The 230,686-nt window shown below is 38.8% G+C and carries 186 protein-coding genes, 6 tRNA genes and 1 pseudogene (2 of these 193 only partly in view); 136 read left to right on the forward strand and 57 right to left on the reverse strand.

The annotated features are described in order from the left end of the window. The 7 genes from L0668_RS00280 to L0668_RS00310 form a co-directional block, all read right to left on the reverse strand. Positions 1-290 carry the 5' portion of a YiiD C-terminal domain-containing protein gene (locus L0668_RS00280; RefSeq protein WP_235310062.1) on the reverse strand. Its footprint begins 157 nt before the window's first position, so only the first 290 of its 447 coding nucleotides appear in the window; its start codon is at positions 288-290; the stop codon falls past the left edge of the window. Beyond that, positions 287-673 carry a phosphoribosyltransferase gene (locus L0668_RS00285; protein ID WP_235310063.1) on the reverse strand — a complete coding sequence of 129 codons (387 nt, stop codon included), beginning with the start codon at positions 671-673 and terminating at the stop codon, positions 287-289. Before L0668_RS00285 ends, L0668_RS00280 begins: the two co-directional genes overlap by 4 nt. 231 nt (positions 674-904) lie before the next feature. Next, complete coding sequence (locus L0668_RS00290; protein WP_235310064.1) at positions 905-4,051, reverse strand: error-prone DNA polymerase; 3,147 nt, start codon at positions 4,049-4,051, stop codon at positions 905-907. After that, positions 4,051-5,481 carry a Y-family DNA polymerase gene (locus tag L0668_RS00295; RefSeq protein WP_235310065.1) on the reverse strand — a complete coding sequence of 477 codons (1,431 nt, stop codon included), beginning with the start codon at positions 5,479-5,481 and terminating at the stop codon, positions 4,051-4,053. Before L0668_RS00295 ends, L0668_RS00290 begins: the two co-directional genes overlap by 1 nt. A gap of 43 nt (positions 5,482-5,524) precedes the next feature. Continuing rightward, positions 5,525-6,322 carry a translesion DNA synthesis-associated protein ImuA gene (gene imuA, locus L0668_RS00300; RefSeq protein WP_235310066.1) on the reverse strand — a complete coding sequence of 266 codons (798 nt, stop codon included), beginning with the start codon at positions 6,320-6,322 and terminating at the stop codon, positions 5,525-5,527. A gap of 59 nt (positions 6,323-6,381) precedes the next feature. Further along, positions 6,382-6,930, reverse strand: coding sequence for a hypothetical protein (locus tag L0668_RS00305; protein WP_235310067.1), 549 nt, complete (start codon positions 6,928-6,930; stop codon positions 6,382-6,384). A 13-nt stretch (positions 6,931-6,943) separates the two neighbouring features. Continuing rightward, the gene (locus L0668_RS00310; protein ID WP_235310068.1) at positions 6,944-12,331 is read right to left on the reverse strand and encodes an Ig-like domain-containing protein; all 5,388 of its coding nucleotides are present in this window, start codon (positions 12,329-12,331) and stop codon (positions 6,944-6,946) included. Positions 12,332-12,998: 667 nt separating this feature from the next. On the opposite strand from L0668_RS00310, the gene L0668_RS00315 reads away from it, so the two are divergent. Continuing rightward, the gene (locus tag L0668_RS00315) at positions 12,999-14,132 is read left to right on the forward strand and encodes a helix-turn-helix transcriptional regulator (RefSeq protein WP_235310069.1); all 1,134 of its coding nucleotides are present in this window, start codon (positions 12,999-13,001) and stop codon (positions 14,130-14,132) included. Between the two features lie 215 nt (positions 14,133-14,347). Here L0668_RS00315 and L0668_RS00320 read toward each other — a convergent pair whose 3' ends face one another. Beyond that, entirely contained in the window at positions 14,348-14,833 is a 486-nt protein-coding gene (locus tag L0668_RS00320) for an FKBP-type peptidyl-prolyl cis-trans isomerase (protein WP_235310070.1), read from the reverse strand. Between the two features lie 75 nt (positions 14,834-14,908). Beyond that, the gene (ygfZ, locus tag L0668_RS00325) at positions 14,909-15,844 is read right to left on the reverse strand and encodes a tRNA-modifying protein YgfZ (protein WP_235310071.1); all 936 of its coding nucleotides are present in this window, start codon (positions 15,842-15,844) and stop codon (positions 14,909-14,911) included. 193 nt (positions 15,845-16,037) lie between these two features. Here ygfZ and L0668_RS00330 point away from each other — a divergent pair, with 193 nt between their 5' ends. The 3 genes from L0668_RS00330 to L0668_RS00340 are packed head-to-tail and all read left to right on the forward strand — an operon-like array spanning position 16,038 to position 17,634. Beyond that, positions 16,038-16,289 (forward strand): FAD assembly factor SdhE, encoded by a 252-nt coding sequence (locus L0668_RS00330; protein ID WP_235310072.1) that lies wholly within the window; start codon positions 16,038-16,040, stop codon positions 16,287-16,289. Next, complete coding sequence (locus L0668_RS00335) at positions 16,276-16,716, forward strand: protein YgfX (RefSeq protein ID WP_235310073.1); 441 nt, start codon at positions 16,276-16,278, stop codon at positions 16,714-16,716. Before L0668_RS00330 ends, L0668_RS00335 begins: the two co-directional genes overlap by 14 nt. A gap of 6 nt (positions 16,717-16,722) precedes the next feature. After that, positions 16,723-17,634, forward strand: a complete 912-nt coding sequence (locus L0668_RS00340) for a MaoC family dehydratase (RefSeq protein ID WP_235310074.1) — start codon at positions 16,723-16,725, stop codon at positions 17,632-17,634. Between the two features lie 21 nt (positions 17,635-17,655). Here the strand turns inward: L0668_RS00340 and nadB are convergent, their stop codons facing one another. After that, positions 17,656-19,266 carry an L-aspartate oxidase gene (gene nadB / locus L0668_RS00345; protein ID WP_235310672.1) on the reverse strand — a complete coding sequence of 537 codons (1,611 nt, stop codon included), beginning with the start codon at positions 19,264-19,266 and terminating at the stop codon, positions 17,656-17,658. Positions 19,267-19,505: 239 nt separating this feature from the next. Between nadB and rpoE the strand changes: the two genes are divergently transcribed. From rpoE to L0668_RS00395, 10 genes are all read left to right on the forward strand, one after another. Continuing rightward, entirely contained in the window at positions 19,506-20,087 is a 582-nt protein-coding gene (rpoE, locus tag L0668_RS00350) for an RNA polymerase sigma factor RpoE (RefSeq protein WP_235310075.1), read from the forward strand. A 79-nt stretch (positions 20,088-20,166) separates the two neighbouring features. Further along, entirely contained in the window at positions 20,167-20,790 is a 624-nt protein-coding gene (locus L0668_RS00355) for a sigma-E factor negative regulatory protein (RefSeq protein WP_235310076.1), read from the forward strand. Further along, a complete protein-coding gene (locus L0668_RS00360) occupies positions 20,768-21,799 on the forward strand; it encodes a MucB/RseB C-terminal domain-containing protein (RefSeq protein ID WP_235310077.1) in 1,032 nt (343 codons plus the stop codon). Before L0668_RS00355 ends, L0668_RS00360 begins: the two co-directional genes overlap by 23 nt. A 7-nt stretch (positions 21,800-21,806) precedes the next feature. Beyond that, a complete protein-coding gene (locus L0668_RS00365; protein ID WP_235310078.1) occupies positions 21,807-22,295 on the forward strand; it encodes a SoxR reducing system RseC family protein in 489 nt (162 codons plus the stop codon). 162 nt (positions 22,296-22,457) lie between these two features. Further along, positions 22,458-24,254, forward strand: coding sequence for a translation elongation factor 4 (lepA, locus tag L0668_RS00370; RefSeq protein WP_235310079.1), 1,797 nt, complete (start codon positions 22,458-22,460; stop codon positions 24,252-24,254). After that, positions 24,254-25,162 (forward strand): signal peptidase I, encoded by a 909-nt coding sequence (gene lepB, locus L0668_RS00375; RefSeq protein ID WP_235310080.1) that lies wholly within the window; start codon positions 24,254-24,256, stop codon positions 25,160-25,162. The genes lepA and lepB overlap by 1 nt, the downstream gene beginning before the upstream one ends. Beyond that, on the forward strand, positions 25,163-25,849 hold the full coding sequence (gene rnc / locus L0668_RS00380; RefSeq protein ID WP_235310081.1) for a ribonuclease III: 687 nt from the start codon (positions 25,163-25,165) through the stop codon (positions 25,847-25,849). After that, complete coding sequence (gene era, locus L0668_RS00385) at positions 25,839-26,744, forward strand: GTPase Era (protein ID WP_235310082.1); 906 nt, start codon at positions 25,839-25,841, stop codon at positions 26,742-26,744. The genes rnc and era overlap by 11 nt, the downstream gene beginning before the upstream one ends. A gap of 3 nt (positions 26,745-26,747) precedes the next feature. Next, entirely contained in the window at positions 26,748-27,389 is a 642-nt protein-coding gene (gene pdxH / locus L0668_RS00390; RefSeq protein ID WP_235310083.1) for a pyridoxamine 5'-phosphate oxidase, read from the forward strand. Between the two features lie 18 nt (positions 27,390-27,407). Continuing rightward, positions 27,408-28,223 carry a TatD family hydrolase gene (locus L0668_RS00395; RefSeq protein ID WP_235310084.1) on the forward strand — a complete coding sequence of 272 codons (816 nt, stop codon included), beginning with the start codon at positions 27,408-27,410 and terminating at the stop codon, positions 28,221-28,223. A gap of 6 nt (positions 28,224-28,229) precedes the next feature. On the opposite strand, the gene L0668_RS00400 is transcribed toward L0668_RS00395, so the two are convergent. Then, a complete protein-coding gene (locus L0668_RS00400) occupies positions 28,230-28,850 on the reverse strand; it encodes an AhpA/YtjB family protein (protein WP_235310085.1) in 621 nt (206 codons plus the stop codon). 388 nt (positions 28,851-29,238) lie between these two features. On the opposite strand from L0668_RS00400, the gene L0668_RS00405 reads away from it, so the two are divergent. The 4 genes from L0668_RS00405 to L0668_RS00420 are packed head-to-tail and all read left to right on the forward strand — an operon-like array spanning position 29,239 to position 33,834. Beyond that, positions 29,239-30,162, forward strand: coding sequence for an ABC transporter ATP-binding protein (locus L0668_RS00405; protein WP_235310086.1), 924 nt, complete (start codon positions 29,239-29,241; stop codon positions 30,160-30,162). Then, complete coding sequence (locus L0668_RS00410) at positions 30,162-30,896, forward strand: ABC transporter permease (protein WP_235310087.1); 735 nt, start codon at positions 30,162-30,164, stop codon at positions 30,894-30,896. The genes L0668_RS00405 and L0668_RS00410 overlap by 1 nt, the downstream gene beginning before the upstream one ends. Positions 30,897-30,910: 14 nt before the next feature. Next, positions 30,911-32,812 (forward strand): GldG family protein, encoded by a 1,902-nt coding sequence (locus tag L0668_RS00415; RefSeq protein WP_235310673.1) that lies wholly within the window; start codon positions 30,911-30,913, stop codon positions 32,810-32,812. A 2-nt stretch (positions 32,813-32,814) separates the two neighbouring features. Then, complete coding sequence (locus tag L0668_RS00420) at positions 32,815-33,834, forward strand: DUF4340 domain-containing protein (protein ID WP_235310088.1); 1,020 nt, start codon at positions 32,815-32,817, stop codon at positions 33,832-33,834. A gap of 71 nt (positions 33,835-33,905) precedes the next feature. Here the strand turns inward: L0668_RS00420 and L0668_RS00425 are convergent, their stop codons facing one another. Both L0668_RS00425 and folD read right to left on the reverse strand, forming a co-directional pair. Further along, positions 33,906-34,457, reverse strand: a complete 552-nt coding sequence (locus tag L0668_RS00425; RefSeq protein WP_235310089.1) for a DUF1415 domain-containing protein — start codon at positions 34,455-34,457, stop codon at positions 33,906-33,908. A 76-nt stretch (positions 34,458-34,533) separates the two neighbouring features. After that, positions 34,534-35,400: a bifunctional methylenetetrahydrofolate dehydrogenase/methenyltetrahydrofolate cyclohydrolase FolD gene (gene folD / locus L0668_RS00430; RefSeq protein ID WP_235310090.1), complete on the reverse strand. Its 867-nt coding sequence runs from the start codon at positions 35,398-35,400 to the stop codon at positions 34,534-34,536. A 460-nt stretch (positions 35,401-35,860) separates the two neighbouring features. Between folD and L0668_RS00435 the strand changes: the two genes are divergently transcribed. The 5 genes from L0668_RS00435 to L0668_RS00455 all read left to right on the forward strand — a co-directional run bounded on the left by L0668_RS00435 (position 35,861) and on the right by L0668_RS00455 (position 36,696). Then, positions 35,861-36,121, forward strand: coding sequence for a DUF5062 family protein (locus L0668_RS00435; protein WP_235310091.1), 261 nt, complete (start codon positions 35,861-35,863; stop codon positions 36,119-36,121). A 170-nt stretch (positions 36,122-36,291) separates the two neighbouring features. Further along, positions 36,292-36,368: transfer RNA gene (locus L0668_RS00440), tRNA-Pro, on the forward strand. Between the two features lie 20 nt (positions 36,369-36,388). Beyond that, positions 36,389-36,465, forward strand: a tRNA-Arg gene (locus tag L0668_RS00445). A gap of 67 nt (positions 36,466-36,532) precedes the next feature. After that, a tRNA-His gene (locus L0668_RS00450) sits at positions 36,533-36,608 on the forward strand. Positions 36,609-36,611: 3 nt separating this feature from the next. Further along, a tRNA-Leu gene (locus L0668_RS00455) sits at positions 36,612-36,696 on the forward strand. Between the two features lie 820 nt (positions 36,697-37,516). Here L0668_RS00455 and L0668_RS00460 read toward each other — a convergent pair. Continuing rightward, positions 37,517-37,906 carry a hypothetical protein gene (locus tag L0668_RS00460; protein WP_235310092.1) on the reverse strand — a complete coding sequence of 130 codons (390 nt, stop codon included), beginning with the start codon at positions 37,904-37,906 and terminating at the stop codon, positions 37,517-37,519. Between the two features lie 374 nt (positions 37,907-38,280). Between L0668_RS00460 and L0668_RS00465 the strand changes: the two genes are divergently transcribed. The 20 genes from L0668_RS00465 to L0668_RS00560 all read left to right on the forward strand — a co-directional run bounded on the left by L0668_RS00465 (position 38,281) and on the right by L0668_RS00560 (position 62,879). Next, on the forward strand, positions 38,281-38,445 hold the full coding sequence (locus tag L0668_RS00465) for a hypothetical protein (protein WP_235310093.1): 165 nt from the start codon (positions 38,281-38,283) through the stop codon (positions 38,443-38,445). Positions 38,446-38,817: 372 nt separating this feature from the next. Continuing rightward, a complete protein-coding gene (tig, locus tag L0668_RS00470; protein WP_235310094.1) occupies positions 38,818-40,128 on the forward strand; it encodes a trigger factor in 1,311 nt (436 codons plus the stop codon). A 90-nt stretch (positions 40,129-40,218) separates the two neighbouring features. Beyond that, entirely contained in the window at positions 40,219-40,848 is a 630-nt protein-coding gene (gene clpP / locus L0668_RS00475) for an ATP-dependent Clp endopeptidase proteolytic subunit ClpP (RefSeq protein ID WP_235310095.1), read from the forward strand. 80 nt (positions 40,849-40,928) lie between these two features. Beyond that, a complete protein-coding gene (gene clpX, locus L0668_RS00480; RefSeq protein WP_235310096.1) occupies positions 40,929-42,206 on the forward strand; it encodes an ATP-dependent protease ATP-binding subunit ClpX in 1,278 nt (425 codons plus the stop codon). A 212-nt stretch (positions 42,207-42,418) separates the two neighbouring features. Beyond that, positions 42,419-44,785, forward strand: coding sequence for an endopeptidase La (gene lon / locus L0668_RS00485; RefSeq protein ID WP_235310097.1), 2,367 nt, complete (start codon positions 42,419-42,421; stop codon positions 44,783-44,785). Between the two features lie 235 nt (positions 44,786-45,020). Further along, positions 45,021-45,293 (forward strand): non-specific DNA-binding protein Hbs, encoded by a 273-nt coding sequence (gene hbs, locus L0668_RS00490; RefSeq protein ID WP_235310098.1) that lies wholly within the window; start codon positions 45,021-45,023, stop codon positions 45,291-45,293. 242 nt (positions 45,294-45,535) lie between these two features. After that, complete coding sequence (locus tag L0668_RS00495; RefSeq protein ID WP_235310099.1) at positions 45,536-47,413, forward strand: SurA N-terminal domain-containing protein; 1,878 nt, start codon at positions 45,536-45,538, stop codon at positions 47,411-47,413. 447 nt (positions 47,414-47,860) lie between these two features. Continuing rightward, positions 47,861-50,401 (forward strand): esterase-like activity of phytase family protein, encoded by a 2,541-nt coding sequence (locus tag L0668_RS00500; RefSeq protein WP_235310100.1) that lies wholly within the window; start codon positions 47,861-47,863, stop codon positions 50,399-50,401. Positions 50,402-50,603: 202 nt separating this feature from the next. Continuing rightward, entirely contained in the window at positions 50,604-51,035 is a 432-nt protein-coding gene (ndk, locus tag L0668_RS00505) for a nucleoside-diphosphate kinase (RefSeq protein ID WP_235310101.1), read from the forward strand. Positions 51,036-51,179: 144 nt separating this feature from the next. Continuing rightward, entirely contained in the window at positions 51,180-52,325 is a 1,146-nt protein-coding gene (gene rlmN, locus L0668_RS00510; protein WP_235310102.1) for a dual-specificity RNA methyltransferase RlmN, read from the forward strand. A 28-nt stretch (positions 52,326-52,353) separates the two neighbouring features. After that, entirely contained in the window at positions 52,354-53,556 is a 1,203-nt protein-coding gene (pilW, locus tag L0668_RS00515; RefSeq protein ID WP_235310103.1) for a type IV pilus biogenesis/stability protein PilW, read from the forward strand. A gap of 9 nt (positions 53,557-53,565) precedes the next feature. Next, positions 53,566-54,585 carry a RodZ domain-containing protein gene (locus L0668_RS00520; RefSeq protein WP_235310104.1) on the forward strand — a complete coding sequence of 340 codons (1,020 nt, stop codon included), beginning with the start codon at positions 53,566-53,568 and terminating at the stop codon, positions 54,583-54,585. Positions 54,586-54,648: 63 nt separating this feature from the next. After that, positions 54,649-55,767, forward strand: coding sequence for a flavodoxin-dependent (E)-4-hydroxy-3-methylbut-2-enyl-diphosphate synthase (gene ispG / locus L0668_RS00525; protein ID WP_235310105.1), 1,119 nt, complete (start codon positions 54,649-54,651; stop codon positions 55,765-55,767). A 123-nt stretch (positions 55,768-55,890) separates the two neighbouring features. Next, positions 55,891-57,171 carry a histidine--tRNA ligase gene (gene hisS, locus L0668_RS00530; RefSeq protein WP_235310106.1) on the forward strand — a complete coding sequence of 427 codons (1,281 nt, stop codon included), beginning with the start codon at positions 55,891-55,893 and terminating at the stop codon, positions 57,169-57,171. Positions 57,172-57,262: 91 nt separating this feature from the next. Continuing rightward, a complete protein-coding gene (locus tag L0668_RS00535) occupies positions 57,263-57,886 on the forward strand; it encodes a YfgM family protein (protein WP_235310107.1) in 624 nt (207 codons plus the stop codon). A gap of 9 nt (positions 57,887-57,895) precedes the next feature. Next, the gene (bamB, locus tag L0668_RS00540; protein ID WP_235310108.1) at positions 57,896-59,125 is read left to right on the forward strand and encodes an outer membrane protein assembly factor BamB; all 1,230 of its coding nucleotides are present in this window, start codon (positions 57,896-57,898) and stop codon (positions 59,123-59,125) included. Positions 59,126-59,219: 94 nt separating this feature from the next. Beyond that, complete coding sequence (gene der, locus L0668_RS00545) at positions 59,220-60,671, forward strand: ribosome biogenesis GTPase Der (RefSeq protein WP_235310109.1); 1,452 nt, start codon at positions 59,220-59,222, stop codon at positions 60,669-60,671. 50 nt (positions 60,672-60,721) lie between these two features. Continuing rightward, the gene (locus L0668_RS00550) at positions 60,722-60,931 is read left to right on the forward strand and encodes a hypothetical protein (protein WP_235310110.1); all 210 of its coding nucleotides are present in this window, start codon (positions 60,722-60,724) and stop codon (positions 60,929-60,931) included. A gap of 75 nt (positions 60,932-61,006) precedes the next feature. Further along, entirely contained in the window at positions 61,007-61,669 is a 663-nt protein-coding gene (locus L0668_RS00555) for a YoaK family protein (protein ID WP_235310111.1), read from the forward strand. A 100-nt stretch (positions 61,670-61,769) separates the two neighbouring features. Continuing rightward, positions 61,770-62,879 carry an acyltransferase family protein gene (locus tag L0668_RS00560; RefSeq protein ID WP_235310112.1) on the forward strand — a complete coding sequence of 370 codons (1,110 nt, stop codon included), beginning with the start codon at positions 61,770-61,772 and terminating at the stop codon, positions 62,877-62,879. Positions 62,880-62,912: 33 nt separating this feature from the next. On the opposite strand, the gene pepE is transcribed toward L0668_RS00560, so the two are convergent. Then, the gene (pepE, locus tag L0668_RS00565; RefSeq protein ID WP_235310113.1) at positions 62,913-63,605 is read right to left on the reverse strand and encodes a dipeptidase PepE; all 693 of its coding nucleotides are present in this window, start codon (positions 63,603-63,605) and stop codon (positions 62,913-62,915) included. A 362-nt stretch (positions 63,606-63,967) separates the two neighbouring features. On the opposite strand from pepE, the gene L0668_RS00570 reads away from it, so the two are divergent. The 5 genes from L0668_RS00570 (at position 63,968) to feoB (ending at position 69,370) form a co-directional block, all read left to right on the forward strand. Continuing rightward, on the forward strand, positions 63,968-64,756 hold the full coding sequence (locus tag L0668_RS00570; protein ID WP_235310114.1) for a transporter substrate-binding domain-containing protein: 789 nt from the start codon (positions 63,968-63,970) through the stop codon (positions 64,754-64,756). 250 nt (positions 64,757-65,006) lie between these two features. Next, positions 65,007-65,483 carry a low molecular weight protein-tyrosine-phosphatase gene (locus tag L0668_RS00575; RefSeq protein WP_235310115.1) on the forward strand — a complete coding sequence of 159 codons (477 nt, stop codon included), beginning with the start codon at positions 65,007-65,009 and terminating at the stop codon, positions 65,481-65,483. A gap of 146 nt (positions 65,484-65,629) precedes the next feature. After that, a complete protein-coding gene (locus L0668_RS00580; RefSeq protein ID WP_235310116.1) occupies positions 65,630-66,973 on the forward strand; it encodes a class II 3-deoxy-7-phosphoheptulonate synthase in 1,344 nt (447 codons plus the stop codon). Between the two features lie 212 nt (positions 66,974-67,185). Beyond that, positions 67,186-67,416, forward strand: coding sequence for a FeoA family protein (locus L0668_RS00585; protein ID WP_235310117.1), 231 nt, complete (start codon positions 67,186-67,188; stop codon positions 67,414-67,416). Positions 67,417-67,555: 139 nt separating this feature from the next. Further along, entirely contained in the window at positions 67,556-69,370 is a 1,815-nt protein-coding gene (gene feoB / locus L0668_RS00590; RefSeq protein WP_235310118.1) for a ferrous iron transporter B, read from the forward strand. 67 nt (positions 69,371-69,437) lie between these two features. On the opposite strand, the gene L0668_RS00595 is transcribed toward feoB, so the two are convergent. The 4 genes from L0668_RS00595 to L0668_RS00610 all read right to left on the reverse strand — a co-directional run bounded on the left by L0668_RS00595 (position 69,438) and on the right by L0668_RS00610 (position 72,994). Continuing rightward, on the reverse strand, positions 69,438-69,911 hold the full coding sequence (locus tag L0668_RS00595) for an NYN domain-containing protein (RefSeq protein WP_235310119.1): 474 nt from the start codon (positions 69,909-69,911) through the stop codon (positions 69,438-69,440). Positions 69,912-69,940: 29 nt separating this feature from the next. Beyond that, positions 69,941-71,293 carry a DEAD/DEAH box helicase gene (locus tag L0668_RS00600; protein WP_235310120.1) on the reverse strand — a complete coding sequence of 451 codons (1,353 nt, stop codon included), beginning with the start codon at positions 71,291-71,293 and terminating at the stop codon, positions 69,941-69,943. 164 nt (positions 71,294-71,457) lie between these two features. Next, entirely contained in the window at positions 71,458-72,225 is a 768-nt protein-coding gene (locus tag L0668_RS00605) for a hypothetical protein (RefSeq protein WP_235310121.1), read from the reverse strand. A gap of 76 nt (positions 72,226-72,301) precedes the next feature. Next, positions 72,302-72,994, reverse strand: coding sequence for a sensor histidine kinase (locus tag L0668_RS00610; RefSeq protein ID WP_235310122.1), 693 nt, complete (start codon positions 72,992-72,994; stop codon positions 72,302-72,304). A 242-nt stretch (positions 72,995-73,236) separates the two neighbouring features. Between L0668_RS00610 and cysB the strand changes: the two genes are divergently transcribed. Next, positions 73,237-74,211 (forward strand): HTH-type transcriptional regulator CysB, encoded by a 975-nt coding sequence (cysB, locus tag L0668_RS00615; RefSeq protein ID WP_235310123.1) that lies wholly within the window; start codon positions 73,237-73,239, stop codon positions 74,209-74,211. Positions 74,212-74,240: 29 nt separating this feature from the next. On the opposite strand, the gene L0668_RS00620 is transcribed toward cysB, so the two are convergent. The 3 genes from L0668_RS00620 to pabB form a co-directional block, all read right to left on the reverse strand. Next, positions 74,241-75,614 carry an L-serine ammonia-lyase gene (locus tag L0668_RS00620; protein WP_235310124.1) on the reverse strand — a complete coding sequence of 458 codons (1,374 nt, stop codon included), beginning with the start codon at positions 75,612-75,614 and terminating at the stop codon, positions 74,241-74,243. A 141-nt stretch (positions 75,615-75,755) separates the two neighbouring features. Next, positions 75,756-76,331 (reverse strand): CoA pyrophosphatase, encoded by a 576-nt coding sequence (locus L0668_RS00625; protein ID WP_235310125.1) that lies wholly within the window; start codon positions 76,329-76,331, stop codon positions 75,756-75,758. 13 nt (positions 76,332-76,344) lie between these two features. Next, positions 76,345-77,790 (reverse strand): aminodeoxychorismate synthase component I, encoded by a 1,446-nt coding sequence (pabB, locus tag L0668_RS00630; protein ID WP_235310126.1) that lies wholly within the window; start codon positions 77,788-77,790, stop codon positions 76,345-76,347. 116 nt (positions 77,791-77,906) lie between these two features. Between pabB and L0668_RS00635 the strand changes: the two genes are divergently transcribed. Continuing rightward, complete coding sequence (locus L0668_RS00635; RefSeq protein WP_235310127.1) at positions 77,907-79,424, forward strand: fumarate hydratase; 1,518 nt, start codon at positions 77,907-77,909, stop codon at positions 79,422-79,424. Positions 79,425-79,525: 101 nt separating this feature from the next. Then, entirely contained in the window at positions 79,526-81,010 is a 1,485-nt protein-coding gene (gene rmuC / locus L0668_RS00640) for a DNA recombination protein RmuC (RefSeq protein ID WP_235310128.1), read from the forward strand. 80 nt (positions 81,011-81,090) lie between these two features. On the opposite strand, the gene L0668_RS00645 is transcribed toward rmuC, so the two are convergent. Then, positions 81,091-81,486: a DUF3718 domain-containing protein gene (locus L0668_RS00645; protein ID WP_235310129.1), complete on the reverse strand. Its 396-nt coding sequence runs from the start codon at positions 81,484-81,486 to the stop codon at positions 81,091-81,093. A gap of 318 nt (positions 81,487-81,804) precedes the next feature. Here L0668_RS00645 and L0668_RS00650 point away from each other — a divergent pair, with 318 nt between their 5' ends. The 7 genes from L0668_RS00650 (at position 81,805) to L0668_RS00680 (ending at position 93,381) form a co-directional block, all read left to right on the forward strand. Beyond that, positions 81,805-83,172: a DUF1800 domain-containing protein gene (locus L0668_RS00650; protein ID WP_235310130.1), complete on the forward strand. Its 1,368-nt coding sequence runs from the start codon at positions 81,805-81,807 to the stop codon at positions 83,170-83,172. Then, the gene (locus tag L0668_RS00655) at positions 83,169-84,323 is read left to right on the forward strand and encodes a DUF1501 domain-containing protein (RefSeq protein WP_235310131.1); all 1,155 of its coding nucleotides are present in this window, start codon (positions 83,169-83,171) and stop codon (positions 84,321-84,323) included. Before L0668_RS00650 ends, L0668_RS00655 begins: the two co-directional genes overlap by 4 nt. 21 nt (positions 84,324-84,344) lie before the next feature. Next, positions 84,345-85,022 (forward strand): hypothetical protein, encoded by a 678-nt coding sequence (locus L0668_RS00660; protein WP_235310132.1) that lies wholly within the window; start codon positions 84,345-84,347, stop codon positions 85,020-85,022. A gap of 47 nt (positions 85,023-85,069) precedes the next feature. After that, entirely contained in the window at positions 85,070-85,594 is a 525-nt protein-coding gene (locus tag L0668_RS00665; protein WP_235310133.1) for a DUF1993 domain-containing protein, read from the forward strand. Between the two features lie 223 nt (positions 85,595-85,817). Next, positions 85,818-87,470, forward strand: coding sequence for a sulfatase family protein (locus L0668_RS00670; RefSeq protein ID WP_235310134.1), 1,653 nt, complete (start codon positions 85,818-85,820; stop codon positions 87,468-87,470). Positions 87,471-87,749: 279 nt separating this feature from the next. Then, the gene (locus L0668_RS00675) at positions 87,750-92,753 is read left to right on the forward strand and encodes a PAS domain S-box protein (RefSeq protein ID WP_235310135.1); all 5,004 of its coding nucleotides are present in this window, start codon (positions 87,750-87,752) and stop codon (positions 92,751-92,753) included. A gap of 70 nt (positions 92,754-92,823) precedes the next feature. Next, positions 92,824-93,381 carry a YbhB/YbcL family Raf kinase inhibitor-like protein gene (locus L0668_RS00680; protein ID WP_235310136.1) on the forward strand — a complete coding sequence of 186 codons (558 nt, stop codon included), beginning with the start codon at positions 92,824-92,826 and terminating at the stop codon, positions 93,379-93,381. A 214-nt stretch (positions 93,382-93,595) separates the two neighbouring features. Here L0668_RS00680 and L0668_RS00685 read toward each other — a convergent pair whose 3' ends face one another. Then, positions 93,596-94,855 carry a DEAD/DEAH box helicase gene (locus L0668_RS00685; RefSeq protein WP_235310137.1) on the reverse strand — a complete coding sequence of 420 codons (1,260 nt, stop codon included), beginning with the start codon at positions 94,853-94,855 and terminating at the stop codon, positions 93,596-93,598. A 262-nt stretch (positions 94,856-95,117) separates the two neighbouring features. On the opposite strand from L0668_RS00685, the gene L0668_RS00690 reads away from it, so the two are divergent. The 5 genes from L0668_RS00690 to L0668_RS00710 all read left to right on the forward strand — a co-directional run bounded on the left by L0668_RS00690 (position 95,118) and on the right by L0668_RS00710 (position 101,115). Further along, positions 95,118-95,576 carry a CreA family protein gene (locus L0668_RS00690; protein WP_235310138.1) on the forward strand — a complete coding sequence of 153 codons (459 nt, stop codon included), beginning with the start codon at positions 95,118-95,120 and terminating at the stop codon, positions 95,574-95,576. 171 nt (positions 95,577-95,747) lie between these two features. Continuing rightward, positions 95,748-96,368 carry an ANTAR domain-containing response regulator gene (locus L0668_RS00695; RefSeq protein WP_235310139.1) on the forward strand — a complete coding sequence of 207 codons (621 nt, stop codon included), beginning with the start codon at positions 95,748-95,750 and terminating at the stop codon, positions 96,366-96,368. Positions 96,369-96,383: 15 nt separating this feature from the next. Then, positions 96,384-97,469 (forward strand): CmpA/NrtA family ABC transporter substrate-binding protein, encoded by a 1,086-nt coding sequence (locus tag L0668_RS00700; protein WP_235310140.1) that lies wholly within the window; start codon positions 96,384-96,386, stop codon positions 97,467-97,469. 421 nt (positions 97,470-97,890) lie between these two features. Further along, on the forward strand, positions 97,891-99,357 hold the full coding sequence (locus L0668_RS00705; RefSeq protein WP_235310674.1) for a NarK family nitrate/nitrite MFS transporter: 1,467 nt from the start codon (positions 97,891-97,893) through the stop codon (positions 99,355-99,357). A 42-nt stretch (positions 99,358-99,399) separates the two neighbouring features. Continuing rightward, entirely contained in the window at positions 99,400-101,115 is a 1,716-nt protein-coding gene (locus L0668_RS00710; protein ID WP_235310141.1) for a bifunctional protein-serine/threonine kinase/phosphatase, read from the forward strand. Between the two features lie 45 nt (positions 101,116-101,160). Here the strand turns inward: L0668_RS00710 and L0668_RS00715 are convergent, their stop codons facing one another. Next, positions 101,161-101,442: a hypothetical protein gene (locus L0668_RS00715; protein ID WP_235310142.1), complete on the reverse strand. Its 282-nt coding sequence runs from the start codon at positions 101,440-101,442 to the stop codon at positions 101,161-101,163. Between the two features lie 606 nt (positions 101,443-102,048). Here L0668_RS00715 and L0668_RS00720 point away from each other — a divergent pair. The 5 genes from L0668_RS00720 (at position 102,049) to L0668_RS00740 (ending at position 107,543) form a co-directional block, all read left to right on the forward strand. Then, complete coding sequence (locus L0668_RS00720) at positions 102,049-103,392, forward strand: CmpA/NrtA family ABC transporter substrate-binding protein (RefSeq protein WP_370659881.1); 1,344 nt, start codon at positions 102,049-102,051, stop codon at positions 103,390-103,392. A gap of 74 nt (positions 103,393-103,466) precedes the next feature. Further along, positions 103,467-104,456 (forward strand): ABC transporter permease, encoded by a 990-nt coding sequence (locus L0668_RS00725; RefSeq protein WP_235310144.1) that lies wholly within the window; start codon positions 103,467-103,469, stop codon positions 104,454-104,456. A gap of 163 nt (positions 104,457-104,619) precedes the next feature. Continuing rightward, positions 104,620-105,474: an ABC transporter ATP-binding protein gene (locus L0668_RS00730; protein WP_235310675.1), complete on the forward strand. Its 855-nt coding sequence runs from the start codon at positions 104,620-104,622 to the stop codon at positions 105,472-105,474. 77 nt (positions 105,475-105,551) lie between these two features. After that, positions 105,552-106,760 carry an alginate export family protein gene (locus L0668_RS00735; protein WP_235310145.1) on the forward strand — a complete coding sequence of 403 codons (1,209 nt, stop codon included), beginning with the start codon at positions 105,552-105,554 and terminating at the stop codon, positions 106,758-106,760. Between the two features lie 429 nt (positions 106,761-107,189). After that, positions 107,190-107,543, forward strand: a complete 354-nt coding sequence (locus tag L0668_RS00740; protein ID WP_235310146.1) for a VOC family protein — start codon at positions 107,190-107,192, stop codon at positions 107,541-107,543. A gap of 90 nt (positions 107,544-107,633) precedes the next feature. Here the strand turns inward: L0668_RS00740 and L0668_RS00745 are convergent, their stop codons facing one another. The 6 genes from L0668_RS00745 to nhaB form a co-directional block, all read right to left on the reverse strand. Further along, positions 107,634-109,211: a cryptochrome/photolyase family protein gene (locus tag L0668_RS00745; protein WP_235310147.1), complete on the reverse strand. Its 1,578-nt coding sequence runs from the start codon at positions 109,209-109,211 to the stop codon at positions 107,634-107,636. After that, the gene (locus tag L0668_RS00750; RefSeq protein ID WP_235310148.1) at positions 109,204-109,383 is read right to left on the reverse strand and encodes a DUF2256 domain-containing protein; all 180 of its coding nucleotides are present in this window, start codon (positions 109,381-109,383) and stop codon (positions 109,204-109,206) included. Before L0668_RS00750 ends, L0668_RS00745 begins: the two co-directional genes overlap by 8 nt. A gap of 32 nt (positions 109,384-109,415) precedes the next feature. Further along, positions 109,416-110,891, reverse strand: a complete 1,476-nt coding sequence (locus L0668_RS00755; protein ID WP_235310149.1) for a cryptochrome/deoxyribodipyrimidine photo-lyase family protein — start codon at positions 110,889-110,891, stop codon at positions 109,416-109,418. Beyond that, on the reverse strand, positions 110,881-112,254 hold the full coding sequence (locus L0668_RS00760; RefSeq protein WP_235310150.1) for a DASH family cryptochrome: 1,374 nt from the start codon (positions 112,252-112,254) through the stop codon (positions 110,881-110,883). The genes L0668_RS00755 and L0668_RS00760 overlap by 11 nt, the downstream gene beginning before the upstream one ends. A gap of 225 nt (positions 112,255-112,479) precedes the next feature. Further along, the gene (gene dsbB / locus L0668_RS00765) at positions 112,480-112,989 is read right to left on the reverse strand and encodes a disulfide bond formation protein DsbB (protein WP_235310151.1); all 510 of its coding nucleotides are present in this window, start codon (positions 112,987-112,989) and stop codon (positions 112,480-112,482) included. 10 nt (positions 112,990-112,999) lie between these two features. Further along, complete coding sequence (gene nhaB / locus L0668_RS00770; RefSeq protein WP_235310152.1) at positions 113,000-114,583, reverse strand: sodium/proton antiporter NhaB; 1,584 nt, start codon at positions 114,581-114,583, stop codon at positions 113,000-113,002. A 224-nt stretch (positions 114,584-114,807) separates the two neighbouring features. Here nhaB and fadR point away from each other — a divergent pair, with 224 nt between their 5' ends. The 5 genes from fadR (at position 114,808) to L0668_RS00795 (ending at position 118,890) form a co-directional block, all read left to right on the forward strand. After that, complete coding sequence (gene fadR / locus L0668_RS00775; RefSeq protein ID WP_235310153.1) at positions 114,808-115,518, forward strand: fatty acid metabolism transcriptional regulator FadR; 711 nt, start codon at positions 114,808-114,810, stop codon at positions 115,516-115,518. Between the two features lie 188 nt (positions 115,519-115,706). After that, complete coding sequence (locus L0668_RS00780) at positions 115,707-116,099, forward strand: Dabb family protein (RefSeq protein WP_235310154.1); 393 nt, start codon at positions 115,707-115,709, stop codon at positions 116,097-116,099. A gap of 13 nt (positions 116,100-116,112) precedes the next feature. Further along, on the forward strand, positions 116,113-116,499 hold the full coding sequence (locus L0668_RS00785) for a hypothetical protein (RefSeq protein WP_235310155.1): 387 nt from the start codon (positions 116,113-116,115) through the stop codon (positions 116,497-116,499). A gap of 156 nt (positions 116,500-116,655) precedes the next feature. After that, positions 116,656-118,125, forward strand: coding sequence for a hypothetical protein (locus tag L0668_RS00790; RefSeq protein ID WP_235310156.1), 1,470 nt, complete (start codon positions 116,656-116,658; stop codon positions 118,123-118,125). Positions 118,126-118,272: 147 nt separating this feature from the next. Then, positions 118,273-118,890 (forward strand): hypothetical protein, encoded by a 618-nt coding sequence (locus L0668_RS00795; RefSeq protein WP_235310157.1) that lies wholly within the window; start codon positions 118,273-118,275, stop codon positions 118,888-118,890. Between the two features lie 341 nt (positions 118,891-119,231). Here the strand turns inward: L0668_RS00795 and L0668_RS00800 are convergent, their stop codons facing one another. Further along, on the reverse strand, positions 119,232-121,385 hold the full coding sequence (locus tag L0668_RS00800) for a prolyl oligopeptidase family serine peptidase (protein ID WP_235310158.1): 2,154 nt from the start codon (positions 121,383-121,385) through the stop codon (positions 119,232-119,234). A 113-nt stretch (positions 121,386-121,498) separates the two neighbouring features. Here L0668_RS00800 and L0668_RS00805 point away from each other — a divergent pair, with 113 nt between their 5' ends. The 4 genes from L0668_RS00805 to L0668_RS00820 all read left to right on the forward strand — a co-directional run bounded on the left by L0668_RS00805 (position 121,499) and on the right by L0668_RS00820 (position 126,402). After that, the gene (locus L0668_RS00805; RefSeq protein WP_235310159.1) at positions 121,499-123,136 is read left to right on the forward strand and encodes a GMC family oxidoreductase; all 1,638 of its coding nucleotides are present in this window, start codon (positions 121,499-121,501) and stop codon (positions 123,134-123,136) included. A 12-nt stretch (positions 123,137-123,148) separates the two neighbouring features. After that, entirely contained in the window at positions 123,149-124,264 is a 1,116-nt protein-coding gene (locus L0668_RS00810) for a DNA alkylation repair protein (protein ID WP_235310160.1), read from the forward strand. A 132-nt stretch (positions 124,265-124,396) separates the two neighbouring features. Next, positions 124,397-125,335, forward strand: coding sequence for a GlxA family transcriptional regulator (locus L0668_RS00815; RefSeq protein WP_235310161.1), 939 nt, complete (start codon positions 124,397-124,399; stop codon positions 125,333-125,335). Between the two features lie 167 nt (positions 125,336-125,502). Continuing rightward, on the forward strand, positions 125,503-126,402 hold the full coding sequence (locus L0668_RS00820) for a glycosyltransferase (protein ID WP_235310162.1): 900 nt from the start codon (positions 125,503-125,505) through the stop codon (positions 126,400-126,402). 138 nt (positions 126,403-126,540) lie between these two features. Here L0668_RS00820 and L0668_RS00825 read toward each other — a convergent pair whose 3' ends face one another. Further along, positions 126,541-126,918: an iron chaperone gene (locus L0668_RS00825; protein WP_235310163.1), complete on the reverse strand. Its 378-nt coding sequence runs from the start codon at positions 126,916-126,918 to the stop codon at positions 126,541-126,543. Next, positions 126,908-127,549 carry a TetR/AcrR family transcriptional regulator gene (locus tag L0668_RS00830; RefSeq protein ID WP_235310676.1) on the reverse strand — a complete coding sequence of 214 codons (642 nt, stop codon included), beginning with the start codon at positions 127,547-127,549 and terminating at the stop codon, positions 126,908-126,910. The genes L0668_RS00825 and L0668_RS00830 overlap by 11 nt, the downstream gene beginning before the upstream one ends. Before the next feature lie 170 nt (positions 127,550-127,719). On the opposite strand from L0668_RS00830, the gene L0668_RS00835 reads away from it, so the two are divergent. The 9 genes from L0668_RS00835 to L0668_RS00875 all read left to right on the forward strand — a co-directional run bounded on the left by L0668_RS00835 (position 127,720) and on the right by L0668_RS00875 (position 140,036). After that, on the forward strand, positions 127,720-128,538 hold the full coding sequence (locus tag L0668_RS00835) for a crotonase/enoyl-CoA hydratase family protein (protein WP_268820157.1): 819 nt from the start codon (positions 127,720-127,722) through the stop codon (positions 128,536-128,538). Positions 128,539-128,557: 19 nt separating this feature from the next. Next, positions 128,558-130,609, forward strand: coding sequence for an NADPH-dependent 2,4-dienoyl-CoA reductase (locus tag L0668_RS00840; protein WP_235310165.1), 2,052 nt, complete (start codon positions 128,558-128,560; stop codon positions 130,607-130,609). Positions 130,610-130,690: 81 nt separating this feature from the next. Then, positions 130,691-131,095, forward strand: coding sequence for a VOC family protein (locus L0668_RS00845; protein WP_235310166.1), 405 nt, complete (start codon positions 130,691-130,693; stop codon positions 131,093-131,095). Positions 131,096-131,334: 239 nt separating this feature from the next. Further along, entirely contained in the window at positions 131,335-133,518 is a 2,184-nt protein-coding gene (locus L0668_RS00850) for a right-handed parallel beta-helix repeat-containing protein (RefSeq protein WP_235310167.1), read from the forward strand. Positions 133,519-134,085: 567 nt separating this feature from the next. After that, on the forward strand, positions 134,086-135,390 hold the full coding sequence (locus L0668_RS00855; RefSeq protein WP_235310168.1) for a glycoside hydrolase family 117 protein: 1,305 nt from the start codon (positions 134,086-134,088) through the stop codon (positions 135,388-135,390). Between the two features lie 25 nt (positions 135,391-135,415). After that, positions 135,416-136,930: a sugar ABC transporter ATP-binding protein gene (locus tag L0668_RS00860; protein ID WP_235310169.1), complete on the forward strand. Its 1,515-nt coding sequence runs from the start codon at positions 135,416-135,418 to the stop codon at positions 136,928-136,930. Between the two features lies 1 nt (position 136,931). Further along, positions 136,932-137,924, forward strand: coding sequence for an ABC transporter permease (locus tag L0668_RS00865; protein ID WP_235310170.1), 993 nt, complete (start codon positions 136,932-136,934; stop codon positions 137,922-137,924). Between the two features lie 103 nt (positions 137,925-138,027). Continuing rightward, a complete protein-coding gene (locus tag L0668_RS00870; protein WP_235310171.1) occupies positions 138,028-138,999 on the forward strand; it encodes a sugar ABC transporter substrate-binding protein in 972 nt (323 codons plus the stop codon). Positions 139,000-139,103: 104 nt separating this feature from the next. Further along, positions 139,104-140,036: an ABC transporter permease gene (locus tag L0668_RS00875; RefSeq protein WP_235310172.1), complete on the forward strand. Its 933-nt coding sequence runs from the start codon at positions 139,104-139,106 to the stop codon at positions 140,034-140,036. Between the two features lie 85 nt (positions 140,037-140,121). On the opposite strand, the gene L0668_RS00880 is transcribed toward L0668_RS00875, so the two are convergent. Then, a complete protein-coding gene (locus tag L0668_RS00880; RefSeq protein WP_235310173.1) occupies positions 140,122-143,016 on the reverse strand; it encodes a DUF2339 domain-containing protein in 2,895 nt (964 codons plus the stop codon). 227 nt (positions 143,017-143,243) lie between these two features. Continuing rightward, positions 143,244-144,077, reverse strand: coding sequence for an alpha/beta hydrolase (locus tag L0668_RS00885; protein WP_235310174.1), 834 nt, complete (start codon positions 144,075-144,077; stop codon positions 143,244-143,246). Between the two features lie 430 nt (positions 144,078-144,507). Between L0668_RS00885 and L0668_RS00890 the strand changes: the two genes are divergently transcribed. The 5 genes from L0668_RS00890 to L0668_RS20625 are packed head-to-tail and all read left to right on the forward strand — an operon-like array spanning position 144,508 to position 150,572. Then, positions 144,508-145,545: an alpha/beta hydrolase gene (locus tag L0668_RS00890; RefSeq protein ID WP_235310175.1), complete on the forward strand. Its 1,038-nt coding sequence runs from the start codon at positions 144,508-144,510 to the stop codon at positions 145,543-145,545. Positions 145,546-145,548: 3 nt separating this feature from the next. Further along, positions 145,549-148,035 (forward strand): glycoside hydrolase family 95 protein, encoded by a 2,487-nt coding sequence (locus tag L0668_RS00895; RefSeq protein WP_235310176.1) that lies wholly within the window; start codon positions 145,549-145,551, stop codon positions 148,033-148,035. Positions 148,036-148,081: 46 nt separating this feature from the next. Further along, the gene (locus L0668_RS00900) at positions 148,082-148,969 is read left to right on the forward strand and encodes a poly(ethylene terephthalate) hydrolase family protein (protein WP_235310177.1); all 888 of its coding nucleotides are present in this window, start codon (positions 148,082-148,084) and stop codon (positions 148,967-148,969) included. Beyond that, positions 148,966-150,453 carry a carboxylesterase/lipase family protein gene (locus tag L0668_RS00905; protein WP_235310178.1) on the forward strand — a complete coding sequence of 496 codons (1,488 nt, stop codon included), beginning with the start codon at positions 148,966-148,968 and terminating at the stop codon, positions 150,451-150,453. The genes L0668_RS00900 and L0668_RS00905 overlap by 4 nt, the downstream gene beginning before the upstream one ends. Beyond that, on the forward strand, positions 150,450-150,572 hold the full coding sequence (locus tag L0668_RS20625) for a hypothetical protein (RefSeq protein WP_268820142.1): 123 nt from the start codon (positions 150,450-150,452) through the stop codon (positions 150,570-150,572). The genes L0668_RS00905 and L0668_RS20625 overlap by 4 nt, the downstream gene beginning before the upstream one ends. A 79-nt stretch (positions 150,573-150,651) precedes the next feature. Here the strand turns inward: L0668_RS20625 and L0668_RS00910 are convergent, their stop codons facing one another. Further along, the gene (locus tag L0668_RS00910) at positions 150,652-151,404 is read right to left on the reverse strand and encodes an AraC family transcriptional regulator (RefSeq protein ID WP_235310179.1); all 753 of its coding nucleotides are present in this window, start codon (positions 151,402-151,404) and stop codon (positions 150,652-150,654) included. Positions 151,405-151,564: 160 nt separating this feature from the next. Between L0668_RS00910 and L0668_RS00915 the strand changes: the two genes are divergently transcribed. From L0668_RS00915 to pnp, 5 genes are all read left to right on the forward strand, one after another. Beyond that, a complete protein-coding gene (locus L0668_RS00915; protein ID WP_235310180.1) occupies positions 151,565-152,701 on the forward strand; it encodes a Gfo/Idh/MocA family protein in 1,137 nt (378 codons plus the stop codon). Between the two features lie 3 nt (positions 152,702-152,704). Beyond that, positions 152,705-153,547: a sugar phosphate isomerase/epimerase family protein gene (locus L0668_RS00920; protein ID WP_235310181.1), complete on the forward strand. Its 843-nt coding sequence runs from the start codon at positions 152,705-152,707 to the stop codon at positions 153,545-153,547. 44 nt (positions 153,548-153,591) lie between these two features. Beyond that, on the forward strand, positions 153,592-154,794 hold the full coding sequence (locus L0668_RS00925) for an MFS transporter (protein ID WP_235310182.1): 1,203 nt from the start codon (positions 153,592-153,594) through the stop codon (positions 154,792-154,794). 52 nt (positions 154,795-154,846) lie between these two features. After that, positions 154,847-158,380 (forward strand): PVC-type heme-binding CxxCH protein, encoded by a 3,534-nt coding sequence (locus L0668_RS00930; protein ID WP_235310183.1) that lies wholly within the window; start codon positions 154,847-154,849, stop codon positions 158,378-158,380. Between the two features lie 261 nt (positions 158,381-158,641). Next, on the forward strand, positions 158,642-160,759 hold the full coding sequence (gene pnp / locus L0668_RS00935) for a polyribonucleotide nucleotidyltransferase (RefSeq protein WP_235310184.1): 2,118 nt from the start codon (positions 158,642-158,644) through the stop codon (positions 160,757-160,759). A 104-nt stretch (positions 160,760-160,863) separates the two neighbouring features. Here pnp and L0668_RS00940 read toward each other — a convergent pair whose 3' ends face one another. Beyond that, the gene (locus tag L0668_RS00940) at positions 160,864-161,136 is read right to left on the reverse strand and encodes a TMEM165/GDT1 family protein (RefSeq protein WP_235310185.1); all 273 of its coding nucleotides are present in this window, start codon (positions 161,134-161,136) and stop codon (positions 160,864-160,866) included. Between the two features lie 561 nt (positions 161,137-161,697). Between L0668_RS00940 and L0668_RS00945 the strand changes: the two genes are divergently transcribed. Beyond that, positions 161,698-162,444 (forward strand): hypothetical protein, encoded by a 747-nt coding sequence (locus tag L0668_RS00945; protein ID WP_235310186.1) that lies wholly within the window; start codon positions 161,698-161,700, stop codon positions 162,442-162,444. 107 nt (positions 162,445-162,551) lie between these two features. On the opposite strand, the gene L0668_RS00950 is transcribed toward L0668_RS00945, so the two are convergent. Together L0668_RS00950 and gap are read right to left on the reverse strand one after the other, a co-directional pair. Beyond that, entirely contained in the window at positions 162,552-163,388 is an 837-nt protein-coding gene (locus tag L0668_RS00950) for a D-hexose-6-phosphate mutarotase (protein ID WP_235310187.1), read from the reverse strand. A 122-nt stretch (positions 163,389-163,510) separates the two neighbouring features. After that, the gene (gene gap / locus L0668_RS00955) at positions 163,511-164,506 is read right to left on the reverse strand and encodes a type I glyceraldehyde-3-phosphate dehydrogenase (RefSeq protein ID WP_235310188.1); all 996 of its coding nucleotides are present in this window, start codon (positions 164,504-164,506) and stop codon (positions 163,511-163,513) included. A 216-nt stretch (positions 164,507-164,722) separates the two neighbouring features. Here gap and malQ point away from each other — a divergent pair, with 216 nt between their 5' ends. From malQ to msrB, 4 genes are read left to right on the forward strand one after another with little or no spacing between them, the layout of a single operon-like run. Next, positions 164,723-166,918: a 4-alpha-glucanotransferase gene (malQ, locus tag L0668_RS00960; RefSeq protein ID WP_235310189.1), complete on the forward strand. Its 2,196-nt coding sequence runs from the start codon at positions 164,723-164,725 to the stop codon at positions 166,916-166,918. A 58-nt stretch (positions 166,919-166,976) separates the two neighbouring features. Further along, entirely contained in the window at positions 166,977-169,163 is a 2,187-nt protein-coding gene (gene glgB / locus L0668_RS00965; protein WP_235310190.1) for a 1,4-alpha-glucan branching protein GlgB, read from the forward strand. A 9-nt stretch (positions 169,164-169,172) separates the two neighbouring features. Further along, entirely contained in the window at positions 169,173-171,266 is a 2,094-nt protein-coding gene (gene glgX / locus L0668_RS00970) for a glycogen debranching protein GlgX (RefSeq protein WP_235310191.1), read from the forward strand. Positions 171,267-171,276: 10 nt separating this feature from the next. Further along, positions 171,277-171,660, forward strand: coding sequence for a peptide-methionine (R)-S-oxide reductase MsrB (gene msrB, locus L0668_RS00975; protein ID WP_235310192.1), 384 nt, complete (start codon positions 171,277-171,279; stop codon positions 171,658-171,660). A 16-nt stretch (positions 171,661-171,676) separates the two neighbouring features. Here the strand turns inward: msrB and glgC are convergent, their stop codons facing one another. Further along, a complete protein-coding gene (glgC, locus tag L0668_RS00980) occupies positions 171,677-173,014 on the reverse strand; it encodes a glucose-1-phosphate adenylyltransferase (RefSeq protein ID WP_235310193.1) in 1,338 nt (445 codons plus the stop codon). Positions 173,015-173,453: 439 nt separating this feature from the next. Between glgC and L0668_RS00985 the strand changes: the two genes are divergently transcribed. From L0668_RS00985 to L0668_RS01025, 9 genes and pseudogenes are all read left to right on the forward strand, one after another. Further along, complete coding sequence (locus L0668_RS00985) at positions 173,454-174,578, forward strand: M14 family metallopeptidase (RefSeq protein ID WP_235310194.1); 1,125 nt, start codon at positions 173,454-173,456, stop codon at positions 174,576-174,578. Positions 174,579-174,673: 95 nt separating this feature from the next. Beyond that, complete coding sequence (locus tag L0668_RS00990) at positions 174,674-176,344, forward strand: alanine/glycine:cation symporter family protein (RefSeq protein ID WP_235310195.1); 1,671 nt, start codon at positions 174,674-174,676, stop codon at positions 176,342-176,344. A 73-nt stretch (positions 176,345-176,417) separates the two neighbouring features. Continuing rightward, a complete protein-coding gene (locus tag L0668_RS00995; RefSeq protein WP_235310196.1) occupies positions 176,418-176,744 on the forward strand; it encodes a hypothetical protein in 327 nt (108 codons plus the stop codon). A 3-nt stretch (positions 176,745-176,747) separates the two neighbouring features. Further along, positions 176,748-177,041, forward strand: a complete 294-nt coding sequence (locus L0668_RS01000) for a YeaC family protein (RefSeq protein WP_235310197.1) — start codon at positions 176,748-176,750, stop codon at positions 177,039-177,041. Further along, positions 177,031-179,841, forward strand: a complete 2,811-nt coding sequence (locus L0668_RS01005) for a DUF349 domain-containing protein (protein WP_235310198.1) — start codon at positions 177,031-177,033, stop codon at positions 179,839-179,841. Before L0668_RS01000 ends, L0668_RS01005 begins: the two co-directional genes overlap by 11 nt. A gap of 194 nt (positions 179,842-180,035) precedes the next feature. Continuing rightward, positions 180,036-181,127 (forward strand): ABC transporter substrate-binding protein, encoded by a 1,092-nt coding sequence (locus L0668_RS01010; protein WP_235310199.1) that lies wholly within the window; start codon positions 180,036-180,038, stop codon positions 181,125-181,127. Between the two features lie 53 nt (positions 181,128-181,180). Then, a pseudogene (gene rluF / locus L0668_RS01015) lies at positions 181,181-181,921 on the forward strand (23S rRNA pseudouridine(2604) synthase RluF); the annotation flags it as partial. A 110-nt stretch (positions 181,922-182,031) separates the two neighbouring features. Next, entirely contained in the window at positions 182,032-182,436 is a 405-nt protein-coding gene (locus L0668_RS01020) for an NUDIX hydrolase (protein WP_235310200.1), read from the forward strand. A 170-nt stretch (positions 182,437-182,606) separates the two neighbouring features. After that, positions 182,607-182,798: a PLDc N-terminal domain-containing protein gene (locus L0668_RS01025; RefSeq protein ID WP_235310201.1), complete on the forward strand. Its 192-nt coding sequence runs from the start codon at positions 182,607-182,609 to the stop codon at positions 182,796-182,798. A gap of 76 nt (positions 182,799-182,874) precedes the next feature. Here the strand turns inward: L0668_RS01025 and L0668_RS01030 are convergent, their stop codons facing one another. The 8 genes from L0668_RS01030 to putP all read right to left on the reverse strand — a co-directional run bounded on the left by L0668_RS01030 (position 182,875) and on the right by putP (position 192,229). After that, positions 182,875-183,618: a class I SAM-dependent DNA methyltransferase gene (locus L0668_RS01030; protein ID WP_235310202.1), complete on the reverse strand. Its 744-nt coding sequence runs from the start codon at positions 183,616-183,618 to the stop codon at positions 182,875-182,877. 156 nt (positions 183,619-183,774) lie between these two features. Beyond that, a complete protein-coding gene (locus tag L0668_RS01035) occupies positions 183,775-185,502 on the reverse strand; it encodes an SLC13 family permease (protein ID WP_235310203.1) in 1,728 nt (575 codons plus the stop codon). 17 nt (positions 185,503-185,519) lie between these two features. Further along, a complete protein-coding gene (gene cysN / locus L0668_RS01040) occupies positions 185,520-186,929 on the reverse strand; it encodes a sulfate adenylyltransferase subunit CysN (protein WP_235310204.1) in 1,410 nt (469 codons plus the stop codon). Positions 186,930-186,931: 2 nt separating this feature from the next. Beyond that, positions 186,932-187,720 (reverse strand): 3'(2'),5'-bisphosphate nucleotidase CysQ, encoded by a 789-nt coding sequence (cysQ, locus tag L0668_RS01045; protein WP_235310205.1) that lies wholly within the window; start codon positions 187,718-187,720, stop codon positions 186,932-186,934. Continuing rightward, on the reverse strand, positions 187,720-188,316 hold the full coding sequence (gene cysC, locus L0668_RS01050; protein WP_235310206.1) for an adenylyl-sulfate kinase: 597 nt from the start codon (positions 188,314-188,316) through the stop codon (positions 187,720-187,722). The genes cysQ and cysC overlap by 1 nt, the downstream gene beginning before the upstream one ends. Then, on the reverse strand, positions 188,316-189,230 hold the full coding sequence (cysD, locus tag L0668_RS01055) for a sulfate adenylyltransferase subunit CysD (protein ID WP_235310207.1): 915 nt from the start codon (positions 189,228-189,230) through the stop codon (positions 188,316-188,318). Before cysD ends, cysC begins: the two co-directional genes overlap by 1 nt. A gap of 162 nt (positions 189,231-189,392) precedes the next feature. Continuing rightward, on the reverse strand, positions 189,393-190,613 hold the full coding sequence (locus L0668_RS01060) for an EAL and HDOD domain-containing protein (RefSeq protein WP_235310208.1): 1,221 nt from the start codon (positions 190,611-190,613) through the stop codon (positions 189,393-189,395). Positions 190,614-190,717: 104 nt separating this feature from the next. Next, entirely contained in the window at positions 190,718-192,229 is a 1,512-nt protein-coding gene (gene putP / locus L0668_RS01065; protein WP_235310209.1) for a sodium/proline symporter PutP, read from the reverse strand. A gap of 96 nt (positions 192,230-192,325) precedes the next feature. Here putP and L0668_RS01070 point away from each other — a divergent pair, with 96 nt between their 5' ends. Then, positions 192,326-192,772, forward strand: a complete 447-nt coding sequence (locus L0668_RS01070) for a GNAT family N-acetyltransferase (protein ID WP_235310210.1) — start codon at positions 192,326-192,328, stop codon at positions 192,770-192,772. Between the two features lie 10 nt (positions 192,773-192,782). On the opposite strand, the gene rnhA is transcribed toward L0668_RS01070, so the two are convergent. After that, the gene (gene rnhA, locus L0668_RS01075; RefSeq protein WP_235310211.1) at positions 192,783-193,244 is read right to left on the reverse strand and encodes a ribonuclease HI; all 462 of its coding nucleotides are present in this window, start codon (positions 193,242-193,244) and stop codon (positions 192,783-192,785) included. 159 nt (positions 193,245-193,403) lie between these two features. Here rnhA and dnaQ point away from each other — a divergent pair, with 159 nt between their 5' ends. The 7 genes from dnaQ to lolE all read left to right on the forward strand — a co-directional run bounded on the left by dnaQ (position 193,404) and on the right by lolE (position 199,284). Next, positions 193,404-194,111, forward strand: coding sequence for a DNA polymerase III subunit epsilon (gene dnaQ, locus L0668_RS01080; RefSeq protein WP_235310212.1), 708 nt, complete (start codon positions 193,404-193,406; stop codon positions 194,109-194,111). Positions 194,112-194,137: 26 nt separating this feature from the next. Next, complete coding sequence (locus tag L0668_RS01085) at positions 194,138-195,691, forward strand: TIGR03503 family protein (RefSeq protein ID WP_235310213.1); 1,554 nt, start codon at positions 194,138-194,140, stop codon at positions 195,689-195,691. Between the two features lie 211 nt (positions 195,692-195,902). Continuing rightward, positions 195,903-195,979: transfer RNA gene (locus L0668_RS01090), tRNA-Asp, on the forward strand. Positions 195,980-196,062: 83 nt separating this feature from the next. Further along, a tRNA-Asp gene (locus L0668_RS01095) sits at positions 196,063-196,139 on the forward strand. A gap of 122 nt (positions 196,140-196,261) precedes the next feature. Continuing rightward, positions 196,262-197,341: a CNNM domain-containing protein gene (locus tag L0668_RS01100; protein ID WP_235310214.1), complete on the forward strand. Its 1,080-nt coding sequence runs from the start codon at positions 196,262-196,264 to the stop codon at positions 197,339-197,341. A gap of 9 nt (positions 197,342-197,350) precedes the next feature. Then, on the forward strand, positions 197,351-198,049 hold the full coding sequence (lolD, locus tag L0668_RS01105) for a lipoprotein-releasing ABC transporter ATP-binding protein LolD (RefSeq protein ID WP_235310215.1): 699 nt from the start codon (positions 197,351-197,353) through the stop codon (positions 198,047-198,049). Further along, on the forward strand, positions 198,049-199,284 hold the full coding sequence (gene lolE / locus L0668_RS01110; protein WP_235310216.1) for a lipoprotein-releasing ABC transporter permease subunit LolE: 1,236 nt from the start codon (positions 198,049-198,051) through the stop codon (positions 199,282-199,284). The genes lolD and lolE overlap by 1 nt, the downstream gene beginning before the upstream one ends. A 165-nt stretch (positions 199,285-199,449) precedes the next feature. On the opposite strand, the gene L0668_RS01115 is transcribed toward lolE, so the two are convergent. Continuing rightward, the gene (locus L0668_RS01115; protein ID WP_235310217.1) at positions 199,450-200,808 is read right to left on the reverse strand and encodes a dicarboxylate/amino acid:cation symporter; all 1,359 of its coding nucleotides are present in this window, start codon (positions 200,806-200,808) and stop codon (positions 199,450-199,452) included. 151 nt (positions 200,809-200,959) lie between these two features. Here L0668_RS01115 and L0668_RS01120 point away from each other — a divergent pair, with 151 nt between their 5' ends. Next, a complete protein-coding gene (locus L0668_RS01120; protein ID WP_235310218.1) occupies positions 200,960-203,596 on the forward strand; it encodes an Ig-like domain-containing protein in 2,637 nt (878 codons plus the stop codon). 69 nt (positions 203,597-203,665) lie between these two features. Here the strand turns inward: L0668_RS01120 and astB are convergent, their stop codons facing one another. Further along, positions 203,666-205,006: an N-succinylarginine dihydrolase gene (gene astB / locus L0668_RS01125; protein ID WP_235310219.1), complete on the reverse strand. Its 1,341-nt coding sequence runs from the start codon at positions 205,004-205,006 to the stop codon at positions 203,666-203,668. A 302-nt stretch (positions 205,007-205,308) separates the two neighbouring features. Between astB and topA the strand changes: the two genes are divergently transcribed. The 3 genes from topA to L0668_RS01140 all read left to right on the forward strand — a co-directional run bounded on the left by topA (position 205,309) and on the right by L0668_RS01140 (position 209,075). After that, positions 205,309-207,948 carry a type I DNA topoisomerase gene (gene topA / locus L0668_RS01130; RefSeq protein ID WP_235310220.1) on the forward strand — a complete coding sequence of 880 codons (2,640 nt, stop codon included), beginning with the start codon at positions 205,309-205,311 and terminating at the stop codon, positions 207,946-207,948. A gap of 111 nt (positions 207,949-208,059) precedes the next feature. Next, a complete protein-coding gene (locus L0668_RS01135) occupies positions 208,060-208,632 on the forward strand; it encodes a DUF2058 domain-containing protein (protein WP_235310221.1) in 573 nt (190 codons plus the stop codon). A gap of 44 nt (positions 208,633-208,676) precedes the next feature. After that, complete coding sequence (locus L0668_RS01140; protein ID WP_235310222.1) at positions 208,677-209,075, forward strand: SRPBCC family protein; 399 nt, start codon at positions 208,677-208,679, stop codon at positions 209,073-209,075. A 59-nt stretch (positions 209,076-209,134) separates the two neighbouring features. On the opposite strand, the gene L0668_RS01145 is transcribed toward L0668_RS01140, so the two are convergent. Then, on the reverse strand, positions 209,135-210,922 hold the full coding sequence (locus L0668_RS01145; RefSeq protein WP_235310223.1) for a cation:proton antiporter: 1,788 nt from the start codon (positions 210,920-210,922) through the stop codon (positions 209,135-209,137). A gap of 158 nt (positions 210,923-211,080) precedes the next feature. Between L0668_RS01145 and L0668_RS01150 the strand changes: the two genes are divergently transcribed. After that, positions 211,081-211,497, forward strand: coding sequence for a putative quinol monooxygenase (locus tag L0668_RS01150; RefSeq protein ID WP_235310224.1), 417 nt, complete (start codon positions 211,081-211,083; stop codon positions 211,495-211,497). 1 nt (position 211,498) lies between these two features. Here the strand turns inward: L0668_RS01150 and fdxA are convergent, their stop codons facing one another. Then, positions 211,499-211,822, reverse strand: coding sequence for a ferredoxin FdxA (gene fdxA, locus L0668_RS01155; protein WP_235310225.1), 324 nt, complete (start codon positions 211,820-211,822; stop codon positions 211,499-211,501). A 149-nt stretch (positions 211,823-211,971) separates the two neighbouring features. On the opposite strand from fdxA, the gene L0668_RS01160 reads away from it, so the two are divergent. The 6 genes from L0668_RS01160 (at position 211,972) to L0668_RS01185 (ending at position 220,144) form a co-directional block, all read left to right on the forward strand. Further along, the gene (locus tag L0668_RS01160) at positions 211,972-213,594 is read left to right on the forward strand and encodes an NAD(P)/FAD-dependent oxidoreductase (RefSeq protein WP_235310226.1); all 1,623 of its coding nucleotides are present in this window, start codon (positions 211,972-211,974) and stop codon (positions 213,592-213,594) included. A gap of 1 nt (position 213,595) precedes the next feature. Further along, positions 213,596-214,639, forward strand: coding sequence for a 23S rRNA (adenine(1618)-N(6))-methyltransferase RlmF (gene rlmF / locus L0668_RS01165; protein WP_235310227.1), 1,044 nt, complete (start codon positions 213,596-213,598; stop codon positions 214,637-214,639). A gap of 33 nt (positions 214,640-214,672) precedes the next feature. Next, entirely contained in the window at positions 214,673-215,233 is a 561-nt protein-coding gene (locus L0668_RS01170) for a sugar O-acetyltransferase (protein WP_235310228.1), read from the forward strand. A gap of 262 nt (positions 215,234-215,495) precedes the next feature. Then, on the forward strand, positions 215,496-216,587 hold the full coding sequence (locus L0668_RS01175) for a 3-deoxy-7-phosphoheptulonate synthase (RefSeq protein WP_235310229.1): 1,092 nt from the start codon (positions 215,496-215,498) through the stop codon (positions 216,585-216,587). A gap of 11 nt (positions 216,588-216,598) precedes the next feature. Then, on the forward strand, positions 216,599-217,726 hold the full coding sequence (gene tyrA / locus L0668_RS01180) for a bifunctional chorismate mutase/prephenate dehydrogenase (RefSeq protein ID WP_235310230.1): 1,128 nt from the start codon (positions 216,599-216,601) through the stop codon (positions 217,724-217,726). A 96-nt stretch (positions 217,727-217,822) separates the two neighbouring features. Further along, entirely contained in the window at positions 217,823-220,144 is a 2,322-nt protein-coding gene (locus L0668_RS01185) for a methyl-accepting chemotaxis protein (protein ID WP_235310231.1), read from the forward strand. A gap of 83 nt (positions 220,145-220,227) precedes the next feature. On the opposite strand, the gene pheA is transcribed toward L0668_RS01185, so the two are convergent. The 3 genes from pheA to yciH form a co-directional block, all read right to left on the reverse strand. Then, positions 220,228-221,409, reverse strand: a complete 1,182-nt coding sequence (gene pheA, locus L0668_RS01190; protein WP_235310232.1) for a prephenate dehydratase — start codon at positions 221,407-221,409, stop codon at positions 220,228-220,230. 154 nt (positions 221,410-221,563) lie between these two features. Next, entirely contained in the window at positions 221,564-222,367 is an 804-nt protein-coding gene (locus tag L0668_RS01195; protein ID WP_235310233.1) for a response regulator, read from the reverse strand. Positions 222,368-222,387: 20 nt separating this feature from the next. After that, entirely contained in the window at positions 222,388-222,708 is a 321-nt protein-coding gene (gene yciH / locus L0668_RS01200; RefSeq protein WP_235310234.1) for a stress response translation initiation inhibitor YciH, read from the reverse strand. 132 nt (positions 222,709-222,840) lie between these two features. Between yciH and L0668_RS01205 the strand changes: the two genes are divergently transcribed. The 7 genes from L0668_RS01205 to L0668_RS01235 all read left to right on the forward strand — a co-directional run. Beyond that, positions 222,841-223,146 (forward strand): STAS domain-containing protein, encoded by a 306-nt coding sequence (locus L0668_RS01205; RefSeq protein WP_235310235.1) that lies wholly within the window; start codon positions 222,841-222,843, stop codon positions 223,144-223,146. Between the two features lie 27 nt (positions 223,147-223,173). Beyond that, positions 223,174-224,820 (forward strand): ATP-binding SpoIIE family protein phosphatase, encoded by a 1,647-nt coding sequence (locus tag L0668_RS01210; RefSeq protein WP_235310236.1) that lies wholly within the window; start codon positions 223,174-223,176, stop codon positions 224,818-224,820. A 114-nt stretch (positions 224,821-224,934) separates the two neighbouring features. Continuing rightward, positions 224,935-225,948 carry a Fe(3+) ABC transporter substrate-binding protein gene (locus L0668_RS01215; RefSeq protein ID WP_235310237.1) on the forward strand — a complete coding sequence of 338 codons (1,014 nt, stop codon included), beginning with the start codon at positions 224,935-224,937 and terminating at the stop codon, positions 225,946-225,948. Between the two features lie 37 nt (positions 225,949-225,985). After that, positions 225,986-227,659, forward strand: a complete 1,674-nt coding sequence (locus L0668_RS01220; RefSeq protein ID WP_235310238.1) for an ABC transporter permease — start codon at positions 225,986-225,988, stop codon at positions 227,657-227,659. Beyond that, complete coding sequence (locus L0668_RS01225; protein WP_235310239.1) at positions 227,646-228,689, forward strand: ABC transporter ATP-binding protein; 1,044 nt, start codon at positions 227,646-227,648, stop codon at positions 228,687-228,689. Before L0668_RS01220 ends, L0668_RS01225 begins: the two co-directional genes overlap by 14 nt. A gap of 280 nt (positions 228,690-228,969) precedes the next feature. After that, complete coding sequence (locus tag L0668_RS01230) at positions 228,970-229,236, forward strand: EF-hand domain-containing protein (RefSeq protein ID WP_235310240.1); 267 nt, start codon at positions 228,970-228,972, stop codon at positions 229,234-229,236. After that, positions 229,214-230,686 carry the 5' portion of a sensor histidine kinase gene (locus L0668_RS01235; protein WP_235310241.1) on the forward strand. It continues 36 nt past the right edge of the window, so the window shows 1,473 of its 1,509 coding nt (coding positions 1-1,473); the start codon lies at positions 229,214-229,216; the stop codon falls past the right edge of the window. The genes L0668_RS01230 and L0668_RS01235 overlap by 23 nt, the downstream gene beginning before the upstream one ends.

Consider the following 230,686-nt stretch of genomic DNA (forward strand, 5'->3'; position numbering starts at 1 on the left):
GCATTAAATCGACCTAATATTGGCGCGTCGTAACTCATGGTGTTTTTCTGGATCACTAAGGTGGTATTGATACCTAAACCTTTTAATTTAGAATGTAAAAAGGCCCAGGCACAGAGTATGGCAATGGAACTAGCGCTACCTCCAAATACTGAATCTCTGTGATTGATGTTTGGCTCCAGAGGTGCAGACATCATAAGCTTATCCGAAGATATTTGTTCCACTTGTGCCGCTAGCGCCACTGATTGTGGGATTTTAAGGTTAAGGTAAGTTTGTAATGCTTGTTCGTTCATTTTACTACCTTTGAAATATACGGCACATTTCTTAACTGGTTATTCCAAGGCAGGCCATAACCTACCAATAAGTCGTCGTTGGGCATCTCTAGGGCGTAGTATTGCTTAAATGGAATATCGACTCTACTAGGCTTGACAAATAGGGTGGCAATTGACAAAGATTTTATTTCGAAATTGTCAGCCAAGTATGCGGTCAATCGTTTCATTGTGCCACCCGACTCAATGGCGTCGTCTATCACAATCACATGCTGATTTTTTAAAGGGACATTCTCATGATAAACAATTGTCGAATTGTTTTGGTTATCACCCGGTGTATGCGGGCATGAGATTGTATCCATACTGATATTAAAATTCAGTTCACGCACTAGATCAGCTGTAAACAATAACCCTCCAGGTACAACGGTAATGACAATCGCGGTTCCTTGGTAAAATCTTGATTAAGTTTTGCCGCAACTTTAGATACCCCTGCTTTGATTTGTTCTTGACTGAGAACCAGTTCACCTAAGTGTTGTGTGTTCACATTGCTTCCTTACTTTTACTTTAGGGGCTAATAACTTAATCATTATATCAAGCAATTAGTTGGGGTCAGAGTTTTCATTTGTAACTGATTTTGTTTAATGAAAGTTCCTAGATTGGGTGTTTAATTCAGATAACAAATGACTTAAATCAACTAGTTTTCCGGCGATAACGTGAGTCACATCGCCGTCTCCTCGTTCTAATATACCTTTAACCTGTAAGATACTGGCTTTTAAATAAGCCTGTTTTTGCGCCCTTGAAGTGGCCAACCAAACCACCACGTTGATATTGCCGGTATCATCTTCTAGGGTGACAAAAGTTACACCTTTGGAGGTGCCAGGTCTTTGCCTACCTGTAACTAAACCCACCACGCTAATAGTGCTTTGATGTGATTTAGATAATAACTGATTAGCTTGAGTGTGAGGGGGGAGTAGGTTTTCTTTTCGTAATAATGCGATTGGATGAGTGAATAAACTTAAACTGGTGGCTTGATAATCTTCTACTAAGGTATCAATTTTACTGGGAGTAGGTATGTTTGTACTGTTTTCGCTAGGCTGATGTTTAAAAAGATCTAACTCGTTTTCAGTGTCCATGAGTTGCCAACGACTTGCATATCTATTTTGGCTTATAGTGTGAAACACATCTGCGCTGGCTAATGCCTCAAGTAGTGGCTTGGAGCGAGTTTGTTTCTTAACTTGGTTGATATCTTTAAAACCGTTAACTGGGCGCAGTTGCAGTAGGTTTTCAACTTCACTTTTATTCACCCCTTTCACCAGCCGAATGCCTAATCTTATGGCCCAGTCTTTGTCTCGGGGCTTCTTTTTATCGTGAGACTCTGTTTTAGGCTGAGGCTCAGTTTCATGCTGATACTCCATTTTATGTTGGTAATCAGAGGCATTAATACAAATAGGCAATACACTAATATTGTGACGTTTGGCATCTTGAATAAGTTGGCTAGCTGAATAAAATCCCATAGGTAAACTGTTTAATAAGCCCACATAAAATGCGGCAGGGTAGTAATACTTTAGCCAAGAAGAGACATAAGCCAATACCGCAAATGAGGCTGAATGTGATTCGGGAAAACCGTATTCGCCAAAGCCACAAATCTGTTGGTAAATGCGCTGGGCATAGCCTTCTGGATAGCCTCTTTTTAACATGCCTGAAATGAGTTTGTCTTTAAAGTGAACTAGCTCTCCTGTACGTTTCCAACTGCCCATGGCACGCCTGAGTTGGTCAGCTTCACCACCACTAAACCCTGCTGCTACCATGGCAATTTTAATCACTTGTTCTTGAAATATCGGCACTCCTGATGTGCGTGACAATACGTCTTTTAATGCTTGTGAATGATAGGTGATTAAGTTGGGATCGGCCCTGTGTTTTAAAAAAGGGTGAACCATGCCACCTTGTATGGGGCCGGGACGGACTATGGCTATTTGGATCACCAGATCATAAAAGGTAGTGGGTTTGAGCCTAGGTAACATGCTCATTTGTGCCCTAGATTCAATTTGAAATACGCCTACTGTGTCGGCTGCTTGGATCATTTTATACACTTGTGCATCGTCACCTAGGCTAGTGATGTGGGCTACACTGTATTGATGTTGATAGTACTTTTGTATCAGGCTAAATGATTTTCGAATAGCCGTTAACATGCCTAAAGCTAGTACATCTACTTTCAGTAAACCTAAACTTTCCAAATCGTTTTTATCCCATTGGATCACTGTACGATCTTGCATTGCTGCGTTTTCTATTGGCACTAAGTGATAAAGCGGTCCTTGGGATATCACAAAGCCGCCAACATGTTGGGATAAATGACGGGGAAACCCTTTGATTTCATCCACCAGTTCTACAAATAATTGGCCTTGTTTGGATTCAGGTGCAAACCCTAACTCGGCAATTTGCCCACGCCAGCCTAATCCTTTGTCTCTGTGGTTCATGTTTTTGATAAAAAAGTCCATTTGGTGCTCACTTACCCCCAATGCTTTGCCTACTTCATGAATGGCACTTTTGTGTCTGTAAGTGATCACAGTAGCGGCAATAGCAGTACGCTCTCTGCCGTACTTTTGGTAAATGTACTGAATGATTTCTTCACGTCTTTCATGTTCAAAATCGACGTCTATGTCTGGCTCTTCTTGTCGTTCTCTTGAAATAAAGCGCTCAAACAGCACTGAAATTTGCCTAGGGTCAACTGCGGTAATTTGTAAGCAGTAACATACGATTGAGTTGGCAGCTGAGCCTCTACCTTGGTACAGGATCTGTTGTTTTTGGGCGAAAAGTACAATGTCGTAAATGGTTAAAAAAAAGTACTCGTAGTTTAATTCGCTTATCAAACGGAGTTCTTTGACTATGATGCGTTTGATGGCAAAGGTCAGTCGCCCGCCTTCTGAAAAGCGTATTTGCATGCCTTGTAATACTAATTCTCGTAGGTAGGCGGTGGCAGTTTTTCCTTTGGGTACCAGTTCTTGTGGGTATTCATAACGCAAACTGGCTAAATCAAAATCGCATTGTTTGGCAATCTTCACTGACTCAGTTAACCATTGAGCTTCAAATAAGCGGGTTAATTTATGTATGGGTCTTAAGTATCGCTCATTATTTGATGTCAGTTCTCGGCCCAATAAGTGAATAGGTTTACCTTTTTGAATGGCAGTGAGCGTGTGTTGTAGAGATTGTCGTTGTGAAATATGCATAAGTACGCCACCACATGCGCTGATAGTAATTTGATGTTCTGTGCTGAGTTGTTGTAAGTGTTTTAAATAACGGTGTTCGTTGGCAATAAGGTGGCGTTGATAACCTATCCACACTCGTTCGTTGTAATGCTTTTTTAGCCAAGGGCCCCAATGTTTGTCTGGGTCTGTTTGGCCTTTAGGTAACCAAATAACCAAACAATGTTTAATGCCCCGTAAATCCCATAAATTGAGTTGGTATTCACCTTTGTTTGCTCGTTTTCTGGCATTGGTGATAGTGCGGCATAACTCGGCATAGGCTTGTCTATTTGGGCAAAGCAAAACTAAGTCTAGGCTTTGTTCAAAACAAAATAAGCTACCGACAATCAGTTTGATATTCAGGTTTTGTTCTTTTATTGCAGTGTGTGCTCTAGCGACCCCTGCTACCGAACATTCATCTGTGATGGCAATGGCTTGATAACCTAAAAAGTCAGCTTGTTTGACTAACTCTTGAGGGTGAGACGCGCCATGTAAAAAACTAAAGTTACTTTGGCAAAATAGCTCTGCATAGTGAGTGGAGGACATCAGCTGAATATCCCGTGTAAGTACCATTGATTATCAGGGGTTTTATAGATCCAATACCACTGACCTATTGAATTGTAGGCAATAAAATAGTCTCTGATCACTGTGTCTTGATCCCACCAAGCGGTATGAATACGTTCAGGTCCGTAAGCAATAGAGACCTTTTCTTGTAAAGGTGCAGGTTTGCTTAATAAAAAGCTAGGCCGCATAGGCTGTAAGTGAATAGCTTGATTTGAGGACATGTTAGTTAGCGTATTATTAAGCATAAGTTCAGGGCGAAAATCGTTGCTTAACTGCGGAGTAGTTAACGCATCATCGCCTAATTTAGCTTGTAATAATGACTGTAATTGCAAGCGACTAAAGGTACCTTGTTTACGACTAAATAGATCTTGTTTATCTGGTGAACGAACAAAGGTGTTATCTACTTTTAAGCTGATGGCATAAGCCGGCGAGGAGAGGCTGAGGTTTTCAAACTTTAATGTGATCAGTGATAACCACACATCCATTTGATATTCCCCTTGTCTAGATTCGACTTTAATATCAACTGACGGGGTATCTCTAAGATATAGCTTAATGTGTAACGTGTGGGTTAATAAATCACGACTTTTTAAAAAGCTGGCTAAGGCGGTTAATAATATTTTTAATGGCTTGAGCAAGGTTTGCAGGTTTTCTATGTCGAACAATAACTCTAGGTAACGTTCAAAAGTTTGTTTGGGATGAAAACAATGAATCGGGTGAGATATTTGATTGGTTAATTGCCCTATGTAATGAGTCACGTCTGCATCAAAACGTTTGGCCAGATCAGCAAAAGGGATCTTGAGTAAATCATGTAGGGTATGCAAACCAACCCGAGCCAGCTTTTTTACCACAGCTGATGAAAGTTCAGTATGTTGCAGTGATAAAGGTTGGATAGCTTGTTGAATCGAGCTGTGATCATCTGTGATGGTATTCCACTTTGTTGTGGCTAATAATCTAGCTGCCAGTGGCGAATGCCCAGAGGCATAATGATAGGTTATTGCATTGGGTATGTGCTGTTGGATCATTTGCCAGTATTGAGGCAATCCACCATACATAGTTAACATATTATGGGCTTGTAACAACAAACCTGTGGATCCCCAAAAACTAATGTCACTGCTGATTAAATACAGTTGATGGGCAATGTCACTGAGCATGCCTTGGCTGATTTTTTCTTGATATAAAACCACTTCAATATCATGTTTTAACATGGCCGCCGTGCCTAACCCCATGCCTACCCGTATGCCTGCCTGATACGCGGTTTGGTTTAGCTGACATATTTGATGTTTTTCTTCATGCCAAATTACCCAAGGTTTTTGCGAGTTTTCTTTGTGAAGAGACTGCTCGCTGGTGGATTGTTGTAGCAAGGAGTCAAGCTGTAATTGAGGGAAGGATAAATATAACCAAAGTTTGTTCATGATCGTTTTTCAGCCTAAGGTCTTTTTCATACAAAAAGCTGACTTAACCCACCTTATGTATGGCAGTGGGAAAGTGCAGCACTTTGGATGGCGCTAGCTGACTCAGCTCTGGCCAATAAGTATGCATATTGATGTTCACTATTTGTTTGGGTTTCAGGCCTTTACCTTTGGTTATGTATACCTGAATACCTTCTTTAGCTGGGGCTAGTGTCATACCTAAAGAAACAGGTAATGAAATATGCTCATTTTGATAAGGGCGGATAATAAAAAGTAAACATTGGCCTTTCTCTGCGGCCAGTTGAAGGCGTTTGATATGGGTGACAGAAACCAGATCATGCCAGATGATCACACTATGGCAACAACCACTTTTAATGCTTTGTTCAGCGCTCCATAAACCTAATGCTTGGGTTTTAGGTTGAACAATTAATATTTGTTTTAAATTTAAGCCAAATTCAGCCAGCATCTCACTATTGATGGACAGGGGAGGGGCAATGAAAGTGATTAACTCTGAACTAAACTCGCGTTGCCTAGTGAGTAGACTAGGTAAAAGTAAACGTAATTCCCCTATGCCAATAGGGCTACGAATATCGATTACGCCGTATTCTGGATACCCACCTTGCAAGGCATTATCTAAGCTTGTAAACCCTGTCGTTTGTTCTGATTTGATATCAGTTTGTGTATGACAAGCTTGCCATAATAGCTTTTTATTTTTGAGGTAATGAATAGTAGGGTGCATAATATAAAATAAATATACTGTATTTATGTACAGTATATTTATTATTAAAATAGACGCAAGTTTTGTTTGATCTAGCTTGATCTGAAATGTGATCTTATTAGGCATAAAAAAGCCTATCCAAATGGGATAGGCTTTGATTAATTTTTGCTGGTTTTATTTTTAGTTTAGCTTTTTTGAGTTTTACGGGTTCTGGTTAAAGCCAGTAAACCAAAGGCTAATAAAGCTAAGGCTGATGGTGCAGACACTTCGGCAGCGGCAGATATCTCATTACCAATCACATCATAGGTTTCGACATAATCTACTGTAAAGTTTGAATTGGCTAAATTTGCGCCTTGTGCAATATCAAATTGAGCAGTACCAAGTAATAAATCTGTACCCAATCGTGTTGCCCAATCTGCAAAGTATGCGAAACCGTATACTTCAAAGATACCAGGTGCAAACTCAAATCCATCGACAAAAAACTCAGTATCAATCGCCGCGTTAGCTTCAAATCCACCAAGACCAAATAGGCTATCTACTGTTAAAGCTGTTTGGTCAAATGCAAAGTCGAAAACAAAGTCATACAAGTCAGGGTTCGCATTATCTAAACGAAATTCAACAGTTAGTTTGTCTCCGCTTACGGTTTCACTAGTGATAAGCCCGGCACTTGCGGTAAACGCAAGTGCCAAAGTGAGAGCGAAAGTTAAGCTTAAAGTTGTTATTAATTTTTTCATGTTCGGTTACCTCTTAATTAGTTGAACATCTAGCACGTGTACATAATCCAGTGAAGCCACGTACATCACGAGTATCGACTGCACCATCGTTATTGAAATCGAAATTTAAATCAGTGATTTCGCCATTTCTGACACCTATTTGGAACAAGCGAACGTCTAAAGTATCTACGTCTCCGTCACCATCCAAGTCCCCTAAAATAGCTTCCACTGGTTCATTAGCGATTAATTGAGTGAAAGTGAGGGTGTCACCGAACCACATCCAGCCATTACCGCCGGCGCTTGTAGCTTCAACTCGGATGGTGTGAGTACCAGCAGTCAGGTAGATAGATTCGGTTAAGGTGAAGCTTTCAAAGACGGCTTGATTACCTGTAACAATCGCCACTTCTTCTACAAACTCACCATCTACAGATAAGGCTGCCTGAGAATTCACATTGGCACTTGATGCCACCATGTCGATGCGATAGAAACCATCAGCTGGGAAATCAAGATAATAATCTACCCAATCACCGTTTTGGTTACTATCGGTTACAGTACGTCTATCGGTTGGGATCCCGCGTTCACCAATGGTTACGCCTGAGACTCGGCCACCTGTTGCATCAAAAGACTCTGCTTCTATGGTAAAAGCGTCACCATCCACAGTTTCTTCTACAGGTGTTTCTGGCTCTGTAGGCTCTTCAACTTCAGCCGCGACTATCTTGATTGGCGCGACACCACCAATTTTGTATGTTGTACCGTCCGTTGAAGCATAAGATGCAAATAAGAAGTAGAAGTTACCGTCAGGTAAATCTGCACTTGGGGTTAAGTCAGCTAAAGAAAGATTCGCTGTAGCTGTACCTGATGATTGACCTATGGCACTTGCATCAAAAGCTAATACATCTTTCACAACGGCAGACCAGTCTGAGGTCATTTCTCGTAAGAAGAACTTCACGCCACCTTGTGCAGCCGTAACCGTATGATCTGCACCTGCATCATAGTTGGCGACAACCTCAATACTTTCACCTACAACATACTCTGTTGATAAGTATTTATTGTCATCATCTAAGGTTAATGATGGCTCGGCAGGTTCAAATGGAATGGCGGTATCTGCAATGATAATAGGTGATACATTGGCTAGCAGTTGAGTGCTACCGTCAGATGATTTAAAACGGGCCGTTAAGTTGTAATAATGACCAGCATTTAAATCTTCGCTATTTTTTAAGTCACCTTGAGTTGGATGAATTAAAGGCAAGCTAATATTCACCGTGCCATTTTGTGAACCAATTGAACTATCATCTGCAAATACAACACGTTTCACTTGAGAGCCATCAGCACGTAACTCTTGCAAAATAAACAGTAAACCACCATTAACACCACCAAATGAGCTTGATACCACTGTATTGTCAGTACCTGCGTTAAACTCTGCGGTTAAATCTAAGTTTCCGCCTTTAGCATAAACACTGTTTAGGTACTTATTAACGTGATCTAAAACGAAAGATGGCTCAGCTGGCGCTTCTGGATCAGTTGGCTCTTCAGGCTCTGTAGGGACTTCAGTTCCTTCTGCGGCAATCTTGATAGGTTGTACTCCACCAATTTTATATGTTTGTCCATCTGTTGATTGAAAAGCAGCATATAAGAAGTAGAAGTTACCACTAGGTAATTCTGCAGTTGGTAATAAACCAGTTAATGGGATTTCTGCAGAGGCAATACCAGACGTTTGGCCAATAGCCGATGCATCAAAAGCAACGGTATCTTTTACAACACTCCATGCTGATGTCATTTCTCGTAAGAAAAACTTCACCCCACCTTCAGCATTAGTAACCGTTTGGCCGGTACCAGCGGCATAATTAGCAGTAACTGGTAATGTTTCACCCACTACGTAAGTCGCTGCTAAATATTTACTCGCATCATCAAGTGTTAACGAGGCTGTTACTCCTGGCTCAGTTGGTGTTTCTGGCTCTTCAGGCTCTGGAGCCGCAACATCTGGATCAAGGGTTGGGCTAAGTGAACTAATAAAGACAAAACGCATTTTGTCGGCATTCCACTGCCACTTAGCTTCAGCACCTATGCTTTCGATACGAATAGTGTGCTGTCCCGCTGCAGGGATCAGAATGTTATTACTGATAACAGTGCTTTGCATAACATCCCAGCTACCTGTTGTAGGAATGCTCGCGCTGCCAGCTAATACACCATTAACATAAACGGCAGCACCGTTTTCTGGTGCGGTAGGTGTACCTGCATCTAGGATTAGTTGATAAACACCCGCTTCAGAAAAGTCGACGCCAAACTCAGCCCAGTCACCTGTTTGATTGGTATTAATACCTACATCACTGGTATTAAAACCTGCAAATGCTCCACCAGTGTTGTTCATGGTTTCAGCTTCTACCACAAATGAATTTGTGTCTTGTGAGGCTGAAGCTAAAACATTAACGATAATACTATCTTCATGACCGCCGTCATTAGAGGTGACTTTAATGGTTGTTGCGCCAGGCGCTACACCTGTGATTAAACCGTTTTGGTCAACAGTGGCTATAGTGTGGTTGCTTGTTAACCAGGTAACTGATTTATCGGTCGCGTTAGCAGGTAAAAAATCCACCTTAGCTTGGTAGGTACCAGGCAACACAATCACACTAGTACTTGGTAAGTCGACACCTGCTAAAGCGTAGCTATTGACATTAACATTAACCACATCGCTAGCCCCACCTACAGCAGTTGCTGTAATTACAGTGTCACCATTGCCAACAGCAGTAATTAGGCCATTGTTATCAACTGTGGCGACAGCCTCGTTACTAGACTCCCAAGTAAGCATTTTAGTGGTGACGTTAAATGGCGTGAAAATCACATCTAACTGTAAGCTTTCATCTACCACCATGGCTGCACTTTCATGACTAAGCATTATGTTACTTGCTTGGATAGTGGTGACTGTTACTTGGTGTTGGGTCGCTAAAGAACCGTCTTGCATGGTAGCGGTAATAGTGGTTGTGCCACCACCTGTACCTGTCACTAAACCATTTTGATCAACTGCGGCAATTTTTACATCAGCACTCGACCAAGCAATAACTTTATTGTCAGTATTAGCAGGTAAAACAGTTGCAGTTAAAGCAATTGATTCTTTAATGGCCACGCTTGAAGCACCAGCTAAAGATAAATCAGTAGCAGCAACACAAGGATTACAAGTTTGTGGGGCGCTTCTGTTTAAAGGTGTGTCCATTTCCCAAATAGATAAGCTAATGGCTGTAAAAACACGTGCAGAAGCTACCGTTGCTGTAACAACGTTATCTTCTTCTAACAACTCTAACGGGATCGGAATTTCAATTAAGTTTAGAGAAACACTTCCTTCATCTACCTCTGGTCCCATGTAGTCGTAATGTTCAACTTCTATACCACTTGCATTCGGATTAATTTGAGTTGGTACGGCAAGTGTATGACCATTAATAGTAAAAGTATTGTTGGTGGGTTTTGCTGCATGGAATGGATAAAACTCTGCCGCAATACGTAAGGTGGCTTCACCATTTTCAGGTATAGAAACACCATTGATATTACCTGTCATGGATGAGCCACTAATACGGTGAATTTGTCCTTTAGCAGCTTCACCTTTACCTGCGCCAGATAAACTTTCTCCGTAATATTTTTTCTCGTTAGAAAGGCTTGTTATTGCTACATCTTGATTATATTCAATATCCAAGATTATAGTAGAACCAGGCTCTAAAGTGACGGTTTCAGGAAGGTTCTCTAACATCGCCTCGGCTAAAACAGGGCGACCTAAATTAATGTCGCTTAAGCCTTCTGCTAAATATGAATGTTTCATATTGACACTCTTAACAGTGTTGCCATTAACACCCATAAAAGATAAATCAACAGGGATATCGTACCATTCAAGGTTATTAAGAATTAAATATGTGTGGTTTCCATCAACATAGGCATCGACTTGGATATCAGGATCACTTGAATGTGTATCGACTCGAGTACCTTTTACGTCAGACCATAATTCGTACCACTGAATTTTATCAGTAACATACCAATCTGCACCTTCATAGTTTTCTGAAAGGGCTTCGTCTGTTTGCATTAACGAAGCTTCATAACGAATGGCTTCGCCAGCAGGACCCGTTAATAAACCCCACTGACCTTTGATTGGAGAAAAAGGCATGGATTTTACAACTTGACTAGGACGGGTTAACAACTGCATAAACATTTGGTTAAATGTTCTTAGGTGTAACCAGTCGGCATAACGATAATCATTAGTAATGAATTCTAATTTACCGTGCTTGGAAGCTATTGCCCCGTATTCAGATACCACCCAAGGTTTCAGGTTATCTTTACCATTTACTTGTGCGTCGTACCATTCGACCATATCTAAAATAGCTTCGGTTTTCATACCACGACGAAATGTACTGCCTTGGCGTGGATTGTTGCCCATTTGTGCCCAGTCGTATAAATGGATGGAATAGAAATCCATATTCTCACCAGACGCATCCATAAACCCTTTCCAAATAGCATCCCACTGGAAGTATTTATCATCTTGAATGGCCCAAAATTCTGAACTAGTTATTTCTTGTAAATAGTCTTCTAAGGTACCTGCTTCATAGGAGTAACGACTTCTAACGGCTCTTTCTTGAGTGGGGAATCGTTCTGATAAGTCACCTTGTTCAAGATCGTGTAAACCCCATGTCATACCGCCTACAAGAGGACGTTGGTCAGGCGGCAATTTATCTTTGATTTGTTCTGCCACTAAATTATGGTATTCGAAAAGTTGTTCAAAACTAGACATCACAAATGTACGGCCAACATTTATGTCCATGTCCGGTTCGTTAATGACTTCCCAATATTTGGGCATTAATACGCCACTTGTTTCGCCATCTTTGCGCATGAAGTTATCTAGGTACTCTCCAACCCATTCTGCGCCATCTTCGATATGACGTAGTACGTATTGGCCTGTTTCATCTTCTTTACCTGCTAAATCTTTAGGCCAATATGATTGTGTAGGGAAGAGGCCATGTGGCGTAATACCCATAATCATTTCATTACTGCGAGCTTCATATGCGCGGATTGACTCTGGCAAAACGTCGTACATATTGTCTTTGTGCCATTGGCCAAAATTAGCTAGGTCCTCTAGATCTGGTTTACCTAAATTATCTGGATCTTGCGCGGTTGCTTTAAATATCCAAGTTGCCATACCATTATCCCGACCAAAATATACATCTAGGTCATTCATCAGATAATTCATCACATCGGCTTCACCTTGCCAGTCACCTTCGGTGAGGTTGGAATGAACTGTGATATGTTTTTCTCGGTTAAAATTAGAAACCCCCTTTACTTCATGTTTGACATCAAGGTTGATGTCTACTTTAACTGCTGCCGCATGAATATTATTGACGCTCAACCCAATTGCAGAAGCTATTAATAGTTTCAAATAGTTCTTTTTCATATAACACCACTTTGTATTTTTGTGTGTAAATTCAAAGTTTCGAAGCTGGTTTTTGTAACAGTGTTGACTTAGGTGCTTCTAAACTTTTCAAGTTGGCAATATGTATATTGTTAACAATATGTTGCCATACCTTTAAATTACCTGATAAAAAATACAAAGGGAATGGAGTGGGTAGACTAATATAATATCGACTTTTGAGATGTTTTTTTATTTGGTTATATTAGTTGTTTAAAAAGCTGACACTAATTTAAATTTGTTATTTAACAATGGCTTGTGGCTTATTTTTTATATTTAGGTTCGTTATTTTGAAGGTTGGGATTCATGTTTTTACAAGTGGGTGTTCGTAATTTTAAATGCCTTGTTCATTATATTTGTGCGTAATATTGTTGAATAAATGTTTTTAATTTGTAATGGGGTTGTTGTAGGTAAACTTGGTTTTTTACCAATAATTGTCTTTTGGAAATTGCCTTAATTTCTATTGTAAAACAACATCTCCTTGCCAACAAAAAAAGATGAATGTGGATTATTTTTGTAATATTCTATTGTTAATTGTTGTCAATATCGTTTTTGTAACCTTTATATTTATCTGAAAGGGGTTGTGATTGAGACTTCATTTATTCGGAAAAAGTCGCTTTATTAGAAGTTACTTAGTTAAAAGTGGTATTAAATGCTTTCAATTCCTTTAGATACCTTTTTTTATTACATTACGCCCATGATCACAGGGCCATTGATGTTATTAATATTGGTGTATTATATTTTTGTTAAACAGCAATTTACTGCTGACTTTCCTTTTTATGCCTGTTTTTTGGTGAGTTTCGCTATTTTTCTGATGGGGCGCTCTTTGCAGTTTTATTGCGGTCCTGTATTAGCTCACTTGGTTTTATATGGTCGATTTTTTATATTATTTTCCATCGGTATTCCTAGTTTATTAATCGCTAATTCAAAACGTTGTGGCATAACGCTTAGTCTTTTTAGCTTCGTCATACCCTATTTATTAGGTACTTTTAGTGCAATTATTTTTGTTGTGGTTCGGGATGGTTCGGGGCAGAACATAATTTTTGGTCCGGAATATGGAAATATTCTATTACTCTTGATCACCCAAGCTACCTATAGTGATGTGCTAATTATAGCGAGTACCGCATTATTAGTATTCCCTAATTTGTACCTGTTTTTTTATCACGTACGCCGTGAACCACAGCTGGAAACTTTGTATGTTTTAGTTAGTTCTTTATTGCTGGGGTTGTTATTTATTATTGGTGACATGACCTATCAATATTGGTTGTTTTTTCTAGGTTCATATATCACAGTGGTTTGTTGGTATTGGTTGGTTTATCAAGATATACGAACTATGAAAAATCAAGCGGCTAGTTTAAAAAATGAATTACGATCAATACATAGGACCACCCAACCCAGCAATATCAGTGATAGTGATTTAAAAGAAGTTAAGGAATTAGATTACGTAGTGACTAACCAGACATCTGCTAAAAATAGAGAGTTGGTTGATAAGACCATTGGATTTATTAAAGCAAACTTTAATAAAGATCTAGAGTTAACTGAAATAGCAAAATACACCCAGGTCAGTGATTCTTATTTAATTAGAGTATTTAAAAAAGTCACTGGAAAAACTATAAATCAATATATCACTAGTTACCGTATTCAACAGGCTAAAAAGTTATTGAGTAGGCATTCTGTTATTGAAACATCTATTGCAGTGGGATTTAAATCCCCTAGTTATTTCAGTACAGTATTTAAAAAGTCCACGGGCTTAACGCCAGTGCAGTTTAAACAACAAAATATTTAGTTAACCTGATGTGATGGTCTTCTCCCGTTTGATTGTTTGGTTCAATTCAATCATGGCACATAGCTAACGCTTAGATGCCGAATTAGGGAGGAGACCATCACATCAGGTTAGTGAGCAAGGTTATTGTTTGCTGGCTCCAGAGCAGCGAATAGAGGCCCCTTATTAAGGGCCTATGAGTTTTTAGTATACCTATATAGTGTTAGGCGAAATGTCATTTAGTGAGCGTGACCACATCCACCTTCAGTATGCGGATGGCCGTGTTCTAGTTCTGACTCTGTGGCTTCTCGTACTTCTAACACTTCTACATCGAAATTTAGGGTTAAGCCTGACAGAGGGTGATTACCATCTACTATGACTTCATCATCACTGACTTCAAGTATCATTACAGATTGTTCACCATCGTCTGTGGTAGCTCTAAATGTCATTCCTGGCGTGACTTCCATATCTTCAAACATAGTTTTAGGTACTGCTTGTACTAGCTCGTCATGACGTTTGCCATAACCAAGCTCAGGCGGAATATCGATAACAAACTTATCTCCAACAGTTTTTCCTTCAAGCTCATCTTCTAAACCTTGGATTAAAAAATGACTACCTTGTAAGAACACCATAGGTTCTGCTTCTCTAGATGAATCGATTTGTGTGCCATCAGCAGAGCAAACGGTAAAATGGATAGTGGCGACAGTTTTATTAGATATATTCATGATACTCCGAGTTTTAAATTATTTATTAAGGGCAATATATTAAGCTTTTTATAGAGGGTTTTTATAAAAAGTCAGTTAAGTTAATTCATAGGGTAAGGCTTGGGTGTTAAAAATGACATCTGGTTTGGATTTGAGTCTAAATTCAGTGCCAAGTTGAGTATCTTTAGCTAATACGGCAAAAATCCAAGTTTGTTCATCGTTTGTTGCACTTCTAAGTATTGTGCCTCCAGGCCGCCAATTCCCTTCAATTTCAAACTCAAGTGATTCACCGGTTAAGTTAGATTGAGTCGAGTTACTGGCTAAAATAAAGCCCGCTTTTTTATTACGCCCAAGATATTTGGTTCGGGCTATAACTTCTTGGCCCATATAGCAGCCTTTTTCAAAATCGATAGCATCAACACAATGTAGATTTAGCATTTGCGGTACAAATTCATTGGCAGTTGGTTCACTAATTTCACCTATACCGGCTTTTATTTCGTCCATTTCCCACAAATGGCCTTTGTCAGTGCTTTCACTGGCCAGTTTTTGCTTTGCATCAATTGGCTGTAACACCATAAAACGAGATGGTAAATGCAAAGAAGAAACTAACACTGCCAGACCATTTTCATTGGATATAACTTTCTCGTTAGTATTAGGTACAGAGCCAAATAAATCTTGAATGGCTTGCTCAAAAGTTTCGCCAACACCACCTATTATTTGCCAATTATCTGTTTGGTCAGCGATTTCTACTTTGGCAAATACACCATATTTATTTAACTCAGCTAAAGATTTAGCTAACGCTGTTTTGTGAGGTAACAGTAAAATCGAGTCTTGCCAATTTAAGGCGTAAGACACGCTCCAAGTTTTACCTTTAAAGTCACAATGACAAGTTAGTTGGAGTTTCTGCTCATCTAACTTGGCAACATCAGATGTGACTTGTCCTTGTAGGTATTTCACACGCTCTTCACCCGTAAGCTGAATAACGCCTTTATTTGTAATAGGGGTGATATATTCTTTTGTTGCCGAAGACATATTATTGATTCTCTTTATTTTTTGTCATAATTGAGCTGCCATAGTTAAGCGCTCATGTTTGCCGCTATTCTTTTGTATATGGGGTATGAGTTGAATTTCCCAAGCAAAGTGCTGAAAACAACTTATTATACCTGCTATTATACTGAAATAAGCACAGCCCTACAGGGCGAATAATAAGAGATCGAGGTTAATAATGTTTGATAAGCAAAGGTATGGACGATTGAAGTGGGCTTGTCGTCGTGGAATGTTGGAGCTAGATGTTTTATTTATGCCTTTTGCTGAAACTGGGTTTTTAGAGTTATCAGAAGAAAAGCAAGAAGCATTCGAGCGTTTGTTAACCTTTGATGATCCTGATTTATATGCGTGGTTTATGGGACATCAGGAATGTAAAGATCAAGAAATGAGTGACATGATTGAGCATATTTTGAGTCGTGTCAAAGTATAGAGTTGAGCTGCAAAAATCTCGTTTAGAAGTCACGTTTTTAATTGGCACTTTTGGGGTATTAGCTACATCTTTTTGGACTTGGAAGCCCGACATCATGCCATTTCAATGGATACTGCAATTGGTGTTGTCATGTGGAGTTCTATGCATAGGTGTGAAGAAGGTATTGGTTCAACAAACTAAGTTACCTTTAGTCATTAGTTTTACTGAAAAAGGTGAGTGGCTAGAGCTTACCAACACTTTGCAATCAAGTTGGTTGATTAACCATGATTCGCGAATTATGGGCGTGATATTATTGTTAAGAGTCACTTCTGCCTTAAATCCAAGTCTAGGAAAATGGCTGATAATTTATAAAGATCAAGTTTCCGAAGCTGACTTTAGACGTTTATGTCGTGCCATTATTTACCAGCAACAAAACCTTGGTAGTTAATTATCCATGCAAACCTCTAATATGAATTCTGTAAAACTCTCGACATTTCCAAAACTTAAATGGTTAATGATCCAAGCTCCGTTTAAAAGAGATTTAAAGCAATCTCCCCCCGTTTTGCCTCATAGTGAACTGTGGATAGAGAATGTTACGCTTGATAACGATGCTTTAGCTAGGTTTCATCAAGTGGTCAATTGGCAGGTTAAAACTTCGGTGTTACATCCATGTTTTATTCATACTATAGCTTTCCCGTTGCATTTAAAATTATTGTTAGCACCTGGCTTTCCTTTTCCCCTTTTAGGGTTAGTGCATATTGAAAATACTATTTCTCAGTTTCGCCAAATTAATCAATCTGAAACATTAAAACTGGTATGTCGATTAGGTGAATTAGAGCTACATAAAAAAGGTTGGTTATTTTCAGTCATCACTGAGTGTTTTAGTGGGGCTGAGTTAGTTTGGCAAAGCAATAGTCTTAACCTATTTCGAGCTAAACACAATTTACCCACCAAGAGCGTTAATAAAAGTGAAGATCATTTAGGCCCATTAATATCATCTAGTGAATGGTCCTTGCCCGAAGATTTAGGTCGTAGATATGCTAAAGCCTCTGGAGACTTTAATCCTATTCATTTACGAAAATGGTCGGCGAAATTATTGGGTTTTAAACAACAGATCGCCCATGGTATGTGGACAAAATCTAAGTGTGTGTCTGAAATACAAAAGATTGATCCTGAGTTACTACTGAACAATTTTAAAGTAAATTGCCGCTTTAAAAAGCCTTTATACTTGCCTAGAGAAGTTGTGATGTCGATCCAAAGTGCCAATGATAAGCAATTAGCAAGTAAATATTTATTTAAAGTAGAAACTCAATCCCCCGAAGATGAAACTATCCCGCACTTAACTGGCTGTATTATTGCGCTTTAATGTAATTTCTATCAGTTTTTATTATTCCATTTGGGACTTAGCCTTAGGCTTTAAAATAGTTGGTTGCGGGTTCTCTATTTGGTCGGGGTAATCTAAGTTAAAGTGTAATCCTCGACTTTCTTTACGTTTACGAGCGCATTTAACTATTAATTCAGCTACGGTTAGCAGATTACGTAACTCTAGTAAGTTATTACTTACTTTAAAGTGAGAATAATAGTCGTTCACTTCTTGTTTGAGTAACTCAATTCTATGATGGGCACGTTCTAAGCGCTTATTGGTGCGAACTATGCCAACATAATCCCACATGAAAAGGCGCAATTCATGCCAGTTATGTTGAATAATTACTTCTTCGTCAGAGTTGCTAACTTGGCTTTCATCCCATGCTTTTATGGGCACATTGATGACTTTGTTATTTAAGTTACCTTGAATGTATTGAGCAGCTGAGTGAGCATAAACAATACATTCTAGTAGTGAATTACTGGCCATTCTGTTAGCTCCATGCAGTCCAGTGTAAGCCACTTCACCTATGGCAAATAGATTTTGAATATCTGTTTTGGCATTAGAATCTGTCATCACACCACCACAGCTATAATGAGCCGCTGGAACTACTGGAATAGGCTGCTGGGTGATGTCTATGCCTAAAGATCGACATTTACGATAAATATTGGGAAAGTGTTTAACAATAAAGTCACTTGATTTGTGGCTGATATCTAAGTACATGCAATCCGCACCCAAACGTTTCATTTCAAAATCTATGGCACGGGCTACTATATCCCTTGGGGCCAAATCGCCCCTTTCATCAAATTTATGCATAAAAGGAGTACCATCAGGGTGACATAACTTGGCACCTTCTCCTCGTAAGGCTTCTGATATAAGAAAGTTGCGTGCTTCTGGATGATACAAACAAGTAGGGTGAAATTGGTTAAACTCCATATTCGCCACTCGACAACCTGCCCGCCAAGCCATGGCTATACCATCACCACTGGAAACATCAGGATTTGAGGTATATTGATAAACTTTACTCGCGCCACCTGTGGCTAAGGTCACAAATTGACTGCGAATAACTTCCACTCGCTCATGTTTTCTATTCCAAACATATGCGCCTAGTAGGTGATTCGTTTGAGTGTTGTTTTTAATTAAATCAATGGCGTTATATCTTTGGAAAAGATGAATGTTAGGATGCTGTTTGACCGCTTCAATAAGGGTTAATTGAACGGCCGCGCCTGTGGCATCAGCTGAATGTAAAATTCTTCTATGACTATGACCACCTTCACGAGTCAAATGGAACCTTGCTTCACCGTTACTGTTGACTTCCTGATCGAATGGCATACCAAAACTAATTAACCATTCCATACAAGCTTTAGCTTGCGATGCGGTAAATTTAACAGCTTCTTCATCACATAACCCCGCACCTGCTAATAATGTATCGGTTACGTGGTAATCTATAGAATCATTTTCATCGAACACAGCAGCAATACCACCTTGGGCGTATTTGGTCGAACCTTCTGATAGTTCACTTTTACTTAGCACAATCACCTGACAATGATCGGCAAGTTTAAGGGCGTGACTCAGACCAGCGGCACCGCTGCCAACAATTAGTACGTCACATTGGTGTTCAATAGTAGATTGCATCATGTAGACTAGTAAGGTAAATGATAATTATATTGGCAATATTAATTTACACAGGGTAAATATCAATGCTTTTAATGACCTATAGTATTCGAAACTAAATGGTATAAGAGTACTTAATTATCCAATATTTAATTATTATGAAAAAAGATCACTTTTTTGCGAACTTTTTTAAATAAGGCTAGTCAATATTAGTGCTTGCATGAGCTGTAGTATATTTTCGTAAAGGAGTAGAAGCTCGAATGAGCGAGCAGATAACAGATCAACAAATTGTTGAAAGAGTACAAAAGGGAGATAAAAACGCATACGGGCTGTTAGTTAATAAGTATCAGCATAAAGTCGCGTATTTAGTTTCTAGGTATGTAAAAAACTCGGGTGATGTGGCTGATGTCGCACAAGAAGCATTTATTAAGGCATATAAAGCTTTACCCAATTTTAGAGGTGACAGTGCGTTTTATACTTGGCTATATAGAATAGCCGTTAATAGCGCCAAAAATTATTTGGTTTCTCAAGGGAGAAAACCACCGGCAAATGATGTAGATGCCGAAGAAGCGGATTTTTATGACGGTAGTGATGCCTTAAAAGAAAATAATTCGCCAGAAAAAAGTTTAATGTCTGAGCAGATGGAAAAGTTGTTGTTTGACGCAATGGATAAGCTGCCAGAGGATTTGCGTATGGCTATCAGTTTACGTGAATTAGAAGGGATGAGCTACGAAGAGATAGCTAATGTGATGGATTGCCCAGTTGGTACAGTAAGATCTAGGATCTTCAGGGCACGAGACGCATTAGATAAAGTGATTCAACCTTTACTTATGAACGATTAAGTTTGGTTTGATTAAGTTTGGTTTATTATTCAGCCAGAATTTATTAGTATTAGAACTAAATTAGCGGGAACCATATTGTATGTCGCAAAAATTTGAAAATTTATCAGCTTTAATTGATGGAGAACAGTTGTCTTCTGATGATGTAATTGAGGCAGTTAAAGGTGATGCAGATTTAATGCAAAAGTGGAAAAGCTATCATTTAATCCGTGATGGTTTACGTAAAGAACTCCCAACTGAACTAAATTTTGATATTGCAGCTAATGTTGCACAAGCGCTAGAAAACGAGCCGGCAATATTAGCACCTAAGAAAACTTGGCGTGAATTACCTTTAGTGAGCAGTGTTATTCCGTTTGCTAAACAAGGTGGTCAGATGGCTGTTGCTGCATCCGTTGCTGTTGCTATGATATTAGGCGTACAACAAATGAATCAAACGGATGTTGAACAACCTTTTAATGCAGCACCGCCTATTTTAGGTATTAAAGGTGGATTGTCTCCAGTTAGTTTTGAACAAACTCGTACTGCGCCTAAGACAGATGCGATCGAACAGAAACGCCGCATTCAAGCTTATTTGATTGATCATAAAGAGCAAATGCGTTTTAAAACGTTTCAAGCTCCAGTTGTAGATTCAGATGTTTTACCAATAGAAGAAACACCTATAAATGAAGGAGCGGAGTCGGACATTGTTGAAAGTACTCCAGAATAAATTAAACGGCAGAGCTTTACTCGCTCTGCTATTTTTCGTAAATGTATCCACACATTTGCACGCTCAACCAGAACCCTTAAATCCACAGTTAACCCAAGAAGAAATCGAACAGTATCCAGTTGATAGTGCACAGGCATGGTTGACTAAAATGTCTCAAGCTAGCCGTTCTCTTAATTTCTCGATTACCTTTGTTTTGCTTAAACCAGGTGTTGATTCACAACCTTATCTTTGGCGTCATGGTGTTACAGCCGAAGGCATAGAGATGGAAGAGTTAAACTTGCTAAATGGCGCGGGTAAAAAGGCACTAAGGGTTGATAAAAAAGTCAGTTACTTTGAGCCCAATGTGCCACCTTATAGTTTAGTATCTACAACCATCAATGGCCCATTTCCTAGCCAATTCTTTAGATATCCAGAAAAACTATTTGTCGGTTATGACCTAGTTATGGTGGGGAAAAGTAGAGTTTCTGGAAGAGCTGCGCAGCAAATTCGGATCATCAGTAAAGATAAGTCTCGATATGGTTTAAATGTGTGGTTAGATCAAGAGACAGGTTTGTTATTAAAAATGAACATGTTTAACCTAAAAAACCAGTTATTAGAACAAATTCAAGTAACGGGTTTACAGGTGACTGAGCAACCCGATCCTTTTTTTAGTAAAATTGAAATAGGTATGTTGCCCGAAGTAGTTAATATTGAACAAAACAAAAAAATACGCTCCCCTTGGCAAATTGGTTATTTGCCCGTTGGAATGGAGTTGGTTAATCGTAAATTGCGACGTTTATCTATCACCAGTGAAGTGGTGGAGTATGTGATGTTAAGTGATGGATTGGTGGATATATCACTTTATATACAAGAGAATGTTAAATCTAAAACAACCGGTCGTTTAGTCGGAGCTAATCAGACGGACACCTTATTTACTATTCAGAATGGGCCACTAAATATTACTATAATAGGTAAAATCCCTGCTGCCACCGCTAATGCTATTGCTACCTCAATTCAGCGACAGCCATAGGCTCTTTATGCTTGAAGAAATTGGTATTGTCAGTGCTATTAACAAAGAAAGTGCAAAGCAAATAATCTGGGTTGAAACTCACATTAAATCCACTTGTGGAAGTTGTGAGGCTCAATCAAATTGTGGCACTGGTGCTATTGCTAAGTTTTTAGCCAAACGAGGTGAAAAACTGCAATTTGATTATCAAGGTGATGTAATTGTCGGCCAGAAAATTAAGCTTGGTATTCCAGAAGAAAGTATTTTGAAAGCATCGAGTTTAGTTTACATAGTGCCTCTTTTTGTGTTGATGATATCGGCTGTTTTTGCCCAGTACTTTTTACCTCACTTAGGATTAATAGCTGAGTTTTGGATTATTGTTTTTGCTTTTATCAGCGCAGGCTTGTCTTATCTGGCTATTAACCATTATCTAAAGTTTGCAAAAATAGAAGATTTTTACCCTCGGATACTGTCAGTTATTCCTCAAGACACCCAAAATATCAAAATAAAGCAGCTGTAAGCGGTACTTTCCCCAAAACATTTACTTTGTGATGTCGCAAAGTTTTTGATTACACTGTAAAATCGCGGCCTATTTAATCGATTGTTCTTACAACTAAATTTAATTTAGATATTGAATTTAGACGTAGGGAAACAAGTAAACTTGGTAATTTTCTAAAAACCTATGCAACACAAGCACATACGAAACTTTTCTATCATAGCTCATATCGATCACGGTAAATCTACTTTGTCCGATCGTCTTATCCAACATTGTGGCGGTTTAGCCGATAGAGAAATGGCTGAACAAGTTCTCGATTCTATGGACATTGAACGAGAGCGTGGTATCACTATTAAAGCACAAAGTGTGACTTTGGATTATAAAGCCAAAGATGGTGAAACTTATCAACTTAACTTTATCGATACTCCGGGCCACGTAGATTTTAGTTATGAGGTGTCTCGTTCTTTAGCAGCATGTGAAGGTGCATTATTGGTGGTGGATGCAGGTCAAGGTGTTGAAGCGCAGACTCTAGCTAATTGTTATACCGCTATCGATATGGACATGGAAGTAGTACCTATCCTAAATAAAATTGATTTACCTCAAGCTGAACCAGAACGTGTAGCTGAAGAAATTGAAGATATAGTGGGTATAGATGCTCTTGATGCCGTGCGTTGTTCAGCTAAAACGGGTATTGGTATTGAAGATGTGCTGGAAGTTATAGTCAAACAAATTCCGCCACCAGAAGGCGAAATTGAAGCACCACTAAAAGCATTAATAGTTGATTCTTGGTTTGACAATTATCAAGGTGTTGTTTCTCTCGTACGTATTATGCAAGGTGAACTACGTAAAAATGACAAGATTAAAATCATGTCAACTAACGGTGTACATCAAGCCGATAAAGTTGGTATTTTTACGCCTAAAGAAACCAGTACCGGTGTATTGAGAGCAGGTGAGGTGGGATTTGTTATTGCCGGGATCAAAGAGATACATGGTGCACCAGTTGGCGATACTATTACCTTAGCTAAAGATTCAGCTGTAGAGGCTTTGCCTGGTTTCAAAAAAGTTAAACCTCAGGTTTACGCTGGTTTATTCCCAATTAGTTCTGATGATTATGAAGACTTTAGAGATGCCTTGGCTAAGTTAAGTCTAAATGATGCGTCTTTGTTCTTCGAGCCAGAAAGTTCTTCAGCTTTAGGTTTTGGTTTCCGTATTGGTTTCTTGGGCATGTTGCACATGGAGATTATTCAAGAACGCTTAGAGCGAGAGTACGATCTCGATCTAATCACCACTGCGCCGACAGTGGTTTACGAAGTGGAAACTAAAGACGGAGAAGTCACCTATGTTGATAATCCATCTAAGCTGCCAGCAGTCAACGATATTGAAGAAATTCGTGAACCTATAGTTGAAGCTCATATTTTAGTACCTCAAGAATACTTAGGTAACGTCATTACCTTGTGTGTTGAGAAACGAGGCATGCAGACCAGTATGACGTACCACGGTAAACAAGTAGCAGTGGTTTATGAGATCCCTATGGCTGAGGTGGTGATGGACTTTTTCGACCGTTTAAAATCAACCAGTCGTGGATTTGCTTCGCTAGATTATAACTTTAAACATTTCCAAGCAGCTGAAATGTCGCGCTTAGATATTTTAATTAACGGCGAACGTGTAGATGCCTTAGCTATGATCACCCACAAAGACAATGCTGTGACCCGTGGTAGACAATTAGTTGAAAAACTAAAAGAGCTTATCCCAAGACAGATGTTTGATATCGCTATTCAAGCAGCAATTGGTAACACTATTATTGCTCGTAGCACTATCAAGCAGTTACGTAAAAACGTGACAGCAAAATGTTATGGTGGTGATATCAGCCGTAAGAAAAAATTACTACAGAAACAAAAAGAAGGTAAAAAACGTATGAAGTCAGTAGGTAACGTTGAACTTCCGCAAGAAGCCTTTTTAGCATTACTCAAGGTAGGCAGTTAATGGCAAATTATTTTTCAATTATGTTGGTGATAGTGACTGTCGCCTCTGGTCTTATTTGGTTAATCGACAGTTTGTTATTTGCCCAAAAACGTCAAGATAGAATGGCCATAGCTGGTAATGCATCCAGTGGTACTTCGGAATTAGAGCAAGACCCACAATTACCTTGGTTAGTTGATACTGCCCAACAAATCTTTCCAGTAATTGCCTTTGTTTTGGTATTACGCTCTTTTTTATACGAACCATTTCAAATCCCTTCAGGCTCAATGATGCCTACACTTTTAGTAGGAGATTTTATCTTAGTTGAAAAATTTACTTATGGTTTGAAAGATCCAGTGATGCGTAAAAAGTTCGTTGATTTAGGTCAGCCTGAACGTGGTGATGTAGTGGTGTTTAAGTATCCGGTTAACCCGTCTCTTGATTATATAAAACGTGTCGTGGGTTTACCTGGTGATACTGTGATTTATCGTGATAAACAAATTAGTATTAAACCTGCTTGTGATACCGCTGAAAACTGCGAGCCACTTAAAAAAGTGGATTTGAAGTTTGAAAGTCGCGGTGAAGTGTACCAACAGTTTGCGCCATTAGAAAAATACACTGAGCAGTTAGGTGAAGTGTCTCATCAAATATATAAAAAACCAGGTCGTACAAATCACGCTAGTCGGTATTATCAACAACCAGGTACTCAGGCTGACGAATGGATAGTACCTGAAGGTCATTACTTTGTGATGGGCGATAACCGTGATAATAGTGAAGATGGCAGATTCTGGGGCTTTGTTTCAGATGAGCATTTAGTAGGTAAGGCTGTCGCTATTTGGATTAGCTTCGAATTTGAACGTGAGCCAGATAGTGTTTTACCTGGCTGGGTGCCTACTGGTGTGCGTTTTGAAAGAGTCGGCGGCATTATTTAGATGCAGGCTGTTGACCCATATTTACCTTTATATAAATGTTTAGGGTATACCTTTAACAAGGCTGCTAATCTAGAATTGGCGCTGACTCACAGAAGTGCCAACAAAAATCACAACGAAAGGTTGGAGTTTTTAGGGGATGCAATCTTAGGTATGGTTATCGCTAAGGCATTGTTTCAACGTTTTCCTAAACAGCCTGAAGGCAAACTGACCCGCATGCGCTCCAGTTTAGTTAAAGGGGATACCTTAGCTGAAGTAGCGAGAGAGTTTGCTTTAGGTGATTTGTTGTTATTAGGCCCAGGCGAATTAAAAAGTGGTGGTTTTCGTCGAGACTCTATTTTAGCCGATGCAGTTGAAGCGATTATTGGTGCCATATATTTAGAAGCTGGCATGGATACCTGTGAGCAGTTAATTCTTAAATGGTTTGCCAAACGAATCGATAAACTTGATCCAGAAGCCGTGTCTAAAGATGATAAAACTCGTTTACAAGAATATTTGCAAGGCCAAAAAAAACCGCTACCTTTATATGAAGTAACTGATATTAAAGGTAAATCACACGATCAAACCTTTTACGTTAATTGCACTGCCACCGGTTTAGACAAACCCATTACAGGTGTCGGTAATAGCCGTCGTAAAGCAGAACAAAAGGCAGCTAGGCAAGCCTTTGAGATTTTAACCAATGGAAAATAACACTTATTGTGGAATGATCGCGATTGTGGGGCGGCCAAATGTTGGCAAGTCCACTTTATTAAATAAATTATTAGGCCAAAAGGTCAGTATTACCTCTCGTAAACCGCAAACTACTCGTCACCGTATTATGGGTATTGATTCAGAAGAAAACAAACAAGCCATTTATGTGGATACTCCTGGATTACATATCGAAGAAAAACGCGCCATCAATCGTTTTATGAACCGCGCTGCATCTAGTTCAATTGCTGACGTGGGCTTAGTATTGTTTTTGGTGGAAGGTACAAAGTGGACTGACGATGACCAAATGGTATTAAACAAGGTACAACAAGCCAATGTACCCTGCTGGTTGATAGTGAATAAGTCTGACAATGTGAAAGACAAAGAAACCATGATGCCCCATCTAAAATGGTTAGGCGAGCAGCATAATTTCGAACAAATCATGCCTATCTCTGCCAAAACCGGCAAAAATGTCGAAGAGTTACGCTCTTTAGTGATGAAGACTTTGCCCGAAAGTGATTTTTATTTTCCAGAAGATTACATCACAGATCGCTCTAGCCGATTTATGGCGGCTGAAATTATTCGGGAAAAACTTATGCGTTTTACCGGTGACGAATTACCTTATTCCATTACCGTTGAGATAGAACAGTTTTTATTAGCTGAAAATGGTGTTTATCGTATTAATGGCTTGATTTTGGTTGAACGAGATACGCAAAAAAGCATGGTGATCGGTAAAGGCGGGCAAAAACTTAAAACCATTGGAGCAGAAGCTCGAAAAGACATGGAAGCTTTATTTGATACTAAGGTCTTCTTAGAGCTTTGGGTCAAGGTGAAATCAGGCTGGGCAGACGATGAACGTGCTTTACGAAGTTTAGGTTATGGTACAGAAGGTCAATAAAAGTTGAGTGCAATTAGTGATATAAGGCGTCAGTATTCACGAGCAGGGTTAGATGTTGCTGACTTAACCCCAGAACCATTTTCGTTATTTGAAAAGTGGTTACAAAACGCTGTGGATGCTAACTTGGTTGACCCAACCGCTATGACCATTGCAACAGTTGATGAAACAGGTCAGCCATCTCAGCGCATAGTGTTATTAAAAGATTTTAGTGAAAAAGGTTTTGTTTTTTATACCAACACTGAAAGTAAAAAGGCCTCCGATTTAAAACAAAATGCCAAAATTTCTCTGCACTTTCCTTGGCACAGTTTAGAAAGACAAGTCAAAATTTGCGGCGTGGCGCTGCCATTAAGCTCAGTTGAGGTGGCTAAATATTTTATGTCACGTCCTAAACCTAGCCAACTAGCTGCTTGGGCCTCGGCGCAAAGCCGTCCGGTTAGTAGTAAGCAGGTTTTGATGGAGAAGTTTGCCCAAATGAAAGATAAGTTTTCTAAAGGTGAAGTACCTTTACCTTCTTTTTGGGGCGGTTACTTAGTTGTGCCTCACAAAATTGAGTTTTGGCAAGGTGGCGAAGATAGGTTGCATGACCGTTTTATGTATAGCAAAGGCAGTGACGGCCAGTGGCAAACTGAACGTTTAATGCCATAAATCTAGCCCAGAGAATGTATGCAAACTTCTCCTGCCTTTATAGATAGCCATTGCCATTTAGATTTTTCATGTTTTGATACTGACCGGCAGGAAATACTAAAAAGCTGTACTAAGTTAGGTATTGGAACAATAGTATTACCGGGTACTCAAGCCGCTCATTGGCAAAATCAAATTGATTTAGTTGAAAGTTTTTCACAACAAAATTTCTCGCAGCAAAAACTCCCACAACTAAAATTCGCTCTGGGCTTACACCCTTATTTTTTGAGTGGTTATCAAGACAAGCATTTAATTCGTTTAAAAAGCTTACTGCAACAGCATCAAGATAAAGTGGTAGCTTTAGGAGAAATAGGTTTGGATGCTGCAATTGAGCTTGATTGGCAAACTCAGCTTAATATTTTTATTAAACAACTGAATTTGGCTAAAGAATTGTCCTTACCCATTATTCTACATCATCGTAAAACCCATAATGAATTGATCCAAACTATTAAAAATCACGACTTTAAGTGTGGCGGCATAGTGCATGCTTTTAGTGGCAGTTTTCAACAAGCATTAACTTACATTGAATTAGGATTTAAATTGGGCGTAGGGGGAGGCATAACTTACCATAGGGCCCATAAAACAAGACAAACCATTAGCCAGTTGCCTATATCTAGTTTAGTGTTGGAAACAGATGCGCCAGATATGCCCTTAAGCGGAAAACAAGGGAGTAGAAATACTCCTCAAAACTTAGTTGAAATATTTAATTGTTTAGTAAAATTAAGAACAGAAAGCCCGGAAGAGATAAAACAGGCGATATATAAAAATACAGTTACATCATTAAAAAATATGGATTGATAATCCCTAACTATGTAACTCTGATTTTGATGTGTTACGCATTCGGTATTTAAACTTATAAAAAGCTCTGGCTACTAACATTCCAGCACCTAAAGCTAATAACATCAGTACTATGGTTTGTTGGTTAAGCTGAGTTTGATATTCATTGTGATAAGCCATCACAACTTCTTCTTTTAATAAAATGCGTAAATAACCAATTAAACGACCTTGGTGTGTAATGTTTTCTACAAAAACTAGTGGTTTATTGTCATTTAGCCTAAAAGCAGCAACCACAGATGAAGATGTTTGGTTATCCACCAACTGTCTTCCCTTGTCATCGAATAACGATGCACTTAATACATGAGGGTCGGCATTAATAAAGGCAAGTTGTTGGCCAAGGGAGTCTGAGTCTTGGGCCAAAATAGATTCAGTCAATACTTTGCCAGACAAGGCAGAAAGGCTTTCACCTAGTTGATTAGCTTGTTTCTTATGCCAATTCAGTGATTGTTTGGAACTGACTAACCATAGGTTCGTACAGATGATCACACTAACAATAACTAAGGCTAGGTTTGCCATACGTTTAAATACAGAGTATTTAGTGGGTATATCTAAGCTGGGCAGTGAGATTGAAGGTTTTAAATTTTCCATAAGCCAACCTTAAGCTAGTTCCCGGTTTTTTCCAAGAAAATAAAATGTATCTAACCTTGAGTTCTGGATAAACCGAGCCTCTAGATTACTTTTTTTTTGCGTCTAGCAGCGTTGGATTGCCGAACAATCGTCAGCTATTGCGTGCAGTAATCCGCCTTGCTATTCACGAAAAATATCGTCACCGAGTACGTTTCTAGGAAAATATTTTCGATGTATACGAATAAGTTTTCGAATTATGTATTTAAATTAAATTTTAACAACACGTATTATCCGGAATTCAGCTTAACTATTTTTGTAAACTTTAGTGGTTAAGCATTGAAAACACAGTGATAAACACCATCTAAATGTGATCAGTATTATTGTTATTTTTGGTCATTATAGGATTGTTATGATCTCAGTAAAAAATTTGTGTAAATCATTTGAAGGTTATACCGCAGTAGATAACCTTTGTTTTGATATTAAACCAGGTGAAGTCGTGGGGTTTCTTGGTCCAAATGGTGCTGGAAAATCTACCACTATGAAAATGATAACTGGTTTTTTACCGCCTAGTAGTGGTGATATTCAGGTTTGTGATCTGTCTTTTGAAAGCGCTTCTTTAAAAATAAAACAAAAAATAGGCTATTTGCCTGAAGGGGCGCCTGCTTATGGGGATATGACGCCTTTACAGTTTTTAACTTTTATCGCGCGGATTAGAGGTTTTAAAGGTGCAGAAAAAGACGCCCGAATTGACCAGGTAGTACAACAAGTTGAATTACAAGAGGTAATGGATAAACCTATTGAAAACTTGTCAAAAGGGTTTAAACGCAGAGTGGGATTAGCCCAAGCACTTATTCATGATCCAGAAATATTAATTCTAGATGAGCCAACAGATGGCTTAGACCCAAATCAAAAACATCAAGTCCGCGAATTAATTAAAAACTTAGCCAAAGATAAAATTGTGATTATTTCTACTCATATATTGGAAGAGGTGACCGCTGTATGTAACCGTGTAATGATCATAGCTAAAGGTAAATTATTGTTTGACGACACACCTAATGCTTTGCACAAGTTATCTAAATATTATGGTGCGGTCACTTTGCATTTTAGTTATCGAGCCGATGCCTCAGAGTTAGCTGAACTTGAAGGGGTAGACAGTATGGAAGAAGATTTAAAAACCGGCAGAGTGACACTATTCCCTAAGCCAGGCGAACATATTTTACACTTAGTCACAGCCCATGCGCAAAGATGCAAGTTACCCGTTGATAGTCTGTTTGTAGAGCAAGGTCGATTAGACGAAGTATTTAGGAAAATTACTCAAGAGGTGACTGAATAATGGGTAATATTAGTATTTTATTTAAACGGGAGTTTTCGAGCTTTTTTGCCTCTCCTGTGGCTTATGTATTTATTGGGATCTTTCTAATTTTATCTGCTGTGTTTAGTTTTTTTATCGGTGGATTATACGAACGAGGCCAAGCAGATTTAGTACCTTTCTTTAATTTTCACCCTTGGCTGTATTTGTTTTTAGTGCCTGCGATTGCTATGCGTAGCTGGGCAGAGGAACGAAAAAGCGGCACTATCGAATTGTTAATGACCCTACCGATAAGTGCTTGGCAAGCTATGTTGGCTAAACATCTAGCTGCTTGGGTAGTTTTAGGGCTTTCACTAGTATTAACCTTTCCATTGTGGCTCACGGTTAATTATTTAGGTGATCCAGATAATGGCATTATTTTCGCGGCTTACATTGGTAGTTGGCTGATGTCAGGCGCGTTTTTATCCATAGGTTTGTGCATGTCAGCCTTAACTAAAAATCAGGTAGTGGCTTTTATATTGTCTGTGGTGGTGTGTTTCTTATTTGTGGTCAGCGGCAGTAATATTGTATTAGATGCGTTTAAGTCTTGGGCCCCGAGCGTATTAATGGACACAGTGGCATCTTTTAGTTTTTTAACCCACTTTGAGGCTATGGCTAAAGGTGTGATTGCCTTAGATGATTTGGGCTACTTTTTGTTAGTCACAGTTTGCTGGTTATTTGCCGGTTTAGTGCTAATCGAACAAAAGAAGGCGGACTAATTATGCAAACTAGTATACAAAATAAGTTTACCTCTACTCTGAGTATCATTTTATTGGCAATTATATTTGTTGCCTTGGTATTTATTAATAACCAATTATTATCGACTGTTCGACTAGACTTAACAGAAAACCAAGTATATTCGTTGTCTGAAGGCAGTAAACAAGTGATTAAAGAAATTGATGAACCTATCAATTTATATTTTTTCTTTTCTGACAAAGCCTCTAAAAATATGACCAGTTTGCGTAATTACGCAAATCGAGTTGAAAGTTTATTAACTGAATATGAAACCCTAGCAGCGGGTAAACTAAAATTGCATGTGCTGGATCCTGAAGCCTTTTCTGAACAAGAAGATCAAGCCAGTCAGTATGGATTAACAGCTGCGACCATTGGTGCAGCGGGCGAATCTATCTATATGGGACTAGCAGCAACTAATTCGTTAGATGAACAACAAACCATAGCTTTTTTTGACCCACAAAAAGAAAGTTTCTTAGAATACGAAATAAGCAAACTTATTCATCAGTTAAGTGAGCCTGAGCCGGTTAACGTTACTGTGATAACTGACTTGCCCATTACGGGTGGACAAAATCCAATGACAGGCCAGCCAGATCCGGCTTGGACTTTTTTCAGTCAGTTAGAACAACTGTATGCAGTAGAAAACTTTGCTAATGATATCAGCGCACTGCCAGAAGAAACTGATGTGTTAGTGCTTATTCATCCTCAAAATTATTCTGAAAACTTGCTATATGAAATTGATCAATATGCATTAAATGGCGGTAAGGTACTAGTCTTTGTTGATCCTCACAATGAATCAGACCAAATGGCAATGATGGCTGGCGCAATGACAGGCGGTAATACTTCAAATCTAGAAACCTTATTTACCGCTTGGGGGGTAGAGTTCAATCATAAACAGGTGCTGTTAGATGCCATGGCTGGTCTAGATATTCGTACCCAAACTGGTGGCGTGACCCGACATTTTGGTTTTGTGGGTTTTAATACCGAACAGCTTGACCGAAAAGATATTGTGAGTGCTAATTTAGAACTCATCAATGGCGCATCATTTGGTATATTCAACAAAATTAAAACCGCTGGTTCACAGTGGAAACCTATTATTCAATCCAGTGTAAATACAGATCTTATGGATGTTGCAACCTATGCACAAACTCGCGATCCTGACGAATTGGCTGCAGCGTATCAAACAAATAATAAAAGTTACGTGTTGGCTGCCAGGTTAACCGGTAAAGCGAATAGTTCCTTTGAAGCGCCACCAGAAAACAGTGAAATACAAGGGAGTGGAATAGAAGGGCATACACAATCCACAAACAAGCTAAATGTGATGCTTGTGGGTGACACGGATATCTTAGCTGATAGATTTTGGGTTCAGCAATCAAACTTTTTTGGTGAAATAATTACTACGCCTTTTGCTAATAACGGCGACTTCTTTAACAATGCCGTTGAAAACTTGGGTGGTAGTGATGCACTCATTAGTATTCGCAGTAGAGGCACCTTTGCCCGTCCATTTACGAAAGTAGATGAACTAACGGTAGTGGCAGAGCAAAAGTTCCGAGAACAAGAGCAGTTATTAGAGCAACAGCTTGACGAAACCGAACAACAACTGATGCAATTGCAAGGTCAATCAGCACAAGACGGCTCTTTAGTGATATCCCCTGAGCAACAAACCGCTATCGACCAATTTATGCAACAGAGGATCAATATCCGTAAGTCCTTGCGTGATGTGCGTCATCAGTTAGACAAAGATATTGAAAGTTTAGGCAATAAGTTAAAGCTAGTGAATATAGCCATAGCGCCGATTGTGTTAATTCTATTGTTAGTCGTTTTAAGAGCAATATTTAGAACCAAGCCTAAAAAAGTTAAGGCTCTAAAACAGGATGTTGTCAGCAGTGAGCAAGGAGCCTAATCATGAATAAACAATTAATGGTATTGATTAGCCTAGTTGTGGTGTCTGTCGCTGCGGGTACTTGGTTATTACAAAAACCAAGTACTGATGAATTTGAGACACAATTATTGTTTCAAGATTTAAATGCAGTTGCAGAAAATATTGATACAGTAAAAATTGAAAATAGCGCTGGCAGTTTATTAAGCGCTTTTAAATCTGAAGGAGAATGGTTAGCCAAAGCAGGTTATTCAGATGAAAGTTATCCAGTTGACCAAAGCAAGTTGTCGGATTTAGTTACGACTTTGTTGCAGACAAAAATCATTGAAGCTAAAACCAAGGTTAAGCGTAAACATCATAGATTGGGGTTACAGGATATTAGTGTAGAAGACAGTGTGGCTCGACTTGTCACTATTCAAGCAGGTAGTCAGTCTTGGCAGGTATTAGTGGGTAATAGTTTTGATTTAGGTGAAGGGCATTATGTGCGTTTAGTGGATCAAGCTCAAACTTGGCGTCTAGATAAAACTATCGACCTTCCTATTGAGCCTTTTGCTTGGTTAACCCATCCAATATTACCCTTTACTGAACAAAATATTTTGGCTGTTTCAAGAGTCGATGGAAGCAGCTGGAGTATGTTCAGAGATGACTCAAATCAATCATTTTCGTTAACTGAACTGCCTAAAGATAGGGAGTTACAATACCAAGGTATTTTAGATGGTTTTGTCTCCAGTTTAATTGGCTTAGATTATGAAGAGTTAGTGGCACCTGAAAGCACTTTTGTCGATTCTCTAGAGGTCGTGACTAGGCTAGAGATGACTACTAAAAGGTTTGGTGTAATTAATGTGATTGTGAGCCAAGGGAAGGATATTCATTATGCGCACTTTGAATCTGCTGAGAATAATGAATATTGGCAAAACTGGTATTACCAAATATCGAGTTATGCAGCGCAGCAACTAAATAAATCAATAGATGATTTTTTAAGCCCGACCGAATCTAATACGGTATCAAAGCCACTAGTTGTTGAAGAAGAGGCGTCTGTAGAATAAGCCATTTCTTTAGGCTATGCTGATGGTAATTAGGCTTATGCTGGTGGTAAAAACTAATGGGTGGATTGGTATTAAGAGTTGTTTGGTTTGATTAACGCTTTTAACTTTTCCACACCCAGCTCCCGGGCCTTTTTAATATTATTTTCAGGAATGTTTTCAGGGTTGGGGTAATGTTGTAAAACCTGCTCCAAACTTGATTCTCTTAGAATATGTAAAATAGGGTAGGGAGCTCGATTAGTATAATTGGCTGGATCACCCTCTGGTTCTCCATCAAAACAATAATCTGGATGAAAGGTAGCTAGTTGATAAACTCCAGCGTAACCACCTTGTTCAATGATGCCATTGGCGTAGTCTACTAAATCAAGATAATCATCAAAGCGACTAAAACCTTGGCTAAATATGAGCAAAGCGGTTTGCAATTCAGAGTGTTGGTCTAAAAAACTAAATTGTTCTATTAACCGCTCTAAACTTTGACCGATATCTTCACTGGCACACACGCAATAATGCACGGTTTCACGCTGCATTTCCTTTTTAGCAAAGGGACAAAAGTTTAAACCAATAATGACTTTGTTGATCCAGCTTTTGACTGAATCAATTATTGGCATATCTTCTTCGCTATGCATATAACTCATAACGAAAAAGAGTTATTAAACGAAGAATAATCATCAGAAAACACGCTATAGCATAACAAAGTAAGTTTTATGAATGAAACTTGACGTAAGCTTCTAAGGTGTTTTCGATTAGACTCGCTACTGTCATTGGGCCGACACCGCCTGGCACAGGTGTAATCCAGCCAGCACGTTGAGATGCTCCGGAAAAATCTACATCGCCACTAAGTGTTCCGTCTTCATTGCGGTTAATACCTACATCGATCACGATTGCTCCTTCTTTAATCCAATCTCCTGGAATAAAGTTGGCTTTGCCTACTGCCACCACTAGTAAATCAGCTCGAGCCACATGTGCGCGTAAATCTTGTGTGAATTTATGACAACTGGTTACCGTGCATCCAGCCAGTAATAACTCCATAAACATAGGGCGACCTACAATATTAGATGCGCCAACTATCACTGCATCCATGCCTTTTATAGGTCGTTTACTAGATTCAATTAGTGTCATTATACCTTTTGGTGTACAAGGGCGTAACGAAGGTATCCGTTGGGCTAATCTACCAATGTTGTACGGGTGAAAACCATCTACATCTTTATGGGGATTAATCCGCTCTAAAATTTGTTCTTTGTCCAAACCTGCCGGTAAAGGTAGCTGCACCAATATGCCGTCAATGCTTTGATCTGAATTGAGTTGATCTATGATATCTAGCAATGCTTGTTGTGTAGTGTCTGCTGGCAAGTCAAAAGACTTTGAAATAAAGCCAACTTCTTCACAGGCTTTACGTTTTTTATTCACATATACTTGTGAAGCAGCATCACTACCCACCAAAACGACGGCTAGGCCGGGTGCTCTTTTTCCAGACGAAAGAATTGCATCAACTTGAGTGGCAACATTTTCACGTATTTGTTTGGCGACTAAAACACCATCGATTATTTGTGCAGTTGTTGATTCTGGCATGGATATCATAAATAAGATTGTTAATTACCACTATTGTCCCATATTGCACCTAGCTATCGCAATTCAGATTATATAAAAAGCTGATATACCATAATAATTCTTAAGCCAATTCATTATACCAATCTACCTTAATATGTAATTACTCAGAATGCATCCAGCGGATTTTGATTAAGGCGTCGCTGTGCAGTAATGGTTGTTCCCTTTCAAATAGCGAGAACCAGCTCTTTTTAAAAAGATAGGCGCAAAACCCGCTGGGGCATTCCTTTCAGGCGAGTTTTAAAAGAGCTTACTCTGTGTTGCATGACTTCGAAAGAGCACTAGGTGATTTTAATAAAAAGCTATCAATCATGCGCCTTGATTAAGTTCTTTTAAACTCTCGCTGAGTGACTACATATTAAGGTAGATTGGTATTACTTAATGTTATAACGTAGATAATTAAATAGTTAAGGACGAGTAATAAATGAAAAAAATACCAAATGAAACACAACTATTAAAAAAAGCCTTGGTGGTTGGCGAGGCCTATGCAAAAAACCGAGGATTTAAAACATTCTCTGCTTCAGATGCATCTAAACATAAAGTGGAATGTATCTACCGATTATTAGTGAATGATAAATTAATCACACCATTACCGGCTGATGGAGAAGATTTATTGAGCATGAAACATAAACTTGCAGTTTGGTTAAGAAATAAATTGCCAAAAGATCATGAATTGTTGAGATAGCGTTAAGTCAAAAACTGTCTTATTTTTGTGCGGTCTGGGGTAAATATGTACATTTTGTATTGATTTTGAGCAAACAGAATTTTTTTTCAAAAAAGTATTTGACGAGGTGGGGGGGCGACTGTAATATGCGCCTCCTCGAAACGAGATAGAGAAAACGTTTCGGGTTAAGTCGGTGAGTAGCGCAGCTTGGTAGCGCACTTGGTTTGGGTCCAAGGGGTCGTAGGTTCGAATCCTATCTCACCGACCATTTTCTCAACTAACACCTTAGGTTCCATAGCTCAGCTGGATAGAGCAACGCCCTTCTAAGGCGTGGGTCGAAGGTTCGAATCCTTCTGGGACCGCCATTTAGTTTAATTTACTTAAGCCATGGTGTGAACAAAGGATGAGAAAGTTAACTGCAGGTTTACTGTGGTGAGCGTAGCTCAGTTGGTAGAGCCCCGGATTGTGATTCCGGTTGTCGTGGGTTCGAGCCCCATCGTTCACCCCACTCGCGGGAGTGGTGGAATTGGTAGACACGCTGGATTTAGGTTCCAGTGCTTCACGGCGTGAGAGTTCGAGTCTCTCCTTCCGCACCATTATTTATTTTTCTTTTTTACAAGCATTCACTACGTTCACTATGCGCTGTGCTTATTTATGTGCGTTGCACACAGAGCATTCGCTTTGCTCACAAAGCTAGAAGCATTCACTTCGTTCACCGTCATCCATGACGTTTTTGATACAACATCCTTGTTGCACCAGTTACTTTTAAAAAGACTCAAAAGTAACCAAAAGGTCATTTGCTCCACAAACTTCTCTGAACTAAAAACACTTACCCTTAAATGTCGAAACGGGCATAAGTCGCTTCCATGCTATAAAAGATGCCCTTGTCCAAATGTCCCTATTTGGACATTCGACAAGGATAAGCCTTTTTAGGAGAGGTTTTAGTCGCGGGATAATCAAAAGCATGTGCTTTGCACATAGAGCATTCACTTCGTTCACCGTCATCCATGACGTTTTTTCAAACAGCATCCATGCTGCTCGATTTACTTTTTGCCAACAGCAGCCAAAAGTAAACAAAAAATGCCGCGCTCCAACAATGCTCTTTATCTAATTTAGTAATGAATTAAGCAGGCCGGCTTGAGACGTTCCCGACGTCCCAAGCCTCAATTGGCTATCCATGCCAATTGACCTACTGAATTCATAACAAAATCAGCGAACCTTGAGTTGCGGGTAAGTCAAAAGCATGTGCTACGCACACAAAACATCACTTCGCTCATAAAGAATGGTTGCGCTAAAACTAAATAATTTATCGAAGCTATATTTCGTTGTTTCAGCAGTCTTTTAGCTGGAATCCATGTTTGAAATAAACAAGGCTGATGTCCTATTAATTGATACGAAGGAGACCGGGATAATTCCCTATTCGCATATAGCGGCAAAATAATAAAGTACGAGTTTAATATTTTGTTCTTTAGAAGGATCTGCATCAATGTAAAGCTCTCCTTCATAAACATCATCACAGAAAGGATCTGCAGTTGGCACATATGTAACTGCAAAAATGGTAATGCCTCCAACTAGTCCTTCTGGTAATTCCCAACGTGTACAAACACCGTCGCACTCTAGTTTTATTCTTGTCTCTGGTTCTAAAATAGCCGAGTATGAAAAGTTTTCTACTGCAAATAACTCCCCATCTTGATTTTGAGTTGAAATAATTAAGCGATTGTTTTTTTCTTGGTCAGTATCAGATGAGCTCCCCCCAATACAAGCACTAATCAGTATCGTAATTAGCATTAATAATCCATATTTCATGTAATTTCCTTTGTACTTAGCTGTATATCGAGGTTAATACATGCTCACTTTATTTTTACATAAATCAAAAATTGAAATAGTACGGTAAGCTTATTTGGCGAAAATGGGATGCTATCAGCATAAATAACAACAAACAACTGCATTTAACGAAGGGTAATTTGGGGAACCGTTAGGGTCAGTGTTATTGATATTGTGAGTTAGAAGCTAATTAATATGTTCTGTCAGTTATATCGAGACTCCCATCTTTATTTTGTCAGCGAAGCCATGCTTTTGATTTTCTCGCGACTACAAATTCCCCATCTAATCATTGGCTTGTTGAGTGGCCGAGCAAGGACGCTCGGACAAGGCAATCTTTTATAGCTGGGAGCGGCTTATTGCCGTCTCAACATCAAAGCCAGTTATTTTATGGAACAGGGATTTGTTTATCGCACGGCTTCTTTTGCTTACTTTTCTTAGCTGTTGAAGAAAAGTCAGTTGGACGAAATGGATTTCGTTTGAAAAAAGCCATGGATGGCGTGAACGAAGTGAATTCTTGGTAGGCGAAGCCTATGCCTTTTGAGTGAACGAAGTGAATAAAAGTAAGCGCAGCGCATAAAATGACGAAGTCATGGCGTGGTTCACGAAGTGAATACTGGGTAGGTGAAGCCTATGCTTTTCCATCTATTTATAAATCAATATTACATTGATTATTTTTATATCAATATTTTCGGGGTTTGGTCTCGACTTGCGTTAGTGCTATCGCTATACTACTGCGTCTTTTTATCAGGCTAATCTGGAATAGTGTTTTTAAACATTATCATTTTCAGGTTTTTCGGTCGTATTAAAGGTTTCCAAAATATTTTGATATACGCCGTGAAGTCTACTAGTAATCATAAAATAAGCGCATGAATGCGCACAGTTGAGGTAGAAAAATGCAAGTTTCCGTTGAGACGCCTACAGGTTTAGAACGCCGTCTTACTATTACCGTTCCTGCAGCGTCGGTTGACACAGCAGTTAAGTCTCGTTTACAGCAATTAGCTAAAACTCAGAGAATCAATGGTTTCCGTCCTGGTAAAGTGCCAGTTAACGTGATCAAAAAACGTTATGGCCAAGCTGTTCGTCAGGAAATAGCTGGTGAAGTGATGCAACAGAATTTCTACCAAGCTATCACTCAAGAAAAAATTACTCCAGCGGGTATGCCTTCTTTTGAGATGAAAACTGATGAAGACGGAAAGGATTTAGAATTCGTTGCTATTTTTAACGTGTACCCAGACGTTGAAGTAAAAGATATAGAAAAAATTAAGATTGAAAAACCAGTTGTTGAAATCTCTGATAAAGATTTAAGCAACATGATGGATACTCTACGTAAGCAGCACGCTACTTATAAAGAAGTAAAACGTAAAATCAAAAAAGACGACAAAGTCACAATGGATTTTGTTGGCACCATTGATGGTGAAGAGTTTGAAGGCGGAAAAGCTGAAGATTTCGTTTTAGAAGTGGGACAAAATAAAATGATCCCTGGTTTTGAAAAGCCAATTATTGGTGCCAAAACTGGCGAAGAAGTGGTTTCTGACGTGACTTTCCCAGAAGATTATCATGCTGAAGCTCTTAAGGGTAAAGATGCTCAATTTACCATTACTATCAAAAAGACTGAGGGTTTAAACCTACCTAAAGTTGACGAAGAGTTTGCTAAATTGTTCGGTATTGAAGACGGTGACATTGAAGCCTTAAATGCTGAAGTGCGCAAAAATATGCAACGTGAACTTGATCAAACTTTGAAAGCTTCAGTAAAAGAGCAAGTCATTGCTGGTTTACTAGAAAATAATCAAATCGATTTACCAAAAGCTTTGGTTGAGCAAGAAATTAATGTTTTACGTGATCAGGCTAAACAACGCTTTGCTCAACAGCAAGGTGGTAAAGTGGATAATATGCCTGAGTTACCAGCAGATTTGTTTGAAGAAAATGCACGTAAACGCGTAAGCATTGGCTTGTTATTAGGTGAAGTAATCAAGACTAACGAATTAAAAGTGGATACTGCTAAAGTTGATGCGTTAATTGAGACTGCTGCTTCAGCTTATGAAGATCCTCAAGAAGTGATCGAATATTACAAGTCAAATGACGAATTAACCCAGCAAATGAATAATGTTGCTTTAGAAGAACAAGCAGTAGAAGTGTTGCTTGAACAAGCTAAAGTAAAAGAAGTTAAGAAGAAATTTGACGATATCATGAACAAACAGGCTTAATTTGCCTTTTGTTAATTGACTTAACTAGTCTGCAACTGCTTAAATGCTCGGTATCTACCGAGCATTTTTATTTGTGAAGAAATTATATTTATGATGAATACACCTTTCGACCCTACTAACGCCCTTGTCCCTATGGTTGTTGAACAAACTGCAAAGGGAGAGCGTTCTTACGATATTTACTCTCGTTTATTAAAAGAGAATGTCATTTTCCTTGTTGGTCAAGTGGAAGACCATATGGCCAATTTAATTGTGGCACAAATGCTTTTCTTAGAAGCTGAAAACCCCGAGAAAGATATATTTTTATATATCAACTCACCTGGTGGTTCAGTAACAGCTGGAATGGCTATTTATGACACCATGAACTTTATTAAACCAAACGTCAGTACGGTTTGTATTGGTCAAGCGGCTAGCATGGGCGCATTTTTGTTATCAGCAGGGGAAAAAGGCAAACGATACTGTTTACCAAACTCTCGTGTGATGATCCATCAACCTCTTGGTGGTTTCCAAGGACAGGCATCTGATTTTGAAATACATGCCAAAGAAATTTTGTCTATCAAAGAAAAGATGAATCGATTAATGGCACAGCACACTGGCCAAGATTATGAAAAAGTTGCGCAAGACACGGACAGAGATAATTTCTTAAGTGCCGATGAAGCAATGAAGTATGGTTTGATTGATCAAGTGTTAACTTCTAGACCTGATACAAAAAGCGATAAATGATATAGTGACTAAAGGCTAATTGAGTTTAAGTGTGATTTTGCTCAGTAAGTATTCAGTACAGAGATAGGAAAAGATCGTAAATGAGTGATGATAAAAACAGCGATGGCGATAACAAGCTTCTATATTGTTCTTTTTGTGGCAAAAGCCAACATGAAGTGCGTAAGTTAATTGCTGGGCCTTCAGTATTTATATGTGACGAATGTGTAGATTTATGTAACGACATTATCCGTGAAGAAATTAAAGAAATTTCACCACAGAAAAAAGAAGATTCGTTACCCACACCAAAAGAAATTCATGAACATTTAGATGATTATGTCATTGGCCAAGAACACGCCAAAAAAGTGTTAGCGGTTGCCGTATATAATCATTATAAACGTTTAAGAAATGGTGATGTGCATGATGGCGTAGAATTAGGTAAAAGTAATATTTTGCTAATAGGTCCAACGGGTAGTGGTAAAACACTGTTAGCTGAAACCTTAGCTCGTTTATTAGACGTACCTTTTACTATGGCAGATGCCACTACCTTAACCGAAGCCGGTTATGTGGGTGAAGACGTAGAAAACATCATTCAGAAGTTATTGCAAAAGTGTGATTACGACGTAGAAAAAGCCCAAAGGGGTATAGTCTATATTGATGAAATTGATAAAATTTCACGTAAATCAGACAACCCATCCATAACTCGTGATGTGTCTGGTGAAGGTGTTCAACAAGCTCTACTTAAATTGATTGAAGGCACCATAGCCTCTGTGCCGCCTCAAGGTGGACGTAAACACCCACAGCAAGAGTTTTTACAAGTAGATACTTCTAAAATTCTCTTTATTTGTGGTGGTGCGTTTGCTGGTTTGGACAAAGTTATTGAGCAAAGAGCACACACAGGTACAGGTATTGGGTTTGGTTCAGATATTAAAGATACCCAAAACAAAGCTAAAGAAGGTGAATTGTTCAAAAAAGTTGAGCCAGAAGATCTAGTGAAATATGGTTTGATCCCAGAGTTTATTGGACGTTTACCTGTGTTGACTAGTTTGGAAGAGTTAAGCGAAGATGCTTTAATTCAAATTTTACGCGAACCTAAAAACGCAATCACTAAGCAGTATTCAGCCTTGTTTAATATGGAAGACACTGAACTTGAGTTTCGTGATGATGCTTTACAAGCCATTGCTAAAAAAGCCATGCAGCGAAAAACCGGTGCAAGGGGATTACGCTCAATTGTTGAAGCTGTGTTGTTAGATACCATGTATGACTTACCGACTATGCAAGATGTGAGTAAAGTTGTGGTTGATGAAACGGTTATCCGTGGTGAGTCACAGCCAATTTTGATTTATGACAATAGTGCAGATAAAAAAGCAGTATCGGAATAATGCAAAAGTAATAAATATATATCGAATAAAGACTCTTTTTAAGAGTCTTTTTTTTGTCTGTTTACTTGATTGAACTCTGCCTTGGTTGTTTATTGAGCAGCTAAATTAGTTAATTTTAAATGTTTTGCTGATTTTGTTTGAACTTTACTAGCCTAGCCCCATATAGTTTAACTATAGAAAATAATATTAAATAAACGAGTACGAGATTAAGCATGACAGAAGCGAAAAAAAATCACGTTGAAATGCCCGTTTTGGCTCTACGTGATGTTGTAGTTTATCCGCATATGGTTATTCCTTTGTTTGTCGGCAGAGAGAAATCAATTCGCTGTTTAGAAGCGTCTATGGAAAAAGACAAACAAATCTTTCTAGTTGCTCAAAAAGATGCAGGTGTTGATGAACCTCAATCTGAAGATGTCTTCACGGTAGGCACCTTAGCCACTATTTTACAATTGCTTAAGTTACCTGATGGCACGGTTAAAGTGTTAGTGGAAGGTAACTTAAGAGGTGAGATCAGTGAATTTGTCAGCACTGAAGATTTCTTTATAGCTAATGTGCAAAGTTCAGTGGATGAAGAATTACCAGAAGCAGAACAAGAAATCCTTATTCGTTCTGCTATTTCTCAGTTTGAAGGTTACGTTAAACTCAATAAAAAAATCCCACCTGAGGTGCTAACCTCGCTAAATGGGATCGAAGATGCCGCCCGTTTAGCTGACACCATGGCAGCTCACATGCCATTAAAGTTAGCAGAAAAACAAAAAGTACTAGAGATGAACAGTATCACTGAACGTTTAGAGTATTTAATGGCGCTAATGGAAAGTGAAATTGATTTACTCCAAGTAGAGAAAAAAATTCGTACTCGTGTTAAAAAACAAATGGAAAAAAGCCAGCGTGAGTACTATTTGAATGAGCAAATGAAAGCTATTCAAAAAGAATTAGGCGAAGGCGAAGAATCTGTAGATGAATTCGAAGCTCTAAATCAAAAGATTATTGATGCCAAAATGCCTGAAGAGGCAAAGAAAAAAGCCACAGCTGAATTAACTAAATTGAAAATGATGTCGCCTATGTCTGCAGAGGCGACTGTCGTGCGTAGTTATATCGATTGGTTAGCGAATGTACCTTGGGTTAAGCGTAGTGCTGTTAAGAAAAACTTAGCTTTGGCGGATGAAGTGTTAAATGCTGATCATTACGGCTTAGACAAAGTAAAAGAACGTATTATCGAATATTTAGCCGTTCAGCAAAGAGTGAAAAAACTTAAAGGTCCTATCTTGTGTTTAGTTGGGCCTCCTGGTGTGGGTAAAACCTCATTAGGTCAGTCTATTGCTAAAGCAACGGGGCGTAAGTATGTTCGTATGGCGTTAGGTGGCGTGCGAGATGAAGCTGAGATACGTGGTCATAGAAGAACCTACATAGGCTCAATGCCTGGAAAAATGATCCAGAAAATGGCCAAAGTAGGGGTGAAAAATCCCCTGTTTTTGTTAGATGAAATCGATAAGATGTCATCTGATATGCGTGGTGACCCATCATCAGCTTTATTAGAAGTATTAGATCCAGAACAAAATGCAAGTTTCAGTGATCATTATTTGGAAGTAGATTATGACTTATCTGATGTGATGTTCGTAGCCACTTCAAACAGTATGAATATTCCGGGGCCGTTACTCGACCGTATGGAGGTTATTCGCTTATCTGGATACACAGAAGACGAAAAATTAAATATTGCTACTCAGCACTTGATGGAAAAACAGATATCTCGCAACGGCCTGAAAAAGGGTGAATTGGTCATTGAAGAAAGCGCAGTAATTGGCATTATTCGTCATTATACTCGCGAAGCTGGAGTGCGTAGCTTAGAGCGTGAAATTTCTAAAATTTGTCGTAAAGCTGTGAAAAACATTCTACTGGATAAATCTCTAAAACAAGTGGTAGTTAATCAAGACAACCTTAAAGAGTTTTTAGGTGTACAAAGGTTTGATTACGGCAAAGCTGATAAAGAAAATCAAATAGGCCAAGTAACCGGTTTAGCTTGGACTCAAGTAGGCGGAGAATTATTGACTATTGAAGCCACTTCGGTAGTAGGTAAAGGTAAAACGACTTTCACCGGTTCTTTAGGTGATGTGATGCAAGAGTCAATACAGACTGCATTAACGGTAGTAAGAAGCCGAGCTGAAAAATTACGTATTAATGACGATTTTCATGAAAAGCGTGATATTCATGTGCATGTCCCTGAAGGTGCTACGCCTAAAGATGGTCCAAGTGCTGGTATCGGAATGTGTACCGCGTTAATTTCTGCATTAACCGGTAACCCAGTTAAATGTGAAGTGGCCATGACAGGTGAAATTACCTTACGTGGTGAAGTGTTGCCAATTGGTGGGTTAAAAGAAAAGTTATTGGCGGCTCATAGAGGTGGAATTAAGACTGTTATTATTCCAAAAGATAACGAAAGAGACTTAGAAGAAATTCCTGATAACGTAAAACAAGACTTAAGCATCCATCCTGTGAAGTGGATTGATGAGGTTCTGGAGCTGGCGTTATCTGGACAACCAGATAAAATTTCACCAGTTAAAGCCAAAAAGGTTAAAAAGTAGACAAAAAAACGAGTTTTTTTTAATTTTTTTGGTTTTTAGGGCTTCACTATGTAAAAAGATATGGTAGCCTTTATCACAGATTCGCTTGAAGCCTTGTCGCAAAAGGGATTGAGACGACTCAGAAATGTTAAAATTTTGTAAGTGTGCTTGAAATTAATTTTCAAGCTTGATATAACAATCCGGCTTCGCATAATGCAAGTCAAAAGTAATAATAACAAATGAAGGGGTTCATATTGTGAATAAGTCAGAACTTATTGATTCAATCGCTGCAAGTGCAGATATTTCTAAAGCAGCTGCAGGTCGCGCACTAGATGCGTTAACTTCTGCAGTAACAACAGCACTTAAAGACGGTGATCAAGTTGCATTAGTTGGCTTCGGAACATTTTCGGTTCGTGAACGTGCTGCTCGTAGTGGTCGTAATCCACAAACTGGTGAAACTATTCAGATTTCAGCAGCTAAAGTTCCTTCTTTCAAAGCTGGTAAAGCACTGAAAGACGCATGTAACTAAGATTTTAGTTTATGTATAGAAAAGGCGATGATTTCATCGCCTTTTTTGTTGTTGAGACAAAATTAATTTTGTCGCCTGATTGTTTTAAAAGCTGAATAACACTCCCCATTACTAAATATCTTTCATTCACTGTTAATCATTGTTAATAATTTTGCTTGTTTAGTATATAATCTCGGCCGCTTGCAGTAGAGGTTACCTCGCCGCTTATCAGTAAATGCTCAATTTGGAGTTTGGACGTTAGTATGTTGGAAAGAATTAGAGAAGGATCACAGGGCAAATTGGCCATGGTGATTTTAGGATTAGTCATTTTAAGTTTTATGTTTGCAGGTGTCAGTAGTTACACCAACTCTTCAGGTGGAGAAGTGGCAGCAAATGTAAATGGTGAAGAGATCACACTGAATGAGTTAGAAAAAGCTTATCAAAATGATCGTGCCCGTATGGAGCAACAATATGGCGACGCATTTGCAACTTTGGCAAGTGATGCGGCATATTTACAAAACTTCAGAAAAGGCATTTTAGATAGACTTATTGCTGAGAAACTGATGGACCAAGCCGCTCAGGAGCTAGGTTTACGAGTGAGTGACGAGCAAGTTAAAAAAGCCATTGTTAACATGCGCGAATTTCAAATTGACGGAAAGTTTGATAACGAAAGGTATTTAACACTTCTGCGTCAGGTCGGATTGCAACCGAATAATTTCAGAGACACCATGCGCGTGGATATGGTTCGCAGGCAGTTATCTCAATCATTAATTGGTACTGAGTTTGCGTTAGACAATGAAGCTAAATCAACTCATAAAATGCAACAACAAACCCGTGATTTACGTTATTTGAATATCCCTGCGACTAAGTTTAATGACCAAGTTGAAGTGAGTGATGAACAAATTAACACTTATTATCAAGCTAACATTAGTCAATTTGATACAGAGCAAAAAGTGAGTTTGGCATACGTAGAGTTAACTCTAGAAGATTTGTTACCAGAAATTAGTGTAACTGACGTTGAGCTGAGAGATTTTTATTCACAAAATATTGATGATTACCGCACGCCCGAAGAGCGAAAAGCATCGCATATCTTGTTTGAAAGCGCAGAAGAAGACGACGCTATATTAGCTCAAGCTGAAGAAGTTTTAGCTAAAGCTCAAGCTGGTGAAGACTTTGCTGAATTAGCTAAACAATATTCTAGCGATACTTTTAGTGCTGAAAATGGTGGTGATTTGGGATTCTTTGGTAAAGGTATCATGGATCCTGCATTTGAAGACGCTGCCTTTGCCTTAGCTGCTAATGGTGACCTTAGTTCCGTGGTTAAAAGTGCATTTGGTTATCATATTATTAAACTTATAGACACTAAACCTGAACAAATTACAGCTTTTGAAGATGTATTAGATGAAATTACAACTCAAGTGAAAACACAAAAAGCAGAAGAAGAGTTCTATAGTATTCAACAACGTATTGCTGAAGTCGCTTTTGAAATTCCTGACAATTTAGATGAAGTAGCGGCTGTTGCAAATAAGTCTGTTATCACTACAGACTTGTTTAGCCGAACTGCGCCACCTCAAGTAGTATCTGAACCTAAGGTACTGGCAATTGCATTTAGTGATGAGTTAATTGAAGAAGCGGTTAACAGTGAAGTGATAGAGTTGGCTCAAAATCATATTATGGTTGTACGAGTAGCTCAGCATGAAGCTGAACGTACCAAGGCCTTAGATGAAGTTTCAGCACAAATTAAATTAGTTTTATCTGCTGAAGCTGCGCAACAAGCTGCCAGAGATTGGGCAGCAGAAGTACAAGCTGAATTGAATAATGACGAAGTACTGGCTGCTAAATTGCAGACTCTAGACTTAGTTTGGGAAGAAAAAGCTGCGGTGACTCGTAACGATGGGGCTGTATCTCGAACTATAGTTGAAGCTGGATTTAAACTTGCTGAAACTCAATCTGAAATTGTAGATCTGGTGACGGGTGATGTGAGTTTAGTGCAAACACTTAAAGTGAATGTCGCTGAAGAAGCAGATGCGACCCAATTAACTAATATACAAACTCAACTGGCTTCTGCTAAAACCCAAAACCTATACGGTGCTGTGGTTGAATCATTAAAAGCTCAAGCGAGTATCGAGATATATCTATAACATACGGTTATTTTGATAATAAAAAAAGAGCAGAAATGCTCTTTTTTTATGTCTGTAGATTAGGACTGACGGTAATAGGTAAAAGTTACTGAATTTTGGTTAACCATAAAATGACCGCATAAAAAGCGGCGATGACACTCGAAAATATTAATATATAAATATAACCCTGTTTGCCTTGACCTAAGGTAAAGCCTTTCATTTTTAGGTAGGCAGTCCATAAAAAGCACAATCCTAATGGCAATAAAAACAACATTTTCAACATGAATTAATCAGCCCTTTTAATCGCTTAAAGTTTTAGAGAGCTTAACAGAAAATAACATCTAAATGTTATACAAGCTTAATTTCCCCAGTCAAAGATGACACATAAGCGTCATAAATATGTCAACCCATTGTCACTTTTGTTACTCAAACTTGTTCCCTTTATTTTTACTTACAAATGGATGGAACATGAATTTTAAACTGACTAAAACTTTTTTGGCTATTGCGTTAACTTTAGGGTTAGCTGGTTGTGCTGATGACGGTGATACCGGCCCTGCTGGGGTAAATGGTGCGGATGGTGCTAACGGAGAAAATGGTATTGACGGAGCTCAAGGTTTAGCCAGTTTACTTCGTCATACCACTCTTTATAGCGGTAATGAACATTGTTTCTCCGGCGGTACCGCTATTGATTCTGGCCTAGATCTAGACTCAGATGGTGTATTGGCTGACACAGAAGTAACAAGTTCTTCAACTATTTGTGCATCAACTCAGCTAAGCCATAAAAGTTTTAATCGGATTGCGTCTTTTCCAGTTTGTTCTCAAATAGATATCAACTGTAATGACGATACTGAAACATCTGCAGAAATTGTATCAGCAAGTGAAGATGGCTTAACGTTAGTTTATACCGATAGCCCTAACGAACAACTTGGTTTCATCAATATTACAGATCCTGCCAATCCAGTCGCTGCAGGTACGTTAGCTTTAGCCGGAGAGCCTACTTCGGTTTCTGTAATTGGTAATTATGCGTTAGTGGGCATTAATAGCTCAGCAAACTATATTGATGTTGCAGGGTCTTTAGCTGTGATCAATATTGAAACCCAAGCGTTAGTCGCCACTATTGACTTAGGTGGTCAACCAGACTCTGTAGCCGTTAGCCCAGACGGTATGTACGCGGTAATTGCTATTGAAAATGAGCGGGACGAAGATTTAGGAGACGGCGTTCCTCCACAAGCTCCAGCTGGTTATTTGTCGATTGTAGAATTATCTGGAGAACCAAATACTTGGACTGCGACAAGTGTTGATTTTACCGGTATTGCTGATTTATATGCAGACGATCCAGAGCCTGAATTTGTCGACATTAACAGTGACAATATAGCTGTTGTGACCTTACAAGAAAACAACCACATTATATTGGTTGATTTAGCTGATGCTTCAATCCTGAATGAATTCTCCGCGGGCACAGTAGATTTAACTCAAGTTGATAAAACCGAAGAAGAAGCAGTAATCTCCCAAACTGAATCTTTAGATGCTGTTTTACGTGAACCTGATGGTGTCACTTGGTTAGGTACTGAATATTTTGCCACTGCAGATGAAGGTGATTTAGACGGTGGCTCTCGTGGCTTTACGGTATTTAATAAACAAGGTGAAGTGGTTTACGCTGCAGGTTCTAGCATGGAGCACATGGTGGCGAGCGTGGGGCACTATCCTGATGCACGTTCTAAAAACAAAGGTAATGAGCCTGAAAACGCTGAATATGGGGTGTTCGGTGATGAGCGTTATTTGTTTGTAAACTCTGAACGTTCAAGTTTAGTATTTGTGTATGACGTAGCTGATTATACAAAACCTATGTTTAAACAAGTTCTACCAGCAGGTGTAGCGCCAGAAGGTGCTTTGGCGATCCCAAGTCGTAACTTATTGGTAGTAGCAAGTGAAGCAGATGAGCGTGATGCAAAAATGCGCTCGGTTGTGAATATTTATAACTATTCTGCAAACCCACAACAATATCCGACTATACAGTCAACTTACCGTGTAGATGGTACACCTATTCCATTTAGTGCTCTATCTGGTTTAAGTGCTGATCCACAAAATGCAAATCTACTTTACTCAGTAGAAGATAGCTTTTATTTAAGTAACCGTATTTTTACTATCGATACGTCTGTTACACCAGCTTCATTGATTAAAGAAACTTATATCAAAGATACGAATGATGTGTTTTCAGCAATCGCTGCCGCAGCTTTAGTTGATAACACTGTAGATGCTGACGATGCTACTCGTGTTGATGTGTTTGATGAAGCAGATTTAGCTGGTATGATCAATTCAGATAAAACTGTCAACATTGATCCTGAAGGTATAGCTAAAGCCAGTGATGGTGGGTTTTGGGTCGCGTCAGAAGGTTCTGGTACCAAAGGTGATTCTTCCCGTCCAATTAACAGTCTTAACTTTATCTTTAAAACGGATGTTAATGGTGTCATTGAGGAAGTGATCACCTTGCCAGATGCTATTAACGATAAACAATTACGATTCGGTTTTGAAGGTGTAACTGAATATGCGGGTAATGTTTATGTGGCTTTCCAACGAGTTTGGGCCGGCGATAATAATGTTCGTTTAGGTGTTTACAATACTACGGCTAAAACCTGGAGTTTCTTGTATTACCCATTAGACGCGACTGAATCACAAAATGGCGGTTGGGTGGGTTTATCCGATATCACTTCTCTTAATAACGGTCAGTTTTTGGTACTAGAGAGAGATAATCAAGGCGGCCCGGATGCTGCAATCAAGCGTATTTACCACATTGACACTGCAGGTTTAGTTGATGGCGATACTGTGACTAAAACATTAGTTAGAGATGTATTACCAGATATGAAAGTGGCTAATGGTTTAGCTGCTGAAAAAGTTGAAGGCATGGCTGTCATGGCAAACGGAGAGGTATATATAGTCAATGACAATGATGGCGTTGACGACAATAGTGGTGAAATTCAGTTAACTAATTTAGGTAAAATATTAAATTAGGAAACTTAGTTTTATGTGTAAAAGGGTGGCTTAGGCTACCCTTTTTTATGTTTGAAGATCTAATCGTTATTTTTATGGCGATTTATTAGGTTTTTGGCCATTAATTGCATATAATCCGCGCGAAATTTTTATTGGGCTTGTTTTCGTTATTGATATTAAGCCCTGTTCAATCTAATTAATATCTAATTTTGGAGTTAAGAAAATGGCTTTAGAGCGCACTTTTTCTATCATCAAGCCTGATGCCGTTGCTAAGAACGTTATCGGTGCTATTTATAATCGTTTTGAATCTGCGGGTTTAAAAATTGTTGCTTCTAAAATGGTGCATTTAAGCCAAGAGAAAGCTGAAGGTTTTTATGCTGAGCACAGCGAGCGTCCGTTCTTTGGTGCTTTAGTTTCTTTTATGACATCTGGTCCAGTTATGATTCAAGTGTTAGAAGGCGAAAATGCTGTACTTAAAAATCGTGAAATTATGGGGGCGACTAACCCAGCTGAAGCCTTAGCCGGTACTTTACGTTCAGATTATGCTGCTTCAATTGACGAAAACGCGTGTCACGGTTCAGATGCGCCTGAATCAGCTGCTCGTGAAATTGCATACTTCTTCTCTGACGAAGAAATTTGCCCACGTACACGTTAAGAAATACCCGTACAATTTGCAAAAGGGAGCTTCGGCTCCCTTTTGTTGTGTTAGTCATTTGAAAAATATTGTTTATATTATTCAGCAAAGGCCGTTTAATCGGTTAAAATACAAACAGCATAAAAGTAAGCATCGAGGTTTATTGTGACGTCTAAAGAAGTATTAACTCAACCGGCAAAAATTAATTTGCTTGATTTTAATCGAGCGGGTTTACGTGCTTATTTTAGTGAAATTGGTGAAAAACCGTTTAGAGCCGATCAGGTGATGAAATGGATATACCAACAAGGTATCTCTGATTTTGAGCAAATGACTAATCTAAATAAAGTACTTAGAGCTAAGTTAATTGAAAACTGTGAAGTTAAAGCGCCAGAAATTGCTTATCAACAAAATGCCACAGACGGCACAATTAAGTTCGCTTTAAAATTAGAAGGTGGCCAAGAAGTTGAGTCTGTGTGGATCCCAGATGGTGACCGCGCCACTTTGTGTGTGTCTTCGCAAGTAGGCTGTGCTTTGGAGTGTACTTTTTGTTCAACTGCTCAGCAGGGCTTTAATCGTAATTTAAAAGTATCAGAAATTATCGGTCAAGTATGGCGAGTAGCTGTGACCATAGGTTTAAATAATGACACCGCCAGACGTCCTATTACCAATGTGGTGATGATGGGCATGGGAGAACCTCTACTCAACGTTAAAAATGTGGTGCCAGCCATGGACTTGATGATGGATGACTTAGCTTTTGGTTTGTCAAAACGCAGAGTGACATTGAGTACCTCAGGTGTAGTGCCTGCATTGGATAAATTAGCCGATCAAATAGATGTGGCCTTAGCAATTTCATTACATGCGCCAAACGATGAGTTGCGTAATGAGTTAGTACCGGTTAATAAAAAATATCCAATTGAGGTCTTTTTGAAAAGTGTACGTGGGTACTTAGCCAAGTCTAATGCCAACTCCGGTAAAGTTACTGTGGAATACGTGATGTTAAACGGTATCAATGATAGTACTGACCAAGCCCATGAATTAGCCAAAGTGTTAGCTAAAACACCATGTAAAATTAATTTGATCCCATTTAATCCTTATCCTGGCTCACCTTATACTTGTTCGAGTAATTCTCGTATTGATCGATTCGCTAAAGTGTTAATTGAATACGGTTTAGTGGTCGTGGTTAGGCGTACGCGTGGTGATGATATTGATGCTGCTTGTGGCCAATTAGTAGGCGATGTGGTGGATAGAACAAAAAGAATGATGAAAAAGCAACTTAGGGGTGAGAATATTTCAGTAAAAATGGCACAATAGGTTTTTTTACGAGGAATAATAAGATCCTATGTTGAGAATAAAATGGGTTTTTTGTCTGGTATTGGTATTACTCGTTGCTTGTAGTAGCCAAAATGGACAGCAGTCGACATCTAATAATTTTAATCAACTGAAAGCGGCAAAGACCAGAGTTTCACTTGGATTAACTTATTTGAAAAATGGTAATTATAGCCAGGCTAAGTTTAATTTAGATAAGGCTATGGAGTTCGCGCCCCGCTCTGCTGATGTTAATTTTGCCATGGCCTATTATTATCAAAAAGTAGGTGAGATTGAACAAGCTGAAAATGCATATCAGTTTGCTATGGACCTTGAACCTAAAAATGCAGATATCACCAATAGTTATGGAGCCTTTCTGTGCCAAAATGGTGATTATGAAAAAGCCAAAGTGTATTTTTTAAAGGCAGTGAATACCAGTAACTATATTTCAAGTGCCGAAACGTACGAAAATTTAGCGCTGTGTAGCCAAAGTTCTGGTCATCCAAAAGATGCGATTGAATATTTACGTAGTGCTGTCAACCACCAGCCAGGACGTGGTAATAGTTTATTTTTGTTAGCCAACTCCTTGATTGAAACTGAGCAATGGCAAGAAGCCAGAGACGTACTTAGACGTTATGAAAAGGTGGCCCAAGTCAGTCCACAAAGTTTATTAATGGCCATTAAAATAGAAAATGGCAGTGGTAATTACGCTGAGGCCAAGGCTTTTCGCGATATGTTGATCAAGGTCTATCCTACTCATCCTGAGGTTTTGGCTCTTTTAAAAGAGAAACCTGAAGACGTTAAGCCGAAAAAAGTGTTGAAGGTAATTAAGGCTCCAACAAGGGGAAAAGTTGAGCCAGTACAACAAGAATACAATACCTCAGCTATTGCCGTCCCTGAAGTTGAAAAAGCTGTTGTTAAAGAAACAATAGTTAACAATGAGCCCAAACAAGTAATGGACTCCACTCATAAACAAGTCGCAGATACCAACACAGATCCTGTTGACCAAATAAAAGTTGCAGAGCAGGTTGAAGAAAAGTCAGAAGCAAAACTATTAGTCCAAGAGTCTGAAATAAAAAAATATCACTTAGTGACAAAAGGAGAAAACCTGTACAGAATTTCATTAATGTATAATATACGAATGCAGCGATTGATAGAGTGGAATAATTTGTCTGACGCTTCAGCAATATATAATGGCATGAAGTTAAACATAGTGGCCCCTAATTCTGATGAGTAACAAAAAAATATGAGCGAAGAACAACAAGAAGTAGTGATCCCGGGCCCCGGCGAAATTTTAAAAAAGGCTAGAGAAGCAGCAGGCCTGTCTACTGAAGATATTGCCAGTAAAATTCGATTAAAAAACACCTTGATCCAAGATATTGAGCAAGACAATTATGACATTAATATCTCCTTAACCTTTATTAAGGGATATTTGAAGTTGTACGCAAAACAAGTCGATGTATCTGAGTCTGAGATTGTGGACGCTTTTGAAAAGCATAATACTCAGAAAAAAGAACCAGCAAAATTACAAAGTTTTTCTAGAAAATTCAGCCATCAGGCGAATGACGATAAATTGATGTTGGTTACCTATCTTATCGTAGCAGTGGTGATTGCGTTGGTGGTTGTTTGGTGGTTCCAGCAAGGTGATGACGAGAATAAAGTTAGCTCGTTTTTATCTAACACGTCTAAAACCATAGAGAATAAAATATCCAACCAGCCAAATAAACAACCAGAAGTAGAAACCGAACCTGCTACAGAACTAAAAAATAGTTCAGTTATATCTGTGATTGCCAAAACAACAGATTCGCTTGCACAAGAAACACAAGATTTGGTTACCGATTCAACTATTGATGGATTAGAGCCAACTGAAATTGTCGGATCTATTGACAATACTACTGAGCTAAATCCTTCTGAATCCAATGAACCTGAACCGGAGGCGATAGAGTCTGCCAGCTTAACCGCTCAAACAGCTGAACTAGATGAGTCAGAAGTATCTGAATTAAATACCTCTTTTGCTGAACCAGTAGAATTAATATTCGAGTTTGCTGACAACTGCTGGATGAACTTAGCGGATGCCACAGGTGAAAACATTGCTTATGGTGTAAAAGTCAAAGGTCGCGTGATGCCAGTGACAGGTATTCCGCCTTTTGAAGTGACGTTAGGCGCACCCGAAGTAGTAAAAATTAGTTATGCAGGTAAGCCAGTTGATATGTCATTTATTGTCCCTGGTCGTAGCGCCAAATTTGCCCTGCCAAGAGCAGAGTAATCGCTAGAATTACGACTTCAACCTATTATTTTTACATGAACCATATTGAGTTAACCAAATAAAATGTTTGCAGAATCTCCCATTATTCGCCGTCCTTCAAAACGAATTTATGTAGGTAACGTGCCTATAGGTGACGGCGCACCTATTGCTGTGCAATCTATGACTAATACTTTAACCACAGATGTTGAAGCTACAGTCGCCCAAATTAAAAGAATTCAAGGCGTGGGTGGGGAGATCGTCCGTGTGTCTGTTCCCACTATGGATGCTGCTGAGGCCTTTAAAGTTATCAAGCAACAAGTGTCTATTCCACTGATTGCTGATATTCACTTTGATTACCGAATTGCTTTAAAAGTGGCTGAATACGGTGTGGATTGTTTACGCATAAACCCAGGCAATATCGGTTCAATGGAGCGAGTGAAAGCGGTTGTTGACTGTGCCCGAGATAAAAATATTCCGATACGTATAGGCGTTAATGGCGGATCGCTGGAAAAAGAAATTCAAGAAAAATACACAGAACCTACGCCGGCGGCATTAGTTGAATCAGCTATGCGTCACGTGGATATTCTAGATAAATTAAATTTTGACCAGTTTAAAGTCAGCGTAAAAGCTTCTGATGTCTTTTTGGCTGTAGGGGCTTATCGCGAGTTAGCCAAACAAATTGATCAACCTTTACATTTAGGGATCACTGAAGCTGGCGGTATTCGTGCTGGCGCAGTAAAAAGTTCTGTTGGTTTAGGCATGTTGTTAGCTGAAGGTATAGGTGACACTATTCGCATTTCTTTGGCTGCTGATCCGGTTGAAGAAATAAAAGTCGGTTTTGATATTTTAAAATCTCTACGTATTCGCTCCCGCGGCATTAATTTTATAGCTTGCCCAAGCTGTTCTCGGCAAGAATTTGATGTGATTAGCACAGTCAATGCACTGGAACAAAGATTAGAAGATTTATTAACCCCTATGGATGTGTCGATTATTGGCTGTGTGGTGAATGGTCCTGGTGAAGCAGAAGTATCTGATTTAGGCCTTACTGGTGCCCGAAATATGAGTGGATTCTACTTAGACGGAAAACGCCAGAAAGAACGTTTAGCTAATGATGATTTGGTTGATCAATTAGAAAAACGCATTCGTGCTAAAGCGGCTTTGTTGGATCAAGGTAATAAAATTGCTGTAAAACAGCTAGGCTAAGCTAAATCCTTCATTAATTGCTTAAGTTAGCCGAGTATTTTTGTGTTCAATGTTTTACGTTTACGCACAAAGCCCCTATAATGCGGGGCTTTTTTAATTATTGTAGATAAGAGATTTCATTTAGTGGCGAAACAAATTCAGGCAATTCGAGGAATGAACGACTGCTTACCGTCAGAGTCGGGGCTGTGGCAGTACGTAGAATCCGCTATTCGTCAGGTAGTAGCGAGTTATGGTTATCAAGAAATTCGCACGCCTATTGTGGAAAGCACTGATTTATTTAAGCGATCTATTGGTGAAGTGACCGATATCGTTGAAAAAGAAATGTACACCTTTGCTGATCGTAATTCAGATAGTTTAACCTTACGTCCAGAAGGCACTGCTAGTGTCGTTCGAGCAGGAAATGAGCATGGCTTACTGTATAATCAGCAACAGCGTTTGTGGTATATGGGACAAATGTTTCGCCATGAGCGTCCGCAAAAGGGTCGCTATCGTCAATTTCATCAGTTCGGTGTAGAAGTGTTCGGTCTAGAAGGCCCTGATATCGACGCTGAAGTTATTATACTCAGCGCGCGTTTATGGAAAATGTTTGGTATTACTGAGCATGTTACCTTAGAAATTAATTCTCTAGGATCGGCCGAAGCGCGAGCGGCTTATAAAGAACAGTTGGTGGCATATTTAAAAACTAAAGAATCAGAGCTAGATGAAGACAGTTTACGTCGTCTAGAGTCCAACCCCTTACGTGTTTTAGATAGTAAAAATCCGCAAGTCCAGGCTGCTATTCAAGATGCACCTAAGTTAATTGATTGCTTAGACGAAGAGTCGGCACAACATTTTACAGGTTTGTGTGAACGATTAGACAAGTTAGGTATCCAATACCGAGTTAATCCATCTTTGGTACGTGGTTTAGATTATTATAATCGTACAGTATTTGAGTGGGTCACCGATAGTTTAGGGGCTCAAGGTACAGTTTGCGCTGGTGGTCGTTACGATGGATTAGTACAGCAACTCGGTGGAAAAGGTACTCAAGGTGTGGGGTTTGCCATGGGATTAGAGCGTTTAGTCTTGATGTTGCAAACCTTAGAATTAGATAAAAATCTAGCATCAGCCGTTGATGTATACGTCACTGCTATGGATAGTTCGGTTGAGTTGTATGCTCGTCAAATCGCTGAGAATTTACGAGACGAATTACCTAAGATTAAAGTGATGAATCATTGTGGTGGTGGGAACTTTAAAAAGCAAATGAAACGTGCTGACAATAGCGGGGCCAGTATCGCTTTGATCATAGGTCAAGACGAGTTAACCCAAGAGCAAGTGGCGATAAAATATTTGCGGGAAAAACAAGAGCAAAAAAATATTGCTAAAACAGAATTAGTCGAATTTATTGGTAGCTTATTTAACCGGTAGTTTTTTATAAAGAAACGTAACTAATAAATTTAATAAAATACTTAATATTAAAGGATGTTTTTTAACATCCGAGCAGTAAGAGGAAAGAATAATGGACCAGTTCGAAACAGAAGAACAACAAGTTGAAGCGATCAAACGCTTTTGGAAAGAAAACGGCACAGCGTTAATAGTTGGAGCTGTATTAGGTTTGGGAGGTTTGTACGGCTGGCGGTATTTCAATGAGAGCCAAATGGAAGCTAAAGAAGCCGCATCAGTAGCTTATGAAAAAGCATCAACTCAATTAGCGGCAGATGAAAAAGGAATTGGTCAAGCAAAAGCCTATATCGATACTCATGCAGACACAGGCTATTCATTATTAATGGCCTTAGAGTTAGCTAAAAAAGCGACCGATAGCGATGATTTAACTGAAGCGGCTAAACATTTAGAATTTGTCAGCAACAATGCAGATGTTTTGGCGATTAAATCGGTTGCTCAGGTTCGTCTAGCGCGAATTCAAATCGAACAGGGCGAGTTAGATAAAGCCCTAGCCACTGCTGAAAAAATTCAAGATGCAGCGTTCAAGGGTGCTTCACAAGAAATTAAAGGCGATGTGTATCAAGCACAAAAGTTGTTTGATAAAGCACGTGCAGCATACAGTGCTGCGTTGGAAATTAATGAGCGTGATCCAATTTTAAAAATGAAGTTAGATAATTTAACTGCGATGGCTAACGGATAGGTGATAAACGTGAACCGACTTTTAGTCTCATTGTTAGTATCCAGTTGCTTAGTGTTTTCTGGATGTACGACTGTTTCCAATTGGTTTTACGATGAAGACGAAATTGAAATTCGTCGTTTAAAGCCGATACAAACAAAATTTATCCCAGTACAAAAATGGTCAGTGGATTTAGGTGATGGTGTAGGTAACTTTTTCTCAAAACTAAAACCCGCGGTAAATTATTCTAAAGTGTTTGCTGCCGACCGCCAGGGCATGATTGCTGCGTTTGAACAAGAAACAGGTAAGCAAGTATGGCAAAGAAACTTAGCTACATATAAAGATGAAGGATTAACTGCTAGTGTAAAAAAATTATGGTCTAGTGGTATTCCTGCCAAGATAGCGGGTGGGGTAACTGTTGCCTATGAAACTGTATTTATAGGCACTGAAAACGGTGAAGTCATTGCCCTCGATGCCAATTCTGGAGACCAAAAGTGGATCGCTACAGTGAAAGGCGAAGTGTTAGCTTCTCCAGCAGTAGATGCTGGTGTAGTAGTGGTAAATACTGGCTCCGGATTTGTATTTGCTTTAAATGCAGCAGATGGTGAGGAGCTGTGGTCTCATGAATCAGATGTTCCCCCTTTATCTTTGCGAGGTGTTTCAGCTCCTTCTGCAGGTAATGGTGGGGCTATTATCGGTACTGCCACAGGCAAGTTAATAGTAAATATTTTAGATTCCGGACAATCGGCTTGGGAACAGGTGATTTCTGCAGCCACTGGTGTAACCGAATTAGAGCGTATAGTAGATATTGATAGTAAACCATTAGTGGCTAACGGTATTATTTATGTAGTGTCTTATGATGGTACCTTAGCGGCAGTAGAAATGCGCAGTGGTCGAATTATTTGGAAGCGTGAATATAAATCTTATCGTAGTTTAAGTATTTCTGGCTCGTCATTGTTTGTTGTAGATAATAACAGTTATGTCTACGCACTTGACACCCGCAACGGAGTTGAGTTGTGGAGTCAAGGAGCCCTGAAGAAACGTTTGTTAACCGCAGCTACTCCAGTTGGAAATTATGTTGTGGCAGGTGACAAATACGGATATTTACATTGGTTTGATAAAACTGACGGAACAATTGTTGCCCGTTTAGAGGTAGGCGGTGATGATGATGATGAAAGTATTTATTCAGCGCCAATCGCTGATGGCAATATGTTATATACTCAAACCAGAGATGGTAAACTGGTTGCTATTGAAACCCCTTAAGTAATTTGTAAAGCTTCAAGCTTTACATATTCTGCTAATTTGTTATTTCGGCTTAGAGGAATCTAAGCCGTTTTTGTCTATAGGATAAATATTTATGTTACCCGTTGTTGCCTTAGTTGGTCGCCCAAATGTTGGAAAATCGACTTTATTTAATCGCCTAACTCGCACCCGAGATGCGTTAGTGGCGGATTTTCCTGGCTTAACACGGGACAGAAAATACGGTACGGCCGAACATGAAAACCTACAATTTATTGTGGTGGACACAGGCGGTATAAGTGGAGATGAAAAAGGCATCGATATGGCTATGGCAGAACAGTCATTGTTAGCCATAGTTGAAGCCGATGTGGTGCTATTTTTGGTTGACGCACGTGTTGGTATGACTGGCGCAGATCAAGGTATTGCTGAGCATTTACGCAAACAAGAAAAGCCTGTTTATGTGGTGGCCAATAAAGTTGATGGCATAGACGGAGACAGTGAAAGTGCGGATTTCTTTGCTCTAGGTTTAGGTGATGTCAATCAAATTGCTGCGGCTCATGGCCGAGGTGTCACCCAATTATTACAAAATGCGTTAAATCCTATTGCTGAACACTTTCCTGACATGATCATCCCGGAAGAAAGTGATGAAGGATTAGCTGAAGAAGATGCAGAAGAACAACTTGCTCGCTTGCAAGCTCAACCTATTAAATTAGCCATAGTGGGTAAACCGAATGTGGGTAAATCTACCCTAACCAACCGTATCTTAGGTGAAGAACGAGTGGTGGTTTATGACGAGCCAGGTACCACGCGAGACAGTGTTTTTATTCCCATGGAACGTGATGGTCGAGAATATATTTTAATTGATACAGCAGGGGTTAGGCGTCGTCGAAATATTTCTGAAGCGGTAGAGAAATTTTCAATCGTTAAAACCTTACAAGCCATAGAAGAATCTAATGTGGTGTTATTTGTGGTAGATGCTAGAGAGGGCATTACCGACCAAGATTTAAGTTTATTGGGGTTCATTCTCAATGCTGGTCGTTCATTGGTTGTATCCGTTAATAAATGGGACGGTCTAGATAAAGACATCAAGGATGAAATTAATAGAGAGTTAGATAGGCGTTTAGGCTTTATTGACTTTGCCCGTATTCATTATATTTCAGCGCTACACGGAACAGGTGTGGGGCATTTGTTTGAATCTGTACAAGAAGCCTACGCATCAGCGACTAAGCGAATTACCACTTCTATGGTAACGCGCATTATGGATATGGCTCAAGACGATCACCAACCACCTGTCGTTCGTGGTCGTAGAGTCAAAATGAAATATGCCCACGCTGGTGGGTATAATCCGCCAATTATTGTGATACATGGTAACCAATTGAAAGACTTACCGGATTCTTATAAACGTTATTTAATGAATTATTTCCGTAAATCATTAAATGTTATGGGCACCCCAATCAAAATAGAATTTAGAGAAGGGGCAAATCCCTATGAAAGCGATCACAGTCAACTAAATGATTCACAAAGACGCAAACGTAGGCAGTTGATGCGAATGCATAAAAAAGCTAAATAACCTTTGCCTTGTTAAATAGTTAGATTGAATCATTTCATTTAGAGATAAATATGTCCCGATTAAATACTCAAGATAAATTACCCTTAAATTTACGAATTTTGATTGGTGTGGTGGCCATACCTTCACTTGTTTTAGCGGGCATGCTCGGGGTTATGACATTTAATGGTCAGTTTCAAGAAATTAGTATTTTCGAATGGATTTATTCCATAGCGGGTTTTGTGGCTTTATATATTGCCGTGACCGGAAAACGTCTTTTTTAATATTCTAATTTTACCGGCCTTATAAGAATGTAGATTCATATCTAAAGTGTTACAAGATAAAACCTTAGGATAATAGTGATTTCAAAGTTACCTCGTTGGGTTGAATATGGTTCATTTATTTTGGCTTTGGTTGCTGGCTTAGTTAATTCTATCGGTCTACTGGGTTTTAAACATCAATCTATCTCTCATTTGTCCGGAATTGCTACTTTGGTGGGGACTGGGGTTATTAATTCAGATTTGTCCGATGTTTTTCATTTGCTATTAGTGTTATTTGGTTTTTTAATGGGCTCGATTATATCCGGATACTTTTTATCCAGTGGTTCGTTAAAGCTAGGTCGAAATTATAGTAGTCTGCTGTATTTAGAAGGTGCGCTATTATTTATCTCTGTTTATTTTTTATCAAATGATTCCAGTCAAGGGCATTATCTAGCTTCAGCGGCATGCGGATTACAAAATGCCCTAGCCACTAGATTCAGTGGTGCAGTGGTCCGCACTACACATGTTACTGGCATATTTACCGATCTTGGTATTATGCTAGGGGCTAAATTAAGAGGTGATGCATTCGATAGAAGAAAAGCTCTATTATTTTTATTAATAATAGGAGGCTTTATTCTAGGAGGTACATGTGGAGCATATTTGTTTGCAGAGTTAAAGTTTTATGCTTTGTTTGTTCCCGCCAGTATATGTGTGTTGTTAGCCTTATCTTATTCAATTTATAGCGTTAAAGTGAAAAAATAAGCTTCTGTGTATACTTTTAGCTAGGTCTTTTGGCTGCTGATCTCTGGCCTCGTTTGTAATATGCTTTAGCAATAAATTCTTTACAATTCGGTGTATGGCTATGGTTGTTAACAAACAACGTCAAGTCAGTTTAGATATTTTTCGTGGTGTGACATTGGCGGCTATGTTACTGGTTAATAATCCAGGCTCTTGGTCAGATGTTTATGCTCCTTTATTACATGCCAGTTGGCATGGTTTAACTCCTACCGATCTTATCTTCCCCTTTTTTATGTTTATTGTTGGCGCGGCTATGTTTCATTCAATGCAGAGTTTTGTGCCTAGCAAGGGGCAGCCCGGTAATATTCCCTGGTTTAAAATTGCCAAACGCACTTTAGTACTCTTCGTTATCGGTTTTTTATTAAATATATTTCCTTTCACAGGAGAGCCTGAAAGCTGGCGGGTAATGGGAGTGTTGCAGCGTATCGCCTTGTGTTACGGCATATCTGCAGTGTTAATTTGTGTCTTGACTCGTAAACAAATATTAGTCGCTAGTATCGTTATTTTAGTTAGCTATTGGTTATTGTTACATCTGGCTGATCCACCATTCACGTTAGAAAATAATTTAGTACGTCGCTTAGATATCACCATTTTAGGCGCTAGTCATTTGTATCAAGGTTTTGGTGTGGCTTTTGATCCTGAAGGTTTACTCAGTTGTCTACCGGCAGTGGTGACTGTATTGGCTGGGTTTTTAACCAGTGCCATGTTGGCAGAAAGCAAAAGTAACTTGGCTAAAATTAACACCTTGTTTATTTGGTCTTTGGTTGCGTTAGTGGTTTGTTACGTTTGGCAATGGTGGTTTCCAGTCAATAAAGCCCTATGGACCAGTACTTATGTATTGTTAACTAATGCCTGTGCGTGGCTGTTTTTGATCGTCATAATTTATTTGCATGATGTAAAAGGCATAAAGCGGGGTTTTGCTTGGACCCAAGTGTATGGCTCTAATCCCTTGTTTATTTATGTGCTGTCTTGGTTGTTTGCGTCTTCTTTATATTTGGTTAAATGGACAAGCCAGAGCGGAACAATGACCAATGCTCATCAATTCATTTTTGAATCTCTAAGTCAGTGGATGTCAGCTAAAAACGCTTCACTTGTATTTGCGCTATTAGTCGTTGGCTTATTTTATTTATGCTCATTATTTTTATATAAACGCAAAATATTTGTGAAAATTTAGTTTTGTTTTCTAATGTTAATTGCTCATAAGCCATTATAAATAATGGCTTAAATCCTGTTCCGGTTTTAATATCGAAATCGATTTAGCTTCAAACACAACACCTTCCAATTCACCTTTAAGAGTTAATTTATTCTGTTGTAACAACAAGGCACAGCCTTCTCGAATGCCAATGACTGGAGTAGTGGGATTGAGTGTGCAAAATTCTTGAATACGTTCCGCACGAGTTTCACCGTTATGGCCAGGAGGCTGATAATCCGTGTAGTGAGGATTAAGTTGAAACGGCACTAAGTTTAATGCCTCAAAACTTTTTGGTTGTACTATGGGCATGTCATTGGTGGTGCGAATGCTATTGCCACAAATATTTGAGCCCGCACTCCAACCGATATAAGGCGTACCTTGATTTACCTTATCTTTAATCGCATTAATTAATTCTTGCTCATACACTTGGTGTAATAAATTAAAGGTATTGCCGCCACCCACAGCAATTGCTTGGGCTGACTGTATTGCTATTTCTGCGTCTGCGAATTGATGAAGCCCTTTAATGTTTAAATGGGGAAGGGCGGTTTGGACTTTATTGGTATATTCATCCCAGCTAATGCTCACCCCTGCAAAAGGTATAAATACTAACTCGGTAATGCCCGATAAGTGAGCATTTATCATAGGGATAGCATGCTCTAGATATGACTCATCCCCTACGCGTGAACTACTAAGCATTAACACTTGCATCTTATTACTCTTTAATTTGGATAGGTTACTAAGCCAAGCATTATAAGCGGTTGGAATACTTTGCAAAGTGTAATTTCTCTAAGTTACCTAGCGGTTAATATCAACTGGTTTTGTCATTTTACCAGTAAGCTAACTGTCGGCTTGTGGCAAAATGTATTAATCCTAGAGCTTGAGTTCCAAGTAGTGCCTGGGTAAAACATAATGTCGAGTGCTTAAATAATTGCTAGACTGAATTAATTATTTCTTTGAATTAAATCAAATTGATCTTTCCATTTTACATAGACTTGTTATTTTCAATTTATTGTAAGTTACGGCGTGGTAATGGCGTTTTGACTAGTTTTTTGTGTGGTTTGTTTCTCAGTATGAATTTGTTTTCTTCTACAACAGTTGCCCAAGAGCCCGCCAATTTAAAAGAGTTAAAAGTCATTCGGGGAGTGAGTAGTCAGCAAAGAACTACTCATTACTTTCATCAAATACTAGCAGAAGCTTTGTATCTAGAAGGTCAAGGAAGCGCCTATAAATTAACGCCTGTTGACTTTGAATTTTCACAAAATCGAACACTTAAATTATTAAACTTAGATAATGTCTTAGATATTACATATAGCATGACATCGCCAGCTAGAGAAAAAGATTTTATTGCCATAAAAGTACCTTTGCTTAATGGGTTGTATGGTAAGCGAAGGTTGTTAGTTTTAGCTGATAATAAATTGAAGTTTGAACAATTGAGTATTTCACAGCTAAAACAATTAATAGCCTGCCAAGGCATGCATTGGCCTGATTATAACCGCTTAGATGCTAATGGTTTTTCGGTTTATGGGGTTATTGATTATGAAGCCAATTTTAAAATGTTAGGTAAGGGCCGTTGTGACTATTTTCCTAGAGGAATTGCGGAAATCGATCTAGATTTCAAAAAGTATAACGGGGTTTATGGAGATTTGGCGAAAGTAGACAATATTATGTTTGTTTACCATGCCCCAATCTATTTTTTTGTTGGCCAACATCAAAAAAAATTGGCAAATATTGTTGAATCGGGTTTGTTGCAAATGCAAGATAGTGGCAGGTTAGACCAAGCATTAGAGCAAAGCAATGCGTTCCCATTTGACCCTAACTTTGAAAAAAACGTTAGGCTCAAAATTGTCCATCTACAATAGTGTAATGGATTAGTCAATTGGAAGCTCGCAACTAACGAAGCTGTTTTTTGATACTCGCAAATATTATTATATATTCGAATTGAAAATCAATTTGTAATGTATATGTGCTACTAATTCTGGCAATCTTATCTTGAGTTTATTTTAGGGGATATTCTCCCCATGGATTCCCCAAAATTAATTTTTAAGTCACTGACCTTTGACTCTAATATATTGGTTTTGTCGCTGTATTTTTAACCGGATTTATATGTAAATGACTGAAAGTAATAAGAAAGTAAGTGTACTGTTTGTATGCCTGGGCAATATTTGTCGTTCGCCTAGTGCTGAAGCTGTGTTCAAGCATAAAGTGGCAGAACTTGGGTTGAATATAGAAATAGATTCAGCTGGTACTGCTGGTTATCATAAAGGAGCTGCACCTGATAAGCGTTCTCAAGCTGTGGGTCAAGATAGAGGGTTTAGTTTTAAAGGGTTAAAGTGCCGTAAAGTAGATGAAACTGACTTTGAGAAATTCGATTATATTTTGGCAATGGACAATAAAAATCTTACTGATTTGTTAGAAATTTGCCCAGAAGAATATCAACATAAAATATCTTTATTTTTGAGTCACTGTGATTCGGAAGAAGACGAAGTACCGGATCCATATTACGGTGGAAAACGTGGTTTTGAGTATGTTTTAGATTTAATCGAAGAAGCCTCTACCGGATTATTAAAAACGATTCAGTCTCGTTAAGTAATCATAGGTGAAATAATTGGAAAAATTTGTGGTTTAAGGTTGATATTTAAATGCATTACTACTAAGTTCTGCTGCCCAGTTTGTTGATTGGGGTTTAACCGACTACTTTTAACAATTATAGAATTATTACCTGAGGAAAAATCGTGAGCCAGTGGCAACCTGATAGTTGGCGTGCAAAGCCAATCGTGCAACAACCTACATATGAAGATAAACAAGAACTTAGCCAAGTTGAAGATACCCTTAAAAGTTATCCTCCTTTGGTATTTGCGGCTGAAACCCGTGAGTTGTTTAGACAATTAGGTGACGTAGCAGAAGGTAAAGGGTTTTTATTACAAGGTGGTGATTGCGCAGAATCTTTCGATGAGTTTAATGCACCAAAAATCCGCGATACCTTTAAAGTTATTTTACAAATGGCCATTGTATTAACTTTTGCGGGTCGTTGTCCTGTGACTAAAGTCGCGCGTATGGCTGGGCAATATGCTAAGCCTCGTTCTGGTGACTTCGAAACCATTAATGGTGTGGCTTTACCTAGTTATCGTGGTGATATTATTAATAGTTTTGAATTCACTAAAGAAGCTCGTCGTCCAGATCCTCAGCGCATGGTTGAGGCCTACCATAGAGGTGCATCTACCCTTAATTTATTGAGAGCTTTTGCTCAAGGTGGGTTGGCTGATTTACACGAAGTTAATCGCTGGAATATGGCCTTTGTGGAAAATAATCCACTGAAAGATAGATACCAAGATTTAGCCAATCGCATTCAAGATTCATTAGAACTTATGAATGTGATGGGGATCAATGCGACTAACACCCCAACATTACGTGAAACTATGTTGTATACCTCTCACGAAGCCTTGTTGTTAAATTACGAACAAGCGCTAACTCGTGTGGATACCTTAACCGGTGATTGGTACAACTGTTCTGCCCACATGTTGTGGATTGGCGAACGTACTCGTCAACTTGACCACGCGCATATTGAATTCTTCCGAGGCATTCATAACCCAATCGGGGTGAAAGTCGGTCCAAGCATGCAAGAAGATGAATTAATCCAGTTGATTGACGCACTTAATCCTAAAAATGAAGCCGGTCGCTTGACGTTAATTACGCGTATGGGCGCAGATAATTTAGAGCAAAATTTACCTAAGTTATTACGCCGAGTAAAACAAGAAGGTAAAAAAGTAGTGTGGAGCTCTGACCCTATGCATGGCAATACCTTTACCTCTGGTAGCGGTTATAAAACCCGTAACTTTGATGCAATTTTACGAGAAATTCAGCAGTTTTTTGCTGCACATAAAGCGGAAGGTACACATGCCGGTGGTATTCATTTAGAAATGACAGGTCAACATGTGACTGAGTGCACTGGCGGGGCTTATCAAATTGGCGATGCTGATTTAGCACAAGCCTATAAAACTCAATGTGATCCACGCTTAAATGCCGATCAAGTTTTAGAAATGGCATTTTTAGTGGCAGATCATTTAAGAGTCGGTTAATAAACATTCGTTAATTGAGAGCCGGTCAATAGAAGCTGGTTAATGTAACGTTGCTTATATAGAGAGTTAATTAATATAAGCAAGACTTCTAACAATCGCAATTCAACAAGGCTAGGCTAAAACTTAAATAGTGGGGTGTAACTGATTGCACTCCTCTTCTCCCAGTGTTATAAATAAAAATCATTTTCATTTGTAATAGAGAGTAGTAGTTCGTGACACTTTGGGAAATTAAAAAGAAACAGACAGCCCTAGTCGATGGACTTGATCCAACCTTAGTTCCTGCAGTACTTCAGCGTTTAAACGAAATGGGCTTTGCCAGTGGGCAAGGTATTAAGTGTTTGCGTCGCAGTCCACTAAGAGGGCCTATCGTATTGCAGTTAGGTGACTGTGTTTATTCCTTAGAACAAAACATCGCAAATCGTATCAATATCAGTTTGAGCTGAAATTAAACTCACTTTAACTTGTGTTAGACAAGAGGGCAATTCAGTCAAAGTTGCTAAAGCCTTCAGCTTCTCACTTATGGTAATGAGTGAAACAGTCAGTAAACATAAGTTGTTTAAGACAATCAATGAAAGACAATTAATGAAAAATATCATCTTAGTGGGTAAACCTAATTCAGGTAAAAGTCTGCTGTTTAATCAAATGACAGGCATGCGACAAAAAGTAGCAAACTTTCCAGGTGTGACTGTTGAATTAAAAAGTGGCCAGTTGGGGCAACATCAATTAGTTGATTTTCCCGGTACCTATTCTCTTAAAAGTTTATCTAAGGATGAAGAGCTTGCAATTGAAAAAATTCACGAAGCAATGCATAACCCAAAAACCGCTTTGGTGGTGTGTAACTTAGATGCCACACGTTTAGAAAGTAGTTTAGTTTTTGGTTTACAAGTTCGTGATTTAGCTTTGCAGCACAATAAAGGAGTTATTTTTGCTCTGAACATGATTGATGAGGTGCAACGTTTTGGCCATCAAATAGACACTAAACAACTAAGTAAAGACTTAGGCTGTGCAGTATTCGCTTTGTCGGCAAAAACGCTGATTGGTTTACAGGAATTTAAGCAAGCATTGTTAGATGCCGTGGAGCACGCTGAAGACTTTATTCCTGCAACCACAACTGAACCTGAGCAAGCTGTATTGGAGAACAGCCGCAGTTTATCTAAGCGGTACGGTATCAAAGCGGATGTAGTACTCAAGCGTCAGAATCGAATTGATGATTTTTTATTGAATAGTTTATTCGGTGGCTTGATATTTTTACTTATTATGTTTTTGTTATTTCAAAGTATTTTTACCTGGGCGAGCCCATTGATGGATGCCGTCGAAATAGCCTTAGCAGAAGCAGCGAGTGTCGTCAGTTCAAGTTTGCCCGATGGTATGGTGAATGATTTTGTAACTGATGCCTTGTTTGGTGGGGTAGGTTCTTTTTTAGTCTTTGTACCACAAATTATGGTGTTGACCTTTGTTATAGGCTTGCTGGAAGACACGGGTTACTTAGCTCGAGCCGCATTAATTTGTCATAAACCTCTAAGTTACTTTGGATTATCTGGCCGCAGTTTTATACCTTATTTGTCGGGACATGCCTGTGCAATTCCCGCCATTATGGCCGCAAGAACCATTGAATCACCTCGTAAAAGACTGATTACTATGATGACGATCCCGCTTATGTCATGTTCAGCCCGTCTTCCTGTTTATGCCTTGTTAATTGCAGTACTAATACCCGATGTACAATATCTGGGTGGGGTAGTTAATTTGCAAGGGATTACATTTTTTGTTTTGTACTTTATTGGTATTGTGACTGCTCTGCTTGTCAGTGTTTTACTCAACAAAATGACTGATTTGAATAAAGATAAAGCAGATATGCCGTTTATTTTAGAATTACCCACTTATCGACTACCTCACTGGAAACCTCTGATCCATAGAATATTAACCAGTGCGAAACAGTTTATTCGACGGGCAGGTCCAGTTATTTTTATGGTCTCTGTGGTTATTTGGGTGTTAGGTTATTTTCCACAAAACGGTGAGTTGCAATCGTCCTATTTGGCAATGTTAGGTCAATGGATAGAGCCCATTTTTGAGCCTTTAGGACTCGATTGGCGTTATGGTGTGGCTATCTTAGTCTCATTTTTAGCTCGAGAGGTGTTTGTTGGTGCTTTAGGTACTCTATTTGGTATGGAAAATGCGGATGAAAATATTTCTGGCTTAGCCGCAAATATTCAAACTGATGGATTAGCGCTTGGGGCCGGTATTGGCTTGATGTTATTTTATGTTGTGGCCCTGCAATGTGTGGCGACTGTAGCTACCTTAAAAGGTGAAACCGGTAGTCGCAAAATAGCTTGGGGGTTATTCCTAGGATACGGATTTTTAGCTTATTGTTTAGCTTGGTTATGCGCTAGTTTTATTTAAGAGCGGACGTTTATTCTAAAACAAACCGTATAGTGTGAAAGAGTCATACATATTGTTAGCAGAGCGCTTATTGTAAAAGGCTGTCATCTATTTTGTGGAATAGTTGGCAGGCATTTATTAGTGAGTTAGCGGTTAAATCTGGCACACCATACACTTGGGTTTTGCATCCATACTTTTCGGTTACTTTTTTAAGTAATAGATCAAAATCTCCATCTCCCGACAACAATATAACTGTGTCTGCTTGTTCTGCCGCTTCTAATACATCTATAGCGATACCCACGTCCCAGTCACCTTTGGCAGAGCCATCACTGCGTTGAATATAGGGTTTTAGTTTAACCTCAAAGCCAATATGTTTGAGGGCACTTTGAAATTTTTGTTGTTGAGAGTCACCTTTGTCAATGGCATATGCATTTGCTGAAATGATATCGCCTTGATGACTGACATGTTGCCAAAAGCGTCTGTAATTAAATTGCCGAGCATAGGCTTGGCGAGTAGTGTAATAAATATTTTGCACGTCAACAAAAATGGCGATTTTTTCCAAGGTGATTACTCTATTTTAGTGGGAGAAAGCTAATCGTCGTTTTTATCATTGGAACTGATTTCATCACTTGGACTAGCCACTACCCGAGGTTTTCTTTTTAATGGCACATCACCTACTTCTTTACCTTGCATGGTATTCACCCGATTTGGTGCTGAGTGAGATTTAGGTTTATTAGTGGTTTTTTTCTTAACGGATTTTTTCGGCCCAAGGCTTTTATTTTTAGCTGGTTTGAGTCCTTTAAATTTGGCCTCTAGACCTTCAATTTCACTAAACTCAATGGATTGTTGTAAGAAACTTTTAATCGCCACAAAACTGTACCAGTCTTTTGGGCCAACAAAAGATACCGCTTCTCCTTTGTTGCCAGCTCGTCCGGTTCTACCTACTCTATGCACGTACTCATCGGCTAGCTTAGGCAAATCAAAATTTACTACTAATGCTACATTGAGTAAATCTAATCCACGAGAGGCAATATCAGTGGTAACTAATATATGTTGTTGGCCTCGGCCAAATTCACTCATTATATTGTTACGTTGGCCTTGAGTTAAATCACCACTTAGGGCTATGGCATGAAAGTCTTGTTCTTTGAGTAAATTAGCTAACCTTTCAGTATCTGAACGAGTGGCTGTGAAGACTATGACTTGTCTATAGTCTTGCTGGTTAATGACTTTACTTAACAAAGCTTCTTTGTGAGTGACATGGTCAGCTAGATAAAACTTTTGTTGAATATCTTTGTGCTCTTCACTAGAAGAGCCAACACTGACCCTTTGTGGCGCTTTTAATAATGATTGAGTCAGTTGATGCATAGCTGCACTGTCGAGTGTGGCTGAAAACATCATAGATTGGCGTTTTCTGTGATCAGCGGCTTGATTGACTAAGCGTAACTCAGCGGCGAAACCTAAATCTAACATTCGGTCAGCTTCGTCTAGAATTAATAATTCTAGACCGTTTAGGAACAAAGATTTACCTTTCAGATGATCTACTACGCGGCCAGCCGTTCCTACAATAAACTGTGGGTGATGTTTGAGGGCTTTCACTTGATCATTAAAGTTTTCTCCACCTAAAACCAAAGCCGCTTTAAGGGGTTGTTTGGCGATCAACCACTTAAGTTGTAAAAATACTTGTTTGGCTAACTCTCTGGTTGGAGCCAATATGAGAACACGGGGATCACGGCGGCTTAGAGGTTGCTTAGTTAACACTCTATGTACTGCGGGTAACAAAAAAGCTAAGGTTTTACCTGATCCTGTTTTTGAAGAGGCAATTAAATCCTTACCCATTAGCCCATATGGAATGGCCTTTTTTTGGATCTCGGTAGGCTCAGTTAAGCCTTTTATATCAAGGGCTTTTAATAGGTTATGGTGTAAAGATAAATCGGTGAATTGCAAAGATAATGCTCTCAAATTAGATATTATTAGCAATTATACAGTGTCTTATGGCTTGTGTGAGATTATTTCTATATTAAGCAAAAAATTGACTAAGTTTAGTTCACAATTTTGAATCTGAACCCTGAAATGAAATAGTTATGATAAAAAGCTTTAATAAAAAATACTTACCATTTTTTCTTTTGTGAAAATAACTCGTCCAGTTCGTTTTTCTCTGACTCTTTTTTCTTTGCTACATCCCGACTGTTAGCAGATTTAAGGGTACTCTCAATATTTTTAAGTTTGTCTTCCAACTGAGCTAATTTGGTGGTCATGTAAGCTGTGGGGCTGGGTTGGGCAGACAGAGCACCTATGGCTTTTTCTAAACACTGCCTTGCGGAACCAAGTTGGTTATTGTTAATGGCTACATCACCGCGCCTAACTAAGGTGTCTACGTTCGCTCTAAGTTGCAAACCTTCTAATAATTTGTCTTCTGCTAAAAATACACGGCTTTCAATTTTTCCTTTTTTGAATTCCGCCCGTAACAGCGCCCTTAGAGTTTTCACACCACGAATAAATTGTATGACTTGTTTATCCCCTTGGGGCAGTTGAAAACTATCCTCTGCGGGGGCGGGTTTATTGACGTCTATCGCCTTAATACTCTCTTCTAAGGACTTAATACGTTCTTTTGAACTGCTAGTACTTTCACTCATTAATTGCAGCGTTTTTAAGCCCTGTAGTACTCGGCGCTGCATAATAAATAACAGTCGCTGAGAGATGGGAATATTATCGGAGGCCATAAGGGCTGTTTCGGTGCCATCGATTATATTTCTTTGTTTAGTTATCTCGGCTCTACGTTCGGCTTCGGCTTTATGTTTATGTTGTTGGATAGCATTCACAATAATGCCAACTAGCACTAGGGCAACAATCAATATTATAATTATTGTAAATACCATGTATTTCTATATTCCCAACATATGTATATTGTGCATCAAGTATTTATCCATCAAACCTTTTCACGTTAGTGTTAATTTAAGGAAGTTTTAATTCGAAAACACTACCACCGAGTGTCCCACCATTTTTTAACGTAATATGACCAACTAACTCTTTGTTGCTATGAGCTTGGGCAATTAATCGCGCAAAAAATAATCCTAGACCAGTGCGTCCTTGACTAATGTCATAGTGTTGCATGTTGATTATATTCGCATCTAACATGCTTTGTGGGTAACCTGGTCCATCATCTTCTACCTTAAAAACTAAAAATTCCTGTTCAGTATAAATACTGAGTTTAATTCGACTATCACTATATCGCATTGCATTAATTAATACGTCATTGAGTAAAATACCAATTAAATCAGCATCTAGATACCATACTAAATCGGCTGATTGTTCAACTTCTAAAATCATATTCTTATGATTTAAGTAACTTTCATTACAGGCTTTAAGCTCATCGACTATTTCTTCAATGTAATGTTCATCAATATTAAGGGGTAAATTATTAAGCCCTGCTCGATATAAAGAAAGTAGTTGTACTAAGCCTGTATTAAGGCGTGCCGCTTCGTAGTGGGCCGAGGCAAAATGTTCACTTGTAACTGTATCAGGGTTGACCATGGACTGGCCTAGGTTTTCGATTGATTGAATTAATAAACATAAAGAATTTTTCATATCGTGTACTGCTGAACCCAGTACAGTTGAGAAATCTATTGGTTGATTAGAGTTTTCCATTTAAATCACCATGTATGTTATCTAGTACTTTAAAATTCACGGATAACCCTCTTATCTTATTGATATATTTAATTATCTTATCAGAAGTTTAGACTAATGTTATGCTTGTTTGTTAACCGTTTGTCGCTTAATTTCGTTGAGTATTTAGAACAATTTTATAAATATTAATAGAATTTACTTTCTCAAAGTTATATAACGTTTTATTATATACAAATTCCTACGCATAAAAACAAGGCTTTGCCATGAAATTACAACAACTCCGATATATTGTTGAAGTGCTCAACAATAACTTAAATGTCTCTGCTACGGCAGAAAGCTTGTATACCTCTCAACCAGGAATAAGTAAACAAGTTAGGATGTTAGAGGACGAGTTGGGCGTGCAAATTTTTGGACGTAGTGGCAAGCACTTAACTCATGTGACCGAAGCCGGGCAAGATGTGATCAATATCTCTCGCGAAATATTAGCCAAAGTAGAAAGTATTAAAGCTGTGTCTCGTGAACATACGTTACCTGACCAAGGTAAATTAAATATTGCTACAACTCACACTCAAGCGCGTTATGCTTTGCCTGATGTGATTAAAGGTTTTATGAACAAATATTCAAAGGTGTCTTTGCATATGCATCAGGGCACACCTTCACAAATTAGTGATTTGGCTGCCAAGGGCGAAGCTGATTTTGCCATCGCCACTGAGTCATTACATTTGTATAACGACTTAGTCATGTTGCCTTGTTATCACTGGAATCGCAGTATTATCGTTAATCGTGAGCACCCTTTAGCGAAGAAGGGCACCTTAACTATTGAAGATCTTGCTAACTATCCTTTAGTCACTTATGTGTTTGGATTTACTGGACGTTCTTCTTTAGATCAAGCTTTTAGTAATGCCGGCCTAGATCCTAAAATTGTATTTACCGCTACTGATGCTGATGTAATTAAAACCTATGTTAGGTTAGGTGTAGGTGTCGGAGTCATAGCATCAATGGCAATCGATGATAAGTTAGATTCAGATTTAGTCAAAATTGATGCAAGCCACCTATTTGAATACAGCACCACTAAGATTGGTTTCCGTAAAGGTTCGTTCTTACGCAGTTATATGTATGAATTTATTGAGCGGTTTGCTCCACATTTAACTAAGTCTGTAGTCGAAAAAGCTATGATGCTTAAAAATAATGACGAAGTGGAAAAAATGTTTAAAGGTTTAACCTTGCCGGTTAGATAATCCTTTAAGTCGGTTCGATAAAGAAATATTTAACATTCAATAATATTTACAGCTAAACCGCCTCTGGCGGTTTCTTTGTATTTAGATTTCATATCATTACCGGTTTGCCACATAGTTCTTATAACTTTGTCTAATGATACCTTATGTTGTCCTGTTCCTCGCAGGGCTAATCTAGAGGCATTGATAGCTTTAATTGCGCCCATAGCATTTCTTTCAATGCAGGGTACTTGTACTAAACCTCCTACAGGATCACAGGTTAAACCTAAGTTGTGCTCCATGCCGATTTCAGCGGCGTTTTCCACTTCGTTGACTGTGCCACCCATTATTTCAGTTAAGGCTCCTGCTGCCATAGAGCAAGCAACACCGACTTCTCCTTGGCAGCCCACTTCTGCGCCAGAAATAGACGCATTAGTTTTGTACAAGATACCTATGGCTGCAGCGGTTAACAAATAACGACTCACTATGGATTGATCTACAGGGCTAATAAACTTATTAAAATAACTCAGTACCGCGGGGATAATGCCTGCGGCGCCGTTGGTCGGAGCGGTGACAACCCTTCCTCCGGCCGCATTTTCTTCGTTTACTGCTAATGCAAATAAGTTTACCCAGTCCATTGCTTGCATGGGATCATACGCTTTCTCTGTTTGTAACTGTTTAAACAAAGTGGGTGCACGTCTAATTACTTTTAATCCACCTGGTAAAATTCCCTCAGTTTTAATACCTGTTTTAATACATTTGGACATAACTAGCCATAGATCCCAAAGTTGTTGAGTGACTTCATGTTTGCTTCTATGAGCTAGTTCATTTTCTAACATCAAATCACTAATAGAAAAGTTATGGTTTTTACAAAGTGTGAGTAATTGTTCTGCGGTTGAAAAGTGAAATGGAATGTTTTGTAAGCCATGCTTTTTCACAGATTGTTGGTGTTGGTTAAAGTCCTGTTCTTTGATAATAAAGCCGCCACCAATAGAGAAATAACTTTGTGAACATAGGAGTTGTTCATGATGCCAAGCATTCAAGGTCATGGCATTAGAATGTTGTGGTAATGATTTACGACGATGAAAAATAATCGCGTCTTTGTTAGGGAAGCGAATGTCCATTTTACCCAGTAAACTAAGGCTTTCAGTTTGTTCGATATTGGATAAGACTTGTTCAATTAAATTGCTATCTATCGTTTCTGGCTCATACCCTAATAAACCAAGGATGACAGCTTTACCACTACCATGGCCTTTACCTGTTTGACCCAGTGAGCCAAATAACTCAGTGCTAATGTGAGTGGTTTGATAAAAACAATTTTGCTCTATTAATTGCTGTGAAAATGCCTTAGCCGCACGCATAGGCCCCACTGTATGAGAGCTAGAAGGGCCAATGCCAATACTGAAAATATCAAAAACACTGAGCATATACTCAACCGTCAAAAGCAAAAAGAATTTGCGATTGTGTGGCTAATTTAATAATAGAACAAGTTAATGGCTAAATTTGCAATCAGCTTATTGAGTGAAAGTGTAAACTTAAGTTGATAAGTCAGCAGATTATTATTGTGTTTATGTGTGTTGCAGATGATTAGATAAGGTACGAACGAATGCCGCAGTTGCCCCCCAAATGTTATGCTCTTGCCAAGGAATAAAATAAACTGGGTGGGGAATATTTTTGCGGTTAACCATATGCACAAAGTGATTTGTCTGATCGATCAAAAATTCCAACGGCACTTCAAAAGTGCTATGTACTTCATTTTCATCTAAAATTAATTTACTAGTTGGCGTAACAAAACCTATGTAGGGTGTGACCTCAAAACCAGTAATGGTCCGGTACACAGGTAGTTGCCCTATTATGTCTATTTGCTCCCTCTGAATGCCCACTTCTTCTGCGGTTTCCCGTAATGCTGTATCTAATAAGTTTGAGTCTGAGGTTTCTTGTTTACCACCAGGAAAACTAATTTGACCGCCATGGTGTTTTAAATGTTTGGCTCGTAAGGTAAACAATACTGAGAGTTGCTCTGAGTATTCAATTATCGGTAGTAACACAGCCGCCGGTCTACCCGATGTTTTTAGCGGATAATCTGCATCATGCTGAATTATTTTTGCATGCTGAAATTGGTTTAAAAACTGAGTTTTGTTCATGTGGATCTTACCATTATTCGAGCACAGGTAATATTCTAGACACTTTATCTAAACTTTCTTGGTATTCATCTGTAGCTACTGAATCAATTACAATTCCGCCGCCAGCCCAGCAATAAATATGATTAACCTTTGCGTTTTTAGGAGAGGTAGATTTTTCACTTTTAGCGTTTTCAAATCTATCAGCTTCACAAAGCAAGGTTCGAATACAAATACTGGTGTCCATATCTCCTTGTATACCAAGGTAACCAATACTTCCGCAATAAATATTTCGGTTATTAGGCTCTAATTCATCAATAATCTGCATAGCTCGGATTTTTGGCGCCCCTGTAATTGAGCCACCAGGAAATGCCCCCTTAAGTAAATCTAGTGCTGAACTATCTGATTTAAGCTCTCCCGTAACCGTACTCACCAGATGATGCACGGCTTTAAAGCTTTCTATTTTAAAAAGCTCCGGCACTTTGACACTACCTGGCGTACAATGTTTGCTTAAATCATTACGTAATAAATCGACAATCATTAAATTTTCAGCTTTATCTTTTTCTGAACTTAATAGCTGCTCTATTTGTTCTTGGTCTTGGATTATATCGGTACTTCTAGGGCGTGTGCCTTTTATCGGTTTAGTTTGTACGTTTTTGCCTTTTACCGAAATAAAACGTTCTGGTGAAATACTTAAAATACAACTTTCTGGTAAACGAATAAAAGCTGAAAATGGAGCTTGGTTTTCGCTTCTAAGTTGTTGGTAAGCTTGCCATTCATCACCTTGGTATTGAGCTGAAAATCGTTGTGCTAAGTTAATTTGATAACAATCGCCCGCAGTTAAATAGTCATGTATTTTGGCTATTTTTTGTTGATATTGTTGTTTAGTCATATTGGCTTGCCAAGGGCTTGTCAGGCTAAAGCGAGTAGGGGGCAAACAGGTGTTTGATTGTTCAATTTGAGCAATGGAAGGATGGGGGTAACTGTCTAAACTACACAAATAAAATTGTGCAGATTTTCGGTCTTTAATCACGCTCCAGGTGTAAATCCCAACCGCCATATCTGGCGTGTTATATTCGTTTAAATCAGCTTCTGCTAGGGTTTCAAATTGACGACCTAGATCATAACCAAAATAACCTAAAGCGCCTGCCATAAAAGGTAACGAATTTTCATTTGAAGTTGAAATATCTTGTGGGATATAACTATCGATTAACTCTTGTAATAAATTGATGGGATCATCTTGATTTTGAGTCACCGAATTGTCAGGTTTGGTGATGGTGGTTTGACCGCCAGATGTGGTAATAGTTGCCACTGGATTGGCCACAAAAATATCGAATTGTCCATCTTGATGCAGGCTATCTGCTGAGTCCAATAACATAGCCCACGCTTGATTAGAGAACTGCTCGAACACATCCGAGATAGAAGTTGTTGCAGCGATATTTAGGGGCCTAATAGATAAAGAAGATTTTTGTTGTAATGTCATCTGTTGGTTTTGACTACGTATATAAATAAATTGATATTGATTTGTCGTGGAGCAAATAGCTGTAGCAGGTTATCATAATAGCTGAAAAATTATTCCTGAAAATTCATGAGGCATTTATGACTGTTATCCGCCAGCAAGACTTTATTGATAGTATCGAAGAGTCTTTGCAGTTTATTTCTTATTATCACCCACTTGATTATATTAAAGCCGTAGAAAAGGCCTATAACAAAGAAGAAAGTCAAGCCGCTAAAGATGCCATGGCACAGATCCTAATTAATTCACGTATGTCAGCAGAAGGTAAAAGACCTTTATGCCAAGACACAGGCATAGTCACCTGTTTTGTGAAAATTGGTATGGGTGTGCAGTGGGATAAAACAGATTTAACTGTGCAACAAATGGTTGATGAAGGCACACGTCGCGCTTATTTGAATCCAGATAACCCGCTACGTGCCTCCATTGTTGCGGATCCTGCGGGTAAACGCACCAATACCAAAGATAATACCCCAGCTGTGGTGCATATAGACACAGTGGCTGGTGATCATATTGAAGTGATGATTGCAGCTAAAGGTGGCGGCTCCGAAAACAAATCTAAAATGGTGATGTTAAACCCAAGTGATGATATTGCTGATTGGGTCGTGAAAACTCTACCGACTATGGGAGCAGGTTGGTGTCCTCCAGGTATGCTTGGTATAGGAATTGGCGGTACAGCTGAAAAAGCCGCAGTACTGGCTAAAGAAAGTTTGATGGATCCTGTAGATATTCAAGAGTTGATGGACAGAGGCGCACAAACTACTGAAGAAAAACTACGTTTAGATATATTCAAAAAGGTCAATGACTTAGGCATAGGTGCCCAAGGTCTAGGTGGGTTAACCACAGTGGTAGACATTAAAATTAAGTCAATGCCCACACATGCCGCATCTAAACCAGTGGCTATGATCCCTAACTGCGCCGCTACGCGCCATGCCCACTTTCATTTAGACGGTACAGGCCCTGCTGAATTTACCCCGCCTAAGCTAGAAGATTGGCCTAAAGTCACCTGGGAAGTAGGTGCAGGTACTCGTCGAGTGGATTTAAACACAGTATCTAAAGCTGATATTCAAGAATGGAAAGTAGGTGAGACGGTATTGTTATCTGGCAAAATGTTAACTGGCCGTGATGCTGCCCATAAACGTATTCAAACAATGTTGGCTAATGGTGAAGGCCTTCCAGAAGGTGTTGATTTTGATAACAAGTTTATTTATTACGTAGGGCCAGTAGATGCGGTTGGTGATGAGGCGGTTGGCCCTGCAGGCCCCACAACAGCTACTCGTATGGATAAGTTTACTGACATGATGTTAGAACAAACCGGTATTAGCGGCATGATAGGTAAAGCGGAGCGAGGACCTGCCACAGTACAAAGTATTGCCAAGCATAAATCCGTGTATTTAATGGCGGTAGGTGGTGCGGCTTACTTAGTATCTAAAGCCATCAAAAAAGCACGGGTAGTGGCCTTTGAAGATTTAGGCATGGAAGCTATTTATGAGTTTGACGTAGTGGATATGCCGGTTACTGTTGCAGTTGACAGCACTGGTGCCAATGCTCACGAAACCGGCCCGGCTATTTGGAAGGTAAAAATTGCTGAACAAAATAAATAAGCTCGATTTGCTTATTTAGGCGTTATCTCTTCGTTTTCTTTGTAGGCGGCATTAATTGCCGCCTTTTAATATTTTTTACTTTAGAGTTTTCAATAATTTATATGATTCAATTCGACGATCCTACTCACGTTATGCTCTTCTCTGGTTTATTTTTATTTGGTCTGTTATGTGGTTCGGTTTTTACTGCAATACGTGCCAAAAACAAACAAAAGCAAGCTCTTGAACAAGCTGAGTTGATTTATCAACAACAAGATAAATTGTTAAGGGATCAACTTGCGCAACAAGATATCAGCCTTAAAGAGTTAATTGCAGAACAAAAGTCAGCGCGAGAAGAGCAGCTAACACTACAAAACCGTTTAGGCCAACTAACTCAACAAGTGCAGCGTATTGCAGAATTAGAAACTGAAAAACAACAGTGGCAGCAAGAATACCAACAAGCCAATAAACAGGCGTCTGATTTACGCACTCAGCTTGAGTCTCAAGCCGCTAGGTTTGAACAAGAACAGATCGCCAGCAACGAAAAACTACAACTATTGGAAGCGGCAGAAAAACGACTCAAAGAACAGTTTGAAAATGTAGCCAATAAAATTTTTGAACAAAAACAAGAAAAATTCAGTCAATCGAGTAAGGAAAACTTAGACAGTATTTTGTCACCTTTTAAAGAACAAATTGAAGGGTTTAAACGCCAAGTTACCGATCAATATGTCAAAGAAGGCCAAGAAAGGGCATCCCTCAAAACTGAAATATTAGGTTTAAAAGAGTTAAATCAACAAATTACTCACGACGCAGCCGCTCTGACTAAAGCACTAAAAGGTGACAATAAAACTCAAGGTAATTGGGGAGAGGTGGTTTTAGAAAGGATCTTGAAAGAATCGGGGCTACGGGAAGGTCATGAGTTCGATACTCAGGTTTCTCTAAAAAATGAAGTGGGTAAACAGTATCAACCAGATGTGGTTGTACATTTACCGGGTGATAAAGACGTAGTGGTAGATTCAAAAGTATCACTTGCTGCGTACGAGCGTTATTTTAACGAACAAGAAGATGAGTTAGTTAGGGCTGTTCATTTAAAAGAACATGTCAATTCAATTCGTAATCATATTAAAGAATTAGGCAAAAAAGACTATCAAGACTTAAAAGGCATTCGCACCTTAGATTATGTGTTGATGTTTATTCCTATCGAGTCAGCGTTTTTATTAGCCGCCGACCAAGCGCCTGATTTACTTAAGTTAGCCTTCGACAACAATATTATGTTAGTTAGTCCTACGAACTTGCTAGTGGCTTTGCGTACCATTAATAATATTTGGCAGTACGAGTACCAAAATCAAAATGCCCAAAAAATTGCTGAAAACGCAGCTAAGTTATACGACAAATTTCATGGTTTTGTTACCGACATGGATAAAGTGGGTAAAGCCATAGAGTCTACCCAAAAGAATTTTGATGGAGCAATGAACAAGCTGTCGACAGGTAAAGGCAATCTAGTTAGGCAAGTAGAACAATTTAGAAAGTTAGGTGTGCAAAGTAATAAAAAGTTAGACGGCAAATTGTTAGATCACGCCGAGCATGATTTGTCAGAAGATGGATCATGATATAAAAAAACGGCCTCATATGAGGCCGTTTTTTAAAGGTAGATGTTAAGGTACATCTACCATCCATGTTGACTGTTTGATTATAAACGTTTTGTTAGTGCTGCAAAAATAGGTGAGCTATCTAAGCCTTGCTCTGTAGCCCATGCACTTACTGTCTTACCATCTTTCTCTGGTGCGCCTAAATCACTCTTGGGCATCTTTTTAATCATAAGTGTACCAGTTTCAACTGCATCGTTTAACATGGCAGTGCGAATTAAGCTGTTGCCACCACAAGATACACCTGAATAATAATCTTTTATACGTAAACTGAAATCTGACTGAACTCGCTTCATCTTTTTACGTAATTCACCTTTGTCATCTGCTTTAACTATGGTGCAGATATTCTGTAAGGCTTCACCTACATTGGCATGTGCAGCGCCTGTAGACAGTAATGAAATAGTTGCGATTGCGATAGAAGTTTTAACAATTTTCAACATGGTCAATTCCTCAATGTTATCTAGTTAGGTTTAAATAGCTTTGTTTAAAATCATTTACAAAAGATTGTTTAAATAAATCTTGTTGCGTTGGATTTATTAAAGACCAAGTTGATTGATTAAAAAATCTACATGTCGATACTTAGGTATGAATTGTTATAATTTTGTGAAATAAATTACTCACTTATACCTTTGGTCTTAAATGAAAGTTATTAAAGCGCCATTTGGTGATTGTAAATAAAATGTAAGTAAGCTTGCCTAATTTCAAATTCGGCATAAAGTTCTGCTAAATACATCTTGTGAATAAGAAGAGAAAAACTGATGAATTTGGATCAAGCATTTATTGCTGCTCATCGATTTGGATTTGGTGCGAGTAAAAAGTTAATAAAACAGATTGAAGAGCCTAAAGTTTGGCTCTTAAATCAAGTTTCTCCAGAAAACATCACAGCTGAACTAGGCATGTTAGATCTGGATTGGACTAGTCAACAAGCTATTCAAGCTATGGCCTTGTATCGTAAACAAAAAAAGCTGGAGAAAAAACCAAGTGAATCTTCTGAAAACATGATGATGACTGGTAGTGATGCCACTAAAAAAGCAGTGAACAAACAGTCAATGAAGCTAGTGAATCGAACTATTAGTCACGCGATTAATTCAGAGAGTCCATTTTACTGGCGCTTAGTGGACTTTTTCTCTAATCATTTTAGTGTCAGTGTCAATGGCCAAAATATGCGAGCTTTGGCTCCCTTATTAGAAACGGAAGCTATAGCGCCTAATATTTCTGGTTACTTCAGTGAGATGTTATTGGCAGTAGAAAGTCACCCAGCTATGTTGGTTTATCTTAATAACGAGCAGTCAATTGGACCTAACTCTAAAGCCGGTTTAAGAAGTAAAGGCAAAAAGGGACTAAACGAAAACTTAGCCCGTGAAATCATGGAATTGCACACCTTAGGTGTGGGAGCGGGTTATGATCAAGCAGATGTCACTGAGTTAGCAAGGGCTATCACAGGCTGGGGGGTTGATGGCGCAGCTAAATTAAACTCAGGCTTTCAATTTAGAGCGGGTTTACATGAACCGGGATCCAGAAATGTGTTTGGAAAAGTATATAGAAAAGGGGGCGTAGACCAGGGAATTAAAATTCTCAAAGATCTAGCAGAAAACCCCAAAACCGCCGAGCATGTATCGCGAAAGCTAGTGACGCATTTTATTAATGATAATGCACCTCAAGTGATTGTGGATGAAATGGTAACGGTGTGGATGCAAACGAAAGGTAATATACCAAAAGTTATTAGCGCAATGCTTGAAAGCCCACTTAGCTGGTCTGATTATCTGGCTAAGTTTAAAACTCCAAGAGAGTTTCTTATTTCTACTTGTCGAGCCTGTGACCTAAAACGGCTTAAACCAGATTTTGTTAAAAGTTTAGCTATTTTAGGCCAACAACCTTTTTCTGCTGGATCACCTGCAGGTTACAAAGATACCCAAGAGTATTGGGCTGGGCCTAGAGCAATGATGGGACGCATTGAATGGGCTGAACATGTGAGCAAGTTTGTTAAAAAAGTCCCAATGGACCTAGCCCAACAGGCATTAGGTTCTTTGTTAGATGAGCGCACAGCAAAAGCAATGTCTCGCGCTGAAAGTAAACAACAAGCAGTGACATTATTTTTAATGAGCCCGGAGTTTCAAAAACGATGAATATAGCAAGACGAGACTTTATCAAAGGTGGTATGGCCGGTTGGGTCATTGCACAATCGGCTACAGCCTCTGTGTTAGCTAATACTAGCACTAACAACAAATCCTCTAAAAAGATTGTATGGGTGATGTTACGTGGTGCCATGGATTCTTTACATGGTGTAATACCCACAGATGATCCTGATTATATGAATATCCGCGGGCCGTTAGTTGAATCCATCAAAGACAAATTATTGCCAATGCAAAATGGTTATGCTTTACATCCTGCTTTTAAAAATTGTCATACTTGGTATCAAAACAAAGAATTTTCACCTGTGGTAGCTGTTGCATCTGGTTATAGACGACGTTCACATTTTGATGCTCAAGATCAAATGGAAAGTGGTCTAGATACTACAGATTATGAAAGTGGTTGGTTAGCTCGAGCAGTAGGCTTGTTAGATGGACAAGGGCTTGCAGTAGCACAAACGGTACCAATAGCGCTGCGTGGCCAAACCTCTAGTCAAACTTGGTACCCACCACATTTTAGTGCAACAGAAGATGATACTTTGGATCGTTTACGCAGTTTGTATGCAGGCAACGAAGAGTTTTCTAACTTGTTAGAAAGCGCCATTATGAATCGTGATATGTTAGATATGGATGAGCGTTCTCGGGCCAAGCCTAATTTTTCTTATTTAGCCAAAAACTGTGGGGAGATATTGAATAAAGAAGATTCAGCCCAATGCGCTATGTTAGAGCTAGGTGGTTGGGATACTCATAATAATCAGGCGACTAGATTAAATAGGCAATTTGATATCCTAGATAAAGGATTGGCCGAATTAAAACAAGCCTTAGGTGATACCTGGAAAGATACTGTGGTAATAGTCACTACTGAATTCGGCCGCACTGTGGCTGTGAATGGCACTAAAGGCACAGATCACGGCACCGGCTCTACTATGTTTTTATTAGGTGGTGCAGTGAAAGGTCAACAGGTGTTCGGTGATTGGCCTGGATTAGCTAAAGAGCAATTGTTTGAAGAACGAGATCTCATGCCAACTACCGATGTCAGAAGTTGGATGGCTAGTGTGTTACATCAGCATTGGAATATGTCTTTAGAAAACATTGCGTATATTTTTCCAGATGTGCAACCTATCGCCCAAGCTATTATTAAAGCCTAGGATAACCAATTAGTAAGATCTGTGAAAAACTACTATCAACAAATGTGGCAGCAAGGGATAGCTGCTATTCAGCAAAAAAATGAAGTACCTGATCCAAACATTGGTGATCTGAGAGACACTCGTCGCGGCATCACTTTATTGGCAAGGTTACCTAAAAAAGTCACTAAGCAGGTGTCTACGTTTTTAGTTGAACTAGATAAAATTTGTCCTAATCAATATTGTTATCCAGAATCAGATATGCATCTAACTATTATGTCGATCGTTTCTTGTAAAACAGGTTTTGCTTTTGATCCTAAAGTGGGAACTGAATATCTGAATGTATTGAAAACAGCACTACAAGGCATAGGTAAATTTAGTGTTGATTTTTCAGGTATTTCGGTTTCAAATTCAGCCGTGTTGTTAACTGGTTATACAAATAATCTGTTTTTAGAAAAGCTCAGAGCTAATACTAGAGAAGCCATACGTAAGAGTAACTTGCTACATAGTATGGATACTCGTTACAAAATCAAAACAGCCCATTCAACTGTCATGCGTTATAAAAGTCCCATAAGCAATAGTTTACAGCTAATTCAGTTTCTAACAAATAATCAGTTTAGGCAGTTTGGTGAAATGCAAGTTGATAACCTTGAACTCGTTTTTAATGATTGGTATCAAACTCAAGAACAAAGCAAATTTATAGGAAAAATCAGCTTGAATTAAGTTAGTCAAACTCCATGTCTTCATTTCTAACTTACTAGGATTTTATTATGAAATCATTACATGCGTCAGAACTGGTGAAACCCGTTGTTAAACAGTATTTAGGCTCTTTGTCTGGCTTAATTGATAAAGCTCAAGCTTTTTGTGAAGAAAAAGGAATAGATGAAAGTGTGCTGTTGCAAGCAAGGTTAGCGCCGAATATGCACCCATTGATTTGGCAGTTTCAAATGGTAAGTGAGTTTGCTCTGCGTTGCACATCGCGCTTGGCTGATGTTGATGTTCCAAATTGTCCTTTTGAAGAGAAGAGCTTTTCTGAGCTAAAAAGTCGCATAGCTGGTATTTTAGTAAGAGTCGACGCTATTGACGATGAAGATATTGATGCTGGATTGGAAAGAATTCAAACCGTTCCCCTTGGATCAGATAAAACTATTGAATTTGTTGGGCCCATCTATTTAAGTCATTTTTTCCTGCCAAATTTCTTTTTTCATATCACCACTGCCTATAATATTTTACGTCATAATGGGGTGCCGTTAGGTAAGTTTGACTTTATCGGAAGCATGCCTACACAAAGCTAACATAAAGCAAGACCATTATATTTTCGTCTATTCCCAAATTTGCATATTATACCTTTGTGATATGCAAACAATCTTTTAAGCGTCTCTATCTACCTAGCTTGTTTGAGTTGATAAACTGTTTTACCAATCCCTCTTATTAATTATCATATATAAAGTTATATATTTGTATTTCAATGTCTATTTGTATTACTATCGTTTAATGTAAACAAAATGGAACATTTAAATGAATAAAACTTTAAATATGTTGGCTTCTTTAACTTCTGCCTGTGTTGTAGCTGTTTTACTCACAGCTTGTGGTCAAGAATCAGCCAAAAAAGAAGTGGCTGCCTCTCAGCCAGCTAAACAAACTAAAAAGCCCTATAACATTCTTTACATCATGACAGATGATCACGCTGCTCAAGCGATAGGCACATATGGTAGTCGACTCGCTTCGTTAAACCCTACACCTAATTTAGATAAACTAGCCGGCGAAGGTATGGTGTTTGAAAATGCTTTTGTAACTAATTCCATTTGTAGTCCAAGTCGAGCCACCATTTTAACAGGCCAATATAGCCAAACTAATGGTGTGCAAGATCTAAAAGGTGGTATTGGAAAAGAGCAGCAATACTTGCCTCTTGAAATGAAAAAAGCGGGTTATGAAACCGCTATTGTGGGTAAATGGCACTTAAAAGAAGAACCAGGGGCATTTGACTATTACCAAGTTCTACCTGGCCAAGGTAGTTATTTTGATCCGCAATTTAGGGTGCAAGGGGATAAGACTTGGCCAAACAATACGACTGCCTACACAGGTCATTCTTCTGACGTGATAACCGACATAAGCATTGATTGGTTGAAGCAACGTAAATCTGATAAACCATTTTTCTTAATGCATCAATTCAAAGCTCCCCATGATTATTTTGAGTACGCACCAAGGTACAACGATTATTTAGCCGATGCGACTATTCCAGAGCCAGTTGATTTATATGGCGTTCCAGACACCTTTGGTTCTAAAGCGACACGTGGTGAAAATGACTCTCTGATCAGAGAAATTGGTACCTCAATTTCTAAACGTAATCCGAGACGTAACTATGGTCAATATTATAAAACCGATCCTAATTTAGCTGATGACGAATACACACGTATAACCTATCAAGAGTATCTAAAAGGCTATTTACGTTGTATTAAAGGGGTAGACGACAACATTGCTCGTTTGATCCAAACTTTGAAAGATCAGGGGTTATATGACAACACCATAATCGTGTATACCTCAGATCAGGGCATGATGTTAGGTGAACATGATTATCAAGATAAACGTTGGATATGGGATGAATCTATTCAAATGCCGTTTATTGTGAGGCATCCAGGCATAGACAATGCAGGGTCTCGCAGTGATTTATTAATAAACAACACTGATTATGCCCCGTTTTTGTTAGATTTAGTGGGACAAGAAACGCCTGATTATATGCATGGTCGTAGCTTTACGCCTGCATTAAGAGGTGAAACCCCTGACAACTGGCGTACCGCGACTTTTTATCGTTACTGGACCCACAGAATGTATCATGAAGTGCCAGCTCATACTGGACTGCGCTCTAAAGACTATAAGTTGATTTTCTTTTATGGTGATAACTACCGTGAACAACAATTTCCTTTTTATGATAAAAAGTGGACAGAAAAAACAGGTTTAGAGCCAAATAAAATTCCTACACCAGCGGGTTGGGAATTATACGATATGAAAAATGATCCAGATGAGTTGGTGAATATTTATGAAGACCCTAAATATGCGCCAGTCATTGCACAGCTTAAAGCCGAGTTAGTGAGACAAAGAGAGCTATACAATGAAACGGATGCAAATTATCCAAGAATGAAAGCTATTTTTGATAAACATTTTAATGATTAAATATTAAGGTTCTGTTTATCGTTATATTGCGCTTAACTTATTAAAAGTTTGAAGCCCTAAATATGCAAATATTTAGGGCTTTTTGTTTTATTTTAGCTTGACTATATTTGCTGCAATTCTGAGTAAAGGTAAGAGACAGCAGAATATGTTTTAGTGTTATCTGACTTGAGGTGTATTAGGTATGTAGGCAAATACGCTTACCTCTAAATCATACTATTCAAATAGTTTGTAGTTTTATACTCTACACTACTACTAGTCGGATTATGTGGATATTGTGCTATGGCACCGCGTACGGGTTTGAATGTTTTATTAAGAATAATGGCGCTAGGGTTATTTGGGATCAGTTTCACTAGTTTGGCAAATGATGTAAGTTTTGCCCAGCTAAGTTCGCAAACGCTAAGTGTCAGTTATGCCGTTATCGCTGGCATAATATTAGCTATTTTAATTTTGATTGTGGTGTGTAAATTTAAATTATCAGCTGCAAAAAAATCTCAGAATAAACAAGCGCAGCAAGTTGCTGCACAAACCGGCTTAATGGATGATTTTAGACAAGGTATAGTTCATTTAGATAAATCAGAGAACGTACTGTTTTGTAATAAAACTGCCGCATCTTTTTTAGGCAGTAGTCCTGATAAGTTATTAAACCAATCTTTTGTGGCTTTATTTGATGAAAATACCATAGACACTTTAAATCAAGCTTTGTCTGCCAATCAGTATGTTAATTTTCAAACCTATCTAAACACCAGTAAACGCTTTTTACATATAGGTATTAGTCATGCTTCAGTGGCTTTAACTGGCGTAGCTAAAGTGATTTCATTAGCAGACGTGAGTAATTATCAAGATAAAATTAACAAAACTTCAGATGAACTTACCTACTTAAATACGAGTATTGAGCATAACCACTTAGGTCGTTTGAGCATAGATTTTGAGGAAAATACTTATACCGCTGATGATGTTTTTATTAATATGTTTGAGCATGCTATCGAAAAAATAGGTGAGCTTAAAAGTCTGAATAATAGGGTAAACAAAACCCAAGTATATGACTGGGAACAAGCCTTAAAAGCCGCTATTAGCAGCCATAATTTTGACATGCGTTGTGAATTAGCTCATGGCTCTACATCTGAGATAAAAGTGCAGGGGAGCCAACCTATCGACTCAAAACCTGAAGACATGTTGTCACTGCGTTTTATTGGGTTAAGTAAACATAAAAATACTAAAGGTGAAACCAGCCAAATGGATTTTGTGGTGCATGATCTTTCGGCTTTAGCTGCCCAAGAAAATTTGAATAAAGCCAATAAGGTGCAGATTAAAACGCTCTTAACCTCTAGTCCAAATCCTATTTATGTAGTCGATATTGATGCCAAAGTCATAGACTGTAACTTGGCCTTTGAGCGATTGTTTAAACTCAAAAAAGAAAAGATATTACAGCAAACTATTTATGATTTAGGCCTATGGCCTGAAGACATTAATAAATTACATTCTGGAAATTCGAATAATGTAGCTTCAGCTAATATGAGCAAAGACAAGGAGTTTCAAACTGAATTAACCAGTGGCAAGGTGTGTAACTTCAAATTAAGATTGCAGCATATTGTTGACGAGCAAAATCAACGTTCGGGCATGATAGGGATCATTCAAGATGTCACTGAACTTAGACAAGTTAAAGCGGAACTAATTGAGACTAAAAAACACTTCACTACCATATTAGATTTAGCTCCAATAGCTGTCGCGACCATTGATGCTGACGATAAGATCATTACCGCTAATATCGCCATGACTGACAGATTAGGGATAAGCGAACGAGATTTGAAAAAAGACTCTTTTTATCAGTTGTTTAATGATCCAAGTAATGCAGGAAAGGCCGCAAAACTGATTCACCAATCGGGCCGCTTACGTCAGTTTAATGCTCAACTAAAAGGTAAAAATGGCGAACTACACGTCAGTTCTTTGCATGTGGATTTATTAAATAAAGACAAACAAGAATACCTATGTTGGATATCAGATCGCACTGGCGAGCAATTTCAACAAGACAAATTTGAGAGCCTGCTACAGCATAGCAGTATGCCAATGGCTATTTTGGGCGAAGAAGGTTTTACCCAACTTAACCCAGCCGCCTGCGAATTTTTCAAAATTGAAGATGAAGAAGCGCTATTTGGTGCTTATCCATATTCAGCTAGTTTAAATAAAGATGAGATTGCCGTTACTGAGCTAGAAAGGCAAGTCACCAAAGTGAAGCTTGATGGCCAAGCTAAGTTTTTCCGTTGGGAGCATCAGGTAGGCCAAGAAATCCTGCCTTGTCAGGTCACCTATGTGCCTATGTATAAAGGCCAAGAATTTGATTCTATATTATGTATTTGGATGGACTTTAGAGAATTACAACAAGCTGACCAAGCACGTTTAGAAGCCCTTAATTTACGTCAAGAAGCTGAAAAACAAGTGGCTGAAAAACAGGAAATGTTAGAGTCGAGTCAAGCTCAACTAGCGTCTAAATCACAAAATTTGGCTGACACAGTCACCAAATTACAAGCGGCTCAAGAAGATCTCTCTGAAAAGCAACATGAATTCAGTAGTTTACAAGAAGCTCATGAGAACATTACCCACAACTTACAGGCCTTACAGCAAGACTATAAACAAAGCCGTAGTTTGTTAGATGAAGCGCAAAGTGCCAATGTAGAACTTACCACCCAGTTGCAAGAGTCGGCTGAAAAAGTGTCAGGCTTGCAAAATCAGCGTAATCAAATTTCAGATGCACTGCAACACAGTGAGAAGAAATTTAAAACTGCTCAACAAAACTTAATAGAAAGTGAAAGAAATGCTGAAAATCTTAAGCAACAGCAGTTAGTACAGCAAACTAAGATGAAAGATTTTGCGAATGAAATTGAACAGCTTCAAGGCTCTATTGCGCAAAAAGATAAACAAATACATGAGGTGGGCAGTCAAATTAATTCATTGCAATCTCAATTGGCTAGTTCTGACAATACCAGTGAAAAGTTACGTCAGTCGTTGATTAATCAAAGAAAAGCCAGTGAACAAGCTGAAAATCAAAGGCGGCAATTAGAAAAAACCTGTCAAATGGCCCAATCTGAACTCACTAACAAAGTACGCCATGTAGAACATTTACAAAGTGAAATGCAAAAGTTTGAAGAAATGTCGACCCAACAAAAAGGCGACATGGAAAAACAACAAAGCCAGTTGTTGCATGAATTGCAAGAAAAACAGGCACAGCTAAAACAAACTCAAGCTGATTTAGATGAAACTAAACAAGCCGCAGAGAAAGAAAAACAGGCAAAGCAGAAGCAACAAGCTCACTTGCAACAATTAGAGCAAGATTTAGCCGAAATGGAACAAAAAAATCAGCAACAAAAACAAAAAATGGCCACTACAGAGCAGGAATGGCAACAGCAGCAACAAAAAATACAACAAGAGTTAATAGCCAAACAAGATCAACTGCAACAAGCAGAAAACAGCTTAGAGTTAGCTAAACAGCAAAGTGAGGCAGAAAAGGCCGAAAAAGAACGCCAGCAATCTTTATTTGAACAGTTGCAAACTGAATTATCAGATATGGAAGTGCGTAATAAAGAACAAGAAGCACAAATTGCCAAACGTGATCAGGAGTGGCAAGTACAACAAGATGAGATGCAAAAAGCCTTAAAAGACAAACAACAAGAGTTACAACAAACTGAACAAAATTTAAATCAAGCTAAACAACAAACACAGGCAGAAAAAGCCGAACAACAAGCCTTATTTGAAAAATTACAAACTGAACTTGTTGAAATGGAAGCTCGTAATGCCAGTCAAGAGCAAAAAATGGCTCAAGCTGATAAAGACTGGCAATTACAGCAACAAAAAGTACAGCAAGAGTTACAAGCTAAACAAGAACAGCTGCAACAAACTGAAAATGTATTAATCAAAGCAAAACAACACGCTGAAGCAGAAAGAGCGGAGAAAGAACAGCAACAAGCTTTGTTTGAAAAACTCCAGTCAGAATTAATCGATATGGAACATCGAAGTGCCCAACAAAAACAAAAGATTGCCCAAAGTGACGAAGATTGGCATAAACAACAACAGGTTTGGCAAGACGAAGTAGAAGCCAAACGCCAGCAGTTGTCGCAAACCCAAGGTAAATTAGCAGAAATTCAAAACCAAGCAGATGCTGAAAAAATGGCGCGTTTGGAGCATCAACATAAACTTGAACAGCTGACCGTAGAATTAACCGATGTTGAAACAAGGGCCAGTAAACAAAAAGAAATGATTGAAGGCAGTGATGAAGAATGGCGTAAACATCATGCTGAAATTGAACAGCAAAAATTCCAGCTACAAAAAGCTTTACAAGAAGCAGAACAAAAAAATAGCCAGTTAAAAGAAAAGTTAGAAGGGAATCTAGAACAATTAGAACAGGCAGAATCACAAGTGTCTGAAACTCAGTCTGGTGAACAGAAACTCCAGCAAGAATTGGACAATGCTCGTAAACAAGCCGATGAGTTAGCAAACCGTTTAAAACAACAAGAGCAACATGAAAATAAACTGCAACAACAATTACAAGAACAGCAAGCGTCATTGCAAGGCAATGAACAAAATATCCATTCATTAGAAGCTAGACAAGCCCAGCTGACTCAAGCGCTAGAGGCTGTACAAAAAGAATATTCAGCCAGTAAAGAAAGTTTAGATGATAAACATAATGACCATTCTCAATTATCTGAACAGCTTAAAAAGTTGGAAAATGAATTACAAAATAGTAAACAGCAATTAGATAATAAAGAATTAGCCTTACAAGATGCTCAGCAACAAATTCAAAGTAAAGAGTCTATGTTGGCTGAACAAGAAAGCGCGTTGCTAGCGGCCCATAAAGAAGAGCTACAACAAGCCCAGCAACAAGCACTAGAGCAAGGGGCAGAAGCACCCAATGAAACACTTCAAGAAATTGCTAAATTAAGCATGCCAGCGGAACCCGCTGTTTGGTTTGATTTATTGCATTATTTACAAAAGCAAACAAGTAATGAACCATTACCCGTTGCTCTTAAGAACTTAATGGAAGAGTTACAACAAGCGATTGAAGCCACAGAACAAGCTGTAGATGATGAAGATTTGTCCGGTATTTTGCGCGGCGCCCGTAAATTAGGGGGGGTTGCAAATAACGTGAATTCAGCAGCCTTAACTGATGTTGTTAATCGATTGGAAACTGATTGTGAGCAAGGTTTAGTGGATAATATTTCTATAGCTTGGCCATCAGTAAAACGTTCATTAAATAACAGCCTGAGAGTGATTTATTCTAATTTGAATAGTTAAGTTCTAGCCGTCTAAATTAATTCAGGTAGTATTTATACTCTCGATATTGTTTATTTTACTAAGGATAAATATGCGTCCACATTTGATTACTATTTTGACTTTAAGTTACGGGGCTTTAGCTCATTCATCACTAGCGGCTTTAGAATTGATAAGTAACGATATTTCACAGGGAAAACCTATGTCAAGTAAGCATGAGTTTACTGGCTTTGGTTGCAAAGGAGATGATTTATCGCCGCATTTAAAGTGGCAAGGGGCACCCAAAGGTACCAAAAGTTTCGCTATAACTGTTTATGATCCAGATGCGCCAACAGGCAGTGGCTGGTGGCATTGGCAGCTGGTGAATATTCCTGCTTCTCAAACGGAGTTGGTGACGGGCGCAGGCGTTAAAAATTCGAAGCTATTACCAAAGGGTAGTCAGCAAATTGAAAATGATTATGGCAATGCCGCGTTTGGCGGTGCATGTCCGCCGCAGGGCCATGGAATACATCATTATCGATTTACCATTCATGCAATATCAGCTGAAAAACTAGAGTTACCACAAGGAGCCTCAGGCGCTTTGGCTGGGTATATGATCAACGCCAATACAATTGAATCTGCAACGATAGAAGCACTTTATAAACGTGATTAAGATAACCTGATGTGATGGTCTCCTCCCTAATTCGGCATCTAAGCGTTAGCTATGTGCCATGATTGAATTGAACCAAACAATCAAACGGGAGAAGACCATCACATCAGGTTAAGATAGTTTTGAAAGCTTAAGATGATTCAATAATTAGATTTTCTAAATAGATCCCCAACTGGGTATCTATTTACTGTCACGGGCTACAGTTTTTAGTCTTGAACTATTTTTTGGCTTTTTTACTGCCGGTTTTAACCGTTTTTTGAATACTCAATTGGCTAGCGGTTGCTTTATTGCTACGACTATTACGAGCATGGCGGCTGGCACTTTTTAATAGACTGACACGGTTACTCACTTCAAAACCAGGTTTTACGATACGTTTTATTTTGCTATCAATTAAACGTTCAATTTTGGCTACTGTGCTTTCTTCTTCGCGGCTAACAAATGAAATCGCATAACCTTCATTGCCAGCGCGGCCGGTACGTCCAATTCTATGTACATAATCTTCGGGTAAGTAGGGCAGGTTGAAATTGACTACGTAATCTAACCCTTGAATGTCTAAGCCTCGGGCTGCGACATCTGTAGAAATAAGCACTTGTAAATCAGCCGATTTGAAATCCGCAATTGCGCGTCTACGAGCTCCTTGGCTTTTGTCGCCATGACACACAGCTGCGTTAATTTTACCTTGTTTAAGTGCCGCCATCAAAATATCGGCTTGATGTTTGGTGCTAGTAAAAACCAATACTTGGAACCAGTTTTGTTCTTTTAACAAACGTTTAAACAACTCGACTTTCCGAGATTCCTCCACTGGATACATGACGTGGGAAACCGTTTCGGCAGTGGTGTTGATCTTACTGACTTTAATCACACTGTGATTATTTAGTATTTTGTGAGACAACTCATTTACTGCAGGTGAAGAGGTAGCAGAGAACAATAAAGTCTGATGTGTTTTAGTGGCTTGTTGTAATATGGCTTGAACGTCTGTTATGAAGCCCATGTCTAACATACGATCAGCTTCATCTAATACGACAAAATCTATATTGGCCAAATTGACGTGGCTTAAACTTAAATGTTCTAGTAAACGACCGGGAGTAGAAATAACAATATCCACTCCTGCTTTTAGTTTGGCTTTTTGGCCGCCCATTTTTACGCCGCCAAATAGTGCTGTAACCGTCAGTTGGGTAAATTGAGCGTAATTTTGAATGGTGTTGGCAAGTTGTTCAGCTAACTCCCTAGTGGGGGTTAAAATTAAAGCTCTAGGACTTTCTGCTCGGCATTCTTGAGGTGCGTCTAATAATTTTTGTAAAATAGGTAAAGCGAAAGCGGCAGTTTTACCTGTGCCTGTTTGAGCATTAACTAATAGATCTTTTCCACGCCTAGCTGGAGTAATGGCTTGTTGTTGCACAGGCGTCATTTGGGTGTAACCACAGGCATCCAGCGCTCGTTGAATTTCGCTTGCAAAGCCAAGATTAGAAAATTTCATATTGAATATCCTGTGTAACCACTAAAATGAGGGCGGAATATACAGTATTTTAGATAAAAAAGTCATATAGATAGCGTAATTATGCTACTAATTTACACTCAATATTAAAAAATATAAAAAAACCGCATACCAAAGGTAGGCGGTCCAGGGGATAACTATGACAGTTCACTAGGCTGTCATAGTAACTGTAGACAACAAGTATGAATAAAAAGTTCAAAAAAGTAAATAAATATTCAATTTTATGTTAATTCGAGGTGGTTATATGACCAAATTAATTTATATATTAGGTCTTTTATTAGTCAGTTGTGACAAAAATGAAGTGGGAGATATATCACTTGGTGCGTTTACCACCAAAGACATTAAACTCAATACATTAGTAGACCCAATCGTTACCGGGGTAACTTGCCACGTGGCCAGTATTGAAGCTGATTTAAGTTTTTCTGATCCGTCAGATAGTTCTATTGCTTGTCGTCAAACTGGTGAGATAACTGCAAGTATGATTGCTGAAATTGATAAATCAAAATCCGGTGAAGTGGTATTTAAAAAGTCTAAAAGCGTTTTCTTTAAAACCATGAAAATACGCCGAATTTACGATGCCCAAAGTCAAACTTTGATGTATGTGTCTTATTCCACCAAGGAAACCTCGGGCAGTTTCAAACACAGCTTGTCGACAGTGCCTTTGTGGGGGACCCAAGCTTATCTTGCAATACCATCAAGTTGATTTGGTACACTAATTTGCACTATCGCGGTGCGCTCGCACTACTATAGTAATGGATATCCTTAATTATAACTGACTACACTTAGTAACCACTTGATTCTTATGCGAAATTAATTTGGCGTGTGGTTTGCTAAGTAGTCTGCATACTAGGTTATTTATTCGTTCGGAACATACGTGTCACAACACAAGTCCTCAATCAATGGGCCGCAAAGTTCGTTTCAAGAATTACGCATTTTACTCATTGATGATAATAAACAGCGTGCAGAATCGCTGACTATAGCGTTAGAAGACTCTCGTTATAAAGTGAGTCACTTAGCGAGTACCAACTCGGGATTATTAAAACAAGTAGAGCAAATTCAACCCGATATTATAGTGATTGATATTGAGTCACCAAGCCGTGATATTTTAGAAAGTCTTAATACCATTTCTCAATATAACCCTAAACCCGTTGTCATGTTTGCTGAAGAACAAGACACTCAAGCGATCAACTTATCCATTGAATCAGGTGTCAGTGCCTATGTCGTGGGTGATATCCAAATGAGTCGTGTTAAGCCCATCTTAGATGCCGCTTGTGCTCGATTTAGAGAATTTCAAAAATTAAAGAATGAGTTGACAGAAACCAGGCATGAACTGGCCAACCGGACTTTAGTTGATCAAGCCAAACGTTTATTAATGAAGAAAAAGAATCTTAGTGAAAATGAAGCGTACAAAGCGATGCGCAAAACCGCAATGGATACTGGCCAAAAACTAGAAGATGTTGCTAAGACTCTGATTTCTTTGTTAAACACATTTTAAATATTAGGTTCAATTATGATTAAGCCAGAGCAAACTAATCTGACATTAGGGTTTATCCCTTTAACAGATTCCGCCCCTTTAGTTGCAGCTAAAGAAATGGGATTTTTTAATCAATGGGGTCTGAATGTCACCTTACAAAAGCAAAATTCTTGGGCTACTTTACGTGATAAATTACATGTAGGCATCTTAGATGCTGCTCAGATGTTAGCACCCATGCCATTGGCCAGTACTTTAGGAATAGGCTGCGCTAAAACTCATATCATTACGCCGTTAGTATTAAGTTTAAATGGCAATGCAATCACTTTATCCCAGCAGTTACATGTAGAAATTTTAAACGAAAATAGTTTGAGTCATGTAACTTTACCCTTAGCTGCATATTTATTAAAAAATGTTATCCAAACTCGCAAACTACAAGGCAGACCTAAAATAAAGTTTGCCACGGTTTTTCCATATAGCTGTCATTTTTACCAGTTACGAGACTGGCTAAGTTCTGCTGATATTAAATTAACCGATGTGGATATTGGTGTGGTGCCGCCAGTAAACATGGTGTCTATGTTAGAGAACGGTGACATGGATGGATTTTGTGTCGGTGGCCCTTGGAATGCTCAAGCGGTGCGAGCAGGATTAGGTATTACTGCTGTCACTTCTTTTGATGTGTGGCAAGATTCACCAGAAAAAGTGTTAGGCCTGCGCGAAGCTTGGTATACCAGCAATCCTAATACTGTGTTGGCATTAACTGCCGCTTTGCAACAGGCCTGTATTTGGTTAGAAAGTACCCCTAACCGTTTCGAAATAGCCTGTTTAATGAGTGTTTCTAAATACCTCAATGCGCCAGTTGAGGTAATTGCACCTTCTTTGATTGGCAGTTGTTTGACTGATAAATCAATGCCGCCAAGAGAAATCCCCTCGTATAATCAGTTTTATAAGTCGCAAAGTGATTTAATCAACTCTCCAGAACATATAAGAGGGGAGTGGTTACTGAGTAAAATGCAAAGTGCTGGACAACTTGACAATATTGATATCCCTCATGGGATTGTAAAACAAATATTTAGACCTGAAATATATGAAGAAATGCGTGTTAAAACGAGTGAAACTGAATAATTACAATTCATTTTTATATGCACTCTAAGTGATCAAATAGTGGGGTGAATTAACATTGATGAATTCTGTGCACTAGCTTGGTGATTCGTCTTTATTTTGGTGAAACCCAAAGGAGTGACAACTGAACTAGACGTCTCTTTGCGTTATTGTTGTGCATTCTGCCCTGTTTTGAGGTGGTGAAATCATCATTATCTCATTTGTTATTTTTAACTCATTGAAAGTATTGGTAAAATTTATTGGCATTATTAGTGCTTGGGTGCAGTTTGGTGATGCGTCAAATTAGTGAACTGTGCAGTGGCACACAAAACTGTGTTGACATACCAAACCGCACTAAAGTGTGGATCTGAAACTTATATATATCAATAAATGTATATCTATATAGGTGTTTAATCCCAACGTTTTCGAAATGAGTATATTTAACATGAGCGCTGAAAAATTTAATTTGCTGTCTTTTACCGGCAAAATGAAAACCCTTCATCTTTCTTGGATGGCCTTTTTTATAACCTTTATGGTGTGGTTCAATATGGCCCCACTTAAAGGCGCTATCGTGGATGGTGTTGGTTTAACGCTTAGTGAATGGAAAACCCTTTTAATTATCAACGTGGCCTTAACTATTCCAGCCAGAGTCATTATTGGAGCTTTAACCGACAAGTACGGCCCTCGTGTCGTGTACTCAAGCTTATTAGCTATTTGTTCTATTCCTTGTTTTGCTTTCGCTTTAGCCGACAGTTTCACCCAGTTACTTATTGCCCGTTTTGCTTTAGGTTGTATCGGTGCTGGTTTTGTTGTTGGGATCAGAATGGTTAGCGAGTGGTTTCCACCTAAAGAGTTAGGTACCGCAGAAGGCGTTTATGGTGGTTGGGGGAACTTTGGTTCAGCCGCAGCTGCTTTTACTTTACCCACCTTAGCTCTTATGTTTGGTGGCGAAGATGGATGGCGTTACGCCGTGGGCATCACTGGCCTAATGAGTTTATTGTTTAGTGTTATTTATTACAAAAATACTAACGATACTCCTAAAGGCTCAACTTATTTTCGTCCTAAAAATTTAGGCGGTATGGAAGTCACGAGTGTGGGTGACTTTTATTTATTGTTAGTGATGAAAACCCCTATGTATTTGGCTTTAGCCCTATTAAATTGGAAGCTATCTCCACAAGGTGTGGCGCTTTACAGTGAAACAATTGCGTTAATGGTATACGTTGGATTAGCTGTTTTATATATTTATGATTCATATTCAACTTATAAAGTAAACAAAGATATTTTTGTCACGCCAGTGCCTGAAGCACATCGTTATCCATTTAAACAAGTTGCAGTATTAAACATCTTATACTTTGCAACATTTGGTTCTGAATTAGCTGTGATTTCAATGTTACCGGCATTTTTTGCTGAAACCTTTGAGCTGAGCATGGCCACAGCGGGTTTGTTAGCTGGTATGTATGCGTTTATGAACTTGATGTCGCGCCCAGGTGGCGGGTTAATCTCTGATAAGTTTGGTCGTAAGAAAACCTTGTTAATTTTAACTGCCGGTTTAGCCGTGGGGTATTTCTCGCTGAGTTTAATCGATTCAAGTTGGCCAATTTGGTTAGCAGTAGTGGCTGTTATGGCTTGTTCGTTTTTTGTTCAATCAGGAGAAGGTGCTGTATTTGCTGCGGTACCACTAATTAAACGTCGATTAACAGGACAAATTGCCGGCATGACAGGGGCTTATGGTAATGTAGGTGCTGTGGTTTATCTTACGGTTTATTCATTGGTTGATACTTCTACATTCTTCTTGGTCATTGCAGGCACAGCGATACTTGGTTTTACTGCATTATTGTTTATGAAAGAGCCGTCAGGGACTATGACTGAAGTACGTGAAGATGGTAGTGTTGAGTTAATTGACGTTACCTAGTGAGTAGGTAGTTATTACCTAAGTAAGTACAGGATTTTAAAATTGGAAAAACTAAAGTTAACATTCGGCGGTTTTTCCAGCCAAGGGGTGAAGGACGAGAATCAAGATGCCTTCGCCGCTTATCTTCCAAATGACCATTCTCTAGAATCTAAAGGGGCAGTGGCGACCATAGCTGATGGGGTGAGTGTTTGTACTCGTGCTCGTGAGGCATCAAATACTTGCGTTAGCAATTTCATTCAAGACTATTATCAAACGCCACAAACCTGGACGGTAAAACGTGCCGTAAGTAAAGTGTTACAGGGGTTAAACCGCTGGTGTCATGGCCAACATGATTACGAACATGGTGGTCATAGTCAAATGGTCACAACTTTTAGCGGTATGGTGTTTAAGTCTGCGTCTGGTTTTATTGTGCATACTGGTGATAGTCGAATCAGTCGGGTACAAGGTCAAGATTTCGAGCAACTAACTGTGGATCACGTATCCCGCCAAGGTGGCAATAATGTACTCACCCGAGCGGTAGGTATTGGGCCTCATCTAGACGTGGATTTTAAATCAGTTGAATTAGAAAAAGACGATATATACGTGTTTACTACAGACGGTGTACATGAATTTTTACCGCCTAAAAAGTTACTCTCATTTATTCAAGATAATAGCTTTAGTTATGAACAAAGAGCTAAAAATATTGTTGATGCTGCGCTCGAGGCAGGTAGCGACGATAACCTAACCTGTTTGTTAGTTCACGTGGCCCAGATTGCACAAGCCAGTTTAGATGAGCACTACCGTCAATTAACTCGACTGGCTATGCCTCCTGCTTTAGAGGTGGGCATGAAGTTAGAAGGGTACCGTGTGGTAAAAACCGTTTTTAACGGTACCCGTAGTAGCTTGTATAAAGTCATTAATGAAGAAGATGGTAAGGTTTACGGTTTAAAAACCCCGTCACAACATTTTGCTGACGACCCCATTTATTTAGGTGGTTTTTTGCGCGAAGAGTGGATAGGCCAGCATATCAAACATCATAATGTAATGGGGGTCTTTAAACGTCCAGATAAAGCAAAATTTATGTACCACGTGTGTGAATACATAGAAGGCCAAACCTTACGTCAATGGATGGTGGATAATCCTAAACCTTCTTTAGATCAAGTTCGTGTGATCGTTAGTCATTTGATTGACGCGCTTAGGGTCTTGCAAAGAAAAGACATGGTGCATCGAGATGTAAAGCCTGAAAACGTGATGATAAATCACCATGGTGAAGTGAAATTAATCGATTTTGGAACAGTATTGGTTAATGCATTAGCTGAAACTAAATCATTACCTAATGAAGATATCGCAGTGGGATCTGTACACTATATTGCCCCTGAATATTTATTGACTCACAACAGTGATCATCAAAGTGATTTGTTCTCAGTTGGAGTCGTCATTTACGAGATGTTAACCGGCCAATTACCCTTCAAGGCGTTTAAATATCAAGATTATATTCCAAGTGGTTTTGATGAGTGGCACTATCAAAGTTTAACCAAATTCAGAACAGATTTACCTCAATGGTTAGATCTGACCTTACAAAAGGCGCTACAACCCAACCCAAAATATCGACACGAAGCGTTTTCTGAGTTAATCATGGATCTATCTAAACCCAATCAAAACATGTTAAGTGCTAATGCTAAACAACCTTTGATAAAACGTAACCCAATATTAGTGTATCAAGGAATATGCGTGATCCAACTTGTACTGATAGGACTATTAATAGCGCAAGTGATTTAATAGCTTTGGGCATACTTAAGAATCAGGTTATCTATTGAGCTCAGGTTATTTAGTGCCCCATATTTTTGATACAGCTTGATTCGAACCAAGACTACCTACTACTAACGCAACTAAGCCCACACTAAAGAATACGATAATGGGAATAGCAGCTCCAAACCCAACTCCTGCATAAATAGCTGCGGTGGCTGACACGCATGATAAAAATATGAATATCCCACCAAGTATTACTAATGCTGTTCTATGAGACTTTTTATAATTAGGTGAGGGGTTAGCATTTTCGAAAATGTTTAAAATAGGACTGAATATATTGATTAATATTTTTTTCATTGATCTTAGATCTCTATTTGTCACGATTGATAGCATTTATTTGCGTGTCGCGCTGACTTTTTAACTGACTAATTTGATAATTATCTCAAGACTGAGCAAATAACAGTATACCGAATCCGTGTCTTGTTTTTCTGTAAATGTATAAAAACTAACTAAATAATTACCGCTATTTGTTACCTCATTTCGATTGTTAAATTATTGTTGGAAGATAATAAGCTATAACAAAAGTAGCACTGCATTTGTGCACCTTTGCACAGCTTTGGTTTTTTAAGTTTGATAGTGCTTTTTATTTTTTTATTTAAGTTGTTGAAAAATATGAATATTAAAAGTTGGCATCCTTGATGCACTACCTAGTTCGAGTGTGATGTGTCTATTTTATTGAAGTAGGTGCTCTCAAAAATTTTAAGACGCCTTTTGCGTCTTCAGTGCTTAAACATATTCTGTAATGTTCCGCTGATGGGACTTTACAGTTAGGCAATGTAGCCCACAAAGAATCCAGATAGGAATCTTTGTGGGTTTTTTTTTACTTAAATTTCGGAGTTGGGAATGGCTAACAATAAATTAATGAACACATTAAAACACGCTGTTAAAACGCTCCGTGTTGGAATGGTGTCGGCAGTAATTACCAGTGCTTTTATAAGTGCCAACGTATCTGCAGAAGAAATAGGTTACGCAGAAAAAGAAGAACTCAAATTTGGCTTTATCAAACTGACTGATATGGCGCCTTTGGCCGTAGCTTATGAAAAAGGCTTTTTCGAAGAAGAAGGGTTATATGTCACGTTAGAAGCACAAGCAAATTGGAAAGTATTATTAGATCGTGTCATTGATGGCCAGTTAGATGGTGCACACATGTTAGCGGGGCAACCATTAGGCGCCACAATTGGTTACGGTACCAAGGCTGACATTATTACTGCCTTTAGTATGGATTTGAATGGTAATGCGATTACTGTTTCCAATGACATTTGGGCACAAATGAAAAAACACGTTCCTCATGAAGGTGGTAAGCCAGTTCATCCAATTAAAGCCGATGCTCTTAAACCTGTAGTTGACGATTATAAGAGTAAAGGCAAACCGTTTAAGATGGGCATGGTTTTTCCTGTGTCTACTCACAACTATGAATTACGTTATTGGTTAGCTGCAGGTGGTATTCACCCTGGATATTACGCACCGCACAAAGGTGATACTAGTGGCCAAATCAGTGCTGAAGCCTTGTTATCAGTTACCCCTCCTCCACAAATGCCAGCCACTATGGAAGCCGGCACTATCTACGGTTACTGTGTAGGTGAACCATGGAACCAACAAGCTGTATTTAAAGGCATTGGTGTGCCAGTGGTTACCGATTACGAAATTTGGAAAGACAACCCTGAAAAAGTATTTGGTGTGAGCAAAACCTGGGCTGAGAAAAACCCTAATACTCACATTCGTGTGGTTAAAGCTATGATCCGCGCTGCTATGTGGTTGGACGAAAATAACAATGCTAACCGTCCAGAAGCAGTGAAAATCCTAGCCAAAAGCCAATATGTGGGGGCCGATTATGAAGTAATTGCCAACAGTATGACGGGTACCTTTGAATACGAAAAAGGTGACAAACGTGATGTACCTGATTTCAACGTATTCTTCCGTTATAACGCGACTTACCCGTTTTACAGTGACGCTATTTGGTATTTAACCCAAATGCGTCGTTGGGGACAAATTTCAGAGCCTAAGTCTGACTCTTGGTACAAAGACATAGCTAAGCAAGTTTATCGTCCAGATATCTATGCTCAAGCAGCTAAATCTTTGATTGCTGAAGGTAAAGCTAAAGCAAGTGAATTCCCAGAGTTTGCTTCAGAGACTGGCTTTAAATCACCACAAAAACACTTTATTGACAATATTGTATATGACGGTAGCCAACCGAATGCTTACCTAGATAAGTTTGCGATTGGTCTTAAAAACGACAGTAAACTTTAACAAAAGATAGGTGAAAGCCTTAAGTGGGGCTCATATCAATAACTATGAGTCGCCACTTAAATTGGAGTACAAACATGATTAAACAAAATGCTATACCTACTATTATTCATCAAGTTAAAGGCTTTCAGTGGCCTAACATTGGCCAATTATTAGGTGCTGCAGCTTTGCCAATAGTTGGGATAGTAGTGTTTTTGGGGTTATGGTCTTTAATGGCTAAGAATATTGATACCTCTTTAGGTCAATTCCCAGGACCAGCAGCCGTTTGGGAGCAGACCACCACGTTAGTTGATGAACATAACGCACAAATGGATAAAGCGGATAAGTTTTATGAACGTCAAGAAATCCGTAATGCCGCCCGTGTGGCGAAAGATCCAAGTTATCAACCGAAAATAAGAGCCTTTACTGGCGCCCCCACGTTTTTCCAACAAATTTGGACCAGTTTATATACGGTTATGGTCGGCTTTATTGTTGCATCATTGATTGCTATTCCTTTGGGGATTGTTTGTGGTTTAAGTAAAAATGCTTACACAGCTATCAACCCACTTATTCAATTATTTAAACCCGTGTCACCCTTAGCTTGGTTGCCTTTGGTGACTATGGTGGTCAGTGCCGTTTATGTCAGTTCTGATCCTATGTTTTCTAAATCATTTATTACCTCAGCGGTAACTGTGGCTTTATGTTGTTTATGGCCAACCTTGATTAACACAGCTGTAGGCGTGTCTAGCATTGATAAAGACTTACTAAACGTGAGTAAGGTGTTACGTCTTAACGCTTTGTCACATGTTACAACCATAGTTTTACCTTCTTCTATCCCCGCTATTTTTACCGGTCTGAGATTGTCCCTTGGCATAGGTTGGATGGTGTTAATTGCGGCAGAAATGCTGGCGCAAAACCCAGGGTTAGGCAAGTTTGTGTGGGATGAATTCCAAAACGGTAGCTCAGAATCTTTGGCTCGTATTATGGTCGCTGTATTAACCATAGGGTTAATTGGATTCATTTTAGACAGAGTGATGTTGGTAATTCAAAGAAAAGTCAGTTGGGATAAAAACGCAGTTTTACGTTAGAAAAAACGTTAATGAAAGCTTTTAAAGAGAATTTTTAGAGATAGCTTTTAAATAGAGCCTTTAAAGAAACCCGTTAAAAGTAACGAGTTTATAACAGCCCAATAAACCATAGCTGAAAAATAGCAGGTAACCTTATACAGGTAACATTATGAAAGATAATCAAATGAAAAATACACCACATTTAGAGCTAACCCAAGTAGGTATCGATTTTCCGACACCTAAAGGCCCCTTTACTGCTCTACAGAATGTGAATTTAAAAATTAAAAAAGGCGAGTTTATTTCACTTATAGGGCACTCCGGGTGCGGTAAATCGACTGTGCTTAATATTGTGGCTGGTTTATATCAAGCGACAACGGGTGGTGTCATTTTAGATAGTAAAGAAGTGAATGAACCGGGTCCAGAAAGAGCGGTTGTGTTTCAAAACCATTCTTTATTACCTTGGTTAAGCGCCTATAAAAACGTTGAACTAGCGGTTAAACAAACGCAAAAAGGTCGCTCTAAAAAAGAAATAAAAGAATGGGTAGAACATAACCTTGAACTAGTTCATATGAGCCATGCTGCCGACAAGTTACCGGCTGAAATTTCAGGTGGTATGAAACAACGAGTGGGTATTGCACGAGCGTTAGCTATGGAGCCTAAAGTTTTGTTAATGGATGAGCCTTTTGGTGCTTTGGATGCGTTAACTCGTGCTCATTTGCAAGATTCGGTGATGGAAATCCATGCAGAGTTAGGTAATACAGTGATCATGATTACACATGACGTAGATGAAGCTGTGTTGTTGTCAGATAGGATTGTGATGATGACCAATGGTCCTGAGGCTACTATCGGTGAAATATTACCTATTGAATTAGAACGTCCACGAAATCGAATTGCCTTGGCAGACGATCCTAAATACAACCACTATCGTTCAGAAGTGTTGAAATTCTTATACGAAAAACAACGCAAAGTAGAGTCGGTTTCAGAGCACAAAGCTAAAAAAGTACAAGATAAAAATACCAAAGAAACTGATGTCGCTTAGTTAAAAAAACCGTAATAAGCAAAAATTTTAATTTAAATACATTGGGCAATTGTCCATAAAACTTAAGAGAAAAACACATGAAAACACTTAAAAAAACAAAATTAACTATCGCTTTATCAGCAGCCATAATTGGTACTTCTGCCGCTTCAATGGCGCAAGCTGAGTCAGTTACCCAAGCGTTAACCTCAGGCAAAGCAAGTGTAGACATGAGATTACGTTATGAATCTGTTGATCAAGATGCAAGTGATGCTAGTGCTTTAACCTTGAGAACTTTGTTAGCTTACGAAACAGGTTCAGTAAATGGATTTTCTGCCAAAATAGAAATGGAAGATAACCGCATTGTCATGGGGCAAGGCGATTATACTGTAGGTCCAACTGGTTATAACCTTGGTGAACATTCGGTGATTGCAGATCCTGAACATACAGAATTAGATCAAGGGTATATTCAATATAAAAGTGATGGATTCACTGCAAAATTAGGTCGTCAGGTCATTACTATGGATGGGCACCGTTTTATTGGTCATGTTGGTTGGAGAAATGATAGGCAAACATTTGATGGTTTAAGTGCACAATTCTCGGTAAGTGAAGACTTAACCCTTAAATACGCGTATATCGACCAACGCAATCGTATTTTTGCAGAAGCGGCAGATATTGATGCCAAAGATCACCTGTTTAACGCATCATATAAAACTGCCATCGGCATGCTAACTGGGTATGGTTATTTACTTGAAATGGATAACGGAACAGAAAATGCGCTTGATACATTTGGTGTGAGCTTAAAGGGGGCAACAAAAGCTGGTGATACTAAAGTGACATACGCCGTAGAATATGCCTCTCAAAGTAATGAAACAGCCACAACCGATTTCAGTACTGATTATTTAAATTTAGAAGTGGGCGCTGTATTTTCTGGTGTAACCGCAAAAATTGGTTATGAAGTATTAGGCTCTGATGACGGTATGAAAGGTTTTGCTACTCCTCTTGCCACTTTACATAAATTTAATGGTTGGGCTGATTTGTTCCTAGGTACACCAAACGAAGGTTTAGTGGATACATCTTTCACCATAGCGGGTAAAGCGCTAGGTGGTGGCTGGACAGTGGTTTATCATAATTTTGAAGCCGATAGTTCGTCTGCGACTGTTGATGATTTAGGCAGTGAATTAGATATATCTTACGGTAAAAAATACGGTAAACATTATTCAGCAGGCATCAAATATGCTGCATATTCAGCGGGCGATATTAAAGTTGATACAGACAAAGTATGGGTTTGGGTTGGCGCTAAATTTTAATCTAGAAATTTGATATAAAACGACTAATTCAGACAAGGCCTATTTTTAAAAGTAGGCCTTTTTTTTGCGTTTTTTTTGAGTTATTAATACCATTCCATCTTAATATGTTATCACTCAGAGTGCATTCAGCGGACTTTGATTGAGGCGTCGCTATGCAGTAATGGTTGTTCCCTTTCAAATAGCGAGAACCAGCTCTTTTTAAAAAGATGGGCGCAAAAACCGCTGGGGCACTCCTTTCAGGCGAGTTTTAAAAGAGCACTAGCTGTCTGTTAATAAAGAGCTGTCAATCATGCGCCTTGTTTAAGCTATTTTAAACTCTCGCTGAGTGACTACATATTAAGGTGGAATAGTATAATTGTTGCTCTAGAGAATTTATTCCTATAATTTTAGATAAAAGTAAAAGAACAAAATAATCATTGGAGAAGGTGTATGAGCCAACATCATAAAATTAATTATATTGAAATCCCAGTCAAAGCCATGGCCTCAAGTAAAGCCTTTTTCAGAAAGGTGTTTGGTTGGGAATTTGTTGATTATGGTGATGACTACGCTGCCATCACAGGGGCTGGGATTGATGGCGGTTTATTTGTTTCGGAAAATTATGTAGCGGTTGAAAATGGCAGTGTTTTGCTCGTTTTATATAGCGATGATCTAGTGCAAAGTCAAAAAGATATAGAAGCAGCCGGCGGTAAAATAAAAGTGCCTACATTTGAATTTCCAGGTGGCAAGCGTTTTCACTTTTGTGATAGAAATGGCAATGAATACGCTATCTGGAGTGATAAATAGTTTTTGTTTTTTAAAAGCATTCACTGCGTTCATTTATGAGCTACGTTGATAGCCATCCATTACATCTGAGTATATATGAACTACGGCATGTTAAAGGGTATCTAAATCCGCTAGATAATATTTTGCTTTGTCTAAAATTTGCTGTTGTTGTTCACTCGATTGTTTTTGCCAGTTTCTATAGACCATGGCTTGTCGTGGGTTTGTACTAAAGGCTTGATGATGTTTGTGCATAAAGTGCCAATATAAGCTATTAATTGGGCAAGCGTTATCAGAGACTTTCTCTTTGACTTTATAGTGACAGCTTTGGCAATAATCACTCATTTTGTTTATATAGTTACCACTTGCAGCGTAAGCTTTTGAAGCAATTAAACCGCCATCAGCAAATTGGCTCATACCGCGGGTATTGGGAAGCTCGACCCATTCTATAGCATCAACATAAATACCTAAATACCAGTTGTCTACTTGCTCTGGGTCAATACCTGTTATTAGGCAAAAATTGCCTGTGATCATTAAGCGTTGAATATGGTGTGCATAACCGTATTGCAAGGATTGATTGATAGCGTGGTGTAAACAATTCATTTTTGTATTGCCATCCCAAAACCAAGACGGCAGTTTATTAGTAGCCTCCAGCCCGTTTTTGTCTTTGTACTGCGGCATATTTAGCCAATACATACCGCGAATGAATTCACGCCAGCCCAAAATTTGCCGCACAAAACCTTCAACTTGAGTAATACTAACGCTGTCATGGATTTGGTAATGTTTAATCACAGTATCAACCACTTGTTTTGGCGATAACATTTTACTGTTTAAAGAAAATGATAACCTTGAATGATAGAGGCTCCATTGTTTTTGGGTGACCGCGTCATCAGCCTTGCAGGTCATTGCATCTTGAAATGTGCCAAACAAAGGTAATAAATGATGACAAAAATAATCGAGCAATTGCAGACTTTGTTTACGGTTTATAGGCCATAATAACTGTGACTCAGCATGCCCTATAGTTTTGACTTTGTGTCGATTAAGGCGCTTATTGATTTCGCTTACATCATGGCTAAACAACAAAGGTGCAGGTACATGAACAATGTCTTGTTTTTTTAACTTATTGCGGTTTTGTTGATCAAAATTCCATTTACCCCCATCAGGCTTATTATTTTCATCTACTAGTATGTTAAACCGCTTTCGCATAGTCCGATAAAAAAACTCCATCCTATGACTGGTATTAGCTTTAAAGTGTTCGGCCAATTCATTATGTGGCAAATAAAAATGAAAAGAGTCAATGCAATCAGAGGTAATATTTTGGTGCCGCAATTGCTCACAAAATTTAGCCAATTGCTCGGAAAGTCTATATTCATCTGGTTGTTGGTATTCAAAATGTTGCATACCATCTTTTAATAACTCACTTAATAGTGCTGGCAGGTCTGAGTATTTGTGGGTGTCATCTAGTGTTAAATACATTACGCGATGACCGGCATTTTTTAAGGCTATAGCAAACGCATTCATGGCGGCAAAGAACGCTTGCACTTTTTGAATATGATGGCCTACATAGTTAGTTTCTTGGTGAAGTTCAGCGATAACATAAGTGTCGTTTTCGCATACATCGTTAAACCAAGGGTGACTAGCGTTTAGTTGGTCACCTAAAATTAAGCGCAAGGTTTTTGGGCTATTACTCACAGGGTTTTGGCTCCTTAGTTATCTTGTTTTTGGCACAACGTTTTGAGCAATAGATGACATTTTGCCAATCGCGTTGCCATTTCTTTCGCCAACTGAAGGCTCGTTGGCATACCGGGCAGAGTTTTTCTGCTAGGGCTGATTTCCCTTTATGTTTGCTCTGTCTTTTTTGCATTGTAATTAGGTTAAGATAGTTACTAAGCCCAGTTAATTGGGCCTAACGTGACGAGCTAGAATTCGAGACGCTTCTTTTTTTACATCTGATTTTTTTCGCCACTGCCATAATAATTCTCTTGCTTGCTTTCCTGTTTGTTTGATATCACAGATGGGCGCTGGGTAGTCTTTTCCAATTTGTATTTCATACATCATCTGTTCCATTTCAGTCATTAACCAAGGCTCATGAATAATAGGAGTCGGAACAGGAGTAAGCTCCGGGATCCATCTTCGTATAAATCTACCGTCGGCGTCTTTTTCTTGAGATTGTTTGATGGGGTTGTATACCCTAATAGTGTTAATTCCTGTGACTCCAGCCTGCATTTGAAATTGACTGTAATGAATGCCCGGTTCAAAATCGAGAAACAAAGTGGCGAGGTGTTTTACCCCTAATTGCCAATCTAACTGCAGGTGATGGCTAAGAAAGCTCACTAGCATAGCTCTCATTCTAAAATTTATATAACCTGTTTTGATTAAACAGCGCATGCAAGCATCTACCATAGGATAACCTGTATGGCCGCTTTTCCAGGCGGCAAGTTTGATTTGTCCATACTCAGATTTATCTCTGGGTAAATATTGGTAACCTTTGTTAATGGGTTCATGTTCCATTGTATGTTCACTTTCAAATTTTTGTATGAAATGGCAGTGCCAATGCAGACGAGAACTAAATGCTGATAAGGATCGGCGCCATCCTTGCTTGCTCCAATGTGCCAGTAAAATTTGATATACTTGACGTATGCTAATATTTCCCCATGCTAAATACGGCGATAATCTAGAACAGTATTCTCGACTCAGAGACGGACTAGATAAACTGTAAGCATATTGTTTTCCGCGTTGTGTAAAAAAGCTATGGGTTACCTCCATTGCTTGCGATTCACCACCATGTTGAAATTGTTCGTCATTGACCGCCCATTCTTTATCAATGCACCTCCATTTTAGATTAATAACACATTGGCTATCTTGTTGCTGGATCAGCGAAACCTGCTCGAAGCTGGTTTCAGCGATGGGTGAGCGCATTACTTTTGCCCAATGTTTATCCCAATTTTTTCGGTTAGGCAGTGCACGTTGTACCGCACCCATTTGGCTTTGATGCCAATGTATTGCGTTATCCTTGCACCATAGTGCCATTCGTTGGTCTCTGCGATAGGTGTTTTCAAGGCCTATTTCTTGGTGGCTATATAGGTTTTCTATATGAAAGTGTTTGTGTATGTCTGCCATTATCTGTAATGCGTCACCGCGGGTTACCCATAGTGCGTTTTGGGGTATACGATTGGCCACATCTAGCAATGATTGATGGACAAACCGCCAGTGTCTTTGCGCGTAATGCGGATCATTAAGCAAAATATCTTCAAACACATAGAGTATTAAGAGTGACTTTTTTTGTTCAACACTATTGGCTATTGCTTGTTGCAAAGGGGGATGATCCGCTAATCGAATATCTCGTTTTAACCAGACTAGATTAATTGACATGGTTGTCTGCTACCGGCCAATCAACTAAGTCAACAGAGTCTAGTGGATAACATTGCCGATCACCTTGCCATTTTCTGGTAAATTCACCGTCGGCATCATAATATTGACTTTGTTTGTCAATGTTGAACCAGCGCCCACCTCTAGGATCGGCACCCACCCCTGCTATATATTGCCAATTTCCCCAATTACTAGCCACATCATAATCAATAAGTTGTTGTTCAAAATAGCTAGCACCATAACGCCAGTCGAGTTGTAACTCATTGACCAAACAACTGGCAACAATTTGTCGACCTCGATTCGACATAAAGCCTGTCTCGTTGAGTTGATTCATTAACGCATTAACGAGTGGGTATGGGGTATTGCCAGTGCACCATTTTTTAAAGCGTTCTGAATAAAAGCTGGTATTAGGTGGGGTGTTAGCTGAGCCTTTAAATGTGAATAACTCATTGCCGTTATGTCGTGCTAACCACTGAAAATATTCACGCCACAATAATTCAAATTTAAGCCATTTAGTTGAGTCATTGGCTTGATTGGTATGTTCGTACTCAGTAATTGCTCGCCAGACTTGTTTAGGGCTTAGGCAACCTAAGGCTAACCAAGGGCTAAACATGGTTGTGCGGTGCAATCCGTGTAAGTCATTACGTGTTTGTTTGTAATGTTCTGCAGCACCAGACAAAAAATAGTTTTGCATATGTATAAGCCCCTGATGACAACCTCCCACAATTAGCGCAGATGAAGTAGACTGAGTCTGTAATTTAGTATTTAAATCAGTTTCATAAAAATCATCAGGCAAACAGAAAGGTGAAAGACTTTTAATAGTATTTGGATCTTTGGCATCATTGGCGGGCCAATCAACAAAAGAAGGCAGCTGTTTAAATTCTACAGCATGTTTTTCTAGTGTTTTTCTGAATTTTGAGAAACTGCCAGCAAGCGCATTTGTATTATCAATCACATTTTTTTCATACAGTGTATGCAGCCATTGTGTTTTAACTCTTAGCTTAGGTAAGGCTTTTTTTACTGCCTTTAGGCGTTGGATCTCTCGATACCCAACTTGGTTTGCACAACCTAAGGTATCAATTGATAGCTCATCAACCAAGATTGGAATGAGCTTTTCAGGCACACCGTATAACACTAATAGCGTGATGTTTTTTGAGCGTAAAGTATCGGTAAGTTCTTGCAAGGATTGTTTTAAAAAACTCCAACGATGTTTACCCACTGTTGTATTAAACGGGGCCGATGAGTTCTTTGCCTGAGGTTCAATAATGTAGCAGCAATATAGTGATGTGTAGGTTTGAGACAATTCAGTGAGTAGCGAGTTATCTTCAACACGTAAATCATTTCTAAACCAGTACAAAGCTGCCATGTGGATCATCCGTTTTTTACTAGAAAGCGAATATCGACTTTCTTTTTTAACGGTATACGTAAAGTAGGCGAATTTTGATTAGTGCTGAATAAATTTTATTATCATATTGGACATAAATCAGCTCCTAGATGAGCTGATTATGAAGAGGATCGAGAACATAGAATAGAATTGGCGACTAGGCATATTTATACTGTAGTTTCGAACAACTTTTTCAAAATATTATTATTACAGCCTTTTCTTTAGCCATAACCTAGTCAATAACACTAGTCCAAAAATACCACTATAGATGGCAAATACCACTATCATCCATTGTGGCATGCTCATGTCCATAAATTGCCAATCTATGTCTCCACAGTCACCAGATGCTTCAAAAATGGCTGGTAGCCATTCATGCAATGGTGCCCAGCTTGGGAAATTGGGGACAAATTCACAACTGGCAAAAAATGGGTTAACTGCGGTTTGAATATCCACATGTTCGATGGCGATAATTAATCCCCAAATAGTTGAGACACCCCACGTGATATAGGCAATGAATCGGGTAACCATGATATTATAGATAAGTGGAGGAATAGCAGAAAACATGATGCCAATCACAGCTGTTCTTTGGTAAATACACATGATACAAGGAGCAAGCTGCATACCGTATTGAAAATACAGTGCAGCTAATTCAAGACTTAGGCACGACCCAAAAAGTAGTGCCCATGCAGCTTTTTTTTCTACTAATTTTGCTAACATCCGGCGCCCCTTAATGTGCCGCCGGAGTGGCTGCACCAGATGTCACTGTGTGGTGTTCTATCAGGTGTATGTCATACAACCATTCTGTCGCTTCGTACAATCCCAAGTAAGTTGCCGCTAAACCTACAAGTGTCAGTACAATTGTATAAGGCAAAGCCATATACACCATAGTGCCATATGATAATCTAAGTAACGGTGCAATAGCCGAGGTTAATAAGAATAAAAATGCCGCTTGGCCATTTGGAGTGGCAACACTGGGTAAGTTGGTTCCTGTGTTAATGGCTACCGCTAACATGTCGAATTGGTCGCGGGTAATTGCACCATTGTTTAATGCAGCTGTGACTTCAGTAATATACACAGAGCCTACAAATACATTGTCACTGACCATAGACAGTAAACCATTAGCTAAATAGAACATCACCAATTGGGTTTTGCCCTCAAAGGTTAATACCCAAGTGATAACTGGCGTAAATAAGCTTTGGTCGATTATCACCGCTACCACACCAAAGAACACACATAACAAAGCAGTAAAGGGTAAGGCTTCTTCAAAGGCTTTACCTATTGAGTGTTCGTCGATGACGCCACTCATACTGGTGGCTAAAACAATAATTGATAAGCCGATAAGGCCTACTGCGGCAAAATGTCCTGCTAAACCTACAACCAACCATAATGCAATTAAAGCTTGTACGCCAAGCTTTGCTTTATCTTGTATCGTTAAGTTTGCCGTGGTGTATTTATCATAATCCGTTAATATTTCTCGAACCACAGGAGGTATTTGAGCACCGTAATTAAATAGCTTGAATTTTTCTACTACATAGGTAGTCGTTAAGCCAGCAAAAAATACTGGGATGGTGATCGGAGACATACGAATGAAAAACTCTACAAAGTCCCAGCCAGCCTTATCAGCAATGATCAGGTTTTGAGGTTCGCCTACCATAGTCATTACACCACCTAATGCCGTGCCCACGCCAGCATGCATCATTAAATTACGTAAAAAAGCTCTAAAGTTCTCTAAGTCATCACGACTTAAGTGCGGTACTTCTTCGTCTTGAGAGTGATCGTGTTCAGCATGAAAGTCTTTTCCTGAAGCAACCTTATGGTAAATAGAGTAGAACCCGAGCCCAACGGTTATGATAACAGCGACTACGGTTAAGGCATCTAAAAACGCTGATAGAAATGCACAAGCAGCAGCAAAAGCTATGGATAGGGCTATTTTATTTTTGAGTTTTAATAATAATTTTGTAAAAAGAAAGAGTAACAAGTCTTTCATAAAGTAGATGCCAGCTACCATGAACACTAATAATAGAATAACTTCTATGTTGACCACCATTTCATGTTTCATGTGTTCTGGGGTGGTCATGCCAATAAATAATGCTTCCATCAGCAATAAGCCCCCCGGCTGCAATGGATAACACTTAAGCGCCATGGCTAGTGTAAATATAAACTCTAAGACTAAGGCCCAGCCAGCTATGTAGGGGTTAACTATAAATAAAATTGGGTTAATAATTAGAAAAGCGATAATGGCTTGTTTATACCAACTAGGTGCTTTTCCTAAAAAGTTTGCGGCTATGGCTTGTGGTAAAGACATCTGCATATGCAATATTCCTTGCAAATTTTATAATTGTTAAATTTTACAGGGCTTCAGTGTAAACAAAAAATCTCGTAAAATCCCCTAGTTACAAAATATTTAATAAAATATTTTACCTTTTATCGGGGGGGAATAGCGGTAAGTGAAAAGTTTCGTTGTTCCCAACAAAAATCATCTGGTACAATCAGTTTCGAAAATTAAAACAAAAACTATAACGAAGTGAGTTGTTGATGATATACAAGGCCCAAAGCCCTGCTGGATTCGCAGAAGAATATATAGTTGAGTCTATCTGGAGCGGAAGATTTCCCCCTGGAACCATATTACCTGCTGAACGAGAGTTATCAGAGTTAATTGGTGTGACTCGAACTACTTTACGTGAAGTGCTACAGCGCTTGGCCCGCGATGGCTGGTTAACTATTCAACATGGAAAACCCACTAAAGTGAATAACTTCTGGGAAACTTCAGGTTTGAATATTTTAGAAACCTTAGCGCGTCTAGACGAGGACGGCATTTCTGAATTGGTTGACCATTTATTAGCGGCCCGAACTAATTTAAGTGCTGTTTATATTCGTGGTGCTATTCGTAATAATCAACAAGAATGTATTGACCAACTCAATAAATATAGTGACATTCCTGATGACGCTCAACATTTTGCAGACAGCGACTATCAGCTTCATCATGATTTAGCGGTAGCTTCTGGTAACCCAGTTTACATTTTAATGATGAATGGTTTTAGAGGGTTATACTCTAGGATTGGTGCATATTATTTTAAAACTCAAAAATCACGTGATTTGACCCGTGGTTATTACAGTCAACTATTATCCTTAGCTGAAAAAGGGGATTATCAACAAGTAGCTATGACTTTACGTAATTACGGCATTGAAAGTGGTAAAATTTGGCAAGAAATACGTGACGATATACCTAAAGGTATTGTTGATTAATCAGCTTCATTTTTAACATTTATTCTAAAGCCAACTATTCAGTTGGCTTTTTTGATGGTTTTATTTTTATTATCTCCTTTTATGTTTTTTCAGATAAATAAATATTTTGTCTAAATTTTCTGATAGTTAGTTTATAGTGCTGAGCGATTTATAATTTAGAATGTAAATTTAGTTTAAATAGGTGAATGATGAAAAAATTAGTTTTAATGTTAATTTGTTACTTTGGAGTATCGACTATGGCAAATGCAGAACAACAAAAAATAGCAGAGGGTGGCTTCGTACATACGGTATTTTTCTGGCTAAATAATCCAGACAATACTCAAGAGCGTGAGGCTTTTGAAAATCACTTAACTAAATTTATTGACGCTTCTAAATACGTTAAAAGCAAACATATTGGTACTAAAGCATCATCACCTAGAGATGTTGTCGATAGTAGTTACGATTATTGTTTAATCGTAACCTTTGCCAATAAAGAAGAGCAAGATAAATATCAAACTGAAGATGTTCACTTAACTTTTGTTAAAGATGCTGCTCATTTATGGAAAAATGTAGTGGTGTATGACTCAAATAGTATTTTGTAGCTTTTAACTCAATATGAAAGTGTGGTTGTCAATTTTTACCAGTCCTGTAAGAGTTGTTAGGATCAAGAAAAAAAAAGGTAAGGTAAAGCTTAGACGGCAAATGCTGAAAGTTAAAATGGCACTTCGACAAGAGTCTGCAGAAACCAAAAGTATGCTGATTATTTATCGAAAATATACTATGGGTCTAGCGACAGAAGAAGAAATGAGTGTGGCTAATGCCCAGTTTTTTGATGTAATTAAAGGTTTAGGTATAGGTGTATTTGCCCTGTTGCCATTTGCACCATTAACTATTCCTATAGCTATTAAGCTAGGGCGAATGGTAGGGGTTGAGATCCTTCCAAGTTCTTTTGTGACCCTTGAAAAACCGACAAAAAGCAGGATAACAATAAAAGATGAGTAAGCTACTATTGTTAGCCTTGTTTTTGTCAATGCATGTGTTTAGATTAAGTAGGAGTTAAAACTAAGTTTTGAATAGGCTTTGATGCTTTGTTGTGACCTTTAACAAAAATTCAAGTTCAATGAGTATTAGTAAATTACGAAAACATGGGATTTCGATTTGTTAGATAAAAAATTTAACACTAACTACACCATAGGTGTAGATTCAGTTGTAAGAGCCATTAGCGGTAAATCCAGAGGGCAAAAATCTCTGTTTAAACAAGCTGAAGAGTACTTTCAAAATGAACCTGAAAATAAACGTAAATTACAGGAACTGACTGAGCAGGTCACTACGTTACAAAAAGAGTTAGATGCAACACCACTTTTCAAATTTAAGCCTAAGATTAAGTTATTAAAATTAGAAAAATTAGAAAAAGAATTAAATAATGAACAACTCGTCCAAAATAAGGCCCGTTTAGTTCGGTTGCACAGTGCGATTGATGTGTGTTTAAAGATTTTATCTTTAACTGAAGGGGCCGATTTCGATGAAACTCAACTTAAAAGTGCTAAGTATTTATCTACCATATTGTTATTCTCACCCGGCGAAGGTAAACGACTTGCAGAGTTGCACCAATCGCTCAAACCTTCGTACCGAGCGGTATTAAGCCTTAGATTGCTAGACAAGCTATTAATGGGAAAGGGTATTAAAAATGCACATATACTTGCATATTATGATCCGCAAACCAGATATGAAATAGGTAAGCCCGATAGTGTTTGTTTTACTCAATCAATTGTATTACCCATAATGTTTGCGGCCATTTTTCAAGAAGTTGGCCTACAACATCCGAAACTGACAGTGTTACTCGAAGGTTTGCAGGGGGACCAAGATCGTTATCGAACTTTAGATAAAGATGAACGTGTTAAAGTGACTAAGTTAACTAACAAATTTACCTTAGAGTATTTACAAGAAGGGTTAGGTATACAACAAGGGATTATAGGCACAGCAGAAGATAAAAAAGCTTTTCTCGAAGCTGAAAATAAACGTATTCAATTTCAGTTAAATTTGGTGAAAGATGCCAGTTCAACTAAGGTTGGCACTAGTGAGATAATCCGTATTCCGCAAATATATTCATCGATAATATTTTCTACAAAACGAGAATTTTCAAAAAGTACTCTGCCAAATGCCTCGGTATTGATTGCTCAATTAGCCAGTAAAAACAAAATCAGTAGCCAAGTCGCTAATGCCTTTATTAGTATTGTGGGTAAGTTTCCTATGGGCTATGGAGTGGTATATTTACCTAAAGATATGCGTGGTATTGAGTTAAATCATTATGAATATGCAATTGTGATTGGATTGAATCCAGCCAAATTGGATGAGCCCAATTGTCGTTTAGTGAGCAGAAATTTACTGTTTTCTGAATACGGAAAAAATGAGGTGATTGAAACCAGTCGCAATATGCATTATGAAACAGCTAGAAAAAAACTAAAAAGAGTAGACCCCAAAAAATTACTACAAATTAGACAAACTCTAACTCATAAATTTGATCCTAAAAAAGCTCAACAATTAATTCCGTTGTATTGGGAGGGCTACAACTATTTTATAGTAGAAGGGTATCAAAACCTGTGGAATCAAGTGGCACAAGAAGAATAAGTCAAACGTCTGCTTTTTTTACATTCAAATCTAATTATTTGTTTCTTGAACGCTATTTTATTGTAATTTATGATTTTTTATTTTGGCGTTAAATTTGCTTGGGAATAAATGTTAATTCATTTCTTTTTAAACAGTAGGGAATCAAATATGTTTAAGAAAGCTTTTGCCTGTTTAATTTTAGTTTGTGCTAGCCAGGTTTCTGTCGCTTCGTTCATTACCCATAACGGATATACCTTAGATACAGACACCAATATTGTGTCAGATGGTACTTTAGAATGGCTGCAATGGGATGAAACCCTGGGCCAATTCGCAGCCTCAGCCATAGGAAGTTTTGCTGGATGGCGCCTTGCTTCCTCCAGAGATATGATTTCATTATTTAGTGATTTTGGTTTTGACTGGAATTTATCAACACCTGTAATAGAGTCAAATGTGATAAATTTTGTATCATTATTTGGAGACACTCAATCTGGGGCTAGAAAATCCAGTGCGGCTTTATTTAGCGCAGATTTTATTAATAATGGTCTTGCTAATGTATTTGAAAGTTATGAGACTGGTTTATTTAGAAAACGGACCATAGACGTAGGTTATGTTTTAGACCCTATCAATTTACTTAATTTTCCTTGGTTTAATAAAGAAGATTTTGGTGTGGCTCTAGTACGTGACGTTGAAGATGTGCCTGTACCAGCTAGCTTATCTATTTTGTTATTTGGCCTAGCTGGTGTACTTCTGCGCTCTAAGAGACATGCTTACACCAATCCATCTTAATATGTGATCACTCAGAATGCATCCAGCGGATTTTGATTAAGGCGTCGCTGCACAGTAATGGTTGTTCCCTTTCAAATAGCGAGAACCAGCTCCTTTTTTAAAAATAGGCGCAAAAGTCGCTGGGGCATTCCTTTCAGGCGAGTTTTAAAAGAGTTGACTCTGTGTTGCATGACCTTGAAAGAGAACTCGTTGTCTTTTAATAAATAGCTATCAATCATGCGCCTTGATTAAACCCTTTTAAACTCTCGCTGAGTGACTAGATATCAAGATTTGAATAGTTATTAGAATAAACAAAAATGGCACCAATAGGTGCCATTTTTAGTTAGTAAACACAGCCAATATTATTTAGCTTCTAATCCCATGTTGTAGAGGATAAATCCATAAATATCAGCATATTGTTCAATAGTTTTGCTAATTGGTGTGCCTGCACCGTGCCCGGCATTTGTCTCAATACGGATCAAGGTTGGATTTGGCCCAGTATGTTTGGCTTGTAACTCTGCTGCAAATTTAAATGAGTGGGCTGGCACTACGCGGTCGTCATGATCGCCCGTTGTCACTAGTGTTGCTGGATACTCTACATTTGATTTAACATTATGTACTGGCGAATAACCTAGCAGATATTCAAACATTTCTTTATTTTGCTCGGAAGTACCATAGTCATATGCCCAACCAGCACCTGAGGTAAAGGTGTGGTATCGCAACATATCTAAAACACCTACCGCTGGTAAAGCCACTTTAAACAAATCAGGACGCTGCAACATCACCGCGCCTGCTAACAAACCTCCGTTAGAGCCACCACGAATAGCTAAGTAGTCACTGGATGTATATTTTTCTTTGGTTAGGTATTCAGCAGCGGCAATAAAATCATCAAACACGTTTTGTTTCTTAAGAGTAATACCGGCCTTATGCCATTTTTTACCATATTCACCACCGCCCCTTAAATTAGCTACGGCATAGACGCCACCTTGTTCTAACCAAGCCGCAGTAATAGAGCTAAAGCGAGGTTGAAGGCTAATGTTAAATCCACCGTAACCATATAAAATGGTTGGGTTTTTACCATTGAGCTCTAATCCTTTTTTAAAAGTTAAAATCATCGGGATGTTAGTGCCGTCTTTTGACTTATAAAAAACTTGTTTAGAGTCGTACTCTTGTGCTGCAAATCTCACCTTAGATTTGCGGTACTCGGTTGATACACCATCTTGGGTAGACAAACTATAGATAGTGCTAGGTGTGTTGTAATTAGTAAAACTGTAATACAAAGATCCTTGATCTTCTTTGCCTTTGAAACCACTGGCGGTGCCTAAACTAGGTAAATCAATGGTTCTAACTAACTTGCCGTTTTTATCGAGTTGTTTAACTTCAGAAACCGCGTCAATCATATAGTGAGCAAATATATAACCGCCACCAGTGACGGCTTTAAGTACATTCTCTGTTTCAGGGATAAAGTCTTGCCAGTTTTCTGGTGCAGGGTTGTTTGCATCCACTTTTACCACTTTTTTATTTGGCGCGTTTAGGTTGGTTTCAAACAATAAATCTGAGCCGTCTGAATCAAGTAACTCAGTGTCTGAATCAAAGTTATCTAAAATAGTCACCAATTCACTATTGGGTTTAGTGAGATCTTTGATAAATAATTTATTACCAGCGGTTGATTTTGCGGCATCTATTATTAAATATTTATCGTCTTTAGTGACTTTGGTATCTACATATCGGTATTTTTGTTGTTCTGTGCCGCCAAATATAAGTTTGTCGTCGTTTTGCTGAGTACCTAACTTGTGGTAATAAATTTTATGCTGGTCGGTTTTAGCTGACAGTTCACTACCTTGGGGTTTATCGTAACTCGCATAATAGAAGCCTTTATTTTTAAACCAAGAAATATCAGAAAACTTAATGTCTTCAAGTCGGCTAGTCACTTCTTCAAGGGTTTCTGTATTAATGGTGATAGCCGTGCGCCAATCACTGCCACCTTCTGAAATAAGGTAGGTTAAAAGGCTACCGTCGTTAGAAAAATAAGTACTTGATAGAGACGTAGTTCCATCTTGACTAAAAGTGTTGGGGTCCAAAAACACTACCGGTTTTTCATCTTGTTTTTGGCGATATAATACCGACTGGTTCTGCAAGCCATCATTTTTATAAAAATACTCATATGCCCCTTCTTTAAAAGGCGCACTAACTCTTTCGTAGTTTAATAACTCTGCCAATCTATTTTTTAATTTGTCGCGAAATGGAATATTTTCTAAATAATCGAAGGTGACTTTGTTTTGCTCTTTAACCCACTGGGCTGTTTCGTCACTCATGTCGTCTTCTAACCAACGATAAGGATCAGCTACCTTAGTGCCAAAATAATTATCTACTACGTCACCTTTTTTTGTTACAGGGTACACAATATTTGATTTTTCCATGGTTTCACTTGGTGATTGGGTTGTTTGTTCTGGTGGGTTTGAGTCGCAGGCGGCAAAGGCCATAACTAAACTTAATGTTATAAGTGGATACTTCATAATTCCCCTAGGTTATATCTTATATTTTTAGCGGCGCTATTTTTGCAGATAGCGTCAATTTTGTATAGTGTTTACAGCCTCATTTTATAAGCTGATGTTAAGTTCTAGGTCTTATGAGAAATATAAATACCAAAAAACGTATTACTGCAACACAGTATGATTTTATTATTGTTGGTGCGGGCTCTGCTGGTTGTGCACTGGCTAATCGGTTATCTGAAAATAACCAATTTAACGTGTGTTTAATAGAAGCGGGCAATAAAGACACAAATCCTCTTATACATATCCCATTCGGTTTATCTGTGTTGTCACGATTTGCAAAATTGAATTGGAATTATCATACTCAAGCGCAACCCCAGCTTAACAATCGGAAACTGTATTGGCCCAGAGGTAAAGTATTAGGTGGCTCTAGCTCGATTAATGCTATGTGTTACATACGGGGCGTGCCAGAAGATTATGACAATTGGCGTGATTTAGGGGCAATAGGTTGGGATTGGCAATCGGTTTTACCCTATTTTAAAAAGTCCGAAAAATTTCAACTGGATGAAGAAGATTTGCACGGTACCAAGGGCTATTTAGATGTACAAAAACTACGACATAGCAATGTGTTATCAGAGGCTTTTGTAAAAGCAGCAAGTGAAGTGGAACTAACTAAAATTGAAGATTTTAATGCTCAGGAGCGAAATGGCTTAGGTTATTACCATGTCACTCAACAAAATGGCCAACGGTGCTCAGCCGCTAAAGCTTATATAAGTTCGGTTAAAGATCGTCAAAACTTAACTATCATCACCAATGCGTTAGTAGAAAAAATTGTGATTCAAAATAAAAAAGCGGTAGGCGTAAAAGTTACGCTTGCTGGTAAATCAATAAAGCTCAATGTCACAAAAGAAGTGTTATTAAGTGCTGGAGCGATAAATTCACCGCAACTATTGATGTTGTCAGGTATAGGCCCTAAAACACACCTAGAGCAACATAAGATAACGGTTGAGCATGATTTACCGGGTGTTGGCCAAAATTTGCAAGACCACCTAGATATTATTATCCAGCACAAAGCAAAAGTTCGGGATAGTTACGCTGTTATGCCAGCATTGTTGCCTCGTTACGCTAAATCGGTATTTTCATACCTATGTAAACGCTCAGGACTTTTTACAAGTAATATTGCCGAAGCGGGCGGTTTCGATAAAACACAATATGCTAACAAAATGGCCGATATTCAATATCACTTTTTACCAGCCTTGATAAAAAACCACGGCCGGTCTTTAGCTTGGGGATATGGTTATAGTTTACATATTTGCGCTTTATACCCTAAAAGTCGTGGAGAAATTACTCTAGACTCAAACGAACCTACGCAGCAACCACTTATCAATCCCAACTATTTAAGTGAGCCGCTAGATCAAAAGATTATGCTTGCCGGTATTCGCAGGGGCCGACAAATCCTAGCCAGTAAAACCTTTAATTCATTTTCAGCTGGTGAAGAGTTGCCTGGTGAAGACAAGCACACAGACCATGACATTTTGCAATTTATCCGTGAGCAGGCAGAAAGCATTTATCATCCGGTTGGCACATGTAAAATGGGGAATGCTAATGACTCAATGGCCGTGGTTGATCCTAAACTCAAGGTCATTGGCATGGAAGGTTTAAGAGTGGTCGATGCTTCGATCATGCCGTCAATTATTGGTGGTAATACTAATGCTCCTACCATTATGATCGCCGAAAAATGTGCCGATCTAATCAAACAAGAATATCAAAAGTAGGAAGCATTTTTCATGGCAGAACCCCTTAAAAACCATTACGGAATAGAAATAGCGGAAAAAATTAGCGCCATGACGTTAAAGGTTTACCCAAGCTTTGATGCAGCGGGTTTTATTGATGTTATCAAAACAGATTACGAAAGCTTAGAGTTAATGGAGCGCGGCCGTAAAATATCTGCGGCTTTAAAACAGTTTTTACCAAATGATTATCTGCAGGCGCTAAAGATTTTATTAGCCTCTGCTAAACAGCCAACACAAGTTGACGAAGACAACAGCATCGCCTCTTTTATTTTCATGCCCCATGTTAACTTTGTCGCTGAAAATGGCTTGGATAATTTTGAAGCTTCAATGCATGCCCACTATGTATTAACGCAAAAATTTACATCAGAGTTTGGTATTCGGCCATTTATTCAAAAATATCCAGAACAAACCATGGCGTTACTAAGTAATTGGGCTACAGATGATAATTATCATGTTAGACGCTTGGTGTCAGAAGGGACGCGTCCGCGGCTCCCTTGGGCGTCTCGATTACCAGAATTTATTGCAGATCCGCAACCCGTGATAAAATTATTAGAATTATTAAAAGATGATCCTGAACTTTATGTCAGGCGTTCGGTGGCTAATAACCTAAACGATATAGGAAAAGACCATCCTGATTTATTAGCCGATATTGCTAAACGTTGGTTAAAGGGGGCTTCAGAAGAGCGTAAATGGTTAGTTAAACATGCATTGCGTAGTGCCATTAAGCGCGGCGAAAAAGGCGCATTAGAAGCTTTAGGTTACGGTAAACCTGCCAATGTAGTAATACAGAACATCAGTGTGTCGCCAGCGATTACACAAATTGGCGGCTCGATTACCGTGGGATTTGATTTACAAAATCTAGCCAACACTAAAACTAACATGATGGTGGACTGTGTTATTCATTTTATTAAAGCCAACGGGGCAAGTTCAGCTAAGGTTTTTAAACTAAAAGCCTGTGAACTCAAGCCTCAAGGTGTGCGGTCTTTTAGTAAAAAGGTGTCGTTAAAACCTATGACCACGCGAACTTTGTATGCTGGCATGCATAAAGTTGACGTTATGATTAATGGCCAAACTAGGCCTTTAGGCGAATTTGAGTTACGCCAATCCTGAACCATTAATGAGTACCACTACTTATTAATGTCACTGTTGTTAACGTCCTAAAATGTTGTAATTTTGTCTATGTAGACATTAAAACCGGTGTAAAGTAAACATCATTATTTAGCTATTACACTGGTTTGCTTTATGACAATTCGTGTCGCGTTTTTTATCGCTGATGGTTTCCAACCTCTAGACTTATTTGGTCCGCTAGATACCTTTGAAGAAGCCAATAGCTTTTTAAAAAATAGCTACCAATGTGACATTGTTAACTTTCAAGCTGGGCCTGTTAAAAGTGCATCTCGCCACTCGGTAGTGGCAGTTTATTCGCTAACAGATATACCGCAGCCTGATTACTTGGTGATCTGTGGGGGTTCAGGTATGCGAGAGCTAACCTTGAGCACTCGCCAAGTTATTGATTTAAAAAAACTAGCAGACGCTTCACAAAAGATAATTAGTATTTGTACGGGCACTTTTATCCTAGCCCAGCTTTATCCCGACACACCATTAACCGTTACTACCCACTGGCGTCATTGCTCACAACTAAGCGCGCAGTATCCAAATTGCGAGGTACTGTCAGACCCATTATTCATTCAGTATAAACAGTTTTATTCATCCGCAGGTATTTTGTCGGGTGTGGATTTGAGTTTAGAGCTGGTTAGGCAAGATTTAGGTAATACAGTGGCAGCATCAGTGGCTAAAGAATTAGTGGTGTATTTACAACGAAAAGGCAGTCAAAACCAGTTTTCCGATTTATTAAAAACCCAGTCTTCTGACAGTTTACGTCTGAATCCTGTGATTGAATGGATGATGGACAACCTGCAAAAACCTATTAGTTGTGCAGACATTGCACACAAAATGTGTGTCAGCGAAAGACAAGTGTCACGATTGTTTAAACAACATGTCAATTTAAGTCCCGCTCAATACTTAACCCAATTACGCATGTTTCAAGCCAGAGACTTAATTAGTCAAGATAATCGTTCGTTGCAAGAAGTCTCTCGGTTAGTGGGCTTTAAAAACTACGAAAGTTTTAGGCGGTCGTTCGAGCGTTATTTTGGTTTATCGCCTTCAACATTCAAGCCGTAAGTTATTGCTTACCGGTTAGTTTTGATCGTTGTGGTTTGAAGTACAGCATAATTAGCTGATGATGTGTTAACTCAATATGTATACACTAAAGTCATAATTTCTTAGAAAAGATGATGTATTTATGAGGGATGTAAAGTGAGTGATATTAACAGAGCGACCCATTAGTTATGTCTATCCCAAAATACGCACTGGCGATATTTGCATATAACATCGATCAGTCGATTGAAGCGTGCTTAAATAGCGTGCTCAGAAATGGATTAGATGAACACTTCACAATATTTGTTTTAGCCAATGGCTGCACAGATAACACAGAATCTATCGTTAAAATACTCCAAGCTAAACATAGTCATATTGAACTTGTTTCAATAAAAAAAGCAGATAAATGTCATGCATGGAATAAATATGTGCACGAAATTGCACCCGAAGTTGAGACACATTTTTTTATTGATGGTGATGTTGAAGTTACACCGGGATCCTTGTGGAAAATGGCGCAGTTAATTCACGCCGACCCGCGAATTAATCTTGTCGGTGGTGTGCCAGTAGTGGGCCGAGATAAGGATGCTTGGACTAGCCGAATGTATACGTATGGTCGAGTATCTGGTGGACTATACACTATGAGCAATGAATTTCTACAACGGCTTAAATCTGAAGGTATAACTATGCCTGTTGGCTTTGTAGGTGAAGACTTTTTGATTTCAGAATTGGCTAAAAGTTTGTCAGATTTTAGGCAATTTAATAGGCCTAGTATTCATTTAAAAATTGAACCCAAGGCCGGATTTTCATTTAGATCTTTATCTAAAAAACGTATTGCTGATTATTTACAATATGCGCGCCGTTTAATTCGTTATCGAATTAGAGATTATGAACTGTCTATGCTGTTACATCGCTTTGAATATTTTAATGGAATTGATTTACCTAATTCAGTGCAGGATTTATATAACCAAACTAAAGTACTACCAGACTATTACTGGAGAGGTAAATTTACTCCAATAGATTGGATTGCTGTGTACAAAATAAGGCGGGTAGTGAGCGATAAAACGTCGAGGTTTAGTAAAATATTTAATTAGCGTTATCGTGTTAATTTTTTAATGTGTAATATCTGTGTTTAGTGTTTATGCCAAAAAGCCAAATGTATTTTTGATCTTGGCGGACGATACGGGTATTGAAGCCATATAAAGTGCTGATGGTCATAATTCTAAAAATACCTAACAGCCCAAATCTGTTCCTGATTCACTTAATTCAATTGAGAGTTTAATAAACTCTGGCAGTTTGGTTTGTTGAATATCAATACTTTTTGTAATGCGAATACAGCCTTTTCCGCAATTTAGACCGGCTAATAGCTCACCACTTGGGTCAACTTTTTTAATATTGCCCACATACAAACCCACATAGTTCTTTTGGGCGTTTAGATGGAATACTGATTTATCATTCAGCTTATAATTCAGCATTTTGTATTCAATGCTTTCTAATATCTTTGGTGCATAGCTATGAATAATGGTTCTAATTTCTAGAAATTTTTCTTTGCGCCAATCAGCTTCAAGAGTTGTTAAATAAGCGCTTGGTGTATCTACATCATATTGCATCAGTTACCTCACTAAATCCTTGAGTAAATAGGTTGACGGCACATTCACACATTTCGTCAATGTGGGTTTGATCAGCGTAGATCCCGTCAATTAACAGTCTAGCTATACCGTGCATAGTGCCCCAGGTAACTTGTGATAAGCGTAATGTATTTTCACCTTTAGGCAGTAAACCTTGTTGTTGCCAATCTTGGGTCATCTGTACTTGGTAATTAAAACTTGGATAAGCCACATCACGCAGGTTTTGTGTGGCTTTATTTTGTTTCCAAATAGTACGGCCAAACATTAAGTCATATAACTCGGGGTTGTCAGCGGCATATCGAATGTAACCCAGAAAGAACTGGTGATATTTTTCTTTCAACGACAAGTCAGTTTGATTAAATATCTTTTCTGCGTTGTGTTGCCAGTGTTTAAAACCTTGCTCTGCTATGGCACATAAGAGTTGATTTTTATCTTTAAAATGATGGTAGGGGGCTGTGCGAGACACTCCAGTTTTTTCGGCTAACTTACGTAAAGACAAGCCTTCGATACCGGTTTCTTTAAGCAATTCATTGGCACCAGCAATTAAGGTACTCCTTAAGTCACCATGGTGGTAATTCGATTTGCTATTTAGGTTTTTCGTTTGTTTACTGATAGTAGTTACTGATTAAGCGCAGCCATAGAACTATTCTTAATTACTATCTTGACACTGTCAACATAAGTTACTAATCTTGACGGTGTCTAGTTTTGGTTTTGTGATTAAAACCTTTTACTAAAAACGAGGAAATAAACGTGTCTAACCTTGAATTTAATTTACTGGTGACTATGCAGGTAACCATTGAAGATCAGATTGCACATATACAACTTAATCGTCCTGAAGCCTTGAATAGTATGATCCCTGAATTTTGGACTGAACTACCAGCCGTGGTTAAAAAAATTGATGATGAAGCCAGTGCCCGCGTGATTGTGATCTCAGCTCAAGGTAAACATTTTAGTGCGGGAATGGATTTGTCGGTTTTTGCTAGTTTAGGCAAAAGATTTACAGGTGAGCCAGCTCGTAATGCAGAGCAAATGCGTCGATTAGTGCTCGAACTACAAGATAGTTTTAATGCCTTAGAAGAGGTACGTATTCCGGTACTGGTTGCCATGCAAGGCGGGGTGATTGGTGGAGCGGTAGATATGATATGTGCCGCTGATTGCAGATATTGCACGGCAGATGCATTTTTTACCATTAAAGAAACCGAATTAGGCATGACCGCTGACGTAGGCACGTTACAAAGGTTACCTCACTTGATTTCGCAAGGCTTAGTGCGAGAGTTAGCGTACACGGGCCGCAAGATGCAAAGCGTTGAGGCCAAAGACTGCGGTTTAGTTAACCAAGTATTTGACGATCAAGCCAGTATGTTAGAAGGAGTGATGAAAATAGCTGCAGATATTGCCGCACATTCTCCTATGGCAGTAACGGGCTGTAAAGACATGTTGAATTACAGCAGAGATCACAGCGTGAATGACAGTTTAACCTATATGGCTACTTGGCAAAGTGGCATGTTACAAATGTCGGATATGCAAGAAGCCATGTCGGCTGCGCAACAAAAGCGTCAGCCTGAATATGCCAACTTACACAAAAAGAACAAAGGCTTATAAAGTCAATTAGGAACCAAACATGAATAACCCAAATCTTACTTCAAAAGCTGGATTAGCTAAGTATCCTAATATGTTAAAGCCTTTAGATTTAGGTTTTACCCAACTAAAAAATCGCGTGTTAATGGGCTCTATGCATACAGGGTTAGAAGAAGCGCCAAATGGTCATATTCGTATGGCAGCCTATTTTGCCGAGCGGGCTAAAGGCGGTGTGGGCTTAATTGTGACTGGTGGTTTTGGCCCAAATAACGAAGGTGCGACTCACCCTAATACTCGTGGTGTGGATTCAGCAGAAGCAGTCAGTCAGCATCAGGTAATTACACAAGCGGTTCATCAATATAACACGAAAATTTGTATGCAAATTTTGCATACTGGCCGTTATGCCTATAACCCAAATTTGGTGGCGCCGTCTGCTATTCAAGCGCCGATTAACCCGTTTAAACCTAAAGCCCTAGATAAACAAGGAATTGAAAAACAAATAGATGATTTTGTGCATACCGCGTTACAAGCACAAAAAGCCGGTTACGATGGTGTTGAGATCATGGGCTCTGAAGGTTACTTTTTAAATCAATTCATTGCCGCCCGCACCAATCAACGCGATGACGAGTGGGGCGGAGATTACCAGAACCGTATAAAGTTACCCTTAGAAGTGGTTCGCAAAGTACGTGAAGCTGTCGGCAGAGAGTTTATCATTATTTATCGCCTATCAATGTTGGACTTAGTCGAAGGCGGTTCAACCGCTGAAGAGGTAATTGAATTAGGTAAGGCCATTGAACAAGCCGGCGCGACCATTATTAATACAGGAATTGGCTGGCACGAAGCGCGTATTCCTACCATAGCCACAAAAGTTCCGCGCGCAGCCTTTACTTGGGTAACAGCTAAATTTAAGCAAGCTTTGTTTGTTCCTGTGATCACTTCTAACCGAATTAACACGCCTGAAGTGGCAGAAGACGTACTTGTTCGTGGTGATGCAGATATGGTGTCTATGGCTAGACCATTTTTGGCTGATCCAGATTTTGTGATTAAAGCGGAGCAAGATAGAGCCGACGAAATCAATACTTGTATTGGTTGTAATCAAGCCTGTTTAGATCATGTATTCGCTGGAAAAATGACTAGCTGTTTGGTTAACCCAAGAGCATGTCATGAAACAGAGTTAAATATCTCTGTTGCTAGTCAATCACAAAACATTGCTGTGATAGGAGCGGGGCCAGCAGGGTTGGCTGCTGCAGTGACAGCCGCCAAAAGGGGGCACAAGGTCACTCTGCTTGACTCAGCTAGTGAAATAGGCGGTCAATTTAATATTGCCAAACAAATCCCAGGTAAAGAGGAGTTTTACGAAACCATTCGATACTTTTCTCGCCAATTAGAAATCCATAATGTTACGCTTAAGTTAGATACCCGAGTTGCTGCTCACGACTTAAACCAAAGTAAATTTGACCAAGTCATTATTGCAACAGGCATTAAACCTCGAACACCTGAAATAGAAGGTATTCAAAGTGACAAAGTATTGAGTTATCTAGATGTGATAGTAGGCAAAAAGCCAGTAGGTAACAAAGTGGCGATTATTGGTGCAGGTGGTATTGGTTTTGACGTAGCCGAATACCTATCACATAGCGGCGAGTCTACTAGTCAAAATATTCCTGCGTTTATGGCACAGTGGGGCATAGATATGACATTTGGTGCTCGTGGCGGCATTGAAGGTATTCAAGCGAAACCCGCTCCGTCACCTCGTGATATATATTTACTACAACGTAAATCCAGCAAAGTTGGTGCTGGCTTAGGTAAAACTACCGGCTGGGCACATAAAGCAGGCTTGCTTAAAAAAGGCGTGAAAATGCTCTCTGGGGTCGAATATCAAAAAATCGATGATGCGGGCTTACATGTAAAAATCGATGATGTGATGCAGGTATTGGACGTAGATAACGTGATTATTTGTGCGGGACAAGAGCCATTACGAGAGCTGGTGGAAGGGTTATCAAAACCCTATCATTTAATTGGAGGCGCTGACGAAGCGGGTGAATTGGACGCCAAGCGAGCAATAGATCAAGGCACTAGGTTAACTGCACAATTGTAGATTTTTGAACCGTATAAAAAGTGTATTTTCAATGGTACTCTTTTATCACTTTACCTTTTTGATTTTAAATAAGGACGTTTTATGAGTGCATCGTTTCATATTAATTTTAATGGTCAATGCGAACAAGCCTTTGAGTATTATGCAGAGCATCTAGGTGGTGAAATTGGTTTAATGCTAAAGGTAAAAGACTCGCCTATGTCTGTCACGTCGACTGCTGAAATTCAGGACAATATTGTACACGCGAATATTGCCATCCAAGGAGTGGAAATAGCCGGTGGTGATTTGTTGCCAGAGCAGTATCAAAAGCCGCAAGGTTTTTGTGTGTTGTTAGGTTTAGATAATGAACAAAAAGTAAAAAATACCTTTGATAAATTAGCCGTTGGTGGAGAAGTGATTCTTGCTCCGCAAAAAACATTTTGGTCTAGATGTTATGCCATTGTTACAGATCAATTTGGTGTGCCTTGGAAGTTAAATTGCTCTGATTAATTCTAATTCATAAACGTAAATCAAACCTAGTATCGTTTTTATAAGTTGATACTCGGCTAGCCACAGGCCTATCTAATAAAATTTCACGAATGTTCATATAGAAGTAAACGATTTTGACTCGCCCTAATGTTTTAAATATAAATTCATAATTGGTTATATAAATTTTATTAACAATTCATTTTCTTTTAGTTATCATGAAAACACTATTTATATTTAATTGTTAACACTTGGGGTGGCTGATGCCGTATGTCAAAAACATTGTTTTTTGCCTTTTCTCTTTATTTATTCTTGCAAGTTGTGGAGGCGGTGGCGGAGATTCTAAACCTACACCCCCAGTGGCGGTAGAAAAAGATTCTGATAACGATGGGATAAAAGATTCTATCGATCAATGTCCTTCCGAAGTAGGATCTGCTTCAAATAATGGCTGCCCAGAGCCTCAGCCCGAACCTACTACTGATACTGATAAAGATGGTTTAGCTGATTCTGTTGATGAATGTGTGGATGAGAAAGGATTCGAATCCTTTAATGGTTGCCCAAGTCCTAAAGATACCGATTTTGATGGTGTTGCAGATCTTGATGATCAATGTGTGGATCAAAAAGGATTAGCAGAAAACAGCGGTTGTCCTGCTGCTATTCCTGAAGACGCATTTTATGTAGCGCTAGACGGTAATGACAGCAATAACGGTACAGTGGATCAACCTTTCAAAACCTTTGCTAAAGCTATGACGGTTTTGTCTGCTGGCGATACCTTAGTGATTAAAGAAGGTAGGTATAGTGAGACGTTAGATATTGACCTTAATGGCACCGAACTAGAGCCCATCACTGTACGCGCTGCAAGTGGCGAAAAAGTACTGATATCTGCAACACAATATGTGAACGATTGGCAATTGCATGAGGGGAGTATCTATAAAACCCAGGTGGAATTAACCTTAGGTGATGTGTTTAATCAGGTTTATTACGACGGTAAAGTTATGGATATGGCTCGTTGGCCAAATAATGAAGACAATGATCGTCATACAGTTGATGCGCACCCAATAACTGGTGGCGATGGTTCGACGATTAACGCCATTGGATTACCTGATGATTTGGCTGGTGGTTATGTGTGGTATTTAGGTGCGCATTCTGGTGCTAGTTGGACACGAGTGATTACTGAATATGCTCCCGGCACCATTACCTATGATGCTATCGATGTAAACAAGTGGCCTTTTAATCCTCATAACCCAGGCTTGTTTCGAAATGGTAATTATGGCCGTATTTATGTATTTGGCCGCTTAAGTTTGTTAGACCATGCAAGAGAGTGGTATTACGATACCAACACTCAAACTCTATATTTACAAACCCCAGATGGAAGTGAACCAGAACATAATTCTGTGCAAGTGCCAGTTAAACTAAATACTATTGAAGTAGATGGTGACTATGTAAAAGTACAAGGTGTTGAAGTATTTGGTGGAGCTGTGCGTTTAAATGGTAATTATAATTCTTTGTTGGATTCAGTTGTTTCAAATGGCTCACAAAGATTGGATGAGTTAGATAATACTGATGCTCAAATGGGCGACGGCTCAGTGGTTGTTAATGGTCATCATGCAACTATTAAAGGCAATATTATTGAATATGGTTCAAATAATGGCGTGCGCATTACATCTTGGGGGGGCAGAGGAGATGGCAGCCGAGTGGAAAATAATTTCATTCGTTATTTTAATACATTAGGTATTCATGCTCCTGCGATACGTTCTGGCTCTAAAGATGTGAAAATACTGAAAAATACGATTTCTTATGTAGGTAGAGATGGTATCTCTTCTTTTGGCACCCACTGCGAAATTGCCTACAACGACGTATCCCAAGGCATGTTAATCAATAACGATGGTGGCGTGTTTTATACAGTGGGTAATGATGCATCTAAACACACTGAAATTCACCATAATTGGTTCCATGATTTTCAAGGGCCAGAATACGCTGATGGTCGTGCAGCGGGTATTTATTTAGATAACAACAGTAAAGGCTATTTAGTCCATCACAATGTAGTGTGGAATATCACTTGGACAGGGCTACAACTAAACTGGGCTAATTTTGATAACTATATGTATCACAATACAATTTGGAACCCAGGCGAGGCAATGGGTTCTTGGGTAAATGGTTACGACCAAGGTGACAACCGAGTATGGAACAATTATTCAAGCATTGGTGACTGGTTACAAGATGATGCATTTGATTTAGAGGCTAATATAATTGATGAAGAATCTCCGTTTATGGATATCGAAGGTGTTAACTTTATGCCTAAGCCAGAATCAGTATTAATAGACCAAGCCATTGATATTGCTAATTTTGATAAGGTCACTTCGGGCGCAGGTGCTGACGTAGGAGCATACGAAAGAGGTGGTGTGCAATGGACCGCAGGTGTGAATGCCATAGAAGATGAAGAATAAATAGCTAATAAAAGTACAACGGCCTCAAATGAGGCCGTTGTTTTATGAGTAAGAATAATCAATTTTTACCATTTCTATTACTGAGTCTTTGCCAATCCATGACGCAACCTACCGTCATATTATGCAGTGTTTGGTTAAATATTTGTGGAACAAAGCCATTATCTATGTTTCATGCATGAGGTCGATACTGCGTTTTAATGACTAAATTGTTGTCATTGGCATCCACATTCTTTTTATTATCCTTTCTCCATTTCAGTAAATGTTCAGGCTTGTACATGAGTAATACAGTTAATATTCTTATGTTTAGGTTATTTTTCACAATAATTGTCCACAGTTTATCTATAGAAACCGCTTATTAAATGTTTAAACATATAATTTTTAAAGTTATGGAAATTTACTTTAATTATCTACTGTTATGAGAATATTAATGTTAATTATTTTTTGTAGTTTGTTAACTAAATTGAGTGGTAATTTACATTGTGAAATGTTTATATAGGCAAAATTGTATAGCAGCGCATATTTAATGTTAAGTTTTTACATGCAAAGTTTTATTCTGGGTGATAAATAATGGATTTAAAGAAGAAAGTTACTAGTGTTTTTTGTTTGACTATGGCTCTTACAGGTTCGCTTGTTACAGGGACGATTGTTACAGGTGTCGCGGCAAAAGAGCAGAAAATCGCTTCAGCGTTTCCCTATGATTTACCTAAAGACAAACCTAATCGACCACTAAGCGCAGCTGTAGAGCGTAATTACGATAATTACCTATCACCTCGTCAGGAGGAAAACGAGTTATATACCTTATTTAAATACACTGAATTAAAAGGTTTTGATTACAATGGTGGAGACGGTACTATTTCTCGTCGTGACCCTTCTAAAGTCATTAAAGAAAATGGTAAATATTATGTTTGGTATTCAAAGCGTCATACCCAAGCTAAACCTCTTGGTTTAAGTAACGCACACTTAGCTACTGCGACTATTCCTTCTGCTGATTGGGATTTAGCGGACGTTTGGTATGCCACATCAAAAGATGGTTTTACTTGGCAAGAGCAAGGTGTGGCGGTGCCACGTCCACCTAAACCCACTATTGGTTGGCGATCGGTTGCCACGCCTGATATTTTAAAATTTAAAGGTAAATTCTATCTTTATTATCAAGGGTTTAGTGAGCCAAGCGGTTTATCGGATAATGATTGCCCGGTAATTATGTCAGTTGCGGATTCACCAAACGGCCCTTGGAAAGCAACTAACCAAATTGTTGTGCCAAATGGCAAAAAAGGTGAATGGGATCAAAATGCCATCCACGACCCTCACCCAATCGTACATGATGGCAAAATCTACCTTTATTATAAATCTGATTTTGATCGTATTCGTGGCAGTAAAGACCGCCCTCAAGCTGTGCGTATGCAAGGTTTAGCTATTGCCGATAATCCGTTAGGACCATTTAAAAAACACCCTTTAAATCCAGTATTAAATTCAGGTCACGAAACCTCAATGTTTCCTTTTCAAGAAGGTTTAGCAGCGTTAGTCATCCGTGACGGTAACGAACGTAGCACCATACAATATGCGAGAGACTGGGTAAATTTTGAAATTGCATCGGTTGTTGAACTTATGCCAAATGCCGCAGGATTTTATGTACCAGATGCATTTACTGATACAAACTTTGGGCGCGGAGTAACCTGGGGCATATCTCATTTTACTCAACCTAAAGGTTGGGAAAATAACCATTCTATTTTGACTCGATTTGATGCGGATTTAAGTCTGGATGTACACGATCCTGAGATGAAAAAGCACAACAACAAGTATTCACCTGAAACCCATTACAAGTTTGGTTTATCTGCTAAACAGAAAAAACGTATTGCTGAACAAAATAAATAACAGACACGAACTAGGTATTAAAATTATGCATAAGGGCGCAAGGCCTGTACTTTCAGTTAACCAGCTTAGTAAGGCGTTTTCTGGTAAAACAGTGGTAAAAGACGTGACGTTTGAGCTCTACCCAGGGGAGATCTTAGCTCTGGTGGGAGAGAATGGTGCGGGTAAATCCACCACTAAAAACATGTTATGTGGTTTGCTAACGCCAACATTGGGGCAAATTTTTGTGGAAGGCGAAGAAGTACCTGAAATTCAAGGTGTGGAGCAGGGGATTTCTGCTGTGCATCAGGAATTAAGTTTGTTCCCAAGTTTAACAGTGGCAGAAAACTTATGTATTAATGATTTGCCAGGAAGCGCACTCAATGTCGATTGGCATGAAACCCAAAGGTTGGCGACAGAACAGCTGGCCTTTCTGGGAGTAGAGATCGACATTTTGGCTAATGTTGAATCTTTGGGCGCGGGCAAACAACAAATAGTCGAAATAGCCAAAGCGTCAATGCACGCCAATAAAATATTAATTTTAGATGAGCCGACTACTTCGTTAACCGTGCCAGAGCGCGAGAAGTTATTTTCCATTATGCGCATGTTGAAAGAGCGTGGTGTGGCGATGATTTTTATCTCTCACTTTATGGATGAAGTGTATGCCATGGCTGACAAGTTTGTGGCATTGCGAGATGGCACACAAGTGGGCACTGGGTATTTAAAAGATGTACCTCGTCGTGAATTAGAAGCCTTGATGGTGGGGCGAGCAATTGGTGAGTCTGCCTTTGATTTGCATAAACCCTCAGAGAAAATCGCGCTGAGTATCAACAATTTAAGTTCACATCGTTTTGACAAGGTATCACTTGCTGTTGCCAGTGGAGAAATTTTAGGGATTGCTGGTTTGATGGGAGCAGGTAGAACGGAGCTAGTCGAATCTATTTTTGGTATACGCGCTGCAAGCGGTGACATATACATTGATAACGAACAGGTTTCGCCCGCTAGTGTGTCCAAAATGAAGAAAAAGGGCGTGGTGTATGTTACTGAAGATAGACGCAAAAATGGCATGTTCTCGGGTCGTAGCGTAAAAGAAAATTCCTCTGCGGCAGGGCTTTCTTACTTTGTGAAGCAACTGGTAAAAGGTTTGGGTTTTAGCGGTGAGCGAGAAGCGGTGGCCAGATTAAGCCAAGATATGAATGTTTCTACGCCTAGTATTGACGCGTCAGTCAGACAGCTCAGTGGCGGAAATCAACAAAAAGTACTGTTAGGTCGTTGGTTAGCCACTAAACCTAAAATATGTATTTTAGATGAACCCACCAAAGGTGTGGATATTGGCGCAAAGTTTGAGATCCATAAAAAAATTGTCGCCTTTGCCAAACAAGGGGTGGCTGTGATAGTGGTATCCTCAGATTTACAAGAGTTACTCGATGTATCCCATAGAATTATGGTCATGCGCACCGGCCACATGGTTGGTGAGTTTGAGCGGGAGAATTTCGACGCAGTGAAAATTATTTCACTCGCAGCAAGCTCTGTACACGAACAAAGCCAACAAGTGGCGAGTTAATATGAAATTGAACAATTACAAATTTTTTGAGCAAAATTGGTCGGCGATTGCCGTTGCGACTTTAGTTTTATGCGTGTTTTTAACCATTGCCTCTCCAGCGTTTATGTCTTTTGCCAATATGCAGTCTGTACTCGTCCAAGCTAGTGTGACTGCCATTATGGCGGTGGGTATGACCTACATCATTATTGGTGGTGGGATTGATATATCTATAGGCGCTATTCTGTTTTTCATTTCATCAGTTTTTGCAGAACTTTTTGTGGCTACAGGGAGTTACCCTCTAGCTCTTGGTGTTTCCCTTATTACAGGCGTATTACTTGGTGCGGTTAATGGTTTTTTAGCGATTAAATTTAAAGTGACTCCGCTTATTACCACACTTGCTACTTACACCATTTATCGAGGCATGGCTATCCATCTCACCGGAGCACAAAATATTCCTGTTCCGCGAGAAATCGGTTACCTAGGTAATGGCAGTTTTTTGGGAATTCCTGTCCCAATTTTATTAATGGTGTTAGTTACGATCCTAGGTGTGTATTTGATTCAGAAGACACGTTTTGGTTTGTATCTTCGCGCTGTGGGTAGCTCGGAAGAGTCAGCTCATGAGTCTAGTTTACCGATTATGCGAGTCACTGTTCTTGCTTATTTAATTGGCGGGCTCACGGCTGCTTTAGCTGGACTTATCTTAATTGCACGTGTGGGTGGTTTACAGTCAGATATAGGCATTGGCCTTGAATTCACTGTGATTGCTGCGGTGATTTTAGGTGGCACTAAGTTGTCTGGCGGTTCAGGCTCCATATTAGGCAGTGTGATTGGCGCGATATTTTTAGTGTTAATCGACAATGGTTTGAATATGTTGAATGCCTCTCCTTATGTCTACGATACGGTTCGAGGCATTGTATTGCTTGTGGCAGTGATTGTTGACAGGCTTTCTGAGGTACGAAAATCTCGAGAGTTAATCAAAAATAGTGCGATGAAAATGCGCGGTACAACAAGTTAATTAGGGGTAATTTGCAAGTTTGGTTTGATGATTATTTGCAGATTTAGCTTACTGGTTGAGCGCAGAGAAAATTTTAATGTTAAGGCCTTTTAAGGGAAAAGTGATGAATATAAAAAAAAGAATAAGTGGTGTGTTGTTTGTTGTTGCAACGTTGCTGCTCTCGAGCGTTTCAACATCGGCATTGGCCAAAAAAATTCGTATTGGTTTAGCCGTCGATCAATTATTTGAAAGTCGTGTGGCTGAAAATAATGCGATTAAAGTGGCGGCCGAAAAGCTTGGGTTTGAAGTGATTGAAGTGGTAGCGGATGGCGATGCTCAAACGCAAAATGCGCAAATCCAATCCCTAGTGGTGCAAAGAGTGGATGCTATTTTGGTATGTGCGGTTGATCAAAACACCATTGAGCGCGCGTTAATGCGTGCTAAAAGAGCCAGAATTCCTGTCATTGCTTATGACAGAGCACTTCCTGATAGTCGCACTGTTGCGGCTTTTGTAGGACCTGATTCAATTTCTGATGGCTTTGAAGCAGGCAAGTACATGGCTGAACAACTCAAAGGCATCGAAGGTAAAGTACAGGTACTAGAGCTGTTAGGTGCCTTAAACGACCAAAATGGCATCGACAGAAGTAAAGGATTTAATAAAGCACTCAATGCTCTACCTAATGTAGAGATCATTTCAGTACCTACTGATTGGGATTCTGCTAAGGCGCTGGCAGCCACAGAAAATGCTTTTCAAGCCAATCCAAATATTAAGGCTATTTTTGCCGCCACCGATACGCAAATTCCCGCGATTGAAACAGTTTTGTCGAATTTAAATAAGGCGCATAAAGTTGGACAAGATGGGCATATTGTTGTAACTGGGGTGAACGGCAGTAATGATGGTTATGCCGCAACTGTGAGTGGTTTTGCCGACGGGATTGTGGTGATGGACTTAACCAATATCGGTGAAAAATCTGTACAACTAGCAGCTGCGTTAATTCGAGGAGAGTCGGTAGGTAAGCACAATGTTGTTCCAGGTCAGTTTTATTCTCATGACAATATTGTTGAAAATAAAGCCGATATTTGGGGCGCGAACTAGTCTCTGATGTAAGACGTTATAGAAGAAATTTATTTTTCAATGCTGTACATAAGTCAGGCAATCATGTTTTACAAGAAAGTTAAGAAAGAAAGGGTTTAATGGGCATGTCGTCTATCGTTAAGTTGTTAAAAAGTTATCCGTCGCTACCTATTATTGCAGCACTGTTAGTTCTTTTTTCATCATTGTCACCGTATTTTTTTACGGCCGGTAATGCTGAATCAATTTTACTAGCAAATTCAGTTGTGTTAATTGCAGCCGTTGGCATGACATTAGTATTTCTAACGGGGGGGATTGATTTGTCGATAGCTACCGTCATAAGTGCAACTGCTGTGGTGGGTGGGGTAGTTATGGCCCAAACTGATAGTGTATTTTGGGGCACAAGCGCAGCCCTTTTAGCCGGTTTATTGTTTGGTTTATTGAATGGTATTTGCGTTGGTTTCTTTGGTTTAAATCCGTTTATCACCACTATGGGCACAGCTTTAGTTGCTCGAGGTATTGCGTTCACTTTATCCGAAGGTATAGCGGTAAAAGGTACACCCGAGGTGTTATTAGATTTTGGTTTTGAGTTGTTGTGGGGCATACCTTACATAATGATTGTAGGGATATTCATAGTAGTGATTTGTTCGCTTGCTATGTCTAAAACGACTTGGGGCAGACAAGTGATGTTGTTTGGTAGCAACCGTGAGGCTGCACGTTATTGCGGTATTAATACTCGCTTGATCGAGACTAGTGTGTATGTATTATCGGGTTTACTGGCCGGAATCGCTGGTATGGTGAGTATCGCTAATTTAGGTAATGCCTTGCCAGGAGTCGGTGATACATTATTGCTACTAATTATTGGTGGTGTGGTATTAGGCGGCACACACATGAATGGTGGTGAAGGTTCGATAATGAGAACAGTATTGGGCGTGACTATTCTGGCTACCTTAACCAGTGGCCTTAATTTACTGGGTATTCCATTTTACGATCAATTAATTGTGCAGGGCGTATTGATTTTTGTCGGTTATACCTTGGCCATGAAGTTGAGCCGAACGTAGAGCTTTTATATTCTTGGTATTAAACCGCTCTGTACCCACAGACTGGCCAACTTGAATGGATCTGGCCCTTAGCCGAGTTCGAGGCTTAGACAATTTCATTTTGGCTTTCTATAGTGGCATTAATACGTTTTTGATACACAAAGGCGGCAGCTAACATAAAAATCCCTATACTGATCATCAGCGCCACTTTTTGCCATAACACAGCACTTGCTGCGTCTACTAAGGCTAATTTTGCTAATCCACAGCCGATGAATACCAATGCTAATTTGGAAATAAATTGACTGTGCTTGTGTGTGAAAAATAGATAACTGCCATGTAGGATTAACCATGGAGTAATTAGTATGGCTAAATCCCACTTTATTAGAATAAGTGCGCCGCTAATTGATAATAAAAGGCTTTGTAAGCAATAACCTGTTTTACTGTCGTTGAACAGTGCTAGTTTTAGTCGGTTTAATGCATGTGTCTTAAGCAAAAATATTAAAGATATCGCCATGCTTATTAATACCCAAATGCTACTACTAATAGCCTGTCCGCTGCCCGTGATTAAAATGTATAACCATGATATTAAAATATTGAAGAAGTTTAGATATCCTAAAATTCGACGGTTTCTTGCCAGTATATTGTTTCGCTCAACACACATGCTAAGTGCAAAAATATAAACACAGGCTAAAACTCCGGCCCACACAAAATTGGCCCATTCTTGCATGTAAATAGCCATACAAGCGGCCAGATAATATAGACTTATTGAAGCAATTTTTTTGTTTAAAAGCGGCGCATGTTGTTTATGGGTGTTAATCAAAAAGTAACTAAATAGTCCGAGGCCTATCAAGTTAGCTATAGCACTTAATATAAATTGACTGTGATAATACTCTATGGTGAAAACTAGGTTATACAGGGCAGCTATAGCAAAAATTATCAGAGATTCAGTTCTGATAAAAGGATGTTTGATTATACGGCCTAACAAGTAAGCTATTGAAGCCGCAACCCAAAAAGCCAAAGCAGAAAATTCATTGTAGTGTTTGATGGCAGAAGGTAAAAATGTCACAGGTAAAACAAGGTAAAAAGTTAACCTGAGGTTTTCTGCGATATTTGCCAATGGTCCAGTTTGTTTAGTACGACGATAAAACTCTGCAAATAACCAAGATTCAGCAAACACAAAGATCAAAGCAACTTTGGCGTAATCAGGCAAATCTCTAAAGGATAGAGACTGCACTTCATTGATACCTAAAACGCAAATTCCAACGGCAACTGCGCTGGCCACGTTAACCATGATTTCTGAGGTTTTACAGCTTGTTCTATAAGTTTTAACTAACAACCAGATTTGTAATGGTAAGACCGCTACGGCCATCCAAACACCAAGGTTTACCCATAAAAGTGATAAAATAAACAAACTTAACCAAATTGATTCAATTGGCCTTAGAGCTTGAAGAAGTTGAACTTCCCACTCGTTTTCAACTTTATGATTGGCTAATAGTTTTCTAATTCCAAAAATTATTGCACCAATACTTGCCACGACTAAAATACCTTTTAGGGTAAGAAGAGCTGGATCGGGAAAATAAGGCAAAACGGCAAATACAGCATGCAAAACCGCAAACGTTAATAAAGCATAAGCTTCAACTCTTACAGACTGATAGTTTTCTTTTAAGGCTAGATACAAAATAAATAAGCCTTCGATACCAATGGCAAATCCCCAATAGTCAGGGGCAAACCAACTGATAATCGCCACTAACATCCAAGTACTAGCAAATAGGGTATGTAAAGAACTGGCATAACTATTTTGTGTTTTAGTCTTAAATACTAAATAACTACTTAATAGAGTATTGAAAATGGCTAGGGTAGGGAGTACCCAAACGTTAGTGATGTCGGATTGATAAAAAATGCCTATGTTGGCAAATAAAATCATGACGGATAACACTATGAGGTTTTTGCTTACCTGACTGTTAAGCTTTATAAAATGGTATAAGTAGAATAAAAATAAGCAGTAAAATCCTTGACTGAAATAGGCAATAAAATGCTCTACCAGTACAAATGTTATTAAAAACTCTAAACAGCTGTAAGTAACAAATACACTCACTATCCCTAACCATGGCCAATTTTTATTTATGGCCTGATACAAGCTGGCCATAATAATAAAACCTAACCCGACTAAGTATAAACTTGTACCTGCTTGATCTAATTGAGAAATAAGTGGAATTGCGGCTCCACCTATTACTGATAATGCACTGACAGTCTTTGTATCGAATTTGTTTGCAAAAACGAAACCGACTCCCGCTATGGCAAAATAACTGAGTAAGACAGCCCAGTCTGGAAGTAGTTGATAGAAGCTGCCTGCCATGTAAACCGTTATATAATTGAGTAATAGACCTAAACCCACTATGGCTGAGTTAAACTCTGGGTATTTATTTTTCTTTGCTAAATAAGCGCCAGATAGGGTGGTACCAATGGCTACTATAAACAATAAGAGCGATTGACTCCCTGCGCCTAATTCACCCACTAACAATTGAGTGAGGTAGCCAAAACCTGCTACCAGCAAGACTATGCCGATAAGCATAAATACAAAAATAGGCCCTTGCCCTTTTGCTTGATAGTGTTGGTATAAGTTTAATAATGGCGATAAAAACCTAGTGAAGGGTGACGAGAGACTAATCAGCTGTTGGCCACTTTCTTTTAAAAACGAACCAATGGCAGAAAGTTTAGGCTGTTGTTTATCTGTTTGATGAGATGCACTACTTATTGTAGCAGCCATTTGCCGCTCAGCTTTTGGCTCTGTATGTGGCTTATCTGTATCTGGATTAAAACCAGCGAAGTGGTCGGTTAGTTGTTGATTTTTAGTGTCATTTGTTTCAGGGGCGGGCGAACCTACATCACTGGTTAATGAAGCAATTTTTTGTTCTAGTTTTTGCAAGCGAGTTGAAAATTCTACTCGAGTAAGTGCCAGCTCTCGTTGTAGCTCATCAATTTGTGAATCCTTCGACGACATCTATGTCTTCCTATACAGCCCGCCATTTATAAAAATCAAAATAACATAGAGTGTATGTTTTTAAAACGTACTCGTATGAACATCCCTGCTAACTTTTTGGCTAGGCTCTCGCTATTTTAAAGAGGGGGACCATAGTCGTTAGCTTACAATGAAGAATTTGCAGATAAGTATTGGGTTACCTCTGCATTTTATATCCATATGCAGAGGCGTTATTGCATGTATAGAGTTTAAAACTTATTTACTTCTAACCAATACAAAAAGGCATCAAACCATTTATTACTTGTTTTGTCTGGATTACCTAGGCCAAACCCGTGACCACCATTTTGATATAGGTGAAGTTCGACCGGAATTTTAGCGTCATACCAAGATTTAATAACACCAAACTCACCATTAAACAAAAAGTCATCTGTGGCAAGTGCTGCAAACATTGGAGGAGCATTTTTCGGTACATCGACAGGACCCATTCCTCCGTAGATTGGACCAATAAATGCTAAATTTACCTTTTTAGAATGCAATGTTGTATGCATGGTTAAACCCGCACCAGCAGAGAATCCAATCATACCAATTCTTTTTTCATCTACTCCCCACTTTTCAGCATTTTTGAGAATAAGTGCATAGGCAGCTTCGGCATCTTCAAGTTGGTTGGATAAATTCCAGCGAGGTCTTCTTGGAGGCGTATCAGCGTCATCAGAAGAAGGCGCGGCTTCTGCAAAACGTTGGTTCATTTGAGTTTCAAAGTCGACTAATTTGTCAGCGGTTGGCTGTAAACGATACTTAAGCACAAAAGCGTTAATACCTTTATCCGCAAGAGCTTGCGCAACTTCCCAGCCTTCATTACCCAGAGATAACCATCTAAAGCCTCCACCTGGAGCAACAATAACACTCAAGCCGTTAGCTTTTTTAGGGGCTGCCAAAAATGGCGTTAAGGTGGCTGTTGTTATATTTCGCGCCATAGGATCGCCCCATTGACGAAACCACGATTCACTGGCAGGTTGATTATCAACTCCTCCGGTTTCTAATGGGATAGCATTGGGCTCTTCTGGGGCGTCTATCAGATACATAGTCCCGTCCTGAGCAAATAATGAGGTGTGAAATAAGACCGAAAAAATAACCAAACATTTAGATATGAAACAACTGCATTTTTTGAACATATAATCCAATCCTTTTTATAAATTAATTGTTTACTACTCTTTTATTTAATAACAAGCTACTTGGTGCAGTTTGTTACGTTTTTACTTTACAAAACGGTGAAAATCTCCAATGAAATTCTCCACTATCACAATACAATTGCTCTGTTCAACTCAGCACCATCTGTAAAAAACATTAACGTATATAAAAAACTACTGCATTTGTTAAAAGAAATTAATCAATTACTTAATATAGCAATAACATATTAGTAACGCAGGGTTTACAGTGCGGTTCTCGGAGACAATTATTAACAAATCAGCTCATTGGCAACTTATGCAAAACTTATTAAGGAAAAGCAAAAATATGAAACCATCCATCTTATTTAAACCGCTAGCTGTTTTACTCTTGCTATGTATCCAACCTGTTTTTGCTGCACATCAAGTTAACTCTTTTTTAGATATCGAATGGGCACAACCTAAAGGTTTTAAACTCACAACGGACATCTATGTGCCGGATACAGGCTACAAAAAAATGCCTGTGCTTATTATTTACCATGGTGGTGGCTGGCTATTAAATACCAAAGAAATCATGACCGACTTGTCTCGTCATATTGCGGGTAATGCCAATATTGTTGTGGTGAATATGAATTACCGCACACTTGCTAGCGTGAATAACACTACCACCCCTAACGAGATTATTAACGATGCTATGGGCGCTGTTTTGTGGGTGAAGGATAATATAAAAAAATATAATGGTGACCCAACTCGAGTGGCCGTTACTGGCGATAGTGCTGGTGGACAGATTGCGGCTATGGTGACATTGGCCTGGCGTAATTTACAGAATGATAGTTTTAATGCAGAGAAACTTGGATTCACTCCTAGTTATTTACCTACTGGCAAAACATCAGAACAAGTGGCAGCGGAAGATGGCTTAGCAGTGCAAGCGACTATTTTAAGTTACGCTGCATTTGATATGCATGGAGTAGCTAAAAGTGGCTTTGAAAAAAACTCCAATCCGTTTTGGAAATGGGCTAATGCGTCTGCTCGCGGTATGTTTGGTGACAATATTAATGTGGAAGATAACCCAGAGTATTATCACGCTGTTTCACCTTTGCATTATATAGTAGAACATAAAAACTATGTGCTGCCGCCGCAATTTGTGTTGGTTGGGCGCAACGATACTATGACCACTCCTGAGTCGGCAGAAAATTATGTCAATCTGCTTAAACAAGCAGGACAAACTGTAAAATTTAAAATTTACGAGAATAGAACACACGGATTTTTAGATAGTGGTTGCCCTCCTTATTCAAGTGGCTGTTTTGCCGAATTAGCCGTGCCAATAGTCAATGACATGATTACGTTTTTAAATGATGTATTTACACCTAAAAATAGTGGAAATTAAGTAATGGCTACGAAAAAAATACATGGGTGTTTAGTATTTTGTTTGTGCATTGTCATTACATGGGGGCGAAGCGCACTAGCAGATCCAGGCCCGCAAACCCTATGGTATAACGAACCTGCCTCTCAATGGGAAGCCGCATTTCCTATAGGTAATGGCCGCTTGGGAGCCATGGTTTATGGTGGTGTAGCAACTGAAACAATTCAATTAAATGAAGATACCTTTTGGGCGGGCGGCCCACACAATAATCTAAATGTAGGTGCCAAAGAAGCACTGCCAGAAATAAGAAGGTTGCTGAGTATTGGTGATTATGATGCAGCATCAAAAATGGCAGAAAAACACATTACCAGTCAAGGGGCACAAGGCATGCCTTATCAATCGGCTGGGGTACTCAATTTAGAATTTTCAGGTCATCAAAACTATACCCATTATTATCGGGAATTAGATTTAGAAAATGCCTTAACTACAACCCGTTATCAAATCGATGATGTGAAGTATCAACGAGAAGTGTTTAGCTCATTTGTGGATAACGTGATTATTATCCACCTGACTGCAAGCGAAAAAAATGCTTTGAATTTTTCTATATCTTTATCCCATCCCGACGAAATGCCTGTTAGCGTCATAACCAAGAGTGCTAGCTTGTTAATGCAAGGCACATCTATAGATCATGAAGGCATTAAGGGCCAAGTCAAATTGGCGAATTTGGTGAAAATAGTCAAACATGACGGGCAAATAGAACAAAGTGATCAATCACTTAATATCACCAATGCTTCAGACGTGATTATTGTGGCTTCTTTAGCTACTAATTTTAATAATTATAAAGACATCAATGCCAATGCCCTACGAAAAGCAGAAAACTATTTGTATATGGCTGAGAAAAAACTGACCGGCGTCAACAAGGCTTATCAGTCAGCATTACAAGAACATACGCAATTTTATCAAGAGTACTTTAATCGGGTGTCTTTGAATTTGGGCAGCAATTCATTTGTTAAAGAGCCTACCGATATTCGTATTAAAGAGTTCGCAAATCGATACGACCCTTCGTTAGTCGCTTTGTATTTTCAGTTTGGTAGGTATTTACTGATTTCTTCATCCCAACCCGGTTCCCAAGCTGCGAATTTACAGGGAATATGGAATCCACACTCTACGCCCCCTTGGGATAGCAAATATACACTGAACATCAATTTTGAGATGAATTATTGGCCAACAGAAGTGACGCAACTCACTGAACTAAATGAGCCATATATTCGATTAGTGCGAGAATTAGCCGAATCAGGCCGCGAAGCAGCCGAAAAAATGTATGGGGCACGAGGTTGGATGGCCCATCACAATACGGATATATGGCGAATAAGTGGTGCTATCGATTGGTCATGGGGTTCATGGCCAACAAGTAACGCTTGGTTAGTTGAACACCTGTGGCAAAAATACCTATATAGCGGTGATGAAACCCACTTAAAAAGTATTTACCCTATCATGAAGGGAGCTTGTGAATTCTTTGAAGATTTTTTAGTACTCGATGAAAAAACTGGCTGGTTGATCGTATCGCCGTCTATGTCACCTGAAAATCCAGCACCTGTTACTGGACAAAAAATTGCAGCAGGTGTGACTTTAGATAATCAATTATTGTTCGATCTTTTCTCACACAGTATACGTGCAGCAAAAATTCTTAACTTAGACAATAGTTCGATACAAAAATGGCAAGGCATTATTGATAAATTACCTCCCATGCAAATAGGTAAATATCATCAATTGCAAGAATGGCTGCAAGACTGGGACGACCCTGAAGATCATCATCGTCATGTTTCTCACCTTTATGGTCTTTACCCAAGTAATTTGATCTCACCTATTCGTACCCCTGAATTATTTAATGCGGCGAAAGTGAGCCTTGAGCAAAGAGGCGATCCGTCCACGGGATGGTCTATGAATTGGAAGATTAATTTATGGGCGCGTTTGTTAAATGGTAACCGAGCTTTAAAGTTAATAAAGGATCAAATTCAATTGGTGAAAGCAACCTCTGGTGAAGCGGGCGGCACTTATCCAAATATGTTTGACGCACATCCGCCATTTCAAATTGATGGTAACTTTGGCTTTACTTCGGGTGTGGTTGAAATGCTGATACAAAGCCATGACGGCAGTATTCATCTGTTACCAGCACTTCCAGAAGTGTGGCCTGCAGGCGAAGTAAAAGGCTTGGTTGCTCGCGGAGGATTTATAGTGGATATCAAATGGCAAAACGGCGAGGTGAATTATCTGAAAGTCACCTCTCGTCTTGGTGGTAATTTACGTTTACGCACCTATGCCCCATTACCTAAAGAACAAGGCTTTAAAACTACTATTGCCACTGGCTCAAATAGCAACCCGTTCTACGAATTACCGAAAGATAAACCCTTTATAAAACACACCAATAAAAACTTACCTACCTTGTCACTGGATAACTCATTTTTATCTGAGATTAATACCAAGGCTGGGCAAAGTTATATTTGGGGGCAGTAACAAGTCCTACTAAACACTGGGTATTACATTAATTAAGGAAATAAAAATGCACAATTTGTTCACACGCTTTCTTGTAAGCAGTCTGTTCTGTTGTTTTTCTTACTGCAGTTATGCAGAGATAACAGATACCAAAGTAATAGATAATGGTGGAAGTGGTAAATATAAAGCGATCGTTTCTTCAGACTCTTTGCTGCCTGGATATGTGATCTACCAGCCTAAAAATCTTCAGGAAACGTTACAATCAGAACAACGCCTTCCGGCGATAATTTTTGCTAATGGTGCTTGTAGTGATAGTTCCTTGGAATATGAACGGATGTTGACAGAAATCGCATCCCACGGTTATTTGGTGATTACGCTTGGGTCAATACAAAAGGTTAAAGATGATCGTCCTTTTAAAAACGTAACCAACGCTATGATGGGGAAGGCACTTGATTGGCTTAGCGAAACGTCGGAAGATAAGGACAGTAGATATTATCACGCTGTCGACTTAAACAAGATTGGCTTTGCTGGTCATTCTTGTGGCGGCGCTCAGTTGTTGGCTATGGCGAGTGATTCCCGCGTAAAGACCTATTTAATGTTCAACTCTGGCATTGGTGATATGAGCATGGCTCAAGCGGATCGAAGCTCCTTGGCGTCACTGCATGGGCCTACTATATATCTTGTGGGCGGTGATTCGGATGTTGCGACTCCAAACGCTAAGCTTGATTATCAACGAATTGACCATGTACCAGTTGTTTTGGCTAACGATTTAGATGGCGGCCACTCGGGCACATTTAATCAACCTCGCGGCGGTTCATTTGCCAGTCTGGCCCTAAAATGGTTGGATTGGCAGTTAAAGGAGCAAGATACCTATGCGCCAATCTTTCTCGCTGGCAAACTTGATAATTTTGCCGGCTGGAGCGTCAAAGGCAAACAATTTGAAGGTATTAAATGAAAAAATCTACGCTTATACGAATGTCAGTATGGTTATCGGTAGTCGCTTTTCTGAACGCCCATGTGAGTGCCAAAACATTGGATAAGGTTACCGTTGAGCAAGGAGTTTTGCAGGGTGGTTTTGAGCCTAATAGCGAAAAAGAAGTCGCTGTATTTAAGGGGGTTCCGTTTGCTAAGCCACCGGTAGGACCTTTACGTTGGAAAGCTCCTCAGCCAGCTGATAATTGGCAAGGTATTAAGCTAGCCACGGAATTTGCGCCATCGCCAATGCAAGGCGGAGAGCCTTATTCAGGGAAGAGCGAAGATTGTTTATATCTAAATGTTTGGACACCTGCTAAGTCTACTAAAGATAATATTCCTGTATTTATATGGATATATGGAGGTGGATTTAGTTTTGGTAGTGCGTCAGACCCTCTATTTAATAGGGCAAAATTGGCAGAGAAAGGGGTTATTGTTGTTACCATTGCTTATCGTGTCGGTCAGTTAGGCTTTTTAGCCCACCCACAGTTGTCAGCGGAAAATCCTCAGCAAATATCTGGTAACTATGGCTTGTTTGACCAGATTGCCTCACTTGAGTGGATTCAAAAAAATATAAGAGCTTTCGGTGGTGATCCGAAAAATGTGACTATAGCTGGCGAGTCTGCTGGTGGTATTTCTGTCAGTATGCTTGCTGCTTCGCCATTAGCCGATGGATTATTTCATAAAGCTATTTCGCAAAGCGGAGGTTCTTTTGGGCCTACTCGTAAACAAACTTACCCAGGCGAAAACATGATATCACTTAAGCAAGCTGAAGCCGAAGGAGTTGAGTATGCTAAACAATTTGAAACGACTACTAATTGGGAGCCTTCTATTGATGAACTCAGAAAACTGCCAGCAGAAAAGTTTATTCCCAAAGGTTGGTCGTTACCGGGCGGCTGGCCAATAGTCGATGGCCATGTTATACCAGATGATCAATTCAAGCTTTATGAAAAAGGAGCGTTTAACCACGTCCCAGCACTTATGGGATATAACTCAGATGAGGGGTTAAGTTTTGTATGGAATCCAGATGCCAAACAATTTATAACGGACGTTGATACTCGTTTTGGTCAGCATGCGTCAAAATTAAAGACCGCTTATGGGATGACAGAAGGTAAAATTACACGTAGTGCACGCAACCTAATTCGTGACGCCGCGTTTGGCTGGCACTCATGGAGCTGGGCGCGTTTACAAACTAGACATAGTGATGCGCCAACGTATTTATATTATTTTGATCAACACCCAGATTATCCAACAGAATCGCCAAAATTTGGCCAAGGTTCTCCCCACGCTCAAGACGTTGCTTATGTTTTTCAGCAACTAGATGAAAATAGCCCGGAAGTTTCTGCTGTTGATATTGAAATGTCCGAAAAAATTGCCACCTACTGGACTAATTTTGCTAAAACCGGTAACCCAAATAGTGAAACTTACCCCATTGGCCGAAGTTTAAGGCAGGTTCCAATAGTGTGATGTATTTTCAGCAACAGCCGAAAGTGGGTGATGTGCCAGATGAAACTGGTCTTAGAGAATTAGACAAATATTTTCATTGGCGCCGGTCAGCTGAAGGTAAAGCTTGGGCAGATCAGTAATACAATTTCTTTTGTCTGCGAATACTTACAATCTTATATCAGTATTAAGTTATCGAATAGAAGTAACTTGCAGCAGCTTCTATTTATGCTCTTTTTGATATTGAGTCGGGGTTTTACCTATGTATTTTTTAAAGGACTTTGTATACGCGCTTTGATCATAAAACCCTGTGTTGATAGCAATGTCGGCTATGGTCATATTTTCGTTTAATAACATTTTGCAAGACTTCATGATACGCAATTTAATGATGTATTGGTGGCTTGTGGTTTTGAAGGTTTCTTTAAATCTTCTTTCAAACTGTCGGACTGACAAATGGGCTATAGACGCAAGATCTTCAATTAGAATTTTTGTATGGTAATTATGTTTTATATACTCAAGTGCATCGGAAAGGGCTAGGTACGGACGAATAAAGTGCGAAGAATCATCTAGGCTTTGGCAAGTACCGCACAGACCAATAATATTATCACTGCTATCTAAAAGCGGTATTTTACTGGTTAAAAACCATGTTGGATCGCCTAGGTAATTCGGAAATAGTTCGACAATATTTTTTTTGGTTCTCCCATATTTTATTAGAGTTTGATCATCTTGTTTGTATTGTTCTGCTAATTCAGGCGCAAATATATCATTGTCACAGAGGCCAATTAGCTGCTCTTCACTTTCAAACCCACAATGTTGAGCAAATAGTTTATTCACCGAAACTATGACGCCATTTACGTCTTTAGCAAAAAATAAAATATTCGGTAACTCTTCAAAAAGTGAAGTGAAATTCATGTCAGGTTTGACACGGGATAAAAAGTTAAGTTTTGTTTGATATTTTGAGTTTTCTAATCCCATGTCGTTTTTTTCCTAAATATTTTAGCTTTAATACAATTAACAAAAAATTAACCATGATAGTTTATCTTTATCGAAAAACAGTATTATTTTCATCGTGAGTCTATTTTCGCGTAGAAGATAATCATTTATAAGGTTTATTTTACAAAAATAAAACATTCTTATGACTAAAAAAATTAGAGTGGCATTGGTAGGATTAGGATTTGGTGCGGAGTTTTTACCAATTTATAAAGATCACCCAAATGCTGAAGTTGTGGCCGTATGTCAACGCAATAAAGAAAAAGCAGATGAGATTGCCAAATCCTTTGGGATTGAAAAGGTCTATACTTCTTATGAGTTATTATTAAACGATCCGGATATTGATGCCGTACACATTAATACTCCCATCCCCAATCATGGTGAACAGTCTATCCAAGCACTAAAAAAGGGTAAACATGTGGCTTGTACTGTACCTATGGCTACGACCATTGAGGAGTGCGAGGAAATTGTCAACTTGTGTGAGTCAACAGGCTTGCAATACATGATGATGGAAACTGTGGTGTATGCTCGTGAATTTTTGTTTATGAAAGATTTATATGACAAAGGTGAATTAGGCAAAATACAATTTTTAAAAGCAAGCCATCAACAAGATATGCAAGGTTGGCCGAACTATTGGCCGGGATTACCTCCTATGCATTATGCGACCCATTGTGTGGGGCCTATTTTGGGTTTAGCAAGGTCTCAAGCAGAATCAGTTTCATGTTTTGGTTCAGGTACAATTCGTGAAGAATTGCATCGCCATTATAACTCTCCTTTTGCGGTTGAAAGTTGTCATATTCAATTAAAAGATTCTGATGTGACCGCCCATGTCTATCGTTCTTTATTTGATACAGCTCGCCAATATAGAGAGTCCATAGAAGTATACGGCTCTCAAAAATCTGTAGAGTGGCCACTTGTTGAACATAATCCTTTAATTGTACATACCGCTGGTAAACCTGAACCAGAGATCCCAGAAGAGCAGGTATGTCCAGATTTTGCTCATCGTTTACCTGAAGAAATACAGAAATATACACGCAAAGGTGTATACGATGACGACGGCAATACCCACCTTTCATTTACCCAAGGAGATGGGCACGGTGGCTCACACCCTCATTTAGTAGATAACTTTATCAATATGTTATTAACTGGCGAAGACGCTTATCCAAATGCTAAACAATCAGCCAATATAAGTTGTGTGGGCATTTTAGCTCATGAGTCAGCCCTTCAGGGTGGAATAAAGTTAGACCTGCCTGAATTCACAATAATTAAAAACAAGGTTTAGAAAATGAAAATAGGCGTAAGTTTGTTTTTATGGACTGATTTTGTCGAGCAACAACACTTTAAGTATTTTGAAAAATTGAAAGCTGCCGGATTTGATGGTGTTGAAATACCTTTAATGGCGGGGGATGAAACCCACTATAAATTAGTCGCTCAAGCCATTAAAAATGCTGGACTGGAATGCACTACTATGTCTTTAGGCCTGCCTGATAAACATTTAATTAGTCAGGATCCTAAAGCACGAGCTGCTGGTCTTGATTTTCTGAAATGGGCAGTAGATATGAGTCACCTATTGGGGAGCAAGATGTTAAGTGGTCCTTTGCATTCTGCCCCGGCTATATTTACGGGAAACTTCCCAACTGAGCAAGAAAAGATGTGGGCGGCAAACGGGTTATACGATTTAGCAGAGTATGCTCAACAGTTTGATATTGGCATTGCAGTTGAATATTTAAATCATTTTGAGTCTTATCTTTGTAACACCATGGCTGATACTCAGGCGTTAATAAACTTAAATCCTCATGCTAATTTAGGTATACAACTAGATACCCATCATGCTCACTATGAAGAGAATAATATGCGAGATGCAATTATTCACGGTGGCTCCAATATTAAATATGTACAAATCTCAGAAAGTAATAGGGGGACGCCTGGTGCTGGGTTAATTGATTTTAATGAGGTTTTTACTGCCCTCAAGCATATTGAATATGATGGATGGTTGACTGTAGAAGCCTTTTCTTGGAAGCATGAACAATTGAGAAAAAATCTACATTTATGGAGAGAGCTGTATACGTCAGAAAAAGATTGCTACTCCAAAGGTTTCGAATTAATTCGTTCTTATTGGTTTGGCTAGCATTCCCTTATCTAAATAATAACTAACAACACAAGGGTTAGATCATGAACAATACAAATAGGCTTTTTATTGCTAGTTGTTTTGCACTTATTACGACTGCTTTTTCTTTTAGTATCAGAGCAGGAGTGCTCGATTCTTTAGGCGCTGAGCTTCATTTTACTGCACAACAGCTGGGTTATATCAGCTCAATGTGGTTTTTAGGCTTTCCTCTTTCAATGATTGTTGGAGGACTTATTTATCATAAAGTAGGCGGCAAGGTCATTATGCAGTTTGCTTTTTTGGCGCATGCATTAGGGATTGTACTGACTATATTTGCCACTAGTTTTTGGGGATTAATTATTTCTACACTATTAATTGGTTTAGGTAATGGCTGTACTGAAGCTGCATGTAACCCCATGATTGCCGACAGTTATAAAGGCAATACTATGAGTAAAATGATGAACCGGTTCCATATGTGGTTTCCTGGGGGGATTGTGATTGGCAGTTTAATTTCACAATTTATGACGTCATTTGAAATGTCCTGGCAAAGCCAAATAGCGGTGATTTTAGTGCCTACTATTATTTACGCTTATTTGTTTTGGGGGCAGGAATGGCCAAAAGCCAAAACAGTTGAAGAGGCTTCGATTTCTAGCAATTTGAAAGCGATTACTACACCATTATTCATCTTTATCTTTGCTTGTATGTGGTTAACCTCTATTTCAGAGTTTGGGCCTCAACAATGGGTGCAATTAACACTCAAAGAAAGTGGCGCAGAACCTATGGTGATACTAGCGTTAGTTACTGGCCTTATGGCTGTAGCCAGATTTTTTGGTGGCGAGGTTGTTAAACGATTTAGCATAGTCGGTGTCTTATTAGGCTCCTCTATATTTACAACTATAGGTGTGTATTTGTTTAGCACACAAATAGGTGCAATGGCTTATGTTGCAGCAATATTTTTTGGTTTAGGAATCGCTTATTTTTGGCCAAACATGTTGGGGTTCATTGCCCAATATATTCCTAAAAGTGGCGCTTTAGGTTTATCGATTATTGGGGCGGTAGGGATGTTTTCTTCTGCTGTATTCCAACCCATTATTGGAGGCTGGATTGATTCGAATAGAGCAGACGGTCTGGCTGCTGGATTAATAGGGAGTGAACTTGAGCTAGCAACGGGTCAGGCAACGTTAGGTACTATGGTGATGTTTCCACTGATCCTTATTGTATTGTTTACTGGTCTGTATTTTTGGTTGAAGACTAGAGCAATTAATTGAGTTAATTCGTGAAATTTATATTTTTCGTGAAATTTATATTTAAGGTTTACTTATGAGATTTATATGTTTAATAACAGTGTTCAGCTTTTTAATAAGTTGTTCCAGCTCCACCCCTGCTAACTCTAGTCATGAAGCTAGAAAAATTGAAATATTATTTTTGGGTCATGAACAAGAAAATCATGATGCCAATAAATATATGCCAGTATTAGCCTCGGCGCTTGCTACAAGTGGTATTAACGTTACTTATACCAATAAAGCATCTGCTCTTAATGACTCGACCTTAAGTTTATATGATGGTCTCATTATTTACGCTAACCATGATGAAATATCTCCGCAGCAAGAAAAAGCCTTGTTGGATTTTGTTGATCAAGGTAATGCTTTTATACCTATTCATTCTGCGAGTTTTTGTTTTAGAAATTCTGAAGAATATATCAAGTTAGTAGGGGCTCAATTTTCTACCCACGGTAGGGGAACATTCACGGGTGAAATTGTTAATCATGAGCACAGCCTTAGTAAGTCTTTAACTGAATTCTCAACATGGGATGAAACCTATGTTCATACTAAATTTGCTGACGATATTACAGTATTAATGGAGCGTGTTGATGGCGAGCATCGTGAACCTTATACCTGGGTGAAATCTCATGGTAAAGGAAAAGTCTTTTATACCGCATATGGGCATGACGAAAGAACTTGGTATAACCCAGAATTTCAAGAATTAATCAAACAAGGCATTTTATGGGCTGTTGAGCCTACTGTTAAAAAACAATGGCAGGAATACGTTAAAACCATCCCTACATTAAAATATGATGGTGTGGCGAATGTACCCAACTATGAAAAAAGAGATCCCGCTCCTCAATATCAACTGCCATTAACCCCTGAAGAGTCACAAAAGTTAATTCAAGTACCAGCAGGTTTTGAATTGCAGTTATTTGCTGCCGAGCCTGACATTATTAATCCTATTGCAATGAATTGGGATGAAAAAGGTCGTTTATGGGTGATTGAAACAGTTGATTATCCTAACACTATTCATAGTGAAAATGGTTTAGGTGATGATCGCATTAAAATCTTAGAAGACACCGACCATGATGGTAAAGCAGATAAGGTCACTGTTTTTGCTGAAAACCTAAATATCCCCACCAGTTTTACCTTTGCCAATGGCGGTATTATTGTTGCGCAAGCACCTTCCTTTTTGTTTTTAAAAGATACGGATGGAGATGATAAAGCGGATGTAAGGGAAGAATTATTTAATGGTTGGGGGGTGTTCGATACTCACGCCGGCCCTTCCAACTTGCAGCAAGGCATTGACAATAAAATATACGGTGCTGTTGGGTATTCAGGATTTGAAGGTGAAATTCTCAATAAAGAGCATAAATTTGGTCAAGGTGTTTATCGTTTTAATACAGACTTAAGTGATTTCGAACATATTGCTAAAACAAGTAACAATACTTGGGGCTTAGGCATTAATGAAGATAACGCTATTTTTGCTTCTACTGCCAATAATACTCATAGTGTTTTTGTTGGTATCCCTAGTACTTATTTTACTGATGTTAAAGGACTGCCTGAAAAAGGCAGTGCCAAAATAGACGGCCACTATGACATTAAACCCATTACCCAAAAAATCAGGCAAGTTGATGTGTTTGGAGGTTTTACAGCAGCATCTGGTCATCATTTCTATACGGCAAAAAGTTACCCTGAATCATTTTGGAATAAAGTCGCCTTTGTGACGGAACCAACGGGTAACTTAGTGCATATGGCAGTAATTGAAAAAGATGGTGCTGGCTACCTTGAAAAGGACGGCGGCAATTTATTTGCAAGCGCCGATGAGTGGGTATCACCTGTTGAAGCAAAAGTAGGACCTGACGGACAAGTTTGGATATTAGACTGGTATAATTTCATTATTCAACATAACCCTACACCGTCCGAAAGTCGCGGCGGCTATGATGCTGAAAGGGGGGAAGGGGCCGCATATATTAACCCTTTACGTGATAAGTCTCGGGGCAGAATTTGGCGTGTTGTTGATAAGAAAAATAGCAAGATTGACTTTGAAAAAGTTAAGCAAACATTAGGCTCGTTTAGTACCAACGAATTGGTTAATGCATTAACAAATGACAATTTATTTTGGCGTTTAACAGCACAACGTCTATTAGTTGAGAACAAAAGCCTCAAAGCTTTACCACAATTGTATAAGTTAATCGAAAGTAGCAGTGCAGATGTAGCAGTGCTACATGCATTGTGGACAATTAAAGGTTTGGGGGTTGTCAATACTGATCCTATGGCCAAAAAGCTAGTATTAAATGCTCTTAATCATGAGTCTGGGATTGTGCGCAAAGCGGCTATTCAAATACTGCCTAAATCAACTGAGACCGACAACGCAATGATGTCGGGCGGTTTACTTACTGACAAGGACCCAGTTGTGCAATTAGAAGCTTTACTTTATTTTTCTCATCGGCCAGCGTCTGAAAGTTTAGGTCAAACACTTTACAAACTAAGTGAAAACTCTGCGATAACAAATGACACTTGGTTAGCCAACGCTTTATACATTGCTAGCGCTAAACATAAAGATGGCTTTATTAAATCATACTTAATTAATAATCCAACGGCAGAAATTCCAGCTGAAGAAGTCGAATTAGAAGAGGTAAAAGAGCTTGATTTGGTTCCTGTAGCAAGAGAAGTTAAAAGCTTGGATGATAGTCATTGGTCAACTATGGACTTACCGCAATATAGTGAAAGTGCTGGGCTCGATATGGACGGCGTAATTTGGTATCGGAAAAACTTTACCATCTCTGAAGGTATAGGTGATGGTAGCGGTAAGATTTCTTTAGGTCCTATTGATGATTCAGACGTTACCTATATTAATGGTACAAAAGTAGGTGGACTGATAAGTCGTTTTGAGAAAGACAGAGTTTACGACATCGCAAAAGGCCTGTTAAATAAAGGTGAAAATACTATTGCTGTGCGTGTTCAAGATGACGCACAAGGGGGCGGTATGTATGGCACCGCTAAACAAATGTTTATTGAACTTAGCCAAGGTCAACAAATTCCACTAAGTGGCCCATGGAAATATGATATTGCAGAAGTGTTTGAATCTAAAAATGACGATATTGATGTATTTGAAGGTGCATCATTCGCAAGTGTAATATTTAATTCTTATGCTTCTGTTGATAACGGTATGGCAAGAACGTCTTTAGAAGAAGCTGACAGTACTATCATTGAAATTAGTGTTGTAAAAGGTGCAATGAAATTTGATGTCACTGATTTTGAAGTACAAGCTGGGCAATCAATTGAGATTGTTTTTTCTAACCCTGATTACATGCAACATAACATTGTAATTACCAAGCCAGGTCAGAAGGATAAAGTAGGACAAGCGGCTGACAAGTTGGCAACGAGTGCAAATGGCGCTGAATTACATTACGTACCGAATATACCAGAGGTGTTATTCGCTACTGAAATATTAGATCCCAATTCAAAAACCACACTTAAATTTACCGTACCTACCGAGCCTGGTGATTATCCCTTTATTTGTACTTTTCCCGGGCATTGGCAAATCATGCAAGGTGTGATGAAGGTTGTCGCAGTAGAAAATTAATATATAGCAATGTAAATCAAAGTATTAGAGATTCATACAATTTAAGATCCGGTAATCTTTAGTTACCGGATTTTTTTTATGAGCAGTATTTTTTTGAGCTAATGATTGAAAATATTCTATTTTTCATATTAATCGTAGGCAATTGCTGTTTTTAGTCAGCACTAGCCGCTATACTATGCGCCGCATTTGAAAGCGATATATGAAAAGCAAAATGAATAATTCAACATGAGTTATTCGAATATTAAAATTTAAAGGAAAAAAATGACTCCTATTACTAAATCTTTTCAGTATGGTCAGCATACTGTTACTCTTGAAACCGGCGTAATTGCTCGTCAAGCAACTGCTGCAGTCTTAGCAAGCATGGACGATACAACTGTATTAGTTTCTGTTGTTGGTAAAAAAGACACTAAGCCAGGTCAAGACTTCTTCCCATTAACGGTTAACTATCAAGAGCGTACATACGCTGCGGGTAAAATCCCAGGCGGATTTTTCAAACGTGAAGGTCGTCCCTCTGAATATGAAACATTAACCTCGCGTTTAATTGACCGTCCAATTCGTCCATTGTTCCCTGACGGATTCATGAATGAAGTTCAAATTATTGTGACTGTAGTTTCTGCTAATCCAGAAATCCCGACTGATATCATCTCTTTAATCGGTACATCTGCCGCGCTTGCTATTTCAGGTATGCCTTTTAACGGTCCTGTTGGTGCAGCTCGTGTTGGTTATACTGATGAGCAATATGTATTAAATACACGTACTTCTGAACTTGAAGCTAGCAAACTAGATTTAGTGGTTGCTGGTACTGAAGGTGCAGTATTGATGGTTGAATCTGAAGCAGATGTATTGTCTGAAGAAGTGATGCTAGGTGCTGTTATGTACGGCCATGAGCAAATGCAAACTGTTATTACAGCAGTGAGCGAGTTTGCTGCAGAAGTGAACACGCCTAAATGGGATTGGGCTCCAGAAGCTGAAAATACTACTCTTAAAGACAAAATCAAAGAATTGGCTGAAGCAGGTATTACTGAAGCTTACCAAATCTCTGACAAGATGGAGCGTAAAGATGCCATCACGGCTATCACTAACAAAACAGTTGAAGAGATTACAGCTGCTGACGAAGCTCAAGATGCTAAAGAAGTATCTGAGTTAGTACATGAGCTTGAAAGTGACGTAGTACGTTCACGTATTTTAGCTGGTCAGCCACGTATTGATGGTCGTGATCCTGCAATGATCCGTGCACTAGACGTAGCCACTGGTTTGTTACCTCGTACACACGGTTCTGCTTTATTTACTCGTGGTGAAACTCAAGCAATCGTAGCTGCTACTTTAGGTACAGAGCGTGACGCACAGATGATTGATGGCTTAAATGGCAAAGAAGATAGCCGTTTCATGCTTCACTATAACTTCCCTCCATATTGTGTAGGTGAAACTGGTTTTGTTGGTTCGCCTAAGCGTCGTGAAATCGGCCACGGTCGTCTAGCTAAACGTGGTATTCAAGCGGTTATGCCGTCTGAGAAAGATTTCCCGTATGTAGTACGTGTGGTATCTGAAATCACAGAATCAAATGGTTCGTCTTCAATGGCTTCTGTTTGTGGTACGTCTTTAGCACTAATGGACGCGGGTGTTCCGATTAAGGCGTCTGTTGCTGGTATCGCTATGGGGCTTGTGAAGAGTGATGAAAACTTTGTGGTTCTTTCTGACATTCTTGGTGACGAAGATCACTTAGGTGACATGGACTTTAAAGTAGCCGGAACAACTGGTGGTATCACTGCTCTACAAATGGATATCAAAATAGAAGGTATCACTAAAGAAATCATGCAAGTTGCCCTTAAGCAGGCTAAAGAAGCCCGTTTGCATATTCTAGGTGTTATGGACCAAGCGATTTCTGGTCACCGTGAAGAAATGTCTGAGTTCGCTCCACGTATTTATACAATGAAAGTTGAACAAGACAAGATCCGTGACGTAATTGGTAAAGGTGGTGCGATGATCCGTGCTATCACTGAAGAATCTGAGTGTAATATCGAAATCGAAGATGACGGTACTATCAAAATATTCGCTACTGAATTAGCTAAAGCTGAAATAGCTATTGCTAAGATTGAGCAAGTTACAGCTGAAGTTGAAGCCGGTAAAACTTATTCTGGTAAAGTGACACGTATCGTAGATTTCGGTGCTTTCGTTGAAATTTTACCTGGCAAAGAAGGCCTAGTTCATATTTCACAAATCGCTCACGAACGTGTTAACAAGGTATCTGACTTCTTAGAAGAAGGTCAAATTTTAGACGTAAAAGTTGTTGAAATCGACCGTCAAAACCGTGTTCGTTTAAGTATCAAAGACTTAATCGAAAAGCCAGCAGCAGAAGCGCCAGCTGAAGGTAATGAATAATCTTCAATTAACTTTAAGTTAATCTATTATAAAGGAGCCGCAAGGCTCCTTTTTTGTTTGTTATTTTATTGTCGCGAAGAGATTGATTATTTAATGGGTTGGCACTAGGCGTTATATAAAGTAAAGATACCAATACCGATAAAACCAACACCTGCAACATAATGAAGATATTTCTCGTTGATGTATTCTGATAATAGTGAGCCAGCCAAAACCCCCAATGCTGAAGCCACAATGAGTGCTGCAGAAGCGGCAAAAAATACAGTGTATTTACTGACCTCTTTATCCGTAGCAAACAGCATAGTTGCCAACTGAGTTTTATCGCCCAATTCAGCAATAAATACAGCTCCAAATATAGTTAAAAATATTTTCCAGTCCATACACTTCTCATTATTTATACCATTCCATCTAAATATGTAGTCTCTCAGCGAGAGTTTAAAGAGCTTAAACAAGGCGCATGATTGACAGCTCTTTATTAAAAGGCAGCTAGTGCTATTTCAAAGTCGTAGAACGCAGTGTAAGCTCTTTTAAAACTCGTCTGGAAGGAGCACCCCAGCCGGTTATGCTTTTTGTTCTCACTATTTGAAAGGGAACAACCATTACTACATAGCGACGCCTCAATCAAAAACCGCTGGATGCACTCTGAGTGATCACATATTTAGATGGAATGGTATTACCAAGTTCCAACGCCTCTTTCCGAGGCGACTAAATAATTGCCTAGAATAAGTGACTCTACAGTAAAAACCAATAGGAATTTATTTTAGGTTATTACCTAGCTGCTAGGCGTTAACTTGTATCTGTATAAAATATTAAAACAAAGATCAACAGCCCCTAATAGTATTAAAAATAAGTAATGGGTATTATCAAAATTCTACTCGTATAAAGTTTTTCATGAGAAAATCAACGCTGTTTATTCCATTCATAATTTATCAAGGACCTTTATGAAAAAAGTAACGAGTAAGGCTATATCAATCCTAGCTGTTGGTGTTTTTTCCTCAGTTTTATCTATTCAGGTTATGGCGCAAGAAGTTCAGTCAGCAGGTGTTGGTATAAGCCTAAAAGGCAGTACACTAGGCCCAGGATTAGAGTTTGATTACCGAATTAATCCGAACTTTAATATTAGATTGCAAGCAAATAGTTATTCTTATGATGATACATTTGAAGAAGACGGTATCGACTATAACGGTGAGATAGATCTGTCTACTTACGGTGTGTTAGCTGATTGGCGCCCATTTTCAGGCACATTTCGTGTCACTGGTGGTGTCTACTCCAATAGCAACGAGTTACGTGGAAGTGCACTTAGTGATGGGACTGAGATTTTTGAAATAGGTGATCAAGAATATCGTGGTAGTCAAAGTGACCCCTTATTGGTTAATACTTCTGTTGCATTAGGCAGTGGTTCAGCTGGTTATTTTGGATTGGGTTGGGGAAATTCTGAGCCATCTGGCTGGATGTTCTCATTTGAGTTGGGTGTATTGTTTTCAGGTGCCCCAGAGGTTGAGCTGAATGTAAGTGGTAGTGCAGAAGCAGTAGGTTTTGAAGGCAGTACCTTTGATGTCGACGGTAACAGTCCACAAGCCCAAGAATTTCAAGCGAACGTTGATCGTGAAGTCGCGAACCTAGAAGAAGATATTTCTGATTTTGAAGCCTATCCTGTGATTGCTTTAGGTATAGGTTACCGATTCTAATTTGAGTTGGCATATATTTATTTTCTAATCAAAGGGCCGATTTATCGGCCCTTTTAATTACGCATTTTATTATGCAGTGTATGAATTATTGTGCAGTGTATGAATGTTTAGCTAATGACTTGTTCTAGTACATGGGTTTCACCAGCCGCTACATTTTGACCTTGAGTGATGGCTGTTTCTACACAAATCATAGTTAAGTAACTATCATCTGCCATGTCTCCCATACTAATTGATTTATCCTGCCAAGGGTTCCAAACAATAATACTATCGTGACCAGATGATTGAACTTGGGTGTTTATATCTTTATCTTTGATCAGGATGTTGGGCGCTTTATGCAAATGTACTCTGTCTGTTTCTTGACCAATTTTGTATGGTACTGGGGTTTCAAAACTGTCAAAGTTTTGGGTTTTGTCTAAGTAGTTTCCTTCTAAACCAGTTAACTCACAATTATGAATGTCGTGGATAGCAAAATAAGTGTGTAAGGCGCAGTTATACCTTAAGCTGGTTTCACCGACATTTTTAGTAGACAGTTTTATATTTAGATCTTTACCCACCATGATCGATAAACTCAGCTGAGTATCTCCGTCAAAACCAGCACCACTGCTGCTAGTAGGCTGCAACACGACCTGTGTACCAAGTGGTGTTTCTGCACTACTGATGATTTGCCATTGTTGATCACGCACATAACCATGGGCTGAAAATTGATTGTCTTTATGGTCACCAAACCATGGCCAACAAATAGGGATCCCACCTCGTATGGCTTTTTTACCATTAAGTACGGCGTTTTGGCTGACCCATAATCTTTGTCTGTTATCGTGTTTAGGTATAAAACTTAAAATATGCCCACCAAATAATGAAATCTCTGCACTGGCTAACTTATTGTCAATAACCAATATTTGAATATTTTCGCGAGTGATTATGCTGGTTGAATCAGTGAGTAACATGTAAGTCCTTAGAATGTATGATTTGTATTTAGCAGTAAAGCTTAGGATCAAAAAAGGCGACTAGGTAATAGTCGCCTTTGTAACATAAATTTATCGCTAATTTAAACGAAAAAGATAGTCAATTATTTGCTTATGTGAGCAACTAAATCTAGTACTTTGTTTGAGTAACCGATTTCGTTATCGTACCAAGATACAAGTTTTACAAAAGTATCAGTTAAGGCGATTCCAGCAGTTGCATCAAATACCGAAGTACGTACGTCACCAATAAAGTCTTGAGAGACAACGGCATCTTCAGTGTAACCCATGATCCCTTTTAAAGGACCCTCAGCTGCGGCTTTCATCGCGGCACAAATTTCTGCATAAGAAGCAGGCTTAGCTAAATTTACGGTTAAATCTACAACAGATACGTCAGCCGTAGGTACACGGAAAGCCATACCTGTTAGTTTGCCATTAAGCTCAGGAATAACTTTACCTACAGCTTTAGCAGCACCAGTTGATGATGGAATGATGTTTTGAGATGCACCACGACCACCACGCCAGTCTTTAGCTGATGGGCTATCTACGGTTTTTTGCGTTGCTGTAGTAGCATGTACCGTGGTCATTAGGCCATCAACAATACCAAAGTTATCGTTAAGTACTTTAGCAAGTGGAGCAAGACAGTTAGTGGTACAAGATGCGTTAGACACTATATCTTGACCCGCGTAAGAGTCAGCATTTACACCCATAACAAACATAGGTGTAGCATCTTTAGAAGGGGCTGATAATACCACTTTTTTAGCGCCCGCTTCGATATGTTTACGTGCAGTTTCGTCAGTTAAAAATAACCCAGTAGATTCAACTACTACGTCTACGCCAATTGCATCCCATGCTAAGTCAGCAGGATTACGTTCAGCAGTCACACGAATAGTCTTACCATTAACCACTAATTGGCCGTCAACTACATCAACAGTACCGTTAAATTTGCCGTGAGTTGAATCGTATTTCAACATATATGCCATATAATCAGCATCTAACAAGTCATTGATACCAGCAATTTCGATATCGTCACGTTCACAAGCTGCTCTAAATACAAATCTTCCGATACGGCCAAAACCGTTAATACCTACTTTAATAGTCATTTTTGATCCTCTGTAATACTGTTAAACTGCGTGTAAAGGCTATTAATGCCCTTTTGAAATATAATTACGAAATTATGGACTAATTAGCTAAATAAGGCAAAATATTCGAGCAAATATGTTATTAAATTACAGTTTTAAATTGAAAACGTATTCACATTTCTAAAAGCATTCTTTTTATAGATAATTTAGTGCTTAAAATAAAGGAAAAAGTTAAAGATGACTGCTTCATTAGTTGAATATTTAGTGGATTTTTGTGGGATTGAATCTAATTACACCGATGCTTGGGGGAAACCTGCTGAAATCAATCCAAGTACAAAGCAAAAATTATTAGCTGTGATGGGGTACCAAGTAGAGAACCCCGAGATTTTGGCCCTACAAGTCGACGACTTGGCCAATAAAAGCTGGCTTAGTCCTTTAAATCCGGTCCAAGTTGTAAGAACCAATCAGGCATTGCAAATTGCCCTGCGTTTACCGATTGAGTTAGTCACCGACGAATATTCAGTGAAGGTTATGACTGAGCAAGGTGACATTCTATCCCATAACATTATTCCTACTGATGGTCAGTTGGCTAATGTATGTCATATTCAAGACATTGAATTTCAGGAATATATAATAGATTTACCCTTTGATTTACCTTTGGGATACCACGCATTATCTTTAGTGATTGATGAAGATGAATTGGCGACTATGCGTCTAATTATTGCGCCTACAGCCTGCTATAAACCCGCCCCTTTGCAAAACGGGGAAAAACTTTGGGGTTTAAGTGTGCAATTGTATTGTTTGCGCAGTGAAACCAATTGGGGGGTAGGGGACTTTACTGATCTTAGTTATTTAACCGAACAAGCGGCTCAGAGAGGCGCTGATTTTATTGGTTTGAATCCTATCCACGCTTTGTATCCAGCTAATCCTGATATTTGTAGTCCTTATGGCCCTTCATCTAGGCGTTGGTTAAATTTTATTTATATAGATGTGACTAAGTTAGATGGATATTTTCAAGACACAGTGCAAAACATAGTTAATCAAACCAGTTTTCAAAGCAAACTCAGTGCAGTACGAGAGGTTGAACATCTTGATTACAAAACGGTAAGTGAACTTAAATTACAAACTTTAGCGGCAGTTTTTGATTATCAAAATGAGCAGTACTTAACAAAAAACAGCAAAATCAATAAAACCTTTAAGGCCTTTGTCAAAGAGGGTGGTGAGAGTTTACAAACTTTGGCTGTTTATGATGTTTTGCAGGAAAGTCTGGCTAACCAAGATAAACCAAACTGGGGCTGGCCTGTTTTTCCAACTGAGTTCTCAGACTTTTCAAACCCCAAAGTGAAAAGTTTTGCTAAGAAAAATGCCAAACGTGTGAAGTTTTATTTGTGGCTGCAATGGCAAGCTGCACTGCAATTAGAGCAAGCTAATGCTGTGGCTATTAAGCATAAGATGCAAATTGGTTTGTATCGTGATTTAGCGGTTGGTGTGAGCGAGGGTAGCGCCGAGGTATGGGGTAATAAAGAGTTGTATTGCACCGATGCCAGTGTAGGTGCTCCGCCTGATGTATTAGGTCCGTTAGGCCAGACTTGGGGCTTACCGCCTATGGATCCTGAAAAACTTTATGAACAAAAGTATCAGCCAATCATAGATTTGTTTGACACTAATATGCATGCTACGGGAGCACTGCGAATTGATCATGTGATGGCCTTACTTAGATTGTGGTGGGTACCTAAGGGAGATAGCGCTAAAGCTGGTGGTTATGTGTATTATCCTGTGGATGATTTGTTGGGTATATTGGCGTTAGAAAGTCATAGACATCAAAGTTTAGTGATTGGTGAAGATTTAGGTACAGTACCCGATGAAATTAGAGCCAAGTTAGCTGATAATGGTGTGTATTCATATCGTGTATTTTTCTTTGAGCAAGCTAAAGATGGCGGATTTTATTCGCCAGCCCACTATCCTGAGCAATCTATGTCGACCTTGACCACTCACGATATGCCTACCTTGTCTGGTTTTTGGCATTGCGACGATCTGGAATTGGGTAAAGATTTGGGCTTATATCCAACTGAGGATATATTGCAATCTCTTTACACCAGTCGACACAAAGATAAACAAGCCATTTTAGACTCATTAGTGGGTCATCATTCGTTACCGCAAAATATAAGTCCTGATGTAAATTATGTTGGTATGACTCAAGAATTAAATTTCGCTATGCAAGTGCATATGGCGGCAGGTTCAAGTGAATTGTTAAGTTTGCAACTTGAGGATTGGCTAGAAATGGACAAGCCTGTTAATGTTCCAGGCACCTTTAATGAATATCCAAATTGGCGTCGAAAACTAACTCGTAATTTACAAGACATCTTTAGTGATGCATCATTAAATCACTTAGCGGCTAATTTAACCGAGACACGAAAAAAGGTTTCTGTTTAAATAATCCACTCTTAGTGGCTCATTTTATTATTTGAGCCACTCACTACAAGGCGAAAAAATGCATTTAGAACACACTCTATCACAAGCCAATTGTACTTTTCCTTTTGCTCATCTGGGCGCACATTTTGACCCATCTTCATCACAGTTTAATGTCACAGCATGGATCCCAGGAGCAGACCGAGTAGAAGTGGTGGATTTAGCTTCAGGTGAAATACTCGGGAAATTAGAGAAAATATCAGAGTCGTTTTTATTTGGTGCTGAATTAAAGCTAAAAAAAGCGCCCAGTGTTTATGCCTTTAACGTGACTAATGAATCTGGTGAATACCAAATAATCGATCCTTATCAATTTCAAGATCAGGCTTATTACGCCGTACATTATGTCGATAACCAGCCAGAAAACATATATCAACAACTAGGGGCACAACTAGTTTCTTTAGATGTGGGGTTACCCGAGCCTATTCAAGCCACACGTTTTGCAGTGTTTGCTCCTAATGCCTCTGCCGTATCATTAATTGGAGATTTCAATTATTGGAATGGTAGTTGTTTACCTATGCAAAAAACAGATATGGGCTACTGGGTTTTGATTGTGCCTGGCATTAAAGCCGGTGATAAATATAAATATCAAATAAAGGATTCAGCGGGTCACGGTTTGCCGCATAAAGCCGATCCAGTTGGCTTTTCATCTGAACAATATCCGTCTCATAGTTCAGTGGTATATGATCATAACAAATACCAGTGGAATGATAAGGCTTGGATTAAGAAAGCCAAAAAAGACAAATATACACAGCCTATGAGTGTGTATGAGTTACATTTAGGTTCATGGAAAAAGCCAGGGCCAGAGTCAGAAAGCCGATATTTAACCTACCACGAACTTGTGGATCAACTCATCCCTTACATTAAAGATATGGCTTATACCCATATCGAACTGATGCCAGTTGCTGAATACCCGTTTGATGGGTCTTGGGGATATCAACCAGTAGGCTTATTTGCTCCTACTAGCCGTTTTGGATCTCCAGATGATTTTAAATATTTTGTTGATCAGTGTCATCAAAACGGCATTGGGGTGATCATGGATTGGGTACCGGCTCACTTTCCAGAAGATGGCCATGGTTTGGCTCGTTTTGATGGTACCCATGTATACGAATACGAAGATCCACGAAGAGGATGGCATCCTGATTGGAATTCTTGTATCTACGACTTTGGTAAAGATACTGTCAGACAATTCTTGGTGGGTAATGCCTTGTATTGGTTGGATAAATTTCATATTGATGGGCTTAGAGTGGATGCAGTTGCTTCAATGTTATATTTGGATTATTCACGAGAAGAAGGGGAATGGATCCCGAATATTGATGGCGGTAACGAGAACTATGAAGCCATCAGCTTTTTACAATGGATGAATAAAGAAGTTTACCACAAATACCCTCATGCCATGACAATTGCTGAAGAATCCACATCTTTTCCAAAAGTGTCTCGTCCAGTATTTGAAGGTGGACTTGGTTTTGGTTTTAAATGGAATATGGGCTGGATGAATGATTCTTTGCACTATATCGCCAAAGATCCTTCTTATCGACGCTATCATCATAACGAAATTACCTTTAGTTTAGTCTATTCCTTTGATGAAAGTTTTGTATTACCTATTTCCCATGATGAAGTGGTGCATGGTAAAGGGTCCTTGTTACGTAAAATGCCAGGTGATGAATGGCAACAAGCTGCTAATTTAAGAGCTTATGCGGGTTTTATGTATGCTCATCCCGGTAAAAAACTAAACTTCATGGGCAATGAGATTGGTCAGTCTCAAGAATGGAATCATGATAGTTCGATAGACTGGCATTTATTAGATTTCGAAAAACATCAGGGTATCCAAGACTTGTATCGTGATTTAAATAAATTATATTGTAAATACCCAGCATTACATGCCTTGGATCATAGCCATGAAGGGTTTGAATGGTTGGATCATGGCAACGCGGAACAAAGTGTGTTGTCTATGCTCAGGAAGTCTGAAAAACAGAAAATTTACAATGTGACTAACTTCACGCCTGTGCCTTATGAAGAATTTAGAATTGGCGTAAATGATCCTGGTAAGTACCAAATTATCTTGAATACAGATGATAAAAAATATTGGGGTAGTGGTTTTAAAACACCTAAAACCATGAACTCTGAAGAAGTAGAATGGGATGGCAGAAAACAATCTATAAAATTAAACCTACCTCCATTGGCGAGTGTATATATTATTTTTAAAGGGTAGGTGGATATAGTGTCAAAATATAAAATACAAGACGGATCTGCCCAATTTTTAGGGGCTAATTTAACTGAACTCGGCTGTAATTTTGCTGTGCATTGTCCGCATGCGGATGGTTTAGAGTTAGTATTATTCGACAGTAAAACGGAACAACAAATCCAAGTCATCTCTGTGCCGGCTAAAACAGGAAAAGTTTGGCATTGTTTTGTTGAAGGCATTAAAGCCGGTCAATTGTATGCTTATCGTGTTTTAGGTAAAAACCATGCGCATTTAGGCGTGATATTTGATTATGACAAGCTATTAATTGACCCTTATGCTAAATCACTAAATCGTCCACTGATTTGGAATGCTGAACAATATCAAGGCGATAGCCAATCAATGGTACCAAAAGCCTTGGTACTAGATAACAGAACCTCTAATCCTCGTCCTGCTAAGCCAAATTTAGAACTCGATCAAACAATATTGTATGAAGCCCATGTTAAAGGCCTAACTCAATTACACCCTGATGTTCCAGATGAAATAAAAGGTAAGTTTTTGGGCATATGTCATCCTAAGGTCCTACAGCATTTGCAGGAATTAGGGGTTACTGCTATTCAGTTAATGCCAGTTGCAGCCTTTATGCCAGAACCTTTTATTACCAACAAAGGTTTAACTAATTATTGGGGCTATAACCCGATTAATTATTTTTGCCCCGATCCTAGATATATAGTGAAGGACGGGGTAAACGAATTCAAAACTATGGTGGATTGCCTGCATGAAGCAGGTATAGAAGTGATTTTAGATGTGGTGTTCAATCATACCGCTGAGGGTGGGTTAGATGGCCCAATATTGTCTTTTAAAGGGTTTGATAATTCTTCATTTTATCTGTTTGAACGCAACGAATATGGCGCAGTCGATTACGATAAATATGTGAATAACTCGGGCTGTGGTAATAGTGTAAATACCGCATTTCCCTACGTACTTAAAATGGTCATGGATGCGTTAAGGTATTGGGTAACGGATATGGGCGTGGATGGCTTTAGGTTTGATTTAGCCGCTAGTTTAGGTAGAGATCCTTATGAGTTTTCTAGCCTATCTGGTTTTTTCCGTACCATTCGTCAAGATCCGGTTTTAATCAATACCAAACTAATCGCAGAGCCTTGGGATATTGGTCATGGTGGTTATCGTTTGGGCCAATTTCCTTCAAATTGGTTGGAATGTAATGATAAATACAGAGACACAGTGAGGGCATTTTGGCGTGGCGATAAAGGTTTAACCAGTGATTTTGCTACACGTTTATTGGGTTCTAGAGATGTGTTTTCTCACGAAAATCGTTCCATATTAACCTCAGTAAACAATATTAGTTACCATGATGGTTTTACCTTACATGACTTAGTAAGTTATGCAGAAAGGCATAATGAAGCTAATGGTGAACAAAACCGTGATGGTCATGGCCATAATTTATCTGCAAATTATGGCATGGAGGGCGTAACAACAGATAAACAGGTGTTGGCTCTTCGAGAAAGACAAAAACGTAATTTATTTGCCACTTTATTGTTATCTCAAGGCACACCCCATGTGTTAGGTGGCGATGAGTTAAGTCGCACTCAGCAGGGTAATAATAATGCGTACTGTCAAGATAATGAAATTAGTTGGCTGGATTGGAATATAGACGAGACCAAGCAGGACTTTTTAACCTTTTGCCAGCAAGTGATTAAATTGCGTAAAAGTAGTGAAATATTGCACCATTTAAATCTAGCAGATGATCAATTTTCGATTAAAAATAATGTTGAAAAAATTTATTGGTATCGACCAGATGGTGAGCGTAAATTAGAAGATGATTGGCATGATCACAATAATCAAGCTTTTGCTTTAGAACTTAGGTCGCCAGTTAAAGGTGAGGAAAACCATCAAGAACACTGGTTATTAGTCATTAATGCTAGTGATCACGATGTGTGTTTTCAGTTACCTAATTTTTGTGAGTCTGATGGTTGGCGGTTAAAATTAGACACACGTTATGCTAAGTATTCACAGCAACCTGATGTGGTAATTAAAAATAAACACCTACAGGCTTATCGCAGTATCAGTGTTTTTGAATGTGCGCCACTTTTTGCACCTGGCACAAATTAAGGACAAAACTATGAAATTAACCGAACAAGAATGGCGAAAAAAATTAACAGAAGAAGAATTTCGAGTTTGTCGCCAAAAGGGTACTGAGCCACCTTTTACCGGAGCATTGTTAGACGAGAAAAATTCTGGGGATTACCTGTGTACCTGTTGTGGAAATCGGTTGTTTCATTCGACAGATAAATTTGATTCTGGCTGCGGTTGGCCGTCTTTTTCCGCCCAAAGTAATGAAGAAAATGTGGCGTACCACACAGACGATTCGTTAGCTATGCGCCGCATTGAAATAGTCTGTAAAGTGTGTGATTCACATATCGGTCATGTATTTAACGACGGGCCTGAACCTACGGGTAAACGTTATTGTGTCAATTCAGTTTCGATTAATTTTGATCCCACTTAAATTTATCTAGCAAAGATCAGCAGCCCCTAGAAGATAGCGCTGTCGTAGCTTTAATATTTGTTGGAAAAGGGACTGTGGTCGTGGGTGAATTATTTGGGTTTAGATTCGCTAACATAGATTTAGTTACCAAGACTACGCCATTTTCGGTTAGTCTAAATCCTCGACTAATATCACTTTTCTGATTGATACCAACAGTAAAATTTTGCGGTATTTTACAGCCTGTTTCTATTATTGCTCGATTTATTACTGAGTTTCGGCCTATTTCAACTTGGGGTAAAAGCAAAGACTCGTTAACATCAGCATAAGAGTGAACTCTTACATTTGAAAAAAGCAACGAATGATTAATTTTTGCACCTGACACGATACATCCACCCGAAATCATAGAATCAACCGCATACCCACGCCTAGTATCATCGTTAAACAAAAATTTAGCCGGTGGGTACTGTTTTTGATGGGTCCAAATCGGCCATTCATCATCGTAAATATTGAGTTTAGGTACAAAATGAGTTAGGTCCATATTGGCCTGCCAAAATGAATCTAGCGTGCCTATATCACGCCAATAAGGAGTGGGGGCATTATGTTTGTTTCTAAACCGATAGGCGTAGAGATGATTGTTAGTTATTAAGCGAGGGATCATATCTATGCCAAAATCATGTTGCGAATTTTTAGCAGAGGCGTCTTTACACAATTGGTCTATTAAAAATTCAGTATTAAAAATGTAATTACCCATTGAAGTCAGTGAGTATCCAGGCTTATCGTCGAGCTCGTATGGACGCGCAGGTTTTTCAGCAAAGCTTGATATACGATTTTTATGGTCTACCTGCATAACACCGAAAGTGTTAGCAGCCTCTTTACAGGGCAATTCTATGCAGGAAATACTCATGTCCGCCTGACTTTCAACATGCTGAGCTAACATATCGCCATAATCCATTTTGTATACATGATCACCTGCCATAATCACCACGTATTTAGGCGCATGCTCTCGAATAAAGTCTATATTCTGATACAACGCATCAGCTGTTCCCTGATACCAGTTTGCTGAGCGCTGTTGCGAAGCAGGTAATAACTCCACAAATTCACCTAGTTCCCGATTAAGGTGTCCCCAACCTTGCACTAAATGCCGAATAAGCGAATATGCTTTGTATTGAGTAATGACGCCAATTTTTCTAATACCGGAGTTAACACAGTTGGATAAAGGAAAGTCTATTACTCTAAATTTCCCACCAAAATGTAATGCTGGCTTTGACTCTGATGCGGTAAGTTCACATAATCTGCTGCCTTTACCGCCAGCAAGTATTAACGCTAAAGAGTTACGTGTTAGTTGGCTAACATATCTAGTATCTGAAATGACCATAGTTATTTCCGCAAATAGTGAGTTTTGTAAACGATTGAATTGGTTTAATACTTATTAATTGATGTGCTGAAAATTATTGAAAAACTCTATTGTTTAGAGGTTAGTTTACTTACCTGCTTTTACCAATTTTTATTATAAATATTTTGTGTTAGACGAGTTAGATACAGTTAATTTGAGGCTCCACGTTCTAAAGCGACTGATAAGTTATCTGTATAATGAAGCTGTGAAAATAGTTCATATATGCAAGCCTGAATTGAGAAGTGCTCGGGTTACACTAATTTTATAAAGTTAGGCGCAACAGCTCCTAGTCAAAAATTTAGTTTTATCGGTAGAAAAGTACTAATTAGCCGGTTTTCCTCCGATTGTTTTTGAATGCCCCTAGGCGAGCTTAGTTCTACTGTGATAAATTACCTGCGGTGATTTTTTTAGGAATAAAACAGTGAGAATAAGTAGTAATTTTGATAGCGGTAAAATTCATGTTATTAGCGCAGAAGATCCGCAAGATATTCAATTAAGTATCCCTAAAGACAATCAGTCAGACTTTTATCAATGGTTTCACTTTAAGTTAGACAGCAAAAGTTTTATTTCTCATAAAATAAGTATTGTTGACTTGGCTAATTCCGCTTACCCAGATGGTTGGAATAATTATCAAGCCGTGGCCTCATACGACCGCGAAGAATGGTTTAGAGTAGATACTGAGTTTGATGGTGACACCTTAACTATTCAATTTACTCCTGAAATTGACCACATTTATTTTGCCTATTTTGCTCCTTATAGTTATGAACGTCATTTAGATTTATTGGCTTGGTCACAAAAAGCTATGGAATGTGAACAACTATATTTAGGCCCAACAATTGACGGACGAGATATGTCTTTGTTAGTGATAGGCCAAGCTGAAGAAGGTAAAAAGTCAATTTGGATCACAGCCAGACAACATCCAGGTGAAACCATGGCCGAGTGGTTAGTGGAAGGTTTATTAGAAAGATTATTAGATGATGAAGATGGCCTAGCTCGTTTATTGCTCGAAAAAGCCGTATTTTATATAGTGCCTAATATGAATCCAGACGGCGCATATCGCGGGCATTTACGCACTAATTCAAAAGGCGTTAATCTAAACCGAGAATGGGCTGCGCCTAGCATGGAAAATAGCCCTGAGGTATTTTTAGTTAAACAAAAAATGCAAGAACTTGGTGTGGATATGTTTTTGGATGTACACGGTGACGAAGCCCTACCTTATAATTTTGTCGCCGGCTGTGAAGGTAATCCAAATTATAACCAACGACTCGCTGATTTAGAAACCAGTTTTAAAGCAGCACTACTGACAGTAACACCCGAGTTTCAAGATGCACATGGCTATGATAAAGACCAGCCAGGTGAAGGGAATCTTACCGTAGCAGCCAATGCTATAGGTCATGAATTTGATTGTTTGTCCTATACCTTAGAAATGCCGTTTAAAGATAATATTGAATTGCCTGATCCAGTTTATGGCTGGTCTCCAGCTCGCTGTAAACAACTAGGTGAAGATTTGTTAGTGGCTATGCGTGCGGTTGTCGATAAGTTATAACTAAGTCGATAACTAAAACCAAGCAAAATACCAAAAATTATAATTAAGAAAATAACTAAAAAAAACACAAATAAAATGTCAAAAAGGGGAATAAATTGGAAGCTTTTCACGGTTTTTTAAAATTATTAGATAGTATGTTAGGTGGAGCTTGGTGGTTTCCCTATGTACTGTTAGGAACAGGCTTATTTTTTACTATTTACCTTAAATTTCCGCAAGTTAGATATTTTAAACATGCTTGGAAAGTCGTAACAGGTAAATACGATAAAGCGGATGACCCAGGTGATACTAGTCACTTTAGAGCGCTGACTACTGCCTTGTCCGGCACGGTAGGTACAGGCAACATTGGTGGCGTAGCCTTTGCTATATTTTTAGGCGGTCCTGCTGCGTTATTCTGGATGTGGGCGACTGCTTTTTTGGGCATGACAACTAAGTTTGTCGAGGTGACCTTATCCCATAAATATCGAGACAAAACACCTGATGGCACTATGGCTGGTGGCCCTATGTATTACATGGATAAACGATTAAACATGAAATGGTTAGCCGTCGCGTTTGCCATTGCAACGGTTATTAGTTCATTTGGGACGGGTAACTTACCCCAAAGTAACGGTATTGCTACCAGTATCGAAGCAACCTTTGGTCTAGACCCATTAATGGTGGGGAGTATTTTAGGGATTTTGTTAGCTTTAGTTATTTTAGGTGGTATCACGCGTATTGCCGCTGTGACATCTAAAATTGTACCTTTGATGGCATTGATTTATTTAGTCGGGGCTTTTGCAGTTATTTTTGCCAATATTGAAAACATAGGGCCTGCCTTTAGTTCTGTGGTATCTGATGTGTTTACTGGCTCCGCGGCTACAGGTGGCTTTTTAGGCGCCACTATCGCTTACGCATTTAATCGTGGTGTTAATCGTGGACTGTTCTCGAATGAAGCGGGTCAAGGTTCTGCGCCTATTGCCCATGCCGCAGCTAAAACCAAAGAACCTGTCTCTGAAGGTATGGTGTCAATTTTAGAACCTTTCATTGATACCATTATTATTTGTACTATCACTGGTTTAGTTATTTTGTCTTCAGGTGTATGGCAAGAAAAACATTTAAATACTTTTGATCGTTCCGATATGTACATTTTGTCAGGGCAGTATGCTGAATCTAATCCGACTGATAAAGAAGCATTATTTAAGTATATTAATAATTTAGATGACCATGGTGTGACTGACTTTAACGGTGAAATACAAGTGGTGGATGGTAAAGCGGTAAATGCAGACTTTACTATCATAAATGCGCGCTCTTTTGCAGATAATGTAACCTTTTCCATTGGTGATGCTGAAGACGCCTACACAGGTAAGTTGAAGGTGGTTAATGGAAATCTAGTTAAGGATAGTATTATTGTACGCGGTGAGTCATTGATTCACTCGGCTAGTCTAACTGCTTTGGCATTTACTAAGGGATTCTTTGGCGAGTCAGGCAAATATATCGTCTCTATCGGCTTGTTATTATTTGCCTTTTCTACAGCCATAGCTTGGTCTTATTATGGTGATCGCGCCATGACCTACTTGTTGGGACCGCGTTCTGTGATGCCATACAGGGTAGTGTATGTAGCAGGGTTTGTTTGGGCTGCTGTGTCTGATACAACCTTAGTTTGGACTTTGTCAGCTGTGGCTATCGTGGTCATGACCTTACCTAACTTGTTTGGTATATTTCTATTACGTAAAGAAATGAAAGAGTCAGTAGATCAGTATTGGCAAAAATTTAAGCAAGAAAACAAATAGTTGCCTGATAATTAAATTATAAAAAGGCGCGGTTATTAGCCGCGCTTTTCCATGTATATTCGGAGTGTAAAGTATGGCATTAGTTGATTGCCCATCTTGTAACAAAAAGATTTCTGATAAAGCAAAGTCCTGCCAGCATTGTGACTTTGACCTAGGTGATGCTAGTCCTGAGGATATAGCCCGTAAGCAGAGCCTGAATTTATATCTAAAAAAACAGCGAGTGCAAAACCAGTCCATGGTAGCCATGTTGTTATTTGTAGGTGGCTTTGGCTTTATGTATTGGGGCGGCGTGGCAGCTGATGATGTACAATACAAATTGGCCGTCGGCGTGTCTATTATTGGTTTTGTTTGGTATTTGGTGAATCGAGTTCGATTAGTCTTTTTGAAAAGGTCTAATTAGATTATGGATCCAACAAGCTTGTTGAAAAACATGTCACCAGAGATATACCAAAAGTTACGACAATCGGTCGAGACAGGTAAATGGTTAGACGGCTCGCCGTTAACTGAACAGCAAAAAGAAACCTGCATGCAAGCTGTTATGATGTATCAAGCAAAGGTACTAAAATCAGACCAGCACATGACAGTAGGTGAAAACGGTGAAATAGTACATAAAAGCCGAGATTCATTTAAACAAGAATTACAACAAAACTCTAATAATAATCAAACAATAGCGCGGTTTAAGCAGGATGATATTTAAGCACCTTTTTCGTTCAAAACATCAAAGTCCGAATCCACAAGTTCGTATTCAAGCCATCGAAAACCTGAATCAACAGGATCCAGAGCAAAAATCAATTTTACATGAATTAGCATTCAATGATTCAGATGTAAATGTGAGCCTAGCTGCATTGCAAAAACTAGATAGTTTTGTGTTGTGGTACAAAATGGCCGAAATTGCTAAGAATGATAGGGTGCAAAAACGCTCCCAACAGATAGTAGAAGACACCTTGTTAACTGAGCAGGGTGGTCAGTTGGACATAGCTGAGAAACGCAAGTTTGTGCTTGAGTGTCGCGATAATCGTTTAATAGAAAAACTATTGATGCAAAATTGGGTTCAGCAAGATACTGAGTTAGCGATGCAGCAATTGCAAAAGCTTGTAAAACCTCAATTGCAAGAAAAGTTGTTAATTGAAACCACTAACTTGAGTTTGCAGTTGGCTATCTTAAGTGAATTGCAAGACGGGCCTCAGCAACGAAAACTCCTGAATAAACTGATTAGAAAAAGTTCTGCTGATAGTCTAAAAAAGGAAGCGCAAAAACGATTAGATGCATGGCTATTAGCTGAGTCTCGGCCTTTAGAAATAGATAAAAAAGTTAAGATGATCTTGTCTCGTTTATTGGTATTAAAAGATAGTCAGGATTTGCCCTTAATTAAAGCCCAACAACAAGAGTTAGTGGCAGAATATCAGTTGGTTAGCGAAGAGTTTAGTTGTTTAACAGAGTTAAAAAGATCTGAGATAAATCAAAAATTTACTGACATCACTAAAAAAGTGAACCATGTCATTGAGCAGCTAGAGCCTAAGTGGCAAGCAAAGTTGGCTGAACTAGAATTACAGAAAAATATCAATGATTTAGTACATGAAATCAAACAAACACTGAGCAAAGTTTCTGAGCAACTTAAGCTTAGAATGAATGAAATTAATCATGATGAAGCCAACACCTTTAACATGCAAATCTCTGAACATTGCCAGAAATTACAAACGTTAACCAAACAAATACCACTAAATAACACCAGTCAACATAAAAAATTAGAAGGTTTACATCAGGAGTTGTTAGCTAGCCGAAGTACCTTAGAAAATTTACCTGAATTTCAAAATGCACTAAAAGTTGCACACGGTTTAATTGAAAAATTTTCTGCGTTACCTCTTCCTAGTGATCATAGTCAAATTGAAGCCGCACAGGATTTTTCCAATGAACTAAAACAACAATGGTGGGATGCGATTGGTGGTTATAAAGAATTTATACCAGCGGATGTATCTAAAGTTTGGTCTAAAAGAAATAACCAATGGCAGGCTGCAATTAAACAGCTCAAAAGCCAAGTTGATGCCGACCTTACTCGGGTAAGAAATAAGATCAGAGCCGTCGATAGTTTAGTCAATCAAGGTAAGTTTAAAGCGGCTATGGGCTTGTATCAAAAAGTACAGCTTTGGTATTCAGCGCTACCTGAAAAGCAACAAGCTAAACTCGAGAAATCTTTTGTTTCAGTAAAAGAGCAAATAGAAAACCTACAAGATTGGCAGGAATATATTGCCGCTCCTCGTAAACCTGCTTTATTAAAAGAAGTAGAAAGTTTATTAGTAGAGCCATTGGCTGTGGATGACCAGGCCAAACAAATTAAATCCCTTAGAGCTCAATGGAATAGTCTGGGTAAGTTAGAAACAGAAGCTGACGAAGCGCTTAATATAGCTTTTGACCAAGCAGTGGAAAAAGCCTTTGAGCCCTGTCGAATTCACTACGAGCAACAACAAAAAGAGCGTGCACAAAACTTATTGGAAAAACAAAGTGTGTTGGCAAGTTTGTCTGAATTAAATCAATCAACGGTTGACCAGACTCAGATTGCCAAATCTCTTCGAGCATTACAGCAAAAGTGGCGAAATATAGGCGAAGTAGATTACAAATTACGTGCCGAGCTTTATGAACAATATCAAGCTTTAGTAACACCACTTAAAGATAAGGTTAATCAGTTCTATCTAGATAACCAAGAACAAAAGCAGAAGTTAGTCGACAAGGCTTTAAAATTGCAAGAATTAGAGTCAATTGAAGAAGCAATTGAACAGGTTAAGAAGTTACAAGAACAATGGAAAACCATTGCCCATGCCGGTAGAAAAGCAGAAACAACTTTATGGCCAGCGTTTAGAGAAGCTAATGATCAAATTTTTGCTAAACGTAATGCTGCTAGCCAGTTACAAAAAGATCAGGTTAATCAACAGGTCTCACAAGTAAAAGCTAAATTGTCTGAAATGGAAAAGGCTTTATCTCAAGCAAAAGATACAGCTGAAATTCAATCTGCCTTACAAGACAAATTAGAAGTAAATCAGTTGTCTGCTTCATTACCTTTATCTGAACAAAAAACGGTTGAACGCCGACTTCAACAACTAGTCGAACAACAGCAATCTAAGTTAACAGACTTAAAAGCGGCTGAAAAAGTCCAACACTTCAAAGATATATTTTCTATTTTAGGAGATTGGCAACAAGACTCAGACTTAACTGAAAAATTGGATGTTTTACCCAAAGCATGGCAAGCCTGTTTTGTGAATACAAATACGAGTGTTGATCGCCAAGAACTGGTGTTAAAAATGGAAATTTTAGCTGAAGTTGAATCGCCAAAAGGTGAAATGGCTAAAAGGAAGGGAGTTCAAATGCAGTTAATGGCTGATAAATTGCAGACCGGACAAGCGTTAAATTTAAATACCTTGTTTAAAGAGTGGATCAGTGCCGGTAAGTTAGATGACCAGAGCCAATTACACTTGCCTAGATTACGGAGAGTATTTTTATCCTAACGATTTTTTTTAGTCTAAATTTAAGCATTTTGGTTTGAAAATTAATTATTTACCAGTATTTTAAACTATATTTATACTGTTCTTAGATTTAGTTAACTGCCCAGTGTTTTGGAAAATATTAATCTTATGGGACTAAAGTGAAGTTTTATTTTTGTATCTTGTGGGTGCTAATTTCTCAAATTAGCATGGGGGTTATGAGCCCCAAGGTTAACGCTAAGCCTGAAATGAAACCAAGCCAAGATGTCATCTTATTTGTAAAGGCCGACAAAGATTACCCGTTCTGGAAAAGTGCAGTGAGTTTTGCCGAAGCAGTAGCTGGCGTATTATCGTTAAGGTTCACTGCTCATTATATTCCACAAGCTCATAGAGATAGATTTAATAGTGTTGAATATATAAAACTGTATCTTAAACAGTTGAAAAATCCTCCGAGTTTAGTGATATCTTCTTTTTTTCTAGGTGCTGAAGAGCAGGTATTACAATTATTTGGTAGTCAATCTATTGCTTTTATTAGTTTAAATTCAAATATTTCTCATCAGCAATTTTCAATATTAGGTAAGCCCAGAGAGCGTTTTCCTTTATGGTTGGGTCACATATCTCCCAATGATGTGGTAGTAGGTAAACAGCTTGTTCAATCTTTGTTAAGACACTATCGAGCCAATAAAAACTGCGATATTGACGATTGTAATGCCAATATTTATGGTTTTGCTGGACTCCCTTTTGCTGCGGCAAGTAGACAACGTAAATTAGGCGTAGAGAGTGTTGTTTCAAAAGATAATATGGCTCATTCTTACGATATTGTGCCTGCTGATTGGCGTAGACACATAGTAGGTGAAAAAATGAATGCGGTTGTTTATCGTTATCCAGATATAGACATTTTTTGGGCCGCAAGTGACACTATGGCTTGGGGAATTGTGGATGGCATTAAAAACAATAAATATAAACAAAAGGTCTTGATTGGTGGTATTGATTGGGCACCAGAAACCATTCCCTATATTAAAAATGGAGACATGACTTTAAGTCTAGGTGGACATTTCTTAGAAGCCGGTATTGCTCTAATATTATATTATGACTATCTTAATGGGCTAGATTTTGCAGCCAAGTACGGTACTGTCATTGAAACTAAACTATCAGAACTGAATCAACAAAATTTGGATCTTTTAGGTTCATTTCTAGCTGTTCCTCAATGGAAAGAGTCTGTACTAAAAAAATACAGCAAGTTTAATAATCCGGCCCGACAAGATTATGTATTTGATCCCCAAACTATTATTCGCCAGCAATTAAATTAATTTAATTGGCTGCAGATCAGTATAATGATGCGCCTAAACCTATTGTAATCTGAATGTGGAAATTCATGTCTTTGATCCGATTAAATAAATTTATAAGTGACTCAGGTTTTTGTTCACGCAGAGAAGCTGACAAGTTAATTGAGCAAAAACGTGTGAAAATAAATGGCGATATTCCTGAGCTTGGTACGAAAGTCGCGACAGGCGATCAAGTCACAGTAGATAATCAAACCATAGCGGCCAGTGCACAAAACAAGTCTGACAGAGTCTACATTGCCTATCACAAACCTATTGGTATTACCTGCACCACAGAGCGCCATATAAAAGGCAATATTATTGATGCCATAGGACATAAAGAACGAATTTTTCCCATTGGTAGATTAGATAAACCCTCTGAAGGTTTAATCTTTTTGACCAGTGATGGCGATATAGTTAATAAAATACTACGGGCTGAAAACGCCCACGATAAAGAGTATGTTGTAACCGTTGATCGTCCATTAAGTGAACATTTCATTAAAAAAATGGCTGGCGGTATTCCGATTTTAGATACAGTAACCAAACCATGTGTAGTGACTATGCAAAGTAAAATGGTATTTCGCATCGTGTTAACCCAAGGCTTGAACCGCCAAATCCGCAGAATGTGTGAATATTTAGGTTACGAAGTCACTAAGTTAAAACGCACACGTATTATGTCTGTGCGTTTAGCAGGTTTAAAACCAGGACAGTGGCGAGACTTGACTGCTGATGAGATGGAAGAAATTAATTCAGCAGTGCAGGGGTCGAGTAAAACAGCTGTTTAGTAGAGCGGAATTTTGTAATAGATTTAAAGTGTTATAGGTATAAATGCTTAATGTTTTAAAAAAGTAAAGCTGCGTAGTTTTAATATTTTAATGTCACAAGGGGCGTTATGGCATTTGAAGATAAATATCGACTAAGTTGCCATGCGGTAATTACAAATGATAAAAATGAAGTCTTATTGCTTAAAGCAAACTACGGTGATAAGAACTGGGGGCTTCCAGGAGGAGCGATTGATCCTAATGAAACTATTCACGAGGCGCTGCTCCGCGAATGTCTAGAAGAGTTGAACTGTGAAGTCTATGTTAAATATTTAAGTGGTGTTTATTTTCATAGTGCTTTTAACTCCCAGGCTTTTATATTTCGCTGTGAGTTTAAGCAACACTCATCGATAAAATTAAGTCATGAGCACACTGACTATAAATACGTCGCAATTCAAAATATGTCTAGGGTCCAACAACATCGAATTAATGATTGTTTGTCTTACTGTGGCAATGTATTTAGTGCAAAATTTTAATTTATACCAATTCATACATTGGTTAAAACACTTATTATTTGGCCAAAAGCACTCACTTCGAAATTAACTATTTTGCTTATCTCATTGAAAATAAAAGATTTTATTTGTGGTATAGGGTTTGCTTTACTTTAGTGTAATTAACAAAAAGTAGAAATTAATGGAGAATTAATATGTTTGCATTTTTAGGTGGCGTGGTATTTTTTATCTTTTGGATCATTCCTATCATAGCGATTATTGTGTCTAATAGAACCAAAGGGGGAGAGAAGGCGGCTTGGATTTTAGCGGTGATCTTTGTGTCTTGGTTTGCTTGGATATTCTATTTATTGTTAGCCCCCTTGAAGTCGCAATCCTATAGAGTGTAATGGTGTTAAAGCGTGGAGTGTGTAATACAAGCTATATTGACCTTTCGTTTGTTATGCACTTCATTTTATTAATTGATCAAATTTTCACACATACAAAAATCGCATTTCCCGAATGACTGGTGTAAGGCATTATTTTTTCGTAGTCATGCTCAAAAACATTCACATCGAAGTAAGGAGATAATAAGGTTATTAACATATCAAATTGTAAAGCGACCATTGAATGCTCGTCTTGCCAAACTTGAGTTTGGAAACCGGTTTCTTTTTCAATTCGAATCTTAAGTGACTGTTTATCACCTTCGCCACTGTATTGCCAAGCTGAACTAAAGGTAAATTTATTGCCTTGTTGTTGAGTGGTGTGTTTTACAAATAAGGTATTATCGATTTTAGTTTTGTCGACTAGGTTAAAACAAAATACGCCATTATTGGCCAATGCTTCATATACACTTTTAATACAGCTTTGTATTTTTTCAATGTTTTGATTGTAATGCAGAGAATATAAAAAGCAGGTGACTAAATCCAATGGGGCTGACACAGTAAAGTCACTCATATCTTGCAAAGAGAAGTCAGCTTCTGGGCATCGAGTTTGTGCGAGATCTAACATGGGTTGATTAATATCCAAACCACTGCTTTGATACCCTAAGTCAATAAAGTGGCGCATGTGCGGTCCTGTTCCACAAGCTAAATCAAGATGTGTTTTACCATTACTGCCAAATAGTTGATGGAATCTTTGAATACATTTACTTTGGCTAAGATAGTCAATATCAATACACATTAAGTCATAATAGTCTGATAGGTCAGTATATAGGGCGTTAGTTGCCATGTTGCTCTTTAATTTATGCGGGTATATCTCAAGGGTGGCGCATCATAAACTAAGCAATGAGACTTGCGAAGTAGAAATCTTATATTTATACCGAATGTTACAATACCCTATCTGGTATTGAAGGATTAATCCTAGAGGATATGAACCTATGGCGCTTTAAAGACCATAGGTATAAGTGAGTAAGGTTAATACGATGCTTGAATAACAAGCAGAAATAGGTAATCCAAACTTTATAAAATGTTTAAATTTGTAATTACTTGCACTAAATACTAGAAGGTTAGTTTGATATCCGTAGGGTGAAATAAAACTGGCGCTGGCGGCAAACGCCACAGCTAAGGCAAATGGCATTAAAGGCACGCCTAATATTTCTACTAATCCATAAGCAAAAGGGAACATTAGTGCTGCTGCTGCGTTATTGGTGACTAATTCTGTTAATACTAACGTGAGTAAATAAATAGCGACTAAGGCCCAGACAGGGCTGACAGTTGATGCCCAAGGATAAATTAGCTCCATAACATAACTAATGACTCCCGCCTTTTCTAGTGCGGTGGCTAAACTCAATGCGCCCACTATGACTATAATTAAGTTTAATGGAATATTACGTTTAATTTCATTGTTTGATGTTACGCCACTTATGACTAAAGCGGCCATAAAAAACACTAAACCGGTGACTAAGCTAATAATCGAACTTGCTGCTAACGCCACAGTTAATAAAAAACCACCTAATGTTACCCATTCTTGCTTGTGGCTGAGTTTAGTGGTCATTTTCTTTTCAGATAATATAAAAAAGTTTTTGGCTAGGTTATGTCTTTGCATAAAGTCAGGGCCGGTAGCCAATAATAAAAAATCTCCAGCTTGTAATTTTATTTCGCCTAACTTACCTGATAAAGATTCACCATCTCGCCTAATGGCGACAACTGCTGCGTCAAACAATGCTCTAAAGCCCAATACTTTCAGTGTTTGACCGATAATAGGCGCACGATTAGAGATAATGACTTCAGTTAAGTTTTCTCGTAACAGTCCACTACATTCAGCAAATAAATTTAATCCTTTAATATGACTTAGGTTATCCACATTTTGTACATTGCCAGTAAAGATCAGTTTATCACCTGCATGGATCACAAAGTCAGGATTGATTGGGGTGATGAGTTTTCCATCTCGTGCTACTTCAATAAGAAACAGCTCAGGTAGATTGCGTAAATGATTTTCTTCAACGGTTTTACCTACTAATTCAGAGCTACTGCTAACGTCAGCTTCAATAAAATAACTATTGTATTGATTGTTTTTATTTTCAATGGTGGGTAAAAAAGGAGTCATTAAAAACATTAATAAACCACAACTTAAACCGGCCACTAAACCGTATAAAGTAAAGTCCCAAAAATTAAAACCTGGGTGTCCATGCTCAATTAAAAAGCTATCGACTATTAAGTTAGTAGAGGTACCAATTAAGGTCACTGTACCACCTAATATGGCAGCATATGATAATGGTATGAGTAAGCGCGAAGCGTGATGATATTGGTTTTGTTTAACTGGACCAATTAAGCTAGCCACTATGGCTGTGTTATTTAATAAAGCAGAGGAGGTAAAAGTCAGTCCAAATAATCGCCAAAAACTGGTTTTAAAATTAGCGGTAACCAGTGTTCTGCCTAAACGCTTAATCAAGGAGGTTTTATCAACCGCAGTGCTCACCAAGAGTAGTAGGATAAGTGTTATTAATCCTTGGTTGGTAAAGTTAATTAATACGTCTGCCATCTTTAATTGCTGAGTAGCAATGAGAGCTAAAAGTGACGTGGCAAAAATTAAGGAAGGGCGCTGGTCGGTTAAAACAAGCGCCAAAATGGTACTAACAAATATAGCTAAAACAAGATACTGATTAATATCCATTTAATAGTATCTTGTATTTATAGTTTAGTGATGTCGTTAGCATTCCAATGTGGAAAGTGCTTTCTAACGAGTGCATTAAACTCAAGTTCGAATTCTGAAAATTCAGACTTAGAAGCGCTTTCTTCAGCCGCATCAATAATCATACCTGCGCCAACTGTACCATTGGTTAGACGATCAATAATGATAAAAGCACCTGTCGTACGATTTTTTGTATAAGGGTCGCAGGCAACAGGTTGAGTTAACTTTATTTTACCCACAGCAATTTCGTTTAACTCTAAACGCACCGCATCTTTGTGCTCCATTGAGTTAACGTCGATTTGATAATCAATATCAGTCACGCTACCAGGTACAAATTTAGTGGCAAATTTAAATCCGTATTGCTTATGAGGCATCAATGGCTCTTCGTCCATCCAAACTAAATTCGTCACATAAGTATTTGAATGTAAAGGTAGATTATCGCTCTTAACAATCATGTCACCACGAGAAATATCAATCTCGTCTTCTAAAGTTAAAGTGGTGGTTAATGGTACGTATGCTGTTTCTTGTTCGCCCTCAAAGTTGACAATCGCTTTTACCTTAGATTGTTTACCAGATGGCAAAGCTGTAACACTGTCACCAGGTTTAATTTGACCCGACACAACAGTCCCGGCAAAGCCTCTAAAGTTTAGGTTAGGACGGTTGACATATTGCACAGGGAAACGGAAGTCATCTAAATTGAAATCTTTGTCTATTTCGATGTTTTCCAACATCTTCATCAGAGTTTCCCCTTGATACCAAGGAGTATGTTCACTGATGTTGACTACGTTATCGCCTTCAAGAGCTGATAAAGGAATAAATTGAATATCTGGGATCTCTAATTGTTTAGAAAACTCTAAATAATCAGCTTTGATTTCTTCATAAACTGACTCGCTATATTCCATTAGATCCATCTTATTAACGGCAACTACAACGTGTTTGATACCTAATAAAGAAACTAAAAAGGAGTGCCTACGAGTTTGGGTTTTTACCCCAGCTCTAGCATCAATCAAAATAATGGCCACATCACATGTTGATGCGCCAGTTACCATGTTACGGGTATATTGTTCGTGGCCTGGGGTGTCGGCGATAATAAACTTACGCTTGTCAGTAGAAAAATATCGGTAAGCTACATCAATTGTGATGCCTTGCTCACGCTCAGATTGTAAGCCATCTACCAAAAGGGCTAGATCCACTTTTTCACCAGTCGTACCAACTTTTTTACTGTCTTTGGTAATAGCCGCTAACTGGTCTTCAAAAATCATTTTTGAATCATGTAACAAACGGCCAATCAGGGTACTTTTGCCGTCATCAACGCTGCCACAGGTTAAAAAACGCAACATATCTTTCTTTTCATGTTGGTCTAGGTAGCCCAAAATATCGGACTGTAATAAGGTATTTTCGCTATTCATAATTAGCAACTCACTAAGAAAAAGGGGTTTAAAACGGATTCTTTTTGATTGTATCTAAGAGGTGCGGCATCTGCTTTTAACGCATCGCTAGCATCTTCAATAATGGTAACTTTGCCACCTGCAGCCTCAACTACAGCTTGCGCAGCGCCAGTGTCCCATTCAGATGTAGGGCCTAATCTAGGGTATAAGTGCGCTGCACCTTCAGCCACTAAACATAATTTCAAAGAACTTCCCATGGCGACTAATTCTGTGTCACCAGATAGAGATTCAAGCAAAGCTTGGATCTCTGGACTTTGATGAGAACGACTACCAACCACTTTCCAAGTTTCACCCTCAGTATGAGCTTTGGGCGAAATGGGGGCTTTAATATCGGCAGTGATCTTATAAGCACCTTGGCCTAAGACGCCAACATAGGTTTGCTCTAAAACGGGAGCAAATACTACGCCAAACACCGGCACACCTTTGTCAATCAATGCTATGTTTACGGTAAATTCACCATTCTTTTTGATAAACTCTTTAGTGCCATCAAGTGGGTCAACTAACCAGTATGTTTGCCAGCTACTTCGTTCTTGCCAGCTAATATCAGCGGATTCTTCTGACAGAATAGGTAAATCTGAGACAGACTTAAGCCCAGCCTCAATACAATTGTGCGCAGCAAGGTCAGCTTCAGTTAATGGGCTTTCATCAGATTTTTCATAAATAGCAAAATCTTTCTGGTAGATATCCATTATCTTTGCGCCAGCTTGGTGGCTAATATCGATAATACTTTGAATTAGGGAATCAGTTAACATTAGGCAATAAATCCCTTTGCTTTTAATTGTTCAAAAATTTGTTCTGCCGACCCTTCAGCAGTTTGTCCTGAATAACTTAAGGTAATTTCTGGAGATTCAGGGGCTTCGTAAGGAGAATCTATACCGGTAAAGTCTTTTATGTCGCCTTTTCTGGCTTTTTGATACAAACCCTTAGGGTCGCGTTTTTCACACTCTGCTAGTGGTGTATCAATAAAAATTTCAACAAACTCGGAAGACTCTAACAAGTTGCGGCAATAATCTCTTTCACTTTTAAAAGGTGAAATAAAAGCGGTAATCACAACAGTTCCTGCATCGACAAACAACTTAGCCACTTCGCCAATACGTCGAATATTTTCTACTCTGTCTTTATCACTAAAGCCTAAGTCACCACATAAACCATGACGTACATTGTCGCCGTCTAATAAATAGGTGTGTTTGTCGTGTTCAGCTAGCTTTTTTTCAAGTAAATTAGCTATAGTAGATTTACCAGAGCCACTTAAACCGGTTAACCACAAAACACAAGGTTTTTGGTTTTTAGCTTGGGCGCGTCTAGCCTTATCTACTTCATGTTGATGCCAAACAATATTGGTGGCCATTAGAAGTACCCTTCCATCTTTTTCTTCTCCATTGAACCAGAAGAATCGTGGTCAATAACACGGCCTTGACGTTCAGAAGTTTTAGTTAACAACATTTCTTGGATAACTTCTGGCAAAGTGGCGGCCGTTGATTCAACCGCGCCGGTCAGCGGGTAACAACCTAAAGTACGGAATCTAACTGACTTCATTTCAGGCGTTTCGCCTTCTTCTAACGGCATACGTTCGTCGTCTACCATAATCAACACACCGTCTCTTTCAACAACAGGGCGAGGTTTAGCTAAGTACAAAGATGGGATCTCGATACCTTCCATATATATATATTGCCAGATGTCTAGCTCAGTCCAGTTTGACATTGGGAATACACGGATACTTTCACCTTTATTAATTTGTGAATTGTAAATATTCCATAATTCAGGACGTTGATTTTTAGGATCCCATCTGTGATTGTCATCACGAAATGAATAAACACGCTCTTTTGCTCGTGATTTTTCTTCATCACGTCTAGCTCCGCCAAAGGCTGCATCAAACTTATAATGATTTAACGCTTGTTTCAAACCTGCGGTTTTCATTATGTCTGTGTGTTTAGCACTGCCGTGGGTAAATGGACCAACATTCATTTTAAGACCATCCGGGTTAATATGAACCAGAAGGTTTAAATCATGTTTTTTGGCCATTTGGTCGCGAAATTCAATCATTTCATGAAATTTCCAAGTGGTATCCACATGTAATAATGGAAACGGAATTTTACCTGGAGCGAAAGCTTTACGGGCTAAATGTAGTAAAACAGAAGAGTCTTTACCTACAGAGTAAAGCATCACTGGGTTGTCAAATTCGGCAGCTACTTCGCGGAAAATATGGATACTTTCAGCTTCAAGTTGTTTTAAATGAGTCACAGTTGATATTGAGTTAGGCATGTCTCTCTCGCGAAAAGTTTGTGGTTTATATTAAAAGATTCTATATATAGAACGATATCAAAAATAATCTGAGCTGGGTATATCTATTTGAACTAACTCTTAGCATTTTGAACTATTTAATGAGTATTTTTAATTTAATAAAAATTATGGGGAAATTAGAGGTTATTGCATGGCCTTAATACGTTCACTTGCCCACAACAAAGATTGTTGAAAAAGCTCACTAGTTTTGTCTGGGTTAATATTGATGTTTTGACAATAGGTTTCAATTTTTTGCCAGTCTGCGTCTTCGAACATTTCACATAATTGGAGTAAGTTAGCAGATGCACCTTGACGCTTGACTATAGCTTCTTTTATTTCAGAAGATAAAGGCAATATATCCATTAACTCGTTAATATCTGCATCCACTAAAGCATCAATCAGTGATAATAAACCAACTAAAAATGCAGAGGATTCCACTCCTTTTAATATGTGAGTTTGTACCATTAATTCACAAAATCTAGCTCTAGCTAAGCTCATAACGGATAATTGTTCTGGTTTATTGTCTGAAAATTGGGCTGTAAATAATAAGGATACAAAACGTTTTAATTCTTCATTACCTAGAATGATAGTCGCTTGTTTGATGGTTTCGATTTCTTTTCGACGTTTAAAAATTGGGGACTGCAGATAGCGTAATAACTTGAAAGATAAACTGACCTCAGCCTCAAATATTGAAGTAACAATATTGATATTTGGCTCAGGTTTGTTCATTTCAGCCATTAGTTTGATAACAGACATTTGCACTGGGTTGAAAGCTACCGATTTTATGACTTCCGGCCGGCTAAAAAAGTAACCTTGAAAGTAATCACAGCCTAAGTTAATAGCGTGTTGGTACTCAGCATGGGTTTCAATTTTTTCAGCTAATAGCTTTATTTGAGGAAATGGCTTAATAGCTGTTAATATTTGTTGAAACTGAGCTTCATTGGTTAAACTATAATCTAGTTTGATAATATCTATATAGGGAAAAAAGTGCACCCAAACATTGCTGTGTTCGTAGTCGTCTAGAGCAATGATGTAACCTTTTTCCTTTAATTCAATGCAGGCATTGAGTAGTTTTTTACTAGGCTTAGCCGTTTCAAGTATCTCAACCACAATTTTTTCTTTAGGTAGTAGAAGGGGATAACCTTCCAATAAAGAACTATGGGTAAAGTTAATAAAAGCCATTGAGTCTTGAGTTAAGGTTTCTAGCCCTAAATTAAACTGCAACCCCTCTATTAACTTTGCCGTAGCTTGGTCATCATTGATCTCAGGGAAAATATTTTTTAGGCTTTCACGATACAATAATTCATAAGCAAATAAATTTTGTTTATTATCTAAAATCGGTTGTCTAGCTGCGTAAAAACTCAAAATTATACCCTTGCATAACAGGTCAGAAAGTTACACTAACCATTAGGTTAAATAGTTGCAATTAAATCATCTATTAATATTGAGATATCAGACTAAAGTCTAACTCATAGTGATTTTACACTTTGCGTTACTTTATCAAACGTCGAAGATATGCTTTGGTCTGATTGTGTTGTTCGTAAACTAATCACAACAATAGTTATACTCGACACGATAAACCCTGGCACAATCTCATATATCCAGCTACTTAAGCTTTGGCCGTCTATTTCTAAAGGTGCATAAATCCAAATTAATACTGTTACTGCGCCAAATAACATACCTAATAAGGCTGATAACTTGGTCATTCTTTTCCAAAATAGACTAAATAAAATAACCGGTCCAAAAGCAGCGCCAAATCCAGCCCATGCATTACTCACTAAATCAAGTATGGTGCTATCTCGATCGTAGGCTAAATAGATGGCCACTAGTGCGACTGCCACAACAGATACACGACCGGCTATAACCAATTCTTTTTGTGATGCATCTTTACGCAAAAAAGCCTGATAAAAATCACCAGTCAAGGAGCTTGAGGTGACTAACAGTTGCGAAGATATGGTACTCATGATCGCTGCTAATATGGCGCCAAGTAAAAAACCAGTGATCAGTGGATGAAATAAAATTTGTGAGAGATAAATAAATATAGTTTCTGGGTCGTTTAATGTACTTTGTGTTTTAGTGATATATGCCAGTCCCACTAAACCTGTCGCTAGCGCACCTATGATTGAAACGACCATCCAAGTAATGCCAATTCTGCGAGCTACTTTTATTTCTTTCACCGAGCGAATTGCCATAAAACGCACAATAATATGAGGTTGACCAAAATAGCCTAAGCCCCATGATAATAATGAAATAATGCCAATTAATGACATGGTTTGGCCGTTTGAAGCATTTTCAAAGAAATTTAAATAATTGCCATCTAGCGTGTTTAATTGATTGGCCACACCTGAAAAACCATCTAAGTCAAATAGCACAACTACAGGTACAAGTATGAGTGATATAAACATAATGCAGCCCTGTACAAAGTCAGTCATACTCACCGCCATAAAACCGCCAAGTAAGGTATAGGCAACCACTACACCAGCGGTAGCATATAAGCCTATTTCGTAACTTAAACCAAACGATGATTCAAACAATTTACCACCTGCAACCACACCCGATGAGGTGTATAAAGTAAAAAATATCACAATCACAATAGAAGAAAGAATGCGTAAACTATGGCTGGTATCATTAAAACGGTTTTCAAAATAATCGGGAATAGTAATCGCATTTTTGGCAAGCTCTGTATAGATCCTAAGTCGTGGGGCAACCCATAAGTAGTTTAAAAATGCGCCAATTACTAAACCAATAGCAATCCAAGCACTAGATAAACCTGATACATACATAGCCCCTGGGATACCCATCAACATCCAACCACTCATATCTGAAGCGCCAGCCGACAATGCGGTGACTTTAGGGCTTAAGTTTCTTCCCCCTAACATATAGCCTTCAACATCTGAGCTAGATTGTTTGAATGAGTATAAACCTATGCCTAACATAACAATGAAATATAGGCTTAGCGAGATAATGGTAAAAATATCCATGGAATGCTCCTAACTATGGGGGGAATTAATTTGAGTGCATAAAATCTATCACTGCCGTATGCTAACAATAGATCGCTACTCACTTCAAATTTGCTTATGATTTCAAAGACCTTTGTCCAACTTACCCAAGATGAAATTTATGCTATTGCTAAATTACGACAAGATGTATTTATTGTTGAACAAAACAGTATCTACCAAGATTTAGATGGTTTAGATCAAAGTGCCATCCACTATTTGTTAAAACAACCGCAAGATCAAGAGTTGTTGCTAGGTTATGGTAGGGTTCGCGCTATTGAATCGACTAAGCAAATAAAAATAGAAAGAATTGTTTTGCTAAAACAAGCCAGAGGTAAAGGTTTTGGTAAAATGATGCTGCAACAGATGTTGGCAGATATTAACCAAAGTTATGCTGAATTTAACATAGTGTTGTCGTCACAAACCTATGCTTGTGAGTTTTATCGACAACTAGGTTTTGTGGAATATGGAGAGCCATATGATGATGGTGGCATAGAACACATAAGTATGCTCTATACCAAGTCGTGAGGGTTTACTCTTAATCTAAAAAGCCAGTATCTTCTATTAAGTTTTTACCTTCAGCTGCTTGCCGAGCTAGTTGGTCACAGGCTTCGTTTTCAGGATGACCAGAGTGGCCTTTTACCCAAAACCAACTAACTTTATGTTGAGCTACCTGTTCATCTAAACGCTTCCATAAATCAACATTTTTCACTGGTTTTTTGGCGGAAGTTTTCCAACCATTTTTTTTCCAACCATTGATCCACTGATTTATGCCATTTTTTACATATTGACTATCAGTGGTTAGATTTACCACGCAAGGCTCTGTTAAACATGCCAATGCCTCGATAGTGGCCAATAGCTCCATTCTATTGTTTGTAGTGTGTTTAAACCCTTGGCTAAGTTCTTTTCGGTGTTTATCAAAAACTAATACCGCGCCATAACCCCCTGGTCCTGGGTTGCCTAAACAAGATCCATCAGTAAAAATATCTATTTTTTTCATCTATTTGTACGAAAGTTTATGATTAACGGCAGTATAATGTTGTTTAATAACAATCACACTAAGTTATTTGTTTGGCTGGTATACTGAGTTTTAAAGTCAGCTTGCCATCGAACGCCGAAAGTAATGAGTCATTTTAGTTAACAAATATATGAGTAATAAATGAGACAAATTGTATTAGATACTGAAACAACCGGCATAGATCCTAGACAAGGTCACCGTATCATTGAAGTTGGCTGTGTTGAGTTAATTAATCGCCGATTAACGGGTAATACCTTTCATGTTTATATCAATCCAGAACGTTTAGTCGAACAGGAAGCCATTGAGGTTCATGGCATTACCAATGAATATTTAACCGACAAACCAGTGTTTAGAAATATTGCTCAAGAGTTTATAGACTTTATTAAAGGAGGGCAGTTAGTGATCCATAACGCACCATTTGATGTGGGGTTTATGGATCATGAGTTTGCCAAATTGCGCGGCATAGCAGAAATTAAAACCGCTGACATATGCACAGTACTAGATACTTTAGATTTAGCTAGACAAATTCATCCAGGGCAAAAAAACAATCTAGATGCTTTGTGCCGTCGTTACGGTATTGATAACTCTCACCGAGAAAAACATGGCGCCTTATTAGATGCGGAAATTTTAGCTGACGTATACCTAATGATGACAGGCGGCCAAACAGACTTAAACCTTAGTGGCCAAGCAAGCGGAGAAGGTGGTCTACAAGTTGAAACCATCCGACGATTGTCAGCAAGCAGAAATCCATTAAAGATTGTGCGGGCAACAGCCGATGAATTAGTACAGCATGAAAGTCGTTTAGATGTCGTGGCGAAAGAAGGTGGCAGTTGCCTTTGGCGTCAATAACCAAAGATAAGTGGATTTATTAAAATATGAATAAAAAACAATTACTAATTTACATTGGTATATGCTTGATGTGTTTTAGTCATGTTTGTTATTCAATAAGTTTAGTCCCACTGACGGTGCAAACTAGCGCGACAAAAGCTTCACAAGAATTGCCAACTCCTGCACCTAACGAAAAAGAAGTCTCTCCGATTACTCAGTTGGGGAATAAGTATCATAATAGTATCTCGTTATTACAAAACCGCTTTAGAATAGACTTTGAGGTGGATGAAATTACTATGGTGTTTTTCCGTGAATACGGCTCAAGCCCCATAGTATTAGTACAACCAGATGGTTCCAAAATTTTTCAGGCCACCGCAGATGGCGAAAGTATTTTTTGGTACGACACTAGTACCTACGACATGATTAGCATCAAAAATCCGGCAATTGGCCCCTGGCAGGCTGTAGGAAATATATCGCCGAATAGTCGAGTGATGGTCATTAGCGAACTGGCATTACATGCAGAAAAACTTCCCTCAACAATATTTTCTGGAGAAATCCTCAAGCAAACTGCCTATCTAACTAATGATGGTGAACCTATCGACTACACAGCTTTTCGAGACGTGGTTGAGTTAGTCATTTCTTTGTCTAGTACTAATAACCCCAATTACAATAATTTTGGCGCAGATCCAAAAATTATCGCTACATTTCAAGATAATGGTAAAGGCATGGACGAAACGCCTTTAGATGGGGTGTTTACCGGGCAATTTAACTTGGCTGTGCCCGATGGCGAGTGGATCCCTACCTTTAAAGTGTCGACCCCTATGTATTCTAGAGAGCAGGTGGATCCTAATATTATGTTACTGCCCAACCCTATTAACATAAGTGTTGATGTGGACGATGGCACAGGTGGTTACCATAAGTTAAAGGTGGATGGAGACAGAGAGTATATAAATATATCTACCTTATTAATTGACGGTAAAGTGCGTTATCCGAATGGAGATATTCAAAACTTCTCTATTACTGATATGTCAGACAATGTTAGAGAACATGACATTATACATTTTGATTTTGGTATTTATCGAGTCAAACTGACGGCTTTTGGCAGTACCCTGGATGGTCGTGAGTTCATTTTAGACGTTCCAGAATATTCGTTTTTAGTGGAAGAGCCAAAGCCAGTGCCCAAACAGACGAATGGACAAGCTACAAGCCCTGATGTTATTTCACCTCAAGAAGTCCAAAACGAAAAAACGATTGAGCCAGCGCTCGCCGTTCCTGTAGATGAAGGTATGTCTAACTCTACCTTAGTATCTTTAATTGTCGGTATTAATCTATTTTTACTCATAGTAGGTGGCGGATTAATTTGGCTTATTACTAGTGATAAAAAGATTCGTTTTTCATTCAAGAAAAAAGTTGGTTCGGAAGCTTCTTCCGAAACAGTCAAGGAGCCAACCGACTCCGAGGTTAAACTTGGCTTTTTTGCCAAATTGTTCAAACGTAAACCCAAACAAGTCACAGTAGCTCCTTCAGAACCAAATAAACAACCTGAAGATACTAAGCAGCTTGATTCTGGCTTTAAAGATTTATCACTGCCAAAAGATTAATGTGGGTGCGATAGATATTTAGCTGAATTACTCCCTTAATAGCCACAAAAATAGGCGTAATTGGTTAATACTCAAGCAATCAATCTTAATAACGTAATTTTAGCTAAAAAAGCTATTGACTCAACCTAGGGGAACCCGTATTATCTGCGCCGCGGTTGAGGAGGGGTATCTAGTATTTTTCTTCTAACTGCATGATATTATTAAAGATTGTGGAGTGGTAGTTCAGTTGGTTAGAATACCGGCCTGTCACGCCGGGGGTCGCGAGTTCGAGTCTCGTCCACTCCGCCAACTTTAACAGTATTATTTTACTGAATATTTTGAGTTTATCTATTTAAATACATGAATGTTTAGTAAAAGTTTTGATTACGGCTGGAGTGGTAGTTCAGTTGGTTAGAATACCGGCCTGTCACGCCGGGGGTCGCGAGTTCGAGTCTCGTCCACTCCGCCATTAAATTCACAATTCTTTTTATTCCCTCTATTTTATTTCTACGTTATCAAAATTGTTTTTGATATGATTAGCCCAATTATTTTAATAGTATTCTTGTCTTCAAGGATTGAGATAACAGCTAAATGTTGCTTTTACTGCTTTATATATTTATTGCCTTAGGGTTTTCTTTTGTTTGTTCAGTGGCTGAAGCTGTGATCCTCAGTGTTTCACCCGCTTATATTTCTGTATTACGAAAAAATGAAAATGCTTCAGGGGAATTATTGGCTAAACAAGTCAATGACATCAACCAGCCTCTGGCCGCTATATTAAGTTTAAATACTATCGCCCATACTATGGGGGCCGCTGGAGCTGGGGCTCAAGCCGCGGTAGTATTTGGTGATGCCTATTTAGGTCTTGCCTCGGCTATTTTAACCTTACTTATTTTAGTGTTTTCCGAAATCATTCCTAAAACCTTAGGGGCCACTTATTGGCGACAATTAGCCCCAGTGACAGCTTTCTTTTTAAAATACCTGATTATTGTGTTGTATCCATTGGTTAAAATGGCACAAAAACTAACGTCTAAAATGCATGACGAATCTCCACTAAAAGGTTTAAACAGAGAAGAGTTATCAGCCATGGCCGCTTTGTCTTTAGAAGAAGGTCAATTAGCCGCTCGCGAAGCTACTGTGATGCAGAATTTACTTAATTTAAATCAAATTAAAGTTAAAGAAAGCATGACTCATAGAACAGTGATCTTTTCTGTATCTGAAGATATGTTGTTGTCAGAGTTTATGCAAAAACATATGGACGTGACTTTTTCTCGGATCCCTGTTTATGAATCAAACGAAGTGGAAAATATTAGCGGTTATGTTTTGCGAAGTGATTTACTTTTGGCTTTTGCCAAAGGCGATGTGAATAAACCACTAGTAGATTTTAGACTGGATATGGTGACTATTTTAAGCAGCATGCCATTAACGAAAGCCTTTCAACCCTTACATTCTAAACGGGGTAATATGTTGTTGATTGTTGATGAATATGGTGGTCTAGAAGGAATACTAACCGTAGAAGATTTAGTAGAAAGCTTGTTTGGTGTTGATATTATTGATGAAAGTGATCAAGTTGTCAGTATGCGCAAGTTAGCGCATATTTTATCTAAACGTCGTGATAAAAAACGTTTATCTAAGTTAACCCGAGCCAGTGACTTTAAACAACCCCAGGAATAACCCTAAAAAATGACTGAATTACTTAAATGTATTAACTTAAGTAAGGAATATACCGATGGTAAAAATAGTGTAACTGTTTTAAAAAACATTAATTTTACCGTAAACAAAGCTGAACAAATTGCCATAGTGGGCAGTTCTGGTTCGGGAAAAAGTACGCTATTACATTTATTAGGTGCCTTGGATATACCTACTTCAGGTAGTGTGAGTTTTGAACAACAAAACATCTTTGAATTTAATCAAAACCAACAAGCACAATTTCGTAATCAATCTTTAGGTTTTGTTTATCAATTCCATCATTTACTACCAGAGTTTAATGCCATAGAAAATGTGGCTATGCCTTTATTTATTGCTAAAAAGCCAATCAAACAAGCCAATGCCCTAGCTTTAGCCATGTTAGAAAAAGTAGGTATGAGTCACCGAGCTACCCACAAGCCCAGTGAGTTATCGGGCGGAGAGCGTCAACGAGTAGCTATTGCTCGGGCATTAGTGACAAAACCTAAGCTGATACTAGCAGATGAGCCAACTGGGAATTTAGATCGCAAAAACGGTGAAAGTATTTATCAATTATTAGTTGAGTTGCGAGAGCAAACTCAAACCAGCTTTGTGGTGGTTACCCATGATAATCAATTGGCAAGTCGCTTGGATAGGAGTTTAAGTTTAGTAGACGGCGTGTTAAGCGAGTCTAATTCAAGTGCTGGTGGACTTTAATGCATTTAATTTGGTTGTTGGCGTGGCGTTTTCGTTCAGATAAACGCCAAAGTGGATTTATTTCATTTATATCTGCGTCCTCTACTTTTGGCATAGGTTTAGGCTGTTTTGTGTTGATTGTGCTGCTATCAGTGATGAACGGCTTTGAACGTGAGCTTAAAGATAAGTTATTGTCGATAATACCTCATGCTGAATTTAAATCTGTGTATCCACAGGGAATTGAAAATTGGCAAGATGAATTAAGTTTACTTCAGCAACACCCAGAAGTGATTTTTGTTGAACCCTTCGTTAAAGCAACGGGTATGTTACAAAAAGCCAATAAAATGAAAGCTGTGGAAATTACCGGATTAGATCCTCGTTGGGCTGAACAAGGGATCTTACCTTCATTAGTCTCTAAAACAGCATGGGCGGATTTTTTAGCTATTGAAAGCGGTATATTTTTAGGCTCAGGTGTTATGCAAAAGTTAGAGCTTGAGGTAGGCGATAAAGTGCAAATTTTGTTGCCACAAATGTCCAACGACCTAAGTTTAACTGCGCCTAAAATAGTTAGACTTACTGTATTGGCAAGTTTAAATTTAGGCGGCGAATTGAGTAATCACCTTGGGTTTATCAAAATGTCTTTAGCGGCCAAAACTCAAAACGTGAGTCAGGGGGCCCAAGGTTTTAGACTCCGTTATCGTGATCCTTTTCAAGCACCTCAGCTAACTCGGGATATTGGTTTTAAGCTCAAACCTGAAGTGTACATGTCAAATTGGACCATAAGTGATGGCAATTTATATCAAGATATTCAACTAGTTAGAGCTGTAGTTTACATCGCCTTAACGCTAGTGATTGCTGTTGCTTGTTTTAATATAGTCTCGACCTTAGTAATGGCTGTGAATGAAAAACAAAGTGAAATAGCCATGTTAAAAAGCATGGGTGCAAAAAATGGACTGATTATTTTAGTATTCATGTTGCAAGGTACGTTTAATGGCTTAATCGGTACACTGTTTGGTGTGGTTAGTGGTGCGTTCATAGCTATGAATTTGGCTAGTATTGCTAATGTTATAGAAAGCCTATTGGGAGTGAAGTTTTTATCCGGTGATATCTATTTTATCGATTTTTTACCCTCAGAATTACATTGGAATGAAGTGTATATGACAGCTGGTATTGCACTAGTGTTAAGTATATTGGCAACCTTATATCCAGCTATAAAAGCCGCAAGGATTAATCCAGCGCAGGTGTTGGGGCACTAAAGAATAGCAGCGCGTATCGAGCGGCTAGCTTAAAAGCAACATAACACTGTGATATGTCGGGTTTTTATTTGACAGTAAAATTACGGTCAACACACTTTTACTTAGCCCGTAGCCCGTAGCCCGTAGCCCGTAGCCCGTAGCCCGTAGCCCGTAGCCCGTAGCCCGTTAGCTATTCTTGTCTAAATGTTTAAAGTCTACCTCTTCGTCTTTAATGCCAGCGTCTGTGTCATTAAATACATCGGCATCAAATTCGTTTTCACTTTTACCGACTATACAGGCCACCATACAGTCGCCTGTTACGTTGACTGCTGTGCGGGTCATGTCAAGTAATCTATCTACGCCTATGATTAAGGCGATGCCTTCTACGGGTAAATTCACTTGTTGTAATACCATGGCTAACATAATTAAGCCTACACCTGGTACACCTGCTGTGCCGACTGAGGCTAAAGTAGCAGTTAATATAACCATTAAATAGTCTGCTAAGGTCAAATCAACGGCATAAACTTGGGCAATAAAAACCGTAGCAACACCTTGCATTATAGCCGTACCATCCATGTTAATAGTTGAGCCTAGTGGCACAGTAAATGAAGCAACGCTGGATTTCACCCCTAGCTTTTTAGTCGCTGTTTCCATAGTAATAGGTAAAGTTGCACTGCTACTTGAAGTACTAAAGGCGAATAAAGCCGCATCGCGCATTTTTCGAAATAAAATGAGTGGATTAAGGCCGCTAAGTAGCTTTAAGATAACAGAGTAAGAAACAAATGCATGAAGTAGAAGAACAAAAATAACCAAAAAGAAATATTTAAGTAACTTAAAAATGGTGTCTATATCTACAGTGGCGAACATTTTAGCCATAAGTACAAATACACCATATGGGGCTAAATTCATCAAAATAGTCACGAGTTTCATTATTACCGTACTTAAATCTTCAAATACGTTGGTTAACCTTTTGCCTGTGTTTCCTGTCATGGCCATAGCTATGCCAAACAAAACTGAAAACACTATAATTTGTAACATGTTACCTTCAGCCATTGCATTGATTGGATTGGTAGGCATCATGTTGATAATAACTTGGCCTAAAGATGGCGCTTCTTTAGCTTCATAGGTTGCTTGTGATGGTAAACTTTCTCCTTCACCTGGTGCCACAATTAAAGCAAATGTAACGGCTAAACTAATAGCAATGGCAGTAGTTCCTAAATACAACAAGATTGATTTACCACCTAAACGGCCTAATTTAGATGGGTCAGACAAACTTGAGGTACCACATACTAAAGAAACAAATACCAGTGGTACTACTAACATTTTTAAACTGGCTACAAATATCTCGCCGATGACGTTAAATATACCTTCTACCAAAATACCATACGTGGAAACTTGTAACCCGAATACACTAAATGACAAATCTCCGCTATCATCAAATGACCATTGTAATAAAGCTCCTATAACGATCCCGGCAATCATGCCGATAAAGATACGAGCTGTAAGACCAAGTTTTTTTGGTTGAATTTGACTTGACTGTGGCATGAATGTCCTAAGCTTTTAGTTAAAAGAAAGTATTAAAAAATATACGGTTGGGCTTAGGTTAACAATTTTGTTAGTTAAGCTGAACCATTAATATGAATTTGTCGTGTAGGTCTAATTAAAAGCCTAGTAAATGAGTGGAAAGGAAAGATATATGATTTTGCGTGTTAAAACTCTTTTAGGAATATTTATCCTGTTTGGATTATTCGCTTGTGGTGGTGGAGGCGGTGGTCTTGAGCGCGACAATGGGACTAGCGGCAATACTGGCGGTGGCGCTACCGATCCCACTGTAAGTACAATTCAGCTTGAACTTTCAAGTCTTGCAACAGGACAGGTATCAAGCATCTTAAGTGAAGATAACTCTTTACGCTTAACTGCCACTGTAAAAGATGCAAGTGGTAATGCTATGCCTCAAGCATTGGTTACCTTTACTTTTAACCGCGAAGGCTTAGCGATTTTTTCAAATGATTCGGGAAGCGCGCCGACAAATAGTGAAGGCGTCGCCACTATTGATATTTTGGTAGGGCAAGACTCAGGCGGAGTGGAAGTATCTGCTAGTTTAAGCTCAGGAGATCCAGTATCAATTGCATTTACTTCATCAGGTACAACAACGGGTGGAACTGCTAATAGAATTTCTTTGACTTTCACTAATATTGAAACAGGTGAAGAGTCTGATTCACTGAGTGAAGGTACGCCACTAAGATTAACGACTCTCGCCACTGACGCCAGTGGAACACCCATTACAGACACTTTAATTAATTATACTTTCGAACCAGAAGGTTTAGCTATTTTTAGTAACGATTCGGGTACAGCTAAAACAAATAATGAAGGTGTTGCCATTATAGATATTTTAGTCGGTGATGATTCTGGGGCGGGTAAAATTATCGCTACTCTAGAAACTGGGGAATCTGAATCAACGACATTTGTTTCTGCAGGTATTACTCAAATAAATGAACAACCAGCGTCATTAGACTTATTTTCAAGTTCTATACAATTAGCTTCAAGTGGCTCTGATAAAATAGAGTTGTTAGCTTTGGTAAAAGACGCTAATAACGTACTACTTCAAGGCATTGAGGTGACTTTCTCTGCTGACTCAGATGCAAGTTTGCAGCAAACACAAATAGTTACCGGTGCAGACGGTATAGCTAAAGCATTACTGTCTACACAAAATAAACCTGAAAATAGAACCATTACTGCTTCGGTTTCTGTAGGGACACTTTATAAAGAAATCGAAATTCAAGTTGTGGGTACAGAAGTTGTTGTTAATGGGCCTCCTTCGGTGATTTTAGGGCAAAGTGCCGAGTTTACGGTATTTTTGGCTAACTCTGATGGAGTAGGTATTGGCAATCAAACAGTCTTGCTTAGCTCTTTAAATAACAATCAATTAGACCAAACCGAATTAGTTACTGATGCTGAAGGTCAAGTCACTGTTACTTTAACGGCTGATAACTCTGGTTTAGATTTAATTACTGCCAGTGCTATTAACGCAATAGGTAGTTTAAGCATTAGTGTGCAACAAGACAGCTTTAGTTTTACTGATGTATCTGAAGAAGATGTGCCACTTGGGCAGATAAGTGATATTGATTTAACCTGGTTAAAAGAAAATATCCCGTTTGCTGGCGGTAATATTTCCTTTACCACCACGAGAGGTGAACTATCAAGTTCGTCTGTTGTGACGAATAGTGAAGGCGTGGCGACTATTCAAATTCAATCGAGTAATGCTGGTAAGGCATTAATTTCTGCTCAAGGAGAGGACAGTGATGGTAATATTGTCAACGCTCGTACTCAAGTTGAGTTTGTCGCGACTGAAGTTGATAACATTATTGTATCAGCTAGCTCTAGTTCAATAGGTCCATCTGGGCAAAAAAGTACTATTACGGCTATTTTAAGAGATCCAGCTGGGAACTTAGTCAAAGGTAAAACTGTTAGCTTTAATGCTGATGATGTAAGCGGTGGAGACATTTTTCCTGCTGAAGCAGTGACTGACAGTAATGGTTTAGCATCAGCTGTATTTACGTCTAATACAGTAACAAACGAAGATGGTATTACCATTACCGTTACTGAGTCTGAGTCAAAGCTATCAGCCAGCACTAAGTTAACCATAGCTGATCGAGCGCAGTTTATTTCTATTGGTACAGGTAATGAGATAGAAGCACCAGACGAAACGAGTTACCTTAAAAAGTTCACTGTGTTTGTTACGGATGCAAATTCAAACCCAGTCAGTAATGTAAACTTAACCATTACGGGAACACCTGTAAAATACACTGAATTACTAGAGCCTAATGCCGAGGTAGGAGATGTCAATTATCAAGTTATTCGCCCTGCATTTTATAAGGGATATTGGAGAGCATTTCCCGACGTAGATAGTTTCCAATATTGGGTGGCTGTACAAACTTTTGGCTGTTCTAATGAAGATATTGACGGTGACGCTATTTTAGATAGTAATGAAGATACTAATGGTAATAATAATTTAACCCCAGGTAATATTATTTCTATAGATGGTAATGTAACAACTGATGAAAACGGTCAAGCTGTTATTGAGTTAAGATATGCAAAAACTTTTGCAGCTTGGGGACAAGTTAAAATTACCGCCAGTACACCTGTGTCAGGTAGTGAATCAAAAACTAGTCAGTTTTATGTTCTAGGTGCATCAGCTGCTGATCTCAGGATAGAGAGCACTCCGCCAAACACTAACCCGTTTGGTTCTGGTGTTAACTTAGTGGAAGACCCTGATAATCTCGGTAATTTTATCGATGACGGGGCAAATAGAACCTGTACAAACGCTTTATAAAATAATCTAAGCCCGAATTTATTCGGGCTTTTTTATTACTAAATCAATCGTTGGGTAATTGGTATAATCTTAGATTTGTTGAAAAGGATAAACTGAACCTAAATCTAAAATTTGAGTCAGTTCATCTAATGCTGTTCTTGATTCGATTAACAGCTGAGGATCACTAAGATCTGTCACTTTTAATTCGTCTCGATAATGTTTATCTACCCAAGTATTTAATAGCTCAAATTGCTGATCATTGATCAAAGTATGTGGATTAACCGCGGCTAACTCAGATTCATTTAAAGCCACTCTAAGGCGTAAACAAGCAGGTCCACCGCCATTTTGCATACTTTGTTTTACATCAAAATATTTCACTTCTTTTATGGGCGTGTTTTGAGTCACTAACTTGGCTAGGTAATTTGAAACCGCTGGGTTTTCCTGACAATTTGTCGGCGCAATAATAACCATGTCACCGTTAGCTTGGGTGATGATCTGAGTATTAAATAAATAGGTTTTAATCGCGTCTTCGACACTCACCTCAGATGTTTTTACACAAATGAAATGTAAGTTATTACCACTGAACTTTTGTTTGATTTCTTGTAATGCCGCATCTGAATTGCTAAAGGCTTGTTCGTGATAAAACAGTACATTTTGATTACCTACCGATATCACATCATTGTGAAAAACACCTTGGTCAATTAGATCTGGGTTTTGTTGAATGTAGACCACGTTTTCAGACTGCAATCCGTGCAGCCTAGCAACAGCTTGAGAGGCTTCAAATGTTTGCCTAGCTGGAAACTTTTTAGGCGCTGGTTTACTGGTATCAAAGGCATGACGTCCGTAAACAAATATCTCTAACCCTGTTTCACCATAATTACCACATAAACGAGTGTGATTGGCTGCACCTTCGTCGCCAAAATGTTCGTTGTCAGGTAAGTGTTGGTGATGCGAAAAATAATCTGAGTTATTGAATGTTGCGCGTAAAATATTGCCGGTAACTTGTGGCTCTAAAGAACGGTGAAACTTGTTGGTTAAATTAGCGGGAGTGAAGTGAATTTTTCCATCAAGGGTATCAGCACTTGGAGAAACTGTCGCTGCATTGGCTGTCCACATGCTAGACGCCGAACAACAGGCTTGAAAAATAGCCGGAGCTTGTTTTGCTGCGGCTTGTAAAACTTGCGCATCAGATCCAGTGAATCCTAAACGTCTAAGTGAATATACGTCAGGACGCTCCTGCGGGGCGAGAACACCTTGAACCATGCCTAGGTCAGCTAGGGCCTTCATTTTCTTTAAACCTTGCTTAGCAGCTTGTTTAGGGCTGCTTGACGCGCTTGCATTTTTTAGTGAGGCGACATTGCCGTATGATAATCCCGCATAATTGTGGGTCGGCCCAACTAAACCGTCAAAATTGGCTTCAAATTGTGTCATTTCGGTCTCACTTCTTGCATTAATTAATTGAACTTGAACTGCATTTTATTACTCAGTGATACGGCTGCAGTCGACTGGTTTTTCGGCATTATACTGTTTTTACTTGGTCTGCCAATCGCACTGCTCAAAAACTAAACAGAAAATCAGGCTCTGAAAAAAAGAATATTAGATAAGTATGAAGAAGAACTTGTTTTCTATTCATTTTATCGATATATCTTAAAAAGCATTTTTAGCAGGTAAATCAGTGAAATGGTTTGCTTGATTAATAAAAACCTAATTAAATCAAAGGTTAATACCAATTTATGGCAAAATCTCTAGTCATTGTCGAGTCACCGGCAAAGGCAAAAACAATTAATAAATATCTCGGCAAAAATTTTATTGTAAAATCTAGTGTCGGCCACGTTAGAGACCTTCCACACAAGGCTCTTGGCAAAGTAGCGCCTAAAAAACCAGCAAAAGAATTAAAACTTTTGTCTGAGAAAAAGCGTGAAAATTACCTCCGTGAACACGATTACAAAAAATTAGTCGATCGGATGGGCATAGACCCTAAAAAAGACTGGAAAGCACATTACGACGTACTCGAAGGGAAAGAAAAAGTCGTCAACGAATTAAAAAAGCTAGCTAAAAACGCTGACACAGTATACCTCGCGACGGATTTGGATAGAGAAGGAGAGGCGATCGCTTGGCACTTGCGCGAGTTAATCGATGAACCTGGCAAAGAATTTCAGCGAGTGGTGTTTAACGAAATCACTCAAAATGCGATACAAGATGCTTTTGCTACGCCCACAGAACTTAATATTGAAATGGTGAATGCCCAACAAGCAAGACGATTTTTAGATCGTGTTGTGGGTTTTATGGTTTCGCCATTATTGTGGAAAAAAGTCGCCAGAGGTTTGTCGGCCGGTCGAGTGCAATCTGTCGCTGTGCGGCTAGTGGTTGAACGTGAAAGAGAAATCAAAGCCTTTGTTCCCGAAGAGTTTTGGGATGTTCACGCCGACTTAAATACCGAGAAAAATACTGGCTTGCGCATGTTAGTGGCCAAAGAGAAGGGTAAAGCCTTTAAACCAGTCAACAAAGCTCAAACAGATAAAGCCGTTTCGTTTCTGCAAAGTGCTGAATATAAAGTGGAAAGCCGAGAATCTAGACCGACTCAAAGTAAACCTTCTGCTCCTTATATCACCTCAACTTTGCAACAAGCGGCGAGTACTCGATTAGGCTTCGGTGTGAAGAAAACCATGATGATGGCTCAGCGTTTGTATGAAGCCGGTCATATCACCTACATGCGTACTGACTCTACTAATTTGAGTAAAGAAGCGGTGGAAAGTTGTCGAGATTACATTACAGACAATTTTGGTGCTAAATATTTACCCGATAATCCAATTAAATATGGTAGCAAAGAAGGCGCACAAGAGGCTCACGAAGCGATTCGACCTTCAAATGTATTACTTAAATCTGAATCTATCAGTGAAGTAGAGCGTGACGCTCAGCGTTTATATGAGCTTATTTGGCGCCAGTTTGTGGCATGTCAGATGACCAATGCTAAATATGATGCTAGTACTATTCGTGTGAAAGCAGGGGATTTTGAGTTAACTGCTAAAGGTCGTGTATTAAAGTTTGATGGTTGGACAAAGGTACAAAATACCCAGCGCAAAAAAGGCGAAGAAGACTTGTTGTTGCCTGATGTTAAAGAAGGTCAGAGTCTTGATCTTAAAACACTCGATCCTAAACAGCATTTTACTAAACCCGTTGCTAGGTTTAACGAAGCATCTTTGGTTAAAGAGCTTGAAAAACGCGGCATAGGCCGACCTTCTACTTACGCCAGTATTATTTCTACCATTCAAGATAGAGGATATGCTCGCATTGAAAGTAAGCGTTTTTACGCTGAGAAAATGGGCGAAATAGTTAATGACCGTTTATTAGAAAATTTTGATGATTTAATCAGTTACGACTTCACCGCCAACATGGAACAAAAATTAGATGAAATAGCCGGTGGAAGATTGAAGTGGAAAGACGTTTTAAACGACTTTTATACTGATTTTGAACAAAAAATGATTTTGGCCGAAAAACCACCTGAAGAAGGTGGTATGCGCTTAAATCAAGCTGTACCTACGGATATTGCATGCACTAAATGTGAACGTCCAATGAATGTGCGTACCGCTAGTACAGGTGTATTTTTGGGATGTTCTGGTTACAGTTTACCCCCCAAAGAACGCTGCACTGGCACCATGAATTTAACTGCTGGTGATGAAGTGGTTAAAGTGGATGATGATGAAGAATTAGAAACTGAATTATTACGCTCAAAACGTCGCTGCGATGTCTGTGGAACTGCGATGGACAGTTACTTAGTTGACGAAACGCGTAAATTACATGTATGTGGTAATACCCCCACTTGTGAAGGCGTGTATGTAGAATCTGGTACTTTTAAAATAAAGGGATATGAAGGGCCGATTATCGAATGTGATAAGTGCCAATCTGACATGGAACTTAAAAGTGGTCGATTTGGTAAATATTTCGGTTGTACTAATGAAGAGTGTAAAAATACCCGTAAGTTATTGAGAAATGGCGAAGCTGCGCCACCTAAAGAAGATCCTACAGATTTGCCAGAATTAGAATGTACTAAGTCAGACGCTCATTTTGTGTTGAGAGACGGGGCTTCTGGTATTTTCTTAGCCGCTCACAATTTCCCTAAATCTAGGGAAACTCGAGCTCCGCAAGTGGCTGAATTGGCTCGCTTTAGAGATCGAATTTCACCTAAGTTTTATTATTTAGCTGATGCACCAGCTGCCGATCCTGACGGTAACCCAACGATTGTGCGGTATAGTCGAAAAACTAAACAACAGTATGTCATGTCAGAAAAAGAAGATGGTAAAGCATCTGGCTGGTCTGCTTGGTACACTGATGGTAAATGGAAAGCTGAAGATAAACGTAAAAAACCTAAATAGTTAATATCTCAATTAAACTATTTTTAGGTTAAAATAATAAAACAAACGACAGCTAAGGCTGTCGTTTTACTTTTAAACCCCAATTTTAATTCAAATTAATGGCACATTAGAATGGCACTTTCACTGCAAGAACAATTACTCAAAGCTGGTTTAGCTGACAAAAAAAAAGCTAAACAAGTAAGGCAACAAAAGCATAAACAAGCAAAAGCGAAACAAAAACATAAAGTTGAAGAAACTAATGAAGCTAAACTTGCTGCAGAGCAGGCGGTTGAGGCCAAAAAAGCCAAAGACAGAGAGTTAAATCAGCAAGCCAAACTAGAGGCAGATAAAAAGGCCGTAGCGGCGCAAATTAAACAGCTTATTGAAACCAACATTCAGCCTAAAACGGGCGGTTCAAAAGGCCAAGAAGATGTGGTGTGTAACTTCACCGATGGAACATTAATCAAACGTATGTACGTAAGTCCTGCTGTACAAAAACAGATTAGTCAAGGTAAATTGGCGATAGTTAAATTAGCTGCTGGATATGAATTAGTGCCCATGCCAGTTGCCAATAAAATTGCTGAACGTGACCAGGCCTGCGTAGTTTATCGAGCTGATAACATTAGTGTTGAAGATCAAAAAAGCAGTACTGAAGAAGATGATTGGTATGGCGATTATGAAATCCCAGACGATTTGAATTGGTAAACTATAGTTTAACCTTACCTTTGCCAATTAATTGAGTATGCCCAATGAATGTGACAAAACACTATATAGTGCCGTTTCCACTAAAAACTGTGTACGCAGCTTGGGTATCTTCAAACACAGTGATTTCGCCTGCAACCAGGATGGATATTTTGCCAGAAGTAGGAGGGCATTATCGATTGATTATGAAGAGCCCTGAATATACTAGTTCAAATGAAGGACGATTTTTGATTGCCGAGCCAGAGTCTCACCTCAGGTATACTTGGGAGTGGAATAAAGATGGTGAAATCACTGAAATTGACGTGCGGTTTACTTCAATACCTGAAGGCACAGAAATTCAGTTGCAACATTCAGGGTTTAAAAAGCAACAAAGTGCTGATATACACGCCAGTGGCTGGGATAGCTATATAATAGGCTTTTGTACATTTTTAGAAGGCGCTGAATAATCAGTTGAATTATTCCGTTATTTTTATACCATTTTGTTATTCAGCTTTTTTATTCTGTATTACGACTCAGCTTTAATTAAACTGATTATTCGCCAATCAGCCTTAGGTTTTACGCCATTGGATGTGGTGTACATATGCACTCGCCCTTTAGGTTCTATGGCACATAAAGGCAATAACCGGCCAGCATACTCTTGTTGGTAGTCCTCAAACGTAAATTCATCTGACAGACGAGTAGTTTTAATAATACCGCCTTTAGCGGTGTAACTGGCTAATTTTCCATAATTAACATCTGCAGCAAACAAGCCTAATTTTTGTGCATAGGACTCTGATACTTTATGACTCGATAGAGTATGGTTTTCTCGGGTATTCAAACCGTAAACGGCACCTTTGCCTATTTGATGTTCGAAATGATAGGTAACCAGCGGATTAAGCTGTTTATAAGGCGACATAACTAATACTTTACCAAATTGCGAAATATCTAAAGTGCGCGATGCGTGATCAGATATTGGGTTACCAAAATAAGTTGGAATACCTTCCATCCTAGCGTTACTGATGGTTTCCCAGTTGGTATCCGCTAGACACACAGTGACTTTTTGATTAATTAATTCTTTGGCAAATAACCTAGCGAACTCACCGCCTCCAAACAACAAGAAACCATGTGGTGCGGGAGCACGCATACCTAAAAATTTGGCCACCTTAACTGAGGTAAAACTTTGTAATACTACACTGCCAATAATCACTAAAAAGACCATAGGCACTAATAAGTCAACTTGTGCGTAGTTTAGTGCTTCGAGTTTTAGGGCGAATAATGCAGATACCGCAGCTGCGACTATACCTCTTGGGGAAATCCAGCTTAATAAAGCAACCTCCTGCCAAGTTAAGCTTGTTCCTAAAGACGATAGTCCAACGGAAATTGGCCTAGCAATAAATAAAATACCGAATAGTACCCAAATAGAACCCCAACCTAAATTTAGGATGGCACTCAGTTCGATGCGCGATGCCAGCAAAATGAACAAGCCAGAAATAAGCAAAACACTTAAGGTTTCCTTAAATTCAATAATGCCATCCACATCGACTTTTTTCATATTGGTTAGCCACATGCCCATAATGGTCACAGTCAATAGGCCAGATTCATGAGCAATCAGGTTAGAGCCTGCAAAGGCACCTAACATAAGAGTCAGGGCAGCTGTGTTGATTAAATAATGAGGAATAAGATTGTTTCTGATTAAAAAGCCCAGTAAATATCCAAATATCACACCAAAACCTACTCCCACTGAAATGGTTAAAGTGAAAGCCATTAAGGTATGACTAAGAGCGTTTTGAGTTGAAATAATGTATTCAAAAACTAATACTGCTAATAAAGCTCCCACGGGATCAATAATAATCCCTTCCCAACGTAAAATATTTGCCACTTTTGTACTTGGACGCACAGTTCGCAGCATAGGCACTATCACAGTTGGGCCTGTGACAGTTACAATAGCTCCAAACAAAAAGGCCATTTGCCAACTCATACCCAATCCATAGTGAGCTATTGGGGAAGCAATAACCCAAGTCACCAATGCGCCGTAGGTGCACAAATTACGCACCATAGAGCCATGACCACTTAAATCTGTTACTTTTAGTGTTAGTGCACCCTCAAATAAAATGATGGCAACCGAGAGCGATACAATAGGAAACAGTAGATCACCAAATAATGCATCTGCGTCGATAACTCCAGTGACTGGACCAACTATAATGCCCGCCAATAATAAAGGAAGAATGGCCGGTAGTTTGATTTTATGAGCAATAAACTGACAGCCAATAGAAATAAGCCCTACTGCGACTAACAAAATAATGGGATCGTTCAAGTTACATCCTTTCTCTTTATTGGTTAGCTAATGATTTAGCTCATTCAGTAATCAAAGCATATTTTGAGGTGGTAAAGCAACCGAAAACCCTACTGACATAATGTTGTCAGTAAATGGTTGGTATTGTGCGCGATTATTATTGATATAAGGAAATAATCATGATTGATTTACATAGTTTTGGGCCAAAGTTTGGCATGATATTGTTAGTTGGATCTTTTTACACATTTGCGAAGTCTCAACAAGGGGAGTCAATTCATTTGGACAATACAAAATTTGGAATGCAAGTAGCCTTAACTGCTGAAGCGGGCAAGGGGGGAGCACTAGCAGTCATTATGCTTAAAGCACAAGAGTTGGTAACGGCTATGTCTGGGTGTCAGGCTTATATAGTGCAGTTATCCGTTAGTGATGAACATACCATCCTGATTACTGAAGTATGGGAAAATAAAGCCGCTCACCAAGCGTCCTTAGCCAACCCACAGGTATTGGCTTTAATTACTCAGGCCAAACCTTTGATTACGAATATGCAACATCAAATAGGTAAACCAATCGGATTAGATGGGATCAACAGCCCTTAAGTTACTTCTCTAACATGGGGAGTTTGTTGGCTACACCATTCCATTCTTCTGCATCAGCGGGGGCGGCTTTTAGCTCAGTAATGTTTGGCCAAATCTCTGATAAATCTGCATTGATTTTTAAATAATGGTTTTGTTCTTTGGGTAATTCAGTATCTTGGTAAATGGCTTCGGCTGGGCATTCTGGTACACATAAAGCACAATCAATACACACATCGGGGTTGATGGCTAAGAAGTTTTCGCCCTCATGAAATGCATCAACTGGGCACACAGGTACACAATCGGTGAATTTACACTTGATGCAGTTGTCGGTTACCACAAAGGTCATATAAAGTTACATTATCTTGATTGAGAGTCATTCTACAGCCGATCATAAAGTAGCGGATTGAAAAGGCAAGTAAACCCTAAAATTATTGATATAATAATTGTCATCTTGTCGAATAATTATCGACCCCACAAATAAAGAGTAACCGCACCATGATACGTCTTAACGAAATTAAACTACCCTTAAATCATGAAGAGCCAGCACTGGCACAAGCCATCTGCGATAAATTAAATATAAGTCAAAAACAAATACAGTCTTTTAAGGTGCACAAACGTGCCTATGATGCCCGTAACAAGGCCGACATTTTATTGATCTACACCCTAGATGTTGAGCTTGCTGAGCAAGCGAATTTGCTAGAGCAGTTTTCTAACGACCCCCATGTTCGAGAAACCCCTGACATGACTTATCAGTTTGTGGCCCAAGCTCCAGCTGAATTGGCGAGTCGTCCTGTGGTGGTGGGTTTAGGCCCTTGTGGTTTATTTGCCGCTTTAATATTGGCTCAGATGGGCTTTAGACCAATTGTTTTAGAACGAGGTAAAGAGGTGCGTGAGCGCACCAAAGATACCTTTGGTTTCTGGCGCAAAAAGCCACTTAATACCGAGTCAAACGTGCAGTTTGGTGAAGGGGGGGCGGGGACCTTTTCTGATGGTAAATTATATAGTCAGATAAAAGATCGCAAACATTACGGTCGTAAAGTGCTCAATGAGTTTGTAGCCGCTGGCGCACCGGAAGAAATTTTGTATGTTAGTAAACCCCATATTGGTACTTTTAAATTGGTCAATATGGTGGAGAAAATGCGCGCTCAAATTATTGAGCTAGGCGGCGAAATTCGTTTTAGTACACGTGTAGATAAGATAGATTTGGTAGATAATCAAGTGAAAGGTTTACATCTGTCTACTGACGAATATTTGGCCTGTGAACATGTAATACTCGCTTTAGGTCACAGTGCCCGTGATACCTTTCAAATGTTGTTTGATATTGGTGTGTACGTTGAAGCTAAACCATTTTCTATCGGTTTTAGAATTGAACATGAACAATCTATGATAGATGAGTGTCGATTTGGTGAAAATGCTGGCCACCCCATTTTAGGTGCAGCGGATTATAAATTGGTGCATCACTGTAAAAATGGCCGTTCCGTTTATAGCTTTTGTATGTGTCCAGGTGGCACTGTGGTAGCAGCTGCCTCTGAAGCGGGTAGGGTAGTTACGAATGGTATGAGTCAATATTCTCGTCACGAACGTAATGCCAATAGCGCCATAGTGGTGGGTATCACTCCTGAAAAAGATTATCCAGAACATCCTCTTGCGGGTATTGATTTACAGCGACGTTTAGAAGAACTGGCTTACAAGGTGGGCGGTGAAAATTATCACGCCCCTGCGCAGCTTATTGGAGACTTTTTACAAGGCAAGTCGAGTGAAGAATTGGGAGGGGTAAATCCTTCATACACGCCAGGCATTACTTTAACTGATTTATCCAAAGTGGTACCAGATTATGTGACTGCCGCTATTCGAGAAGCAATACCAGCATTTGATCGTCAAATAAAAGGTTTTGCTAAAGCCGATGGTTTGTTAACTGGAGTGGAAACTCGGACCTCGTCACCTGTGTGTATTAAACGTGGCAAGGATTATCAAAGTGTTAATACCAAAGGTTTGTACCCTGCGGGTGAAGGTGCTGGTTATGCTGGGGGGATTTGGTCGGCCGGCATAGATGGTATTAAAGTAGCTGAAGCTTTAGCTTTGGATATGTTAGCTAAACACACGTTAAGTGAGTCTTAATATGCCCAAACAAACCAAGGTAAAAACTAGTACTGGGTTTGCTAAAAAAACTGCAGTGACAAAAGTCACTAAACAGCAAAAAGCCAAACGTCAACAGCTCACTAAACCCATACAGGGCAATCGATTACATCCGAGAAGTTTGCATTCGGATGGGTACCCTTTGGATGAATTGGTAAGTCATTGCCCTGACTTACAAACATTTGTGATAATCAAGCCTGACGGCGGTAAAACCATAAACTTCTCTGAGCCTGACGCGGTAAAAGCGCTTAATGCGGCTTTACTGGATTATTATTACCAGATTAAGTTTTGGGATATCCCCACTGGATACTTATGTCCACCTATTCCCGGAAGAGCTGATTATGTGCATCATATTGCCGACCTTTTAGCTGAAAATCAGCTAAAAGAAGTAGCTAAAAATAGCCAAGTCATAGGTTTAGATATTGGTACTGGGGCAAACTTAGTTTATCCAATATTAGCCAATCGCATTTATGGTTGGAATATGTATGGCACCGATATTGATCCTGTTTCGATTAAATCTGCTGAAAATATTATTTTGTCGAATCCTGTTTTAAAAGACAATATACAAGTAGTCCAACAGTCTAAGCCAACGGATATCTTTACAGGTGTGGTAGCTAGCGACCAAGTGTTTGATTTTTGTATGTGTAATCCGCCATTTCACGCGTCTGCCAAAGAAGCTCAAGCTGGGTCTATGCGTAAAGTTAACAATTTGGCTAAACACGCTAAAAAACGTCAATCTCACATGGCTGGATCGAAAATAAAAAGTTTGAACTTTAGTGGTCAAGCAAATGAATTATGGTGTGAAGGTGGAGAGCTTGCCTTTATTCAGCGTATGATCACGCAAAGCCCTAAGTTTGCTAAACAAATAAAATGGTTTACTTGTTTAGTTTCAAAAAAAGAGCACTTGCCACAATTAACAAAAGTGTTAGAGCAATCTGCAGACATAGACTGGAAAGTAGTTGATATGGCTCAAGGACAAAAGATCAGCCGCTTTTTGGCTTGGCGTTTTAACTTTACTAGTAAATAAACAAATAGGTAAATAAATCTAAGCGAGTAGTTCATGACAAAATTAACCGAAAAACAAAAAATGCTGCAAGGAATAGAATATTTTCCAAGTGATAAAACCTTGCAAAATGAAAGAGCTGTCGCTAAACGTTTGTGCCAGCAATTTAATCGTCATGATATAGACGATAGAAAAGGCAGCCGAAAGATCATTGAAAGTCTAGTAGGAAGCTATGCCGGAGCTTGGATTGAGCCAGACTTTTATTGTGACTATGGTTATAACATTCATCTAGGTAAAAACTTTTATGCTAATCACGGCGTAGTGATCTTAGATACCGCCCCTGTCACCTTTGGTGATGATGTGATGTTAGCCCCTGGTGTGTTGATATCAACCGCGAGCCATCCCCTTGATCCAGATAAACGTAAAAAGGGCATGGAAACGGCCTTACCCATTAGCATAGGAAACAATGTGTGGGTCGGTATGGGTGCAAAAATTCTGGATGGTGTGACTATTGGTGACAATGCCGTAATAGCTGCCGGCGCTGTAGTGAATAAGAATGTAGCTGCAAACACAATTGTGGCAGGTGTACCGGCAAAGGTGATCAAAAAAGCTAATTGAGCATATTGATAATTATACAGCCCTTTGTTCTAGCTTGCGGTATTTAGCTTAAATATCGTTCAGTTAGGTGGCTAAAACTAAGTATCTCTTGTGACGATTTATAATTTCTGTTAAAAAGTCAATATCATTTCGGTAAATAATAAAATACACCCTGTACAAAAATCTTTACAGTTGTTTTGTTGTCAGAAATGCCCATGTATAGAGTCGTTCATTTTAAATGGCTCAATGCCATATTTTATTTATTTTAGTAGAGTTAAAACCAATGTTACGGGATAACATAAACAACATTAATGTTTCATCAGAACAAGTATTAGTCACGCCTCATGCTTTAAAAACTGAGTTACCAGTCAGTGAAGAGTCACTAAAAATTATTCAAGGTTCACGTCAGGTTATTAGTGATATTTTACATCGCAAAGATCATCGCTTTTTGGTGATCAGTGGCCCATGCTCCATTCATGATGTAGAAGCCGCTAAAGCCTATGCAATAAAACTGAAAGAGTTACAGGAAAAGTGCAAAGATACTTTGTATATAGTGATGCGCGTGTATTTTGAGAAACCACGTACTACAGTAGGTTGGAAAGGGTTGATCAACGATCCACATATCAATGATACCTTTGATATCGAAGCGGGTTTACGTAAAGCTCGTGAGCTACTTATTTGGTTAGCTGATTTAGAATTGCCTGTCGCTACTGAGGCTTTAGATCCTATTAGTCCACAATATTTGGCTGAGCTATTTAGCTGGTCTGCGATTGGTGCTCGTACCTCCGAATCTCAAACACATAGAGAAATGGCCAGTGGTTTGTCTATGCCAGTTGGATTTAAAAATGGTACAGATGGTGGTTTAGGTATTGCGATTAACGCTTTGCAATCAGCAGCATCTGGTCATAGTTTTATGGGCATTAATAGTAAAGGCCAGGTGAGTGTAATCCAAACTCAAGGAAATCCTGATGGGCATATAATCTTGCGTGGTGGTAAACAGCCTAATTATGATTCTGTTTGTGTGGCAGATTGTGAAGTTGAGCTTGAAAAAAATAAACTATCAGCGGGACTTGTGATCGACTGTAGCCATGCTAACTCAAGCAAAGATTATCGCCGCCAACCTTTGGTTGCTAAGAACGTTGTGAATCAAATTTTAGAAGGCAATCAATCTGTAATTGGTATCATGTTAGAAAGCCATCTAAATGCTGGTAACCAAAGTAGTAATGGTAAAAAGCCAGCCGACTTAGATTACGGTGTGTCAATTACTGACGGCTGTATTGATTGGCAAACCACAGAAGACTTAATTAACGATATGCGTGAGAAACTTGTCACAGTATTGCCATTACGTCTGAATAAATTTAACGATTCAATTTAATAGGAAAGGATATGTCTGTTTCGCCAGAAGAATTAAATAAACTAAGAAAAGAGATCGATCAGATCGATAGTGAATTAGTGAATTTATTGGCGAGACGGGCCAAAGTCACTACTAAAGTTGGCCAGTATAAAAGCCAAGCTGGTTTGCCTATTTATATTCCAGAACGTGAAGCGGAACTAATTACCAAAAGACGTTCTGAAGCTGAACAACAAAATGTATCTCCTGTATTAGTTGAAGATTTGTTACGACGTATTATGCGTGAATCATACCAAACTCAACATACTGATTATTTGTGCACTAATTGCGACATTAAAAAGATTGTTGTAATTGGAGGTGCCGGGGCACTAGGGCGTATCTTTGTGGATATGTTCAAGCGTAGTGGTTACCCAGTTGAAATTCTAGAAAAAGACGATTGGCCAAATGCTGATCAATTGTTTGATGGTGCAGGTTTAGTGTTGGTGGCCGTACCGATTAAATTAACTGAATCGACTATTAGTCGACTCAAGGCTTTACCTAAAGACTGTATTTTAGCGGATATCACGAGTACAAAAGAGAAACCATTAGCAGCCATGATGCAAGCTCACAAGGGGCCAGTAGTGGGATTACACCCTATGTTTGGACCTGACGTATCAAGTTTAGTTAAACAAGTGGTGGTCGTATGTCACGGAAGAAATACATCAAGTTATGCTTGGCTGTTGGAGCAAATTCGTATTTGGGGAGCAATACTGCAAGAAGTTGATGCTAAAGAACATGACGACGCTATGGTGTTTATTCAGGTTATGCGCCATTTTTGTAGTTTTGTGTTTGGCTCTCACTTAGCCAGTGCTAACCCAGACCTGCAACGTCTTGTATCATTAAGTTCACCTATTTATCGTTTAGAGTTATCTATGGTTGGCCGATTATTTGCCCAAGATCCTGCCTTGTATGCAGATATCATTTTCGATAACAAAGACAGCCTTTTACGACTGACTGAGTTTAGTGAGAAGTTTACCCAAGCGTTGAACATGGTGGAAAAGGGCAACAAAGGCGAATTTATTAAACAGTTTTTTAAAGTAGGAGCTTGGTTTGGCGACTACTCTAAGCAATGCTTAGTAAATAGTAAGAAACTCTTACTTAAGGCGGATGACGACCGTTCATAATACTAAAGTTTTTTGACTTGATTTATTTAAAATTATTAAATATCTAGAACCATACAGATGGTTCTTATGGTTTTACATAATGGAGTAATAAATCACATGCCTTTAAAAATTCGCCTATTAATATCAACACTATCTATTGTGTTGCTTTGTGTGCTGTTATTAGGTGGAGTATCTGTTTACGTAGCAGTTAATGAGTCAAATCAAGCCTTAACCCAAGCAGTAAAAGAGCGTTTGGTATCACAAAATGTGCAAACCGGTGAAGCTATCAGTGAGTATTTTTCATTCATTGAATCTCAAATTAGAGCCAAATCATACGAATTATCAGTTGTAGAAGCAGCAGAAAAATTCATACCAGCCTTTGAAGGTTATACACAACAAAGAGGGCAATTATCATCCTCAAATAAAAGCCACTTGGAAAATTATTATCAAGTTGATTTTACTACAAAATTTAATAATTTTAATACCAATCCAATTGATAATGCTTCGGATCTATTAGCAGGTTTGAGTGAAAATGCGTTAGCACTACAATATGATTTTATCGCTGGTTCAACGTTTGCGTTAGGTGAAAAAGATGGCCTAGCACACCTTGGTAACGGCAGTGAGTATGCAAAACAGCATTCTGTATATCATGACACTCTACGTCAATTTCTAAATGAGTTTGGTTATTACGATATTTTTATCGCAGATATTAATACAGGTAATATTGTTTATAGTGTATTTAAAGAATTAGACTTTGCCACCAGTATAAAACATGGCCCATATGCGAATACGGGTATTGGTGAAGTGTTTGCAGCTGCGAGCAATGCAAATAATGAAAGTGCTGTATTCTTTAGTGATTTCAAATCTTACCTACCATCATATCAAGCTTTAGCTGGTTTTGCTGCGACACAAATTTACTCAAATGGTAAACCTATCGCGGTACTTATTTTTCAAATGCCCATGGATCGAATCGATATTCTAATGACTCATCATTCAGAATGGAGTAAAAGAGGATTTGGTGAAACAGGTGAAACCTATCTGGTAAATCAAGATAAGCTTTTAATGAATGAAAGTCGTTTTTTTGTGGAAGATAAAGTTAACTACTTTAATGCGCTAAAAGTGAATTATCCAAATGAAACAAAAGAGATTACTGCCCGTGGTACTTCTGTTGGTATTCAACCTGTCGACTCACATGCCGTTAACGAAGCTTTAAAAGGTAAAACAGGTTTTGACAGCATTCAAGACTACCGAGGCGTTGATGTGTTTTCGGCTTATTCCCCCATAAAGGTTGGCGAAAATACATTTGCTTTAATGGCAGAAGTTGATGTTGAAGAGGCCTTAAGACCAGCCACAGTCGTGCGTAGTAATTTAATTATGTCTACCATTTGGGAAAGTGTTTTATTGATGGCCGTGGCAACTGTTTTTATTCTTTGGTTCGCTTCAATAATAGTTAGACCACTAAATCGATTAGGTAAAACGTGCGATGAGTTGTCTACTGGAGAAGGTGATCTAACTGTTAATTTAAAAAGCTCAGGTATACCTGAAATTGACCGGATTTCTGAAGGTTTTAATAAATTCATAAGTGAAATAAGAGATATAATTTCACAAGTTAAAGTAGACGCTGATAGTTTGGCCTCGGCTTCTCATGAAATGAGTGTAATAACTGCGCAAAGTGAAAAAAATACCGAGCAACAACTATCCCTAGCTTCAGCTGTAGCTGGAGCCATGCAAGAGCTATCAGCTACTTCATCTGATGTACGTCAATCCACAGGGCAAACAAGTGGCCAAAGTTTGCAGGCCCAAGCTAGTTTGAACGAAAATATGGAACGGGCTGAATTAGCAGCAGATAACATCAAATTGTTAGTTGATCTAATCGAACAATCTGGAAGGGTGATTGGTTCATTGAAGAATGAAGTAAATCAAATTACAACTGTATTGAATGTCATTACCAGTATTGCCGATCAAACCAACTTGTTAGCACTTAATGCGGCTATTGAGGCCGCCAGAGCCGGTGAAGCGGGGCGTGGATTTTCAGTTGTAGCAGATGAAGTTCGAGCCTTAGCAACACGCTCTCAAGAAAGTACCGTAGAAATTTCTAATTTGATAGAAGTCATGAATCAATCTGCGACAAAGTCTGTTGATTCTATGGAAAAAGCAACAGCTGCAGCAAGTGGAGGAATTCACTTAGTTGATTTAGTAACCGTGGCTTTAGACGAGTTATCGGTAAACTTAAAACAAGTACTTGAATTGACTGATACAGTCGCAAAATCATCTGAACAACAAGATAGGGTCTCTACTCAGGTAGCCAATAGTATTGAAAACATTAGCTCCCTTGCAAGTGAGTTAGAACTTGGCGCAAAACATACAAGTTCAGCTGCGTTAGATTTAGCTAAAACAGCTTCTCACTCTCATGACTTAGTCGCTAGATTTAAAGTTTAAGATATTCTAGGTTTTAATCTGGCTGCATTATTCTAAAAAAGGCTTGTGGTTCAAGCCTTAATTATTAACCAATCAATTATCAATTAGTCCGCTAATGCACTCACAGCAGCGACTTTGGTTGGGTTAATTTCTTCATTTGGATAACAACCTAATACTTTAAAGGTGCGAGCCATAGCCTGAAGTACTTCTAAGGCCTCTTGCATAGGTCCATCCTGAACATTACCTTCAACGTCAATGTAAAACATCTCTTCCCAAGGATTGCCTGTGATAGGGCGAGATTCTAATTTTGTCATATTGATATTGTTATCCCGTAATACCACTAGAGCGTCAACCAAAGCCCCTGGTTTTTGCACCGTAGACATGACTAAGGTTGTTTTAGCGGGAACTTGTAAAGGTACGTTTACTGCTTCTCTAGCCACAACAAAGAATCGACTATGGTTTTCTTTTTGATTGGCCAAGTTTGATTTAATGGCATGTAAACCATATAAATTACCACCTGCTTCACTACCAATTGCGGCTACTGAGTTGGAGTTTAGTTCTGCTACTTTGATCATGGCCGCCGAAGAGCTATCACAAGGTTTAACTTCAACATTGCCTAATTCGGCTAAAAAGTGACTACATTGAGCAAATACTTGTGGGTGAGCATACAATGTCTTAATTTTACTTAGTTCAGTTTCTTGATTAACTAACAAGGTGTGTTGAATGGGATGGGTTAGTTCTCCCACTACAGATAAACTGGTGTGCTGTAGTTGGTCATATACTTCATTAATACTGCCAGATGAGGTGTTCTCTATGGGTAATACTGCATAATCGGCTTCATTGGTTTCTACTTTTTTAATGATTTCTGCAAAACTTTGGCAGCCAATTTCAATTAACTCACCGCTACGTCGACTAAAGTATTTTTGCGTAGCTAGATAACTGTATGTGCCCTTGTTACCTAAAAACGCCACACGGTTGACCGATAAAGTGCTGCCAGGGTTGGCATTGGCAGCTAACATAGCTTGTTGATTTAATACTGAGTCTTCGAGGATCACGTGGAATATTTGAGTCACGTAGTGGGCGTCTAGATTATGCTTTTTACCTTGCTTGATTAATCGGATCAGTAATTGTTCTTCTCGTTTATGATCTCTTACTGGGATCTGATTTTTGATTTTAGTTTCAGCTACATAATTGGTTAGTTGTTGTCTTTGGGCTAATAATTCTAATAAGTTGCTGTCTAATTCGGTGATTTTGACTCTGATTTCTTCTAATTCTGTCGACTTCATTTGGTTCACTTGGGTTGTAAAAAAAAACGCCTAATTAAGGAGGCAGGTATTTCTGAATGGGTTTAGGTCATGCTCGTTGCCTATCTATTAGGCAATACCCAAAATCCATTAAATTGGATCTAATATTATTGGTTATGGTACTAAGATATTTTAGTCAGTCTTGCCCTAATAATGAGGCGAGGATTTTGCGCACCTCTTCAACTTCAAAAGGTTTATCGCATAACGCATTAACACCGGTTTGGTGAATATTGGCCATGTGTAAACTTGAGGTTGATTCACTGGTTACCATTATGATGGGGATATGTGAAGTTTCAGGATTAAAACGAATAAATTCAGAAAGTTCTCGGCCATCCATTTCTGGCATATTATAATCTGTAACCACTAAATCGAAGGTATTATCCTTTAGCAATGTAAGCGCTTCTGCGCCATTTTCAGCTTCAAATATTTTTTCTAGACCTAATCCATTTAATACACGATGAATGTGATTTCTGGCTAACTTACTATCGTCTACAAGTAACACCCTTACGTCTTGAATATCAAATAAATCTAATTCTAGTTCATCTGTATTAATGAGGTCTAAAGAGGTATTTAGTGCCTTGGCTAAGCTGTCTGGAGAAAAAGGTTTAGGTAAAATTGCCGCTACACCAGCTTGTTTAAATTCTTCCAATTTTTCGGTGCGATTTTCACTAGAGATAAGCATAAAAGGCATACCAGCATGTTTTTCATCATTCTTAATGTTCTTGATAATGTCTAAGCCCGTGCCATCTTCAAAATACATCGCGCTTACGACTAAATCTGCACCGTGTTTTGAAATCAAATTGATAGCTTGTTTAACGCTGCCTGTCCCTTCAACTTTTAAGACATCTGCTGCGGCTAGTTGTTTGGTAATAATTTTGCGTTGGGTGTCTGACGGCTCAACCAAAATAATGCTGACCTCAGATAATGCTATATGGGACATTAGTACTCCTTTTCCGTCAATTAGCCACCGGCTAATTTTACATTATGTCCTAATTGCTCAAGACTTGCCTTTATTTTATCTCTATTATCACCTTGGATTTCGATAATACCGTCTTTTACAGCGCCACCGGTACCGCACACCTTTTTTAATTTACTACACATGGCCTTTAATTCTGTGTCGGCTAGCGCAAGTCCAGAAATAGTGGTGACACCTTTACCTTTGCGGCCTTTTGTTTCTCGCCTTATACGCACAACTCCATCACTACTTTTAACTTTTGGGGCGATATTTGTGTTTTGGATCCGCCCTAAATCAGTGCTATAAACCAGCTTGTTTTCGTTCATTTTACCACCGCATTAAAAATATTTTTAAAGTGTAGGAACAATTCTATAAAAAAAAGTGGATTGTTTATAGGCATATACCTAAAAGTATTATTTAATGGGTGATATCAACCTACAAATAAATTGGAGTTTGTTATGAGCTTAGATAGGGCGTTTTCTGATGATGGAAAATTACTGACCATTTTTATAGATGAAAAATTTGATTTTTCTCAAGTCCAAGGGTTTAGAACTGCTTATTCGGAGGGGACAGAAACGGTTACAGCTATAGTGATTGACCTGCAAAATACCGAATACATGGATAGCTCAGCTTTGGGGATGTTACTCAACATGCAAAAAGCCATGAAAGACAAAGTGACGAGTTTTAAAATTAAACACGCCAAACCTCAAGTGTCCAGAATTTTGCAGATAGCTCGTTTCGGCAAGAAATTTGAGTTTTGTTAAAAGGGCATTAATTAAGGAATAGTGAATATGCGTATTTTGGTTGTAGATGATGATCCAATTAATCGTTTTTTACTGATGAATATGCTTGAACAGCAAGGATACGTAGATACATACGAAGCTGAAAATGGCAAAGTGGCATTAGAGTTAGCTAAACAAGTTCCCCCTGATTTAGTATTACTTGATGCGGTTATGCCCGAAATGGATGGGTATGAAGCCGCACCTTTGTTAAAAGAAAGCTCCCCAGATTCTTATTTACCTATTATTTTTATTACCGCGGTGGATGATGAAGGCGCTCTAGCTCGATGTTTAGAGGCGGGGGGCGATGATTTTGTTTCGAAGCCTTTTGATAAGGTGATCCTGTCAGCCAAAATCAGAGCGCATTCTCGGACTCGTTTGTTAAGCAAAAGGGCCAATGATCAATTTAAGCAACTTGCTTTTTATCAAGCAGCTGTGGAAAGAGAACATAAAATAGTTGAACATATATTTGCCAATGCATTAGTTATCGATGAGTCATTAAATGATTATATTGATTACCAGTTAAATCCAGCGAGCACCTTCAATGGTGATTTATTTTTAATGTGTAGTAGCCCGTCAGGTGGCATGTATTTTCTGATGGGAGATTTTACTGGCCATGGTTTAGCTTCATCTATTGGTGCGTTACCGGTTTCTAAAGCCTTTAATGCTATGTGTAGAAAGGGGTTATCACTGAACGAAATTTCAGAAACGATTAACCAAACGCTTTTAACTTTATTGCCCGATGATATGTTTTTTGCGGCAATTATTGTTGAAATTGATAAGTCAGGCAAAAGAATTGAAGTATGGAATGGCGGCATGCCACCTTTAGTTTTGCAAAATGACGAAGGAAAAATTGTTAAACGTTTTGAATCAAAACATATGTCACTTGGTATCTTAGAGGATGAAGATTTCGATGCTATTGTAGAACGTTATGAAGCTACATATGGCGACCGCTTAATCGGTTTTAGCGATGGTTTGGTTGAAATTGAAAATGCCTCCCAAAATATGTTGGGAGAAAGCGGGGCAGAGCAGTGGCTTATAAAAAATCAAAAAATTACCACTCAAGGATTATTTGACAAAGTACTTGAGTACTTAGATGGTGGTGAGCGACTAGACGATATCACACTGGTTATTTTTACTTGTCAGCCACTAAAACCAATACAAAGTCATGAAAAGTTAGCGAAATTACCATTAAAAATTATTAGTGATCTTGATGCTGAAGATTTGAAGCAAGGGGAGCCTATTAGTAGTTTGGTTAATGTTATCGCCAATCAGCTCGGCTTATCTCATCGTCACAGTGCAATTTTTACTGTGTTAAGTGAGCTATACAATAATGCTTTAGATCACGGAATACTAAAATTGGATTCTAAGCTAAAAGAGACGGATGAAGGTTTTTTTGAATTCTTTACTCTTAAGCAAGAAAGATTAGATACTCTGCAACAAGCTAGTATTGTTTTAACTACCGAATTTAACCCTCAAAAGAAGAGTTTACGTTTTCAAATACAAGATTCTGGTGAGGGGTTTGACCCATCTTTGTTGCACTATGAAGACGATCCTGAAAAAGCTTACGGAAGAGGGATCGTATTAGTTAAGCAGTTGTGTGATTCTGTAAAATACTCCAATAGTGGTAATACCGTTGATGTAGTATTTACATTATAAGTAATCTTCACAATAGGTTGAATATAGAATAAATTTCAATTTGTTATTGAGAATTATTCGCAATTAGAATACCATTCTAGCCTCAAATTTTGTCAACTAGTTGGGATCTGCACTTTGAAAAATATTTTATCTATTGTCGCCCTAGTGGGGACCTTCGTGTCTCCTTTGGTGATGGCCGAACAAGTCAATTTATATTCAGCCCGTAAAGAAGCATTAATCAAACCATTATTGGATCAATTTACCCAACAAACAGGTATTTCGGTTAATTTAGTCACAGGCAAAGCCGACAATTTGATTACACGTCTTAAAAGTGAAGGTAAATATAGTCCAGCAGATTTGTTGTTAACCACTGATGTTGGACGTTTGTATCGCGCCAAACAACAAGGTTTGACCCAAGCCATTAGTACTTCAAGTGTTTCACAAACCGTGCCTGCTAATTTTCAAGATGAAGAAAGCCATTGGATTGGTTTATCTTTGCGAGCTCGCCCTATCATGGTTTCAAAAGATCGGGTAGCGGCTAATGCAGTAACTAGCCTCGAAGATTTGACTGATCCTAGTTGGAAAGGACGAATTTGTATTCGCAGTTCTAGCAACATTTATAATCAATCTATGGTGGCCTCATTGATCGCGCAGTTAGGTGAAGAACAGGCCCAAGCTTGGGTGGATGGTTTTGTTAAAAACTTCGCTCGTCCACCCCAAGGTGGTGACAGAGATCAAATCAAAGCGGTTGCCGCTGGTCAGTGTGACCTAGCGATTGCTAATACTTATTACTTAGCTGGAATGTTGTCTTCAGATGATAAAACTCAGCAAGCTCAAGCCAAACAAGTGAAAGTAGTCTGGCCTAATCAACAAGATCGTGGTGCGCATGTCAATATTTCAGGCGTGGCTATGGCTAAAAATGCTCCCAACAAAGACGCTGCACGTAAGTTAGTTGATTTTCTATTAAGCAGTGAATCACAAGTTTGGTATGCCAACACAAACCATGAATACCCTGTTTTACCCAATGTGAAATGGAGTGATCTATTAACTTCATTTGGTCAGTATAAAGCTGAACAAGTTCCTCTAAGCCAATTAGGTGAATTGAACGCTAGCGCTGTACGTATTATGGATCGTGCTGGGTGGAAATAAGGTTCACACCTAATCATTGTTTTTTCGAGCCAATTGTATGAGGCACTACAATTGGCTTAACCCTTGGTTTATCTGTGTTGTTATTTGTTGTGTCATATTAGCTTCACCTATCGTCTTAGTTTTTTCTAGTTTAGCGTTTCCGCAACTTGATGTGTGGCAGCATCTGTACCAAACCGTGTTGTCAGATTACGTAACCAACTCACTGTTATTAGCTTTTGGGGTAGGGGCCTTAGTGATCTTAATTGGCGCACCTTTGGCTTGGTTTATCGCTCGTTATGACTTTTATGCACGTAGACAAATTAAATGGTTAGTACTGTTACCTATGGCTATGCCAGCCTATATTTTAGCCTATTCATATACTGGATTATTAGACTTTGCCGGTCCGGTGCAAGGAGCGTTACGCACGACCTTTGATTGGCAATATGGTGATTATTACTTCCCAGAAATTCGTTCTTTAAGTGGGGCAATTTTGATGTTGTCTTTGGTTTTGTATCCCTATGTTTATATGTTAGCTAAGACTGCGTTTTCAGACCTACCAGCAAATTTAGAAGAAGTATCAAAAAGTTTGGGCGTTACAGCGAACCAATTTATTACTAAGGTTGTCTTTCCTTTGGCTAGGCCAGCAATCTTAATGGGCGCTGCTTTGGCTATGATGGAGGCATTCGCCGATTATGGCACGGTACAATATTTTGGGATAAGTACATTTACCACAGGCATATTTAGAACCTGGTTTGGCCTAGGCAATGGTATCGCCGCTGCTCAGTTAGCTGCTATGTTGACTAGTTTTGTTGTGCTGCTTTTAGTGTTGGAATATTTTTCAAGGCGTAAAGTTAAGTATTATTTACAAGGACAAAAATCCAAGGCTTTTAATCGGCAAGTATTGCACGGATATAAGTCTGTCGTAATGGCAATATTATGTGTGTTACCTGTGATCTTTGGCTTTTTAATTCCGGTTTTACAATTAGTGGGTTGGGCAATTGATTCATTTACTAAACAATTTGATCAGGCTTTTATTCAACTAATTTGGAATAGTTTTTATCTAGCTGCCATCACTGCTATATGTGCTGTAATACTTGCTTTATTTTTTGCTTACGCTAAGCGATTAAATCGTTCTAAAGTTATCCACTTAATTGTTAGTTTTGTTGGATTAGGATATGCCCTGCCGGGGACTGTCATTGCTATTGGCGCTTTAGTTATTTTAAGTTGGTTAGATATACAAATTAATGGGATAACTGAAGCTTGGTTTGAGCAAAGTGTTGGTCTGATTTTGTCGGGTACTTTGTTTGCTTTGGTATTAGTATATTGTATACGATTTTTGGCCGTTGCTATGCATAACGTAGATTCAGGTATAGCTAGGATTAAACCCAGTCTTGATGACGCTGCTAAGTCCTTGGGTCATAGCTCTTTTAGTATTTTGAAAAATATTCATGTGCCATTGTTAACCTCAAGTGTGTGTAGTTCATTGTTGTTAGTGTTTGTGGATGTAATGAAAGAGTTACCCGCGACCCTAATATTACGACCATTTAACTTTAATACTTTAGCGGTTAAAACCTTTGAATTAGCCTCTGATGAAAGGCTAATGGAAGCAGCTTTGCCTGCTTTGGCCATTGTAATAGTAGGCATCATTCCTGTGATATTTTTAACCCGAATGACTGAACAACGCTCACCTCAAAGAACTAGTAAAAATAAAGGCAAATATGTTACGTCTTAATAATGTGTCTCTTGCATATCAAGATAAAATTGTAGTTAATAATCTTGGGTTTGAGCTTAGCGTTGGGCAAATAGGTTGTTTATTAGGCCCATCGGGGTCTGGAAAAACCTCTGCATTGCGTGCAATAGCTGGTTTTGAACCAATAATAAATGGAGAAATTTGGCTTCGAGAACAAATTGTTAGCGATAATAAAACTAACTTGTCTACTCAGAAGCGCAGGGTGGCCGTGGTATTTCAAGACTATGCTTTGTTTCCGCATCTTAACGTACAACAAAATATTACCTTTGGACTCACTAGTTGGAATAAACAACAAAAGCAAGCTCGTGTAGATGAGCTTTTGCAACTAGTAGGTCTAACTGGCATTGAACTAAGGTTTCCCCATGAGTTATCTGGTGGTCAGCAACAACGAGTAGCTTTAGTGAGGGCAATGGCAGCTAAGCCTGATCTATTATTATTGGACGAACCCTTTTCCAGTTTAGATAGTGAATTAAGAGAAGGTTTAGCTAAAGACCTGAGGGCTATATTAAAACATGAAAATGCCACTGCATTGATGGTGACACACGATCAAAAGGAAGCGTTCTCCATGGCGGATGTAGTGGGTGTTATGCATGATGGTCGGCTATTACAATGGTCAAATGCCTACGCTTTATATCATAGACCCGTAGACAAGTTTGTGGCTAGTTTTATTGGCGATGGGGTATTTATCCAAGCTGAGATAGACAAAGACTTGCAAATAAATAGTAGTTTAGGCCAATTTCCAATCGATGCCTCTTACGGGTTTAATATCGATGACAAAGTTGAGTTTTTAGTACGGCCAGATGACATAGTACATGATGATAATAGCCGAACCGTGGCCAAGGTGATAAGCAAAGACTTTAAAGGTTCACATATTCTGTATGAATTGCAGTTAAATCGAATTAACCCCGAGAAATTACTCTGCTTAGCCTTAAGCCATCATGATCATAAGATAGGTGAAAATATTGGTATTCGTCTTGATCTGGAACATTTGATTATTTTTAAAGCGGAATAAATCTAGTTATTGTTACTTGTATGTAATTAGCGACATATTAAGTAATTGATTTATTGAGTTATTTTTGAAACTGGCATGGGGTGTATCTAATTTGCTACATTGGTACCTTGAAAATATTAATACTGATTTTTAAGTTGTTGATTTTGTGAGGAAAAGCGAGTTTGGCACAAAGTGTGTTATAGCCATGATGTAAAGATTTTCACATCATGGCTATTAAGTTAAAAGTAAAGGTAAAAATAAATATATTTACTTTAATTAAACCCACTTTAAGGATTTTGCAATGAAAAGGTCAGACTATATTAGCCCAACGTTTTTCCTCTTAATATCTAGCTTTTTGATATTCTCTAGCTTAGCTAATCCTTTAAGTAACTTAATAGACAAGTTAGATGTAGATCAAGATGGTACTATCAGTCTTAAAGAGGCTGTTGCCGAACCCGCTTTATTGGCAGTATTCGGTAAGATTGACACTGATGGAAATGGCAAATTGAGCAGCAAAGAACTCGAAACAACAAAAGTGACTATCATTGATAAGCCAGTATCTACATAACTTTTTATCTAAACTCTTGTTGTTATTAAAACATCGTGTAGGGTTACAGCTTAAGTCGCTGCGACAATTAACTTTTGTCAGTTTTGTAGTGGTATTAGTGCCTTTGGCTGTATTGGTTGCTTATAGTCAAGTTACCCTAAGAAACCTAACCCAAATTGCCTCTAATGAAACAGAGCAATCCATAAATATTGTGCGCCAAGTGAGTAAAATGGAAAACCTCTCACTAGATATTGAAAGGTTGGTTCGTCAATTTACTATAGTCAAAAATGAAGCCTTGCCTGAATTAATTAATACATCTATTAATAGGTTTGATACTCACCAACGATACGTGTGTCAGCAGGTTCCTGAAAAACAAAATTGTGAACAATTAAGTGCAAGGGTTGATTGGATTAAGCATATTTCTGCTGAGATTGATCCATTATTACTAGATGCTCAATTAGCTGATTTTAAAAAAAATATTAAGAATTTAGCCCAGCAAGTTAATCGATTTTTGGATATTCGATTGCAAAACCAACAGCACTATGTGAACTCTGTTCAACAAAATCAACTTTGGTTGACAGGTATATTATTAGGCATTTCTGTGTTGCTGATTATTTTGGGGGTAAAAGCGATACTTAACCCCATTGAAAAAGTAGAACAAGTGATACGTGCTATCTCTCAACAAACCAGTGAGTTGCCGGCAATTTCAAAAACAGGTCCACAAGAACTGATAGTGTTAGAGCATCAATTACATAATTTGTCTTCTCGCTTGGAAAAATTAGAACAATTACGAACAGCCTTGTTACGCCATGCCGCCCATGAATTGAAAACACCATTAGCCAGCATTAAAGAAGGCTGCTCATTATTGACTGAGCAAGTTGTAGGGCCTTTAAATGAGCAACAAACGGAAGTGCTGTCCTTATTAAATAGTAGTACAGACAGATTAAATTTACTTATTATTCAACTGCTTGATTATAATTTATTGTTACAACAGGCTTCTCCAGAATGGGAACTAATAGATTCAGAAGTGATGTTGAAAGAATTTATTCAACAAAATGGATTAGCCTTAAAACAGCATGAAAATGGGCTATTGATTAATAATGAATTGCCCTCAATATATGCTGATCATAAGTTGTTTAGGCGCATTCTAGATAACTTGCTGTCCAATGCTTTGGCTCATGGTAGTAAGGGGCGTCCAATAAATATTCACATCTATCAAAAGGGAGATTTACAATATTTGGATTTTGCTAACAGAGGTCAAAAAATTCCGGCAAATACCCGTAGTACTTTGTTTCAACCTTTTTATCGTGGTGATGGCGCACGTAACGATAGAGTGATTGGTACTGGACTCGGCTTATCAATTGTCGCTGAGTGTGCGCGTATGATGTTTGGTAAAGCGGAAATAGTCGATGTAGATTATGCCGATGTGTGTGTCCGTGTGATGATCCCAGTGATCACCCCAATAAAAGAC

Origin of the sequence: Paraglaciecola algarum, assembly GCF_021532655.1 — a bacterium.
GTDB lineage: Bacteria > Pseudomonadota > Gammaproteobacteria > Enterobacterales > Alteromonadaceae > Paraglaciecola > Paraglaciecola algarum.

Excerpts from the sequence above, each read along its gene's own strand:
- L0668_RS00290 (WP_235310064.1), bottom strand. The coding sequence starts at position 4,051 with ATGTCCTCCACTCACTATGCAGAGCTATTTTGCCAAAGTAACTTTAGT.
- L0668_RS00295 (WP_235310065.1), bottom strand. The coding sequence starts at position 5,481 with ATGAACAAACTTTGGTTATATTTATCCTTCCCTCAATTACAGCTTGAC.
- imuA (WP_235310066.1), bottom strand. The coding sequence starts at position 6,322 with ATGCCTAATAAGATCACATTTCAGATCAAGCTAGATCAAACAAAACTT.
- L0668_RS00305 (WP_235310067.1), bottom strand. The coding sequence starts at position 6,930 with ATGAAAAAATTAATAACAACTTTAAGCTTAACTTTCGCTCTCACTTTG.
- L0668_RS00310 (WP_235310068.1), bottom strand. The coding sequence starts at position 12,331 with ATGAAAAAGAACTATTTGAAACTATTAATAGCTTCTGCAATTGGGTTG.
- L0668_RS00315 (WP_235310069.1), top strand. The coding sequence starts at position 12,999 with ATGCTTTCAATTCCTTTAGATACCTTTTTTTATTACATTACGCCCATG.
- L0668_RS00320 (WP_235310070.1), bottom strand. The coding sequence starts at position 14,833 with ATGAATATATCTAATAAAACTGTCGCCACTATCCATTTTACCGTTTGC.
- ygfZ (WP_235310071.1), bottom strand. The coding sequence starts at position 15,844 with ATGTCTTCGGCAACAAAAGAATATATCACCCCTATTACAAATAAAGGC.
- L0668_RS00330 (WP_235310072.1), top strand. The coding sequence starts at position 16,038 with ATGTTTGATAAGCAAAGGTATGGACGATTGAAGTGGGCTTGTCGTCGT.
- L0668_RS00340 (WP_235310074.1), top strand. The coding sequence starts at position 16,723 with ATGCAAACCTCTAATATGAATTCTGTAAAACTCTCGACATTTCCAAAA.
- nadB (WP_235310672.1), bottom strand. The coding sequence starts at position 19,266 with ATGCAATCTACTATTGAACACCAATGTGACGTACTAATTGTTGGCAGC.
- rpoE (WP_235310075.1), top strand. The coding sequence starts at position 19,506 with ATGAGCGAGCAGATAACAGATCAACAAATTGTTGAAAGAGTACAAAAG.
- L0668_RS00355 (WP_235310076.1), top strand. The coding sequence starts at position 20,167 with ATGTCGCAAAAATTTGAAAATTTATCAGCTTTAATTGATGGAGAACAG.
- L0668_RS00365 (WP_235310078.1), top strand. The coding sequence starts at position 21,807 with ATGCTTGAAGAAATTGGTATTGTCAGTGCTATTAACAAAGAAAGTGCA.
- lepA (WP_235310079.1), top strand. The coding sequence starts at position 22,458 with ATGCAACACAAGCACATACGAAACTTTTCTATCATAGCTCATATCGAT.
- lepB (WP_235310080.1), top strand. The coding sequence starts at position 24,254 with ATGGCAAATTATTTTTCAATTATGTTGGTGATAGTGACTGTCGCCTCT.
- rnc (WP_235310081.1), top strand. The coding sequence starts at position 25,163 with ATGCAGGCTGTTGACCCATATTTACCTTTATATAAATGTTTAGGGTAT.
- era (WP_235310082.1), top strand. The coding sequence starts at position 25,839 with ATGGAAAATAACACTTATTGTGGAATGATCGCGATTGTGGGGCGGCCA.
- L0668_RS00395 (WP_235310084.1), top strand. The coding sequence starts at position 27,408 with ATGCAAACTTCTCCTGCCTTTATAGATAGCCATTGCCATTTAGATTTT.
- L0668_RS00400 (WP_235310085.1), bottom strand. The coding sequence starts at position 28,850 with ATGGAAAATTTAAAACCTTCAATCTCACTGCCCAGCTTAGATATACCC.
- L0668_RS00405 (WP_235310086.1), top strand. The coding sequence starts at position 29,239 with ATGATCTCAGTAAAAAATTTGTGTAAATCATTTGAAGGTTATACCGCA.
- L0668_RS00410 (WP_235310087.1), top strand. The coding sequence starts at position 30,162 with ATGGGTAATATTAGTATTTTATTTAAACGGGAGTTTTCGAGCTTTTTT.
- L0668_RS00420 (WP_235310088.1), top strand. The coding sequence starts at position 32,815 with ATGAATAAACAATTAATGGTATTGATTAGCCTAGTTGTGGTGTCTGTC.
- L0668_RS00425 (WP_235310089.1), bottom strand. The coding sequence starts at position 34,457 with ATGCATAGCGAAGAAGATATGCCAATAATTGATTCAGTCAAAAGCTGG.
- folD (WP_235310090.1), bottom strand. The coding sequence starts at position 35,400 with ATGCCAGAATCAACAACTGCACAAATAATCGATGGTGTTTTAGTCGCC.
- L0668_RS00435 (WP_235310091.1), top strand. The coding sequence starts at position 35,861 with ATGAAAAAAATACCAAATGAAACACAACTATTAAAAAAAGCCTTGGTG.
- L0668_RS00460 (WP_235310092.1), bottom strand. The coding sequence starts at position 37,906 with ATGAAATATGGATTATTAATGCTAATTACGATACTGATTAGTGCTTGT.
- tig (WP_235310094.1), top strand. The coding sequence starts at position 38,818 with ATGCAAGTTTCCGTTGAGACGCCTACAGGTTTAGAACGCCGTCTTACT.
- clpP (WP_235310095.1), top strand. The coding sequence starts at position 40,219 with ATGATGAATACACCTTTCGACCCTACTAACGCCCTTGTCCCTATGGTT.
- clpX (WP_235310096.1), top strand. The coding sequence starts at position 40,929 with ATGAGTGATGATAAAAACAGCGATGGCGATAACAAGCTTCTATATTGT.
- lon (WP_235310097.1), top strand. The coding sequence starts at position 42,419 with ATGACAGAAGCGAAAAAAAATCACGTTGAAATGCCCGTTTTGGCTCTA.
- L0668_RS00495 (WP_235310099.1), top strand. The coding sequence starts at position 45,536 with ATGTTGGAAAGAATTAGAGAAGGATCACAGGGCAAATTGGCCATGGTG.
- L0668_RS00500 (WP_235310100.1), top strand. The coding sequence starts at position 47,861 with ATGAATTTTAAACTGACTAAAACTTTTTTGGCTATTGCGTTAACTTTA.
- ndk (WP_235310101.1), top strand. The coding sequence starts at position 50,604 with ATGGCTTTAGAGCGCACTTTTTCTATCATCAAGCCTGATGCCGTTGCT.
- pilW (WP_235310103.1), top strand. The coding sequence starts at position 52,354 with ATGTTGAGAATAAAATGGGTTTTTTGTCTGGTATTGGTATTACTCGTT.
- L0668_RS00520 (WP_235310104.1), top strand. The coding sequence starts at position 53,566 with ATGAGCGAAGAACAACAAGAAGTAGTGATCCCGGGCCCCGGCGAAATT.
- ispG (WP_235310105.1), top strand. The coding sequence starts at position 54,649 with ATGTTTGCAGAATCTCCCATTATTCGCCGTCCTTCAAAACGAATTTAT.
- L0668_RS00535 (WP_235310107.1), top strand. The coding sequence starts at position 57,263 with ATGGACCAGTTCGAAACAGAAGAACAACAAGTTGAAGCGATCAAACGC.
- der (WP_235310109.1), top strand. The coding sequence starts at position 59,220 with ATGTTACCCGTTGTTGCCTTAGTTGGTCGCCCAAATGTTGGAAAATCG.
- L0668_RS00550 (WP_235310110.1), top strand. The coding sequence starts at position 60,722 with ATGTCCCGATTAAATACTCAAGATAAATTACCCTTAAATTTACGAATT.
- L0668_RS00560 (WP_235310112.1), top strand. The coding sequence starts at position 61,770 with ATGGTTGTTAACAAACAACGTCAAGTCAGTTTAGATATTTTTCGTGGT.
- pepE (WP_235310113.1), bottom strand. The coding sequence starts at position 63,605 with ATGCAAGTGTTAATGCTTAGTAGTTCACGCGTAGGGGATGAGTCATAT.
- L0668_RS00570 (WP_235310114.1), top strand. The coding sequence starts at position 63,968 with ATGAATTTGTTTTCTTCTACAACAGTTGCCCAAGAGCCCGCCAATTTA.
- L0668_RS00575 (WP_235310115.1), top strand. The coding sequence starts at position 65,007 with ATGACTGAAAGTAATAAGAAAGTAAGTGTACTGTTTGTATGCCTGGGC.
- feoB (WP_235310118.1), top strand. The coding sequence starts at position 67,556 with ATGAAAAATATCATCTTAGTGGGTAAACCTAATTCAGGTAAAAGTCTG.
- L0668_RS00605 (WP_235310121.1), bottom strand. The coding sequence starts at position 72,225 with ATGGTATTTACAATAATTATAATATTGATTGTTGCCCTAGTGCTAGTT.
- L0668_RS00610 (WP_235310122.1), bottom strand. The coding sequence starts at position 72,994 with ATGGAAAACTCTAATCAACCAATAGATTTCTCAACTGTACTGGGTTCA.
- cysB (WP_235310123.1), top strand. The coding sequence starts at position 73,237 with ATGAAATTACAACAACTCCGATATATTGTTGAAGTGCTCAACAATAAC.
- L0668_RS00620 (WP_235310124.1), bottom strand. The coding sequence starts at position 75,614 with ATGCTCAGTGTTTTTGATATTTTCAGTATTGGCATTGGCCCTTCTAGC.
- L0668_RS00625 (WP_235310125.1), bottom strand. The coding sequence starts at position 76,331 with ATGAACAAAACTCAGTTTTTAAACCAATTTCAGCATGCAAAAATAATT.
- pabB (WP_235310126.1), bottom strand. The coding sequence starts at position 77,790 with ATGACATTACAACAAAAATCTTCTTTATCTATTAGGCCCCTAAATATC.
- L0668_RS00635 (WP_235310127.1), top strand. The coding sequence starts at position 77,907 with ATGACTGTTATCCGCCAGCAAGACTTTATTGATAGTATCGAAGAGTCT.
- rmuC (WP_235310128.1), top strand. The coding sequence starts at position 79,526 with ATGATTCAATTCGACGATCCTACTCACGTTATGCTCTTCTCTGGTTTA.
- L0668_RS00645 (WP_235310129.1), bottom strand. The coding sequence starts at position 81,486 with ATGTTGAAAATTGTTAAAACTTCTATCGCAATCGCAACTATTTCATTA.
- L0668_RS00650 (WP_235310130.1), top strand. The coding sequence starts at position 81,805 with ATGAATTTGGATCAAGCATTTATTGCTGCTCATCGATTTGGATTTGGT.
- L0668_RS00655 (WP_235310131.1), top strand. The coding sequence starts at position 83,169 with ATGAATATAGCAAGACGAGACTTTATCAAAGGTGGTATGGCCGGTTGG.
- L0668_RS00665 (WP_235310133.1), top strand. The coding sequence starts at position 85,070 with ATGAAATCATTACATGCGTCAGAACTGGTGAAACCCGTTGTTAAACAG.
- L0668_RS00670 (WP_235310134.1), top strand. The coding sequence starts at position 85,818 with ATGAATAAAACTTTAAATATGTTGGCTTCTTTAACTTCTGCCTGTGTT.
- L0668_RS00675 (WP_235310135.1), top strand. The coding sequence starts at position 87,750 with ATGGCACCGCGTACGGGTTTGAATGTTTTATTAAGAATAATGGCGCTA.
- L0668_RS00680 (WP_235310136.1), top strand. The coding sequence starts at position 92,824 with ATGCGTCCACATTTGATTACTATTTTGACTTTAAGTTACGGGGCTTTA.
- L0668_RS00685 (WP_235310137.1), bottom strand. The coding sequence starts at position 94,855 with ATGAAATTTTCTAATCTTGGCTTTGCAAGCGAAATTCAACGAGCGCTG.
- L0668_RS00690 (WP_235310138.1), top strand. The coding sequence starts at position 95,118 with ATGACCAAATTAATTTATATATTAGGTCTTTTATTAGTCAGTTGTGAC.
- L0668_RS00700 (WP_235310140.1), top strand. The coding sequence starts at position 96,384 with ATGATTAAGCCAGAGCAAACTAATCTGACATTAGGGTTTATCCCTTTA.
- L0668_RS00705 (WP_235310674.1), top strand. The coding sequence starts at position 97,891 with ATGAGCGCTGAAAAATTTAATTTGCTGTCTTTTACCGGCAAAATGAAA.
- L0668_RS00715 (WP_235310142.1), bottom strand. The coding sequence starts at position 101,442 with ATGAAAAAAATATTAATCAATATATTCAGTCCTATTTTAAACATTTTC.
- L0668_RS00720 (WP_370659881.1), top strand. The coding sequence starts at position 102,049 with ATGGTGTCGGCAGTAATTACCAGTGCTTTTATAAGTGCCAACGTATCT.
- L0668_RS00725 (WP_235310144.1), top strand. The coding sequence starts at position 103,467 with ATGATTAAACAAAATGCTATACCTACTATTATTCATCAAGTTAAAGGC.
- L0668_RS00730 (WP_235310675.1), top strand. The coding sequence starts at position 104,620 with ATGAAAAATACACCACATTTAGAGCTAACCCAAGTAGGTATCGATTTT.
- L0668_RS00735 (WP_235310145.1), top strand. The coding sequence starts at position 105,552 with ATGAAAACACTTAAAAAAACAAAATTAACTATCGCTTTATCAGCAGCC.
- L0668_RS00740 (WP_235310146.1), top strand. The coding sequence starts at position 107,190 with ATGAGCCAACATCATAAAATTAATTATATTGAAATCCCAGTCAAAGCC.
- L0668_RS00750 (WP_235310148.1), bottom strand. The coding sequence starts at position 109,383 with ATGCAAAAAAGACAGAGCAAACATAAAGGGAAATCAGCCCTAGCAGAA.
- L0668_RS00755 (WP_235310149.1), bottom strand. The coding sequence starts at position 110,891 with ATGTCAATTAATCTAGTCTGGTTAAAACGAGATATTCGATTAGCGGAT.
- L0668_RS00760 (WP_235310150.1), bottom strand. The coding sequence starts at position 112,254 with ATGGCAGCTTTGTACTGGTTTAGAAATGATTTACGTGTTGAAGATAAC.
- dsbB (WP_235310151.1), bottom strand. The coding sequence starts at position 112,989 with ATGTTAGCAAAATTAGTAGAAAAAAAAGCTGCATGGGCACTACTTTTT.
- nhaB (WP_235310152.1), bottom strand. The coding sequence starts at position 114,583 with ATGCAGATGTCTTTACCACAAGCCATAGCCGCAAACTTTTTAGGAAAA.
- fadR (WP_235310153.1), top strand. The coding sequence starts at position 114,808 with ATGATATACAAGGCCCAAAGCCCTGCTGGATTCGCAGAAGAATATATA.
- L0668_RS00780 (WP_235310154.1), top strand. The coding sequence starts at position 115,707 with ATGAAAAAATTAGTTTTAATGTTAATTTGTTACTTTGGAGTATCGACT.
- L0668_RS00785 (WP_235310155.1), top strand. The coding sequence starts at position 116,113 with ATGAAAGTGTGGTTGTCAATTTTTACCAGTCCTGTAAGAGTTGTTAGG.
- L0668_RS00795 (WP_235310157.1), top strand. The coding sequence starts at position 118,273 with ATGTTTAAGAAAGCTTTTGCCTGTTTAATTTTAGTTTGTGCTAGCCAG.
- L0668_RS00800 (WP_235310158.1), bottom strand. The coding sequence starts at position 121,385 with ATGAAGTATCCACTTATAACATTAAGTTTAGTTATGGCCTTTGCCGCC.
- L0668_RS00805 (WP_235310159.1), top strand. The coding sequence starts at position 121,499 with ATGAGAAATATAAATACCAAAAAACGTATTACTGCAACACAGTATGAT.
- L0668_RS00810 (WP_235310160.1), top strand. The coding sequence starts at position 123,149 with ATGGCAGAACCCCTTAAAAACCATTACGGAATAGAAATAGCGGAAAAA.
- L0668_RS00815 (WP_235310161.1), top strand. The coding sequence starts at position 124,397 with ATGACAATTCGTGTCGCGTTTTTTATCGCTGATGGTTTCCAACCTCTA.
- L0668_RS00820 (WP_235310162.1), top strand. The coding sequence starts at position 125,503 with ATGTCTATCCCAAAATACGCACTGGCGATATTTGCATATAACATCGAT.
- L0668_RS00825 (WP_235310163.1), bottom strand. The coding sequence starts at position 126,918 with ATGCAATATGATGTAGATACACCAAGCGCTTATTTAACAACTCTTGAA.
- L0668_RS00835 (WP_268820157.1), top strand. The coding sequence starts at position 127,720 with ATGCAGGTAACCATTGAAGATCAGATTGCACATATACAACTTAATCGT.
- L0668_RS00840 (WP_235310165.1), top strand. The coding sequence starts at position 128,558 with ATGAATAACCCAAATCTTACTTCAAAAGCTGGATTAGCTAAGTATCCT.
- L0668_RS00845 (WP_235310166.1), top strand. The coding sequence starts at position 130,691 with ATGAGTGCATCGTTTCATATTAATTTTAATGGTCAATGCGAACAAGCC.
- L0668_RS00850 (WP_235310167.1), top strand. The coding sequence starts at position 131,335 with ATGCCGTATGTCAAAAACATTGTTTTTTGCCTTTTCTCTTTATTTATT.
- L0668_RS00855 (WP_235310168.1), top strand. The coding sequence starts at position 134,086 with ATGGATTTAAAGAAGAAAGTTACTAGTGTTTTTTGTTTGACTATGGCT.
- L0668_RS00860 (WP_235310169.1), top strand. The coding sequence starts at position 135,416 with ATGCATAAGGGCGCAAGGCCTGTACTTTCAGTTAACCAGCTTAGTAAG.
- L0668_RS00865 (WP_235310170.1), top strand. The coding sequence starts at position 136,932 with ATGAAATTGAACAATTACAAATTTTTTGAGCAAAATTGGTCGGCGATT.
- L0668_RS00870 (WP_235310171.1), top strand. The coding sequence starts at position 138,028 with ATGAATATAAAAAAAAGAATAAGTGGTGTGTTGTTTGTTGTTGCAACG.
- L0668_RS00875 (WP_235310172.1), top strand. The coding sequence starts at position 139,104 with ATGTCGTCTATCGTTAAGTTGTTAAAAAGTTATCCGTCGCTACCTATT.
- L0668_RS00880 (WP_235310173.1), bottom strand. The coding sequence starts at position 143,016 with ATGTCGTCGAAGGATTCACAAATTGATGAGCTACAACGAGAGCTGGCA.
- L0668_RS00885 (WP_235310174.1), bottom strand. The coding sequence starts at position 144,077 with ATGTATCTGATAGACGCCCCAGAAGAGCCCAATGCTATCCCATTAGAA.
- L0668_RS00890 (WP_235310175.1), top strand. The coding sequence starts at position 144,508 with ATGAAACCATCCATCTTATTTAAACCGCTAGCTGTTTTACTCTTGCTA.
- L0668_RS00895 (WP_235310176.1), top strand. The coding sequence starts at position 145,549 with ATGGCTACGAAAAAAATACATGGGTGTTTAGTATTTTGTTTGTGCATT.
- L0668_RS00900 (WP_235310177.1), top strand. The coding sequence starts at position 148,082 with ATGCACAATTTGTTCACACGCTTTCTTGTAAGCAGTCTGTTCTGTTGT.
- L0668_RS00905 (WP_235310178.1), top strand. The coding sequence starts at position 148,966 with ATGAAAAAATCTACGCTTATACGAATGTCAGTATGGTTATCGGTAGTC.
- L0668_RS00910 (WP_235310179.1), bottom strand. The coding sequence starts at position 151,404 with ATGGGATTAGAAAACTCAAAATATCAAACAAAACTTAACTTTTTATCC.
- L0668_RS00915 (WP_235310180.1), top strand. The coding sequence starts at position 151,565 with ATGACTAAAAAAATTAGAGTGGCATTGGTAGGATTAGGATTTGGTGCG.
- L0668_RS00920 (WP_235310181.1), top strand. The coding sequence starts at position 152,705 with ATGAAAATAGGCGTAAGTTTGTTTTTATGGACTGATTTTGTCGAGCAA.
- L0668_RS00925 (WP_235310182.1), top strand. The coding sequence starts at position 153,592 with ATGAACAATACAAATAGGCTTTTTATTGCTAGTTGTTTTGCACTTATT.
- L0668_RS00930 (WP_235310183.1), top strand. The coding sequence starts at position 154,847 with ATGAGATTTATATGTTTAATAACAGTGTTCAGCTTTTTAATAAGTTGT.
- pnp (WP_235310184.1), top strand. The coding sequence starts at position 158,642 with ATGACTCCTATTACTAAATCTTTTCAGTATGGTCAGCATACTGTTACT.
- L0668_RS00940 (WP_235310185.1), bottom strand. The coding sequence starts at position 161,136 with ATGGACTGGAAAATATTTTTAACTATATTTGGAGCTGTATTTATTGCT.
- L0668_RS00945 (WP_235310186.1), top strand. The coding sequence starts at position 161,698 with ATGAAAAAAGTAACGAGTAAGGCTATATCAATCCTAGCTGTTGGTGTT.
- L0668_RS00950 (WP_235310187.1), bottom strand. The coding sequence starts at position 163,388 with ATGTTACTCACTGATTCAACCAGCATAATCACTCGCGAAAATATTCAA.
- gap (WP_235310188.1), bottom strand. The coding sequence starts at position 164,506 with ATGACTATTAAAGTAGGTATTAACGGTTTTGGCCGTATCGGAAGATTT.
- malQ (WP_235310189.1), top strand. The coding sequence starts at position 164,723 with ATGACTGCTTCATTAGTTGAATATTTAGTGGATTTTTGTGGGATTGAA.
- glgB (WP_235310190.1), top strand. The coding sequence starts at position 166,977 with ATGCATTTAGAACACACTCTATCACAAGCCAATTGTACTTTTCCTTTT.
- msrB (WP_235310192.1), top strand. The coding sequence starts at position 171,277 with ATGAAATTAACCGAACAAGAATGGCGAAAAAAATTAACAGAAGAAGAA.
- glgC (WP_235310193.1), bottom strand. The coding sequence starts at position 173,014 with ATGGTCATTTCAGATACTAGATATGTTAGCCAACTAACACGTAACTCT.
- L0668_RS00995 (WP_235310196.1), top strand. The coding sequence starts at position 176,418 with ATGGCATTAGTTGATTGCCCATCTTGTAACAAAAAGATTTCTGATAAA.
- L0668_RS01000 (WP_235310197.1), top strand. The coding sequence starts at position 176,748 with ATGGATCCAACAAGCTTGTTGAAAAACATGTCACCAGAGATATACCAA.
- L0668_RS01005 (WP_235310198.1), top strand. The coding sequence starts at position 177,031 with ATGATATTTAAGCACCTTTTTCGTTCAAAACATCAAAGTCCGAATCCA.
- L0668_RS01010 (WP_235310199.1), top strand. The coding sequence starts at position 180,036 with ATGAGCCCCAAGGTTAACGCTAAGCCTGAAATGAAACCAAGCCAAGAT.
- L0668_RS01020 (WP_235310200.1), top strand. The coding sequence starts at position 182,032 with ATGGCATTTGAAGATAAATATCGACTAAGTTGCCATGCGGTAATTACA.
- L0668_RS01025 (WP_235310201.1), top strand. The coding sequence starts at position 182,607 with ATGTTTGCATTTTTAGGTGGCGTGGTATTTTTTATCTTTTGGATCATT.
- L0668_RS01030 (WP_235310202.1), bottom strand. The coding sequence starts at position 183,618 with ATGGCAACTAACGCCCTATATACTGACCTATCAGACTATTATGACTTA.
- L0668_RS01035 (WP_235310203.1), bottom strand. The coding sequence starts at position 185,502 with ATGGATATTAATCAGTATCTTGTTTTAGCTATATTTGTTAGTACCATT.
- cysN (WP_235310204.1), bottom strand. The coding sequence starts at position 186,929 with ATGAATAGCGAAAATACCTTATTACAGTCCGATATTTTGGGCTACCTA.
- cysQ (WP_235310205.1), bottom strand. The coding sequence starts at position 187,720 with ATGTTAACTGATTCCCTAATTCAAAGTATTATCGATATTAGCCACCAA.
- cysC (WP_235310206.1), bottom strand. The coding sequence starts at position 188,316 with ATGGCCACCAATATTGTTTGGCATCAACATGAAGTAGATAAGGCTAGA.
- cysD (WP_235310207.1), bottom strand. The coding sequence starts at position 189,230 with ATGCCTAACTCAATATCAACTGTGACTCATTTAAAACAACTTGAAGCT.
- putP (WP_235310209.1), bottom strand. The coding sequence starts at position 192,229 with ATGGATATTTTTACCATTATCTCGCTAAGCCTATATTTCATTGTTATG.
- L0668_RS01070 (WP_235310210.1), top strand. The coding sequence starts at position 192,326 with ATGATTTCAAAGACCTTTGTCCAACTTACCCAAGATGAAATTTATGCT.
- rnhA (WP_235310211.1), bottom strand. The coding sequence starts at position 193,244 with ATGAAAAAAATAGATATTTTTACTGATGGATCTTGTTTAGGCAACCCA.
- dnaQ (WP_235310212.1), top strand. The coding sequence starts at position 193,404 with ATGAGACAAATTGTATTAGATACTGAAACAACCGGCATAGATCCTAGA.
- L0668_RS01085 (WP_235310213.1), top strand. The coding sequence starts at position 194,138 with ATGAATAAAAAACAATTACTAATTTACATTGGTATATGCTTGATGTGT.
- L0668_RS01100 (WP_235310214.1), top strand. The coding sequence starts at position 196,262 with ATGTTGCTTTTACTGCTTTATATATTTATTGCCTTAGGGTTTTCTTTT.
- lolD (WP_235310215.1), top strand. The coding sequence starts at position 197,351 with ATGACTGAATTACTTAAATGTATTAACTTAAGTAAGGAATATACCGAT.
- lolE (WP_235310216.1), top strand. The coding sequence starts at position 198,049 with ATGCATTTAATTTGGTTGTTGGCGTGGCGTTTTCGTTCAGATAAACGC.
- L0668_RS01115 (WP_235310217.1), bottom strand. The coding sequence starts at position 200,808 with ATGCCACAGTCAAGTCAAATTCAACCAAAAAAACTTGGTCTTACAGCT.
- L0668_RS01120 (WP_235310218.1), top strand. The coding sequence starts at position 200,960 with ATGATTTTGCGTGTTAAAACTCTTTTAGGAATATTTATCCTGTTTGGA.
- astB (WP_235310219.1), bottom strand. The coding sequence starts at position 205,006 with ATGACACAATTTGAAGCCAATTTTGACGGTTTAGTTGGGCCGACCCAC.
- topA (WP_235310220.1), top strand. The coding sequence starts at position 205,309 with ATGGCAAAATCTCTAGTCATTGTCGAGTCACCGGCAAAGGCAAAAACA.
- L0668_RS01135 (WP_235310221.1), top strand. The coding sequence starts at position 208,060 with ATGGCACTTTCACTGCAAGAACAATTACTCAAAGCTGGTTTAGCTGAC.
- L0668_RS01140 (WP_235310222.1), top strand. The coding sequence starts at position 208,677 with ATGAATGTGACAAAACACTATATAGTGCCGTTTCCACTAAAAACTGTG.
- L0668_RS01150 (WP_235310224.1), top strand. The coding sequence starts at position 211,081 with ATGATTGATTTACATAGTTTTGGGCCAAAGTTTGGCATGATATTGTTA.
- fdxA (WP_235310225.1), bottom strand. The coding sequence starts at position 211,822 with ATGACCTTTGTGGTAACCGACAACTGCATCAAGTGTAAATTCACCGAT.
- L0668_RS01160 (WP_235310226.1), top strand. The coding sequence starts at position 211,972 with ATGATACGTCTTAACGAAATTAAACTACCCTTAAATCATGAAGAGCCA.
- rlmF (WP_235310227.1), top strand. The coding sequence starts at position 213,596 with ATGCCCAAACAAACCAAGGTAAAAACTAGTACTGGGTTTGCTAAAAAA.
- L0668_RS01170 (WP_235310228.1), top strand. The coding sequence starts at position 214,673 with ATGACAAAATTAACCGAAAAACAAAAAATGCTGCAAGGAATAGAATAT.
- L0668_RS01175 (WP_235310229.1), top strand. The coding sequence starts at position 215,496 with ATGTTACGGGATAACATAAACAACATTAATGTTTCATCAGAACAAGTA.
- tyrA (WP_235310230.1), top strand. The coding sequence starts at position 216,599 with ATGTCTGTTTCGCCAGAAGAATTAAATAAACTAAGAAAAGAGATCGAT.
- L0668_RS01185 (WP_235310231.1), top strand. The coding sequence starts at position 217,823 with ATGCCTTTAAAAATTCGCCTATTAATATCAACACTATCTATTGTGTTG.
- pheA (WP_235310232.1), bottom strand. The coding sequence starts at position 221,409 with ATGAAGTCGACAGAATTAGAAGAAATCAGAGTCAAAATCACCGAATTA.
- L0668_RS01195 (WP_235310233.1), bottom strand. The coding sequence starts at position 222,367 with ATGTCCCATATAGCATTATCTGAGGTCAGCATTATTTTGGTTGAGCCG.
- yciH (WP_235310234.1), bottom strand. The coding sequence starts at position 222,708 with ATGAACGAAAACAAGCTGGTTTATAGCACTGATTTAGGGCGGATCCAA.
- L0668_RS01205 (WP_235310235.1), top strand. The coding sequence starts at position 222,841 with ATGAGCTTAGATAGGGCGTTTTCTGATGATGGAAAATTACTGACCATT.
- L0668_RS01210 (WP_235310236.1), top strand. The coding sequence starts at position 223,174 with ATGCGTATTTTGGTTGTAGATGATGATCCAATTAATCGTTTTTTACTG.
- L0668_RS01220 (WP_235310238.1), top strand. The coding sequence starts at position 225,986 with ATGAGGCACTACAATTGGCTTAACCCTTGGTTTATCTGTGTTGTTATT.
- L0668_RS01225 (WP_235310239.1), top strand. The coding sequence starts at position 227,646 with ATGTTACGTCTTAATAATGTGTCTCTTGCATATCAAGATAAAATTGTA.
- L0668_RS01230 (WP_235310240.1), top strand. The coding sequence starts at position 228,970 with ATGAAAAGGTCAGACTATATTAGCCCAACGTTTTTCCTCTTAATATCT.